This window comes from Novosphingobium sp. YAF33, assembly GCF_052113265.1.
Classification (GTDB): domain Bacteria; phylum Pseudomonadota; class Alphaproteobacteria; order Sphingomonadales; family Sphingomonadaceae; genus Novosphingobium.
Map to the genome: position 1 here is coordinate 171,916 of NZ_JBFRCW010000004.1, position 230,686 is coordinate 402,601.

Genomic DNA, 230,686 nt, shown 5'->3' on the forward strand with positions numbered 1-230,686 from the left:
GCAGCGCTGACAGCCTTCCGCTTCCCCGGCCAGCAGCACCAGCGCTTCCGGCCCCCCTACCTGACCGCGTATCTGACCGCGCCCGGAGCCTTTACCGCGTTCGGGCGCGCTGCGGGCCTGTTCGATCATTTCCAGCTCGCGCTTGCGCGCACCGGCGATGAGCTGCGGCACCAGGGCCGTTTCCGGCATGTTCTTCCAGTATTTGCGCGGCATCTCCTTCAGCATCGCCTGCGGCATGACCCGTGCGGGGTTGAAGATGGCGCTGTAATAGGCCTTCCACACGCTCTCCACCGGGTCGTCTCCGGGGGCGTCGGCGCGTGTGGCGGGCGGACCTTCGGCCAAGGCCATGCCGTCCCAGTGCAGCGATCCGCGCGGGGTCAGGATCGACCAGCGCATATTGGTGAAGCGATCGACGAAGAAGCCGGCATTGGCACGCAGGATGTGATGTTCGGGCTCGAACCAGGCAATGAAGCGTGGCCCGTCCTGGTCCGCCAGTTCGCGGAACCGCACGAAGGCGTGCATCTTGTGGCTATCGCGGCGGACGTTGCGCGCCAGACCCTCGATCCGGCGCACCAGCGGGTCGGCGCGGTCCTGAAGCGCCTGGGGTTGGGCCAGCAAGCGGAGCAGGAGAGTGTAGAGCAGCGAAAACCGTTCCGGCTCGCTATGCAGCGCGGCATCGCGCGCGAGATCGAGGAACTCTCGCGTAACCCGCAAGGGCGCGATGCGGGCATGGCCGCCCGCTACGCCTGCAGCTTCCCCGGCGAAAAGGTCCACGGCGCCGTCTCCGACCTGCCAGACGATGTCCGACGGCGTCACACCCTCGCTGGCGAAGGCACGGGCGGCAAGGCGCCAGCCCTCGAAATCGTCTTCGCTTTCCAGGCGGGCGACGCGCATGGTCAGGCCGCGAACAGTTCCAGTTGGGTCGCCCGGGGCGTGACCAGCGGGCGCAAGTCGGCACGGTCCAGCAGGCCGGTCGGGCGCCAGTCGGCGGTGACGATGAAGGGGCGCAGCTTCTTTACCGAAACGGTCATGCGCGCCACGTCGTCCAGCCGCAGCGTGCGCCAGCGCCTTGCAGCCAGGATGGCCTCAACCGCCTTGATGCCCAGGCCGGGAATGCGCAGCAGCATCTCGCGCGGCGCGCGGTTCACGTCGATCGGGAACCGATCGCGAAATTGCAGCGCCCAGGCGAGCTTGGGGTCGATGTCGAGCGGCAGCATGCCGGTGGCGGGATCGGCGGCCGCGCTCACTTCCTGCGGGGAATATTGATAGAACCGGATCAGCCAGTCCGACTGGTAGAGCCGGTGCTCGCGCATGAGCGGCGGGCGGCGCAGCGGCAGGACGGTGCTGGCGTCCGGGATCGGGCTGAAGGCCGAATAATAGACGCGTTTCAGGTCGAACTTGTCGTAGAGCGACGCCGCGCGCGTCACGATGTCACGATCGGTGGCGGCATCGGCGCCGACGATCATCTGGGTCGATTGCCCGGCAGGCGCGAAAGCGGGTGCCGAGCGGAAGCGCTTGCGCGCATCGGCGCCGTCTTCGATGGCCGAGCGCATCGTGCCCATGGCACCTTCGATGCGGGCCTGCGATTTTTCGGGCGCCAGCCGCAGCAACCCGCTGGCCGTGGGCAATTCGACATTGATGGACACCCGGTCGGCATGGCGCCCCGCCGCTTCGACCAGCATCGGATCGGCGTCCGGGATCGTCTTCAAGTGGATATAGCCGCGAAAATCGTGATCTTCGCGCAGGGATCGCGCCACTTCGACGATCTGCTCCATCGTATAGTCAGGCGTGCGGATGATGCCCGAGGACAGGAACAGCCCTTCGATGTAATTGCGGCGATAGAAGTCGAGCGTGAGGTCGACGACTTCCTTGGCGGTGAACCGCGCCCGCCGCACGTTGGAGGACTTGCGGTTGATACAGTAGTGGCAATCGAAAATGCAGCTGTTGGTCAGCAGTACCTTGAGCAGGCTGATGCAGCGCCCGTCCGGCGCATAGGCGTGGCATATGCCGCCGCCGCCCAGCGTCGAGCCAATCCCCTTTCCATCGCGCGAATCCCGCTTCTTGACGCCGGAGGAGGAGCACGAGGCATCGTACTTGGCGGCATCCGCCAGGATCGTGAGCTTTTCGGCGATTTCGAGCGCGGGCATTTCGCGGGACCTTGCTTTCCGCGCCATCGGCAGCGCGGCGGTGAAGGTGCAAACTGGCTCATCGCTCCCGCGGATGCAATGAAAATGTTCTCTATACGTTCCGATTGCGCGATCGATTGCAGGAAGATGGGATAGGAAGGATCTGCGCGCCTGCGGCGCGTGCCGCCCCGCTCAGTTCAGCAGGCGGGCGTAACGATCAAGCGCTGCTTGCGGCCCTTCCGGCCACCGGGAGAGCACCAGCAGCCGCTTGTGTCCCGCCCCGATCGCCAGTTCGTCGGTCACGCCCATGCCGCCATGGAACTGCACCATCTCATGCGCCAGAGTGAGCGCTGCCTCGCAAATGAACGCGCGCGCGCCGCTTACCGCCTCGGCGAAGCGATCGCCCTCCCAGGTCACGAGCGCGAGGTTCAGCAGGGCGCGGCTTTGCTCGATGGCAGCATACTGCGCCACCATGCGGTGCTGGATCGCCTGGAAAGAGCCCAGTGCGGCCCCGAACTGGTCGCGGGTGCGGACATAGTCGAGGGTATCGTGGAAAATGCGCTCCATGATGCCGAGCGCCTCGGCACAGCGAGCGAGATCCGCGAGTTGCTGGACCTCTTCGATCTGCGCGGTGCCGCCCTGGAGGCGGTGGCTTTCCGGTATATGCACACTCTCAAGCGCCAGCGCGGAGGCGATGGAGCCGTCCGCCAATGGCCAATCGCGGCGGCGGAGGCCGGGCGTGTCGGCGGGGACGAGGAACATGGCTTCGGCCTCTTCGCCGGCCTGGCCGGAAAGGCGCGCCGAGACGATGTAGCCGTCCGCGCCGCCGCCGGCGATGGAATAGGGCTTGGCGCCGTCCAGCCGGTATCCGTCCTGTTCCGGGGTGGCCGTGGTCGCGATCGCGCCGCTTCCGCCCCGCATGCCGGTTTCGGCATGGGCGAGGGCGAGGCGCCTGCTGCCGGTGAGCAAGTCGCCGAGCCATTCGTCGCGCAGGTCCTCGCGCGCGGTCAGGGCGAAGAGGCGTCCGGCCAGCACCGAAGCCTCGGCCAGCGGCTCCACCACCATGCCGCGTCCCAGCGCCTCGAAAATCGTGGCTATGCCGGTGGCGTCCAGGCTGAGCCCGCCCAGTTCCTCGGGGAAAGGCGCGGCGATCAGGCCCAGTTCGCCCAGCAATGCCCAGTTCTTGCCGGAAAAGCCGCCCGGCTCGGCCAGGAAGGTGCGACGGCTAGTATGGTCGTACGTATTGGTGACGAAGCGCTCGGTGAGCGCCTTGAGCATTTCCTCGTCTTCGCTGAGATCGAAATTCACGTGGCTCTCCCGTCTGTCACACGGATGTAGCACCAGCCGTGGGAGCATCTCCGCTAGGCAAAAGACTAGTGTGCAAAAGACTAGGCCCGAACGGGCCGGATTTGGGCTTTCGAGCAATTGTGCACCCTGCCGGGGCGCGTTAAGCTCCACGGCAAGAGAGGAAAAACATGTCGCTGTTGTCACAGGAAAACATAGACGCCGTGCGCGTCTCGTCGCCGGCGGAGATCCGCCCGGCGGCGGAGGCCTTCCATCGCATCGCCATGGACCTGGGTTTCAGGGCCGCCCCCGCGCACGACATTGCCGACAAGCGCACGCCGGTCGATGCCGAGGGCAAGGTTCTGGCCATCGAGGTGTTCGGCTGGGCGGACGATGAAAGGGTCTGGTGGCGCAATTCGCGCATCGCGCTCGATTCCCCGCTCACCACCGCCTGCCGCTTCGAAAGCCAGCCGTTCTGGGCCAATGCCGAAGGTTTCCGCACGCGCGAGCCCAACGCCTACCTCCAGTCCATCGACATCGCCAATTTCGAGCAGCGCGCCATGACGCGGGCCTGCATCGCGGTGCCGGTGCACTTGCCGTTCGGGCAGATCGGCGCAGTGAGCTTCAACCCGCTGGACCGCGATCGGACCGATCTTTCGGAAGACTTCCTGCGGCTGTCCGACGCGCTCGGCCTTTATGCGCGCACGTTCATCGCCACTTACGTCCAGGTGATGGGTTCGACCCAGGCTCTGCCGCCCGGTTCGCGCCTTTCCAAGCGCGAGGTGGAATGTCTGCGCTGGGCGGCGATCGGCAAGACCGATCTGGAGATCAGCATGATCATGTCGCGCAGCCGCGCGACGGTGCGGTTCCACATCCATAATGCGGCGACCAAGCTGAATGCGGTGAACCGCAGCCAGACGGTCTTCAAGGCAGCCCAGCTCGGGTATATTTCGCTGCACAATTGAGGTTGCAAGGCGCGTCGTCCCGCATGGCGACGGGCTTTACCGCAGCCTGTCTTCCAGCATCAGCTTCGCACCGCGCAGGCCCAGCGCCATGGCGGGGGCATTGGTGTTGCCCGTGACATGGCCGGGCATCACCGAGCAGTCCGCCACCCGCACGCCGCGCACGCCTTTCACCCGCAGGCGGGCATCGACCACGGCGTCAGGGTCGTCGCCCATGCGGCAGGAGCGGATCGCATGGAGCCCGCAGCTGGACAGGCGGCGGAAGGCAGACAGGATCTCTCCGTCGCTCTCCACTTCTGCGCCGGGCACGAGTTCGGGGCCGACCATCTGCCCCAGCGGCGCTTCGGCGATGAAGGCGCGCATCTTGCGTACCAGCGCGACGGCGGAGCGGCGATCGTGCTCGGTCGTCAGGAAGTTGTGGCGGATACCGGCCGGATCAGCGGAGTTCGGCCCCGAAGCCCGCACCGCGCTCTCGCTGGTGAGGCGCAGCAGCTGGCCGTAGATGGTGACGCCGGGGAGCGGGTCGATCTTGTCGAGCGGGACCGGATCCTTGTCGTCGCCAACCTTGAAGGTGTAGCCGCCAAGGTAGAACTGCGCGTCGGTGCGCCCGTCGGGATGAGCGACATTGCAGAAGGCGCCGACTTCGAAGGGGCCGGTCGCCAGCACGCCGTCATGGCGCAGCAGATAGCGCAGCATGGCCAGCCCCGCGCCCACCCCGAAGAAGCTGCGGTTGGTGCCACGTCCGTGCTCAAGCCGGAACGGGATCGAGATCGACAAGTGCTCGATCATCCGCTCGCCCACGTCGGGTGAATGGACGAGCGGGGCGATGCCCGCCGCCCGCAGCCGCTCGGTGTCGCCGATGCCCGAACGCTGGAGCAGCAGCGGGCTTTCCATGGCCCCCGCGCTCACCACGATCTCCCCGGCGCAATCGAAGCGCTGGGGGCGGCCGTTCACGACGGCGTCGAGGCCCACCGCGCGGGTGCCGTCGAACACGATCCGCTCGGCCAGCGCGCCTGTCACCACGGTCAGGTTCGGTCGTCCGCGCGCCGCTGCCAGATACGTGCGGGCAGAGGATTCGCGGCGTCCGTTTCGGATGTTATGGCTGTAATAGCCGACGCGCGGGCCGGTTTTCGCGTTGAGGTCGTCCACCCGCGTGAGTCCCAGCGCCTCGCCGGATTCGATCATGCGCTCTGCCAGCGGATATGTGTAGCAAGCCGGATCGACATGGACCAAACCCCCGCTGCCGCGCATTGCGGAGGCGCCTGCGGCATGGTCTTCCAGTTCCAGGAAAGCCTCGGTCATGCTTGTGCCGTTCCAGCCCACGGCACCGGCCTCGCTTTCCCAGGCGTCGTAATCCGCCGGTTCGCCGCGGCTCCAGATCATGCCGTTGATCGAGGAAGAGCCACCCAGGCCCTTGCCCCGGATCCACACCTCGCCGCCGCTGTCCTCGTTCGCGCCTTCCTCGCGCGGCTGGGTGACGGGATAGGCCCACATGTGCTCGGGCTTCTTGACCAGCTTGGCCACGCCCTTGGGCAAGGTGACCCAGAAACTGTCATTGCTACCGCCCGCTTCCAGCAGCAGCACTTGCGACCGGCCGTCGGCGCTCAGCCGTTCCGCCATGACGCATCCGGCCGAACCGGCGCCGACGATGATGTAGTCCCAGGCCTTTGCCATCTGTTCGTTCTCCCGCCTCAATGCGTCGCACGAACTGGCACATTGGCTACCCTAGCGTTTTGATGAGTCACAAAGGGGGAGCGGGCGCGCTTAAACCATTCACATCAACGGACTCGAAAGCCGAGAGATGGGGAGAACGATGCGCGCCATTGCCGAAGGCCTGTTTACCGACGAGACGCCGCCCCGGCTGCTGGGCGGCCGCGAACGGGCAACGGGGCGGGTGGTGTTTCCCTGTCCCGCCGGAGATAGCTGCGATCCGGTGCCGCTGGCGCGGGAGGGCAGGCTCTGGTCCTATACGGTGCAGCGCTATCGCCCCAAGACTCCGCCTTATGCCGGGCCGGAAGCCTTTGCGCCGTGGATCGTCGCCTATGTCGAACTGCCGGGCGAAGTGATCGTGGAGGCACGGCTGGTGGACGTGGATTTCGGCGCGGTGCGGATCGGCATGCCGGTGCGGCTCGTGCCGCTGGCGCTCGATCCCGAGGCGGCCGAGCCGCTGGCCATTCCTGCCTTTGCGCCGATGGAAGGAACCCGCGCATGAGCGACGTCTGCATCGTCGGCATCGGCATCCATCCGTTCGGGCGCACCGATGGCCTTTCCGGGCTAGACCAGGGCGTCTTCGCCGTGCGGCAGGCGCTGGCCGATGCCGGGGTGGACTGGCCGCAGATCCAGTTCGCTTATGGCAGTTCGGATGCCGCCGGAAACCCGGATACCATGGTGGACCGGCTGGGCCTCACCGGCGTTCAGTTCATCAATGTGCGCAACGGCTGCGCGGCTGGCGGATCGGCGCTGTTCTCGGCGCAGATGGCGATCAAGTCGGGCGAGTTCGAGCTTGGCCTGGCGGTCGGGTTCGACAAGCATCCGCGCGGCGCCTTCAATGCGCTGCCCAGCGAATACAACCTGCCCGACTGGTACGGGGAGGCCGGCTACATGGTCACCACTCAGTTCTTCGCGGCGAAGATCATGCGCTACATGCACATGTTCGACATCTCGAACGAGACGCTGGCGCGGGTGGCGGAAAAGGCCTTTCGCAACGCTACGCATGCCCCGCATGCCTGGCGCCGCCAGCCGGTGCCGATCGAGGAAATCCTCGCCGCGCCGCTCGTTTCGGACCCCTATACCAAGTACATGTTCTGCTCGCCTGCGGAGGGCGGCGTCGCGCTCGTGCTCGCCAGCGAGAAGAAGGCGCGCGAACTGGGCAAGCCGCTGGTCCGCCTGAAGGCCGCCACCATGCGCACCCGTCCGCCGCACAGCTTCGAGGTTTTCGCGCCCAGTGTCGACGTAGTGGCGGACGATAGCATGCCGCGCGGCACCGCCACGCGCATTGCCTCCGCCGACGCCTTCCGGCTTGCCGGGATCGGACCGGGCGACATCGACGTCGCGCAGCTTCAGGATACCGAGGCGGGCGCGGAGATCATGCACATGGCTGAAAACGGCTTCTGTGCCGATGGCGATCAGGAACGCTGGCTCTCCGAGGGAAGAACCGAGATCGGCGGCGCGCTGCCGGTCAACACCGACGGCGGCTGTCTGGCCTGCGGGGAGCCGATCGGCGCTTCGGGGCTGCGGCAAGTCTACGAAAACGTCGTGCAACTGCGCGGAGACGGTGGCGGCCGTCAGGTGCCGGGCCACAAGCGAGGAAGCGGCCCGAAGACGGCCTACAGCCACGTCTACGGCGCCCCGGGCGTATCGGCAGTGACGATTCTGGAACGATAGAACGCATGGACATCGAACTCTCCCCCGCCGACGAAGCCTTCCGCCAGGACGTACGTGCATTCCTGCGCGAGAACCTGCCCGATGCGGTGAAAGCGGGCGCCGCCGCCACGCCATCGGTCTTCGTGGAGCCGGAGATCGGGCAGGCCTGGAATGCAGTGCTCGATGCCAAGGGCTGGCTGGGCTACCAGTGGCCGGTGGAGCATGGCGGCACCGGCTGGACGCCGCTTCAGCGCTACCTCTTCGAGAAGGAATGCGCCGCCGCCGGCGCGCCGAACCTCACCGTGCTGGGCCTCAAGCTGCTGGCCCCGGTGCTCTGGACGTTCGGCAATGCGGCGCAGAAGGCGCGCTACCTGCCGCGCATCCTTTCGGGCGAGGATTACTGGTGCCAGGGCTTTTCCGAGCCCGGCGCGGGGTCGGACCTTGCCAGCCTGAAGACCCGCGCGGTGCGGGATGGAGACCATTACGTGGTCAACGGATCGAAGATCTGGACCACCCATGCCCACCACGCCAATGGCATGTTCACGCTGGTGCGCACCGATCCTGATGTGAAAAAGCAGGCGGGCATCTCGTTCCTGCTGATTGACCTGGCCAGCCCCGGCGTCTCGGTGCGGCCGATCCTGACCACGGCGGGCGATCATGAGGTGAATCAGGTCTTCCTCGAAGACGTGCGCGTGCCCGCGGAGAACCTGGTGGGCGAGGAAGGGCAGGGCTGGACCATCGCCAAGTTCCTCCTCGAAAACGAGCGCGGCGGATCGTGCCATGCACCGAAACTCGGTTACGACCTTGCCCAGATCGAGACTGCTGCCAAAGCGGAAAGCGACGGGCGCGGCGGGGCTCTGGCAGACAGCACCGACTGGCGGCGCCGGATGGCGAAAGCGCGCCTTGGCGTGGAAGCGCTGGAGATGATCGAACTGAAGATCATCTCGGAGATCGCCAAGGGCCGCAAGCCGGGGCCGCAGACATCGCTGACCAAGCTGCTGGCCTCCAACTTGCGGCAGGAGATCGACCTCCTGGCCGTGGACCTGTTCGGGATCGCCGGGCTTCAGCTGGAAACCTCACGCCCGCTCTATGGCGATAATGCGCCGGAGCCGCTCCATTCTCGCGCCGCGCAAGTGGCCGCCGCGCGCTATCTCAACAGCCGGGCCTGGACGATTTTCGGCGGGACAAACGAGGTGCAGAGCACCATCATCGCCAAGTCCGTGCTTGGTCTTTGAAAAGGAACCGTGAAGCGATGCGGACGACAACGGGAGAGGAAGCTGGCATGCAACTGAACCGCGAGGCGCTGACCCGCGCCTATCGGCAGATGAAGCTGATCCGCGAATTCGAGGAACGCCTTCACGAGGAAATCCAGACCGGAGAGATCGCGGGGTTCACGCACCTCTACTGCGGGCAGGAAGCCGTGGCGGTGGGCGTGTGCGAGCATCTTTCGGAGCGGGACAAGATCGTCTCCACCCATCGCGGCCACGGTCACTGCCTGGCCAAGGGCTGCGACGTGACCGGCATGATGAAGGAGATCTGGGGCAGCCAGGAGGGCCTTTGCAACGGCAAGGGCGGCTCCATGCACATCGCCGATATCGACAAGGGCATGCTGGGCGCCAACGGCATCGTCGGCGCGGGCGCGCCGATCGCGGTGGGCGCGGCGCTTTCAAACAAGATCGACGGGCCGGACGAGAACGGCAAGCTGGCCGTCTCCATCGCCTTCTCGGGTGACGGGGCCTGCAACCAGGGCACCACGTTCGAAGCGATGAACCTGGCCGTCGTCACCAAGGCGCCGGCGATCTTCGTCTTCGAGAACAACCACTATTCGGAGCATACCGGCGATGCCTATGCCGTGGGCACCGCGCAGGACATCGCCAGCCGCGCTGAGGCCTTCGGCATGAAGGTTTGGCGCGCGGACGGGACGGACTTCTTCTCGGTCTACGACACCTTCGGCGAAGTGCTGGAATTCGTCCGTACCCCCGGCAACGGCCCGGCGGCGGTGGAGTTCGATACCGAACGCTTCTTCGGCCATTTCGAGGGCGATCCCCAGCGCTATCGCGGCGAGGGCGAGCTGGACCGACTGCGCGCGACCCGCGACTGTCTTCGCCACTTCCGCGAGCGGGTGACCGGCGCGAAGCTGCTGACAGGCGAGGACCTTGACGCGGTGGACGCGGATGCCCTGCAGGCCATTGAGGATGCCGTCACGGCATCGCGCGCGGCGGCGCGGCCGCAGCCCGAGAACGTCCTCGAAAACGTTTACATCAGCTACTGACGGCGGAGCGGAAGACATGGCAAAGATGATGTACCGCGACGCCATACGCGGCACGATATTCCAGGAAATGCAGCGCGATCCGCGCGTCGTCGTGCTCGGCGAGGATGTGGTCGGCGGCATGGGCACGGCGGGCGGGCCGGAGGCGATCGGCGGGATCTGGTCCACCTCCACCGGCTTCTACGAGGCGTTCGGGCCAGACCGGGTGATCGATACCCCGATCAGCGAAAGCGCGATCATGGGCGCGGCGGGCGGGCTGGCGCTGGCGGGCAAGCGGCCGGTGGCGGAGATCATGTTCGCGGACTTCATCGGCGTCTGCATGGACCAGCTGTGGAACCAGATCGCCAAGTTCCGCTACATGTTCGGCGGCAAGTCGGTCTGTCCGGCAGTGATCCGCATGCCCTGCGGCGCTGGCTACAACGCCGCCGCGCAGCACAGCCAGATGATCAGCCAGTTCGTCACCTCCATGCCGGGCCTCAAGGTCGTCATGCCGGCGACCCCGGCCGATGCCTGCGGGCTGCTGCGGCAGGCGATACGCGACGACGATCCGGTGGTCTTCCTGGAGCACAAGTTCCTCTATGCCATGACCGGCGAAGTGCCGGACGATCCGGACTTCGTGATCCCCTTCGGCCACGCGCGATTGGCCCGCGCTGGCGAGGACGTTACCGTGGTCGCTTCCGGCATGATGGTCGGCTATGCCGAAACGGCGGCCGACGATCTGGCGCAGGACGGTATCGGCTGTGACGTGATCGACCTTCGCACCACGTCCCCGCTCGATGAGGAAGCGATCCTCGATTCCGTGGAAGCAACCGGGCGACTGGTGATCGTGGACGAGGCGCCGCCGCGGTGCAGTCTGGCCACCGACATTGCCGCGCTGGTGGCCAGCAAGGCATTCGCCAGCCTGAAGGCGCCGATCGAAATGGTCACCGCGCCGCACACCCCGGTGCCCTTCGCCCGCGAGTTGGAAGGCGCCTATCTGCCGAGCCCCGCGAAAGTGGCCGCTGCCGTCCGCAAGACGCTGGCATACCGGTGAGGAGGGCGCTGTCATGAGCAGGATCCGCGCTTTCACGATGCCCAAGTGGGGCATCGAGATGACCGAGGGCACCGTGGCCGAATGGATGGTCAAGGAAGGCGAGAGCTTCACGCGCGGCCAGACGCTGTGCCTGATCGAAACCGCCAAGATCACCAACGAGGTAGAGGCCGAATACGACGCCACCGTGCGCCGCGTGCTGGTTACCGGCGGTAGCGAGGCCGAGCCGGTCGGCGCGCTGCTGGCGGTGTTCGACGAGGGGGCCCATTCCGAGGACGAGATCGAGGCGTTCATCGCCGCCTTCACCCCGGCCGAAGGCGGCCTGGCGCAAGGCGCATCTAAGGCCAAGGCCGCCGTGCCCGAGCCGGTGGGCGCGGCTGTCGGCGCGCCGGAACGGATGCGCGTGCCGATCGATACCAACCGTCCGATCAGCCCGGAGGCACTGCGTCTGGCCGAGGAGGAAGGCGTCGATATCTCGGATATCGAGGGTTCCGGCCGTCAGGGCAGGATCACTCATCAGGACGTGGTCAAGGCGATGCGCGGCCCGGCTAGCCCAATACTGAAAGGTGCGCTGGCCCAGCCCGAGGAGGATGGGAAAGTCTTCGCCTCCCCGCTCGCTCGCCGCCTCGCCGCGCTCCATGGGATCGCGCTGGCGGGCATGAAGGGCACCGGCCCGCGCGGGCGTATTTCCAAGGCGGATGTGCTGGCGCTGGTCCCGGCACCGGTAAATTCCGGCTTGCTCGCCGCGCCGCAGTTCGTGGCCTCCGAGAACCGGCCCGAGATCGTCCCCTTCGACCGCATTCGCAAGGTCGTCGCCCAGCGACTCACGCAGGCGAAGCAGGAAATCCCGCACTTCTACTTGCGCCTGTCCGCCCGCGCCGATGCCCTGCTGGAACTGCGCAAGAGCGCCAATCTGGTGCTCGGCTGCAAGGCCTCGGTGAACGACTGGGTGGTCAAGGCCGGCGCCATGGCGCTGGTCCGCCATCCGGAGGTCAACGTGCAAGTCCACGGCACCGACATCTACCGCTTCCCCCATGCCGACGTCTCGATCGCGGTTGCAGGGCCGAAGGGCCTTGTCACTCCGGTCGTGCGGCAGGCCGACCGCATGCGGATCGACCAACTCGCCGCCGAAACCCGCCGCCTGATCGACAAGGCGCAAGGGCGCGGGTTGGGGATGGAGGACATGGAGGGCGGCACGTTCTCCGTCTCCAACCTCGGCATGTTCGGGGTGGAGAACTTCGATGCGATCATCAACCCGCCGCAGGGCGCGATCCTGGCCGTCGGCGCGGCGCAGCGCCAGCCGGTGGAGACGGCGGGCGGCGGCGTGGCGTTCGAGACGCGGATCGCTCTCACCCTCTCCGTAGACCACCGCGCCATCGACGGAGCTGCCGGCGCGCAGTTCCTCCAGACGCTCAAGACCCTGATCGAAGAACCCCAAGGCCTCTTCGCCTGATTGAAGGACACGCCATGACCAGTTCCGCCAGACCGGGACCTCTCAAAGCCTTGGGCGAGGTGATCCAGCTTGCCTATTTCCCCACCGATTTCGACGCGGCGATGAAGTACTGGATCGAAACCGTGGGCGTCGGGCCGTTCTTCGTGCTCAACGACGTGCGGCTCGGCGAGATGAAGTACAAGGGCCAGCCCACCGACGCGACGTTCTCCATGGCCATCGGCTATTGGGGCGATATCCAGATCGAGCTGATCCGCACCGAGAGCGAGGCGCCCTCGCTTTACACCGGCGAATATGCCGTGCGCGACAGGCTGCACCACGTCTGCGTCTTCGTGAAGGACATTGCCGAGGCGCGCCGTGCCTGCGCGGAAGCGGGTGCGGACGTGATCGTGGAGGGCAAAGTGGGGGACGACGGCGAGGTGATTTACGTCGATCCCGGCCAGGGTCCGGGCTTCGTGATCGAATATCTTCAGCCCATGGCCGGATCGGAAGGTCTATTCGAAATGATGAAAGAGGCCGCGCGCGACTGGGATGGCAGCGATCCCGTGCGGGTGCTGCAATGACCGCGCCGATTTCCGCCCAAGCCATGGCCATGGCCGACCGCGTGGAGAGCTTCGTCCGCGAAATCGTGGTGCCTTACGAGCAGGATCCGCGCCGCGACCATCACGGCGCGCCGACCGACGACCTCGTCATGGAACTGCGCGGCAAGGCGCGTGCGGCGGGCGTGCTCACGCCGCATATCCGCGATGACGGCAGCCACCTGACCCAGCGCGAGACCGCCGAAGTGCTGATCCGCTCCGGCCTTTCGCCGCTCGGCCCGCTCGCCTGCAACACCATGGCGCCCGATGAGGGCAACATGTACCTGATCGGCCATGTCGGTTCGCCCGCGCTGAAGGACAGGTTCCTGACGCCGCTGGTGGAGGGCAGGGGCCGCTCCGCCTTCTTCATGACCGAGCCTGCCGACTGGGGCGGTGCGGGGTCGGACCCGTCGATGATGAAGACCACCTGCCGCCGCGATGGCGACCACTGGGTGATTGACGGACGCAAGACCTTCATCACCGGCGCCAAGGGGGCGATGGTCGGCATCGTCATGGCCGCTTCGGTGGACGAGGCGAGCAAGGGCGGAGCCTGCATGTTCCTGGTCGACCTGCCCGATCCCGCCATCGTGATCGATGAAGTGCCGAACACCATCGACACCTCGATGCCGGGCGGCCATTCCACGGTGACGATCCGGGAGCTTCGGGTTCCCGCCGCGCATATGCTCGGCGAGCCGGGAGAGGGCTTCAAGTATGCACAAGTGCGCCTGAGCCCGGCGCGCCTGTCGCATTGCATGCGCTGGCTGGGATCCTGCATGCGCGCACACGAAATCGCGGTGGACTATGCCTGCCGCCGCGAGGCTTTCGGCAAGACGCTGATCGATCACGAAGGCGTGGGCTTCATGCTGGCCGAGAACCGTATCCTTATCCAGCAGTGCCGGTTGATGATCGACTGGTGCGCGGGCGTGCTGGACGGCGGATCGCTGGGCACGGTCGAAAGCTCGATGGCCAAAGTCTCGGTCAGCGAGGCACTGATGAAGATTGCCGACAACTGCGTGCAAGTGATGGGCGGCATCGGCGTTACCGACCGCACGATCGTGGAGCAGGTGTTCCGCGAAATCCGCGCCTTCCGCATCTATGACGGGCCGACCGAAGTGCACAAATGGTCGCTCGCCAAGAAGATCAAGCGCGAGTGGAAGCAGGCGCAGGAAGCGGCCCGCGCCGAGCAGGCGGCGTAGCCATGGCCGTCGACCTTGCCGCCGACAACGCGGGTACCGTGCCCGTCCGCGAAGGCTATCGCTTCGACGAGGCGGCGCTGGCGCGCTGGATGGCGGCGCATGTCGAAGATTTCGCCGGGCCGCTCAGGGTGGAGCAGTTCAAGGGCGGACAGTCCAACCCGACTTACCGGCTCTCCACCCCCGCGCGCAGCTATGTCCTGCGCCGCAAGCCGCCCGGAGACCTGTTGCCGGGCGCGCACGCGGTGGACCGCGAGGCACGGGTGCAGATGGCGCTGGGCGCGGCCGGCTTCCCGGTGGCGCGCATCCATGGGCTCTGCACTGACGATGCCGTGATCGGCACCTGGTTCTACGTGATGGACATGGTGGAAGGCCGCATCTTCTGGGATGCGACCTTCCCGCAAGTCTCGCGCGAGGAACGGCCGGCCTATTTCGACGCGATGAATGCGACGATGGCCGCGCTTCATGCCATAGACCCGGTAGGGGCGGGGCTGGGCGACTATGGCAAGCCCGGCAATTACTTCGCACGCCAGATCGGCCGCTGGACGAAACAGTACCAGGCGGACGAACTCGCCGGTCGCAATGCCGATATGGATGCGCTGGTGGAAGCGCTGCCCGGCCTGATCCCGCCGGGTGACGAGACTTCGGTGATCCACGGCGACTGCCGCTGCGACAACATGATCTTCCACCCCACCGAGCCGCGCGTGCTGGCGGTGCTGGACTGGGAACTGTCGACGCTGGGCCATCCGCTGGCGGATTTCGCCTATCACACGCTGATGTACCGGATGCCGCCCGAGATCGTGCCCGGCCTGATCGGCGCGGACCTCGGGGCGCTCAACATCCCTCCCGAAAAGGACTATGTCGCCGCCTATTGCGCGCGGACGGGGCGGGACGGCATCGCGAACTACGAGTTCTACGTCGCCTTCAACCTCTTCCGCCTCGCGGCGATCTTCCACGGCATCAAGGGCCGCGTCCTGCGCGGCAATGCCGCCAATGCCCAGGCGGCGAACCGGGCCGAGAGCTTTCCCGTTCTGGCCCGCATGGCGCGTGAAAGCCTGGAAGCCGTGGGCTGAAGCTCGCGCCGGTGGCCGGAACGAGCGGCCTGATCGTCGTTTCCGTCATCAGAAAGCGAAACTTCCCGTTCGCCGGCGCGCTGTGATCCTGTCAGCATCGTCCCGAAGCCTCGCGCCCGGCGCGCGAAAACAGGAAACCAGCATGTCGAGCCAGCACCGCCCTTTACGCAATGTTTCGGCCAAGTGGGACGAAGTCCTGCTGGTGTGCCGCAAGTGCAGCAGGAAGGTCCACGGCGGTTTCGGCAAGGACGGCGACAAGCGCCTGGAGAAAGCGCTCAAGTCGGCGCTGAAGTCTCAGGGGCGCTACAAGGTCGTTCCGGTCTCCTGCCTCGATATCTGTCCGAAGAACGCGGTCTGTCTCGTCCAGGCGAGCGCGCCCTCTACGGTTCATCTGGTGCCGCCGGGGACGCCGATGGAGGAAGTCGTGGGCCGTCTCGCCCCTCTGCCCGAAAAAGCGCGCGTGCGCCGTGGCAAGGCGCCGCGCCAGCAGGCGCCCGATAGTGCCGCTCTGCCTTCGGGCTGAAACAGGCGCTGCTCCGTCTGGTCCTTGCATCCCGTTTCTGCTAAGGACTGCCGGACCAGCAGGGCATGGGCGCCTGCCGAGACGAGGGAGGGCGAAGATGAACTATCCGTACAGTCCCTTCCGCGCGCCGAACTGACGGCAAGAGTCCCGAACCCGGCGTCCCGATGCTCAGGCTCGGGCGGCCGCCTCCCGACTTAGACCCGGTATCGCCGGGTCGCTCCTGACAATTGCCGAACCGGGACCGCGCAAGGCCGCGCGGAAAAACCTCATGACCGATACCGACGAAGACCTGTTCCCGCGCGCCGCGGTCCTGCGCAAGGTGCTGTCTTTCACGTTCCGCCATTGGCGGCGCGCGCCGGTGCTGGCGGCGGCCTGCGGCAGCGCGATGATGGTGGCGACCGTCACCGAGGTGTTCGTCCCGGTCTATGCCGGGCGGATGATCGACGCGGTCGGCGGGGGCGCCTCGGCCGAGGCATGGCGTGCTTTTGCCGCGATTACCGTGCTGGGACTGGGCCTTGTGGTCTTTCGTTTCCTCGGCTGGTGGGCGATCACGCCGCTGACCCTGAACATGATGCGCGATGTGACGCAGGAGGCCTTCGCCCGCGTGCAGCGCCTTTCCACCGATTGGCACGCCAATGCCTTTTCCGGCTCCACCGTGCGGCGCATCACCCGCGGAATGTGGGCGCTCGACACGCTGAACGACGTGCTGCTGCTCTCCCTCCTGCCTTCGCTGACGGTCCTGGCGGCTACGGTGATCCTGCTGGCCCTGCACTGGCCGGTGCTCGGGCTGGTCATGGCGATCGGCGCTTTCGCTTATATCGCGCTGACCGTGGGGCTGGCGATGCGGGTGCTGGCGCCGATCGCGCGGCTTTCCAACCAGTGGGACACGCGGATCGGCGGCATCCTGGCCGACGCGATCGGCACCAACGCCGTGGTCAAGGCGTTCGGCGGCGAGGAACGCGAGGAGGAATTGCTCGGCCGCACGGTCGCCAAGTGGCGGCAGCGGACGCGGCGGACCTGGATGGCCTTCACCTGGGCGGGCAGCGGGCAGACCAGCCTGCTCTGGCTGGTGCGCGCGGCCGTGACGGCTGCCGCGCTGTGGCTGTGGATGCGGGGCGAGGCCAGCCCGGGCGACGTCGCTTACGTCATCACGAGCTACCTGGTGCTCAACGGCTATCTGCGCGACATCGGGCAGCACGTTCACATGCTGCAGCGCTCGGTGAACGAGATGGAGGAACTGGTCCAGCTCCACGACGAACCGCTGGGTGTGGCCGACCGCGCGGATGCCGGTCCGATCCGCATCGCCGATGGCGCGATCCGCTTCGACACCGTGACTTTCCACTATGCCGGGCAGGACAAGCCACTGTTCCGGGACCTGGACGTGACGATCCCCGCTGGGCAACGCGTGGGGTTGGTGGGACCCTCCGGTTCGGGCAAGACCAGCTTCGTCAAGCTGATCCAGCGGCTCTACGACGTCGCGCAGGGCCGCGTGACGATCGATGGGCAGGACGTCGCCCATGCCACCCAGAACTCGCTGCGGCGGCAGGTGGCCATCGTTCCGCAAGAGCCGGTCCTGTTCCACCGCACCCTGGCCGAGAACATCGGTTATGGCCGCCCGGACGCGACGATCGCGGATATCGAACAGGCTGCGCGCCTCGCCAATGCGCATGAATTCATCATGCGGCTTCCCAAAGGCTACCGCACGCTGGTGGGCGAACGCGGCGTGAAGCTTTCGGGCGGCGAGCGCCAGCGCATCGCGATAGCCCGCGCCTTCCTGGCCGATGCGCCGATCCTGATCCTGGACGAGGCGACCTCCAGCCTCGATTCCGAATCCGAGGCGGCCATTCAGGATGCCATGGAGCGGCTGATGGTCGGCCGCACGGCTATCGTCATCGCCCACCGCCTGTCCACGGTACGCGCGCTGGACCGGATCCTGGTCTTCCATCGCGGAGAAATCGTCGAGGACGGCACGCACGATGCGCTGCTCAAGTCGCAGCAAGGGCAATATCGCCGGTTGTTCGAACGGCAGGCCGGAACGGCGGAGGCGGAAATTCACTGATCCGCAGGCGGATATCCGGCCGCTCCGGCTCGCCATAAAAGGCTCATCGGCGAGCGAAGATCGCGGCCCGTCGCAAAACTGAAATGCCAGGCGACTAGAGGCCGCGCAGGGCGTGCGGTCGTGCGCCGTTTCAGTGACGTGACATGCAGGTGCCATCCATCAGGTCCGCCCCGCGCCGGGCAGCGACACATTCGGTTACGGCGAACCCGGGCTTCGGGCGTGAGGCGCGGTTGCTGGGCTATGCCAGCGGCAATTTCGGCAAGAATCTGGTTTTCGCCGGGGCCGACGTCACATTCCTTTACCTGCTGACCGACCTTTTCGGGCTGCCGGGCTCGGTCGCGGGCCTGCTCATGCTGGTTGCGCTGGCGGGCGACCTTGTTTTCGACCTGCTGGCAGCGCTGCTGGTCATTCGCCTGCGCCGCGCGGGCAAGGGCTACCGCTGGCTCATTCTGGCGGGCGCGATACCGGGAGGCACGGGTTTCGCGCTGCTCTATGCGCTGCCGGCGCTGGGTGCGGAGCGGGTCTGGATGGTGGCCGCGGCGCTCCTGCTGTTTCGCGGTGCCTATGCCGTGATCGACGTGCCGCACAATGCGCTGATGGCGCGCATGACGGTGGACAGCCGCGCGCGCGGCAGGGTGTCGGGATATCGCCTGTTCTTCAGCACGACCTCCTCCCTGACGGTCGCCTCGCTGCTGATGCCGACCGTCCAGCAGGCGGTGGCGACGCGCACGCTGGATCTTCTGGCCATGACCGGCTGCCTGGCGGGCCTGCTGTTCGCCATGACCATCGCCTTTTCGGCCTGCGCCTCGGGGAACGACACAAGCGCCGAAGGCGGCCGCGACGCGGGGGAGCATGACCAGGGGCGCCAGAGCGATGGCGACGGTATCGCCGTGCCTCTGCGGGAAGGGATGGTCGCCGGCATGGGCGTGCTCGCGCTCATCACCGGCTTTGCCGTGCCGACGTTCGAGCGGATGCTGCTTTACATGGGCACATACGTCTTTCACCGGCCGGAGATGGTCAGCACGCTCCTGATCTCCGTGACGCTGGGACAGTTCCTGGGCGTACTGCTCTGGACCCCGCTGACCGGCCGCTACGACAAGAGCCGGTTGCTGGGGACGGGGCATCTGCTTTGCGCCGCAAGCCTGGCGTGCTTCGGTCTCTGCATGGCCTGGCCGTCTGCGCTACTGGCTTGCGGGGTGCTGATCGGCATCGCCTTCACATGCGTCTTCATGCTGCCCTGGGGACTGCTGGCCGATACGGTGGACTTCGTGGCCTGGAAGCGGGGGCGCCGCTACGAGACCGGGCTCTTCGCCTTCTATCTGGTGATCGTGAAGGCAGGCGGCGCGGCCGCGAACGGGGCCATCGGATGGTGTCTCGGCAGCCTTGGCTACACGCCGGGGGCGGAGCAATCGGCACTGGTGCGCGCCGGTATCCTGACGCTGGGCCTGGGTGTGCCCATTGCCGGAAGCCTGGCCGCGGTTCTGCTGCTCCGCCGCTTCGATATCGGTCATGCCCGCCACGCCCGCCTGCTGTCCGCCCTGTCGGCCGGGCGGACCGGCGCGAGAGAGCCTGGACAGCAGAGGGGACGCCCGGTCGTTCCGGTCAGGCGCCCGCTTGCGCCGGTGCCGAGCCGGTTTCCGGGTCGTAGGCCGGGTTGGCCGGATCGAGCGGCGAAGGCTTGAGCGGGGCGGGCTTCACCGCGCTTTCGGCCCAGGCTCGGCAGATCATGTCGCGCAGCATCGCCGCGCCCTTGGCCGTGCGTGCGTAGACGAGTTCGCGCACGTCCTTGTCCTTGAAGTTCGCGAACCGGTCGCGCTTTTCCAGGACATAGACCTGTTCCATTTGACTGGCCGCCTCGTCGAGATAGGCGAGGACGGCGTCGAACATGTCGCCCTCCCGGTGGCCGGCGGCGCCGATGCGCGGGGCGATGTCCCCGGTGGTCAGGGCCATGCCGTCCACGAACTCGCTTTCGAACCGGCCGTGGATCGTGCGGTCGCGCGTGTAGCCCTTGGGATTGTCACCCCGCCAGCCGTCGCTGTTGACCGAATCGTGCAGCGGCTGCGCGCCGTCGCCGATATAGTGGCCGAGGCGGATCACCTGGAAGGCGCAGTGCTGTTCGGCAAAGGCGGTCTCCTTGCCCTCGGCGCGCAAGGCACGGACCTGGCGCATGCAGGCGATCAGGCGTTCATAGGATTCCATCGCGGCATAGGGAAGCGTCCCGGTCCAGCGGACATTGGTGCGCTGGGCGGTCAGCGGATCCTTGTCCTTGATCGCCTCGTAATGCTTGTATAGCGCGATCACGAAAGCATAGCGCGACCGCGGGATCGGCTTGAGGAAAGCGAACTGTTCCTTGAACCAGCCGTGGTTCGGATCCTCCTCGATCTTGGAGAACGGCTCGCTATCCCCGCGCCAGCCGTCAGGAAGGGAGGCGGAGCCGGCGATATAGTCCACCTGCTTGCGCAGGAAGACGGGGCCATCGTCCGGGATCGCCTCGATGGCTGCGCGGTCGATCACGGCATGGGCGGTCCCACCCCAGGCGAGCGCCGCATTCGGGTGAAGCGCAGCGGGGAAAACGGCGGCGGCTAGCGCGGCGAGAACGAAGGGGCGCATGTCGGGCTCCGGTCGAGAAGGCGGGGATCGAGAAGGCGGAAAATCAGGGATCGAGCGGGTCGCGGGGATCGATCCGGGCCGACTGCGGCGAAGGGCGGAATTCCAGCTCGGTCGGCGAGACGCGTCGTCCGACCTGGCCGGGCTGGTAACCCAGTTCGGCAAGATTGCGCTGGACGAAAGCGGGGCTTTCGATCGAGGCGCTCTGGCCGGGGTTGCAGACGATCACCGTATCCTTGTCGAGCGGCGCGCCCATGGCCATCAGCAGGCGCGTGGCATTGCGCAAGTTGGTGGTGGTGTGGCGGGCGTAAGGCTCGATGACGATGGCCTCGGCCGGCACGCCGTAGCGCTCGATCAGCGCCTTGCGCATCTGCTCCGCCTCCACGAAGCGGGTGGCGCGGGGATGGGCGCGGCCGCCGGTGACGATGATGAACGGCACGTCGCCGGCCGCGAAACGGCTGGCGGCAAGGCGCAAGTGGTACTTCCCGAAGGGGCTGACCGCCATGTCGTCCACTTCCGGACCCACGCCGGTGACGATCATCGCGCTGTAGCGGTAGCGTTTCCAGTCGAGACTTTTGGCGCGCTTCATGGCCGGGGCGTTGAGGCCGCCCAGGAGCGGTTCGAAGCCGATGGCGTCCGTCCGGTCGCTGCCGTCGAGCAGGGCGAGCGCGAACTCGATGCTGGGGTCCAGCGCCTGGACCGAAGATGCGCGCGGGGTCTGGGCCAGCCATGCCGCGGCCTGGAGCCGGGCGCGGGCTTCCTGCGGGTCGATCGTGCCCGCACCGTCGATCTGCGGATAGGCGGGTACCTGGCCGAGACCGAACGTTCGCACGATGGCGTTGACGCCGGCGATCTCGCGCGCGGCCTGGGCGGTGGTGCCGTCATCCGCGCTGCCAAGGTTGGCCGGCTTGACCGCCGCGCCGGAGAGCGCGGCGCTTTCGGCCGGCGTCCAGATCATGGCCTGGGCCAGGCAGCCGAGGTCTGCCGCGCAGGCTTCGCGGCGTTCCTGGCGGGCGCGCAGCATCGCGGCGACCTCGGGCCTGGCCATGAGCGCGGCCATGGCCGAAGTGTCCTGGCCGAGAGCGCCGAGCAGGGGGAACAGCCGGTTGGACAGGGCTTCTGTCTGGACGTCGCGAACCGCCCCGGCCGAAGCCGGGACGGAAGCGAGCGAGAGCATGGCGGCAGCGACGAGCGGCGCCGCCATCCGGTACGCTTTTACGCGCATTACCAGGACTTGCTCACGACCAGGCGGAAGTTGCGGCCGAAGATCGGGCGGCCGTAGATCGCTTCCGCGCTGCCCTGGCCAGCCAGCGAGTCGGTGCGGGTATTGCCTTCGGTCAGGCCATGGGCGTTGAACAGGTTGTCACCCACCACCTGAAGCTGCCAGGTGCCGTGCGAGACCGTGAAGCCCGCGCCGATCGTGCCATAGGCCGGCAGCGCTGTGTTGTTGTAGAGGTCCACGAAGCGCTTGCCCATGTAGGTGTAGCGTCCATAGACCGAGATGTCGGTGTCGTCGGTAGAGAAGTTGAAGCTCGGACGGATGTTGCCGTAGACCTTCGGCTGGCGGACGATCTGGTTGCCTTCGGCCTGCTCCGGATCGGCGCCGGTGGCGCTTTGGAAGTTCTTGTACTTCGGATCGCTGACCGTGAGAGCGCCGTTCAGCGTGAACCACGGAGTGACCGACCAGGCGCCGTCGAATTCGATACCCTTGACTTGCGCTTCGCCGATGAAGGGTACGTTCACGTCATTGCGGCCCGTGGTCGGATCGAACGCGAGGAACGAGGCGTTGAGCGGGTCGAAGTTGGTGTAGAACCCGGTCACGTAAAGGTACGAACGGCCCGAGGCGAACTTGAGGCCGGCTTCGAACTGGTCGGCCACGGTGGTGATGATCGTCGGGTTGATGCTCATCACGGTCTGGACGTTCGGCGGCGTCTCCAGGTGCGAGGCGCGGCCGTAGACGCCGATGTGGCTGGTGAAGTCGTAGTTGGCGCCGACCGTCCAGTTGGTGACGTTGGGCTTCAGCTTCTGGTTCAGGATCACGCCGGTGAAGGCGCGGGTCGTGTCGTCGGCCAGGGTGGTCGCATCGCCCAGGTTGACCTGGGTGGTGAGTGCGGCCCAGCCCTTGTAGCTGTAGCGTTCGTGGCGGATGCCGGCATCGATGCGCAGGCCCGGCACGATTTCCCAGGTGTCGTTGGCATAGACCGCGAACATCTTGGCGTCGGAATCGCCCTGGTTGAGCGTGGCGGCGTAGTTGAGCACGCCGTTGTCGGTAACGCGGCCCACCACGGCGCCGGCAGCGTTGTAGCCGACAAGGTCCAGGGTGCGCGGTTCGCCCGCCACTTCGATCAGGTAGTTCTGATAAAGCGTGCGGCTGTCTTCGCCATAGAGGCTGCCGTAAAGGCCCAGCTTGATGTCATGGCTGCCGATGCCCGTCTCGAACTGCTTGGCGACCGAGAGATTGGCCTGGCCCGAGTAGAACTTCGAGTGGATGTCGCGGTACTGGCCCTGCATGACCAGGCCCGAGGCCGCATAGGGATCGTAGACGGTGCTGGTTCCGGCCAGCACATAGCCGAAGCGCGTGGCGCCGAAGGCAGCGCCGCCGGAGCGGTTGAGATAAGTGTTGGCGAAAGCATTGGCGTCGACCGGGTTGGTGGTCGAATAGAACGCGGTGAAGTCGTTCTTGCCCTGGGTATAGCCTGCCGCGGCCGTGACCAGCCAGCCGTCGAAATCGCCTTCGTAGTGAACGCCGAAGTTCAGCATCTGCATGTGGCGACCGTCCGACAGGTCGCTGTTGCGGCTCTGCACGACACCGTTGCCGTCGCGGTACTTCAGGTTGACGTGGCGGAACGCCGGCGAGTTCATCGTGCCGTCGAAATAGTCGATGTACTGGTTCAGCGATTCGCCGGTCAGCGGGTTGTTGGTCGGGATCGGCAGGTAGAAGACGTTGTGATCGTTGACGTAGTTGACGTTCAGCTTGATGAAGCCGTTGTCCATTTCATGCTTGATGTTGGCGCGGATCTGGCCGCCCTTGTCGTTGGGGAAGCCGTTGTCGCGGTAGCCGTCGTGATAGCGCATGAAGCCGCCGATCGCGTAGTAGGTCTTCTCGCCCAGCGGGCCGGCCTGATAGGCGTCGAGGCGGTAGAGGCCGGTATCGCCCAGCGTCACTTGCGCCTTGCCGCGCGCCACGTCGCTGCCGGTCACGGTGATGGCGTTGATGATCGCGCCCGAGTAGCTGGCGTAGACGGGGGCCGGGCCGCCGCGGACCACTTCGACGCGGTCGGTCATGAGGTCCTGTTTCAGGATCGCGTCGCCGCGGAAGAATACGCCGTCATTCTCGTGGAACAGCGGCAGGCCGTCCTGCTGGAAGCTGACGAAGCCGCCGTCGTTGGGCAGGCCGCGGATGCGATAGATGTTCTGCACTTCGCCGCCGGTGATCTCGGTCTGGAAGCCGGGCAGCTGGCCGATCAGGTCTGCGAAGTTCACGGGCGCGATCTTCTGGATGTCTTCCTGCGACACGGTGTTGATCGCGTAGGACACGTCGAAGCGGCGCTGGGCGCGGGTCGAGCCGGTGACGATGATGTCGTCGGACGAGGAGGACTGGTCGTCGGCCTGAGCCGGAGCGGTGGACGCGGCAGCCGTCTGGGCGGCGGCCGGAGCAATGAATACGGTGCAGACGGCGGCCAGCGCCGTGCCGGAAGCGAGAATGCTCTTGAGCATTGGAAGGACCCTCATTTCGTTGATGCCGCCTGTCGAGAGGCGACGCGCAAGCCCCTTGACGGCTGAAGATGACGCTTTTAATTATTATTCGTGAAATAATTAATTATGACAGTTTCGCGGCAGCGCCCGAAGCCTGGAGCCGATCGCCATGCATTTGCCCGCCCTGGAAAAGGATCAGCGAAGGATCGTCCAGGAATTGCGCAAGGCCGGGGCCTTGTCTCGCTCCGCCCTGGCCAGCCGGCTGGAGATAAGCCCGGCGGCGCTTACCAAACTGTCGCGGACGCTCCTGTCGATGGGCGTGGTCGAGGAACTGGACGACCCCGCCCATGCCGCGCGCGGACGGCCTGCCGTGCCGCTGAAACTCGCCTCGGGGGGCGGCTATGCCGTGGGCGCCACGGCGCACAAGGGCATGCTGGACATCGCGCTGGTCGATTTTGCAGGCGGCACCATCGCTACGCATCACGAAACGATCGAGCCGATCGATCCCCGCCAGTTCGCCCGCAAGGTGCGCGAAGTGACGCATGATCTCGTCAGCCGTCACAATCTGCTGGGCCGCCGCATGCTGGGCATGGGCGTGGCCGTTCCCGGCCCGGCGCTCTCGACTACCGGAGACAAGTGGAGCGTCGTCGATGCCTTGCCCGGCTGGCGCGGTTCACCGCTGCGCCAGATCCTGTCGAGCGAGCTGGGCTGGCCGCTCTGGCTGGAGAACGATGCCAATGCCGCGGCGCTGGCGGAATTCTACCTTGGCGGGTTGCTCCGGGACTTTTCGACGGTCGTCGTCCTGCTGCTCGGTTATGGCATAGGCGCCGGGGTCATCGTCGACGGGCGGCTGGTGCGGGGGCAATACGGCGTGGCGGGCGAAGTGGGGTGCCTCTTCCCAATGGATCGCCCCCGGCCGAGCCCTCTCGATCTGCTTGCCTGCCTGCGGGCGGATGGCTGCGCGATCACGTCGGTGTCCGAGATCGACCCCGCCGCGCCGGAACAGCGCAGCACCATCGAGAGCTGGATGGACCGGGCTGCGGCCCAGCTCGAAGTGGTGTGCAATACCGCCTTCGCCTGGATCGATCCGGGCGCGATCGTGCTGGCCGGACCTTTGCCCTCCGTCATCCTGAATGGCCTGCAGGACCGCCTCAGGCAGGCGCCGCTGGTCCAGACCGTGGAAAGTCGCCGGCCGCCGGTGCGCGTCTCCGGCGTGGGCGGATCGCCGATCACGCTGGGAGCGGCGCTGCTGCCGATCCATGCCTTTGCGGCGCAGGAATGAGGGCAGGCTTCGGGCCGGCAGAGCAACTCCCGGAAATCTCGTGAATTTGCCTGTGCTCTTTGCGCCTTCGCGTAAGGCCAAGGGGCCGGGCATGGCTTCGGTCTGGTCGCTTGCGGCAATGTGTCCTGTCTCTCGGCGAAGTAACGCAAGGAATTGCGGGGCGATCGATTGACCCCCGCCGCACTCCTCCCCACGGCTTGGGGACGGGACCGAAAGCTCGGCCCGAAATCGAAAAGCGTATCGGGAAAGGCTCTGGCCTGACCGGCGACGGTGGCGGGGCTCACCCCCGGATCGGCGGCGTCCCTGCGCGATGGAGGAGGGTGTGCCATGCCTGTTTTGCGATCATCGACGAAGCGACCGGCCTTGCGACGAAGCGCGGGCGCGCTGGCCATGGCAGCGGCCTGTGCCGCGCCCGCCGCCCTGGCCCAGGCTGCAGCACCGACGGGAACGCAAGCCTCGCCCGATCTCGCGACCGCCCCGCAAGATTCATCGCACGGCCTGCAGGAAATCATCGTCACGGCCCAGCGCCGCGCTGAAAATCTTCAGGACGTGCCGATCGCGATCACCGCCGTGACATCGGCGGCGCTCGGCTCCGCGGGGATCGCGGAAACGAATACCCTGACCCAGGCGATACCGGCGGTGCAGTTCTCACGCTCGGGCGCGAGCGGCCTGTTCTTCGTGCGCGGCGTGGGCACGACCAATGCCTCCATCGGCGACGAGGGCTCGAACGCCTTCTACGTCGACGGCGTCTACATGCCGGACCTTTCCAGCACGGTCATGCAGTTCAACAACATAGACCGGGTGGAAGTGCTGAAGGGGCCGCAAGGTACGCTCTTCGGGCGCAATGCCTTCGGCGGGCTGATCCACGTCATCACCAAGGAGCCCGGCGATCGCCTGGAAGCGACGGCGCAGGCCGGTTATGCGAACTACGACACCATCCAGGGCCAGGCCTACGTCGGCGGCCCGGTTTCGGAAAACATCAGCGCGGACCTGGCGCTTACCGGCTACGACCAGCGGGACGGCTGGGGGCGCAACGTCACGCTGGACCGGGACATCAAGAAGATGTGGTACTGGGGCGCCCGCTCCAAGATCGTGATGCGGGCGAGCGATGCCGTCAAATTCGTGCTGGGCGGCGATTACTACCGGACGAACGACAATACGGCGATCGGCTGGAGCGTGGATGAGGACTACCTCGTCGTCGGCGGCATCCGGTCAATCGGCAGCATGGATACCGCGTCGAACAGCTATTCGCTGACCAAGCTGGAGAATTGGGGACTGAGCCTGACGGCCGACGCCGATCTCGGCTTTGCCAGGCTGACGAGCATCAGTTCCCTGAGGGACAGCACCAATCGTTCGGACTTCGATGTCGATGCCACCCAGGTCCCCTACCTGCATATCGGCTTCACATCGGGCTCGCGCGCCTACCAGCAGGAGCTGCGCCTGGCATCGGACGACACCGATCCGCTGAGCTGGCAGATCGGCGTGTTCTATCTCCATTCCAAAGTCTACAACCGCTCCCAGCTTGCGGGACTGGCGCTGGGCGGGATCAACACCGGCCAATATATCGACGCGACGCTCGACACCGATTCCTACGCTGCATTCGGCGAAGTGACATATGCGCTGACGCCGACCACCAAGCTGACGGGCGGTGTCCGCTATACCAAGGACAAGCGCCAACTGGGCGGCGGCTATGCCGCGCTGGTGAACGGTGTGGCGGGCACGCTCATCCCGGTCGACGACGAGATCAGCTACGGCAAGTTCACCTGGCGCGCTGCCCTGCGGCAGGAACTGTCGGAGGACGTCAGCGTCTATCTCTCCTACAACCGCGGGTTCAAGGCCGGGACGTACTCGCTGCAGAACCCGCAGCTTCCGCCAGTGCTGCCGCAATATATCAACGCTTACGAGGCCGGGGTGAAGTCGGAGCTGTTCGGCCGCGCGCTGCGGCTCAACGCGGCGATCTTCCACTACGACATCTCCGACTATCAGGTCCGCTCCGCCGCGGTGGGCACGCTGGGCACGGCAGCGCTGCTCAATGCCGCGTCGGTGAAAGTCGACGGGCTGGATGTCGATTTCGAGGCGGCGCCTGTCCAGGGCATCCGCATTTTCGGCGGCTTCACCTGGCTCAATTCCCGCTTCCACTACTTCGGCCCTACCGAGACACTGGCGGGCGCGCCGTTCATCTATCCCAATCCCGCGATCTGCAATGCGCCGGGCACCAGCGTTCCGGGTACGGTCACCGGGCCGCAAGTGGGCGGTTTCCGCACCTGTTTCGGAGACGCCTCCGGCTTCCAGACGCCCACCGCGCCGGACTTTTCGGCCAGCCTGGGCATGAGCGCGACAGTGCCGATCGACGAAATCCAGGAACTGCGGGTCTCGGTCATGGGCAGCTACAACAGCGGCTTCCCCTTCGAGACGGACGGCGTGCTGCGGCAGGATGAATACATGCTGCTCAACGGTTCGGTGGAGTACCGGCCAAGCGAGCATTGGGGGCTGGAGTTCTGGATGAAGAACCTGTCCGACACGAAGTATTTCCAGCAGAAGATTTCCACCGGGCTGGGCGCCACCACCGCGCGGGCGGCACCGCGCACATATGGCGCCACGCTGCGTTTCACTTACTGACGGGCTTTCGCAGGGGGAGGGCTGCGCCGGCTAAGTTGCCGCGCGGCCCTTTCGCTCTTGCCCCTTCCGAAGCGAGGCTCCGCATGTCCAGCCGCCGGGAAGGGCGAGGAGGATGCCTTGCCGGCCTGGCCGGTTGACAGCGGAGCCGCCGGGCCGCAGTGCTCTGCCATACGCGCTTCGGGCGCCGTACCGGCATGGAGCTAGGCTTGCCCATCGATCTAGAGGCGCTATTCTCACTTTCACCCAATCCCTACATCGTCCTCGACCGCGATCTCAAGATCGCGTGGATGAACGAGGCTTACCTCAAGGCCACGATGCGCCGCCGGGAAGAACTGGTGGGGCAGGGCGTGTTCCAGGCTTTCCCCAGCGAACCGGGCAGCGATAGCTACGAGATGATGCAGGCCTCCTTCGCGCGCGTCCTGGCGACCGGCGAGAAGGACGAACTGGCCCTCATCCGCTATGACATTCGCGGCGACGACGGCACGATGGAGCGCCGCTACTGGAGCGCGACCCACACCCCTCTGGCAGGTCCGGACGGCGAAGTGGCCTTCATCCTGCAGCACACCGTGGACGTGACCGAACTGCACGGCCTGCGCAAGCTGCGGGACGAGATGCACGTTATGGACCAGGCGCGCGCGGTGCAGGCGCGCAACCGCGATCTCGCCGCCGAAAGCCAGCGGATCAGGACGATGTTCGACCAGGCGCCGGGCTTCGTGGCAATCGTCGAAGGGCCCAGCCACGTCTTCACCATCGCCAACAATGCCTACCGCCGCCTGATCGCCCAGCGTGACATCGTGGGCAAGACGGTGGCCGAGTCTCTGCCCGAAGTGGTGGACCAGGGCTTCGTCGATCTGCTGGACGAGGTCTATCGCACCGGGGAGCCCTATATCGGCCGCGATGTGCGCGTGGCGCTGGCCAGCGAAGAAACCGGCCAGCTTGAGGATCGCTACCTGGACTTCATCTACCAGCCGATCTTCGACGAGGAAGGCAACGTCGGCCAGATCTTCGTGCAGGGCCAGGATGTCAGCGAGGAAGTGGCCGCGCTGGAGCGGCAGCAATTGCTGATCGACGAACTGAACCACCGCGTGAAGAATACCCTGGCGATCGTCCAGAGCCTGGCCACCCAGTCGTTCCGAGACATCGAAACGGCCGGCGACGCGCGCCAGATCTTCGATGCGCGCCTGCGGGCCCTGGCCCTGGCGCATGACCTCCTGACCGAGCGAAGCTGGCAGCCTGCCGAACTGGCCGCGACCGCGCGCGCAACGGTGACGGCGGCAGTCGGCGGCGCGATCGAGCGCGTCACGATCTCCGGGCCAAAAGTGCTGCTGGCGCCGCACACTTCGGTGTCCATGGCCCTGACCCTGCACGAACTGGCGACCAATGCCGTGAAATATGGCGCGCTCTCGGATGCGAAGGGGCGCATCGCCCTGGCCTGGCATCTCGAAGCGGAGGGGGACCTGGAGCGGCTCGTCATCGAATGGACCGAGCGGGACGGGCCGCCGGTTGGTCCGCCGCTGCGCCGGGGATTCGGCACGCGGCTGGTCGAACGCAGCTTCGTGGCGGACAAGGGGCTTTCGGTGCTCGATTTCGCCCCCGGCGGGCTCCATTGCCGGATATCGCTGGTCCTGCCGAAGACCGACGAGGCCGAGGAAAGCTGAGCCGCGTCGGCGGCGCCGCTTGAGGCAACACCGTCGACGGAGCTCAAGCGACCGGGTTCAGACCATCGTTTCCGGCCGCACCAGGCGGTCGAATGTGGCGCCGTCTACCAGGCCGAGTTCCAGCGCGGCTTCGCGCAGGGTCTGCCCTTCGGCATGGGCATGCTTGGCGATCTTGGCGGCATTGTCATAGCCGATTTCGGGCGCCAGCGCGGTCACCAGCATCAGCGAGCGCTCCAGCAATTCGGAGATCCGCGTTCGGTTCGGCTCGATACCGTCCACGCAGCGTTCCGCGAAGCTGGCCATCCCCGTGGCGAGCAGTTCGATGGAGCGGATCACCGCCGCGCCGATCATCGGCTTGAACACGTTCAGCTCGAAAGCGCCCTGAAGGCCGCCCACGGTGACGGCCTGGTGGTTGCCGATCACCTGGGCGGAGACCATCGTCAACATCTCGCACTGGGTGGGATTGACCTTGCCCGGCATGATCGAACTGCCGGGCTCGTTCGCCGGGAGATCGAGTTCGCCCAGGCCGGATCGCGGGCCGGAACCGAGCAGGCGGATGTCGTTGGCGATCTTCGTCAGCGCGACGGCCAGGGTCGACAAGGTGCCGGAAAGCTGGACCAGGGCGTCGTTGCTGGCGAGCGCCTCGAACGTGTTCGGTGCCTTGACGAAGGCCTTGCCGGTCTGCTCGGCCAGATTGGCGGCGATATCCTCGCCGAAGTTTTCCGGCGCGTTGAGGCCGGTGCCGACGGCGGTGCCGCCCTGCGCCAGACGCAGCACGCCCTTTTCGGCGTCGCGGATCCGCTGGTAGGCATCGCGGAGCTGCTGGACATAGCCGGAGAACTCCTGGCCCAGTGTCAGCGGCGTGGCATCCTGCAAATGGGTGCGGCCGATTTTGACGATGTCCGCCCAGGCCTTGGCCTTGACGTCGAGCGACGCGGTCAGCCGGTCCAGTGCCGGCACCAGCTCCTCCTCGATCGACACGACCGCCGCGACATGCAGCGCGGTGGGAAAGCTGTCGTTGGAGGACTGGCCGCGGTTGACGTGATCGTTCGGATGGACCGGGCTCTTGCCGCCGCGCTGGCCGGAGAGGATCTCGTTGGCGCGTCCGGCAATCACTTCGTTGACGTTCATGTTGCTCTGGGTGCCGCTGCCGGTCTGCCAGATCACGAGGGGGAATTGCGCGTCCAGCTTGCCCGCAACGATTTCACCGGCGGCCGTCTCGATGGCGTCTGCCAGCTCGGCGTCGAGGCCGTGCGCGCGGTTGGCACGGGCGGCGGCCAGCTTCACCCGGGCGAGGGCGCGCACGATCGGCAAAGGCATGCGTTCGGAGGCGGCAAAGGGAAAGTTCTCGATGCTGCGCTGGGTCTGGGCGCCCCAATAAGCCTCTGCAGGAACTTCGATTTCACCGATGCTGTCGGACTCGCGACGAATATCCATGGCCGTAACCGTCTCCTCGTTGCCGGACCGCGCTATCTGGCCCGTGTTGAACCTAGGATCTCCCCCCGGGGGGTTCAATGGCGGCGAATCAATGCACCGCTGGGAGACCATGGCCGTTGTTTGAGGAAAAGCATATGCGAAGCATTAGCAATTACTGCCTGAGGTTCGGCGGTTTTCGCATGAGCCGGTCCTTGTCCTGACGGGCAGGGTCAGGTGTGCATATTGCACCGGCGGTGTAATACCGTATACGATCCTGGTTTCCATTCCTTGCCGAGGTCCTACCCATGTCGCTTGCTGCTCGTCGTGCCCGTATCTGCGGATTGATGTTGGCGGGCTGCGCGGCGCTCGTTTCCGGGACGGTGATTGCGGCGCCGACGCGGGCAGACCTGGAACGGTCGCTGGCTTTGCGCGAAAGCTGGCAGTATCTCACCCGCGACGTGTCCTGGCCTGCGCACTGGACGCCGGACGGAACGGCCTTTTCCTATCGCAAGACCGTGGAAGGCGGCTTCGCCTTCGAAACTGTCGAAGCCGTTTCGCAGAAGCGCAGCGCCGCGTTCGACCAGCAGCGCCTGGCCGCGAGCCTGACCGAAGCGCTGGGCCATACGGTCGCGCCGCTGCGGCTCCCTTTCGCCGAGTTCGATTATGCAGGCGATCGGCAGACCATCCAGTTCTGGCTCGACGAAGAAGGCTGGCGCTGCAAGCTGACCGATTACACCTGCCAGAAGCAGGAAGACCCGCGCCGTCCGCGGGGTTTCGGCGTGGTGCGCGATCTCTCGGTACCGGCGGACAATCATCCGCGCCTTTCGCCGGACGGCAAGTGGGAAGCCCTTGTCCAGGATGACAATCTGGTGGTCCGCGCTGCGGGGACGTCGCAGGTCGTTCGCCTCAGCAGCGATGGTTCGTCCGGCAATTTCTATGATCCCGAGACGATTGCCTGGTCGCCCGACAGCCGGCACCTGATCGTTTATCGCGTGCGTCCCGGTTTCGCGCGCCATGTCCTGCGCGTGGAGGCGGCACCAAAGGACAAGGCGCAGCCGGGCCTCCAGACGCAGCTCTATCCCAAGCCCGGCGACGCCATCGACCAAGAGCAGCCGGTGCTTTTCGACATTGCTGAAAAGCGGCAGACCGTGGTCGACCCGGCATTGTTCCCCAATGCCTACGAGCTTTCCGGGGTGCGCTGGCGCGCCGACGGCAAGAGCGCCGAATTCGACTATGTCCGCCGCGGCTTCGGACAGGCACGGATCATCGCGGTCGACGCTGCCAGCGGCGCGGCCCATGCCGCCGTCACCGAGGATGCGAAGACGTTCGTCTATGCCGACCGCCGTTTCTCGCACGACGTGAAGGGGCTGGGCGCCGAGATCGTCTGGGCCTCGGAGCGCGATGGCTGGAACCATCTCTACCTGATCGACGGCCGCACCGGCAAAGTGAAGAACCGCATCACCACCGGCCAGTGGGTGGTGCGCGACGTGGTGAAGGTGGACGACGAAAAGCGGCAGATCTGGTTCGCCGCCAGCGGCATGACCGCCGGTGAGGACCCCTATTTCCGCCACTATTATCGCATCGATTTCGACGGCCGGAACCTCACCCCGCTCACGCCCGAGCGCGCCGACCACACCGTCAGCTTCTCTCCCGACATGCAGTTCTACGTCGATACCTATTCGCGGGTGGACCTGCCCAATGTCAGCGTGCTTTACCGTACGAGCGACGGCGCGCCGATCATGGAAGTGGCCAAGGGCGATATCAGCCGCCTCGCCGCCGCCGGCTTCCACGCGCCCGAAGTGTTCACCGCCAAGGGCCGTGACGGCAAGACCGACATCTGGGGGCTCGTCGTCCGGCCGCGCGATTACGATCCGGCGAAGAAATATCCGGTGATCGAGAACATCTACGCCGGCCCGCACGACAGCTTCGTGCCCAAGAGCTTCTGGCCCTTCGGCTACCATTCCGGCGGCGACAAGGTGATCGGCATGCAGGCGCTGGCCAACCTGGGCTTCATCGTCGTGCAGATCGACGGCATGGGCACTGCCAACCGGTCCAAGGCTTTCCAGGACGTGGCATGGAAGAACCTCCAGGATTCGGGCTTTCCCGACCGCATCCTCTGGCACAAGGCTCTCGCGGCGAAAGACCCGGCCTACGACATCGGCCGCGTCGGCATCTACGGCGCTTCGGCGGGCGGGCAGAGCACGCTCAACGCGCTGCTGTTCCATGGCGATTTCTACAAGGCCGGCGTCGCCATGGCGGGCTGTTACGACAACCGCATGGACAAGATCAGCTGGAACGAACAGTGGCTCGGATGGCCGGTGGACAAGAGCTATGCCGATGCCTCCGGCGTCGACAATGCCGCTCGGCTCCAGGGCAAGCTGTTCATGATCGTGGGCGAGCAGGACAGCAATGTCGATCCCGCCTCGACCATGCAGGTCGCCGATGCCCTCATCAAGGCGGACAAGGACTTCGACCTGCTGGTGGTGCCGGGCGGTGAGCACAGCGTCGGGCGGTCGACCGGCCCGATCGACTATGTGACGCGCCGCCTGTCCGAGTTCTTCATCCGCAGCCTGCAGTGAGGTGGCTCTGGCTGGCTTCGTTCCGCTCGGAATGATGGACCCGGACTGGACACCGCCTCAGGCTCGGCGCGGTACCTCAGCGGAGCGGCGATAGGGCCGCCACCACGCCGCCCTATCGCGCCGCCTCGCAGATCCGATCAGTCGGCATCCTTGGCCGGCGTATCGTCGGCCGAGACGAAGCCGTCGTGGTTCGTGTCGTGGCGCAGGAACATGCCCCAGCCGGTGGCGGCGAATTCCGCCGGGGAGATGCTGCCGCTCTTGTCGCTGTCGAGCACGCCGAAGCGCACTTCGGCCTGACGGAGCTGGCGGGTACGCTCTTCGGCGCGGTCCTTTTCGGGGCGCTGCGCCAGTTCGCGCTCCAGGCGCTCCCGGTAGTCGCCGACATATTCGTCATGCGAGAGCACGCCGTCGCGGTTGCGGTCCATGCGGGCGAATTCGGCGTCGCGGCCGCGCTGGAACTCTTCCTTGCTGACCTTGCCGTCACCGTTGAGATCCTGCTCCTTGATGAAGGTGGCGAGATCGTGGGAGGCAGCATGGGCCGCCGTGCTGCCGGCGAGGGTCGCGGCGATCAGGGAGGCCGCGCAGATGGCCGTCTTCATGGTATTCATCCTCAGTTGGTAACCGAATAAGTCAGGGCGTAAGTGTAGCTTCGCGCGGGCTGTGCGCCGATCACCCCGACGCGGTGGCGCGTCATCGCAAAGTAGAGGCCAGGCTCCGGCGCGGTAATGGTGAAGCGTCCGCGGGCGTCGCTGGTGATGATCGGCAGCCTTCGGTTCTCGACCTGCCCGGCGCGGGCTTCTTCCACTTCGACATCGGCATTGGCGAGCGGCTTGCCGTCGAACAGCAGTTCGAATTCGGCGGGCTGTCCCGCGCGAATGAGCGAGGGGTGGGTCAGCGCGCGATATTCGATGCCCTTGCCGGAAGGCGCGAGCGCGGCATCTCCGGGCTTGCCGCGCGTCACATAGGCTTCGGCCTTGGTCACGCTCTGCATGTCGACCGGGACGACGCCGGCAGGAAGCGGCCGGTTCGGCGCCACGAATTCCCATGTGCCGTCGATCAGCGCGGCCTTGGCGACGCGGCCCTGCCGCTCTCCGCTGGTCAGGCGGTAAGTGCCGTCAGCGGGCAGCGGGGCTTCCAGGATCACGAGATCGCGCAGGGCCACGGGTTTCAGCGGCACGGCCTTTCCGTCCGGTCCTACCAGGTGAAAGTCATCGGACTGCATGGCGACGGTCGGCACGAAGACGTGCTCGCTGAAAGAGGCTTCCACGGTGACGTGATCCTCCTTGTCGAGCGCGAAGCCGTTGGGCAGCAGGTAAGGCGAATGGGCAAGGGCCGGCGAAGCCACGAGGGTGGCGGCGGCGAGACTGCCGAGGACAGAGGCGATCGTGCTGAAGCGGTGAGAGAAGGGCATCGGGTCTTTCTCGATGATAGGCATGGCGAACTCTTGGTCATATAATCTAATGCGAATCAATAGCGATAATTGTATCCGGAGAGCAATATCGCCGTGCGGTTGCGGCATCCTCGGCACCGGCAGGAGACTCACCGCCCGACCATCTGCAAAGAAGTTTGACCGCAAGGATCGGATCGCTATCGCCGGGCTATGAGCTTAGGCGCTGCCCGATGATCGAAAGCACGTACTTTTCCAAGGACGCCGCCGCCGGGGCGGATGCCGAGACCCAGCTCGACAGCGAAGGATGGGCTTTGCTGCCTGGCCTGCTGGTTCCAACCGAATGTGCGCGGATCGCGGCGCTCTACGATGTTTCCGGGCCGTTTCGCAGCCATATTCACATGGCGCGGCATGGCTTCGGGCTGGGGGAATATCGCTATTTCGCTTATCCCTTGCCGGATCCGGTGCAAGCCTTGCGCAGGGCGCTCTACGCCCGCCTGGCGCCGCTTGCGAACCGCTGGAACGAGCGCATGGGTCTGACCACCCGCTTCCCGCCGGACCACGAGAGCTTCATCGCCCGCTGCCATGAGGCCGGCCAGCGCCGTCCCACGCCGCTGCTGCTGCAATACGGGCCGGGCGACTATAATTGCCTCCACCAAGACCTTTACGGCGAACATGTCTTCCCGCTGCAGGTAGCGGTCCTGCTGTCCGCGCCCGGCCGGGATTTCACCGGCGGAGAATTCGTCCTGACCGAGCAGCGACCGCGTATGCAGTCGCGGCCGATCGTGGTGCCGCTGGCTCAGGGCGATGCGGTGGTCTTCGCCGTCAACAATCGGCCGCAGCGCGGATCGCGCGGGGACTACCGCGTGACCATGCGGCACGGCGTTTCCAAGCTGCATTCCGGCAAGCGGCATACTCTGGGGATCATCTTCCACGATGCAGCCTGACCTGTTCGCCGAAAGCCGCGAAGCCATCCCGCTCGGCCCCGGCGCCGTGCTGCTGGGCGGTTTCGGACTGGCCGAGGCTTCCCTGCTGCTTGCCGAGATTCCCCGCCTCGCGGCTATTTCACCATTCCGGCACATGACGACCCGCAGCGGCGGGCGTCTGTCGGTCGCGATGTTCAATTGCGGCGAGACCGGGTGGGTCAGCGATCGCAAGGGCTACCGCTATCAGCCGCTCGATCCGGAAACGAGGTTGAACTGGCCGCCCTTGCCGCAGGCCTTCCTGTCGCTGGCCGGGCGTGCCGCAGCCAGGGCGGGATATGACGGCTTCCTGCCCGATGCCTGCCTCGTCAACCGGTACGATGCGGAGACGCGCCTCTCGCTGCACCAGGACATGGACGAGCGCGACCGGGAGGCGCCGATCGTTTCGGTGTCGCTGGGGCTTTCGGCCAGCTTCCTCTGGGGCGGCCTCGCGCGCGGCGACAAAGTGCGGCGGCACCGGGTGCACCATGGTGACGTGGTGGTCTGGGGCGGGCCCTCGCGACTGGTTTTCCACGGACTGGACAGCGTGGAGCGGGGGCACCATCCTGAGACCGGACCCTGGCGCTACAACCTCACATTCCGGAAAGCCCGATGCCGAGAGACTTCGTGACCGAAACGATCCACCGCTGCCGCTGGGCCGAGGGCGACGACCGCATGCGGGCCTGTCACGACGAAGAGTGGGGCGTGCCCATCCGTGATTCCCGTGCGCTTTGGGAAAAACTGGTGCTGGACACGTTTCAGGCGGGGCTGTCGTGGCGAACGATCCTTCACAAGCGCGATGCCTTCCGCGCCGCTTTCGAGGGCTTCGATCCCCTTCGCATCGCCGCCTATGGGCCTGCCGAGATCGAGCGGCTGATGGGCGATGCCGGTATCGTCCGCTCGCGCGCCAAGATCGAGGCGACTATCCGCAACGCCCGCGGCTTTCTGGACATGCAGGAGCGGGGCGAGGATTTTTCGGCTTTCGTCTGGTCCTTCGTGGACGGCGATCCTGCCATGGGTGACGGGACCGGCAGCGCGGCGCGGTCGGCTGCGGGCGATGCGCTGTCGGCGGCGCTCAAGAAACGGGGCTTTGGCTTCGTCGGCCCGGTGGTCGTCCATGCCTGGCTGCAGGCGGTGGGCGTGATCAACGACCACGAGACGACGTGCTTTCGCAGGGACGCAGTGGCGGGCGCGCAGATTTCTTGACTTTGCCCGGATCGGGGCTTATCGGGCCAGGTTCACCGATCCACCAGATTTTATACGGAGTGCCCATGGCGCGCGTTACCGTCGAAGATTGCGTCGACAAGATTCCCAACCGCTTCGATCTGGTCCTTCTTGCCGCGCAGCGCGCGCGCGAGATTTCGGGCGGTGCGGAACTCACCCTCGAGCGCGATCGTGACAAGAATCCGGTCGTCGCCCTGCGCGAAATCGCCGAGGAAACCGTCACCCCTTCGATCCTCAAGGAAACGCTGGTCACCTCGATGCAGCGCGTCCTGCCGGACGACGATGACGAGATGGACGAAATCGGCTCGCTCAGCCAGTCGGCCGAAGCCCTGCGCATCACGGCCTCGGCTCCGACCCGCAATACCTCGCTTGGCGGCGACTACGACGGCTGATTTTCCGGGCTGACCGGGAAACCGGATTCAGCCCTTTCAGTCGATCCCGCGGCATTTTCGGCCCGCGCTTCCTTCCGGTTCTCCCATGCAGTGCAGACTGCGGGAGATCGGATGAAAGCGCGGGCCGTGCCCGTTTGGCTGGGCGGCCATTCCTTCCGTTCGAATGCCCTGGGCCATAATACCAAGGTTCGCGGTTGACGGATGGGCCGTGACGGGCAACGATCTCCGCGTGGCTGGAAAGAAGAACAAGTTGCCCCGGATCGCCGGCGGATCGGTGCGGGCGCGGATGCTTTCGGCAGCCGCGCGTGAGGACGAGGATGAGGGGCCACGTCCGGAAAACAGCGCAACGATCGCCATCTACAGCGTGAAAGGCGGCGTCGGTAAAACGACGTTCGCCGCCAATCTGGCCTGGTGTTCGGCGCAGGACGGGCATTCGACCTTGCTCTGGGACCTCGACGCAGCGGGCGGCTCCGGGTTTCTCTATGGCCTCGAACCCAAGGGTTCGGGACTGGCCGAGGATGTATTCTCGCGCGATCGATCGCCCACGCGCCTGATCCAGCGGACAGCCTGGGACGGGATCGACGTTCTTCCTGCAGACGAAAGCATTCGCGCGCTCGACGCCCAGCTGGTGCGCATCGGCAAACGTCGGCGCCTGGCCAAGCTCACGGAGGAACTGGCTGGAAACTACGCCCGGATCGTGCTCGATTGCCCTCCGGTGATGAACGAGCTGTCCGCGCAAGTGGTCCGCGCGGCCGACCTGGTGATCGTGCCGCTGCCGCCATCGCCGCTTTCGGCACGCGCCTTCGATCTGGTCGTGCGCGAGATTGCGGGCAATACCCGGCGTCATCCGCCGATCCTGCCCGTGCTGTCCATGCTGGATCTGCGGCGCGCCCTTCACAAGCAGGCGCGCGACGCCAACCCCAATTGGCCGACCGTACCTTATGCCAGCGCGGTGGAACAATGCGCGGTGCACCGCCAGCCCGTCGGCGCGCATTCCCCGCAAAGCCCTGCGGCGCAGCAGTTTGCCCGGCTGTGGAATGCCATCGAAGCCAAACTCGCCGAGCGGCGGGTCTGACGCGGGCTTCTCCGGAACGACTGTTCAGGGCGGCGACAACGCGGTAGGTTCATCGGCGTTTCAGGGGGAAACGCATGAACGGGATCTCGGAAAGTCTCGCGGAAATCGGCCAGGGCACTTTGACTGCCACTGCCGTGGACCCGGCGCAAGCGAGCCAGGGCCATACGCATGAGACGGCCTGCCTCAATTGCGGAACGCCTCTGATCGGTACGCATTGCCACGCTTGCGGCCAGGCGGCCCATGTCCATCGCAGTCTGGGCGCTTTCTTCCACGACCTGCTGCACGGCGTGTTTCATTTCGAGGGGAGGATCTGGCGGACGCTGCCGATGCTCGCTTGGCGGCCCGGGCGGCTGACCCGCGAATATATCGACGGACGGCGCGCCAGCTATGTCTCGCCGATCGCGCTGTTCCTGTTCAGCGTGTTCCTGATGTTCGCGGTCTTCCACGCGCTCGAAGGCAGTGAGGGCGGCGAAACGCCGGCCGTTCGCAGCGGCGACCTCGACAAGGCGATCAGCGGCACCGAGGCGGAACTCGGCGTCTTGAAGGCACAGCGGCAGAAACTGAAGGACAGCCGCGCCGATACAGGCGACTTGGACCGCCGTATCGACGGCAGGGAGCAGGCGCTGGAGGCGATGAAGGACACCCGCTCCGCCATTGCCGAGAATATTCCCGATACGCGGCGATTCAGCGATTTCCACCAGATCGACAAGGCCATCAGGAAGTTCAAGAAGAACCCCGAACTCGCCGCCTACAAGCTTCAGACTTACGCCTACAAGTACAGCTGGGCATTGATCCCGATTTCTGTGCCGTTCCTGTGGTTGCTGTTCCCGTTCAGTCGGCGGTTTCACCTCTACGACCATACGGTTTTCGTCACTTACTCGCTCTGTTTCATGACGATGCTGGTGATTCTCGRCATGGTGATGGACTGGCTCGGCGCCAATGCACTGCTGGCCGTGCTGTTCTTTCTCCCGCCGATCCACATGTTCCGGCAATTGCGCGGGGCTTACGGCCTGGGCCGCTTCGGCGCATTGTGGCGTACGGTGCTGCTCGTCTGGTTCTCCTCGACGGCGCTGATCATCTTCTTCGTGATGATCATGGCACAGATCAGCCTCTGATCGGTCAGGATGGGCTTTCGGTGAGCGCTCTGGCCCGGCGGGTCTGCTTGAGCGTCAAGGCGACCATGATCCGGGTCGAGCGGATCGCGAGATCCAGCAAGCGGCCGCGCGGCTCTTCGCAGGGGAGGGCGGCGGCGCGGGTGGCGGGTCCTTCCAGCAGAGCCACCATCAGCCGTTCGTCCGAGGAGAGGCTATGCGACCTGCCCACCCGGAACGGGCGGCCGAGCGCGCCTTCGAACAGGAGGCAGAAGCTGTCGATCACCGGCGCCAGCACGACGCAGTCCAGTGTATCCAGGCACGAGGCGAGGGACGGCTGTGTGGGGCGATCCTGTCCGCGAGCGTGCCGCCAGCACCGCGCCGCATCGACCAGCACGCTCGGTGGCAGCATGGCCGAGAGGTGAGCAGGTGCGAGCGGAGCAGGTGCAGGCCGGATTGGTGAAGGAAAGTGGAAGGTCATCGTCAGGCACTCCAGATCGCCAAATCAATGCTATTGCAAATCATTCGCAAATACCAGCCTTAACTTTCCCTTCCCGATGCCGTTCGCTTCAGGCTTCGGTCCGGGGAGGCGAAGGCGGCGGATCGGGCCGCCTTCGCCCTGTCGTTCAGAACCGGGTGTTGCCGCCCGAGCGCTGCTGGCCTCCGGGAGGTCCCGTGAAGAAGAGCTTGCGGAACGTGATCTGGAAAGCCCGGCCTACCGGGTCGAGGTAGTAGGGCGAATAGGCCAGCGGCGTATTGCCGTTGCCGTCCCGCACTTTCTGGCGCGCATCGAACAGGTTGGCGACGGAGAACGTCACCCGCGCCCCGCGCAGGAAGGGTATCTTGTCCACCAGCTTGGGTTGCTGGCCCAGGTCTGCAAAGAGGCGCAAGTCGAACTTGGCGAAATCCTCGAAACGAAGTTGGGTGGTGGGATAGCCGTCCACGCCGTCGACCGTGGTGCCGCTCTGCCAGCTGCCGGTGAGGCGCAGGCCCAGCCCGCTCTGGGAATAGCCGCTCTGAAGTTCCAGCTTGTGGCGCGGCGTGCCGCCGCTGCTGGCGCCGATCGTGCCGCCGTCGAGCAGGTCGATCTCGGGCTGTCCTTCGCGCAGCACGACGCGGTCCGAGAAGACCCAGGTGTGATAGAGCGAGAACGTCAAGCGTCCGCCGCGTCCGCCGCCACCGCCGAACCCGCCGCCGCCGAAACCGCCGCGACCGCCGAAACCACCGCCGCCCGGGCCGCGTCCTTCGCCGCCACCCCGGCCTTCGCCGCCGCCGGCCTCCGTCCCGCCGCTGTTGCCGGATGCGCTCGCCGCTGCATCGGGCGAGGCGCCGCCCGGCGCGTCACGCCCGGCTGCGGCGGTGTCGCCCTCGCCGGGAGGCGGCGGGGGGGCGTCGTTGTCACCCCCGCGGCGACTGGGAAAGCCGTTCGGGAAGCGCTTGCGCATGCTTTCGCGCATGGCATCGATCTGCGATTGCGGCGTCTTGAGCGACTTCGTGAAGGTGATGCCCATGCGCAGCTGGGACTTGTCCTCGCTGGCGATGTTGATCGGTCGCAAGTCCACGGCGACCAGTTCGCCGTCGGCATCGCGGGCGAAGCGTTCGGGGAAAGCGGCGACCACGGCCGGGGTCGCGCCGGGCAGGGCGGTCACCTGATTGCGCTGCCAGGTGCGGTTATAGTCGAGGTTGAGCGTGACGTTGGGATCGTTCAGCCGGAACGTCCCGCCCAGTCTGAAATTGCGCATGCCCGCCGCCTTCAGGTCGGGATTGCCGCCGGTCACTGCCGTCACCCGCACGGATTCGCCGCGCGTATAGTCGAAGATGTCGACATTGGCCGTGGTGATAACGGCGCCGCCGAGCTGTGCGGCCGTGGGGGCGTTCTGGTCGTCGCGGTAGCTGGCGATCAGGCTGAACTGGCTCGTGGGGTTCCAGGTCAGGCCGCCGCCGAACGTGCGCAAGGTTCCGAAATCGCCGATCTGGCGCACGGCGGCATTGGCGTTGAGCGAGATCCGGCCCGCACCCGGGAACAGCGGCACGGCGCGGCTGCTGAGCGGAATGTCGATGTTGATGGAGGCCTCGCCTTGGTCGCGGCCGACGCTGGTGGGCTGGGAGATGCCGAGGCGGGTCACCGTGCCGTCCGAACGGTCGAGATTGCCGCCCAGTTTCATCGTCGTGTTCACGGCGCCCGCGGGCAGTTGCAGGGGCGAGGTGGTGGCGACGAGGTTGAGTTCGGCGCTGTCGGTGGAATTGCGCGTCTGGTTCACCGGCAGGAAGTCGAGGAATTCCCCGGCGACCGGCAGCGAGGGATCGGCCAGCGGATCGCCCGCGGCTACGGCTGCTGCATAGTCGGCCAGGTTCAGCGGCCGCTGCTGGATCGAGCGGGTGTCGCTGTGGTCGTAGTTGCCGATGACGCTCCACTGCCATTTCTGGGTGGTGCCGTTCAGCGTCAGCCCGAGGTGGCCGGTCTGGGTGCTGTTGCTGTTGCGCAAGGGCGAAAGCCCGTCGACGGTCGGCAGGAAGGTCTCGTCCGCGGTGCCGCTGGCATAAGGGCTGCCGCCGGGGATGGTGACGTTGGGCACCGCGCTGCCGCGCAAAGCCTGGGTGTCGGTGGTGGTGGCCTCGCCGTTGAGCGTGGCGATCCAGACATGGGATAGCGGCTTGGCCCAGGTTCCGGTGAGCGTCAGCGCTTCCGATTCCGGGCGAAGCGTGCGGTTGTTGCCGTCGCCGCCGCTCGTGGCCAGGCCGCGCTGGGCCTCGGTGATCGGATTGGCGTGCGAATAGTTGGCGTCGATATTGACGCGTTCGCCGCGGCGGATCGCCAGGAAATCGCCCTTGGTATTGACGCCCAGCCCGTCGCCCTGGGTGCCCAGCTTGCCGCCGCCTTCGACGGCAAAGGCGCGGAAACGCTGGCGCAAGATGATGTTGACGACCTTCTGAGTGGCCGAATAACCGTACTTGAGGGCCACTTCCTCGGGCAGGATCTCGACGCGCTGGATCGCCTCGGTCGGGATCGTTCCAACTTCGCGGAAGCTGGCGATGCGACGGCCTTCCAGCAGCACGACCGGCGCACCGCCGCCCGCGCTCTCGGTTTGCGGCGCCAGTTCTTCGAGCAGCTCGGTGACACTGGAAACACCCAGGGCGCGCACGTCGCCGGCATTGAAGGTCACTTCGGGCGCGATATCGCCGATCACCGAGCCGCGCGGTTTCTGCCCGGCGACGACGATCTCGAATTCTTCGCCGCTTTCTTCGGGGGCGGCGTGGACCGGAGCGCTCGTTGCAGGGGCGCTCGCTACGGGGGCGCTCGTCGTGGGAGCATTCGCCGCAGGTATATTCGTCGCAGGGGTTTGTTGGGCCGGTGTGGACGCCGAATTCGCGGCAGTGCCGGAAGTCGATTGCGCGTGAGCAGAGACGACAGGCCATGCCACCAGGGCGGCCGACGCCAGCAGACCGAAACGGAGTCGCACCACTTTCGTAATTCCCTCATCTTGTTTTGTTGCTGCCATGACAAAGTTCGCGCCCTTTGGGGCGTCTCAATTTGTATTAATTGGTGACAGCGCCGCACCACTTGCCGCCTCGCCTAACCGAGCGGCGGGGGTGGCATGCCTTTGCGGAGATTTACGGGAGATGAGTGGGCGCGGGAAAGCGCGGTATCACATGCCGGAAAGGGTAATGACTCGCTCCCGCGTGATATCGGCAAGCCTGGGGCAGCCGAGCCCTGCCATGGTCACTTCCAGCTCGGTGCGCAGCAGGTGGATCGCATGGGCGACCCCCGGCATTCCGGCGACTGCCAGGGCGTGCATCTGCGGCCTGCCGATCAGCACGGAGCGGGCGCCGAGCGCCAGAGCCTTGACCATGTCCGTGCCCGTCCGGAATCCGCCATCCACCAAGAGCGGTATGCGGCCGTCCACCGCGGCCGCCACATCCTCGATCATGTCGAGCGCACTCGGCAGCCCGTCGAGCACCCGGCCGCCGTGGTTCGAGACGATCAGCCCGTCCGCGCCCAGGTCCACGGCGCGGCGGGCGTCTTCGCCCAGGACCATGCCCTTGACCAGGATCGGCAGGCGCGTCGCTTCGCGAAGCCAGGCCAGGTCCTCCCAGCGCGGCGCGGCATCGGCCAGCGGCGTGCCGAGCAGGATGCGCCCGCCCGGGGTGGCGGTATGGCGGGGCATCGGCATGCCGGCGAGGTTCGCCGCGGAGACCCCCGGCGGCAGGGTCATGCCGGAGAGCTTGATCGCCGCATCGATGGTGAGCACGATCGCTTCGTAACCGGCGGCTTCCGCGCGCCGGACCAGATCGAGGCTGTGGCGGCCGTCCGGCTGAAGGTAGAGCTGGAACCACAAGGGCGCGCCGTCCTTGCCGAGTTCGCCGGCGAAGGAACGGCCTGCTTCGGCAATCTCCTCCAGCGTGAAGCTGGCAAGCGTGCTGACGATCATGCCGGTGTCGAGCGCCGTGGCGGCGCGGACGACCGCCAGTTCACCGTCGGGATGGGCCAGGCGCTGATAGGCCAGCGGGGCCAGCATCAGCGGGGCTGCGTGACGGCGTCCGAACAGGTCGAGCGCAGTCTCGCCGCCGCGCAGGTCCGCCATGGCGCGGGGGAGCAAACCCCGGCGGGCGAAGGCGGTGCGGTTGAGGCGCAGCGTCTGCCCTTCGCCCGAGCCTTCCTCCAGATGGCGCCAGGCCTCGACCGTGAAGTGATCGGCCGCGCGGCGGGCATAGTCGGCAAGGCTGCGCAAGTCCGCCGGGATCTGCGTAAAAGGCGGCAAGGGGCCCTCGCTCACGTCGAGGACCATTGGCGCAGGAGGTTGTGGTAGACCTGCGTGAGCGTGTCGACCGAGGCGTGTTCCGGATGATCGACGGCGACGCCCTGGATCGCGCCGTCGAGTTCGAGCAGCAGCCGGCGGCGTTCGGGCGAGGCGACGAAGCTCTGGGTCCAGAAGAACGAAACGAGGCGCGTGCCGCGGGTCACCGGGGCGACGCGGTGCAAGCTGCTGCCGGGATAGACGACCAGGTGCCCGGCCGGCAGCTTGACGCTGTGGGTGCCGAACATGTCCTCTATCACCAGCTCGCCGCCRTCATAGGTCTCGGGGTCGCTGAGGAACAGGGTGCTGGAGATGTCACTGCGCAAGTGCTCGCCGGTGCCGGGGATCGGGAAAATCGCATTGTCGACGTGGTTGCCGTAATGCCCGCGCCCGTCGTAGCGGCTGAAGCGGGGCTGGAGCACCCGCTGCGGCAGGGCGGCGGCGATGAACAGCGGCGTCTGCATGAGCCGCGCCAGCACGCGGTCGGCAAGCTGCTTTGCCAGGGGGTGGCCGAGCGGAAGCTGCTCGTTTTCCTTGACCTGCGCTGCGCGGTGACCGGCCGTTGCACGGCCGTCCGCCCAATCGGCGCCTTCGAGTGCTGTGCGAATTTCGCGCACTTCCTGGGACGAGAAAAGCTCTGGAATTTCGATGACCATGCGGCTTCTCTTGCCGAATTCCCGGGCGCTGGCAATCGCTGCGAATGAATTGCAGGAACCCGGCGGACGCCCGAGGGCGCCCGCCGGGCCGTTGGGACCTGTTACATCTTCGCGGTGAGGGTCAGCACTGCCGAGCGGGCGTCGCCGGGCGTGGCCCAGCCCACACCGTTGCCGCGGATGCGGGTGTAGTAGAGCTTGTCGCCGATGTTCTTCACGTTGAGCTGCGCCGAGAAGTTGGGCGAGAAGTCATAGGCCAGGTAGGCCTGGTGGATCAGGAAGTCGTCGGACTTGACGGCACCTGTGGTCGGCGTTGCCACGGCGAGGACGAAGCCGTCCTGGTACGTGAGGCCGTAGCCCACGGTGAGGCCGAAGGGCAGGCGGTAGGTGGTGAAGAGGCTGCCCGAGTTCTTGGGCGTCTGCGGCAGGTACTGCCCGCCGCCCGGGTTCGGATTGGCGGGGCTGTTGGTGCAGGTTCCGGTTCCGGGGTTCGCGAGGCACGCATCGGAGACGGACTGCAGCAGCTTCGACTTGAGATAGGTATAGTTCGCCGTGAGCGTCCAGGCCGGGGTAATCGTGCCCGAGGCGCCGAGCGCAATGCCGTCCACGCGCGACTTGCCATCGAGCTGCTGGTCGGGAACGGTCGGATCGCCGGAGATGACGGCGTATTTGTCGCGCTCGTTGCGGAAGGCCGAGGCGGTCAGCAGCAGGCCGCCGTCGAACAGCTCGCCCTTGACGCCGATCTCATAGTTTTTCGCCGATTCCGGATTGACGTTGCAGGTCGAGGAGGTCGCCCCGTTCTCGCCGGAATTCGTGCAGGCACCATTGACCGAGTTCTTGGAAGGGGTGCGAGAATTGCCGTAGGCCGCGTAGATGCTGACGTCTTCGACCGGCTTGTAGTTCAGGCCCACGCGGTAGGAGAACAGCGTATCGGCATTGCGGGTCCTGATGCCCGGCGTCACCTGGCCCTGGGTCACGGTCGCCGTGGTGGAGGGCGCTATCGCATCGGTGCGGGTGGTGCCCACATTGCGCTCCACGCGGGCACCCGCGCTGAGTTCGAACTTGCCCAGCTTCATTGTGTCGAACAGGTAGCCTGCGACGTTGGTCTGCTCACCCACGGTGTGGCCGGTCCGGATGAAATTGACCGGGCCCGTGTAGACATTGCTGCCATACGTGAAGTTCGCGGAGGCCGGGCCGGCGATGACCTCGTTAGGATTGTCGATATTCATGAGCGGCAGGCGGGCGAAGGCGGCCGTGCCATCGGCATTGCGCAGGACATTGCCGTTGTAGAGGTCGTACTTCTCCCAGGTCGCCGCGCCGCCGATGTCGATGGTGTGCTCGATCGCGCCGGTGTTGAACACCGCCTTGAGGTCGATCTGGTCGAACATCAGCTGGTTGCGGGTATCGCGCGTCGTGCCGCGCGGCCCGGTGGGATAATAGTAGCCCGCCGGAACCGGTGTCGAGATCCCGGTGACGGTGCAGGCCGCGCCGGTCGGGGTCACGCCGCTGGCCAGGCACCAGGTGCCCTGCGGCGGATCGACTTGCGTCAGCTGGCGCGAATCCTGCCAGCGGGCAAGGTTGCGGACGGAGACGGTGTCGCTCACCTCATGCTCGACGATCGCGGTGAGCTGGTCGACGTTGATGCGCTGCTTGTCGACATTGCGGAAGCCGAAATAGTCGCTGCGATGAACGCCCGGCAGACCCGATCCCGCGTAGTAGGGCACACCGTACTGGGGAATGTTCCGGTCTTCCTGGTGGTTGTATTGCAGCGTGAGGCTGGTCGGGCTGTCGATGCCGATCGTGACCGAGGGCGCCACGCCCCAGCGCTTGTAGTCCTCGACATCCCGGCCGGGCACGTCGTTGCGGTGCCACATGGCGTTGAGGCGGAAGGCCACGAGGTCGTTGACGCGCTTGTTGAGATCGACGGTGGCGCGATAGTAGTTGTCAGTCCCGATCCCGGCCGTCGCCAGGTACGCATCGTCGGCCTTCGGCCGTTTGGTGACGATGTTGATGTTGCCGCCCGTCGAACCGGCGCCGGAAATCACCGAATTGGCGCCGTTCGTCACCTCGATCTGTTCGAGGTTGTAGGAATCGGTGCGGGTGATCTGGGCGCTGTCGCGCACGCCGTCGACCGTGATGTCGTTGCTGGCGCTGTATCCGCGGAAGGTGATGTTGTCGCCGGGTCCGGTGCCGCCTTCGCCGGCGCCGAAGGTGATGCCGGGAACCGTCGAGAGGACGTCGCGCAAGGTGAGCAGGTTCTGCTGCTCGATCACTTCACCCGAAAGCACGGTGATCGTCTGCGGCGTGTCGAGGACGGGGCGCGTGCGCTTCGGCGATTCCAGCACGCGACCGGGCTTCTCGTCGATTGCGGTATCGCTGACGGTCACGCCGCCCAGCACGCGCTGTCCATCAGCCTGCTGGGCCTGCGCGGCGGGGGCAAGAGCCGGAGCGATACACGAAAGCGCGAGGAAAGTGCGGCGCGCAGCCGCCGACGAAGGCTTGAAAGACATAATTCCCCTCATGACCGGATAATTCCGTTGCCACTTCCGATAATGAGAGTCATTCGCATTCGCAATATGCTTTGTTACATTTGTATCGCTTTTGTTGCAAACGCGCCCCGGCGTTGGCTGACGCTTCAGGAAAGGGCGGCTTCGTTGTCGTAGACGATGAGTTCTTGAAGCGCCGGGCTGAGCCATTCCTCGATCCCATCGGTACTGCGGATCAACGCGCGGACCGCAAGGTTCTGCCGCAAGGCCAGAGCGCGCATGGCCTCCGCAGGCTCGACGCAGAGCGCGGTCGCCCAGGCATCGGCGAGCATGGCGGAGCGATGGATGACGCTGACCGCCATGGCCGTCTCGACCGGAATTCCGGTGCGCGGATCTATCGTATGATGCCCGCGAACGTAGTCGCCCGATGTGGCGACGGCGAGTTGGTGCAGGGCGATACGCAAGGGCGCGACCCCGGCTGCGGGCGTCTCCAGGTCGACCCACCAGGGATCGCCGTCCGGCCGCAGCCCGGCGCCCACCAGCTCGCCGCCGATCTCGACGAGGAAATGGCTGCAACCCCGTCGCCGCAGGAGCGCGGCCAGCGCGTCGACGGCATAGCCCTTGGCAATGCCCGAGAGATCCAGGCGCAGGCCGCCCGGTTGCCGGAGGCGCTGCCGATCGTGGTCGAAGTCTAGGCGGCGATAGCCCGAGAGCTGGCGCGCACGGGACAAGGCCCCGGCGGAGGGCGGTCCGGCGACCGCCACTGGCCCATGGCCCCAGAGATCGACGAGGCAGCCGATGGCCGGATCGAAAGCGCCCGCGCAGACTTCGGCGATCGCCAGGGCCGCTGTCATCACGGCAGCGAAGTCCTGCGGCAGCGCGGTCCAGGTTCCGGCGGCAGAGCGATTGAAGTGGCCGAGCACGGAGTCCGCCCGCCAGTGGCTCATCTGCGCGAGAATGTCTTCAAGCCGGGCGGCGATGGCGGCATCCAGTCCGGCCCGGCCGAAGCCGGTGGGAGCGGCGAGGCGCAGGCGCCAGTTCGTCCCCATCGTCTCTCCCGCGAGATCCACGACGGGAGCGTCCTGAAGCCAATCGGCCAGGCAGGCGGCGTCGATCTCGAGCGGGACGGCCAGGCGCGGGATTGTCCCCGCGCCTGGTGCGATCGGCCTGGAAACGTCGTTGCCGATCAGGGCGCGACGACTTCCACGGTGGCCGTGTAGCTCATCCGGCGCTCGCTCGCGCGCTTCTCGCTGGGCTTGGCGTCTGCGGCGCTGGCGTTGATCCAGTACATCCCGGCAACCGGCCACTTGACGTGCAGCACGCCGTCGGCGCCCGTCGTCAGTTCCTGCGCCTGCTCTGCCTCGCGGTACTTCTTGCTGCCCGGCACGACCGTGACTTTCACCCCGGCGGCGGGCTTGCCGTCGACCAGGAAGCGGAACTGGCCTTCCTCGTTGGAGACCAGTTCGTCGGGGTGCGTGATCGGCTCGATCTCGAGGCCTTTGCCGGTCGCCGTGAACACGGTCTTGGTGGGGGCGTCGGCGGTGACGTAGATGTAGTTGGCGGCAAGCGTCTCGACGAGCTTCACGTCGGTGGCGTTGGCGGGGATGTCTGCGACATTCTCGACCCGCCGGGCAGGAGCGCCGCCCTGTGCGCCGGGGCCACCGGCGCCGGGCGCACCCATCGGCCTGCCGCGGCCGCCGAGGCGCCATTCCTCGCCGTTCACCTTGAAGGTGCCCATGACGCCGGAGCGCTGAGTGCCGATCTTCCACGTTCCGGGCTTGTCGATCTTCACGTCGAAGGTCGAACGGTAACGCCCCGTGGCAGGGTTCTCGAGCTTCCCCACACTGCCGTCCGGTGCCCAGACGGTGACTTGGTCGGGGCTCATCGGGAAGTGATCGGGATAGAACAGGTCGTTGGAGACGGCGGCGTCCACGGTCACGTATTCATCGGCTCCCGCTACCGTGGTCGTGGACGGCAGAAGCCACTGGCGATGGGCCGAGGCGGGCGAAGCAAGAACCGCAGCGACGGCGGCGGAGGCGATCAGGATATGGTTTCTACGCATTGAAAATCCTTGAAGATCGTATTCCATTATACTGGAAAATAGGGAAAATCGCGTTGATCAGCGTACCGTAACGGCACCCAGCTCGCTGCTGCCGGAGGCCGAGCCGCCCTTCTTTACGGGAACCGAAATCGGCACCGAAACGAGTTCGCGTCCGCCCGTCTCGCGCGCAGCTTCGACCTTGAGGACATAATCGCCGGGGGCAAGGTTGGCGGGGAGAGGGACCTGGTAGGTGCCTGGTGCGCGGGTGGCACCGCTCAGGCCATCGGCGGGGAGTTGCATCGAGCGGCCGCCCTTGCGCCACCAGGTGCGCAAGTCGGCCAGCCACTTGGTGCCGGACTCGCGACCGGCCTTCTTGACGTCGTACCAGACGAAAACCGTTCGCGCGGCGCCTCCGGCGGCCGGTTCCAGCCAGCCGACCACGTAAGGCCGGTGGTATTCCGCGACATTGACGCGCGGGATGGTGATGCTGACCGTGGCAGCAGCGGCCGGGGCGGCCATCGTGCCGGCGACGAGCGCCGGGGCCATCAGGGAAAGCGCGGGCATTACCTTCGATGTCGTCATCGGTGCCTTCTTGTCTCAGTGGATGAATATCAGGGCGATCGCGAGCGGGATCAGCAGGCTCAGCCCCACTAGCGGCCAGGTCGAGGGCCGATGCCTGGCGTGAAGCTGGAGCAGGAAGAGGCCCGTCACCGTGAAGATCACGCAGGCCGCCGCGAAGAGATCGATGAACCAGAACCACACGGAGCCGGTGTTGCGGCCCTTGTGGAGGTCATTCAGATAGGAAATCGCGCCGCGCCGCGTCACTTCGGCGGAAACGGCGCCGTTCGAACGGTCGATGCTGACCCAGGCATCGCGGCCCGGGCCGGGCATGGCGACATAGACCTCGTCTTCAGCCGACCAGTCCGCCGCAAAGCCCGAGGGATCGAGAGGAACGGCTGCCGCCACGGCTTTCGCCACCTCAGGGGGGAGTGCCAAGTTCCCGTCGCCCGGGGCCGGCAGGCGGCGCAGGAGTGAAGGGGCGATCTTGCCCTGGCTTTGCACGACTTGCGGTTCGGCGCCGATCGAGGCGGCGTGGTTGAGCGTGATGCCGGTGATCGCGAAAAGGAACATGCCGGCCAGCGAGACGGCCGCGCTTACCCAATGCCACGTATGCAGCTGTTTGAGCCAGAAGGCGCGCGCCTTCTTGTTTTTCTTCTTGTTGGAAGCGCTCTGCCGGGCAGGTTTCGTCGAGCGACCGGAAGATGCGTGTGATGCGGGCGAAGATGCTTTGCCGAGACCGTCGGAGGACGCCGGGTCCACCTTGTCCAGCACTTCGAGAATTTCGCCCTGGCCGCCCAACTCGCTCGTTTCCCTCATGAAGAGGGGGCATGCGCGGCGATGCGAATATCGAATCCCGGCCCCCTCATGGCCGAGCCATTACTGCAAGTGCGAATGCCTCGCAATAACAAAGACTGCTGGTATGATAAGGATCGCTGCTGCGACCTCGGATGAACGTCACTTGCCGACCCACGCAAGGAGGACTTGCTCCTGCGCGGGTCGGCATGTCGATTTAGAAAGTCAGTTATAAACCAACCTGAACCAGCTGATTTAAAGTCATTGTTTCAAATTCAGCATAACGGCGCCGCGGGCTGGAACCGTGTAGCTGGAGGGCAGCCTGGACGATTTTGCGCCGGTCCAAAGATCCTCGACTTGAGAAACGGTGGCAAGAGCGGCATCGGCCGGGGTAAGGGCCAGCGAAGCGGCGGTATCGCCGCGGTTGAACAGGGCCAGGGCGACCTGACCATTGGCCAGCGGCTTGGCCCATACTTCCATGGAGCCCACTTTGCGCACGGCCTTGCCCTGTACGCCCTTGGCATCCTGGTCCACTGCGATGACGCGGCGATTGGTAAGCATCGCCAGCGTGGCGGCATCGGTTTCGCGCAAGTCATGGCCCATCATCAGCGGCGCGGCGGACATGGCCCAGAGTGTCATGTGAGTGCGATATTCGTCCGCCGACATCCCGCCATTGCCGACTTCCAGCATGTCCGGATCGTTCCAGCCATGCGGACCGGCCCATTCGGGCTTGCCGTTCTTGTCGAACCCGATCTTCGCCATCGTCGGATAGTCGTCGGTAATGTCGCCCGTCGTGCGCCAGAGCTGTCCGCCAACATCGCGGCCCCAGCTGCCCACGTCGAAGCGGCCATATTCGCAGAGCGAGAAAATGAACTCGCGGCCCGTGGCCTGGAGCGCCGCGCCCATCTCATAGTAGCTGCGCTTCACGGTGTCCGCGTCGTCATAGAACCATTCGCCGGAGCACAAGTCGTACTTCAGGTAATCGAAGCCCCAGTCGGCGAAGGTCCGGGCGTCGGTCTTGACGTGGCCGTAGCTGCCTTCGAAGCCAGCGCATGTGCGGGGGCCCTGTGAAGAGTAGATGCCGATCTTCAGGCCCTTGGAATGGACGTAGTTGGTCAGGGCCTTCATGTCCGGGAACTTGGCGTTGGGCTGGAGTACGCCATTGGCGTCGCGCTTACCTTGCCAGCCGTCATCGATGTTGACGTAGAGGTAACCGGCATCGCGAAGGCCCGATGAAACCATGGCATCGGCCATGGCGCGCACGGTCTTGTCGTCGATATGTTCGGCGAACTTGTTCCAACTGCTCCAGCCCATCGGCGGGGTGGCGGCGAGCGGGCTGGGGATCGGGGCGCCGAGCGGTGGCAGTGCTGCGAACTGGAAGGCGCGGGCTTTCGCCTCGGCAGCCTTGCCGCGACGGCCCTTGCTGTCGACGTCGGTTTCCCAGATCCGCCCCTTGAGGTGTGCCTGGCCGTCCTCCAGCGCGACGCTCCAGGGGCGGGTGAGGTGTTCCTTGTCGTTGAGGTTTCGGGCCTCGAACTTCAGCTCGCCGTTCTCGATGCGCGGGTTGATCATCTCGACCGGGCCGTACCACTTGGTGGTGACTTTGCCCTCGATCCTGCCGCCCCGGGAGGTGACTTCCATCATCGTCACGCCGGGTGTGGGCGGGGTATCGTCGAACACCCAGATCCCGTCATAGGCGGTTTTCGCCAGGGCAGGCGAGGCAAGGGAAAGGCTGGTGCCGAGAAGGGCAGCGGCCATGAAAAGGGCGCGTTTCATCGCGATCTCCTGGAGACTTGCAGGGAACTGTTGAGAAGGATTCGAGGTTTGCCGCGTCAGACGGTCGCGGCGGCTTCCCGGCCTGCCTCGCTGCGGCGACGACCGTAGAGGAAGTAGACCAGCAGGCCGATCACGTTCCAGGCACCGAAGCGAACGAGGGTGCTTTCGGGCAGGCTGAACAGCAGGTAGGCGCAGCCCAGGATCGTCAGGGTGCCGATAAGATAGGGCTGCGGGCAGCGGAACAGGCGGGTCAGTTCAGGCGAACGACGCCGCAGGATCATCAGGCAGGCACCGACCGAGATGAAGGCGATCAGCGTGCCGGCATTGGCCAGCTCCGCGATCTCGTCGAGCCGGAAGATGCCGGCGACGATGGCGATCGAAATGCCGGTCATCAGCGTGATGCGGGTCGGCGCGCCGGTGCGCGGGCTGATCTTCGCGAGGCTGCGGGGCAGCAGGCCGTCGCGGGCCATGACGAAGAACACGCGGCTCTGGCCATACATCATGACGAGGATCACCGAGGGCAGGGCGAGCACGGCGGCCAGCGCGATCAGGTGCGCGGCGACGGGCTGGCCGAGCTGGCGCAGGACGAGAGCCAGCGGCTCGGGAGAATTGGCGAGCTGCTGGAAGGGAAGGGCGCCGATGGCGGTGATGGCGACGGCCATGTAGATGAAGGTGCAGACCACCATCGAGCCGACGATGCCGATGGTCAGGTCGCGCCCCGGGTTCTTCGCTTCCTCGGCCGAAGTGGCGACCGCGTCGAAGCCGTAGAAGGCGAAGAAGACGATGGCGGCGGCCGCCATCACCCCGCGCTTCTGGCCTTCCACTTCGGTGCTGCCGAAGCCGTAAGGCATGAAGGGCTCCAGATTGCCGCCGTGGAAGGCCGGCAGGGCCATGACGACGAAGATTGTCAGCGCCACGAGCTTGATGATGACCAGGACGATGTTGAGCGTCGCGCTTTCCCGCGTGCCGGCAATCAGCATGCCCATCACCGCCAGGGCTACCAGTACCGCAGGCATGTTGACGATACCGCCGCCATGCGGGCCGACCAGCAGCGCGTGGGGCAGGTGAATGCCCGCCGACTCTATCCAGCCGACCAGATAGCCGGACCAGCCGACCGCCACCGTGGAGCAGGCCAGCGAATATTCGAGGATGAGGCTCCAGCCCACGATCCAGGCAATCGTCTCACCCATGGCGGCATAGGAAAACGTATAGGCGCTGCCGGCGGCGGGGATCATCGTCGCCATTTCGGCATAGGCCAGTGCCGCGCAGGCGCAGACGGCCCCGGCGATCGCGAAGGCCAGGATCACGGCCGGGCCGGCACGCTCGGCGCCGACGCCGGTGAGGGTGTAGATCCCGGTGCCGACGATCGCGCCGACGCCGAGTGCAATCAGGTGAGGCCAGCTCAGGGTCTTGGCCAGGGAATGCCCGGATTCGCGTTGTGAGAGTTTTTCTATCGATTTACGCGGTCCGAGCATGGATCCCCCTGGTTATGGTCTCAGCCTGTCTGGCTGGCGGTAAAATGAGCGCGCAAGTCGTCGAGCGTGCTGGCGATGTGCTGGGTGAGCAGTGTCTTCACCTGCTCCGCATCCGCGGCGAGCCAGGCGTCGAGCAGGTCACGGTGTTCCATATGCGCGCGGTCGCCGCGCCCGGCCGGTTCGAGGTGCGCGATGACGTAGCGCTCCGCGAGCACTTCGAGGCGTTCGACGAGCTGCGTGGTCAGCAGGCGCTTGCCGGGGCGCACCAGCGAGACATGATATTCGCGGTTGCGGACGGCAACGTCGCTGAGATTGTCCTTGGCGGCCGCATCGAGCACTTCGAAAGCCTTGACCGCGGCCTTGCGGTCCTCGTCGTCGGCCTGGGTGCAAGCATAGGCGGCGGCGGCTGGTTCGGTCGCGAGGCGCAGCAGGTAGATCTCCTCCGCCTGGTCGCTGGACATCGGGCGCACGAACCAGCCGCGATTGGCCTGGCTGGTCAGCAATCCCTCGTGTTCGAGCCGGGCCAGAGCCTCGCGCAGCGGTATCTTGCTGACGCCGAGTTCGGCGGCCAGGGCATCCTGCCGGACCGGCTCCATGACGGGGAGCTTTCCTTCGACGATCCTTTCGCGGATCACGTCGAAAATGCGTTCGGCAAGGGTGCGGACGACGATTGTCACCAGTGAATCTCCATACAGGCCTCGACGGCGCGAAACGCCGTCGATCTAACGTATACGGTAGATGATCGCCAATGGTGCTGCAATCGGACCTTTTCTGCCGAGCCATTGCCTTTTGTTAATCCCGACCGGACACCGCCCCGGCGAACCGGGGGGCGGAGATTTCGGAGGATCGAGACGTTCATGGCGCGGTGCAAAGCCTTGTGCGAACGGGCGGTGATTGATATATGGTATACGATATAGTCTGACTTATGCAACGGAGTTTTTGTGGCGTCGATTGGAATTGTCGGTGGCGGGGTGGTCGGGCTTTGCGCGGGCATCGAATTGCTCGATGCCGGGCGCCAGGTTGCGATCGTCGATGACGACGCCGCCGGCGCGTCAGCCTCCTGGGGCAATGCCGGGCATATCGCGGTGGAGCAGGTGGAGCCGCTGGCCTCCATGAGCATGGTGCGCAGTCTTCCGCAGCGGCTGTTCCTGCGCGGCGGACCCTTGGCTTTTCCTCCATCGACTGTGACGCAGTGGGTGCCTTTCGGCTTGCGATTGCTCTCGGCTGCTCGTCCCGCCAACTTCCGCAAGGGGTGTGAGGCTCTGGCGCCGCTGCTGGCCGGATCGATGCCGGCCTGGGTCGCGACCGCCGAGCGCATCGGTGCACCCGATCTGCTGCGGCAGGACGGGCACTTCGTCGTCTGGCACGATGCGCGCGCCGCACGCGAGGGCCATGCTTCCTGGCAATCGTCCGAGACCGGCTCGGCCGAGGTCCACGCCGCCACGGAGGCCGAACTGGCTCTGCTGTCCGGCTTGACCGATCGACCGGCGGCCGGCGCGATCCGCTTTTCCGGTAGCGGCCAGATCGCCGATCTTGGAGAGTTGCGGCAGGCCCTGCGCAAGGCCTTCACCGATCGCGGCGGTATTCTCGTGGCGCAGCGCGGCGAACTGCGCCTTGCCGGCCAAAGGGTGGAGATCGGCGGGGTCGATGCCGATCAAGTGCTGGTCTGCGCGGGCGTGCGCTCACGCGAACTGATGGAGTACCTTGGCCACAAGGTGCCGATGATCGCCGAGCGCGGTTATCATGTCCGCGCCGATGCCAGCCGATGGCCCGCGGATCTGCCGCCCGTGGTCTTCGAGGAGCGCTCGATGATCGTCACGCGCTATCGCGGCGCGGTTCAGGCCGCGAGCTTCGTGGAACTGGGCAAGGTCGACGCCCCGGCCGATCCGCGCAAATGGGAGCGCCTGGAGCGCCACGTTTCGGAACTGGGCCTGCCGATCGAGGGACCGTTCCGTCGCTGGATGGGTTGCCGCCCCACTTTGCCGGACTATCTTCCCGCCATCGGCCGCTCGACGAAGGCATCCAATCTCTTCTATGCCTTCGGCCATCAGCACTTGGGGCTTACACTGGCGCCGATCACGGCGCGGCTGGTCGCGGCGATGGTCGCAGGCGGGCAGCCGGAACTGCCGCTCGCGCCCTTCGACATCCAGCGTTTCGCATAAAGGAAGAATGACATGATTGGCGGATCGACCGCAGACATCGAACTGGCCGGCCTCACGGCCTGGGCCGACCGCGCCCCGGCCATCGCCGTGCCGGAGCGCGAGGCGCGGATGGAGCGCGCCCGCGAACTGACCGACCGACTGGGCGCCGATGCTCTGCTCGTCAATGCAGGCGCCTCGCTGCGCTACTTCTCGGGGCTGCCCTGGGGGCAGACCGAACGCCTGGTGGCCATGATCGTGGCGCCCGGTCGCCAGCCGATCATGATCTGTCCGCATTTCGAGATCGGTACCCTGGAGGCGGATCTGGCGATCCCCGTGGACATCCGCTCCTGGCAGGAAGACGAGGATCCGGTCGCGCTGGTGGTCGGCGTCCTGGCCGAACTGGGCGCGAAGACGGTGGCGATCGATCCCGAACTGCCGTTCCATTTCGCCGAGCGCATCCGCCAGGGCAGCCCGGCCCGGCCGGTCGACGCCATGCCGGTGATAAAGCAGTGCCGCATGGTCAAGTCGGCCGCGGAACTGGCGCTGATGCAGCAGGCGAAGAACATGACGCTGCTGGTCCATCAGGCTGCAGCCCGCATCCTGCGCCCCGGTATCCGGCAGAGCGAAGTGGTCCACTTCATCGATGCGGCGCACCGCAAGCTGGGCGCCAGCGGCTCCAGCTTCTGCATCGTCCAGTTCGGTGAAGCGACGGCCTATCCGCACGGGCTTCCGGGCGACCGCGAGCTGCAGGAAGGCCAACTCGTGCTGGTCGATACTGGCTGCACCATCCAGGGCTATCATTCCGACATCACCCGCACTTACGCGTTCGGCGCGGTTTCCGACGAGATCCGCCGCATCTGGGATATCGAAAAGGAGGCGCAGCAGGCCGCCTTCGACGCCGTGCGTCCCGGCGAGCCTTGCGAGTCGGTCGATTATGCCGCCCGCGTGGTGCTCGAAAAGGCGGGACTTGGCCCCGATTACGCCCTGCCGGGCCTGCCGCACCGCACCGGCCACGGCATCGGGCTCTCGATCCACGAGCCGGCCTACCTCGTGCGCGGTGACAAGACGCCGCTGGAGCCCGGCATGTGCTTCTCGAACGAGCCGATGATCGTCGTTCCGCAGAAGTTCGGCGTGCGCCTGGAAGACCACATGTACGTCACCGAAACCGGCGCGCAGTGGTTCACCCGGCCGCAGGTCTCGATCGACCGTCCTTTCGCGGCGTGAGGAGAGTGGCTGCGGTCACAGCGGCCAGCAATACATGATGAGGGGCGTCCCCAGCAGGAGCACGAGCACTGAAAGGGGCGCCCCCAGCCGGGCATAGTCGCCGAAGCGATAGCCGCCCGGCCCCATTACCAGCGTATTGCACTGGTGGCCGATCGGCGTGAGGAAATCGCATCCCGCGCCGATCGCCGTGGCCATCAGGAAAGCGTCGGGCCGGTAGCCGAGGTCCTTGGCGAAGACGGCCGCGATGGGCGCCACGACCAGGACCGTCGCGGCATTGTTGAGGAAGGGCGTCACCGCCATCGAGGCGGCGAGCACCATCGCCACGGCGCCCCAGGGCGGCATATCCCGTGCCAGGTGCGAGAGTTCGGTGGCCAGAATGTTCGAGGCGCCGGTGGTCTGCAGCGTTTCGCTGACCGGGATCAGCGCCCCCAGCATGATGAGGATCGGCCATTCGACGGCCTCGTAGGCATCGTTCACGGGCAGTGCCCCGGTGATGATCACGGCGCCCGCTGCGGCGAAGAACGCCACGGCCACGGGCACTAGTCCCAGCGCCGTGGTGAGCATCGCCGTGGCCAGGATGACAAGGGCCAGCCAACTGCTGCGATTCATGCCGAGCCGAATCTGCCTCTGCGCCAGCGGCAGGACGCCGAGCTGGCGCAGGCGGCCGGGCATCTCGCTGAGAACGCCCTGAAGCACGATGACGTCGCCGGCCTGGATCACGACATTGCCTGGCTTGTTGCGCAGGATTTGCCCGCGCCGGGAAATGGCTACGAGGCGCAGGCCCATCCTCTCCTTGAGCATCAGCCGTCCCGCGGTGCTGCCCACGAAGGCGGATTCCGCCATGATGACGCCTTCGATCACGCCGATCTCGTCTCGGGCGCCGGCATGTTCGTCGTCGTCTTCGTGGTCGTCGAGCGTGAGCTGCGAGCGGGCGATGGCGCGTTCCAGGGCGTCTGGATCGCCGGAAAGGATCAGTACGTCGCCTTCGACTATGTGCATGGCCGGATGAACGTCGCCGCGCAGTCCCGAACGCAGCACGGCAGTGACTTCGATTTCGTTGTCGTGACTGGCAGTGAAGTCCTCGATGGTCTCGCCGATGGCCTTCGATTCCTCCGAGACGGTCGCCTCGGTGGTGTAGTCGGAAATGTTCAGCGCTTCGCCCATGGTCGCGGCGGCGCGGCGGTCGGCCGGGACGAGGCGGTAGCCGAAGCGCAGGAACAGCAGGCCCATCACCAGCATGCCCAGGCCGGTGGGAAGATAGTCGAACATGCGGAAGGGTTCGCCGGTCATTTCCTCGCGCACCCGGCTGACGATGATGTTCGGCGAAGTGCCGATCATCGTCGTCAGGCCGCCCAGCAGCGAGGCGAAGGCCATCGGCATCAGGAACCGCGAAGGGTTGGTCTTGCTGCGCCGCGCGAGCTGGGACGCGGCAGGCATCATCATCGCCAGCGCGCCGATGTTCTTGATGAGGCCCGACGCCACGCCGACGGCCGAAGTCAGCACGAACAACTGCGAGCCCGGCTTGTGTACCCATTGGCTGACGAGCGTGACCGCACGCTCCACCAGCCCGGTCCGCTGCACGGCCGCCGAGAGCACCAGCGCCGAGGCGATGATGATGACGATATCGTCCGCGAAGCCGGTAAACGCCTTTTCCGGTGGCACCAGCCCCAGCGCAAGCGCCGCCATCAGGGCTATGATCGCCGTAACGTCGTAGCGGAAACGACCCCAGATGAAGAGAATCATCATGCCGCATAGGGTGGCGACGGAAAGCCACTGGTTCAGGGTCATTCTATCTCGCTTTGGTTCGGCCGGTCGTCCGGTACAGACGCTAAATGCTCGAAAGCGCAGCCGGTGCCGCATGACGGATCGGCCTTGGCGATATGGCGCAAAGAGGATGAGCGTCCAGGTCATTTCCGAAGCCGGAAAGCAGCAGTCCAGCGTCATCGGCCGAGGCTGACAATTAGCCGAACCTGGTTAATCCGGTAACCTTGTTGAAGGCGCAAATGTGCCATAGGTCGCGGCGCAATGGTTTGCGACTCGCCCTTTTTGCGCTTTTTTATGCGTACCTTGACCCTCCTTTGCGCCGTGGCGGCCATGGGATGGACAAGCGCGGCTTCGGCCGAAGTGCTTCGTATCGGCCATCCCCTGTGCCATGCGGTGAGCCCTGGCGTGCCGGGCAGCGATGCCATTCCCGAAAATTTCGCCTGCAACGGTCAGCCCGAGGGGTACCAGAAGGGCACGCTCTGGCTTCATGCGCTCCTTCCGCCGGGGGCGGACGAGCGCGACGATCTTTCGCTGATCATTCACAGCTCCCGGTTCGACCGACTGGTCGTCTACTTCTCCTATGCCGATGGCGCGATCGAGCGACAGGATGTGCGCAGCGGCGATTTCGGCACGCACTGGCGCGCCGGCGGTCAGCTCGCCTTTCGCGCGCCGCACCGCGACGTGCCGCTGGTCGGCGTGACCATGCGTTTCGACAAAGTGGCGAGCGCCGGGCTTCTGCGGATGCGCCTGGTCGCACGCGGCGAAGAGAGCACGCAGACTACCGGCCTTGCCACGTCGATCGGTGCCGCGCTGGTGCTGCTCCTGGCGGGGGCGATCTACAATGCCTCGCTGGCGGTGGCGGTGCGGCGGCAGTTCTCGGCATGGCAGGCGGGCTGGGCGGCCTGTATGATCCTTTGGGGCGGCTGCTGGTCGCAGCTCCACCTGTTCTTCTTTCCGCGCATGGCCGGCGCGCTTTCCTCACAGATCTGCACGGGCCTGTCTTGCCTGGCGATCTGTCTGGCGACGCTGAGCGCCGTCACCGCGCTTGACAGCCAGAGCGTCAACCGCTGGTTGCGGCGCGCCGCACTCTGGCTGACGGGCGGGGTTGCCGCGCTGGGCCTGCCGCTCTCGCTCATGCGCTCCGGGCCGATCGAGACACTCGGCAGCCTGCTGGGCGTGCTGATCCTGGCCAACCTGCTTGCGGTGGCCTGCTGCATCGGCCAGGCCTGGAGGCGCGGGAGCGCCGAGGCCCGCAGCTTTGCAGGCGCCTGGTCGGTGCCGATGCTGGTGCTCGCCTCCACTGAATTCGTCGACACGGACAGGATGTTCTGGGGCGGCGGATCGCAGATCCTCGTGCTTTTCGCCGCAGCCTGGCAGACGCTCTGGCTCTCGATCGCGGCATCGCGCTCCCATGCCCGCCTGCGGATCGAGCGCGACATGGCGCGCCGCGCGGAAGCCCAGGCCCAGGAACTGGCGCGCCGGGATGCGCTGACGGGCCTGCCCAACCGGCGCGGCTTCATCGAACGGGTCGGCACCGTTCTGGAAACCTCGCAGGAGCAGGGGCAGGTCGTAGGCTTGCTGCTGATCGACGTGGACTGGTTCAAGTCGATCAACGACGTCTACGGCCATGAGGCGGGAGACGTGGTGCTCGCAGCGATCGCGCGGCGTATCGCGCCTTACGAAAGCCCCAGTTGTACGGTCGCCCGCCTTGGCGGCGAGGAATTCGCGGTCATGGTCGCCGGGCTAGAGGGTTTCGCGCTGATACGCTTCGCCGAGACGCTGCGGCAGGAGATCTCCGCTTGCGAGCACGGCGATCTCATCGGTCAACGCAAGGTCACGGTCAGCATCGGCATCGCGGAAGCCTCGACGGGCGGCGATTTTCGCTCGCTCTATCGCCTGGCGGACGAGGCACTCTACGAAGCGAAGCGACAGGGTCGGGACCAGGTCGCCATTCGCCTGCTGGACGAACCTGAGCCCACAGCAGACGATCTCGGCCAGGTCGCGCTCGGCAGTTGAGCCGGCGCCGCGCAGCCGATGCTGTTCAAACCGGATCCATCGCCGCTTGCATGCCTTTGACGGGTCGGTAAATAACCCCCGGATATTGCCGGGGGGTGATTCAAGTAATGCGATCGATGATCATGGCCTGTCTGCTGGCCCTGTTCCTGTTTCCGGGCGCGGCGCGCGCGGAATGGCTGGAAGCATCCAGCGACCATTTCGTCATTTATGCCGAGGACAACGAGCGCGACTTGCGCAAGTTTTCCGACCAGCTCGAACGCTACCACGCCGCGATGGCGCTGCTGTTCCACGTCAAGGCGCCGCCGCCCAGTCCATCGAACCGGGTCACGGTCTATGTCGTGGGCAGCGAGCAGGCGGTCAGGAAGATCTACGGCGCCAACAGCAAGTACATCGGCGGTTTCTATCTTCCGCGCCCCGGTGGATCGCTGGCGATCATACCCCGGGTCGATGCCGCGAAAAGCACCACTGACGGGTCGATGGCCACACTGCTTCACGAATATGCCCATCACTTCATGATCTCGGCCACGGCRATGCAGCGGCCGAAGTGGTTTACGGAGGGCGCGGCGGAGTTCTTTTCTTCCAGCAGCTTTTCGTCGGACGGCAGCATGGTGGTGGGCCGCCCGGCGCTTCACCGTGCCGGGGAACTGTTCTACGCGCCCGACGTCAAGGTGGCCGATCTTCTGGATCCGACCGCTTACGACAAGCGCACTCATCGCAACTATGACGCATTCTACGGCAAGAGCTGGCTGCTCTATCATTACCTGACCTTCGACCCGTCGCGCCAAGGCCAGTTCTCGCGCTATCTTCAACTGCTCGATCAGGGGAAGGGGCAGCGCGAATCCGCCGCCGAGGCCTTCGGCGATTTCGAAAAGCTTGAGAAGGATGTCGAGCGCTACCTCATGCGCCCGAAGATGAGCGCTCTGCCGATAGCAGGGGACAGGCTCATCGTCGGCCCGATCACCGTACGCAGGCTGACTGCGGGCGAAGCCGCCATCATGCCGGTGCGGATCCGGTCCAAGCGCGGCGTGGACGAGGACAGCGCCAAGAGCGTGGTCGCCGAGGCCCGGGCCATCGCCGCCCAATATCCGCGCGACGTCGCCGTGCTGGGTGAACTTGCCGAAGCCGAATATGACGCGGGGAACGACAAGGAAACGATTGCCGCGGCCGATGCGGCCCTGGCGGTCGATCCGTCGCAAACGAATGCCTACATCCAGAAAGGCTATGCGCTGTTCCGCGAGGCCCAGGAAACGGATGGAGACAAGGCGCTTGCCTATCGCCGTGCCCGGGCGCCGTTCGTGGCGCTCAACAGGCTGGAGAACGATCATCCCTTGCCGCTGATCTATTATTATCGCAGCTTCGTGGAGCAGGGGGAGCAGCCCCCGAAATTGGCCATCGACGGGTTGATCCATGCCGTGGAGCTGGCGCCCTTCGATTTCGGCCTGCGCATGAACCTGGGCTGGGCGCTGATCCGCTTGGGGCGCGTTGATGATGCCAAGATCATTCTGGCTCCGGTGGCCTTCAATCCGCACGGCGGCGGCATGGCCCAGCGCGCCACGGAAATGATCGCGCGGCTGGACAAGGACCCCAGCTGGAAGGGCCCCGAAAGCAGTGCCGGTCTCGATGACGATGGCGAAGACGGAGAAGGCGAGGATTCCGGCGGCGCATCGAAGCCCGGGGCAAGCACACTCAAGGGGGCGACAGCGCCCGCCGGATCGTGAGCCGCGCGCCTTCGATCTGAAGCAAGTCCTACCGGGAACTCCGCAAAAGCCGAAATGCCGGCCCCACCGATTCTCAAGGGCTTTCCAATAGATGCGTCCTCATGAACAAGGACCGCATCTCACTTCGCCGAGGAGCCGGCGCCGCTGCGGCAGCATTCGCGGCCGTGCTCGCTTCCTCGATTTCGACCAATGCCTTCGCGGCGACGGCCACGGCCCCCATGGCCGTGACGGCCACGGTGCAGTCCGCCTGCATCGTCGCCGTCACCCCGCTGGCCTTCGGGGCCTATGACCCCACCTCGGGTTCGGCCAAGGACGGCACCAGCACGATCACGGTAACCTGCACCAGCGGCACGTCCTTCACGGTGGGGCTGAATGGCGGATCGACCAGCGGCGCCACGGTCACGACGCGCCAGATGGTCAATGGCGCCAGCCGCCTGAACTACGCCCTCTATAGCGACGTCAGCCATTCGACCAACTGGGGCAACACCCCTGGCGGCGACACGCCGACTGCCACCACGGCCACCGCGGTGCCGAGCATTCTCACCGTCTATGGCCGTGTCGGCGCCTCCCAGAACGTCCCGGCGGGGGCCTATACCGACAGCGTTACCGTCACGGTCAATTATTGACGATGAACCCCGCCCCGTCCCGGTACTGGCGTCTCTTGCGGCGATTGCTGGCTGCGCTCGCCCTCGCGGCAGGACTGTTCGTGCCGGGCTCATCCGCGGTCGCCAGCGCCTTGCGGGTAACGCCGATCCGGATCGAGTTGCAGCCGGACAAGCGGTTCTGCGCCCTGACCCTGGCCAACGACGGTGACCTTCCCGTCAGCGTGCAAGTGCGCGGCTTTCGCTGGTCTCGCGGCGAGCAGGGCGAAGACCTGCTAGAACCCGTGGCCGGGTTTTCGATCAATCCCACGATCGTCACGCTGGCGGGACAGGAAACCCGCCTGATCCGGTGCAGTCTGCCCGCGGCCGAAGGGCCGGCGGAGCAGACGTGGCGCCTGTTGTTCGACGAACTCGCCACGCCTGACACGCCCGTCGGGCCGGGTGAAATTCGCACCCTTCTTCGCATCAGCGTGCCGATTTTCCGGGCGCCGCGCGGCGCCGAACCCGCGCTGGACTGGACTTTCCGGCACGATCCCGGTGGCGGGATAGCGGCCGTGATCGTCAATCGCGGCCAGCGTCACGTCAGGGTGCTGTCCATCTCCATGACGGCGACTTCGGGCGAGACAGTCCGTCTCGACCGCGGCGGGTACATCCTCGCGGGCGGCCGCCTCGCCTTTCCACTACCACCTTCGTTCCCCGTCTCGATTGCGGAACTCCGGGTGCAGACGGATGAAGGAAACCTCATTCCGACCCGGCTCGCCGAAGCGACCGGCACGGGCCAGTGAGGGCCAGCCGGCATGCGGCTGCCTTCGCGGCTCTGGCCGGGGCTGGTGGTCTCGGCCCTCGCGCTTGGCGTCGCGGTTCCCGCGGTTCGTGCCCAGGAGAGTACCGGCCCCTTGCCGGTCGACGTCGTGCTGAACGGGCGTGACATGCAGCGGCCAGCGCTGGCCGTGCTGCAAGCCGGACGCGTGCTCGTGCGGATCGAGGACTTACGGGATCTCGGAATCGTAACGGTCTTCGACGCGGATCTCCTGATCGAGGGTGAGCGCTATCTCGATGTCGATGGGGAAGCCGGACTGTCGGCAAGGCTGGATCCGCAGGGCACCGCGCTGCTTCTCGACGTCGATCCTCGCCATTTGCCGCGCAGGCATGTTGCCGCGAAGGAACGAGGCGTGCCGGTGGCCGCGGCGGTTCCCGTGGCGTTCATCGACTACGACCTCAACTTCTCGGACCAGCGCGGCCATACCCAGGCATCCGCCGTTCTCGATGCCGGTGTTTCCGGCGCCTGGGGAGTGATCGGCAGCAGCGCACTGATCGACAGCCAGCGTACGCGCGTGGTTCGCCTCGATACGGCTTTCGTCCGGGATTTCCCCGAGCGAAACTTGCGCCTCGCCGTGGGCGATACGTACACCCGCGCTTCGCCCTGGAGCCAGCCCGCCCGCTTCGGCGGCATCCGGTTCGGCACGGACTTCTCGCTGGACCCTTCGCTGATCACTTATCCGGTTCCGTCGCTGGCGGGCAGTGCGCTGCTGCCCTCGACCGTCGAACTGGCGTCGCGCTCGTCACGCCAGTCCCTGTCCGTCGAGCCGGGCCGCTTCGCCTTCGATTATCGGCCGCGCTTCACCGGGGCGGGCGAGGTGACCATGATCGTGCGCGATCTCGCTGGAACCGAGCGCACCGTTACCCGCAGCTTCTATTCGAGCACCGCGCTCCTACGTCCCGACATATCCGAGTTCTCGCTGGAGGCCGGCGCCCTCCGACAGGACTACGGCTGGAGCAGCCTTTCCTACGGCGCGCCCTTCGTGGCGGCGTCTTACCGGCGCGGACTGTCAATGGTGGTGACGCTGGAAGGGCGCGCCGAAGCCGATGCTGCCACGCGCATGGCCGGGGCGGGCCTGACCTGGGTGATTCAGCCTCTCGGCGAACTGCGTTTGGATGCGGCGGGATCGCAAGGCGAGGCAGGGTGGGGTGGGCTCTATCAGGTGCAGTTTCAAAGGCTTGCACCGGGTTACTCGGTAACAGCGAGCTACCGCGGGGCGGGGGCCGGTTTTCGCCAGGTAGGTGATCTGCGCCGGGGTCGAGCGGCGACACGCGAACTGGCCATATCCGGCAGCATCGTGATGGGCCGGTTCGGAGGGATCAACGCAAGCTATCTGCGTAGTGAGCAAGGGAAAGACCGGCGCTCGATCGCCTCGGCCGGTTATTCGGTCAATCTCGGGCGCGCGTTCCTCTCCATCGGCGCGCAGCGTTTCGATCGCGGAGACGGAACCGACATGTCTGTTTTCGGCAGCCTTACCCTGCCGCTCGGGGGACGCCGACATGCCGGGTTCTTCGCCAACAAAGACCGCATGGCCGCCACGTTCGAGAAAGTCGCTCCGGCGGGGACAGGGCTGGGCTATCGAGCGGCTGTCGGGCGCGAAACGGGAAGCGGGGCATGGTTCGAGGGCGCGGCGACCCTGCGTTCGTCAGCCGGACAATTAGACATGGCGGCGACGCGGCGCAGCGGCGCCGTCATGACGCGCGTGGAAGCGCGCGGCGCGCTGGTGGCGACCGGCGGCGGCCTGCTGATGGCGACGCCCAGCGTCGACGATGGACTGGCGATCGTCGAGGTGCCGGGAGGCGAGCGCATTCCGGTCTTCCTGGAGAACCAGCCGGTGGCCGCAAGAGCGGGCGGCGGCCGGCCGGCGATCGTCACCGGTCTCCAGCCTTATGTCGCCAACCGGATCTCGGTCGACCCGGAAGCCTTGCCGATCACCGGCGAACTGGGCGGGGTGGAACAAGTGGTGGCGCCGGGGTGGCGTCAGGCTGCCCGCGTCGTGTTCGGTGCCCGCGAGGTTCATCCCGCGCGGCTGCGGCTCGTGGACGAGAACGGCTCGACCCTGCCACCGGGCTTGGTAGTGAGCTTGGGATCGGGGGAGGAGCCGACCGTTACGGGCTATGACGGCGAAGTGTTCCTGAACGATTTCGAGCCTGGCGCCCCGCTGGTGGTGCAGCGCAGCGGCGTGACCGCCTGCCGTGCAGTGCTTCCCGCAGCGATGGTGCAGGATCCCCTGGCAAGGGCGACGCAGGTCATCTGCCGATCGTATTCGACGGAGTCGCATAAATGACGCGCAAGTTTATGATGATATTCGCATTTTTTGCCGTCATGGCACCGGAAGGCTCGGCTCGTGCCTTGTGCGTGCTCTGCTCGTGTTCGGCATCGACACCGGGACTTGCTTTCGGTCCTTACGATCCGACATCGAACAGTCCGCGCGATTCCAACGCGACGGTCTCGATCAACTGCACCGGCGTGGCGGCGTTGCTGGGGACGATCGATATCGCGCTGAGCCCCGGAGGATCGAACAGCGTTCCGAACCGCAGGTTGATCCAGGGTGCGGACAGGCTGACCTACAACATCTATTCGGACTCCAACTACACCACGCTCTGGGGTGACGGTTCGGGCGGCACCACCGGCGTGAGCCTCCCGTTCAATGGGCTGCTGACGTATGCCGCTACGGTCACGGCTTACGGGCGCATCCCCGCGCATCAATATGTGCGCGCGGGGGCCTATACCGATACCGTGACGATCACGGTCACTTATTGAGCAGGCGCCGGCCGATCACGGCGTCAAGGTGACCATCACCACATCGTGGGGGGCGACCGTGGCGGAATAGCTGCCCTTCATCGCGCCCAGCTCCCTGTGGGCCCAGAGGTCGCGCAGCTTGAGCGACTGGTCGGCCGGATAGTCCAGCTGCGCCCAGTTCACCGTCAGCTTTACAGGCGCCTCGCCGCGATTGAACAGCAGCGCGGCGCGCTTGCCGCCTGCCAGGGTGCGGACCCAGACTTCGCCGTTCCCATCCCTGGCGATGCGGCGGCCCTGGCGGCCCAGCTTGTCCTGATCGACGGCGATGACATCCCTGTTAAGCAGGATCGCCTTCGTCTCCGAGGTCATGTTTGCCACGTCGTTGCCGGCGATCAGCGGCGAGGCCATCATGGCCCAGAGCGAGAAGTGGCTGCGGTATTCGGTGGTGGTCATGCCGCCGTTGCCGACTTCCAGCATGTCCGGATCGTTCCAGTGCCCCGGCGCGGCATAGGGCCAGAGCGGCTCGTTGAGATCGACGATATCGAGCATGCCCAGCGCATAGCCGTGCTTGCCGGACCACTTGTCGGTAATGTCGCCGGTGGTGCGCCACATGTTGCCGATCTTCGAGGCCCAGAGCCACGGCTTGTTCGTGCCCCATTCGCAGAGCGAGAGCAGCACGTCACGCCCGGTGGAGCGCAGCGCGTCGGACATCAGCGCATAGGCTTCCTCGGCATTGCGGCTGCCGGTACTGCACCAGTCGTACTTCAGGTAGTCCACGCCCCACGAGGCGTAAGTGATCGCGTCCTGATATTCGTGGCCTTGGCTGCCGGGGCGGCCGCCGCAGGTCTTGGTGCCGGCATCCGAATAGATGCCGAACTTCAGACCCTTCGCGTGGACGTAGTCGGCCGTGGCCTTGATCCCCGAGGGGAAAGCCTTGGCATTGGCGGTGATGAAGCCCTTGGCATCACGCTCGCCATGCCAACAGTCGTCGATCACGAGGTAGTTGTAGCCCGCGTCCTTCATGCCGGTGGCGACGATCGCGTCCGCCGTATCGCGGATCGTCTTTTCCGAGATATTGCAAGCGAACTTGTTCCAGCTGTTCCAGCCCATCGGCGGCGTCTGCACCAGGCCATTGGCCACGCGCGCCGGGTCCTGCGAAGGCGGAAGCCGGTTCTGATCGACTTCCTCTGCCAGAGCGGGGCAGGTGAGCGCCACGGGGGCAAGGCTCAGGGCGAGCGCGGCGAACTTCACAAAACGCGACATGATAGGCGTTCTCTCTTTTCGGCTTAGTTGGGGCAGATCGCGCCGGTGGGATCGGCATCGAGCTTGACGGTGGAGATGGCGATCGTCTGCCCCCCATTGCCTTGCAGCACGAAGGGGCGCGCGATCTTCGTCATGTCCGCACCGGCCTTGGCGAAGCACGAGAGCGATACTTTAACGCTGGCCCATTGGCCCGGCGCGGCGGTGAAGACCTTTCCGCCATCAACGAAAGTCTCGCCCACGCCCAGCTTCGGCGCAGCCGTGCCCCTGGCGTCGATACGATAATCGATGCGCAGGCTAAGCATTGCGTTGCTCTGGCGGTTGAGGTCGACCGTGGGCCCTTCGATACGCACTTCGCCGGGGCCGGAGAAAGTGAGCTGGCGCGCACCTTCCTGCGTGCCGCCGCCGTCGACGTTCTTCACCGCGACCGCACCGTCTGTGGCGAGCTTCCACGGGGCGAGCACCTTGCCCGGCAGGTAGTAGACCGAAACGTTCGAGAGCGAGGCATCAAGCCCGGCTACTTCGCTCAGCTGCGGGACCGTGGTCTTGTCCTTGTAGCTAAGGCCATAGCCATAGGCGAACTGCGGATCGTAACCCGGCTGGCCGACGTTGTTGGCGAACTGGCCCGCGTTCTTCGGCCAGGAATAGCTGAGTTTGCCGCGGAAATCCTTGTTCGGCGTGCCGTCCTTTCTGGCGACCAGCACGTCGGCCAGCCCCTCACCCTCCGAACCGGGCAGGAACGCGGCGACGAAAGCGTCGGACTGATTGATTTCCGGATTCACCCAGAGCGCGCGGCCGGAGATGAAGACCGAGACGACCGGAATGCCCGCCGCCTTCAACGCCTTCAACTGGGCCAGTGCCTGCTTGTCGCCCGGCTGGAATTCCAGCGTGGAGATATCGCCGACCATTTCGGCGTAAGGCGTCTCGCCGAAGACGACCACGGCGACGTCGGGCTTCGGCCCGGTCACTTTGCCATCGGCGCTCAGCGTGGCAGTGCCGCCCGCAGCCTCGATCGCGGACTTGAGGCCGCCCCAGATCGAAGTGGCGCCGGGGAAGTCGGCATTGGTGTTGCCGGTGCCCTGCCACGACATCGTCCAGCCGCCCGTCTGCATGCCGATATCGTCGGCATGGGTGCCGGTGACGAGCACCTTCTGGCCCGGCTTGATCGGCAGCAGCGCGCCGTTGTTCTTCAGCAGCACCAGCGATTCCGCCGCAGCCTGACGTGCCACCGCGCGGTGTTCGGGCTTGCCGAGTTCGCTGCGCTGCTCATAGGGACGCGCGGGATCGAACAGGCCCAGCTTGAACTTCACGCGCAGGATGCGGCGCACCGCATCATCCACGCGCGCCATCGGGATCGTGCCGTCCTGAACCTGCTTCAGCGTATTGTTGAACAGGTCCTTCCAGTCGTTCGGCACCATCGCCATGTCGAGGCCGGCGTTGAACGTCTGCGGGCAATTGCCGTTGGTGCAGCCGGGGATCTGGCCGTGTGCGTTCCAGTCACCCACGGTGAAGCCGTCGAAGCCGAGGCGGCCCTTCAGCACATCGGTCAGCAGTGACTTGTTGCCATGGTTCTTGACGCCGTTCCACGAGGAGAAGCTGGCCATGACCGTCATCGCCCCGGCATCGATACCGCTGACGTAGCCGGGTACGTGAAGCTCGATCAGGTCCTTTTCGGGGATCTGCGCGTCGCCCTGGTCGATGCCGCCATGGGTGCCGCCGTCGGCCAGGAAGTGCTTGATCGATGCGGCGACATTGCCGTTCTGGATGCGGCTCTTGCCCGGCGCCCCCTGAAGCCCGCGCACCATCGCGGCGGAATATTCGCGGGTGATTTCGGGCCGCTCGGAATAGCCTTCATAGCTGCGGCCCCAGCGGTCGTCCTGCGGCACCGTGACGGTCGGCCCGAAGGCCCAGTCGAAGCCGGAGGCGGCGCTTTCGGCGGCCGTTACCTGCCCGATCTTCTCCATCAGCGCGGGGTCACGCATAGCGCCCAGGCCGACGTTGTGCGGGAAGATGGTGGCGCCGAAGACGTTGGAGTTGCCGTGGACCGAATCCATGCCGAAGATCACCGGGATCGGCACGTGGCCGGGGCGCTTCTCGATCGAGATCTGGCGGAAGGCTTCGGCCGTCGCGATCCAGTCGCTGGCGGGGCCGCGATCGTTGCCCGAAAGCGGCGGATCGTTGCCGCCGCCCAGGATCGAGCCGACCGGATATTCGCGCAGTTCTTCCGGCTTCATCGAGGCGATGCTGGGCTGGATCATCTGCCCGACTTTCTCGCGCACCGACATCTCGGCCATCATCCGGGTGATCTTCGCTTCGGTTTCCGGATCGACGAGGCCGGTGCTCCTGGCCTTGGGCCAGAGTTCGGGATGCGCAGTGGCGGCAGGCGATGCCTCCTGCGCGAGCGCGCTGGCGATCGGCAGGCTCGCAGCGCCAAGGGCAAGAAACACGGCAAGAGTACGAGGCATCGAGTGGTCCTAGATTATGGAGACGGGCGCTGGTTGTGCGGATCGTGCAATGTCCGTCTGCATGGCGCAATGTTCGGCGATGAATTCGTCGTGCGGAATGCCGAGCGCCGTGGCCCGGCCGATGGCTTCGCGCATCTTGGCGAAAGACGCGCCGAGTTCCTCGGCGCTGAGCTGGTCTGCCAGAGGATCATGGCGTGGGGGCAGGATGTCCAGCCCGGCGTACATCGACAGCCAGCTCGGCGGCTGGAAGGAGTCCCATTCGTAGCGCGGCAGCTTCCCGCCGCCTGCGAAGGCGCGCACGCGGCTGGCCAGGGTCTCGGGCAGTTCCAGCGCGCGGCATGCGTCCCACATCGGTTCGCCATGCCGGCGATTGCCCCAATAGTGCAGCAGCAGAAAATCGCGGATACGCGCATATTCGAGACTGGTGATGCGGTTGAACTCGTCCGCCAGCGAGGGTTCGAAATCCCGGTCCGGGAAGTGGGCCAGCAGCCGCTCGACCCCGCTCTGGATCAGGGTGATCGAGGTGGATTCCAGAGGTTCGAGGAACCCCGCCGCCAGACCGATCGCCACGCAGTTCTTTTCCCATACGCGGGTGCGATGGCCGGTGCGGAACCGCAGCATGTTGGGTTCTGCCAGTTGCTCGCCTTCAAGGCGCGAGAGCAAGGTCGCGGTGGCCTCGTCGTCGGAAATGTGGCGGCTCGAATAGACGTAGCCATTGCCGACGCGGTGCTGGAGCGGAATGCGCCATTGCCATCCGGCGGACAGGGCCGTGCTGCGGGTATAGGGCGTCAGTGCGTCGCCATGGGTGCAGGGCACGGCCACGGCGCGGTCGCAGGGAAGCAGGTGGGTCCAGTCGTCGTAAGGAACTTCGAGTGCCTGGCCCAGCAGCAGGCTGCGGAAGCCCGAGCAGTCTATGAACAGGTCAGCTTCCAGGGTGTCGCCGCCGGTGAGGGTGACGGAAGCGATGCGTCCGTCGTCGCCGCCGCGATGGACGCCGGCAATGGTGCCTTCGACATGGGCGACACCCAGTTCCTCGCGGGCGCGCTGCGAGAGAAAGCGGGCGAAAAGTCCGGCGTCGAAATGGATCGCCCAGTCGAACACGCCCAGATCGTTGGCGGGTTGCTCGGGCGGCAGGACCACGAGATTGCGCATGGCCGCCTCGGTCGCCAGGCAATAGGCCGAGAGCGGCGTGTCGTCACCGGCCATGCGCCGTTTGAGCCAGAACTGGTGGAACGGCACCGAGAAGGCATCGACGCCGTAGCGGCCGAAGGGATGGAAGAAGTTCGTGCCCGGCCGGGACCAGTCGCGGAACTCGATGCCGAGCTTCACCGTGCCCTGGGTCGCGCGCATCACGTCGAATTCGCTGACGCCGATGGCGCGGAAATAATCGCGGATCGCCGGGACCGTGGCCTCGCCCACGCCCACGGTGCGGATATCGGGAGATTCCACCAAGGTGATCTGCACGGGGAGGCGCCGCAGCCGGGTCGCCAGGAGATTGGCCGTCATCCATCCGGCGGTGCCGCCGCCGACGATCAGGATGGAACGGATCGCATTGTCTGTCATCGCAGGAAACTCCCCGGGCTGGGTCTACCCTGTCGGGCCGAGCCGGAAAAGGATCCCCCCCGCCCGGAGGAGGTGGGCGGGGGAGAAAGGGAGGAGCTTAGAACTTGACGCGCGCGCCCATGGTGAAGCGGCGTTCGAAGATATTGTTGTAGGCCTTCTGGTCCTTCCAGGTGAGGTAGTACTTCTCGTACTCGCCCGTCAGGTTGGAACCCTGGCCGTAGATCGTGATGTTCGGCGTGATGTCGTAGCTGACCGAGGCATCGACGTAGTTGGTGGGCGCCTGGTACAGTTCGAGCCCGGTGATGCCGCCGAAGTTGGACTGGACCGCACGCTCCGAACGGTAGTTCCAGGCCACGCGCGCCTGGAAATGCGAGTCCTGGTAGAACAGCGCAGCGTTGGTCTGGATCTTCGAGTTGTCCTGGAACGGGATCTTCTTGCCGGCCAGGTCCTTGTCGCCGGTGTTCGAAGGCGAGAAGGTGAAGTTCGTGTCGATGCCGAAGTTCGACAGGAACCCGGGGACGAAGCCGAGATCGGTGAACGAGATCTTGGCGCCGGCCTCGATACCCTTCAGCGAGCCGCCGGATCCCTGGACCGGGGTGCTGATGGAGACCGTGCGGCCGCGAACGACGCCGTCGTTGTCCGGCAGGTCGGTACGGTTCTCGTTGCCGGCCTGGATGAAGCTGTCGACATCGATGTAGAAGGCGCCGACGCTCAGCAGGCTTCCCCGGCCGAGATAGTATTCGAGGGAGCCTTCCACGTTGGTGGCGCGCCAGGGATCGAGGTTGGGATTGCCCGTCTGGCTACCGCCGGTCACGCGGAAGATCGGCGTTCCGGGTACGCTGGTGTCGATGGCGTAAGTGGGGTTCAGGCCGCCGCCCCACTGGTTGAGGTCCAGCAGGGTCATCGTCTTCGAGAAGGCGAAGCGGAACTTCAGGTTCTGCGCGAAGTCGAAGGCGACGTTGAAGGCCGGAAGGATGTCGGTGAAGCTGCGCTTGGTGTCGACCGAGCCTCCCAGCTCGTTGGCCAGACCGTAGGGCTGCGGCCCGCCGGTGACGTACTGGGTGATGTCGAGCCGGGTGTTGATCACCTTGACACCGCCGTTACCCGAGAAAGGCACGCCGAAGAAATCGCCGTGGAAGTCGGTCTGGACGTAGCCCGAGATCTGCTTGACGCCCACGTTGAAGGAAGCGCCGGGGTTCATGACTTCGACGTTTCCGGGGTAGAACTCGTTCTGGAAGGCCAGCGCGTTGTCCATCGCCTTCGGGTCGAGCACATACATGTTCGGCACGCCGGCCACGCCCGGGTTGAACAGCTTGACGCGGCCGCCCAGGGTCGGGTCGTTGGCAAGGCGCGTCAGGCCCGCCGTGTAGAAGCCGGAAGCGTCGCCCGCGCTGCAGGAGCTGTCGCTCATCGGCACGTCGAAGGCCTTCCACTTGACGAGGCAGCCGTTGGGATCGCTGGCCTGCCCGGCATAGAGCGGTGCCGCACGGTCGAATTCGTAGTCGTTCACCGAACGTTCGGAATAGCGGCCGCCGAAGCTGACCGTCAGTTCGGGCGATGCTTCATAGGAGCCATCGGCGCGCACGACCTTGAGGTCGCCGTTGCGGCGATAATTGCCTTCGGAAGACATCGTCTTCAGCGCATAGTTGCTGATGTCGCCCAGTTCGCTCAGGAGCTGCGAGGGCAGGGTGAAGACCGGCTTGTTGCCGGTGAAGTCCACCACGGCCGGAAGGGAGTTCAGGCCGGCGATGGTATTGACCGTGTAGCCGTTCGGGTTGAACACCCGGTCGCCGCCCGGATAGTGGCCTATTCCGCCCGGCTGCCACTGCTGGCCGTCCGACATGCTGAACTGCAAGTAGCTCTGGTCGTAATACTGGTGAGCCTTGCCATAGATGCCGCGCAGGCTGCCCTTGAAGGGGCCGCCGTTGTCGAACTTCAGTTCCAGGTTGTAGTTCTGCGACTGCGACTTGTAGCGGTCGGTCTGGGCGTAGGAATCGAAGTTGCCGAGGTCGTAGTTGTAGACCTGCGTGGTGTTGAGATTGTAGGTCCGGCCGTCCTTGCCCACCACGGTCGTTCCCGTGTCGCGCGACTCGCCGGGCACGAATTCCGCCGCCTGCCAGTTGACGTCCTGCATCTGGAAGCCGGCCGTGCGGTCATGCTCGGTCTGCTTGGTGAAGAAGGCGTCGCCCGTCAGGGTCAGGGCGTCGTTGATCATCCATTGCGCCGAGCCGTTGATGCCCAGTCGCTGGCGCTGGTTGATCTTGTTCCAGCCGGTGAAGCCCTGGGGAACGATGAAGGCGTCGTTGGAATTGCCGTTGCCGTTGACGTCCACGCCGCCGGCCACCACCGTGCCGCGCGGGCGGTTCGCGGGCGAGAAGCCGTTCGTGGAGGTGGCGTCCTGCGTGCCTTCGTCATGCAGCGCGGCGCCGTAGCCTTCCTGGATGCCGTTGTGCGAATTGGACAGGCGCACGTCGGAATAGGCGGCCGAGACCATCACCCCGAAGCGGTCGTTGTGCCAGGACAGCAGGCCGTTGAAGTTCGGATCGAACTTGTGCTTGGTCTTGTCCCCGTAGGCGCCTTCCGCGGCAAGAGCGACCGTCACGCCCTCCTTCAGGTCGAAGGGGCGCCGCGTGCGCAAGTTGACCGTGCCGGTGATGCCGGCATTGAGCGAATCGGCCGTGGCGGACTTGATGACATCGGCGCCGGCGAAGAGCTGCGAGGGGATGTCGTTGAAGTTCGGCTGGATCGTGGTGATCGACTGCGCGCCGAGGTAGGCTTCGCCGTTGAGCAGCGTGGTCACCTGCGGCAACCCACGGATGTTGATGGTCGAGCCTTCGCCCGCGCTGCGCAGGATCTGCACGCCCGGAATGCGCTGGAGAGAGTCGGAAATGGTGACGTCGGGCAGCTTGCCGATGTCTTCGGCGGAAATGGAATCGACCACCGAGGTGGCATTGCGCTTGATGTTGACGGCGCGTTCCTGCGAGGCGCGAATACCGGTGACGACGATGTCGCTTCCCGTGGGTTCGCTTCCCGGTTGGGCGGTGGCGGGGCTACCGGCCTGTTCCGCCACGGCCAGCCTGGTGGCCGATCCCGTGACGACGGGCGCGCCCTGCTGCGCGGCGTCCTGAGCCAAGGCGCCATGCGCCGAACCCAGGGCGACCATCGACGTCGCGGCCATCAGGACACTGCGACGCACGAAACTGTGCTGATTCATTCCCCTCATTTCCTCTCCTCTCACGCGCTATGCGTGCCTCGCTGGTTCGGAGAGGGGCGTCGACCCAGCGGTCATGAGCGCCGCTTTCCTCTCCTGGTACGAGCATTCTTTGTGACTCGTGTTGCGGTACACATCCGCTCAAAGCAAAAAGCGGTCAACTTAAATTTTTTCTTTTTTGTTAGTTAGGGGACTGTTCCGGTTGTAGTCCTTGGCACCATGAAAAGAGAGGATCGCACTGTAACCGCTCCCGATTCGGGAGAAACCCGCGGCAAGCGACTGGCCGTTTCGCTTTCCGGTACCAATTTGGCCCGGGCCAGCGACTACAATCAGCGCATCGTGCTCCAGGCCATTCGCCTGAGCGGAGAGACTACGCGTATCGCCCTGGCGAAGCAGACCGGGCTGACGGCGCCCACGATCGCCAACATCACCTCGCGCCTCGGGGAGATGGAACTGATCGCGCATATCGGCCGCAAGCATGGCGGCCGGGGGCAGCCGGCGCTGCGCCTTGCCATCAACCCCGACGGCGCCTTCGCCATCGGCCTCAATGTCGATCGCGACCATATCACTCTGGTGGCGCTCGACCTGGCCGGAGAAGTCCGCAGCCGCGTGACTCGGGAAGTCCGTTTCGCCATGCCGTCCGACGTGGTGGACATCATCTCGGCCGAGCTGGAAGGCGTGCTGACCGCGGGCAAGATCGACCGTGAACGGATATTGGGCGTCGGCGTCGCGCGCCCTGACGACCTGGGCGGGATCGTCCTGCCGCACAAGCCCGAGGGTTACGAAAGCTGGTCGCAAGTCGACTTTTCCGCGCTTTTGAAGGAGGTTCTGCCCTGGCCGATCCACGTCGACAACGACGCGGCGGCGGCGGCACTGGGCGAGGCGCAAGGGGTGGGCGGACAGGAGCGGCCGAGCTTCTTCTACCTGCTCATCAGCGCCGGTCTGGGCGGCGGGCCGGTGGTCGACGGCAGCTACTATCGCGGCGCGCGCTCGCGCAGCGGAGAGATCGGGCTCATGCCGGATGCCGGCGGCGCGGAGCCCGGGGCGGTGGTGCAGGATACTGTCTCGTTGTCCGCCATCGAGGAGCGTCTTCTGCGCGAAGGTCGTCCGCTGAAATCGCTCGATGATCTCCTCGCGCTCGATCCGGTCATGGCGACCACGGTGGATCAATGGATCGCCGATGCCACCCGCGCGCTGACCGGCCCGTTGGTGGCGGTGTCCTGCCTGCTCGATCCCGATGCGGTGGTGATTGGCGGGCGCCTTCCGGTGCCGCTGATCGAGCGGCTCAGCGCCCGGATCGACGCGGCCCTGGCCCAGGTTCCCATGCCCAACCGGGTGCCGGTCCATCCCGGGCAGATGCCCGCGGAGGCCCCTGCGATCGGCGCGGCGATCCTGCCCTTCCTCGATCAACTGCTTCCTTCGGATGCCATCCTGATGCAGGCGGGTCGATCCGAAGAGTTATAAAAAAGAAATTGTCTTATTCATCCGCCATGCCATCATGCCGCGACATCGAAGCGGTGTGGGGCATGACCGGGTGAACCGGCGCGCCAGCTCCATCTCCGTCCCATGACATGATCCAATGCCGGAGAGGAATATGCCGAAGATCCCACCCATGCAGCGGGCTGCTGCGTGACCATGCGGATTGGAATCGATTACGGTGGGACGAAAATCGAGGCTGCCGCTCTCTCGGAGGACGGTGAGGTCCTGCACCGCCGCCGCATACCGACACCCGACAAGTACGATCTGGCGCTGACGACGCTGCGCGATCTGGTGGCGGCTGTGGAAGCGGAAGTTGGCCGCCGGGGGACTGTCGGGATCGGCACCCCGGGGTCTCTCACGCCGGGTACGGGACTGATCCGCAATGCCAATTCGGCGTGCCTGAACGGTCAGCCTTTCCAGCTCGATCTCGAAGCCGCGCTGGGCCGGGAGGTCCGGCTTGCCAACGATGCCAATTGTTTCGCCCTGTCCGAAGCGATCGACGGCGCGGCAGCGGGGAAAGCCTCCGTTTTCGGGCTGATCGTCGGCACGGGTTGCGGCGCGGGCTATGTGCTGGACGGCAAGGTGGTTGGCGGTGCGCATGGGCTGGCCGGCGAAGTCGGGCACATGCCGTTGCCGGACCCCGGCCCGGATGAACTGCCGGCGCCCGCCTGCTGGTGCGGGCTGCGCGGATGCCTTGAGAACTGGGTCTCGGGAACGGGGTTCCAGCGCGCATTCAAGGCCGCGACGGGGCGCGATCTCGATCCTCCCGCAATCGTGGCGGCCGCGCGGGATGGCGATGCAGCGGCGCAGGAAGCGCTGCGGCGCTACCGAGACAGACTGGCGCGAGGGCTGTCCGTGGTGGCCAACCTCATGGATCCAGACGTGATCGTGCTGGGCGGCGGAATGTCGAATGTCGGTCAGATCTATGAAGGATTGGCCGAAGCGGTTCAGGCCCGAACGTTCTCGGGCGCGTGGGCCGGAACAGTGGTTCCGGCGCGCTGGGGCGACAGCTCGGGCGTGCGCGGCGCGGCGCTGCTCTGGGATCCGGAGGAAGTACCGGCGCCTTCGTGACGTGTCAGGGCGCCGTGCGAAGGGCGCAGACTTCGGCCGAGAGCTTCTCAACGACCCTGGATCCGGTGGCGGTGAATTCCATTGAGCGGGCCTCGTTTGAGAAGCGCGGCCATGCGGGCAAGGCGCCGCCGTTGGGATCGCCGCTGCGGGCAAAGTTCACCCAATAGGCGGCCAGCGGCGCGAGGGCCTGATCGGAAGCGCCTTCATCGCCGAGCACGTAGCGGATTTCGGAGCCATGGGTCACGGGCTTGGCGTCCGGCCCATCGAGGTCGAACTGGTAGTGCCACGTTGCGCCGCCCGATCGCCCGCGCTCCGCGGCAACATGGAGCGAAGGGCAACGKAAGGTAAGGTCGTTGGCCAGCCGCAAGTTGAGGTCGGCCGGAGGTGCCTTGCCCTGGACAAGTCCGTAGGCCTCCATGGCCCTGCCGGCATTGGCACCGAAACCCCGTGCGATGGCACGCTCCGGTGCGCCGTAGAGCCCGAGTTCGTAGAGGTTGTTGCCGATCAGTAGCGGAATCTCTCGCCCCACGCCGCGCGACAGGGCGGCCGCGGGCGTCTCGGTCAGGACCGTGCCGTCCGTCACGGCCTGCAGCCAGATGAAGCTCTTGTCGTCCAGGCCGGGAACGTCGGCGGCGTCGCTGGCACGGAGCAGGGCGTCGGCGGGAAGTGCGCGAAGCTGCCGGGCACTGGCGTGAGGCGGCGCTCCGGCGGCGCGCACGATGGTTTCGCCCAGCGCCTCGTTCTGCGCCAGGCTTCGCGGCGGCAGACCGAAACCCGGCGTGCCGCTTTCGGCGATGGCCTTGCTGAAAAGCCCCTTCGCGCCGGGTGAAAGCATCTGCAGCCCGACATCCTGAGCGCCTGCCGATTCCCCGAAGATCGTGACATTGGCCGGGTCGCCGCCGAAGCGGGCGATATTCGCGCGGACCCAGCGCAGGGCGGCCTGCTGGTCCATGAGGCCATAGTTGCCCGAGTGCGTCCCCAGGGCGGCATGCGAGAGGAAGCCGAACGCGGAAAGGCGGTATTGCAGGCTCACCAGCACCACCCCGCGGCGCACGATGGGAGAGGCCACCGTTCCCGCGCCGCTACCGGCGCGGTTGCCACCGCCATGGATCCACACCATGACCGGCAGCGGCGCGTTCGGTTTCAGGGAAGGGGTGGCGACGTCCAGGTAGAGGCAGTCTTCCGACTGATTTGCGGCCGCCCCGTGGTTCCACCCATAGTCCACCTGCATGCAGGCGGGAGCCGAGCGCACCGCTTCTCGCACGCCTTGCCACGGCGCGACGGGTTGAGGCGGCTGCCAGCGGAAGTCGCCGATCGGCGGAGCGGCGAAGGGAACACCGCGGAACAGGCTGCGACCGTCCGGCGTCGCTTCCCCCTGGATCGTCCCGGCATCGGTTTCGACGACCGGGGCGGGGGTGCTCGCAGCCGAAGCCGCGAGCAGCATTGCGGCGATCACGGTATGCGGGCGGCGGCAAGCGGCCGCGGGGCGGGCAGAGCCAGCGCCTGGGTGAAGGCGGCCTCGGCCACCTTGTTCATCACTTCGTAGCCGGCCGGGGTCGGGTGGACGTGATCCGACGTCAGCCCTTCGCGTGCGCCGAGACCGGTGCCTTTCATGGCCGTCCAGTAATCCGCATAGACCGATCCGGTTTTGGCAGCATAAGTCCTGAGCCAGGCGTTGATCCGCTGGATACGCGGACCCGTATCCAGGCCGGGGCGCCAGGGGAACAGATCGGCGGGCGGGATGGAGGCCAGGATCACGCGGATGCCGTGAGCCTGCGCCATTTCCACCATGGAGCGGAAGTTGGCCTGGATCTGCTCGTCGGTCATCGGTCCGGTATTTCCGGCGATGTCGTTGGTTCCGGCCATGATCTGGACGACTTGCGGATTGAGGTCGATCACGTCCTGCCGGAAGCGCAGCAGCATCTGGGAGGTGGTCTGCCCGCCGATGCCGCGCCCAATCCTGCCGGGCGTGAAGAAGGCGCGATCGAGATCGTACCAGCCCTGCGTGATGGAATCGCCCATCAGGACGATACGGGGCTTCACGGTGCCCACGACATCGGTGGCATTCGCCTCGCGGTAGCGCGCGCTCCAGGCCCAGTCCGTACGCAAACGCAGGTCCGCGGCCTGCGCGGCGGTCTGGACCGGCAGGGTCGAAACGGCCGGAGCCTGGGCCAGGGCGGGGGCCGCGACGGCAAGGGCGGCGACGGCAAGGGTGGCGACGGCAGCGGAAAAAGCGGGCAGGGTCTTCAGTCGCAAGGTCATTTTCCTGTAGCGATGGTCCGGGGTGCGACGTTCCAACCGCGGAGCTTGACGGAAGGTGAACTTCCGGCCGCATCCCTGGGGGCAGTGATCGTCACGTTACGCGTCTCGCCTGGCAGGAGCGAGATGTAATTGTCTGAAAAATAGGCCGGCAGGACCTGTTTGCCGGCAGCGTCGAACAAGGTCAGCTTGGTCTGGATTGCAGCCGTCTTGCCCGGATTGCTCAAGGTGACCTCGATCTTCGCTTCGTCGCCAGCTTGCGCGGCCCGCGCTTGCGCTGTGAGCGGGACGGGGGCCATTGTGCTGAGGGCCTGAAGCGCCTCGTCGCTGGTGGCCTGCCAGTAGAAGTTGTCGGAAAGGCGTGTTCCCGTTGTGTCGAGCGCTTCGAGGCGGATCAGGACCGGCCCGGATGCCGTCAAGGGCGCCAGGTCGAGCGTGAAGGCATCGCCGACTTTGCCGCCGACGAGGTCGAGCTTCTTTTCCTGCGCCGCGAGTTGCCGGCCATCGAGCGCCTGGACCACCGCGCGCACCGTAACGCCGCTCAGTGCCGTCATCCGGTTGTTCACCAGGATCACTTTGTGGTCCGGCAGGTTCATCTGGACGTGGACCGGCTCGGAGGCCTTCTTCATCCCGTAGAATGCGCCATGGGTGTCATAGTCGGAAGACAGGATCTGCCAGGCCGAACTCGGCCATGCGGGCTGCGTCATCCAGAGCATGCGTCCCGAATTCTCGGTCCAGAGCCCGGCATTCATGCCCTCGAAGATCGCGCGATAGCTTTCGTACTCCAGCATTTGCGCCTTGCGCTCGAAGTCCGGCAGGCTGGTGGCCTTGCCGAATTCACGGTCCATGGCATCGGTGAAGCTCTTCACCGCGCCGTTCCCGGTCTGATGCCAGTCGTGATAGGCCCAGGTATCGCTGATCGGCCAGCGCTCGCTTGCCGGGATGGCGCGTTCCCAGGATTCCAGCGTCGGGAAGGAAGGCGTGCCAACTTCGACCGCGAAGCCCTTGGAATATTCGGTGAAATACTTTTCGGGCGCGCGCCAGTTATAGGGCCCGGAATCGTGCAGGTTGATGCGATTGGAAGAGGCCATATAGAGCCGGGTGCCGTCTTCCTTGCGCAGCATGGCATCCAGGCCCTCGTTGAGGATCGGCTGCGGCACGCCTTCGTTGCGGCCGAACCACAGGATGATCGAAGGGTGGTTGCGGAAGCGCTGGACCACGTCCGTGGCATTGCCGAGGAACAGCCCGGCGTCCTCGGCCTCGATGTTGTAGTCCTGCGTCGATTCCCAGAAGTCGCTCATGACCATCAGGCCGTATTCGTCCGCGAGGTCGAAGAAGCTGGCCTGGGTGTTTTGGCCCACCCAGTTGCGGATGACGTTGACGTGGGCGTCCTTGTGGAGCTTGAAGAACGGCTCCAGCCGCTGGCGGTCGACCCGCTTCATGAAATCGTCCATGCCGATCGAGCCGCCGCGCGCGGCGATCCGCACGCCGTTGACGCGCAGGACGAGGAAGGGCGAGAGCGCTTCGTCGCCCTGGATCGGCGTGACGGCTGGGGACTTGTCGGCGCCCGGAGCAAAGGAATAGGCCCAGCCGCCGCGCACCTGCCGGATCGCCTCGTGTCGCTCGTCGACGATCTGCTGGCCGAGCGCGCGGGCCTTTTCGAAGTCTATGACGACCCGGTCGAGGTTGCCGGTCTCGTCCACCAGCGACATCTCGTACGTCACCTGCCGCATGCCGAAACGCAGATCCTTCGCGTCGGACCTGGCGCCGTCCACCGAAGCGGTCAGATGCAGCAGGTGCAGCGCCGGGTCGCCGTAGCCGTTCGGCCACCAGAGCTTCGGATTGCGTACCGCAAGGGCCGCATCGCTGTCTGGCGAGAAGCGCACCGCTGCGGACTGATGCGCGGGTATGGTGATCGACCGCTCGACCGTCACGTCGTCGAAAGCGCCGCGCACGGTTGCCGTGCGGGGCTGGTCGGACAGGTTCTCGACAGGAACCGTGATCTCGACGTTCGCCACGGAATTGTCGGCGCGGGGCAGGGTGGTGACGACTTGCGGATCGCCGATCTGGACGTCGCCCGAGGCGAGCAGCTGCACGTCCTGCCAGAGACCTGTCTGTCGGTCGCGAATGGTGGGGATCCAGTCCCAGCCTTCGGAAGCGCCGAAAGTCGGGCCGTCCAGCATCATGGCGCCGCCGTTCTCGCCCACGCCGGACGTCAGCGATTCCTCATGGGCGTGGCCCGGATGGGGCGGCGGCGAAACGCGGATCGCCACGGCATTGCGGCCGGGTTTGAGATAGGCCGAAACATCGAAGCGGCCGCGCACGAAAGCGCCTCGGGTCGTGCCGACCTCGACGCCGTTTACCCAGACCTGCGAACTGAAGTTCACGCCGTTCAGCAACAGTTCCAAATGCTTGCCCGATGTTTCTGAGGGCAGTTCGAACTCGGTGCGGTACCAGTAGTCCTGCCGCGCCAGCCTCTCGGGAATGACGAGGTTGTTCAGGCCATGGGCCGGGTCGGGATAGACGCCGCGATCCACCAGCGTGGTCAGCACCGTCCCGGGAACGGTTGCGGCGTACCACTTGCCGCTGGTGAAGCCGGGGCGCGAGATCGTGCTGCCGTCACCGGACACGGCCGGCGCTTCGGCGAGCGTCCATTTCTGCAGCGTCCACGCGGCATCGCCTTGGGCGACGAGCGCGGACGTTGGCGCGACGGGCTTCGCGATGGGCTTGTCCGGCGCGGCCGCGCTGCGCGGGAGTGTAGCCGGGGGCTGGGGCGTCAATTGCCCCTGCATCTGCTTCACCTGAAGCGGCCAGCGGGCACTCGTTTCGGTGAACTGGACCAGCGCCGGATCGCGGCCTTCTGTGGCGGCCTTGCGCAAGTCGGCCGGGGACATCGCTCCGGCATCGATACGGAGCCCGACGAGGCGCGCGGCAATGCCGCCGGAGGGCTGGGTCGATGGCGCCACCAGCAGCTTGCCGGGTGCTCCCGCAAGCGGCTGCGTCAGGGTCGCGGCCAGGCGTCCGTCCACGAAGAGGCGCTGGCTGCCGCCTGCCGAGACGATGGCGTAGTGGTGCCAGGCGTCCGCTTTGCTCAGGGCGCCGCCCCGCGCGGACTGCCCGCCGGCGGAAAGAACGGGCCGTCCCGCCGCGATGGAGAGCGAAAGCTGCGCCGCCGTCTCGTCTCCCAACGCGACCAGAGTGCCTTCGCTGCCGGCTTCAAGCGCGGCGCGGAACGAGAGCGTCCAATCGCCCGCCGGCACGGAGAGGTCGCTGGACCACGTCGGCGCCGCGGGAATAAGCCGGAGATCGAAGGGACCAGCCACTTGCGCCCCTGCCGAAGCGGACACCGCCAGCCAGGAAACCGCGCATGCCATGCCCAGAACTGCTTGCGCAGAACGCTTCGTCCGTTTCATCATCCCCTGCCCCTCTATGCCGCTTCGGCCTTGTTTGACCAAGAAACACGGCTTCCGGGAAAAAGACAAATGTTTTTACATATTGCGGGACGGCTTTTTAACGGGAAGACTGTTCGCCGCTATTTCTGCTCTGTCGTTGACGTGGCAAGCCGCCTCGGCAATGTGCGGCGCGAAAGACGGGCTTCACTTCGATGGAATTTGGGCACTCGATGAGAATCGTCATCATCGACGACAGCGGATTGCGCGCGACGGTTCTCGAAGAGGGCCTGCGCGAGGCCGGGTACGACGATATCCATATCGTCCCGCCGCGCGGCGCCTTCGTGGCCCGCCTCGAACGGATGGCGCCCGACGTGGTGCTCATGGACCTTGGCAGTCCCAGCCGCGACACTCTGGAGGAAATGCTCAGCGTCAGCCGTGCGCTCGCGCGGCCCATCGCGATGTTCGTGGACCAGTCCGACGAGGCGATGATCGGTGCGGCCATCGATGCGGGTGTCTCGGCCTATGTCGTCGACGGGTTGCGCAAGGAGCGGGTGAAGCCGGTGCTTGAGCTGGCGGTGCGGCGCTTCAATGCTTTCGCCCGGATCCAGGCCGAATTGGACGAGGCGCGCAATGCGCTTTCGGACCGCAAGGTGATCGATCGCGCCAAGTCCATCCTGATGGCGCAGCGCAACCTGTCGGAACAGGACGCCTATACGCTCCTGCGGTCGAGCGCGATGAACCAGGGGAAGAAGATCGTGGACGTGGCGCAGGCCCTGATTACCGCCAGCGACCTTCTGGGAGGGGGACTATGACGACGAACTTGCGCATCGCCTTCCTGCCGCTCACCGACGTGGCGGTGCTCGCCGTGGCGCAGGAGCGGGGCTTTGCCGAGGAAGAGGGGCTTTCGCTCGACCTCGTTCGCACGACCAGTTGGGCCACTCTTCGCGATCGTCTGGTCTATGGCCAGGTGCAGGCCGCGCACATGCTGGCGCCGCTGGCCGTGGCGGTGACGCTGGGCCTCAGCCAGCAACCCGCCGCGCTGGCCGCCCCTTACAAGCTGAACGTGAACGGCAACATGCTGGTCATGGCCAAGGACTTCGCGGCCGCGCTGGACCCGGACCTCGCCGGACGTCTGGCCGATCCGCTGGGCACGGCGCACGATTTTGCCGCTGCGATCGGCCTCTGGCGGCGCAAGCCGGTGATCGGCGTGGTCCATCGTTTTTCGAGCCATGCCTTGATGCTGCGCTACTGGCTGGCCAGCGCCGGTGTCGATCCCGACCGCGATGTCGTCTTGCGGGTGCTGCCGCCGTCGCTGACGGTCGAGGCGCTCCACGCCGGTGAGATCGACGGCTTCATCGCAGGCGAACCCTGGGGCAGCGCGGCGGTAGAGGCCGGGCTTGCCGAAACCGTCGCCGTGGGCGAGCGGATCTGGCGGCGCGGCGTGGAGAAAGTACTCGCCTTCCGCCAGAACTGGATGGAGGAGAACCCCGAGACCGTCGATCGGCTCCTGCGGGCACTGGTCCGCGCGGCAGCCTGGTGCGACGAGCCGGACAATCACAGCGCGCTGGCGGATCTGCTCGCCGCGCCGCGCTATGTGGACCAGCCCGCGGACCTGATCCGCCGCGCCCTGGCCGGTGAAATGGTGAACCGGGCAGGCGAACCGGCGATCCCCAATCCCGACTTCATGCTGTTCTCGCGCGAGGCCACGCCGTTTCCCTGGCGCAGCCAGGCGCTCTGGATCTATTCTCAACTGGTGCGCTGGGGCATGGTCGAGCACTCGGCCGACAGCGCCGCGCGCGCCGGAGCGGTGTTCCGTCCCGATGTTTTCCGCCGCGCCCTGGCCGGAAGCGATGTGCCCATGCCGGGCGCGAGCATGAAACTGGAAGGCGCCGTCCATTCGCCGCTGGCCGTGGGATCGCGCAAGGGCGACCTGACATTGGGGCCGGACAGGTTCTTCGACGGGCGCGTATTCGATCCCGAGCGTATCGACGATTACCTTGCGGGTTTTGTGCAACTGCGTTGATCGCCTTGCCGAAGGCAGTGGAAAGTGGCGGATTCGCTGCCTGGGCAACGCTGGTCAGGCATCCTTTGACCAGGCGCCAAATTTTGTGCCTTGCAACATGACGCGAATCGCATGATGATGAGGGCCTCACGCGAAGACGCGTGACTACCGGATGCGCTGCTCCAAGGGCGGGGCGCCATCCTCACCGATATTCGCAGCAAAGCCGCTGACCGGGCTCACCCAAGGGTGACGTCCGGCCTGCGGCTTTTTTCGTGCCCGCTCTATGGGGAACCGACGATGGCAACCGCTTACTGGAAACGTGACGCAGAGGGCCGACAGGCCGACAACGCATCGGCCGATCTCGGCGGCGCATCGGAGGCCGGGACCAGCTTCTGGAAGGCCGGTCACGCGCCGACCCTGATCGCAGCCTTCCTCTATTTCGACCTTGCCTTCATGGTCTGGGTCTTACTCGGCCCGCTGGCGCCGGAAATCGCCAGGACGCTGGGGCTGACTTCGGCCGAAAAGGGACTGATGGTCGCCACGCCGACACTCGCCGGCGCCCTGCTGCGGGTGGTCAACGGGCTGCTGGTCGACCGTATCGGACCCAAGCGCTCAGGCGCGATCAGCCAGCTCATCGTCATTGCCGGTCTGTTCTTCGCCTGGTTCATGGGCGTGAACAGCTTCGCGGGAACCCTGGCGCTCGGCGTGATCCTGGGCTTTGCAGGGGCGAGCTTCGCGATCGCGCTTCCGCTTGCGAGCCGCTGGTATCCGGCCGAGCACCAGGGCAAGGCGATGGGACTTGCCGGCATGGGCAATTCGGGCACCGTGCTCGCTTCGCTTTTCGCGCCGATGCTTGCCAAGATGTTTGGCTGGAATGCCGTGCTGGGCCTTGCCTGCATCCCGCTGTCACTGGTCTTCGTCGTCTACATGCTCATGGCAAAGGATTCGCCTAACCAGCCGGCGCCGCGAAAGCTGGTCGACTATTTCGAACCGCTCAAGCAGGCTGACGCCTGGTGGCTCATGGCCTTCTATGCGGTGACTTTCGGGGGTTTCGTGGGCCTTGCCGCCTCGCTGCCGATCTATTTCACCGACCAGTTCGGCCTTACGCCGATCGTGGCGGGTTACTGCACGGCTGCCTGCGTCTTTGCAGGTTCGCTCGTGCGGCCGATGGGCGGCGCGCTGGCCGATCGCATCGGCGGGGTGAAGGCGCTGATGGCGGTCTACTTCGTTGCTGCATTGGCCCTGGCGGGCGTGGCCAACGCCGTGAGCCTGCCGGGCGCGCTGGGCATGTTCGTGCTGGCCATGCTGGCGCTGGGCACGGGCAATGGTGCGGTCTTCCAGCTGGTCCCGCAGCGCTTCCAGGCCGAGATCGGCGTGATGACCGGGCTTGTCGGCATGGCGGGCGGCATCGGAGGGTTCTATCTGGCCAGTTCGCTCGGCCTTGCCAAGCAGATGACCGGCAGCTTCGCGCCCGGCTTCCTGATCTTCGCAGGACTGGCCGTGATGGCACTGGCGAGCGTGGCCGCCGTCAAGGGCCGCTGGCGCGCCCGCTGGAACACCGCAGCACGCATCTGATCGGAGAGGAGGCGGCGGCCGGGCAAGGCCGCCGCCCCGTTCGTCTCGAAGGGGGGACGTCAACTTCATGCGATATCTCATCGGAACGGCGGCCGCATTGGCCGCCGCGGGGCCGGCTTGCGCCCAGGAAATGACGCTGAAGCCCGTGGCCGAAGCCCGGGCGCGCTACGAACGTGTCGATCAGGACGGGCTTTCCCAGGCAGCCGACGCCCTGACCTTGCGGGTGCGGGGCGGCGTAACTGCCGCCAGCGGCGCGATCAGCGCGACCGTCATCGGCCAGGGCACGCTGGCTGCGGTGGATCACTACTACGACGGTTTGAACGGCGCGGCGACGCGGCCGCTGGTCGCGGATCCGCAGAACGTGGCGCTCTATGTCGCGCAGCTGCAATATCGCACGAAGGCGCTGAGCCTTACGGCGGGACGTCAGAAGATCACGCTCGATGACGAGCGCTTCGTCGGCAATGTCGGTTTTCGCGACAATGCGCAGACTTTCGATGCGGTGCGCGCCGAGATCACCCCTATCAGGGGGCTGAAGCTGGATATCTCCTACGCCTGGAGTGTGCGCACGATCTGGGGCATCGACGGCGCGGGCGCACGTCAGCAGGCAGTCGGAGGCGACAACGTCCTCGGCAATCTCTCCTACGTCACGCCGCTCGGCACCTTGACCGGCTTTGCCTATCTCGTCGATCAGGACGAGGCGGCCGTGCAGGCTTTCCGGCAGTCCAGCCAGACCTACGGAGCACGGCTCGCGGGAAGCCATGCGTTCGGCCCGGCGGTGAAGCTTGCCTATCAGGCCAGCTACGCCCGGCAGTCCGACTATCACCGAAACCCCAACGATTACGCGGCGGACTATTGGCTTGCGGACGGCCTGCTCGATGTGAAGGGCTGGAAGCTCAATGCCGGTTACGAGGTGCTGGGCGCCAGCAAGGGCTTGCCGTTCACCAGTTTCCAGACGCCGCTCGGCACCAACTTCAAGTTCCAGGGGTGGGCGGACAAGTTCCTGACGACTCCGGCGAACGGCTTGCGCGATCTCTATTTCGGCGGTGGCTATGGCTGGAAACAGGCGGGGCCGCTCTCCGGCCTGTCGGTTCAGGCGACCTGGCACCGTTTCGACAGCGATCGACTGGGCCAGCATTACGGCAACGAGATCGATCTTCTCGCATCTGCGAAGGTGCGCAAGACGGCCGTTTCCTTGCGCTATGCCCATTACGACGCGCGGGAAATGGCGACAGACACGGATAAGTACTGGATTCAGCTCGATTGGGCCTATTGACGTCAGGCGCGACGGAATCGCTTGAGCACCATGCCGTTTAGCCGTATGGTGCAGTGCAAAGGACGACGCTGTCCTTCCAAACCATAGCCGATGCGATCCACTGACGGGCCGCAGAAGCGCGAATGATGGCAAGGCCGCCATCCAGACTTTCGGTTTTCGAACCGAGGGTCCGGATGGCGGCCTTTTTCTTTTTCTCCCTCAGTTTTCTGGAGTCACGGGGATGGAATTTCAGGACGGGATCGAGCGTTCGACGGACTATGAGACCGCGCTTATCGTGCCTTCGGCCGATGTGCGCGAACATCTGGTGGTGGTCGGAAACGGCATGGCCGGGTGCCGCGCGGTGGAGGAACTGCTGGCGCGCGACGCGGGGCGCTACCGCGTCACCATCTTCGGCGCCGAGCCGCATGTGAACTACAACCGCATCATGCTCTCGCCGGTGCTGGCGGGTGAGAAGACCTTCGACCAGATCGTCATCAACACGCGCGAATGGTATGACGAGAACGGCATCGAGCTGGTCACGTCCGATCCCGTCGTCACCATCGACCGTCCGGGGCGGACCGTCACCGCGCAGTCGGGCCGCAAGGTTCGCTACGACCGACTGCTGATCGCCACCGGCTCCGATCCGTTCATCATCCCGGTTCCCGGCAAGGACCTGCCCGGCGTCATCTCCTTCCGCGACATGAAGGACGTGGACACCATGCTCGAAGCCGCGGCGGACGGCGGCGACGCGGTGGTGATCGGCGGGGGGCTGCTCGGCCTTGAGGCCGCCCACGGCCTGACCCTGCGGGGCATGAAAGTGACCGTGATCCACCTCATGCCCACGCTGATGGAGCGGCAGCTCGACGAAGCGGCGGGCTGGTTGCTCAAGAGCGCGCTCGAAGCGCGCGGCCAGACCATCCTGACCGGCGCGGACACGGCCGAGATCATGGGCGAGGGCAAAGTCGAAGGCGTGCGTCTGAAGGACGGGCGCGAGATCCCGGCCAGCCTCGTCGTCATGGCGGTGGGCATCCGTCCCTCCACGGCACTGGCGCGCGAGGCGGGTCTCGACGTGGGCAGGGGGATCAAGGTCGATGACCACATGGTCACCAGCGACCCGCACATCCTGGCCGTGGGCGAATGCGTGGAGCATGACGGCAACGTCTACGGCCTCGTCGCGCCGCTCTGGGACATGTGCCGCAGCCTGGCCGACGGCCTGACCGACCGGCACAGCGGCTATCGCGGATCGGTAACGTCCACCAAGCTGAAGGTCGCCGGGCTCGACGTGTTCTCGGCGGGCGACTTCTCGGGCGGCGAGGGCTGCGAGGACATCGTGCTGCGCGACGCCTCGCGCGGGGTCTACAAGCGCGTGGTCGTGAAGGACGGCAAGATCGTCGGCGCGGTGCTCTACGGCGATACGGCGGATGGAAACTGGTACTTCGATCTGCTCAGGAAGGGCGAGGACGTCTCGGCAATCCGCGACCTCCTCATTCTTGGCCAGGCCTTCGCTTCGGGCGGCAGCGCCGACCCGCTGGCGGCGGTCGCGGCGCTGCCTGACGATGCCGAGATCTGCGGCTGCAACGGCGTGTCCAAGGGGCAGGTCGTGGCCTCGATCGCGGCGGGCGCATGCAGTCTCGATGCCGTGCGCGGCACTTGCAAGGCCTCGGCCAGCTGCGGTTCCTGCACCGGCCTTGTCGAGAGTTTGCTGGCGCTGACCCTGGGCGAAGAGGTCAAGTCGGGGCCGAAGACGATGTGCAAGTGCACCAGCTTCACTCATGACGACGTGCGGCGCGAGATCGTGGCGCAGCACATGAAGTCGATCCCCGAAGTGATGCACAAGCTCCACTGGTCGACGCCCGACGGTTGCTCTTCCTGCCGTCCGGCGCTCAACTACTACCTGCTCTGCGCGCTGCCCGGCGAGTATGTGGACGACCAGCAGAGCCGCTTCGTCAACGAGCGCATGCACGCCAATATCCAGAAGGACGGCACCTATTCGGTGGTCCCGCGCATGTGGGGCGGCCTTACCAACCCGCGCGAACTGCGCGCGATTGCCGACGTGGTGGAGAAGTACGACGCGCCGATGGTGAAAGTGACCGGCGGCCAGCGGCTCGACATCTTCGGCATCAAGAAGGAAGACCTGCCCGCCGTCTGGGCCGATCTCAACGCGGCCGGAATGGTCTCGGGCCATGCCTATGGCAAGTCGCTGCGCACGGTGAAGACCTGCGTGGGCAGCGAATGGTGCCGCTTCGGCACGCAGGACTCTACCGGGCTGGGCGTGAAGACCGAGCGGATGACCTGGGGATCCTGGATGCCGCACAAGTTCAAGATCGCGGTCTCGGGCTGCCCGCGCAATTGCGCCGAGGCGACGATCAAGGACTTCGGCGTGGTCTGCGTGGACTCAGGCTACGAACTCCATGTCGGCGGCAACGGCGGCATTCACGTGCGCGCCACCGACTTCCTCTGCAAGGTCGCGACCGAGCAGGAGGCGCTCGATTACTGCGCCGCCTTCACCCAGCTCTATCGCGAGGAAGCGCGCTATCTTGAGCGCACCGCGCCGTGGATCGAGCGCGTCGGCGTGGAATACATCAAGCAGCGGATCGTCGAGGACGACACCGGCCGCGAAGAACTGCGCGCCCGCTTCCTCTACTCGCAGAGCTTCAGCCAGGAAGACCCTTGGGCCGAACGCGCGGCGGGTCACAAGGCCGAACTGCATCAGCACCTTGAACCTTTGGCACCCCAGGAACTGGCGGCAGCGGAGTAACGCATATGAACGACTGGATCGACATCGGCACCCTGTCCGACATTCCCCTGCGCGGGGCGCGCACCGTGCAGATCACGGGCGAAAAGGAAATCGCGGTTTTCCGCACCGGCGACGACAAGGTCTTCGCGCTCGTCAACGAATGCCCGCACAAGAAGGGGCCGCTCAGCCAGGGCATCGTCCATGGCCACTCGGTTGCCTGCCCGCTCCACAACTGGAACATCGCGCTCGCCAGCGGAGAGGCCCAGGGCGAGGACAAGGGCTGCACGCCGACGATTGCCGTGCGCCTTGAAGGTGAGCGCATCCTGATCGCGCACCCGGAAAGCTTGCGGGTGGCGGCCTGATGGCGGGCGATCCCATGGGGGGCAATCCCATCAGGCCCCATCTGATCGAGCGGGGCGAAGTCTGGCTCGTCGGGGCCGGGCCGGGAGATCCGGACCTGCTCACGCGCAAGGCCCAGAAGCTGATCGAGGCGGCGGACGTGGTCTTCGTCGACGCCCTCGTCGGGCCCGGCGTGCTGGACCTGATCCCAGCCGGAACCGAGCGGGTGAGCGTGGGCAAGCGATCGGGCCGGCACAGCAAGGCGCAAGGCTCGATCAACGATCTGCTGCTGGAAGCGGCGCAGGCCGGCAAGCGGGTGGTGCGGCTTAAGGGCGGCGATCCCTCGATATTCGGGCGCTCGGCCGAGGAGATGGATCACCTCATGGCAGCGGGCATTCCGGTGCGTATCTGCCCCGGCATCACCACCGCCAGCGCGGCGGCGGCAAGCGGGCTGGCCTCACTCACCTTGCGCGGCGTGGCGCGCGGGCTGACGCTGGTGACGGCGCACCTCAAGGCGGGCGAGCCCCTGAAGCTCGATTGGGAAACGCTGGCCCGGCCGGGCGGCACCCTGGGCGTCTACATGGGCCGCGCGGCGGCGGGTGAGATCAGCCGCTCGCTGATCGCCGCGGGGCGCCATCCGGATACGCCGGTGATGATCGCGGTCAATGTCTCGCTGCCAAACGAACGCATGATTCGCGGCAAGCTCTCGGCGCTGGCCTTCCTTGTCGCCGCGATCAGCGATGACGATCCGACTCTGCTGCTCATCGGCGAGGCCGTGGCGGCGCGCGATGTGCCTTTGCAGGTGGTAAGGGAAAGGATCGGCGCGATGCAGTGACCGCGCCGACCCTTTTCATGCTCAGTCCAGATAGGCCGCGCGCAGCTTGGCGATCTGCGGCTTGTCGAGACCCATTTCGTCCTTGAGGTAGCCCATGGCGCCGCCCCGATGGGCGTCGAGCGCCTTGAACGCCGCTTCGATATAGGCCCGGTCGGCTTTCATGAAGGCGGCTTGCACGGCCGGTGGCAGCGACAGGAAGGCCTGCCCCGTGGCAGCGCTGGCGCCGGTCTTGGCCTTGGCAAGCGCGGCAGGAAGATATTGGTTGGTGAGCAGGTAGTCCTGGCTCACCGTTTCGCGCGGCACGCCGAGCGCGGTAAGCAGGAGGGCGGACGATACGCCGGTGCGGTCCTTGCCTGCCGAGCAGTTGAACGCCAGCGGGGCGTTGCCCGCCAGGAGCTGCGCGAACATCCGCTTGAACTGCGGCGCGAAAGTCTTGAGCATCGCCGGGTAGGTCCTGGTCATGACAGCCGTGGCCGCTTCCGGTGTGATCTTGCTCATGTCCTTGGGCATCAGGCCGACCGCCATGCCGTCGTAGTCGTCAGCGAAGATGGTGGGTCCGGTGCCGGCGGCCCAGGGCATCGGCTCGGCCTTGCGCTCGCCCCGGTCGCGGTAGTCGCAGATGGTTCGGATGCCCAGCTTGTTCAGATAGCCCAGATCCTGCGCCGTCAGGTCCACCATCGAGCCCGAGCGGAACAGCAGGCCCCACTTCACGGTGTGGCCATCGGCGGTGCGATAGCCGCCGAGGTCGCGGAAGTTGCGGCCGCCTTCCAGCGGCAGGAGCCGCTGGTGCGTGGTTTCAGCGGCAGGAGCCGGCGCTGCGACTTTCGCCGCTGCTTGGAATGACGGTTGAGCGAACAGGCCGAGCGCGATCAGGGCGCCGGCGGGGAAACGCCAGTTCATATTCTTTTCCAATGTCCTGAGCTTAGTACTTGATGGTCGCGGAGACGCCGACGGTGCGCGGATCGTTGAAGATCCCGTAGTAGCCGAGCGAGGAACCGCCGTTGGCCTTCACGAACGTATAGGCCTCGTTGAACAGGTTGCGCGCCCAGACCGAGAGTTCCAGGTTCGGTCCGCTCGCCATGCGGATGTCGGCAAGGGCGACGCGGCCGTTGACGATGAAGGACGATCCGGTCTTGGTGGGATCGCTGGCCATCGAGTACTGACCGGTGGCGTAGTTGCCGTCGAGGTGGAAGCGCAGCATGGCGTCGGCCACCGGCAGTTCGTAGTCGATCGCGGCGCTGGCGGCATGGCTCGGCGTGTAGACGGCATAGACCCGGGTCAGTGCGTCGCCGTTGAAGGGGTTCGGCGCCGGCGGCAGATGGACGTCGGTATAGGCATAGGAGCCGGTGAGCGTCAGGCCCTGGAACGGCGTGATCGTGAGGTCGGCCTCGATGCCCTTGATCCGGCCATTGCCGCTGGCGTTGGTGGTTTCGAGCGTCGTGCGGGTGGTGTTCAGGACCGGCGCGATGAAGTCGATCTGCATGTCCTTGTAGGCGGACGTGTAGGCCGCGACGTTGAAGCGGGCATGATTGTCGAAGAACTCGGTCTTCGCGCCGATCTCGAACGTGGAGACCGATTCCGGGTCGAACTTGCGATAGGTGAGCGAACGGCTGTTCGCGCCGCCTGCCTTGTAGCCGGTGCTCCACTTGCCGTAGACGTGCACGTCCTGGGTCACGTCGAAGGCGAGGTTCACCATCGGGTCGAAGCGATCCCAGGAGCCGTCCAGCGTATAGTTCGTGGCGACGCCGTTCACTTCGTCGAGAGCGCCGGTCTTCTTGTCATGCGTGAAGCGTCCGCCGGCCGTGAGGTGGACGCGGTCGTCCAGCATGGCCGGCGTATACGTCGCCTGGCCGAAGACGCCGATGCTCTCCGTGACTGCGTGGCTGGCGCGATCGGGGAAGGGGATCGAGGACGTCGGCGTGGGGAGAATGGTGTAGCTGGTGCCGTCCGCGTTCCACTTGTTGGTGTAAGGCGTCCAGGCGTTATCGCTCACCTTCTCGTGATAGTAGAAACCGCCGACCACGAAGTTCAGCTGCTCCATGGTGCCGATGAGCTGCACTTCCTGGCTATACTGCTTCTGCCAGACGTCGGCGAGGCTGAAGCGGGCGAAATTGGTGTTGTTGCTATATCCCGGGATGAACACGCCGAGGTTGCTGGAACCGTTGTCGTTCTGGGTCTGGGTGAGCTGGCGATAGGAACTGATCGACTTGATTTCGAGTTCGGGTGAAACCGTCCAGTCGAGCGTGAGCAAGTGGCCATGCGTCTTGCCGAGCGCCCAGGGCTGCGGCACGCCGATATTGGCGGTCTTGGCGCGATCCGACTGCATCTGGAGCAGCGGACCGGTGGTGCGGGTCAGCAGCTGCAGATAGTAAGGCGTGGTTTCATCGCGCGAGATGTCGAAGGAATAGAGCGCGTTGAAGCTGCTGGAGGGCTCCCACAGCACGGCGGCGTGCAGGCCCTTCTTGTTGTAGGCATTGAAATCGTGCTCGCCGGCCAGCGGATTGTCGACCGTGCCGCCGCGAGTGGTGATGAGGCCGTCCAGCTTGACCGAGATGTTGGCGAAGCTCGGCAGGTCGAGGTGCAGGCCGGCCTCGCGCGAATCGTAGCTGCCGACGCCGACCGTGGCGCGCGCGCCGAATTCGCCGCTGGGCTTCTTGGTGACGATGCTGATGGCGCCGCCTTCGGTGTTGCGGCCGAAGAGCGTGCCTTGCGGGCCCTTGAGAACCTCGATGCGCTCGACATCGTAGAGTGCCGAGCCAAGGCCCTGTGCACGGCCCATGAACACGCCGTCGATGTAGACGCCGACACCCTGGTCGCGGGCAGGCTGGTTGGCGTCACCCAAGGTGCCGACGCCGCGCATACCTACGGTGAGGGCCGAACTGCGCGAGAACATCGGCGCGATGCGCAGCGAGGGGATGGAACCGTCGGCCAGGGATTCGAGCGAGACGACGTGGCGGTTCTGGAGATCCTCGGCGCCCAGCACCGCAATCGAGATCGGCGTGGTCTGAAGGCTCGTTTCACGCTTCTGGGCGGAGACGATGATGTCGGTGAGGCCGGAACCGGCTTCGGCGCTTTCGGCAGCCGCATCGGCTGCGGCATCGGCGACTTCGGCGGCGTGAGCGGAACCGGCCGCGAGCAGCGCGCCGAGCGCGCTGCCGGCCAGGGCTATGGAACGGAAGGTGGAAGAGCGACGGACGGACATGAAACGACCCTCATGGTGATGACGAGGCGTCGGCTAGAACGTCTGTATGTCAACTGTGTTACGCTTGTTGGGAATCGTGACAGGCGCTGGAACGGTTCGCTTGTCTGCGCATTCAGGCTTATGGCAAAGTCATCGAGTCCACGCCCGCGCCTGGCGTAGATCCTGGAACAAGGCTGTCGGCAAGACGTGATAGATCATGAAATTCAAGAGTTTTCGTCGCAAGAGAAGCTGATCCGGGCTGCCTTGGACGTCTGGGCGAATCAGGGCCATTCGGCGATGTCCGCGCGCACTCTGTCACGCGCGACTGGCCTGCCGACCTCCAGCATCTATCATCACTTTGGTTCTATGGAACAGTTGTTGCAATCGGCTCAGGCCTATGCGCGCGATGCCGCGCAGACATGGTGCACCGATCGGCTGGACGATCTTGCGGGTTGGCCGGAAGGCCTCGGAGCGCAATCGATTGCCCGGGCGCTTGCGGTGCTGGTGGACGATTGGACGAGCGAGCGGAGAGAACTGGCCTTCGCGGCAAACCAGTGCCATCTGCTTGCCCAGCGCGATGAAGCCTATCTCGTCGCCATCAATTCGTGGCGTGACCTCTGRGCGGATTTCTGGCGCGAGGTCTGCGGGCGCGCAGGGCTCGGCCGATATGCCGCGTTGACGGCACATGTCTTTGAAGCGACGGTGCAGTTCCATCTCATTCGCTGGAACCGCACCATCGACCGCGCGGCGCTCGATGAATTCTGCACCGGCTGGGGGGAATGGCTGTCGGGCAAACTTGCCGAGGAAGGCCCGTGGCGCCGACACGCGCGTGAGATCGCCCTGGCCTCTGCGCCCGAAGTGCCGGCGCAGAACGGCGTTGCGGCCCGGATTTCGGACGCAGCGGCCGATATCGTCGAGGAAGGCGGCGTAAGCGCGCTGACTCACCGCGCGGTGGCGGCGCGCGCCGAAGTGACGCTGGGGGTGGCCTCCTACAATTTCCGCACGAGCGCGGATCTGGTGCGGGCGGCCTTCAACACGATCTATCGCCGGCTCACCGAAGTCTCGCGCGAGGGGCCGGTGGAGCAAGTGGAACGGAGCGAATGGACCGCGGCGTGGCGCGATTTCTCCTCTCAGCCGCGCCGGCTCGCCGCGATGGAGGAGCTGATGCTGGCGGTTGCCCGCGATCCGGAACTTCGCGATTTCGCGCCGCAGCTTCGCTACTTGCGCGGCCGGAGCAGCGGGCTGCAGCTTCAGGCGCAGCTGGAGCCGGGTGCCCGGATTTCTCCGCTGGATGCCGCGCTCTATTCCAGCATGATATCCGGGCAGCGGCGCGCGCTGATCGGCAGGCCGGAGGCGGAAATGCACGACAGTCTGGACCAGGCTGCGCGGATCGTCGCCAGGTTGCGCCGGGACGGCTAGGGCAAGGGTCGACGCCCGGGCGGCATGGCCGCGCCGGGCGTCTTCCCGAAAGCTCAGGTCAGGTCGAGATCAGAAGCTCGCGCCGACCGAGAACAGTACGGTCGAGCCGGCGATCTGCGAACCGTTCTTGGTCGAGGAGAAATTCGGCTGCAGATAGGCGCTCTGCGACTTCGAGATATCGGTGTCGACATAGGCGACACCCAGCGTGACCGGGCCGAGCGCGAGGTCGGCGCCGAGCATCCAGTCGAGATACTCGCCGGTGGGGGCGACGCTGGTGCCGTTCGGGCCAAGGCCCGAGTTGCCGTTCGAATAACCGAAGTGCGCCTTTACGGTGAGCGGGGTGTCGGGGATGGCGGTGTTGCCGTCCACCCAGAGGTAGATGTTGTCGGTCTTGGCACCGAAGTTGCCGATGCCGTCCGCATAGTCGGCGCCGCTGGCGTAGACTTTGCCGAGGGCCTGCTGCTTGGGGGCATAGGCCACGCCGACGAGGAGGTTGGCCGGGCCGACGGCACCCGACAGCTTGACGTAAGGCTCGGCAAAGTCGGTATCGTCCGCGCCGCCCGGATACATGTACCAGGTGAGGCCGACGTCCAGCTTCACGCCGCTGGTGATCTCGGTGGCGTAACCGGCCACGAGGTCGAGTTCCATGTTGGAGCCGCCGAAGGTGCCCCAGCCCGACAGGTTCGAGGCCCAGGTGCCGACGTAGATGCCGCTTTCATGCGATACGGTGAGGCCGCCCTGAACGGCCATTTCCTTGTCGCTCTGCGAAACGCCGCGGAAGCGATAGTCGGACACTAGCCCGACAGTGCCGGAAACGGTGATTTCGCTGGGAACCTCTTCTTGCGCCATGGCCGGTGCGGCGAAAGCAAGGCCGGAGGCAGCAAGGCCAAGCAGGCCTGCGGCAAGACGGATTTTCATATGGAACGCCCTCATGATTGTTGTCGCGTTCCATCCTGCGGCCTGCAGCCGAACTCTACTTACATGGCGAGTTCGTTTCATGCAGACAGGACCACCAATACGTCCAATCATTGTCCTTAGCGTGTCGCATCGGTGACAAAGTGTTTCTCGAACGAGGCGGCGCCGTTTGCGCAAAAAGAAACCGGACGGTCCACGGGGAACCGTCCGGCAAGGAGAGGGACGCGGACGTGAGGAGGTCCGCGTCTTACGAGATGTGAAACGTCGTCATGCCGCGACAGGCAGCGGCCGCAGGATCAGCTCGGGGCCGGTCACGCGGTCCGCATGGCCGCTCTGGCGGCGGCGGTTGAGCCATTCGCTGATGGTCTCGGCGGTGGTGTGGTCCATGACCTTCAGCTGGCCGAGGTCAAGGTGGACCGGGCGGCCATGCGGCAGCTTTTCCAGGACCTTGTTGAGGCGGGTGAGGCCGAGGAACGTCGCGCCGCCGCCGAGGGCGAGGCGGGTCGATTCGCCGGTATCGTGCTCTTCCACGTTCAGGCGCAGGTTCTTGAAGTGCGGAGCCAGCTCCAGCACGGTCAGAGCCAGGCCGACGAGGACGCCGGTGAGCAGGTCGGTGGTGACGACCAGCACGAAAGTCACGGCCCAGATCACGGCGGGGAAGGCGCCATAGGCATGGAACAGGTGACGGACATGGCTGAGGCTCACCAGACGGAAGCCGGTCACGACCAGGACGCCGCCAAGGGCCGCCATCGGCACTTCGCGCAGCAGCCAGGGCAGCAGCGCGATGAACGCCAGGATCCAGGCGCCGTGGAAGATCGTCGAAAGACGGGTCCGGGCGCCGGCCTGGACGTTGGCCGAACTGCGAACGATCACGCCGGTCATCGGCAGGGCGCCGAATACGCCGCAGAGCAGGTTGCCGATGCCCTGCGCGCGCAGTTCCTTGTCGTACTTGGTGCGTACGCCGTCATGCATGCGGTCCACCGCAGCGGCCGAAAGCAGCGTCTCGGCACTGGCGATGAAGGCGATGGCAAGCGCCGCCACGATCAGGGCCGGATTGGCGAGCGGGGCGAACCAGCCGGTGCTGGTCGGCAGGGCGAAGGCCGCGCCGATCGATTCCGGCACGGCGATGCGCGCCACGTCGAGGCCCATGGTCCAGGCGACGGCGGTTGCCGCCACGACGCCGAGAAGCGCGCCGGGGACGAGGCCCATGTTCTTCGGACGAACCTTTTCCCAGCCGATCATGACGATCATCGTCAGGACGCCGAGCATGACGGCCATTTCGGTGGAGGCCATGTTGGTGGGGTCCAGGCCGAGGACGCGGGCGGGCATCATCGCCATGTTCTGGAGCCCGCTTGACATCGGCTTCTCGTCGAAGAGGATGTGGAACTGGCCGATCACGATCAGCGCGCCGATGCCGGCGAGCATGCCGTGGACGACGGCCGGGCTGATGGCGCGGAACAGGCCGCCGAGGCGCAGTGCGCCGGCCACGAGCTGGAAAACGCCGGCCAGAAGCAGGACCGGGCCGAGGGCTTCGAGGCCGTGCTCGCGCACGAATTCGAAGACGATGACGGCAAGGCCGGCTGCCGGGCCGCTCACCTGCAGCGGCGAGCCTGCCAGCAGGCCGACGACCAGGCCGCCGATGATGCCGGTGACCAGGCCCTTTTCAGGCGGGACGCCGGAGGCGATGGCGATGCCCATGCAGAGCGGCATCGCCACCAGGAAGACCACGATCGAAGCCGTGAAGTCTCTGGCGAGGTGGGCGAAGGGCCCACTGCGGGTTTCCTCCGCAGAGGTGGCGGTTGCGGTCGTCATTCTGCTGCCTCTGCGAATTCGGTGGCGATGCGGGTCTTGGCCCGAAGCGCGACCGGAAGCGGTGCATTCTCGCGAAGCGGTTCGAACTGGCCGGTCTCGCCGTCGAGGCCGAGGACCTGGCCGGCGTGGATGTCCACGAACCAGCCGTGAAGCGTCACGTCGCCGCGGGCGATCGCGGCGGCGACCGACGGATGCGTGCGCAAGTGGGCGATCTGGGCAATGATGTTTTCGAGGCTGATGGCGCGGATGCGTTCATTGCCGTCAAGTTCGCCGTGGCAGGTGCTGACGATGTGCTCGGCAGCTGCGCCGTGCTTGAGCCAGGCGGCCACGTTCGGCATGGCTTCGAGGCCGGTCGGGTCGCTGAGCGCCTTCATCGCGCCGCAGCCCGAGTGGCCGCAGACGATGATGTCGCTGACGCCGAGGGCGGCCACGGCGTATTCCACGGTGGACGTGACGCCGCCGTTGAGCGTGGCGTAAGGCGGCACCATGTTGCCGGCGTTACGGCAGACGAACAGGTCTCCCGGCTGCGCTTGCATGATCTGTTCCGGCACAATACGCGAATCGGCGCAGGAGATCATGAGGGCCTTGGGTTCCTGGCCTTCGTTGGCGAGCTTGCCGAACAGTTCGCTGCTGGCGGGGAAGATGGTCTTCTCGAAATGGAAGACGCGTCCGATCAGTTCATTCACTCTCGTCACCTTTCCTTGATTTTAGGTGCTCCGCGCTCTCCGGAGGGGTGGGGGAACGGGGCGCGGAGCTTGATCGAGAAAAGTACGGATCGCTGTTTTCGGCTGTCGTGCGCCTTTGTCAGGAAATGTTGCTGCGCTGCAGCGTAAAGGAACGGCTTTCCGCCGGAATCCCCCGGTCTTCGGTGGTTTTACCGAAGACCGGATGGTGTTTCTGGCTATTGCGGAACGATAACAGGAGCTTGGCTGGGTAATTCTGAGGCGCGCCGAAGGCAGGCCGCGTCAGTGGGCTACGATGGGAAGGCGAATCGTGGCGCGCAGTCCGCCTTCGGGGCGGTTCCTGAGATCGAGCGTGCCGCCCTCCAGCCTGACCGCCTTGCGCACGATCGGCAGGCCCAGGCCCATGCCGGCGGTGTCACGGGCGCGCGCGGTGTCCAGCCGGACGAAAGGCTGGAGCGCGTCAGTGATGCGCTCTTCCGGGATGCCCGGGCCGTCGTCGTCCACGGTGATCTCGGCGGCTCCGCCGTCGCGCCGCAGACCGACGCGGACGTTGCCGCCATAGTGGAGCGCGTTCTCGATCAGATTGGATAGCGCGCGGCGGATGGAGACAGGGCGGGCCATGATTTCCAGGCTCGGAAGGCCGGAATAGGTCGCATCGGCGCCGCGATCCGCGGCGGTGTCGACCAGAGTTTCGGCCATGATCGCCAGGTCGATGCGCTCGGCCGGGATCTGGGTGCCGCCGGTATCGACATAGGCCTGGATCGAATCGAGCAGCATTCGCATCTCGTCGATGTCATGGTTGATGCCATCGCGCACCACGGGGTCCACGTCGCCGTCGTCCAGCCGCAGGCGCATGCGGGCGAGAGGCGTCTTGAGGTCGTGGCCGATGGCCAGCATCGTGTGCGTACGATCGAGCAGCGACTGGTGGATGCGCTCCTGCATCTCGTTCATCGCGCGGATCAGTTCCCGCATTTCGTCGGGGCCGCGCTCCGGCACGAGGCGGGGCGGGCCGGCACCGAAGTTGCGGGTGGCGCGGATCAGGGAGCGCAGCGGGTGCAGCGCGGCGCGCAGCAGCAGCCAGGCGAGCGAAATGAGCAGGAGCGTCGGCAGGACCAGGCTGGCGAAACGGCCGATGCTGAGTTTCCAGGCGGAGCGGGCATGGGTGCGGAAATCGAGCACGGCGCCGTCGGCCAGCCGCAGCGAGCCGCCGATATTGCCGTCTCTCGGGATCGATTCCAGATGCAGTTCGAGATCGCTGTGGGCCAGTTCCGGCGCCATCTCGATCACTTGCGCGCGCAAGTTTGCAAGGCCCAGCGAGCCGCGATAGCGCTTGCCCTGCTCGTTCAGTCTCAGCGAAAACTGCGCCGTGCTGAGCGCGGAAGTCACGATCTGGCGATCGTCGGTCTTCGCATGGTCGATGGCGCGGCTTGCCAGCACCAGGTTTTCGGCGATGCGCTGGGCGTCGTCCCGGCGCAGCTCGAACGTATTGGCGCGTTCGAACAGCACCGTGTTGCAGATCACGTCGATGACGAAGACCAGCAGCAGGACGGCGATCAGTCGCTCGGGCAGGCCGAAGCGCCGGAACAGACGAAACCGGCGCAAGGACATCAGGCGCGCGTGACCTCGGCCTTGAACATGTAGCCGACGCCGCGAACCGTGACGATGGGCGATTCCCCGCCCTCGGCCTGAAGCTTGCGGCGCAGGCGGCTGACGAGCACGTCCACGCTGCGATCCGAGCTGTCGCCCAGGCGCGAGCGCGAAAGCTCGATCAGGCGTTCGCGGCCCAGAACACGCTGCGGATAGGCGAGAAAGGTGGCGAGCAGGTCGAACTCGGCGCCAGTCAGGTCGACCATGGCCCCGGTGGGCGAGCGCAGTTCGCGGCGGGCCATGGAGAGGTTCCAGCCTTCGAAGCGTATCGATTCCGGCGTGCGTCCGTCGGCAACGGTCTCGCTGCCGGTGAAATCTGCCGTGGCTGGATTGTTGCCGCCGCGGCGCAGCACCGCGCTGACGCGGGCAGCGAGTTCGCGGGTGCTGAAGGGCTTGGCGAGGTAGTCGTCCGCGCCCAGTTCCAGTCCGAGCACGCGATCTTCCTCGCTGCCGCGGGCGCTGATGAAGATCACCGGGATGTCGCATTCACGGCGCAGACGGCGGAACAGGTCGAAGCCGCTGGTGCCGGGAAGCATGATGTCGAGCACGACCAGGCTCACCGGCCCTTCGCGCAGGGTCACCCACATTTCCGCGCCGGTTGCGGCGGTGAGCACGTTGAAGCCGGTCTGGCGCAGGGCCCGCGCGGTCAGCGTGCGCAGAGGACCATCGTCCTCCACCAACAGGATCGTCGGAGTGGGCATCGGGCCTTCGTCGAGATGGCGATAGATGGGGGCTGTTGTGTTGCTCATCGTCTCTTCATGCACAGGTGTAGTTTTTCACGCGCCGCTTTGCAAACGACGCCCGCGATTTGCCGGCAATGCGGCAAGGCCCGGCGGCGGCAGGATGTCCTTCAACCGCCGGGCTGCGAGGGGTTATCGGGTGCGAGGGGCTTCCGCTCTGGCCAGTGCCGGCGCGGCCGTCTTCGCTTCGGCCTGGGCATTGTGGTGACGGCAGGCGCGACCCTTCGAGGGGTCGGGATGGCAGACGGCGCGGGGCTTGGCCTTGTTCGTGGAAGGCTTCGCCGGTGCGGCGACCGCGGTGTGGCCCTTGAGGTGCGCAACCGTGTTGTTGGCAAGCGCGGCGCCAGGCAGGGCAAGGGCGCAAGTGGCGGCAATGGCGATGAGGGTGGATTTCATGTCGTTCGGGTCTCCAAGCTGTTGGAGCCGAATCTGGTCATGCCAGGTGTCTTGCTTTGTGCGCGATTGTTACGAAAGGTTTCTGGCAGGAAATAGTTCGAAACCATCGAGCAAGGTTCCGGCAATGGCGGCCGGCGCGATCAGGTTCCGCGTGTCAGGCACTGCGTGCGAACTGTACGCGCAAACTCGGCGCAGTTCCAGAGGGCCTGGTCCGCAGCGCCGGGGCGGCGCACGAAAGTGAAGGAAATGGCGTCCACCGAACCACCGGGCAGGGGGAGGGCCTGGGCGCGGTGGGCAGGGTCGGTCCAACCGATGAAACGGCATTCTTCCAACCCTTCGCAGCGCCGTTCGGCCAGTTCCGGGAAAGTGCCGGGCGCATTGGCGGGCAAAGTGACGAGGAACAGCCCGGGATCGGGTGCCGCCCATGCGGCTTCGGGCAACGAGGGTTCGGGCGCTATGACATCCGATACGGCCGGGGCCTTGCCAGCGGGCAATTGGCCGAGATGGGCGGCGGAAAGATGCGCCAGTTGCGCGATGCGGGGTTCGCCTCCAGCGTAGTGGCGGATGAAAGCGGCGGCCTTGCCGGCGGCTCCCGGCCAACCGAAGAACAAGTGGCTTTTGACGACGGCCAGCTTCTCCATGGTCCGGTCCCACGACGGGCTGACCCAGTCGGTATGGTAATGCGTGGCCTTGCCTACCCCGATTTCGACCCGGCCCAGCAGCATTTCGCCCGCTGTCTCGCGCGCTCTTCGCCAGTCGGCAGCCGAAGGGTGGCGGCGCGTGAGCGATCCGTCGCAGGTGAACGTGAACTGGCAGCCCGTCGCCCGCTCCGCCCCCGCAAAGACGACGCCGCAGACCGTGGCCGGAAAGGCCGCATGGCGCACCCGGTTGAGCACCACTTGCGCCACGGCGCGCTGGTCCGCAGGCTCCCGTCCCGCTTCGTAGTAGTCGGCGGCGGCAAGGCAGTCGATCGCTCTGGCCCGGTCCTCCGCACCTGCATCGAGATGGAAGGGCCGCGCCGGCGCCAGGAACCCTGTTGCAAGCGGTGCGGCGGCATTGATCGCGCGGGCCAGCGCGGCGGCCTTTGGCGCGCCGGAGGGCGGGGGCAGCGTCTCCGGAGCGACAGCGCGCGCCACCGGCAGGCTGCGTCCGGAACCGTGACTTGCCGGAGCCAGCATGACCGCTGCGCCGAGCAGCAGGGCACCCGGCCGCATCACGAGACGCGGCCGGGCGTCATGCGTTCTGGTTGGCGGCGGCGGGGTGGGCCGAATCCACCAGCCTCACCGCCTCCTCCACCGGGGCGCGGCACGATCCGCTGAACGTCCGCGTCGCTCGAAGCAGGGCGCCGGACATGACCAGCACTTCTTCCGGCAGGGGATGGCTGATGAAATGGACCGGGCTGGCGGTCAGCCCGTAAGCGCCGCTGTTGTGGACGGCCAACAGGTCGCCCTCTTCCAGCCGGGGCAGTTCGATGTTGCCGGCAAGGCGGTCTATCGAGGTGCAGAGGGGGCCGACCACATCCACCGGCTCGACCGCGTCCTCATCGCTCCCCCCGATCCGGTGCATCAGGTAGTTTCGCCGCACGACCATCCCGAAATGGCCCGAAGCGGGCAGGTGATTGTTCATCCCGCCATCGCAAATGGCGATGCGTCTCCCGCGCGAAACCTTGGTAGAGACCACGCGGGTGACGAAAAAGCCTGCCTCGGAGACGAGATAGCGGCCGAGTTCCAGCACCATTCTGGTGCGGGCAAATCGCGGATTTTCGCGCAGCACGGCCAGTTCGTGAAGGAGCGGCTCGGCTACTGCGGAAAGATCCAGAGGCGTGTCTCCTTCGTGATAGGGCACGCCCAGCCCGGAGCCCATGACCAGCATCTCGGGAATGACCGCATGAGCGGCGCAGAGCTGGCTGAATATYGCGATCAGGTGTCGGTATGTTTCCGCAATGGCATCGGCTTTCAGGCACTGCGTTCCGGCATAGATGTGGAAGCCCGCAAGGTGCAGGCCCGGCAGGGTCTGGACTTCCTCCACGGCGGCGGCCGCATCCTCGATGTCTATGCCGAAGGGCGTGGGGCGGCCGGCCATCTGGTCTCCGAAGCCCTTGGGAAGGCTGTCGGGCGAGATACGCAGCAGCACCGGTTGCACACGCGCCGCCTGCCGTGCGATCCGGTCGGCAAGCCGTGCTTCCCGCAGGGATTCGATCACGAGGTGGCCGACGCCGGCGCGGATTGCGTCGCGGATCTCGGTCTCGCGCTTGCCCGGCCCCGTGAAGCTCAGAAGTGCGGGGTTCCATCCTGCCTCCTGCGCCAGATGCAGTTCTCCGATCGAAGAGATGTCGAGCAGATCGATCCCGCCGGAGAGCCAGGCCAGCAGCGTCGGGTTGGGATTGGCCTTTACCGCGTAGCTCAGTTCCAGCCTGTCTCCGAAATGGGCGCGCAGAAGGGCGATGCGCTGTTCGATCCGCTCGCTGAAATAGACGAAGCACGGCGTGCCGAAACGTTCGGCCGCCTGCTCCAGAAGCCCGTCTTCGCCGCCTGGCGTCATGCCGCCAGCTTCCTCGCGAAATCGAGAATGCGAGCGGCGGTATCGAAGTTCTCCAGCGTCACGTCCTCGGCGCGGATCTCGGTGCCGGTCTCGCGTTCAACGAACATGATCAGATTGAGCATGGCCACGGAATCGAGCGTGCCGCTGGAGAACAGCGGGGTTTCGGCATCGACTTCGCCATGGAGCGCTGCGAACTCCTCGATGCTGCGGATCAGGCTGTCTTCGGTCAGGGCCATGACGGGGAGGTCCTCTTGAACGGGATGCTCAGCGAGCGGAATGAAGGCTGGAAGTGTCGCTGCAGCCGCGAATGACGTCGGGACGGGAGAGCTTGCCGCTGGCCGTGCGCGGCATGGGTTCCGGCCAGACGTGGATGCGCTGCGGCACCATGTAGGCGGGCATCGCCGCCCGGCAGTGCGCCAGCAGCGCCTCGCGGCTCGCCTCGCCCAACAACGTCACCGCGACCTGTACCGACTGGCCGAGCATGTCGTCCTGGACCCCGAAGGCGACGACATCGGCGGCAAGGCCGCTGCGATAGACCAGGTCTTCCACTTCGTCGGGACTGACGCGGTAGCCGCTGGTCTTGATCAGCGCATCGTTGCGGGAGACGAACCACAAGTCGCCGTCCTCGTCGATGCGCACGATGTCTCCGCTATAGACCACCGGCTCGTCGCCGATCCGGTCGCGCAGTTCGGGGCAGGGGCGGATCTTCTCCGCCGTTGCTTCGGGGCGGTTCCAATAGCCCTGGCTGACCAGCGGGCCGCGGTGGACCAGTTCGCCTTGCTCGCCGGGACGCGCGACGCCCTCGCCATGGCGGATGACGAAGACTTCGGCGCCGGGGATCGCCTGTCCGATCGAACCCATCTTGGCCGCGAAGCGATCAGGAGCAAGGTAAGTGGAACGGAACGCCTCCGTCAGGCCATACATCAGGAAAATCCGTGCCTTGGCGAAGATACCTGGCATACGTTCCAGAGTGCTCAGCGGGATCTTTCCGCCCGAGTTGGTGATGAAACGCAGGCTCGGCAGCGGCGTGGGCGCGCTGGCCAGCAGGCGCACGATCTGGATCCACAGCGGCGGCACTGCCGCCAGGCCGGTGACTTCGTGGCGAAGGATGGCACGCACGATTTCGCTCGCCATGGCCACGCCTTGATGAACGACGCTGCCACCCACCAGCATCATCGTCGTCAGCTGGTTGAAGCCGTAATCGAAGCTGTAGGGCAGCACGCTGAGCAGCCGATCGCTTTCGGCAAGTTCCAGATATTCGGCGACCGAACGCGCACCTGCCAGGACATTGGCGTGGCTGAGCATGACGCCCTTGGGTTTGCCGGTGGAGCCGGACGTGTAGATGATCGCCGCCAGGTCGTCGGCGCGCCGGGGCAAGGCCTCGAACGGGAGCGCCGGCAGGTCGGAAAGGCAGGGAAGTCCCTCCAGCCCGCGCGCAGCCGACACCGGCAGGAGGCGGGCGGGGTCGATCCCCTCGGCGGCCAGGACCCGGGCCATGGCCGGCTCGACGATCAGGATAGAGGCTCCGCAGTCTTCTGCGACGAAACGGACCTGCTCGGCCGTCCAGGCCGTGCTGATGTCGACGAGCACTGCACCTGCCCGCGTCACGCCGAGCAGGGCGGAGACCTCGGCGATGCCCTTGCGCACCTGGACCAGCACGCGGTCTCCTGCGCCCACGCCGCGCGCCGCGAGATGGGCGCCGATCGCCCTGGCCAGGGCGTCGACTTCGCCGTATGTCGCCTGGCGGCCGGCATCGATGAGGAAGGTCTTGCCGGACCGCTGCGGCAGATTGGCCGCGAAAAGTTCGTGGAGCGTGTTAGCGCTCATCGCAGCGGCCCCAGTCGCGGATAGATGCGCGCGGGCGATCCGACGACGATGGAGTCCGAGGGTACGTCCGTGGTGACGGCAGTGTTGGCGGCGATCCGCACCCGGTCTCCCACGCGAATGGCGCCCAGCACGGTGGAATTGACGCCGATGAACACGTCGTCCCCGATCACCGGCGCGCCTTCGCGCATGTTGGAGCCGATGGTGACGTTGTGCATTACGCCCAGCCGGTCGCCGATCACCGATTCCGGGTGGATCGAGAGCGAACCCTCGTTGTTGACGATGTGGAAGTCCCGCCCCAGCGTGGTGGCGGGCGGTATCCAGATCTTGGTGAGGTTCGCCACGAAGACGTGGGCAAAGCCGTACGTCCTGGAGACCAGAACGCGGCCGAGTGGATTGCCCAGGCTGCGGCCCCAGCGGCCGTAGCGGTAAAGGCTCAGCGCGATGAAGGCACCGCTCGTCAGCGTGCCGCCATGCCGCCGATAGTCCGCTTTCAACGTGGACCAGCCCCCCGGAGCGGCTGCAGCGGGCAGGCGCGGCACGGTGCCGTCAGACGAGGTCGAGCGTGCGCTCGATCTCGTCGATGTTCGCTGTGAAAGCATGGTTGGTTCCTTCCCCGACGACCAGCGCGTAGTCCTGCCCCTGCCGGTCGGTCAGCAGCTTGAGCGCCGCGACCGCGCGCAGCGGCGGTTGAATGACAAAAGCGCAGCCATCGGGCGGCATCATCGCCAGGCCGTGGACCAGATGGCTTCCCTCCACCCCCATGACGACTTTGGCGCCGCCGCAGGCCCGGACGATCTCTTCGAGACCGGCGTGGCTGGGATCGAGCACCTGAAAGCCGCGCCGTCTGGCAAGGGTTTCGGCAATTTCGCTCTCGTTCGTCAGGAACCGCGCATCGCCGCTGCGCCCGCGCAGCAGGAATACGCCGGGGTGCCGTTCGATCGGTCCGCGAATAAGCCGCTGCCGCATGGCCTCGGCCCGCAATCGCTTGTTCTCGTTGTGGGCCGCATCGTCGAACAGCACCAGTTCGCGAAAGAACGCCGATGGGCCTCTGACCGGCAGCATGTCCAGCGCGCGTTCGTAGTCGGGGACATGGCCGCCGGACCCATGGGTGGTGAAGGGAATGCCGGCGTTCTCCGCCAGGCGGTAGGTCAGGCAATCGTCGCTGAGCCAGTTTCCGAACCAGCGATTGCCGAGCCAGGATTCGAACAGGGCCATGCGTGTTTCCTCGCGCGGGGCGCGGGCGACAGGCAGGAACCGCGAACGCCGCTGCAAGTGCCGGAGCGTGCCCCCGGCATAGAGCACGCCGTCGTGAAGCAGCGCGTTCTTCAGCCGGTAACCGATGGTGGCGGACTGCTTGGCTTCGAAGTCGCCCTTGAACTGGCGCACCACCTCGCTGATCGAGGCGAACTCGCTGCCCGCAATGCGCTCGAACTGTCCGGGCAGCACTTTCGCGCGCTTTACCGCCGTGCAGGAGCCTGGCGCCACCTGCCAGCGCTCGACGGCGGCCTGGGCGATGTCGGGGCGCGGTTGCCGCAGCAGTCTGGCGGCGAGCGCGATGGCCGGGCGCAGCGATAAGGCCTGCGGCGGCGCGGGGCGCGGGGCTTCCACGGTCAGGGGCCTGAAGAGGCCGGCATTCATGACGGGGCCAATTCGCAAGAGCCCTGCTTGCGGGAAGGAGACAGCAGCAGGGGGCAGGATAGTGGCAAGGCATGTCTCCGCAAACTCTGCGCAAGTTCGCATGTCGTGCCCTTTCGGCGCATCCGGGCGATGGGGTTCCCACGCCCCACAGGTCAAATTCCATTGTGAAAACTCGCAATGCCGCGAGGCCCGGGGCTCGGCCATAGTCGCGGCATGACGGAGATTGCGGAGCAGGCGGCCTCGACGGCGTTCGCCTTTCGGGAGCGCGGAACCGGCGGCGCGGCGCCAAGCGCTGAGCGTGTCCCTGCACGGGAGACGGTGGCGGACGATCACCTGAAAGTGGCCTATTTCACCAACGTCTACCCCAAGATCAGCCACAGCTTCATCAAGACCGAGATCGAGGCGCTGGAACGCCGCGGCTTCGTGGTCAGCCGCTTCACGGTTCGCCGGTCGGGCGAGCGCTTCGAGGATGTGTCGGATCGGCTCGAGGCCGCCTGCACCCATGCCCTGCTGGAGCATCGCGCCGCACTGGTGCTGGCGGCAATCTCCGCCTGCGTGGTCCGGCCGGGTGCCGCCATGGGTGCGCTCGCGCTGGCCTGGCGAACTGCGGGAGCCGGCGGGCGATGGAAGGCTCTTGCCTATTTCGCCGAGGCCGCCCTGCTGGCGCAGCGGCTGACGCGCCGGGGGATAGGCCATGTCCATGCGCATTTCGGCACCAACCCGGCGGCAGTGGCGCGACTGGCGGCAAGACTGGCCCCGATCACGTACAGCTTCACCGTTCACGGCCCGGACGAGTTCGACGATCCTCGCGGGCTGGATTTACGAGGCAAGATTGCCGAGGCGGCTTTCGTGGCCGGTGTTTCCAGCTTCGGACGCGGGCAACTGATGCGCTGGGCCTCGCCGGGCGATTGGCAGCGCCTTCATGTCGTGCGCTGCGCTCCCTCTCCATCGTTCGTCCCGGCGTCCGAAACCGGGGCTTCTCCGGTTGAATTTCCGCAGGCGCCGCATTTGCTCTGCGTGGCACGGCTCAGCGCGCAGAAGGGCTTGCCCTTGCTGATCGAGGCGATGGAACGGGTCGCGGCGCATCGCGCGGTCACGCTCGATGTGATCGGCGACGGCGAGGACCGCGCCGCGATAGAGCGACAGATCGCCCGAGCCGGGCTGGAGCGCCGCGTCCGGCTGCTTGGCTGGGCCACGCCAGAGGCGATCCGCGCCGCCTTGCAGCACGCTCGGGCGCTGGTGCTGCCGAGTTTTGCGGAAGGCCTTCCCGTCGTGCTGATGGAGGCGATGGCCAGCGGGCGCCCGGTCATTACCACCGCGATCGCGGGTATCCCCGAGTTGGTGGACGAGCGCGTGGGGTGGCTGGTTCCGTCCGGTTCCTCCGATGCCATGGCCGCCGCGATCGAGGCCGCGCTCGATGCATCGCCGCGAGAACTGGCCGCCATGGGCGAACGCGGGCGCCGGCGCGTGCTGGAACGGCATGATCCCGACCGCAGCGCTCAGCAGCTTGCTGATCTGCTCGCGCCACTCGTGCAGGTACAGTCAGGTTTCAATCGGGGGTCAGCCCAGATTCGACAGGATTGAGGACAGGATGTCTCCTCCCGTGCGCATGGCCAGGAACGTGGCGAAGCGCCGTGTCGAGCCGCTTTCCTCGAACAGGCGGTCGTAAAGCGCGATCCAGCTGCGCAGGACGCTGGGCCAGTCGTAGCCTACGGTTTCGGCCTTGTGCCGGGCCTTGATGGACAGTGTCTCGGCGAAGTCCGGATCGCGGGCGAGGCGGGTCATGGCGTTTGCCAGGCCCTTGACGATCGCTTCCTCGCTTTCGGGTGGGATCAGAATGCCGGTCTGGGCATCGAGCAGCATCTGCGGCCCGCCCCAGTCCACGCAGACCGCGGGGAGCCCCAGCATCATCGCTTCCTGGATGACCGTGCCGCTCGCTTCCGCCAGGGTTGGGAACAGGAAGCCGCGAAACTGGCGCAGATGCGCGAAAAGGGCCTCCCGGTCGGTGCTGTAGGGTTTGAAGACGAGCCGCGAGGAGACGCCCTGGCGCAAGGCGAGTTCGCGAAGCCTGCGGCTTTCGGGGCCGTCTCCGATCACTTCCAGTCTTGCCTGCGGCACCCTGGCCAGCGCCCGGATCACCAGATCGCAGGCTTTGTAGCGTACCAGCCTGCCCAGGAACACGAAGTTCCAGTTCTGGCTCTGGTGCACGATGCGGCGATGGTCGCGCAGGCGCGGATCGACGCCGCTGTTGATGACCGTGACCATCCGGTCCCTGCGGCATCCGCCCAACTCCAGCGTGCGGGCAGTGCGTTCGCCGCCCGAAACGAACAGGCGTGCCTGCAGTTTGCCGCGAAACAGCACGCGGCTCGATAGCTGCACCGGCCGCGTCAGCATGGCGCCCAGCCGCTTGGTCCAGCTCTCCCGGAACATCAGGGTGGGAGGATGAAGGATGCTGCCGTTGAGCGGGCCGATCACCACCGGCGCGCCGCGAATGGGGAAGCTGATGCCGCTGGGCGCGATCGGGGCGGTGAAGTGGACGATCCAGGGCTGCACCCTGTCCACCTCGCGCTGGACGGCGCGATGCAGCAGCCAGCTATCCACCAGCCCAAGCAGCCAGTGCAGCCGGTAGCGATCGAGGCCGCGCTGCAGCGGCCCGTCCTTCACATAGACCACGCCGCTGTCGATGCCGTAGGCCGTCAGCTCCCCTCGCACGCGGGCATGCGTGACCTGGGTCACGTCGAAGCCCAGTTCGCGGTAGCCCAGGAAGACTGACAGGGCCTTGAGCGCTTCGCCGCCCATCCGCCGGGACAAGTTGGGAGAGGCAAGGACGATGCGGGGGCATTCGCATGGCGCGTCCGGCTGCGGCATCGTCATGAGTGCAGGGCCCGTGTTCACAGACTGGCGGGCGGGATCAGCTTGAGCAGGGGCGGCAGACGGCGGCGCCAGAGCGCTGCGCGCCGCTGCCGCTCCGGCAGACGGCGCACCATCCACTCGATGTCCGCGCGGGAAAGGCCGGTCCGCTCACAAAGAAACGGGTGGCGCGGCGGGTCGGCGAAGTAGCTGTAGAACAGGGCGGCGCGATCGCGCGAGATGGCCGGCTTGCCGCGGTGGAAATAGCGAGCCGTATCGCAGAAGACCACGGTGCCGCGCGGGCCTACACAGCTCACCACATCGACTTCATAGCCTGCGCCGAGGCGTTGCTCCAGTTCACGGTCATCGGACAGGGCATAGGTGAAACCCTTAAGATCGTCCTGCAGGGTATCGGGCCGCGAGATCTGCTGGAAGGGCCCGCCCGCGTCATCGACGGCATGGAGATAGACGGCCACCTTCAACATGCGCCGGTCCTCCCAGTCGCGGTGCCACTTGCGGGTGGAGACGGCCCTCCCATCGGCGACCGTGTAGTTGATGGCGACGCCGTCGTAGGCGGCCGGCAGGCCCAGGTAGGCTTCGGCAATGTCCAGCAGGCGGTCCTGGAGGCCCCATCGGAAGATCATGGCGCTCCGCACGATCTTTTCCGGCGGCACGATGATGAAGGAACGTCCCTCACGAGAGAGGGCACGGGCGGAATCCGCAAAGTTTTCCGCCAGTGCCGCGGCGCGCGACAGGACGGCCTCTCCCCCCGGAATGCCGAGCGCGCCAAGCGTGGTGACGTGGATTCCCCGCGTGTCGAGGTCTTCGACGATCCCTGCGTCAGGCAGTGACAGCTGGGGCAGGGAGGCGCGGTGGCGCAGGACGGTGGCATCGTAGCGATGGCCGAGCCAGCTGCGGACATGGCGCTGGTTGAACAGCTTCAGCGTCGTGCGCGCGGGCAGGTCGCGCAGCCATTGACTGTCCTTGAGGCCGATCATGGCGCGTCTCCCCGGCGCATGGACGCCTGAACCCGAAAGCCATGTCGCGGCGATGAGGAACCGGCGCGGGCGATGCTCATGTCCCCTTCCGTCCGGTTGCGGGCGCCGTCCTGCCGGACATCTCGCGATCCGTGCCGCGACCGGCGGGATAGCCGTATTCATTGCGCCGCGCGGGCTGAGAAAGGGACATGTTGAGGATCGAACCGATGATCGGCGTGCCGCCCAGCGCGCCGGTCACTTCGCGCACGCCGCTCTTTCGGCTGCGGCCCTCCTGTGCGACCAGAAGCACGCCGTCGATGTTGCGGGCGATGTGGACGAGGTCGTCGCCAATCAGCGCCGGGGGGGTGTCGATGATGCAGATCGCCTCTTCCGCCTCGGCGGCGATATGCCGCAAGGCATGGGCAAGGCGCGGGGAGGCCAGGAGTTGCTCGGCGCTCGGGTGAGCGCGGCGGACGCGGTGGACGGCCAGGTCGACCCCGTCGATGCGGGTCGCCGTGTCGCTCCAGGCAGCTTCTCCTGCCAGGTAGTCGTCGATCCCCGGCCCGGCGCCCGCCAGCCCGAGGCGCGCGCCGAGGGTGGGACGGCGCAAGTCCAGTTCGACCAGTATGGTCGGCCGCACGCGGCTGAGTACGGCCGCGAGGTTCGTCGCGACATGGGTCTTGCCGTTCCCCGCCTCGATCGAGGTGATGGCGAAAGTGCGATGCCCGGTCGCCTCGACATGCGCCAGCAGCGTGGAGCGGATCATGAAGAAGGGATAGAGCTGCTCGCTCATCTGCCCGAAACCGCAGATGCGGTTCTCTGCAAGGTGCCGCGGATCGAGCAGTGCCGGGGCCTCGTCCGGAATGCCGGCCGTTCGCAGCAGCGGCGGGATACCGGGTTCGGCGTTCATCGGTTCGCCTCCGTGGAGAGGCCGGGCAGATAGGCGCGCAGCCTTGTGAGGATCTCGTCTGCCAGACGCGAGAAGCGGCTCTCCTCGGTCACCAGCGGCACGACCCCGAAGGAGGGCACCTGCATGGTCCGCGCCAATGTATCGGCGCCGTGGATGGTGCCGCTCAGCAGTTCGAAGCCCAGGATCATGCAAAGGCCCACTGCGGCCCCCCCGGCAATGCCCAGGGCCAGGAGTATCGCCGGTTTCAGTCCCAGCGGTTGCAGCGGCAGGCTGGGCTGGTCGACCACGGTAAAGCGCTCGCCCTTGTCTTCCGACTGGAGGTTGGCCGCGACTTGCGCCTCCAGCTGCTTTTCACGCAGGGAATCGTACTGGCGCTTGATGTTGTCGTATTCGCGCTCGATCATGTTGAGTTCGTAGGCGGCCTGCGGGGCCTGCGCGGCGCGCTGGTCGAGGTCGGCCATGGTGTGCACCAGCTCGGCCCGCCGGCTGGCAAGCACGCCGATCCGTTGCCGTCCGGCGGCGATTTCGGTTTCGATGAGGTTGGTTCCGGCCGGGGGCAGGTGCGATTGCAAGGCCTTCTGCCGCTCCAGTTCGGCCCGCGCGGCCACGACGTCCGGGAAGACATCGGAATGGACCGCGAGCAGCTGCGCCAGCCGGTCCTCTGCCCGGCGCACACCGTCGGCGCCGCTGGGCGGGGCCTGTCGAAGCTCCTGCTGGCGGGCGGCGAGCAGGCCGTTCTGCTGGACCAGCCCCTGCGTTTCCGCGTCCGTGCGCGAGACTTCGGCGCGCAGGGCCGAACTGGACTGCGCGCTGAGGGCCACGCTGCTGGGCAGGGCGCCGGCATAATGCGCCTCCACGCTGCGCCGCTTGTCCTCAAGGTCCCGCAGCTGCCGCCGCAGTTCCTCCGAGCGGCTCTCCAGGAACGAGGCCGTTCCCGTCGCCTGTTCGGTGCGGAAGCGCTTGTCCTCGACCAGGAACATGCGCGTGAGCTGCTCGGTGACGTTACGCGCCTTGAGCGCGTCGGGATATTTGAACGAGAGCGTGAAAGCGATCGTGCTGCCGCCGCCGCGTGCCTGGTCCGCGCCGACCAGATCGACGCCGATGTCGCCGCGCATCACGTCCAACAGGCCGGGGAAATCGATGCGGGTGCGCTTGTCGGGATAGAGGTCGTTGCCGCGGATGAGCCCGGCCAGGCTGTCGCGGCTGACGATCTGCTGGCGGATCTTCGCGATCCGCTCGTCCGCGATATCGGTCAGCGGCGAGGCGATGAGGCTGGTGGGGATCTGCGGGGAATCGATCAGCAACGTCGCCGCCGACTGGTAGACCGGCTTGCGCAAGGCCACGGCAATGCCCGCGGCCAGAAGACCCAGCACGATCGGCGCGATCATCCAGCGCCAGCGCCGGCGGAACATCGCCAGGATCTCGCGTGGGTAGATGCCGATGCTGTCGGGATCGACGCCAAGCGCCGAAAGGGCCTGGTCGCTGCTTCGTGCAGGTGCCGGGCCTCGTGAAAGTGAGGGTGAGGGCCGGTTCATGGCCGGGGTATCCGGTAGAGCAGCCCGGTGCGGAACGTCAGCGAGTTCAGCCTGATGTCGCTAAGTCCCGTCCTTTGCTGAAATTCCGCGCCGCCATAGAGCAAGAGCTGTCCGTCCAGCCGGTGCTCATAGCGGGAAGTGAGGCTGAGGACTTCGATGTCCGGCAGGTTGCCGCCCGGGCCGCCGCTTTGGGGAGAACGGCGATATTCCCCGCGTGCGATGAGCCGCCCTCGCTCGCTGCTGCGCCAGTCCAGGCTGGTCGCGGCGGAGACTTCGCGCTGGATGCCGCCGAAGCTGCTGACCACCGAGGCGACGGCGGCGGAAGCGCAGAAGCGGATATGTCCCGGTTCGTGGCAAAGGCTGCCGTTCCCGGAGAATTGCACCGGCCCGCTCTCGCGCCCGCTGCCCGGCGTGAGGCGCGAGAGTCGGGTTACGCCGATCTCGATCTCGGCATTCCAGGCACGGGGAAAGCGCCGGATCGCCTTGGCCTGGACGGCCCAGGCGTGCGGATCGCCCCCGCTGCTCGAGCGGCTCGACGTGATCTGTCCGCCCAGGCCGAGCGTGGTGGCGGCATCGATCCGGTTCTCCGCGCCGAAGTCGAGCGAAACGGCGTCGGTCGGCGTCAGCAGCAGGGAGCCGCGCGGATCGATGCGGCTCCAGCCCAGCCTGGCATTCAGTGCGGTGCGGGCGTCGGTATGGATGGTCACGCCTTGGGCCACCTCGTAGCGGTCCTGAAGGCTGACCGGGTCGATCGCGCTGTCGAGGCTGGAGGCCACGGCCTCCACCGGCAGGACACGCTCAAAGGAAAGTTCGGTGCGCAGCGACAGGTATTCGTTGCGGCGGTGGACCAGCGCCAGTTCGGCGCTGCCGGTCAGGAAATTTCCGTATTCGCGGGTATACTGGCGATAGGCCAGCGAACCGCCGGTCTCGATCCTGGTGCGGAAGTCGAGCGGCCATTCGGCGCTGGCCTTTCCGGCGATCTGTCCGCCCAGGGTGACGGCATCGTCACCGGGCAGCAGGAAGGGATTGCGGGCGGCGAACAGGCTCATGTCGACCTCGATACGGGGCTGGTTCTGCGCCGCAGACCGGGCCGGAAGCATTGCAGCGAGTGCGAGAGCGCCGATCGCGAGAGCAGGAAGCGGACCACGCTGCCGCGCCTTCACGGAATGACGAGGACGTCGCCGCTCGACAGGGTCGGCAGCGGCTTGGCGAGATTGCCGGGATCGAGGCTGCGACCGCCCTTCAGCAGGCGCTGGAGCTGCACGGGTTCCACCACCTGGCCTTGCGCCGTCTGCCGCAGGATCACGGCATGACGGACATCCGCGAACTCGGCGGTGCCCCCGGCCATGCTGAGGGCCTGAAGGACGTTCGGCGCGGTGCCGCTGGTGAAGCTGCCGGGCGTGCGGACTTTGCCCAGGACATAGAAGCGCATGCCCGTCGCCCCGCGCAGCGAGACGGTGACATCGGGCGGCGCCGTGCGATAATTGAGGGAAATGCGCTCGCGCAGCTCCGCCGCGATGTCGGAGACATTGCGGCCGCTCGCCTTGATCGTACCGGCGAGGGGGAACGCGAAGGTTCCGTCGGGCTGGACCAGCACCTGCCGCTGCATCCGCTCCTCGCCCCACACGAAGACCTCGAGTTCGTCGCCCGCGTTCACGGTATAGCGGGTGGAGGCAGCGGACTGCGGCTGGGCGCCTGCTGCCGATACGGCCACTGCCGTCACGGCTTCACCGGCCTCCTTGGCCGCAAGGTGACCGCACATGGCCCATGACAGGAGCGCCAGGCATCCGGCGAATGCGCGAAAGATGCGCGCGGCGCGGCGGCCTGACTTTCCGGAACGCATGGACGACGCGCGGGCAAAGGACACGATACCTCCCTGGACGCGGGCTCTCTCCCGCAGTCCGGTCAGGAGGGTATCGGTCGGGCCAAACGCCCGTAATCGTTCGATCGGGGGGCGGGCTTCACGGGTAGGAGAATTCGCCAGTGGCCTGATCGGCGCCTGCATCGACAGGACGGCGGAAGCGGATCGGCAAATGCGGATGGCGGAAAGGGGGACCGGAATCTTCGCAGGCGGATGCACGGTCCCGGTAGCCACAAGAGATCGGCGACCGGCCCTGCGGCATATTCGTCCACGGGGAGAAACACCATGTACCTCGACAAGTTCCACAAGACTTCGGGAGAATTCGCGCCGGCTGACATGCGCGAGCTGGCTGCTCTGGTGGCGGCCACTTCTGCAACTCTGGCAGAGCCTCTTTCGGCACTTGAGCGGCCCGATCCCGGTCCCGTGGAATTTCTCGAACTGGCTTTCACGCGGATCGACATGGCAGGGGCGCTCGACGCCATCGTTTCGCGCCCGCCGTCAGCACCGTTCGCTTATGTGGTGACGCCCAATGTCGACCATGTGGTGCGGCTGCAGCGCCGTCGCTCGGACCTCTGGCCCGCTTATCGCGGCGCCTGGATGACACTCTGCGACAGCAGGATCCTGGCGAAGATGGCCAGGGCGGTGGGGCAGGACCTTCCCGTGGTGACCGGCAGCGACCTCACCGCCGCCCTGTTCGACCACCATATCGATCGGAACGACAGGGTCGCGATCCTGGGCGGCAGCGAGGACATGGTGGCCCGGATCGCCGCCCGCTACGGGCTCTGCGATCTGCACCACTACAATCCGCCGATGGGCTTCATCCGTGATCCGCGCGAAGTGACGCGGGCCGTAAGGTTCCTGGCCAACACCAAGGCTCGGTATGTCTTCCTGGCGGTCGGATCGCCGCAGCAGGAGATCATTGCCCGGCGCCTCGCCCGGGCCGGTGCGGCCTGCGGTATCGGCTTCTGCGTGGGGGCGGGACTGGAGTTCCTCACCGGCGACCAGGAACGCGCGCCGCGCCTGATGCAGCAGATGTCTCTGGAGTGGCTCTACCGCCTGGGATCCGATCCGCAGCGCTTGTGGCGGCGCTACCTGATCGATGGGCCGCAGATATTCCGCATCCACCAGACCTGGCGGAGGATGACCCTTGGGCTCCAGAACGCGGCCGGGGGACTGACACCCTGAAACGGACCGCGATCGCGCTGTCGCTATGCGCGGTCGCGGCGGCGGCCGTGGCGGTTTTCGGGCCTCAGGCCGTGCGCCGCCATTCTCTCGTCGAGCAGGCACGCTCGGCGCAGGATGTGGCGCGGCCGAGCATCGTTCCGGCAGCCGCACCTCCCACCGCCCTGGGCATCAATCTGTTCGGGCTTCAGACCTTCAATCGGCAGCAGGTCTTCTCCAACATGATCCTGCAAAGCGAGTGGTTCTCTTCGCGCGGGGATGGCTGGACGCCGATGCCCTCCCAGCAGCTCGATGCCGCGGGGTGGGTGCGCAGCCTGGAACCGGGGCAAACAGCGCCGCGTCCGCTGGTCCTGCCTGCTGCGCCGTTTCGGATGATGGCGGTGCGGTGCACTTTTGCCGGCCGCGGCGGGCTGGAGGCTGGCGGTGTGGCACGTGTTCTCGGCGCTTCTGCCGGCGCGGTCGATCTGGAACTGCGGCCAACGGGAGCGGAAGGCGAGGGCGCCTGGGTCGAGCTGATTTCCACCGACCCGGCCGATCCCTTGCGCGAACTCGATTGCCGCAAGGCGGGCGCTCCGCGCAGCCAGCGGTTCGACCCGGAATTCCTCGCCTTCCTCTCCGGCTTCAAGGTCGTTCGCTTTCTCGACTGGCAGCGCACCAACGACAATGCGCCAGCCTCGTGGGCGACCCGCAGCCTTCCCGGCAGCGGGTCTCAGGTTGGTGTGGCGGGCGCCTCGGTCGAGGACATGGTCGCCCTTGCCAATGCCGCCGGCGCGGACCCGTGGTTCCTCATGCCCTACGATGCCGACGCGGATTATCTGCGCGGCTTCGCGGCGCTCGTCCACGCGCGCCTCGATCCGGGGCGCAAAGTCTATGTCGAACTTGGCAACGAAGTGTGGAACGACATCTTCGACGCCTCGGGCCAGGCTGAGCGGGAGGGACTGGCCCTCGGGCTTGGCGGCGGCGATCCCATGCGGGCACGGATGGAGCGCTATTCCCAGCGCATGGTCGCGGCCATGCGCATCTGGACCGCGATCTATGCCGACCGGCCGCAGGCGCTGATCCGGGTATGTGCCAGCCAGCATGCCAATCCCGAGCTTGCGCGCATGGTCCTGAACTATGGCCATGCGGACCGCTGGGTGGATGCTCTGGCAACCGCGCCTTATCTCTGGCTGGAACTTGACGGCTATCGCAAGCGGGATCTCGATCGCATCTTCACGCAGATGCCGGGTTCGATGGAGCGGACGCTGGCGATGGCGGAGGCCAATCGCGCCGTGGCGGCCCGGCATGGCCTGCGCTACATCGCCTATGAAGGCGGCCAGCATCTCGTCACCACCGATCTGGACCTCGCGCGGGCCGTGCAGCGCGATCCGCGCATGGGCGAGGTCTATCTGCGCTACCTCGAAGGCTGGCGCCGCCGTTTCGGCGGTACCCTGGTACTCTACGCGGCGACCGCGCCGATCGGCGAATATGGCTCATGGGGCCTGCGCGAATATGCCGGTCAGCCTGCGGCCGAGACGCCGAAGCTCTCGGCCGTGCGCCGCTTTCAGGCGGAAGCGCCGTGAACCGCCACGCGGTTCAGTCGATGATGGGGACGGGCGGGCTCTTCGCCTTGCTGGCGGTCGCCTATTACAGCATCCATTCGGCGCTCTATGTCGCTTGTGCGAGCGGTGCGGGCGTCGCGCTGTTCCTGATTTGCCTTCGCCGCGTCCACCGCGAGGAAATGGCCATGCGCAGCCTGTTCTGCGTGATGGCGCTGCCGATGCTGGCCTGGTCGCTCCCGGCGGTGCGGCTGCTGCATCTGGCGATGTGTTTCTGGGTGCCGGTGGTGGCGGGGCGGCGCGAACGTATCGCTCCGCTCTATCTGTTCAGCATGTTGCTGCTGCCTCCGCTGGACGCCCCGGTGGAAATCGGCGGGTTGAAGCTGTTCGATTTCGGGGTGCAGGACGGGCTTGCCATTGGCGCGGCAGTGGCGATCTGGCTGAAGTTCCGGAAATCGGAAAGCGCGCCGCGGCGGCTGACCAGCGATGGATGGGTCGCCGCGTTCCTGCTCATGCTGGGCCTTGCCCTCTCGCGCGAGACMACGGCCACGAATTTCCTTAGAACGACAGTCAATCTCGTCCTCGACCTGGGCCTACCCTATTATATCCTCAGCCGCGGCGTGACGAGCACCGAGGGGCAGCGCATGGCCCTGCGCTGGCTGGCCTGCGGGGGCGTGGCGCTGACGGCGGTGCTGGTCCTGGAAATCTGGCGCAGTTGGCCGATCTACAATGAGCTTTACGGCCAGTATAACGTGCCGATGATGCTGCTGGTGAAGGCCCGCGGCGGTTTGATGCGGGCCGGGGGACCGTTCGTGGAGCCGACCTCCATCGCGCTGGTCCTGGCCATGTGCTTCGCCGCTCTCAGCCTGCTGCGGGAGGATTTTCGATCTGCCCTGCGTCATTCCGGGCTGCTGGCGATCACGTTCCTTGGGGTGTCGGCGCCGCAATCGCGGGGCGCCTGGATCGGGCTCGCGCTCGCATCGGTGGCCATGGCGATCTATCGGGGACGCTGGCGCTCGCTGCTTGCCTGTGCCGGTGGGATCGGCCTGGCGCTGGGCATCGTCTTCGTGACGGCCCAGCTTTCCCCCACTTTTGCCGAAGCGCTGGGGCTGTCCGACGGGGGCGCCAACGAGACTACGACCTATCGCCGCGATCTTTTCGAAAAGGGCAAGGAAGTGTTCTGGCAAAGCCCGATGTTCGGGCATTCGATGCCGCGGCTCAATGTGCTGCTGGCAGACTTGCGGCAGGGAGAGGGAATCATCGATTTCGTGAACACCTACCTCTGGATCGCGCTGATCGCCGGATCGGCGGGGCTGGCGATCTTCATCGGCAACTTCCTCGACCCTCTCGTTTCGCTGTGGAAGCGCCGCCGCGTCCTGCGGCGCACGCCGGGAGAGGCTCCCGCGGCCTTCGTGTTCGGGGTGCTGGTGATGCTGAGCGAGATGCTGTTCTTCACCTCCTTCGGCGGGCGTCCCGCTTTCCTGACGCTGGGGCTGTTCGGACTGTCTGCCACTATCCTGGCGAGACCGCAGGCCCGACGCGCCCCGCTGCAATGGATGCCGGACGGCGCCCCGCTGCGCGCATGAACCGCGGATCGACTTTTTGCTGGACGGCACTTCTGTCGCGAAAACCCGGCAGCACCATGCGACTCTGCCGAAGGCGAGAAAAAGGCCATCGAAGTCAACGACGTTGATGGTGCGCTGCAAAAACATCGGGGAGCCACGCAACGAAGCGGCACCGTGATATTTCTACAACATTTCCGCCCGATCTTATTTCTGCAACGCAGCATCGAAAACAATGCGTTTGCGAGTGCACCCGCAAGTCCCTACTCCGCGCGACAAACAAGGTCTCAGGGTAATCAGGGTTTCATAAAAACATGACTCAGCGTCGATTCCGCCATCGTGCCGCCGTTTCGCTCATCGCTCTTGCTTGCGCCCTGCCGGCCGCAGCGCAGGCGCAGAGCGTCGCCTCGCCCGCCAGCGAAGGCGCCAGCAGCACCGATATCGTGGTCACCGCGACCCGCCGCGAAGAACGCGCCGTCGACGTGCCGATCGCCGTATCGTCGCTGAGCGGAGACAAGCTCGCCGCGATCAATTCCAGCGGCCAGGATATCCGCTTCCTGTCCGGCCGCGTGCCCAGCCTTCTGGCGGAATCGTCGTTCGGCCGTACTTTCCCGCGCTTCTACATTCGCGGCCTGGGCAATACCGACTTCTCGTCGGACGCGGCCCAGCCGGTCTCGGTCGTATACGACAACATCGCGCTCGAAAGCCCGTTCCTGAAGGCTTTCCCGGCCTTCGACCTTGAGAACATCGAAGTGCTCAAGGGCCCGCAGGGTACCCTGTTCGGCCGCAACACCCCGGCCGGCGTGATCAAGCTGACCTCGGCCCGCCCGACCGACCATTACACCGGCCACGGCAGTGTTTCCTGGGGCACCTACAACACGATCAACAGCGAACTCGCGCTGAGCGGCCCGATCACCGAAACCCTGCGCTTCCGCGTTGCCGGCAACCTGCAGCACCGCGACGACTGGGTGAAGAACGACTACGCCGAGACGATCAACGAGCGCCGCTTCGACGGTTACGACGATCTCGCCGGCCGTGCCCTGCTGGAATACGACAACGGCCCGCTCAACGTCCTGGTGAACCTCCATGGCCGCCACTTGCGCGGTTCGGCCCGCGTGTTCCGCGGCAACACCATCAAGCCCGGCACCAACGACTTCGTGGACGGTTTCGACGTCGAGCATACCGCGCAGAACGGTTCCAACCCGCAGCGCCTCGACGGCTGGGGCACCAACGTCCAGGCCAGCTACGATTTCGACGGCCTGGGCACCCTGTTCTCGGTGACCGGCTGGGAAAAGGTGAAGGTCTTCTCGCGCGGTGACGTGGACGGCAGCTATCCCGCCGCAGTGCCCTTCTCGGTCGAGAGCGGCAGCAAGGCCAAGCCGCGCGAATTCACGCAGGAACTGCGCTTCGCCTCGGAAAAGTTCGGCGACGTCAGCTTCCAGGCCGGCGCCTACTACTTCAACCAGAACCTCGACACCGAGGCGCTGAGCTGGAGCACCACCAACGTCCAGACCAACGGCAACACCAGCCATCTCGACAACGAGACTTACGCGGTGTTCGGCTCGGTCGAATATACCCCGGTGGAATCGCTCATCCTGCGCGGCGGCCTGCGCTGGTCGCATGACCGCAAGTACGGCAACCTCAACGCCGCCGATGGCGTGCTGCTTTCCGAAGGCCGGGCCAAGGGCTCGAAGGTTTCCTGGGATGGCAGCGCCACTTACAAGCTGGACCCGGACCACTCGCTCTACGCCCGCGCCGCTTCGGGCTACCTGGGCGCTTCACTGAAGAACGACGCCGTCTCGGGTGTCGCCTCGGAAGCCAAGCCGCAGACCACGACCTCGTTCGAAGTCGGCTTCAAGGGCGAAGAGCGCGGACTGGTCAGCTACTCGGCGGACGTGTTCTACATGAACACGCGCAATATCCAGCTCACCGCCGTGGGCGGCGCGTCCAACACGACCACGCTGATCAACGCGAAGAAGGCGATCGGCTGGGGCGTCGAGGGCGAAATGGCGATCACCCCGGTGGAGGGCCTCTCCCTGACCGCAGGTGGCAGCTACAACTTCACCAAGCTCAAGGACTCGGACCTGAGGGTCGAGCCCTGCTCGGGCGGCTGCACCGTGCTCGATCCGGTCGTGGCGGGCACCTCGCTCGTCTCCATCGACGGCAACCGCCTGCCGCAGGCGCCGCGCTGGATCGCCAATTGGACGGCCAGCTACACGGTGCCGATCAGCGAGAACCAGGAAGTCTTCGCTTACACCGACTGGGCCTACCGCAGCTCGGTCAACCTGTTCCTCTACGATTCGGTGGAATTCACCGGCAAGGCATCGCTGGAAGGCGGCCTGCGTGCAGGCTGGCGTGACAATGCCATGGGCATCGAAGTGGCCGCTTTCGCGCGCAACATCACCAACCAGATCCGCATCGTCGGCGCCATCGACTTCAACAACCTGACCAGCATGGTCAACGAGCCGCGCATCATCGGCGGCGAAGTGAAGTTCCACTTCTGATGTAACGGCCTCGCCGGTCCCGGTTCATGGGGCCGGCCGGCGAGGCTTTTCATCTGCGGTGCGGTTCACCGGCTGACCGCTTCGGCATGGACGACGTAGCGCCACGGGCCGCTCCGGATCGCGTCGAAGGGAAAACAGGTCACCAGATCCAGCCTTTCGCCGAGCGGCGCATCGGCCACGGCGTAGCCGTCCCATCGCACCACTTCGGCACCGGTGACGCGGTAGCGCCGTTCCAGGCCTTCGCGGGTCTGGACGAAGATGAGATCGCCTTTCTTCATATCGCGCAGAAACCGGAAATGGGTGTCGCGATGGGCGGCGACCACGGCGGTTCCAGCCTGTCCCAAGGCCGCTCCACCCGGCAGCAGCGTCGGGCCGAAAGCCAGAGCCTGGCCCGATCCGCTGTCCAGCACGATCCTTGAGATGCCAAGGCCGGGAACCACCAGCCGGGCCGTGGGGGTCATGTCGGCCCAGGGCCAAGGCTTGCGCGGGGCGTGATCGACGCGACTGCGGTCGAAGGCGCGGTCCAGCAGGACCTGAGCCGCTGCGGCTTTGGCGGGGATGTAGAGCCCGCATGCGATCTGCGCCAGGCCGGTCAGGCACAGCCCGAGCAGGAGGATGACCAGGAGGCCGCGTCCTCGCGCGACCTCCTTCAAACGGTTGGACCAGAGGGGCGCCGTCCGCAGGATTGCGACGTTCATGCCGCCCTCCGGCGCAGGAGCAGGGCGAAGCCGGTCATGCCCGCCAGCAGCAGCGCCAGCCCCTTGCCGATCAGGCCGAGAAAGCCGGTCGCGGTCTGCGGCAGTTCCAGGGCTTGGGCCTGCATGGCAGCGAGATCGCCGGTTCCTTCCTGTCCGGGTGCTGCCTGCACCGCGTCCTGGCCGAAGAGGGCTTCGAAGTCCCAGCCGGCCGGCAGGTTGATGGGCAATTCCTCGCGCGTCAGGCGGGCACCGGCAGGCCGCGCAGGCGTTTCGTCGACGGCGACCAGGCTTGTCTGGCGCGTGACGATCGCGTGCTCCATGCCGATCCGTTCGATCTCGGCATCGGCGCGGTCGTCCTCCAGCTTGCCGAGGGCGCGGTCGGCCTCGACATCGGTGATGCGGCGATGGGCCCAGAGCTTCTCGATGGCGGGGCTGGGCAAAGCAGCCGAGAGATCCACCCGCTGCACCCAGGGCTTGCCGCCGATGTTGCCGGAGACGGTGAGCGTTCCGGAAAGCTTGTCGCTGCGGCCGACGAGCACCAGCGGCCGTCCGGCGTAGACGTCCGGCAGGCGCGAGGGGGTGAGATCCAGCGAGCCGCCTTCGACCCGCACCGAGAGATCGCGTACCGCGGGATGGCTGAGTACATCGAGTAGCGGCATCATCTTGGCAGCCACTTCGCCGGGCGCGCCGACATGGGTATAGACCCCGCCGCCGATGGTCGACATGCGCTCCATCAGGAAGTCGTTCGGCGCGGAGCCGATGCCGACCATGAAGACGTGGCTGCGGCCCCCGTCGTCCCCGATCGCGGCCATCATCTCGCGTTCGTTGGAAATCTCGCCGTCCGTGAGGAACACGATCTGGCGCAGCACTTCGGGACTGGTGCCGCCCCCGGTCCCGGCATCGTCCAGCGCGGCCTTTAGCGCGGGGAGCATCTCGGTGCCGCCTTGCGCCTGGAGCGATTCCGCGAAGCGGGTGGCGAGCGCGACCTGGTCCGAGGTGGCGGACACGCTGTGCTCGAACAGGCGCGTCATCGTGTCGTCGAAGCGGATCACGTTGAAGTGGTCCTGCGGGCGCAAGGTGCCGAGCGCGTGGATGAGGCTGGCCTTGGCCTCCTCCATGGAATCACCGCCCATCGAGCCGCTGTTGTCGATTACGAAGACCATCTCGCGCGGGGGGCGGGGAAGGCCGTCGAGATTGGCCGGCGGCGTGATTGCGGCCATGACGTAGTCGCCCTTGTCCGTATGCTGGGCGAACAGGCCGAGCGCGGGGTCGGCCGAAGCGGAGCGCCAGTCGAGCACGAAATCGCGGTTGGCGGGAACGGTGGCGTCGGCAAGGGTCACGGTGCGGTTGTCGGTGGCCCCGGCGACGTTGATCCGGTGATAGCGACTGATCAGGTTGGCAACCTCGAAGCCGGGCGCGAGATGGACCGAGATCGAGGTGGGATTGAGGCCGTCGCCCCGTCCGCCACCCAGTCTGGCGCCAAGCGCGGGATCCAGAACCGGCGGGGCGGTCACGGCATGGGCGTCCTCGACCGCCGCGGCCGAGCCCAAGGTATGCGGCGGCGTATAGCGCGGCCCCACGACCAGCGGCAGGCGCAGCGAGAACGTGCCGTTCGCCTGGCTGACCGGTGCCTGATATTCGATCGCGATCAGCACGGTCTCGCCGGGGGCGACATTGGCGACCATCGTGCTGAACATGTTGGGGCGCTGCTGCTCGACGAGACCGGCCTTGCGGCCGCTGGCCTTGGCGGCCTCATAAGTCTCACGGGCTTTCGCGCGCGGTTCGATGTGGCCGACGATCACGCGTTGGCCGACCACCATCTTCAGCGAGTCCACCGCGCCGTCCTGAGGCAGGGGGTAGAGATAGCTGGCCTCCATCCACTTGTCCGAGGTGTTGCGGAAGGCCTGGGTTACGCGCACGCTGGCAACCTGTCCGGTCACAGTGACGTCCATGTCGGTGCCGAGGCGGACCGCCGGAAGGCTTTTCGCCGCGCCTTGTCCGCGCAGCATGAGTGTGCCGGCGGCGGGCCCGTCATCCGGAGCGGCATCGTCCACCGCGGTTTCGTCGGCGACGGCGGCCGTCGAATGGACCGCCACGGCAAGCGGCGCGCCGAGCGCCAGGACGATTGCCGGGACCAGGGCGCGGCGGATGGCCAAAGTGCGGCGGATGGCCAGAATGCCGGGGCCGGAATGGCTGAGACCGAGAGGACGAGGGGCGGGGGACTGCGGCATGGCGGGCTCCATCTGCTAGGGGAGCCCTTCGTCTATGCGCATGCCATGCCGCACAGCCACGAGCAGTTTCGGCCGGTTCCGGCACGAGATGTGCGGAAATGCGGAATGCATGTGTGGGAATGCGGAACGCGCACGAAATGATTGACGACATGTGCGGATTTGTGCGGAAAGAGACGCACGATGACAGTGACCGAAACAGAGCCCGCCGATTCCTCACCGCTTTCGGCCGAGGGCGCCGAAACCGCTCGCCTCGTGCGCGAGGAGATCGCCCGCCGCCGCATCTCGCGTCAGGCGCTGGCGGACATGGCGCGCATCAGCCTGTCCACTCTGGAAAAGGCGCTGGCAGGCAAGCGCTCCTTCACGCTGGCAACGCTGCTGCGCATCGAGGAGGCGCTGGGTGTCGACTTGCGCGCGGGCCGTCCTGCGCCTGCCGCGGCGCCGGTCCTGGGCGACGTGGCGCCGGAGTCCATGGGGGCCTATGCCCGCTCGGCCGTTGCCTGGCTCGAAGGTCGCTATCTGACGATCAGGCCGAGTTTCGGCACGCCGGGCGGCCTATTCGCCTATCTCACCACCGTGCGCTGGGTGCCGGAAAAGGCCTGCCTCGGCTTTGCGGAATCAGGCCGTTCGGATTCCCGGTTCGAGCAGGCCGGCCATGTCTCGATGCCGAACCTGTCCGGACATATCTATCTCGTGACGAACGAGCAGGGCCAGTACCGCCTGGCCATCCTGTCGCGGCCCACGATCGATGGTCAGCTCTTCGGGATACTGACAACGCTGGAAGTGGGCAGCGGGTCGCAGCTCGTACCCGCCGCCGCACCGCTCGCCTTGCGCAAGTTGCCGGAGGGAGAGGATCCGCCGCTGGGTCTCGTCACGGACGGGATGCCACATTTCACGGACTACCGCGCGATGCTGGGGCGCTCGACCGACGGGGACTTCGCGCGTCTCCATCTTCCCTGCTGACCTGGACGACGCCGCTTAGCGCCAGAAGCGTTTTGCATCGACGAAAGTCTCGTAAGCCTCTGCGGCGGCTTCCAGAAGGTCCGCCTTCTTGTCGTGGCCCAGCAGGTGAGATGCCTCGGGCGCATCGGCGAGACCAAGGTTGTCGAGCAATTCCGGGGCGCCGACAAGATCGTTGAGCAGGCCCAGGCGATCCTGCAGTTCCTCCAGCGCGGAAACAAAGCGTTTGTGGCGGCGGCGCTCACGCTTCTCGGGGAAAAGCGCCACGAAGAAGTCCGTGGCATAGCGCAGCTTCTTGGCGGTCTTGCGCACTTCATGGCGCGCATGATCGTCCAGCTTCTCCAGCCGGCGCCCACCTTTCTTGACCTTGCGGCGAAAGCGTTCGAGGGCATTGGCGGCAAATTCGCGCGCCGTGGTTTCGCGTAAGGCGCGGCGATCCTCGTCGGTCAGCCAGTCCCCGATAACGAGCCATTCCGACAGGTCCAGCATGAGCATGCGCGCGCGCCGGGAATCGAGCGCGGCGATGGCCTCCAGATAGGCATCGTCCCGCGCCGTCGTGATGCGGTCGAAAAGCGGCCCTTCGCTCGCCTGGTCCGCAAGCACGTCCAGGTCTCGCGCCTTGCCCAGTTCCCCGGCCAGCCAGCGCAGTTCGCCATTGAACCAGCGGCGCGTCTCGTCCGGGAACAGGGTCTTGAAGAGCGTCAGCGCGGAGCGCAGGCGGCGGATCGCGACGCGGGACTGGTGCAGGGCTGCGCCGTCGCGGTGATGCAGTACCAGTGGCTCGTTGAGCCGGAAATGGCGCAGGCAAGCCGCTGCAATCGCCTGGGATGCCTTGCCGGCGTCCATCTCGGTTTCGAGCACGACACGGGGCGCCTTGGTCGCGGTGGGGGCGGGGCCGAGCAGGCGATAGCCGCGCTCGGCCTTGCTCGATACGCCGATGCGAACGGGAGCTATCGCATCGATCCGGCGCGCCAGGGCGAAGAGCGCGGCGGCGCTGCCTTCCTTCAGTTCCAGTTCGACTTCGCAGACCGGGGTTTCGCGTTCGGCCGCAATGACATGGCCGCGATCGAGCGTGATCTCGATGCCGTCCCGGACCCAGAGGCGGCGCTCGTTGTCCACCGTGAACACCGGGGCGAGCGAGGCAATGCGGTCTCCCAACAGCGCGGGGATCGGCGTGGTATGGTCGATGATCGGCTCGTCATCCGGAACGGGACGCTCCCATTCGGGCCGGATGAACATGCCGGCCGAGGGGCCGTCGGCTTTGACTGTCTGCACCCGCTTCGAACCGTCGCGACGCACGCGCAGCGATAGCCCGGCCTTGGACAAGTCGTGATCGGGGGTGTCGAAATAGATGGCATGTTGCGGGATGAGGGCGGGCCCGCCCGCGAACAACCCCGAGGCTTCGAGCTGATCGGCGCTGTCCGGGGCCAATTCCAGCTTGAGCTCGGCTTCCTCGTTCGCGACCGCTGTCATGGCAGGCCCTCCGGTTGACAGGCCGCGGCCGGCGGCTCGGGAGACGGCGCGCTGTCGGAGAGGAGAATGTCCCGTCCGGCGACTGCCATCGTGATGGGGATAAACGCATGAGGGCACCGATCGTTCTCGAAGCGGGCGATGGTGCGGGGAATCGGAAGGGTCACAGCCGCCTTATGGCCTATCGAAGTGACTGCCCGACGACACCGGCGGCACGGATGAGACGCCGTTGTAAGGATAAGGGCGCTTGACGGGATTGCTAATACGGATATTAAATATCCGTATTAGCAATCCCGAAGGATGAAGCGAATGTCCCAGCGTATCGATTATGCGAAGCAGGCTCCCGAACTCGTTCGCAAGATGATGGATCTGTCGGCAGCGGTGAAGAACGGCTCGATCGAGCAGAACACTTTGACGCTTGTCGACATCCGCGCATCGCAGTTGAACGGATGCGCGTTCTGCCTCGACATGCACGTCAAGGAAGCCCGAATTCACGGCGAGCGGGACCTGCGCGTCCATCATGTCGCGATCTGGCGGGAATCGCCGCTGTTCAATGCGCGCGAAAGGGCGGCTCTGGCCTGGACCGAGGCGGTGACCCGACTGGGTGAGGGCGGCGTCCCGGATGCGGTCTATGCCGAGGTTCGCGAGGCGTTTTCCGAGAAGGAGATCGTCGACCTGAACTTCGCGGTGATGACGATCAACGCCTGGAACCGACTGGCCATAGCGTTCCAGGCCGTGCCCGGTTCGGCGGACAAGCTCTACGGCCTCGAAAAAGCCAATCTGGCCTGAACTGGCGCGGGCAGCCTTGCGCGAAAGGGGCGGTTTTCGCCCCTTTCAGCCTGCTCGCTCCATCAGCCAGTCGAAGCTGCGCTTGAGCAGGTCGGCGGGCACGTCCTCCTGCAAGGTCTCCTGCAGGTCTGCCAGCGTCACGGCCGCCAGCGTCTGGCGCCAGGCCTCATCCGCGCGCCACATGATGCGGGCGACGGCACAAGGCTTGTCGTCGCAGAGGCCTTTCGGACGGCAGGGGTTGTTCGCCCTGATCTCGCTGCACTGGAATGTCGACTTGCGGCCTTCCACCGCCTCCACCACTTCGAGGAAGGTGATGGCTTGTGCCGGCCTGGCGAGGCGGTAGCCGCCGCTTGGACCCAGGGTCGTATGCACAAGCCCGGCCTTGGACAGGCCCTGCAAGGCCTTGCCGAGATATTCCTTGGGCACGCCGTGAAATTCGGAAAGGCTGCGGGTCGAGAGATAACGACCTTCAGGCAGACCGGCCATCACGGAGCAGCAATGGAGCGCCCATTCCACCTGGTTCTTGAGATTCATGCGCAGGCCAGGTCAATCATGGACATTCGATATCCTAGATTGACCTGGCCGATTGCGCAACGAAAAGGCGGCGCCTTTCAGGCAGAGGCGCTTCCGAGCCGGATCAGTATCTCACCCCCAAGGTGAGGCCGTAAGTGATCGGATCGGCCCAGATGCTGCCTACGCCGAGCGAGGCGTAGTTCACGGCGGCCCGGTAACGATGGTTGGTGACGTTCTCGCTGAACAGCGCGACCGAGATCTTGCCCGAAGGATCGACCCATTCCGCGCGGACGCCGAGGAGCGCGTACTGGCTCTGCTTGAACTGCTCCGCGATGCCGAAATAGAAGGCGGACGTGTAGTAGAGGTTGCTGGACAGGTTCAGCCGGCCGCCCGCCAGGTCGATGCCATAGGACACCGCCAGGTTGCCGGTCAGCGCAGGGGTACGCTGCATCTTGAAGCCGCTGGCATCCTTGGTGGTCTCGACCAGGGCACCGGGACCAAGGCCGCCAAGGCTTGGCGGCGTGCAGGCCACCGGCGAGGTACCGAAGACGGCCGCGGGGTCGCAGAATTGATAAAACGGTGCGTTGGGGAAGGTCTTGTAGCGGGCGTGAGTCCAGGCAAGCCCGCCGCTGACGGTAAGGTCGTTGGTGACGCGGGCGCTGGCCTGGCCTTCGATGCCGTAGATCTCCGAGCTGGCAGCATTGGTGATGCGGGCGGTTCCGGCCTGGAAGCTCGACACCTGCAGGTTCTTGTAGTCGTAGTAAAACCCGGAAAGTTCGGCGGTGAACCGGCCGTCGCCGTACTTGTAGCCCAGTTCGTAGGCATTGATCTTCTCGGGCTTGACCGGGCGGTAGGAATAGCCGCCGACGTTCAGCAGCCCTGCCTTGTAGCCTTGCGTGAAGGAGGCGTAGACGCTGGATTCCTCGTTAGGTTTGTAGCGCAGGACGAAACGCGGGGTGACGCGGTTGTTCGTCAGCTTGGGCACGTTGAAACGGGTGTAGAGAGGGGTTGTCGCGAACGATCCGAAGGGCACGGCGTTGCCGTTCTCATCCTCGTAGACCGAGGCGGTAAGCGCGCGCAGGAAGTAGGCCTGGTCGACCCAGTCGTGGCTGTAGCGCGCACCGGCCGTCACGAAGAACTGCGGGGTGACCTCGTAGGTGGCGTCGCCGAAGACGGCGATGGACTGAGATAGCGTCCCGGATTCGCCGTTACGCGCAAAAGGTGCGGTGCCCAGCTTGGCATCGGTGGGCCAGGTGTCCCGGTTACGGAAGTAGTAGACGCCGGTGGTCCACTGGAGCGGCGATCCGGCCTTCGAACTCAGCAGTACCTCCTGCGTGAAAGTCTTGCTGTTGGAACCGATGCGGATCGTGAAGATCGGCAGGGCCGTCGCGTCGAGGTCCTGCACGCTGGTGACGCGTTCGTCGCGGAACTGGGTGTAGGAAGTGAGGTTGGCAAACCCGAGATCGGCCTTGATCGTGCCCTGGATCACGTCGGTGTTGGTACGGGCGCCGATGCCGTCCGCGGGATTGAGCGCCACTTCGTTGGGTTTCGTGGCGTAGAGACCCGCAGGCGTGAACTGGTAGATCCACGGGGTGCCCTGTTTGTCCACGAAGGCATTGTGCATCAGCGACGAGGGATCGTCCGTCTGCGCATGGGTGTAGCGCAGCAGCACGCTGATATCCGGTGTCAGATCGGCTTTCAGGCCGGTGCGGATCGACCAGCGGTTGTATTTGCCGACCTGATCGTTGCCGTCGATGATGTTGCGCTGGAAGTTGTCGCTGCGTCGATAGAGGCCCTCCACATCGAATGCGACGCCCTCGGTAATGCCCGAGGTTGCATAGGATTGGACTTCGACCGTATCGAACCGGCCGTAGGACACGCGGAATTCGCCCGCTGCGTCCTGGCTGGGCTCGGCCGTGGTGACCAGGATCGCGCCGCCGGTGGTATTGCGGCCGAACAGGGTACCCTGCGGCCCTTTCAGAACCTGGATGTTCTGGACCTTGAGTAGCTGGAAGTCCGTTGCGGCGGCGCTGGGCAGGAAGAAGCCATCGACGTAAGTCGCCACGTTGGGGCCACCGCCGGACGTGGTGATCGCCGTTCCGACGCCGCGGATCGTGGGCTGGGTGTAGACGCCCGCCTTGTCGAAGCGCAGGGCCGGGACGACCTTGGACATGTCGGAAAGCTGCCGCACACCGGTTTCCTTCAGCGTTTCCTCGCTGAGCGTCGTCACCGTGATCGGCACGTCCACGGACCGTTCGGCACGGCGTTGGGCCGTGACGATGATTTCGCCGTTCTGGCTAATGGGGGTGGAATCAGCCGAGGCCGGTGCGGCAGCGGGGGCGACTTCGCTTCCTGTTTGCGCGCTGGCCGATCCCGCGACCAGGGCCGACGCAAGCGCCCCCAGCGACGCCATTCGTTTCAGCTTCGAAATTCGCGGCATATGTGTCCTCCCGTTCCCCATCCGGCTTTCCTGCCGGTTGCCGCCATTTTCCACGATCCTGCGAGCAGGTGAAATCTCCCTTGGGCATCATATCGCGGTGGCGGTTCGGAAACGTTCCGGCGACGCATGGCGGGATTGCGAACGGGGCTAGCGGGAAAGTTCCGATCTCCACCGTAAATTGAAAAGGCGGATTGAAATTTCGCTGCGACATTGTGCAAGTAACGCTTCTGCGAATCATTAGCAGTAGGATCTTGCATCAATGACTTCTCCCAAGCGGTGTGCGCTGTTGCGCGCGCTGAAACAGACTTCCGCCCTTGCCGCCGCGGCGATCCTCTGCGCCGGTGCACAGGCCCAGGCGGCCGACGGTGCCGCCACTTCCAGCGAAGACCCGGTCAAGCTCGGTTCCGTCCGCGTCGAGGATACGGCGATCGGCAATCAGCAGCAGGGCGTCGACCGCAATGCCGCCGGCAAGCCGGCCGTCCTCACCACCACCACCACGGCCGAGACGCTTCGTGAGCGCATGGTCGACAATATCGCCGATTACGCCCGGCGCGTGGATGCGGGGGTGAACTTCAACACCAACAACCAGAGCATCAACATCCGCGGCCTCGACGCCAATCGCGTGCTGACGACGGTGGACGGGATCCGTCTGCCTTGGATGAGCGACGGGGCGCGGGGCGTGCAGGGCGGCGTCGCGGCCTTCGATTTCAACTCGCTGAGCGCGATCGATGTCGTGAAAAGCGGGGATTCCAGCTACTTCGGCCAAGGCGCGCTCGGCGGGGTCTTTGCGGTGCGCACGCTCGATCCCGAGGACCTGCTGACGGATGGCAAGAAGCAGGGCGCGCTCGGCAAGGCGACGTATGACAGCGCCAGCGACAGCGTCTATCTCAACCAGGCTGCCGCCTTCCGTACCGGAGACACGCTGGTCCTGATCCAGGGCGGCTACCAGAACGGCCACGAGACCGAGAACCAGGGCAAGATTGATGGTACCGGCACGACGCGGACCGCCCGGAACCCTGCGGCCTATGACCAGGAAAACCTGCTGGTGAAGGTCCACCAGTACCTGGGCGGCGGCCACCGCATCGGCCTGACGGGTGAGACGTTCAAGCGCAGCTACGACGAGGACACGCTCACCAGCATCGGGTCGACCTATTCGTCCTATGGCACTCTGGAGCAGAACAAGCGCAAGCGCATTGCCGGTACCTACGATTATCAGGCCGAAGGCGAGGGCTTCGTTCAGGAAGCTCACCTCGTAGGCTATTGGCAGCGCCTGAACCTGCGCACGTATACGCAGGCCATGCGCAAGACCGCGCCGATAGGGCAGTACGACCGCGACAGCGACCTTCAGGACGAATCCTGGGGTGCGAACGGCTCCATCGTCGGGCGCGCGGCCACCGGCGCGGTGCAACATGCGATCAGCCTCGGCGGCGAGGTCTATGCGACCAGGACGACGCAGTATGCGTCCGGCGTCGATAACTGCACGGCGGCGATCTACTCGTGCTCGTTTCTTCATGTGAACCAGTCCGACATGCCCGATGTCGACGGCATCGATCTCGGCCTGTTCCTGCAGGACCGGATGACGTTCGGCGCCTTCCACCTGACGCCGGGCCTGCGTTTCGACTGGTATCGCCGCACACCCCAGGACACGCCGAGCTATACGGTGAATGCGGCCTATGAGGGCCTTCCCGAACGCTCCAGCGACTCCCGCTTTTCGCCCAAGATCATGGCCGAATACGATGTCGTGCCGGGGCTGACGGCCTATGCGCAATATGCCCAGGCCTTCCGCGCGCCTTCCGCCACGGAACTCTACCTGACCTATGGCGGCACCGGCAGCTACGTCAGCATCGGCAACCCGGACCTGAAGCCGGAAACGAGCAAGGGCTACGAACTGGGCCTGAAATTCGGCGATGCCAAGCGCGGCGCCAAAGTCAGCTTCTACGACAACTACTATCGCAACTTCATCGACACCATCACCACGACGGCCTCGGCCGCCGGGCTTAGCGGCAGCTATCCCTTCGGTGTGTTCAAGTACGTCAACCGCGCCCATGTCCGCATCTACGGCATCGAGGCCAGTGCCCAGTGGGCGCTGACGGAAAACTGGCGCGTCTGGGGTTCCATCGCCTATGCCCACGGCAAGGACACGGATGAAGACACTTACCTGAACTCGATCCCGCCGCTGCGCGGCATCGCCGGGTTCGGCTATAGCCAGGAGCGCTTCGGGGCCGACCTTTCCGCCACCGTGGCCGCCAAGCGAAACAAGGTCGAAGACCCGACATCGACCATCAACAAGACGCCGGGCTACGGCATCGTCGACTTTACGGCATGGGTTAAGCCGGGGCTGTTCGAGGGCCTGCGCCTCCAGGGCGGCGTATACAACATCCTCGACAAGACCTATTACAACGCGCTCGACATTTCGGACAGCGCCACGGTCTCGCAGAGCTATTACAGCCAGCCGGGACGGACCTACAAGGCCTCGATGATACTGGCGTTCTGACATGACATGCCGGGGCGCTGAGGCCGCGCCCCGGCATGTCATGTGGCAATCGAAGAAGGACTTCCCATGAATACGACACTTCAGACCCCGGCTGAAATCGGCCCCGAAATCGGAGCCGGTAGCGGATCCGAAGTCGGAAGGGCGAAGCGTCTCAAGGCGGCTACCACGCAGGCGCACGATCAGCTCGACAAGCGGATCATGGCGGGCGAGCCCTTCGCGGCATTGGCCAATTACGGTCGCTTCCTGGCCGTGCAACACGCCTTCCACCGCGACATCGACGCGCTCTACGACGATCCGGCAATCGCGGCCCTGGTGCCCGATCTCGCCGAGCGTCGGCGCTTTGCCCAGATCGGGCAGGATCTGGCGGACCTGTCGCTTGCGCCGGCAGAGCAGACCGAGGCACCGCGCTTCGCGCGCGGAGAGATCCACGTGCCGACGGCGCTGGGCTGGCTCTATGTGGCCGAGGGATCCAACCTCGGCGCGGCCTTCCTGTTCAAGATGGCCCGCGCGCTGGGGCTCGACGAGAACCACGGCGCGCGCCACCTGGCCGGTCATCCCGATGGCCGAGCCCAGCACTGGCGCTCGTTCACCGGGGCGCTGGACGAGGTGGCGCTGGACGAGGCGGAAGAAATGCGGGTGATCGAGGGTGCCAATGCCGCGTTCCGCCGCGTTCATGGGCTGGTGGAACAGCAATACGGGTGATGGAGGAAGGGGGGCTCAGCGCTGCATCAGCAGTCTGCTGACGCTCCTGGAGACGAGCGGCAGCCGGGCCGCGGCCCTCAACCCGGCATGGCGCGCCGCGCGTGCCGCGGGATGCTCGGCCGTGTAGAGCCCGACGATCAGATTGGTCGCGGTATAGATCGGCCGGGTGGCCAGCCGGTGCGCGGCCTCGTAGCGGCGGAGCAGCATGCCGCCCCCGATGTCGCCGCCTTGCAAGGCCGCCTGAGCGACCAGCTTGCCCAGAGAGCAGGCGCTTGCCAGACCCAGATTGAAGCCGTGGGCGGTCACCGGGTGCATGCCGACGGCGGCATCGCCGATCAGCGCCGCGCGCCGGGCCGCGAAGTGATGGGCATACGTGGTGGCCAGGGGATAGACATGAGGGCTGCCGATGGCCTGCATCCGTCCCAGTCGGCTTTCGTAGCGGCGCGTCAGCTCGGCGCCCAGCGCCTCGGCATCGAGCGCGGCCAATTGCGCGATCTCGGCCGACGCCAGCGTCAGCACGGCGGAAGACCGGCGGCCGTTCAGCGGCAGCATTGCCATCGTCTGCCCATGGTCGAACCATTCCGTCGCGATACCCTGATGATCGCCTTCATGCGCCACCCGGCAGACCAGCATGGAGCGGCCCAGACGGTTCACTTCCGCGCCGATGCCCAGCTGCTCGCGCACGAAGGAGAACCGGGAATCCGCGCCCACCAGCAAGCGCGCTTCGAGCCGGTTGCCATCTTCCAGTCTGACGGATACGCCTTGCGCGCCGCTGCCGATCGCGCCGCCCATGGACGCAACACTCCGCCCTGCCAGCACCTCGACCTCTGGCAAGTCCGCCACGACCCTGAACAGCGCCCGGCGGATGAGGTGGTTGGGGACGAGCTGCCCCAGCCTTTCCGCACCGCCGCTGCCGAAGGAGAGCGCGAAAGGAGACCCGCCGTTCAGTACGCGGGCTTCGCGCAGGGGCGCGATCGCCTCCGCGTCGATGAGCGGCCAGCCGCCCAGTTCCTGCAAGGCGCGGATCGAACGATGGGTCAGGGCGATCTCGCGCCCGTCCATGGGGGGATCTGCCAGTACCGAGGCGGGCTGTCGCTCGATCACGGCGATGCGCAGTCCCGATCCCGCCAGCGCGGCGGCGAAAGCGAGGCCTGCGGGACCGGCACCTACCACCACAACGTCATGCGTCATTATCGCGCTTTCTCTTTTCCATTCCTCGCCGCGAATGCCTGCACTTTTGGGAGGCAAGGCACCATGATCGAGGTCAATTCGTCAGGCGTGCTCTTCCCGGCGCTCGGGCTGTCCGGTTTCGGCGTGACCGCTGATCTCGGACCCGGCGTCGGGCGCGAAGCGCAGGTTCCAGAACGAGGCCGTCAGCGAGATCGCCGTCACCACCCAGAAGGCGATGGAGAAATCGGCCAATGACGGCGCGGCGTGATCGTTGGCCATCATCGCGAGGTGCAGCGCAAGTGCGGCCACGCAGATGCCCAGCGAGAGCATGAGCTGCTGGAAGGTGGAGTAGAACGCCGTGGCGCGGCTCATCTGCGTCTTGTCGATGCCGTCATAGGCGATCGTATTGTAGGCGGTGAACTGGAACGACATGAAGAAACCGGACAGGCCCAGCACGCAGAACATTGCCCAGACCGGCCAGCTCGGATTGAACAGACCGCAGATCGCATAGCCGGCCGTGGCGATCACCCCGTTCCACACCAGCGCGCGCCGGAAACCGAAGCGGCGCAGCACGCGCGGGGCGAAGCTTTTCATGGCCAGCGAGCCGATCGCCGTGGCCACCGTGATGGTGCCACTGCGCGCTGCCGAGAAACCGAAACCGACCTGCATCATCAGGGGCAGGAGGAAGGGCTGCGCGCCCTGGGTGATGCGCGTGATCGAACCGGCGATCACCGACAGGCGAAACGTCTCGTCACGCAGCAGCGAAAGGTCCAGGATCGCGCTTTCCCGCTTGCGCGCGTGGAGGACATAGAACGTCCCCGTCACGAGGCCCACAACGATCAGCGCGGCCGCTAGGGCGCCTTCGTTCGGACGACTGGCCATCTCGAAACCGAACAGCAGGCAGCCCAAAGAGAGCCCGCTCAGCACGAAGCCCAGCGTGTCGAACGGCGCGGGCTGGTCCTCGCGGATGTTGGCAATGAAGCGGCCGACCAGCCAGAAGCCGAGCACGCCCATCGGCAGGTTGATGTAGAAGATCCAGCGCCAGTCGAGGTAAGTGACGATGAAGCCTCCCAGCGGAGGGCCGATTATCGGGCCGATCAGGGCCGGCACCAGCAGCCAGGACATCGCATTGACCATGTCCTGCTTCGCCACCGATCGCAGCAGGACGAGCCGGCCGACGGGGATCATCATGGCCCCGCCAACCCCCTGGAGAAACCGCGAGACGACCATCATCTCCAGCGTCCAGGACTGGCCGCAGGCAAGGCTGCCGAGAACGAAAAGCAGGATGGCGGCGCGAAACACCGTTCGCGATCCGAAGCGGTCCGCGATCACGCCCGAAGCCGGGATGAAGACCGCCAATGCCAGCAGGTAGGAGGTGAGCGCCACGCTCATTTCCTGCGGCCGCACCCCGAAGTCCCGCGCCATGGTCGGCAAGGCGGTTGCCAGAACGGTTGCGTCCACGAATTCCATGAACAGGGCAGAAGCGATGATGAGCGCCACCAGCCGATAGTTCGCACCCGAAACCGCGGGGCCTTCGTCGCGTGTCTTGGCGAGCGAACCGGCAGCGGGGACGATACCGTCGCGCACTTCCGCGTTGACCGAGGCCATGCCGCGACGGCGCGGCCTCAACATGGGGCCTGCGAGCTGGGGAGGGGAAGGGACATGGGCAACTTTCGAATTCGCGGACTTGTAAGATCCCCTCCGTCGAATTGGCCGTCCATCTGTCACGCGGGCGTGCCGACAGCAGGCATATAGGCATTCGGCCGCGAAATGAAACCCGCGGCCTGCCTTTCCAGCCTAGTCCGCCAGCTTGCCGAACGGCAGCAGCTTGCGGGCGAGCCGGGCGGCGGCCTTGCCGTCGTTGGCGCGAAGGGAGGGGAGAATGGCTGCCGCGGCGCGCTTCATCTGGGCGTCGAGCGGTGTCGGCGCGGAAGCGCTGGCCGCAGCCTCGGCCCAGCGGCGGGCCTGCGCGACATCGGCGGGGTCCTTGCGGATGTGCATCATGGCGGCCAGGCCGAGGTAGAACGCCCTGTCTCCCCCCAGCGAAACGGCGCGGGAAAGCGCAGCCTCTCCGGCATCGGCCCTGGCGCCGACCATGGTGCGGGCCATGAGCCCGCCGAGCTGGTCGATGGCGTCGAGATGCCAACCGGCGATGACCATCTGTGCTTCGGGATTGCGGGGGTTCTGCGCGGCGAGGCGCTGGAAGATCTCCAGCGAGGTGCGTGCGTCGGTTCGGCTGCGCGTGAGCTTGGCGCGGTAGCCGATGGCGACGCCGCGCTGGAGCGTGGCTTCCCGGTCACCCGGGCGCGCGGCGAGTATCCGGTCCGAGGCGTTGATCGCCTGTCCTATGAGCGCAAGCGCCTTCTTCTTGTCAGGGGCCTGGAATGCCGCGGCGGTCAGGATCTCGCGCGGTGTATCCGCCAGCGCGGCCGGAGCGGCGGCGGTAGCGGCGATCATGGCGCCCACGGCAAACATCGTCGGTTGGTACACGCAGTCTCCTGAAAGAACCGGGCCTGAAAGAACCGGATCCGCAGGATGACCGAACATGCCGGACAAGACCAGAGCCTATCGCCGATCCTCAGGCAGCACGCCGGTCAGCGCAGTTGGTTTGTCGTACTTTCCGGGTCATCAGGCGATGCCACCCGGTTGGAAAATGCCTTTCAGAGCAGCCAGCCGATCGGAAGATGGCTCGCCACGCCGACCAGCAGGTGATCGAGCGAGCCCATGCCCGGCTCGTTCCGCTGGACGGTGCGTTCGCTCCCGGTGCCGCAGCTCCACGTCAGGGCGCCGTCCGGCCCGAGCGTCACGGCATAGGCGGCATCGGGCACGATCGTTTCGAAGGCGTCCGCAACCTGTCCCGCGATGAGCGGGCTGTGGATGATGAAGCCCAGTTCGGTGTTGAGCTTCAGCGACCGCGGATCGAAGTTGAACGATCCGATGAAGACACGCTCGCGGTCGGCCGTGAAAGTCTTGGCGTGGATCGTCGAGGCACCCGAGCGCAAGGCCGCGAAGGATCCGCTGCCCGATGCCCGCAACCGGCTGCCGATGCCGAGCCGATTTCCCTCGCGGCGCTGTTTCTTCGACGGCGCATCGCGGACCTGGGCCGCCGTTTCGAACAGGCGCACGCCAGCTTCCAGCAACACCTTGCGCCAAGGTGCGTAGCCCGCGTGCACGAGCGCCACGTCGGTCGCCGAATAGCCATTGGTGAGCACGGTCACCTGGACGCCGTCACGGGCGAGGGCGCAGAGCTGCTCGGCGCCCTGTTCGCCGGGGACGAAGTATCCCGAGACGATGGCCAGCTCGCGGTGCGGATCGCCGATCGCGCCGTCCAGCTTGCCTGCAAGCAGGCGCTCGTGATCCAGGTCCGCAAGGGTCTTGGCGGGATCGTCGCTGATCAGCTCGACCTCGGTCCATTCGAAATCAAGCTCGCCGGCAACGAATTCACGAACCAGCGGCAGGCTGCGCAGACGTTCGACATAGCGGCGCGCCGAAGGGTCGCGCTCGACGATGGAGGCGCGCGACCGCAGCTTGGCAAGCTGGCGTGCGCCGACGCGTGGCAGGATCTGCCGGGCGGGATAGGCGGACGGGCAGTCCCAATAGCGCTGGAAATCGGTTTCCACGTCGCGGGCGACCGGCCCGATGGCCAGTACGTCCATGTCCGCGAACAGCGCACCGTCGCCTGCGCCGAAATACTCGTCGCCGATATTGCGCCCGCCGACGATGGTGACGGCCCCGTCGACCGTGAAGCTCTTGTTGTGCATCCGGCGGTTCAGCCGGCCGAAGTCCACCGCGAAACCGATCGCCTTGGGGTAGCGGATGCGGAAGGGATTGAAGAGGCGCACTTCGATGTTGGGATGGTCGTTCAGCGCGGAGAGTACGCGGTCGAGCCCGGCGATGCCGTTGTCGTCCAGCAGCAGGCGCACCCTGACCCCCCGCTGGGCCGCCTCGAAAGCCGCTTCCAGCAGGAGGGTGCCGGTGCGGTCGCCGTGCCAGATGTAATATTGCAGGTCGAGCGTGCGCTCTGCGGCGCGGGCGAGGAGCAGACGCGCGGCAAAGGCATCGACCCCGTCGGTCAAGAGATGGACGCCGGACTGTCCCGGATTGCGCGCGGCGCGCCCGCTGGCCGCGCGGGCCAGCGGCGGCTCGCCATGATGGCGGGCAGGGGGCTCGGAAGAGACGTCGCGCCGTGGCAGCCGGTTGGCGCGCATCAGGGCGAACCCTGCCGCCGCCAAGCCCAACGCGGCCGGCAATACCGTCTTCCACCGTTTCGCGCGGGACATCTTCACTCCTGGATCCTGAAACCCTGAGAGCCTTTCAGGCGCCGGGCAGCTGCGTTTCGATCAGGTTCACGCCGTTACGCTCGCAGGCGCTGCGCAAGTCGGGATCGGAAACACGGTCGCAGACGAAAAAGTCGATGGCTTCCATCCCGCAGACCCGCACCGGGGCGGAACGCCCGACTTTCGAGGAATCGGCCACGAGGATCACCTTGCGGGCGTTGCGGATGATCGTCTGCGAAACTTCGACCTCGTCGATGGCGAAGTCCAGCAGGCTGCCATCGGCATCCAGTGCGGAAATGCCGATCAGGGCATAATCGACGCGGAAATTCTCGATGAAGCGCATGGCGAGCGCGCCTACCACGGCCCGGTCGCCGGTCCTGACCTTGCCGCCCACGCTGACAAGTTCGAGCGCGGGATGGCTGGAGAGAGTGTCGATCACGTTGAGATTGTTGGAGATCACCATCAGATTGCGATGGTGTGTGAAGTTGGCCGCCACGGCTTCGGTGGTCGTGCCGATGTTGACGAAGAGCGAGGCCCCGTCCGGGATCAGCGCCGCGGCGGCAGCGCCGATCCGCGCCTTGGCGTCGGAGGCGACATCCCGGCGCTTGTCATAGGCCAGATTGTCCACGCCCGAGGTGATGAGCGCGCCGCCGTGAACGCGCGAGAGCAGAGATTGCCCGGCCAGGACGTTCAGGTCCTTGCGGATGGTCTGCGGGGTCACGCTCAGTCGCTCCGCAAGATCGTCCACGCTCACGCTGCCCGCACCGCGCGCGATCTCCAGGATATGTGCGCGGCGCTGGGCCACGATGTCGCCGTTGCTCTCCGCCGTGCTCTCGATCATTTCTTGCGGTCTCGCCCCTGGATGGATCGAACCCTTAGCGCGGCCGGGCCGCATCGATCAATCGCGCGCGAGCCAGGTATCGATCGCTTCGGCGGCGCCGGGGGGCACATGAAGGCCCAGCTTGCTGCGGCGGAACAGGATATCCTCCGCGTCGCGCGCCCATTCCGCGGTCGTCAGATAGTCGATCTCCCGGGCATGGAGGCCGCCGCCGAAGTCCTGGCCCAGATCGGCAGGGGTGCGGGCATCGGCCAGGATCGCACGGGCGCGCGTGCCGTAAGCGCGGGCGAGGCGGCGGAGAAGCGCAGACGGCATCTGGGGATAAGTGCTCTCCAGTTCGCCAAGGAAGCCCTCGAAATCGCCTTTCGCAATGTCTCCGCCCGGCAGCACCGCGCCTGCGGTCCAGGGTTTGGCAGCCTCTGGGAACAGTTCGGCGATGTGCTCCATCGTATGTTCGGCCAGCTTGCGGAATGTCGTGATCTTGCCGCCGAAGATCGACAGCATGGGGGCCTGTCCCGCATCGCCCTTCTCGAAATCGAGCACGTAGTCGCGCGTCACGGCAGAGGCGTTGGCGGCATGGTCGTCATAGAGCGGCCGGATTCCGGCATAACTCCAGACGATGTCCCGCGGGGTCACGCCCCGGTCGAAGTAGCGGTTGACGGTTTCGCACAAGTAATCGACCTCGCCCGGGCTGATCGAGGGCTTGCCGGGGGCTTCGGTCCAGGGCTCGTCGGTCGTGCCGATCAGCGTGAAATCCTGCTCGTAAGGGATTGCGAAGACGATCCGCCGGTCCGGGTTCTGCAGCATGAAGGCATGGTCGCCCTCGTAAAGGCGCGGCACGACGATGTGGCTGCCCTTGACCAGGCGCACGCCCCGGTCGTCCTTCGCCCGGCCGAGGTTGCGCAGGACCGCATCCACCCAGGGACCGGCCGCGTTGACGAGCATGCGCGCGCGGACCTGGCGCGGGCCGTGGGCATTCTCGACCGTGGCCAGCCACTCGCCGTCCTGCGTGACGGCGCCGGTCAGGCGCGTGCGGGTCTCGATCCGGGCTCCGCGCGCGGCGGCGTCCATCGCGTTGAGCACGACCAGGCGGCTGTCTTCCACCCAGCAGTCCGAATAGACGAAAGCCTTTCCTTTACCTTTCGAATTTTGCGTTTTCAGCCCATTGCCCTGCCGGCCGCGATCGAGGTCGATCGTCTCTGTGCCGGGCAGGTTCTTGCGGCCGCCGAGGTGGTCGTAGAGGAACAGGCCCAGGCGGACCATCCAGGCCGGGCGCGGCGAAAGCGATTGCGGCAGCACGAAACGAAGCGGCCAGATGATGTGCGGCGCCATGCCCAGCAGGCGCTCGCGCTCGATCAGTGCTTCGCGCACGAGCCGGAACTCATAGTACTCCAGATAGCGCAGTCCGCCGTGGATGAGCTTCGTGGAGGATGAGGAGGTGTGGCTGGCGAGATCGTCCTGTTCCACCAGCAGCACCGAGAGGCCGCGCCCCGCCGCATCGCGGGCGATCCCCGCGCCGTTCACGCCGCCGCCCACGATCAGAAGGTCATAGACATCGTCCGGGGCGGGGGGCTGCATGGCGACTTCTCCCTGGGGCTTGGGCATTTCGGTTCTCTGGCAACTTCACGGGATGACTTTCGTTTTCTGAAAATAGAGTTCGAAATACGAAAATGCAAACGAAACTGTTGACGTTCGTTCGAAAGCGTGTGCAGATGCCCGAACCAAGCAGAGTTGCGAGAGGATCCATGGTGGCAGATGACCTGCGCGCGCTGCGCGGCGAACTGATTTCCGAAATGCTGGCAGTGATCATCATCATCACGATCGGCGATTCCGCCGCTGCCATGATCACGCTCTACGATCCCAGCCCTTATGCCCAGGCCTATTGGGGCGTCTGCATCGCCTGGGGCCTTGCCGTCACCATGGCGATCTATGTGACGGGGTCCGTCTCCGGCACTCACGCCAACCCGGCCGTCACGCTGGCGCTCATGCTGTTTCGCGGATTTCCGAAAAGGAAAGTGCTGCCCTACTGGGCCGCGCAAGTGCTGGGCGGGATGATCGGCGCGGCATTGGTGCTGCAACTCTATCATCCCGTGATCGACGCCTATAATGCCGCCCACGGCATGACCCGTGCCACCGGCGGCGCGGCGGGCGTGTTCTTCACGCATCCCGGTGAACACATTACGCCGATCCACGCGTTCTGGGATCAGGTCATCCTCACCGGCATGCTGCTCCTGGGCATTTTCGCCATCACCGATGAGTTCAACGACATGGCGCCGCGCGCCAATTCGGGCGCCTTGATGATCGGCCTGCTGGTTGCCATGATCGGCGCTTCGGGCGGTTACCTCGAAGCCTGGGCGATCAATCCGGCGCGCGATTTCGGCCCGCGCCTGTTTGCGTACTTCGCCGGTTGGGGCAGTTCGGCGCTGCCCAGCCCCGGCAATTACTGGTGGGTTCCGATCGCGGGGCCCCTTGTGGGCGGCGTGGCCGGAGCGGGCCTCTACCAGATCGCCATAAAGCCCTACCTGCCCTCGGGTCGCAAATCGAGGCAGGACGCCGCCGCATCTGACGCTTGACTGAAACGACAAGATACCCTCGGAGAGTCCCCGCTATGACCCAGCCCCGCCACGTTCTCGCCATCGACCAGGGCACCACTTCGACGCGCGCGATCGTCTTCGATGACGCCGCCCGCCCGGTCGCGACTTCCCAATGCGAGTTCGAGCAGCACTACCCCGACCTGGGCTGGGTCGAACACGATGCGGAGGACATCTGGCGCGACACCGTGAAAGTGGCGCGTGAGGCTATCGAACGTAGCGGCGTCGGTGCGGCGGCCATAGCCGGGATCGGCATCACCAACCAGCGCGAGACCGTGGTCGTCTGGGAGCGCGAAAGCGGCAAGCCGATCCATCGGGCGATCGTCTGGCAGGACCGGCGCACGGCCCGGCTTTGTGCCGAGCTCAAGGCCGACGGCGCCGAACCCGACGTGCGCGCCCGCACCGGCCTGCTGATCGATCCCTATTTCTCTGCGACCAAGCTCGCCTGGATCCTGGACAATGTCGACAATGGCCGTGCGCGCGCCGAACGCGGAGAGCTGGCCTTCGGTACGATCGACAGTTTTCTGCTCTGGCGCCTGACGGGCGGGAAAGTCCACGCCACCGACGTCACCAATGCCGGGCGGACATTGCTCTACAACATTCGCGAACAGCGCTGGGACGAGGAACTGTGCCGCCTGTTCAGAGTGCCTGTGCAGATGCTTCCGGAAGTGCATGATAATGCACATATCTTCGGGATGACCAGCAAGGACTTGTTCGGCGTGGAGATCCCGCTGGCCGGTGTCGCCGGGGACCAGCAAGCCGCGCTCTTCGGACAGGCCTGCTTCGAAGCCGGCATGGCCAAGTCGACCTACGGAACCGGATGTTTCATGCTGCTCAATACCGGATCGGAGGCGGTGGCATCGGAGAATCGCCTGCTCACCACCCCGGCCTACCGCCTTGACGGCAAGATGACTTATGCGCTGGAAGGCTCGATCTTCGTGGCTGGCGCTGCCGTGAAGTGGCTTCGCGACGGCATCGGCGTCATCACCCATGCCCGCGAAACCAACGATATGGCCACGCAGGTTCCGAGCAACCACGGCGTCTACATGGTGCCCGCCTTCGTCGGCCTCGGGGCGCCCCACTGGGACCCGGACGCGCGCGGCGCGATCTTCGGGCTGACGCTTGGCGCCACCCAGGCCCATCTCGCGCGCGCGGCGCTGGAGGCGGTGTCCTACCAGACCATGGACCTCGCCCGCGCCATGGTCTCGGACGGCGGCGAGGAACTTGCAAAGCTGCGCGTGGATGGCGGCATGGCGGCGAACGACTGGCTCTGCCAGTTCCTGGCCGACATGCTCGACGCCCCGGTGGAACGGCCGGTCCATCTGGAAACGACCGCGCTGGGCGCCGCCTTCCATGCTGGTCTGGCGACGGGCGTCTGGCCTGACCTCGACGCATTGGCGGCAACCTGGACTCAGGGAAGCCTGTTCACCCCGCAGATGAGCGGCCAGACCCGCAAGGTGCTGATCGACGGTTGGCACGATGCCGTGCGGCGAACCTTGAGCAAGTAAACCGCGGGCAGCTGAGAGAGGGAGTTGCGCGAGCGGGGCGCGCCTGCGATAGGCGCGGCGCTCCGTTTTTTCGCGTTTGCAGCAAGGACCTCCCAGATGCCGGCCAGCACGGTCACTTCCCGTTCCGATGGTCCTCGCTCGGTCGGTATCGACTTCGGGACCACCAATTCGGTCATTGCGCTGGCAGACGATGCCGGAGGGGCCGAACTCGTGGAGTTCGCTGCGCCGGGTGGTCCCGGCTCGGTTTTCCGTTCGGCGCTTTGCTTCTGGCAGGAAGAGGGCGTGCCCGGCGGGCTGGCGCATGAGGCCGGCCCCTGGGCGATCTCGGAATTCCTCGAATTCCCGCAAGGCTCGCGCTTCCTGCAATCCTTCAAGTCGGTAGCGGCCAACCCGGCTTTCGAGCAGGCCACGCTTTTCGAGAAGCGCCTGCGGTTCGAAGAGCTGGGCCAGGTATTCCTCAAGCACCTCGTCGCCCATGCCGGGGATGCGCTGCGCGCCTTGCCCGAGCGCGTGGTGGTCGGCCGGCCGGTGCGCTACGTCGGCTCCCGGCCGGATGAGGCCCTGGCGCGGACACGCTACGATGCGATGTTCAAGCTGCTCGGGCGTCAGGTTCACTACGTCTACGAGCCGATCGGCGCGGCATTCAGCTTCGCTTCGCGCCTGACGGAACCCGCGACCCTGCTGGTGGCCGACTTCGGCGGCGGCACCAGCGACTTCTCGATCGTGCGCGTGAACGCACCGGGCACGGCGCGGCGCTGCGAGCCGCTGGGCTCTGCCGGTATCGGTATCGCCGGCGACCGCTTCGACTACCGCATCATGGACCATCTGGTGCTGCCGCTGCTCGGCAAGGGCGGCACCTATCGTTCCTTCGACAAAGTGCTGGAAATCCCGCCCGGCCACTTCGCCGACTTCGGCGACTGGTCGCGCCTGGCGATGATGCGTAACCGCCGCACGCTGGAGCAGTTGGCCAAGCTGAAGCACGGAGCGACCGATCCGGCCGCCATCGATCGCATGATCGCCGTGGTGGAGCACGAACTCGGCTTCGGGCTTTACGAGGCTGTCGACCGCTTGAAACGAGCGCTATCAGGCGCGGACCACGGCGCTTTCCACTTCGAGAGCGAGGCACTGACCATCTCGGCCGATGTCAGCCGCCAGGAATTCGAAAGCTGGATCGCGCCGGATCTCCAGCGCATCGGCGAGACGGTGGACGGTGCTCTGGCTCAGGCCGGGCTGCTCGCCGATGAGATCGACCACGTTTTCCTGACCGGTGGCTCCTCGCTCATTCCCGCGGTGCGCGCTCTGTTCGAGCAGCGTTTCGGGAATGGCCGCATCGCCACCGGCAACGAATTGACCTCGATCGCGCATGGCCTTGCGCTCATCGGGCAGTCGCCGGATCTCGACGAATGGGTTGCCGCGGAATCCGCCTGACGCGTTTGAAGCCCGGCGCCGGGAAGGCCTAGATCGGCCACTGCTCCAGGCGGTGGGCGGAATCCCAGAACATCCATTCAAAGCGCGTGGCGTTGCGGAAGGCCGTTGCCATGGCTTCTCGGATCGCGGGCGAGGCATGTGCTGCGGCTTCATCCACCAGCCTGCACACGCGGTCGGTCGCCTCTCCGAACGAGGGCGCGGCATATGTGTCGATCCAGGCGGCATAGGGATTGGGAGAGGCCGCGCGCGGCTTGATCGCGCAGCCGACTTCCCAATAGACCCAGAAGCAGGGCAGGATTCCGGCGATCAGTTCTTCGTAGCTGCGGGTCGCAGCCAGGCTTGCGAGGTAGCCGGTATAGCCCAGGCACGCGGGCGAAGCCTCGCTACCTGCCGCCGTTTCCGCCGTCACGCCGAACTGGGCGAAGAAGGCCTGGTGCAGCGCTTCCTCGACCTGAACGGCCACTTTGGCGCCATCCGAGAATTCCAGTCGACCTGCCGCCGTGGGCGCGCGGGCCGCGGCGATTGCCAGCACGCGGGCATATTCGGCAAGGTAGAGGCTATCCTGTACGATGTAGTGGCGGAAGCTCTCGGGCGCGAGCGTGCCCTCGGCCAGCTCGTCCAGAAACGGATGCGCCAGGATCGCACGGCGCAGGGGCGCCACATCGGCCCAGATCGTTTCGCAAAAGCTCATGGTGTTCCCAGCTTTCGATGTCCGCACATCATTGGCCCCGCCCGTCACTTTGCGGCGGGCGCTTCCTGATCGAAGAGCCAGTTCAGGTAGGCCGCGATACGGACACCCGCGCGTTCGAGGCGGTCATCGATTTCGGCGCGGTGCTGATATGCATAGTCCCAGGAAATGGAGGGCTGCTTCGGATAGATCGTCTTGCGCAGGGCGATGCTCTCCGAGGTCCAGACTTGCGGGTCGCGGACGTTCCAGGCCACGACCTGCTCGGGCGTGATCTTGCGCGACAGCCAGTGCGCATATTCGGAGTAGGACAGCGAGCGCTGTTCGATCATCCCGGAATCCCACACCGAGTGCAGGTTGGTTTCCTTGCCGAACCACGTCACCTTGAAGTCATTGCCGCCGCGGTCCGTGCCGCCGCCGACATGGAGAGGCTGGTGCAGATCGCCGATGATGTGGACGATGAAGCGCAGGGCCAGGCGCTTGTCCTCGATCGATGCCTTCGGATCGCGCAAGGTGGCGGTGAAGCGGGGCAGGGCGGTGAGCGCATCGCCTTCCGGCGGTGCGTCGGAAGCCTTGTAGGCATCGCCTTCGCGCACGGTGACATAGTGCCAGGGACTGGCCTTCTTCTGCCAGAAATCGGAAGGGTCGGACTTCATGTCGTCCGGCCAGGTCGCTGCTTCGGCCAGGTCTTCGTTGCCGAGCAGGAGGCGTACTTGAGCCCGGGCGACGCCGCTCAGGTTCTCGTCCGCGATGGCGCCGGTGATGCGGTGCCCTATCGCGCCCCAGGCCATGGCCGGCGCAGCGGGGGTGAGGGCGGCGCCGAGGGCAGCGAAGAGCGAGGCGGCAAGAGTCGGATAACGCATGGTGCACTCCATACAGCAACCGGAGGCTCTTGCCAGTTGCCGCAAGCAAATCAATCGCCTGCGGCTGCTATCTGCACCAGAGTGCCATTTTCACGAGACGAGGCTGCGGGCACCCCGAGGCGGGCAGCGGCAGAGGTTGGCCCGCGCGCCACAGGCCGAGCCGATTGTGGATGTTCGGCATTTCGGCATCTATGACCGCGAGAGGATTTCCGTCCCCATAGGTCGTCGCACTGCGGAACCGCAGGACCTGCCGATAGGGGCCTTGCGGAGAGGGGCGATCGACGGTGATCCAGTAGCCATAGGGTGCATCGCCAGTAGGCTCGGCAGCGATCACGGCGCCCCGCAGCGGTCCCGCCTCGACATAGCGCAGCTCCTGATTGTTGTTCCGGCCGGTTCTCCGCGCAAATACCAGGGCGAAATCGTCTTTCACCCGGTCATAGGCGTAAAGTTGCAGGCCGATGCGCTGGTCGTTGTTGCCGGCGTGGAAACTTGCGAACTGGACCAGCAGCAGCGGATGTTCGCTGCCTGGTCGGACCACGTCCGCGCGTTGGAGATAGTGCGGGACGGAGAACGCGTCGTCTCCAGCAGGAAGCCGCAAGGCCGAAGAAGTCGCGGGATGGCAAGAACGCCCCCGATCCCGGGAGATACAGGCTGTGATGGGTCCGGGGGCCATTTCGCCGGAAGGGTCTTCCTCCTCGCCGCCCTGCCTTACGGTCAATTGCCAGGGCGAGCGCGCTTCGAAAGGAGCAGCCAGGTCGACGGTCCGGATGACCTTTTCGGGGGTGGCATAAGCGGGTGCCGGCAACAGGCCCGCCATACAGAGCCATGCCGTCAAACCAAGCCGGTTCATGTAAGTTCTCGTCCTCACTATCAACAACAAGTCACTGTTTTAAAACACGATCATCCTTCGCTATCCAACCGGATCGACCTCGTAAAGTTCGAGCGGAAGCCCGTCGGGGTCGGTAAAGAATGTAAAGCGCTTGTCCGTGTAAGGATCGATACGGATCGGTTCGCAGGCCACGCCCCTGACTTCTAGCCTGGCCACTTCGGCATCGAGGTCGGCTACGGCGAAGGAAAGATGGCGCAGCCCGCAGGCTTCCGGCCGCGACGGACGTGGCGGCGGCTTGGGGAAGGAGAACAGTTCGATCTGGGCGTTGCCCGCGTCGAGGTCGCACTTCCAGGAGGAGCGCTCGTCGCGAAAGACCTCGCGGATGATCGGCAGGCCCAGCGTCTCGTGATAGAACGCTCTGGAGCGTTGGTAGTCCGATCCGATGATGGCGATATGGTGGATGGCGCGCATGGCGGCCCCTTAGCATTGCGCCGAACCGCTGTCCTCCTTGCGACTATCGGTGAGGGTCCGGCTTGCGACAAGCTGCCCGGCAGCTTCGGCGGATCCGTGCCCTTACTGGCTGGGGGCCAAGGTCAGGGTTTCCCTTGGTCGTAGGCTTCCAGCGCCGCGCGGTCTTCATTGGATACGAATTCGCAGGCCAGCAGCGTCTTGCCCGGCATCGCCGGACCCTCCCGCGCCACGATGGAGATCAGGCCCAGGTCTTTCATGCCTTGCTGTTCTTCAGGCAGAACCCGCGCAAAGCCAGCCGTGGAGGCGCCGAAAAGGTGGCTCTTCTCGGCCGACAGAGCGTACCGCTTGCCCAGTTCCGCCGCCACGGCGCCCTCCAGCAGCACGCCGACCGACATCCCGGCAAAGACGACATCCTGTGTCTTGAAGCCGTCCCGCTCTATCGGCGCAGGCAGATGATAGATCGCGGCGCCGAGCGAAGAAGTGTCGGGCTTGGCAAGCTTCTCCGCCGCCTCGTAGAGATCCATGGCGTTGCCGGTGGAATAGGGCGGTTCACAAAGGGCAGCGGCAAGGAAGTCCGGCGTCTGCGCCGCAGCGTGAGAAGGTGCGGCCAGCGCGGCAACGAGCAGGGCAAAACGATTCATGACCGGGAATTGCACTATGTTATAAGCAATTTCAACGGTTTGATGTCGCTTCGAAGAAAAGGTCTGAGTTCAGTTCTTCGGTGTCATCGGTTTCTGGGATCGCACTTCTCCCAGCAGCAGGCCGAGGTACTTCTCGGCTTCGGCCGACTGGCTCTTGGGGAAAGCGGCTGTCATCCGCCCGCTCCAATAGCCGTAGTTCACCGTGGTCAAGCTGAACAGCCAGGGCTGGTTGTCCCGATAACCGCTGAACGTGCCGCGATAGGCGTCCAGCTTGCGGTTGGTCGGGATCTTGGTGGGACCTTCCGAGACGATGGCGGGGGCAGCGAAGTGCGCCATCGCGGCCTGGCGCATGATCATGTAATGATCGCGCGCAGACATATCGTCGATATGGAGGATCGCCATGCGCACGGCAATCTTGTCGCTTCCGCTACCGATCTGCCGGTCATAGCCGATGGCGACATATTCTCCGCTTGGGTCGTAGGCCTTCTCGCTAAGCCTTTTGAAACCTTGGAATTCTGCCGGGAAACGCAGCCCGCTGGCGGTGTGGACAAGCGTGGTCCCATCCGCCGCGAGGGTGAAGCCTTCGGGAACGTCCACGGAGGGGACAGCCGCCATGGGCGAAACGGCCGGGGAAGGCTGGGCGAGGGCCGGCGCAGCAATGCCGGCGGCCAGCAGCACGGCCAGCGCGCCAATAGAGGAACAGATGGTTGAAGGCATCGGCGTCAAATCCCCTGGTCACGGCGGCGCTGCGATAAATGACGCCCCCGTCGCGCTCAAGTCTAGGACTATTCGCAAGTTGCAATCAACATTTGAATTGCGGGTGAATCTCTTGAATGTCGATAAACGTGCTTAACAAAATCCATGCGCGACTTCGAAGGCAGGCCGAGTTCGCGCAGGCTTGAGGCTTGGCGGTAATCGGCTAGAGCTTGGCTACCTGCATGGAATTCGGGCAGGCGTTGGAGAGAGACATGAGTGAAGGCATCCTGGTGATCGATAGCGGCGGCGTTCTCGAGATCCTGATCGATCGGCCCGAAAAGAAGAATGCCCTCACCGCGCCGATGTACCGCGCGATGACGGCCGCTCTGGCTTCCGCGTCGGCGCGGACGGACGTCGGCGTGGTGCTGGTCGGCGGGCTGGGAGATGCCTTCTGCGCCGGGAACGACCTTGCCGATTTCATGTCAGGACCGGATGGCGCCGAGGCCGCGCTCGATTTCATCCGGGCGATCGCGGTGTTCGAAAAGCCGCTGGTTGCGGCCGTGCAGGGGCTGGCCGTGGGTGTCGGCACGACGATGCTGTTTCACTGCGACCTCGTCTATGCCTCTCCCGATGCCGCCTTCGTCATGCCCTTCGTGAACCTGGGTATCGTGCCGGAAGCGGCATCGAGCCTGCTCGCGCCAGCCACTCTGGGCCATGCCAAGGCGGCGGCCATGCTGCTGCTGGGCGAACCGCTGGATGCGCAAGGAGCGGAGCGTGCGGGCCTGGTCACGGCGGTGGTGCCGGCAGACGCCTTGCTTGGGCATGCACGCGCCAAGGCGGCGGCACTCATGGCCAAGCCGCCGGAGGCCCTGCTGGCGACGCGCCGATTGATGAAAGGCGATCCGGTGCTCGTTTCGGCCCGGATCGAGGAGGAGGCGCGGATCTTCCGAGAGGCGCTGCAATCGCCCGAGGCGCGCGAGGCCTTTACCGCCTTTTTCGAAAAGCGTCCGCCCGTGTTCCGGCGCGGATGAGCCCGGTTACCCGGGCTCGCGTCGGGGCTGCTCGGCGCCGGTGACGCGGCGCCAGTGCTCGTCTGCGCGGCGCTCGAACGTGCCGCTTTCGCGTGCCTCGCTGCGGTAGAGAGAGCCTTTGGGCATGGGCGAATAAACCTGATCCACCCAACCGCGCGGATCGTCGTGAGGCCAGATATACCCGACGTGGCCGAGCTGGCTGGCGCCCTTGTAATGGGCGTCGCGCAAGTGCAGCGGCACTTGCGCGGGCGGCTGCCCGGCCACGAATTGCAATGCGGCCGAGATGCCGCGTGATGCGGAAGCCGATTTCGGCGCGCGGGCGACATGCAGGGCTGCATGGGCCAGGACGATCTGGGCCTCGGGATAGCCGATCTTCTCGACGGCGTGGAGTGCTGCCACGGCTGTCTGCAAGGCGGTGTTGTCGGCCAGGCCAACGTCTTCGGAGGCGTGGATCATGATCCGCCGCGCTATGTAGCGGGGATCCTCGCCGCCGTGGACCAGGCGCGCCAACCAGTACAGCGTGGCATCCGCATCCGAGCCACGCATGGACTTCACAAAAGCCGAAACGACATCGTAGTGGGCATCGCCCGACCGGTCGTGGTTTACCGGCGCGGCGGCGTAGGCCTCTTCCAGCATGGCATCGGTAACTTCGAACGCCTTATCGCCATGCCCGAGTGCCAGACTTTCGAGGGTCGTCAGCGCACGGCGGGCATCACCGCCAGACCGTCCCGCGACCATACGTACCTGCTCGGGCGTCATGGCGATGGCAGCGCCCTCGGCGTGGAGGTGCTCGATCCCCCGGCGCACCACCTTTTCCATGTCCTCTATAGAAAGCGGTTCCAGCTTGAGGATGGTCGAGCGGGAGACCAGCGCCGGAGTGAGGACATGATAGGGATTGCCGGTGGTCGCGCCAATGAAGTCGGCGATGCCGTCTTCGCAGATCGCCAGCAGGTCGTCAGTCTGGGTGGCGGAAAAGCGCTGCACTTCGTCCACGAAGATCAGCAGGGGATGGACGCGCGCTTCATCCGCCAGCTTGCGGATTTCCGCGACTCCGGCGCGCGTGGCATTGAGCGGGCGGAAGGTCTTGCCCAGCATCGCGCCCACGGCCCGCGCAATCGAGGTCTTGCCGATGCCGGGCGGCCCGTAAAGGATCACGCTGCCCAGCGCTCCCGCCTTCACGCGCCGCCGCAGGATCGAGCCTTCGCCCACCACGTGGCCCTGGCCGATCACATCGTCCAGCGAGGCGGGGCGGAGCAGGGCGGCAAGCGGCATCCTGCCGGCCGGCCCGGAACCTGCGAAGAGATCAGACATCGGTCATTTGAAAGCGCAGGCGGACGATCAGACCGTCAGCAGCAGCGTGTCGTCGCTTCGCGGCGCCGCAGGCTCGAAATCGGGGAGCGGTTCGAACACCTCTTCGAGGAGTTCGGTCACTTCCAGGCCGGCGAGCTTGAACTGGCCGAGGCGGCGTTCTTCGGGCGAGCGCCATGCCTTGCTCAGGTTCAGTGCGCTGACGAAGAGGTCTCCGTGGCGCTCGAACATCAAATGCGGGGCGAGCTTGATGATGCCGCCGTTATAGCGGGCATTGACGGTGCGGCGAAACGAGATCGCTTCCATGAGAGAGAGACGGGTATCGATCATGCGCGTGTAGAAGCCAGTTCGGTATTCGGTAGATTTTGCATTGCAGCATTGTGAAGGCGACAACGGTTCGGCGCAAGAGCCTAGCGCATGACGAGCCACAGTTGATGCGGTGCGGCTGCGATCAGGCGCTGCGTCGTTCCTCGGGGTCGGCGGGAAGCGGCAGGCCCGTCCGATTGCGGCCGCCCTGCTTGGCCCGGTAGAGCGCGTCGTCGGCCTGGGTCATGATCGTGCGGCTCTCCTCGCCGCGCACGATCAGCGCAATTCCCACGCTTACGGTCGCTTCCACGGCGTTGCCGAGGGGATCGCGGATCGTCGTTTCCTCGAACCGCATGCGGATCCGCTCGCAGACCAGATGGGCCTGGTCGACGCCGAGACCGGCCAGCAATACGGCAAATTCCTCACCGCCAAGGCGGGCCACGAGATCGCCCTCGCGAACCGCGCCGCGCAGGATCGAGACGAAGCGCACCAGCACATCGTCTCCGGTGGCATGGCCGTGGCGGTCGTTGATGCGCTTGAAGTGGTCGAGATCGAACAGTGCCAGGCATCCCGCCGGGGTTTCTTCGGCAGCGGGTTCCGCAAGGGACTGGCCGAGTACGGCGAGAAGCGCCTCGTCGAAGGCGCGGCGGTTGCAGGCGCCGGTCAGGTGGTCGGTCATGGCCTGAGCGGTGAGGCTTTCCACCAGCTGCCGCCGGCGCGTTATCTCGCGGATGATGCTGACGGTGCCCGAAGTCTGCCCGTCCTCGTCGAGGATGCCGCGGATATGGCTTTCCACCCAGACGATGTCGCCGTTCTTGCAGCAGACCCGGTATTCGAGGATCGCCGTCTGGTCAGGGTCGGCCAGCGCGCGGCTGCGTGCTTCGAGGATGGTGGGCACGTCGTCCGGCAGGATGAGCTTGAACATCGAGCTTCCCACCAGTTCGGCAGGCGCATAGCCGGTGACCTGCCTGGCCGAAGGCGAGGCGTAGCGCACCGTACCGTCCGCGCTCACGCGCACGACGATGTCGCTCATGCGGTCGAGCACCGCGCGGTGCAGCGCCTCGGCGGCGTGCAGGCGGTCCACCAGGCGGCGGCGCGAGCGCAGTTCGGCAGCCAGCGGCAGGATGATAAGCACTATGGAGGCGAAGTAGATTTGCAGGACCTGCAGCTTCATGGCCATCGGACCATGAAGCAGGGTCGTCGGCCCGCGTCCTGCCAGGGAGAACGACAGGCCGATGCTCACCAGGATGACGATGGAGGAAATCGCACCGAACCGGCCCAGTCGCAGGGTGGCCGCGACCATCGGCACGAAGGGAATGATGACCAGCGGTATCATGTTCTGACCGAAGGTGATCAGCGAGGCCGCCACCACCAGCCCGAGCAGTATGGCCGCTTCGCCCACCCGCTTGCTTCCGGCTGCGGCGATCCACTGGCGGGTTTCGCCGCGCAGGGACAGAAGCACCGGCGGTGCGAAAGTCACGAAGCCGAGCGCATGGCCGGCATACCAGTCGAGCCAGGCTTTCCAATAAGGAATGCCGCTTGCGGCATGGGCGCATAGGGCGGCGCCGAAAGCTGCTGCCGCCGGGACCAGCAGTCCTGCGACGAGCAGGAACATGCCGACTTCGGGCAGCGACTGGAACCTGCCGAAACGCGGATAAAGCCGGCGCACCAGCCAGGCGGCGGAGACCGCCTCGGCAATGCAGAGCAGGGAGAGCGGCACGGCCACCAGGCCGTGGAAGCCGAAAAGCATGGAGGCGCAGAACCCGACCGGCGCGCATGTCAGCGCGATGCCCGCCCAGCGCCAGCGCGGCGTGCTGCTCAGCCTCGCGAAAAGGATCGGCCCTGCAAGCCACACGATGGCGATGCCGGCGTCGAAACGCGTCAGCTGCAGGGCGATGGCCGCGCAGACGAAATAAGTCGTGGCTGTCAGAACGGCCTCGCGCAGCGGCAGGCGAAGTCGTCTGGGGAACGAACGGGGCATCGCGCATGGCTAGTGGAATATGGTTAGCATCCTGTAAATGGGTAACTTGCCTGACCGCGGGTTTCCGCCGGGCGCCATTTCGGCCCGGCTCGGCCTCTCATCCGGGCTCGGCTTCCGAGGGGAAGCGCGCTTCCGCCACGAAGGCCGCGACGGTTGCAGCCTGCTCGTCGTTTCGCGTTGCCAGGGCCAGCGCGACTTTGGGGGCGTTGCCGGTGAGGTCGTGATAGGTCACGCCCCTGAACGAGGCGTCGCGCATGGATTCCGGCACAAGCGCCACACCCAGTTCAGCCGCGACGAGGGCCAGAACCGAAGCGACCTGCGGTGCCGACTGGCCCAGTATCGCTTCGAACCCGGCGCGGCGGCAGGCCTCCAGCGTGGCGTCGAACAAGGTGGGTCCGAGGGCGCGGGGCGTGAGGATGAAGGCGTCTTCGGCAAGCTGCTCCAGCCGGATCGGCTCGCCATGCGGCATTCGCGCCGAGGCGAGGGCGGCAATCAGCGGCTCGTCGGCCAGGTGGAAGAGGCGCAGCCCCTGCTTGTCCACGGCGTCGGGACGCAGGAAGGCTGCATCAAGCGAACCGTTCTTCAGGCCCTCCACCAGGCCGATGGAATTGTGCTCGGCCAGGCTCAGTTCGACGTCGGGGAAGCGGCGGCGATAGATGCGGATCGCCTGAGGAACGCGGGGGTTGAACGCGGCCGAGCCGGTGAAACCCACCCGAATGCGGCCGGTTTCGCCGGCGGCGGCGCGCTGGGCGGCAACGACGGCCTCTCCGACGAGACCGGGGATCTGACGCACCCCGGCTTCGAAGGCCCGCCCGGCCTCGGTCAATTCCGCGCCTTGCGGGATGCGGTGGAAAAGGGGGGTGCCCACTTCGCGTTCCAGATCCTTGATCTGATGGCTGAGCGGCGGCTGCCCGATCCCCAGGCGCTGGGCGGCGCGGGTAAAGTGGCGTTCCTCAGCCACGGCCAGGAAATACCGGATGTGCCTGAGTTCCATCTGCCGCCTTCGCCTCATACCTAAAACATATCGAAATCGCCATCATCATGAATTGGACAGATGGAGCGCACAAGCCCATTTCGGCCTCAGGAGATTTGAAATGGCTAGTTTGGCAACCGACACCGCAGAGTTCACGAGCGAGGCGCATTCCGCGCCGGGGCAGACCGTATGGAACCGCGCAAGCGCCGACCATGTGCCGGCTCTGGAGCCCGTGGTGTTCCTGCCCGGCCTGCTCTGCGACCAGTCGCTCTGGCGCCGACAGGTCCATGCGCTGGCCGATGTCGCTGCGCCGATGATCGCCGATCTTACTCTGGACGACACGATCGGCGCCATGGCCGAGCGCACCCTGGCCGCCGCGCCGCGCCGTTTCTCGCTGGCGGGTCTCTCGATGGGCGGCTACGTCGCGCTGGAGATCATGCGCCGGGCGCCCGAGCGCGTTTCGCGCCTGGCTCTCATCAATTCCAGCGCTCGCGGCGATACGCCCGAACGCAGCCGGCAGCGCAAGGCCGGCATCGAGTCCCTGCGTCGCGGCAAGTTCGTGGGCATCACGCACCGCCTGCTGGGTGATCTGGTCCATGCGGACAACACTGTCGGCCCGGTTGCCGACGAGATGCGCGGCATGGCCTCGCGCGTCGGCGGTGATGCCTTCATTCGCCAGCAGCATGCGATCATGACGCGTCCGGATTCGCTGGAAAGCCTGGAAGCCATCCGCGTTCCGACCATGATCGTGGTAGGCGAGGGCGACCGCATCACCCCGCCCGATCACGCCCGTGAGATCCATTCGCGGATCGAAGGCTCCAGCTTCCACATGATCGGCGCTTGCGGCCATATGGCGGCGCTCGAACATCCCGAGCAGGTGAACTTCCTGCTGCGGAACTGGCTCCAGCGCCAGGCAGCCTGATCGGCGGCACCCCGTTTTGAGCCGATAGGACGCGAAAAGCTCTCGGGCATTTTCGCAAATGCCGCTAACGAACTCTCCATGGGGGGAGTTCGCCATGTCCGCACCTGATCTTTCGCTGCTGGCGAAGCGGCGGTTCGCGCCGATGTTCGTCGTCCAGTTTCTGGGCGCCTTCAACGACAACCTGCTGAAATTCGCCATGCTGTTCCTGGCGAATTTCGTGATCTTCGCAGGTGAGGCCGACAAGGCGGGAATGCTGGCGGCCATCGCCAGCGGGGTGTTCATCGCGCCCTATTTCCTGTTCTCCGCCCTCGCCGGACAACTTGCCGACCGGATCGACAAGGCGCGACTTGTCCGCTGGATCAAGCTGGCCGAAATCGCGATCATGGCCGTGGGCCTGGGTGGGTTCTGGCTTCAGTCGATCCCCGTGCTGATGACGGCGCTGTTCCTGATGGGGCTTCATTCCACGCTCTTCGGACCGGTGAAGTATTCGATCCTGCCGCAGCATCTTGCCGCGCACGAGATCATGGGCGGCACCGGCCTGATCGAGGCGGGAACATTCCTGGCGATCCTTGGCGGACAGCTCCTGGCCGGCGTGATCCCGGCCCGGGAAGCGGGCCTGGCCGCCATGGGCATTGCATTTCTCGGCTACCTTGCCGCTCGCGCCATCCCGCCGGCGCCTCCGGTTCGCGGCGAGCATCCGGTCGACTGGAACCTCTGGCGCGGGACGATGGAAGTGCTGCGGACCGCGCGCACTGGCCGGGCGGTCTGGCTCTCGGTCCTGGGCATAAGCTGGTTCTTCGCGGCAGGCGCCGTACTCGTGTCGGAATTCGCGCCGCTGGTGAGTGGTACCCTGGCGGCCCGGCAGGAAGTGGCGACGGTGTTCCTGGTGATCTTTTCGGTGACGATCGCGCTGGGCTCGCTGGCGGTCAACAAGCTGCTGGGCGGCGAAGTCTCGGCGCGATATGTGCCGATCTCGGCATTGGGACTGGCGATCGGCCTGATCGACCTCTGGCTCTCCACCAGCGGTTTCATCCCCGCCGCGCAGGAGGCTTCGTTCCGTCAGTTCCTGGCAAACCCCGGCGCGCCGCGCATCCTGGCAGACCTGGTGCTGGTGGCCTTCTCGGGCGGCATTTTCATCGTGCCGCTCTACGCGATCCTGCAAATGTACAGCGCCGCAGAGGAACGCTCCCGCATCATTGCCGCCAACAACATCGTCAACGCCGCGGTGACGGTCGGGGTCGTGCTGGCGATGACGGGGCTGCTGGCAGCGGGGCTCGACGTGCCGGAATTGATCGGCGTGCTCGGTTTCGCCTCGCTGGCTGCCGCGCTGTTCGGGCTGCGCCTCGCGCGGGAGACGGCGACAGGGTGATGAGGAGCGCTGCGGGGACTAATCCCCGAAGCGCTCCCCGTCGCAGTGTCAGACGAGTTCGCCCAGAGTGGCGGCGTCGAAGCCCTTGAGCTTGCCGGATTCGCCCTTGCCGATCTTGCTGACCCAGTCCGGATCGGCGATCAGCGCGCGGCCGACGGCGATCAGGTCGAATTCGTCGCGCTCCATGCGCTCTACCAGATCGTCCAGCGCCGTGGAGGTCGAGCTTTCGCCGCCGAAGGCTGCCAGGAATTCGCCGGAAAGGCCGACCGAGCCGACGCTGATCGTGGCCGCGCCTGTGAGCTTCTTGGCCCAGCCCGCGAAGTTCAGGCCTTTTTCGCCGTCGATTTCGGCGAATTCCGGCTCCCAGAAACGGCGCTGCGAGCAGTGGAGCACGTCCACCCCGGCATCGACCAGCGGCTGCAGCCAATCGGCCATGAGATCGGGCGTCTCCGCCAGACGGGCGAGATAGTCCTGCTGCTTCCACTGGCTGAGGCGCAGGATGATGGGGTAGTCGGGCCCGACGGCCTCGCGCACGGCGGAGACGACCTCACCGGCAAAGCGCGATCGTTCGCGGATCGTGGCGCCGCCGTAGCGGTCCGCACGCTCGTTGGTGCCGGACCAGAAGAACTGGTCGATCAGGTAGCCGTGCGCGCCATGGATCTCGACCGTGTCGAAGCCGAGGCGCTTCGAAGCCGCTGCCGCGCGGGCGAAGGCGGAGACGGCATCGGCAATGTCTTCCTCGCTCATGGCCGAACCACGCGGCTGACCCGGCGCCAGCAGCCCGGAAGGGCTCTCGACCGGCACGCCCGGATCCCAGCCATCCGGCCCCACCGTGGAGCCGGTGTGCCAGATCTGCGGGCCCATCTTGCCACCGGCGGCATGGACCGCGCCGATCACGCTCTTCCAACCCTCAAGCGCTTCTTCGCCGTGGAACAGCGGAATACCGGCCATGTTGCGAGAGGCGGGGCGGTCGATCACCGTGCCTTCCGAAAGGATCAGCCCCACGCCGCCTTCAGCGCGGCGCTGATAATAAGCCGCTTGCGGAGCACCGGGAATGCCCTCTGGCGCAAATCCGCGCGTCATCGGCGCCATGACGATCCGGTTCGGCAGGTCGAGCGAACGGATGCTGAAGGGGCGGAACAGGACTTCGGTATTGGATGCCGACATGCAGGCAGGTCTCCATTGAAACAGGAAGGCCCTTAGGTATAAACTGGAAACCTAGCGTCAATGAGGCACCTTTAGTCGCCTAGGTATACTGGAGGATACCGCTTGCCCGAATGCCAGCATTTCGACATCGGCTGCCCGAGCCGGCAACTGTTCGACCAGATCGCGGACAAGTGGTCGATGATGGTGCTGACCGTGCTCGTTCCCGGGCCGATGCGTTTCAACGCCATCAAGCGGCACATGGAGGGCGTGACGCAGAAGGCGCTCACCCAGTGCCTGCGCAAGCTGGAGCGCAACGGCCTGCTTTCCCGCCGGGTGATCCCGACTTCGCCGGTCGGCGTGGAGTACGAGATCACGGCCTTGGGCCAATCGCTCCATGCACCGTTCAAGGCGCTCTATCGGTGGACTCTCGACAACCTTGACGAAGTGGAGGAATCGCGGCGCGCTTTCGACCTGCGGGCCGCATAGGGCAGGGCGGGGCTCAAAGCTTGTAGGGGTTTCCGGGAAGCAGGCGGGCAGTGAGCGGTTCGTCGAGGTCCGGCACGCTCATCTCCACGCGGTCGCCGCTGATGGAGATGCTGGCGCATTCGCTGTCCCGGTTTTCCGGGCCGCCGACATCCTTTGCGCGGCGCTCGGAAACGCAGAGCAGTCCTTCGGGGCTGATCGCCCAGCGCTGCTGCATCACCCTGTGACCCTGGCCATGCTCGCGCATGCGGGCGATGCCGCCGGGCTTGAGGAAAATGACGTGCTCGCCCGGAAGCTGGGAATCGTCTTCTTCCAGCGTGTTGCCTGCAAGCCGCTCCACGGCGGCGCGCCCGGTGAGTGCTGCGGGGTCCTCGCCATCGGTCAGGGCGGGCAGGCTCGCGGCGGCGAGGATTGCAAATCCCAATGCAATGTCCGTCATATCCGTGTTCCTGTCTGGTGATCCGAAAATCCCACCCACGCCGATTTGATATAGAAACGGAAGCGGTTGCGGAATGGGGATGGATGAAAATGACCGTCTTCGGCAGCCCGACACGGCCGTAACGCAAAAAAGGCGGCTCTCACGAGCCGCCTTTTCCTCGTCCTCGTCCGGCCTTCCCGGTGGCTGGCCGTGATGCCGGCCGGACGAAGGCGTCAGATCAGAACTTCATGCCGACGCCGACCAGGCCGACATCCGCATCCGGCGTGTTGTCGCCGACGAGCAGGTGCTTGTATTCGACCTTGCCGTAGAACTTGTCGTTCAGGTCCTGCTGCAGGCCGCCGCCCACGCCGACGGCGCTGTTGCCGTACTTGGTGAACTTCGACTGCCAGGTCGAGGCGGCATAGAGCTTGGTCGAAGGCGTGACCTTCACACCGGCGCGGCCGCCGACGCCCCACGAGACGCGGGTGTTGTCGGTCAGCACCTTGTCGGCCGAACCTTCCACGCCCACGAAGAACTTTTCGCCGAGATCGTAGTCGTAACCGGCAGCGACGCCAGCTACTGCATCGCTGTCGCTACCGTCCCAGATCACGCCGGTGCGCGCTTCCACGCGGGCCTCGTTCGCGAAAGCGGGCGAGGCGGCAGCGACGGCGGCAACCGCGGCGAGCGAAACAAGTGCAATACGCATATTCAAACTCCAGTATCTTTCTTCCCCGGCCCTCTTCCGGGCAGCCACCGAGTGGAGGCCAGGGCCTTGCACCGAAGTGAACAAGTCATTCTGATGACAGTCAGAATTCCGGCCCGTCTCGCCTTTGCGTGGCGGAAGGAGCCAGGTTTCCTGCGGGCTTCGGCTTGTTATGCGTGGCCCAGGGGGTGCCGCGAACGGTCAAAAATGCTCTGTGGATAAAATCGGCAAAACCGCGGGATAGCGAGTGGATGGGGCGGTAAAACCCCCGTGCACGCGGCACATCTTCGCGAAGACCGGGCTGCCGCGCCGTCCATTGTATAAGGATGCTTCTGGAAGGAGAGGAAAAGATGCTGGTCCGGAAGGCATAGGCAAGCGCGAATCCTTTGCCTATGAGGGCCGCCATGGACGACAATCTCCGCCGCGCCGCCCTCGACTACCACCTCCATCCGCAGCCGGGTAAGCTCCGTATCGAGCCGACCAAGCGCATGGTAAACCAGCGCGACCTGGCGCTGGCCTATTCGCCGGGGGTCGCCGCACCCTGCGTCGAGATCGCTGCCGATCCCGACAAGGCGATGGACTATACCGCGCGCGGCAATCTGGTGGCCGTGATCTCCAACGGCACCGCAGTGCTCGGCCTGGGCGCAATCGGTGCGCTGGCCTCGAAGCCGGTGATGGAGGGCAAGGCCGTTCTCTTCAAGAAATTCGCCGACATCGACGTGTTCGACCTGGAAGTGGACACCACCGATCCGGACAAGTTCGTCGAAGCGGTGGCCCTGCTGGAACCGACTTTCGGCGGTATCAACCTCGAAGACATCAAGGCTCCCGAATGCTTCGCCATCGAGGCGCGGCTCAAGGAACGCATGAACATCCCGGTGTTCCATGACGACCAGCACGGCACGGCCATCGTCGTCGCCGCCGCGGTCCGCAATGCGCTGGTGCTTCAGGGCAAGACCCTGGCTGAAGCCAAGCTGGTCACCTCGGGCGCGGGCGCGGCAGCGCTGGCCTGCGTCGACCTACTGGTTTCGATGGGCCTCCAGATCGAGAACGTGACGCTGACCGACAAGGACGGCGTCATCCACTCGGGCCGCGAGGGCATGTTGCCGAACATGGCGCGTTACGCGCGTGAGACCAATGCGCGGTCGCTGCCGGAAGTGCTGCCCGGCGCGAACCTCTTCCTCGGCCTTTCGGCGCCGGGCGTGCTCAAGCCGGAATGGCTGCCGCTGATGGCGCCAAACCCCCTGATCTTCGCGCTCGCCAATCCCGAGCCCGAAATCCGCCCCGAAATCGCCCGCGAAGTTCGCCCGGATGCGATCATCGCCACCGGCCGCTCGGACTATCCGAACCAGGTCAACAACGTCCTGTGCTTCCCCTACATCTTCCGCGGCGCGCTGGACGTAGGCGCGACGGCGATCAACGAAGAGATGAAGGCGGCTGCGGCAGAGGCTATCGCCGCACTCGCCCGCTTGCCCGCGCATGACAGCGTCGCCCAGGCCTACGGCGGTCGCAAACTGGTGTTCGGCCCCGAATATATCATCCCGACGCCCTTCGATCCGCGCCTGATCGGCGAGATCGCGGTAGCTGTGGCCCGGGCGGCCATGGCCAGCGGCGTCGCCCGCAAGACCATCGACCTCGACGAATACAAGCGCAAGCTGACGCGCCAGAACACGCGTTCCGGACAGCTCATGCTTCCGGTGTTCCAGGCGGCGCGCGGCTCCGGCCGCCGCATCGTCTACGGCGAAGGCGAAGACGAGCGCGTGCTGCGCGCCATCCAGGACGTGCTCGACGAAGAAATCGCGCGTCCCACCATCGTCGCCCGCCGCCGCGTCCTGGAAGAAAAGCTGCCCGGCCTCGGCCTCGGCTTCCAGCTCGACCGCGACGTGGAAGTGATCGACCCCGAGACCGACCATGAGATCATGGGCGAACTCGTCGAGGCTTATCGCGCGGTGGCTTCGCGCAAGGGCGTGCCATCCGACGAGATCCCGCGCCATGTCTATCGCCGCCCGACACTGACCGCGGCGCTTCTGCTGCGCACCGGCCGGGTCGATGCGGCGCTGGTCGGTGGGCGCTCCGAATATTGGGGCCAGATCGAGCACGTCCTGCGCGTGATCGACCGCGAGCCGGGCAGCAGCCGCGTCTACGCGCTTTCGGGTCTGATCCTGGATGCCGGCGCGCTGTTCATCACCGACACGCACATGGTGCCGGATCCCACACCGGAGCAGATCGCCGAAATGGCGCAGCTCGGCGCCACCCAGCTCAAGCACTTCGGCCTGCGTCCTCGCGTCGCGTTGCTCTCGCACTCCAATTTCGGCGCTTCGCATAGCCCGAGTGCGCGCAAGATGCGCGCCGCCCTGGACATCGTGAAGGCCGCAGCACCGGATCTGAAGATCGACGGTGAAATGCATGCCGATGCCGCGCTCAGCCAGGCCCTTCGCGATCGCCTGGTGCCGGACGCCCGGTTCGAGGGACCTGCGAACCTGCTGGTGATGCCAAACCTCGATGCGGCGAACATCACTCTGACGGCGCTCTCGGCTTCGTCCAGTTCGCCTACTGTCGGCCCGATGCTGATGGGCCTTTCCCAGCCCATCCACGTCCTGACGCCGGGCGTCACCGCGCGCGGCATCCTCAATCTCACGGCTATCGCAGCCGCTCAACTCGAGCAGGTCTGAACCTCATACCTGCGGATGCGGCGCTTGAAGGCGCTGTGTCCGCAGGAAACTGATCCCGATCGGAACCACTCGGCCGAAGTTCGATGACGTTCTGGACGATGATCGAAGAATCGGGTCTGAGGAGCGCATCGATTCTTGGCTCCTGCTGAGCCAGATGATTTGCGTAAGGCGCAACTAAGGGCGCTCAAGGCCTCGGCAAAGACTGCAACCTGAGTTGCATCTTTCACATCAGCCTTGGCTTATCACCTTCGCATCCGACGCCAAACGCGATCGAAGATCGCGTGCGTCAGTTGACCCGATGCCGGTGCTTGCCGCCGAACTTCTTTCCGCAGAACTGTTCAAGCTGGCGCATTTCCGTGGCGGCCGCCGTTGCCAGCGCACTGGCGCAGGGCAGGTGGCTCTCGGCATCGGCGATCCGCGCTTCAACTTTGTCGCGCAGCTCTTCGATATCGGCACGGGTGAGGACATTCTTTTCACGCAAATAGCAGATCAGGCTCTGCAACAGGATCATTGCCTTCTCGCCTGAGTCCACCTCGTTCTTCTCGATCATTATCGGCATCCTCCGCGCGACTTTTCTGGAGGGTCGCGTCTCGTTGGAGGATGATACGATTCGAACGGCCTGTCCAGTCATCATGACAGGTTTGCGCAATGACCGGTCTTGAAACCGACCATCTTGCGAAACAAACGCAATATCACTTGCCTGCCGGGATTAATGTCGGTCCCTCAATCGTTTAAGGCGGCCAGCTCCTTGCGGAGCACCGAAACGATGTGATCCCGCACCGGCGCATGCTTCTTGTCGGGCGACAGTTCCATCATCGCCATCATCCCCCACGAGAGCAGGAAGATGAGATCCACGACCAGCGACCGGCGCTCTCGGGAAACGCCGGGCAAGAGGGATTCAAGCGCTTCGTCCAGCCGCAGCCGCACGCGGTCGTCGGTTTTCTGGTTTATGGCGGCAATGATGGGGTTACGACCGACTTCTGCCAAGAGTTCTGCCATCAGCCGGCGGTCTTCCAGGGTCGGCTCGTCCAGGCAGAAACGCTCGATCCAGGCGCGGATTGCCGCCGTATCGCGGGCTGCCACCGCGGCTTCCAGCTTGTCTTCCTCCAGCCAGGCGAGAAGGTTGATCTCGCAGATGGCAGCGATGATCGCCTCCTTGTTCTCGAAGTCCCGGTAGATCTGGCCGACCTTGATCCCGGAGGCGAGGGCGATCTGCGCCATGCCGGTGCGATGGAACCCTTGCTCGACAAAGAGCTTTCTGGCCGTGTCCAGAAGATGCTCGCGGCGGGCGACCGAACGCGCCGCTCGCGAGCGATCCATAATTGTGTCATCTTTCACTGCATCCTCCTCACCTTGCAATCGTTCTAGCGACCCAATACACATCGCGCGAATCAATGAGTGAACATTCACTCACGTTTTAACTCTCATTGCGGGCTTGCTCCATGAAAAAGATCACCCCGGCTCTTGCCTTGCTTCTGACCGCGTGCGGCGGCGGTGGAGAGCAGCCGGCTCCTGCCGGTCCCCCGGAGGTCGGAGTCGTGACTGTGAAGGAGGGCGCGGTGACGCTCAGCTCCGAGCTTCCGGGCCGTACCACGGCCTACGAATCCGCAGACGTCCGCCCGCAGGTCAACGGCCTGATCCTCCAGCGCCTGTTCCAGGAAGGCGACATGGTGCGCGCCGGTCAGCCGCTCTATCGCATCGATCCGGCGCCTTACGAGGCCCAGGCCGCCAGCGCGCGCGCCGCGCTCGTCCGCGCCCGTGCCAATATCGCCAACACTGCTGCGCTGGCCCGCCGCTACGGCGAACTGGTCAAGATCAACGCGATCTCGCGGCAGGAGGCGGAGAACGCATCCGCCAGTGCCGCGCAGGCGAGGGCGGACGTGGCCGCGCAGGAAGCGGCGCTGCGCAGCGCTCAGATCGATCTCGGCCGCACGACCATTCGCGCACCGATCTCGGGCCGCATCGGCCGCTCGACCTTCACGACCGGAGCGCTCGTCACCGCCTCGCAGGCCGACGCGCTGACCACCATCCAGCGCCTCGATCCGATCTTCGTCGACATCCAGCAGTCCAGCGCCGACGTGCTGCGCCTGCGCCAGCAGCTGCTTTCGGGCGACCTTTCGCAGAGCGGCGGCGCCGCTCGCGTGCGCCTGAAGCTGGAAGACGGCAGCGACTATTCCGAAGAGGGCACGCTGAAGTTCACCGATGTGACGGTCGATCCCTCGACCGGCAGCCAGGTGGTGCGCGTGCAGTTCGGTAATCCGCGCGGCCTGCTGCTGCCGGGCATGTATGTCCGGGCCGAGCTGGTCGAAGGCACCCGGAGCAACGGCATTCTGGTCCCTCAATCGGCAGTCAGCCGCGATGAGAAGGGCAATCCGACGACGCTCGTGGTCGGCGCCGGCAACAAGCTGGAGATGCGCAAGCTCACCGCGCCGCGGACCGTCGGCAGCAGCTGGCTGGTGACATCGGGGCTGAAGGCGGGCGACAAGGTGGTTCTCGACGGTGCGCAGATGCTGCGTCCCGGCGCCGCCGTGAAGCCGGTGGCCGCGCAGGCCGCCAAGCCCGCAGGCGCGGCACCTGCCGCACAAGGCCAGGGTGCCGGTCAGCCGCAGGCTGGCCAAAATCAGGCCGGCGAAACTCAGACTGGCCAAACTCAGGCCGGACAGGGTCAGTAACCGATCATGGCACGCTACTTTATCGACCGACCCATCTTCGCATGGGTCATCGCCATCGTGCTGATGATGTTCGGCGCACTGGCCATCCGCAGCCTGCCGATCTCGCAGTTCCCGGAGATCGCGCCGCCCACCGTCACCATCAGCGCCACATATCCCGGCGCCGACGCGGAAACGCTGGAACGCACGACCACCCAGATCATCGAGCAGCAACTCAAGGGTATCGACCAGCTCCGCTACTTCTCGGCGCAGTCGTCCTCGGCCGGCAATGTCACCATCACCCTGACTTTCGAGCAGGGCACCGATCCCGACATCGCCCAGGTTCAGGTCCAGAACAAGCTGCAGGCGGCCACCGCACTGCTGCCGCAGGAAGTCCAGCGCCAGGGCGTCACCGTCGCCAAGTCGGCGGCGAGCTTCCTGCTGGTTGCGGCGATCTATTCGCAGGACGGCAGCCATAGCGCCAACGACCTGTCGGACTACATCGTCAGCCAGGTGCAGGATCCGGTCAGCCGCATCAACGGCGTGGGCGAACTGCAGATCTTCGGCACCCAATATGCCATGCGCATATGGGTCGATCCGCTGAAGCTGCGCAGCTACAACCTGACCATCGCCGATGTCAGCACGGCCGTTCAGGCGCAGAACGCGCAGGTTTCCGCCGGTCAGATCGGTCAGCTTCCCGCTTCGAAGGAGCAGGAACTCAACGCCACCGTTTCCGTCCAGTCCCGCCTTCAGACGCCCGAGCAGTTCGGCAACATCCGTCTTCGCCAGGGCCAGAACGGCTCGGTCGTGCGCCTGCGCGACGTCGCCCGGGTGGAACTCGGCGCCGAAATCTACGGCTTCGACACGCAATACAACGGCAAGCCGGCATCGGGCTTCGGCGTCAGGCTGGCATCGGGCGCCAATGCGCTCGACACCGTCGACCTGGTGAAGGCCGAAGTCGAACGCATCGCCAAGAACTTCCCGCAGGACGTGAAGGTCGTCTATCCTTACGACTCCACGCCGTTCGTCCGCCTCTCCGTCGAGCAGGTGGTCCACACCCTGTTCGAAGCCGTCGTGCTCGTCTTCCTCGTCATGTTCCTGTTCCTGCAGAACTGGCGCGCGACGATCATTCCCACGATCGCGGTTCCCGTGGTCCTGCTCGGCACCTTCGGGGTCATGCAGGCGCTGGGCTACTCCATCAACACGCTCACCCTGTTCGGCATGGTGCTGGCGATCGGCCTGCTGGTCGATGACGCCATCGTCGTGGTCGAGAACGTCGAACGATTGATCCAGACGGAGCACCTGACACCGAAGGAAGCGGCGCGAAAATCGATGGACGAGATCAGCGGCGCGCTGATCGGCATCGGCATGGTGCTTTCGGCGGTTTTCCTGCCGATGGCCTTCTTCGGCGGCTCCACCGGCGTCATCTACCGCCAGTTCTCGATCACGATCGTTTCGTCGATGGCGCTTTCGGTCATGGTCGCACTGATCCTCACCCCCGCGCTCTGCGCCACCATCCTCAAGCCGCACGATCCCACGAAGAACGAGGGCAACGGACTGCTCTCGCGCTTCTTCCGCTGGTTCAACGACAAGTTCGACCGCGGCACGGAGAAGTACGAGAAGGGCGTCCGCTCTTCGGCACGCAGCTGGAAGCGTTCCGGCCTCGTCTACCTGCTGATCGTGGTCGCCATGGGCCTGATCTTCTGGCGCCTGCCGAGCGGCTTCCTTCCCGAGGAAGACCAGGGCACGATGTTCGCGCTGGTCCAGGCGCCTCCGGGTGCCACCCTGCCGCGTACCCAGCGCGGCCTGGACGTGGTGCGCGACCACTTCCTCAAGGACGAGAAGGCCAACGTCGAATCCGTCTTCACCATCAGCGGCTTCTCGTTCAACGGCCAGGGCCAGAACGCGGGCATGGCCTTCGTGAAGCTGAAGGACTGGAAAGACCGCAGCGGTGCCGACAACCGTGCTCCGGCCATCGTCGGCCGGGCCATGGGCGCCTTCTCGAAGTACCGGGATGCCATGATCTTCGCGCTGGTTCCGCCGGCGGTGCAGGAACTCGGCAATGCAACCGGCTTCGACATGTGGCTGGTCGACCAGAACAACATCGGCCATGACAAGCTGATCGCGGCGCGCAACCAGCTTCTGGGCCTTGCCGCTCAGGACAAGCGCGTGGCGCAGGTTCGCCCGGTCAGCCTCGACGACGCCCCGCAGCTCGACGTCAACATCGATCAGGACAGGGCGGGTGCGCTCGGCCTCGATCTGAGCGCGGTGAACAGCGAAATCTCGACCGCGTGGGGCGGCGCCTATGTGAACGACTTCCTCGACCGCGGCCGCACCAAGCGCGTCTACCTCCAGGCGGACGAGCAGTATCGCTCCTCGCCCGAGGCGATCGAAAACTTCTACGTTCGCAGCAGTGACGGCCAGATGGCACCCTTCGGTTCCTTCTCCAACCTGTCGTGGAAGACGGCTCCGGTCATCCTCACCCGCTATAACGGCCGGCCCGCCGTGCAGCTGCAGGGTGCACCGGGCGAGGGCGTCAGCACCGGCGCCGCGATGGAGGCCATCACCGAAATCCAGCAGAAGCTGCCCGCGGGCACTTCGCTGGAATGGACCGGACTGTCCTACGAGGAACGCCTGTCCGGCGGTCAGGCACCCTCGCTCTATGCGCTGTCGCTCTTCGTGGTCTTCCTCTGCCTCGCGGCCCTCTATGAAAGCTGGTCGGTTCCGATCGCCGTACTTCTGGTGGTTCCGCTCGGCGTCATCGGTGCCGTTCTTGCCGCCAAGCTTACCGGCCTCAACAACGACATCTACCTCCAGGTCGGCCTGATCACCACGATCGGCGTCTCCGCGAAGAACGCGATCCTCATCGTCGAATTCGCCGAGGAACGCGTGCAATCCGGCATGAATTCCTTCAGCGCAGCCATCGAGGCGGCAAGGCTTCGCCTTCGCCCGATCCTCATGACCTCGCTGGCCTTCGTGTTCGGCGTGCTGCCACTGGCGGTTTCGACAGGTGCAGGCGCGGGCGGCCAGAACGCCATCGGCCGTGCGGTCGTCGGCGGCATGCTTTCGGCCACGATCCTCGCGATCTTCCTGGTGCCGATGTTCTTCGTGGTCGTCAGCCGCCTGTTCAAGCACGGGCAGACCGACCGCCACGAGGAAACCGAGGCCCATGTCGAGACCGAAGCCGGTCCCCGCTCCTCCGACGGCACCGAGCCGCAGGGAATCTGAACATGAAAAAGTCCCTTATCGCCCTGATCGCCGGCACCACGATGCTGGCAGGGTGCAATCTGGCGCCGCGATATGAGCGGCCCGTGGGTGCGGTTCCGGTGGCGCTGCCGCAAGGCGGTGTCTATCCGGTCGCCCCGACCGACGCCCTCGACGTGACCCGTATCGGGTGGCGCGATTTCTTCCTCGATGACCGGCTGCGGCAGGTCATCGAGACCGGGCTTGCCAACAACCGCGACTTGCGGATCGCCGCCGCCAACGTGCTCCAGGCCCGCGCGCAATTGAAGGTCCAGCGTTCCTCGCTGTTTCCGACCGTGAATGCGGGCGGCACCGCGACGTATACCAACAATATCGCGGGCGCCGTCGGCGGCGGCACCGGCGCGGGTGTCGTCGGGGCTCAGGACGTGGAGATCTATTCGGCGACCGCCGGGATTTCCGCGTTCGAACTCGATCTCTTCGGCCGGATCCGCAACCTGAGCAAGGCCGCGCAGGAGCAGTTCTTCGCCAGCGAGGAAGCGCAGCGGTCCACCCGCATCAGCCTGATCTCGGAAATCGCCACCGCCTGGCTGACCATGGCCTCGGACAACGAGCAGCTGCGCCTCTCGCGCGAGACGCTCAAGACTTTCGAGGAAACGCTTCGCCTGACCCGCGAGCAGTTCCGCATCGGTGTCGGGTCCGAGCTCGAAGTGCGGCAGGCCGATACCAACTATCAGGGCGCGGTGAACGACATTGCCGCGCTGGAAGCCAGCGTGGCGCTCGATCAGAATGCGCTGAACCTTCTGGTCGGCACCACGGTGCCGCAGGAGCAGTTGCCGACGGGGCTCTCGTCGACCCCGGTGACGCGTGATGCGCTGCCGGCGGATGTCTCGTCCGATGTCCTGCTGCGCCGCCCGGATGTGCTTCGGGCCGAGCATCTGCTCATCGCGGAAAACGCCAATATCGGCGCCGCCCGCGCGGCGTTCTTCCCGACGATCTCGCTCACCGGTACCATCGGCACGATCAGCACGGCGCTTTCGGGCCTCTTCAAGAGCGGCACTTTCACTTATACCGCCTCTCCGGGAGCGACCCTGCCGCTGTTCGACGGTGGCCAGCGGGCGGGCAACCTGGCTTATGCCAAGGCTTCGCAAGTGGCGGCCGTCGCCACTTACGAAAAGTCCATCCAGACGGCGTTCCGCGAAGTGGCGGACGCCCTGGCGCAGCGCGGCAAGATCGGCGACCAGGTCCGCGCCCAGTCGAGCCGCGCCGAATCCGCCCAGGTTGCCGCGCGCCTTTCCGACGCGCGCTTCAAGGCCGGGGTGGACTCGTTCCTGACTTCGCTCGACGCCCAGCGCACCGCCTACGCGGCGGAACAGCAGTTGGTCGGCACGCGCCTGACCCAAGCCAGCAACCTGGTGGAACTCTACCGCTCGCTGGGCGGCGGCCTCGCTGACGAACAGCAGGCGGCAGGACAACGATCGGGCGGAGCAGGGGCCTCCGCCACGCCGCAGAACTGAAACCCTGCAGGGGTCCGGCCGGTCTCGATGGCCTCGAAACCGGCCGGACTGCCCTAGCGAGGTGAATTTCTCTCAACTTCCCTGCACGGCAGGGCTGGACATGGCGGCAGGCTCGACCAAGAACGGTCGGCATGAAATTCAGCCGTTCCGATCTCGCGGACTTCGCCTACTTCCTGGCGATTGCGCGTAACCGCAGTTTTCGCCGTGCCAGCCTGGAACTGGGCATCAGCGCCTCCGCGCTCAGCCATGCGCTCAAGGGCCTGGAGGATCGCCACGGCGTGCGTTTGCTCAACCGCACCAACCGCAGTGTAACCCTCACCGCCGCGGGCGAAGCCTTTCGCGATGCGATTTCCGAACATTTCGATGCCATCGACAATGCCGCCGAAGTCCTCAACCGCTTCAGGGATGCACCGGCCGGGCGCATCCGTCTCAATGTGCCCGAAGATGCAGCCGAACTCCTGTTGGCGCCGGTCCTGCCCACGTTCATCGACCGTTATCCCGACATCGAGATCGACCTGTCGATAGACAACCGCATGGTCGACGTCATCGAACAGGGTTTCGACGCGGGCATCCGCTATGGCGGCACGGTGCCCGAGGACATGATCGTCCAGAGGCTGTCGCCTGCGATGCGCTGGGTCGTGGCAGGATCGCCGGCCTATTTCGAGCGCTTCGGCGTGCCGGAAGTGCCGCAGGACCTGGAACGTCACCGCTGCATGAGGATCAGGCTCGGCAACGACCGCATCTACAACTGGGAGTTCGAACGCGGCGAAGAGGCCTGCGTCATTGCCGCGCCCGGTCCGGTGACGATCGGCAATTCGCGGATCGGCATGCAGATGGCGCTCAGCGGCGCGGCGCTCGTCTATTCGGCGGAACCGTCGATCGCCGCCGAGGTGGCTGCCGGCCGGCTTCGGGTCGTTCTGGAGGAATGGGGCTCGATGGGCGAGGCCTTCCACATCTACTATTCCAGTCGGCGGCAGGTGCCTTCGGGACTTCGCCTGCTGATCGACCTGATCCGGGAGATACGCCCGATGGGGCTCTAGGGCGTCCCGAGGCGATCAAGCTGAATTTCATTCATCGCTGCGTTCGACGCGCGCGGGGATGATATGCATTCGTTTGCGCACTAATTGGGAGCTGGTGGCGGACCGTCACCACATTCTCTCAGCATCAAGGATTCAGCAACGATGACGAAAGCTTTCGGAGCCGTCACCGAAAAGACGCCGCTCGTGGCGCTCGATATCGAGCGCCGCGCGCCCGGCGCGCACGACGTCGCAATCGACATCGCCTATTGCGGCGTTTGCCATTCCGACCTTCACCAGGCCCGCGGCGAGTGGGCAGGGACCCTCTATCCCTGCGTACCGGGCCACGAGATCGTCGGCACGGTCAGCGCCGTCGGCAGCGAAGTCTCTGCCTTTGCCGTCGGCGACACGGTCGGCGTCGGCTGCATGGTCGACAGCTGCCAGCATTGCTCGGCGTGCGACGAAGGCCTGGAGCAATATTGCGACAATGGCTTCGTCGGCACTTACAACGGCCAGACTGCGGATGCGCCGGGTCACACGCTCGGCGGTTACTCGCAGAACATCGTGGTCAGCGACAAGTTCGTCCTGAAGATCAACCACCCGGCTGAACAGCTCGCCGCCGTGGCGCCGCTGCTCTGCGCCGGCATCACCACCTGGTCGCCGCTGCGTCACTGGAATGCCGGACCGGGCAAGAAGGTCGGCATCGTCGGCATCGGCGGCCTTGGCCACATGGGCGTCAAGCTCGCCCATGCTCTCGGCGCGCACGTGGTTGCCTTCACGACTTCGGAAAGCAAGCGCGACGCGGCGCTGGAGCTGGGCGCCGATGAGGTCGTCGTCTCGCGCAATCCCGACGAGATGGCAGCCCATGCCAACAGCTTCGATCTGATCCTGAACACGGTCGCCGCCAGCCACGATCTCGATGCCTTCACGGCCTTGCTGAAGCGCGACGGCACGATGACCCTGGTCGGCGTGCCCGAGCATCCGCATCCGTCGCCGAACGTCGGCGCGCTGATCTTCCGCCGCCGCACCATCGCCGGTTCGCTGATCGGCGGTATCGCCGAAACGCAGGAGATGCTCGATTTCTGCGCGGAAAAGGGTGTAGTTTCCGATATCGAGATGATCGACATCAAGGATATCAACGAGGCCTACGACCGCATGCAGCGCAGCGACGTGAAGTATCGCTTCGTGATCGACAACGCGACGCTGGCGAACTGACGTTTGCCGAATGGCCCTGGAGCTTCGGCTTCAGGGCCATCCCGTAGCGCCACATGGGAGCCGCACGGGAGGGGCCATGAAAGCGCCGTGAAAACCGGGCGTTAGCCAGCTTCATCATTTTACATAATCTATATTATCGATCCTACATAAGGAGCTTCGAGCTTGGCGCGTTTCGCCGCCCTGTCTCGGATCCGCGGGACAGCCCCTTCATGGTTGACCGGTCATGCGGTCCCATCGAACGAATGGCAGGATCGAGGCGTGATCGTCGGTCCAGGATCGAGCCGCCCGCTCGTCGAGGGGCGCCCAGGGCGCGTCGGCGCTCATCCGGCCCAGAGCCTTCAACACGCCACCATCCCGAGACAGCGCGATCCAGCGTGACGGTGTGTAGTGATCCGTGTCCGTGGGATGGTCCAGGCGCGACATCGCCGCCATTCCGCTGACTTCCGCATTGGTGCCCACCACGGGCGCCAGATTGATGTACCGGTTGGAGATATGGAGCAGAAGCAGGCCGCGCGGCGTCAGTGCCCGCGCATAGACCTGCAACGCTTCCGTCGTGAGCAGATGGACCGGAATGGCATCGCTCGAAAAGGCATCGATCACCAGCACGTCGAAAGCGCGGGCCGGCATATGCGACAGTTCCAGTCGCGCATCGCCGAGGACGACCTTTGCCTGAGGCGTGCAGTCGCGCAGGAACGTGAACCGGCCCTCGGTCGAGAAGCGCAGGATCACCGGGTCGATCTCGAAGAAAGTCCAGTGCTGCCCCGGCGCCGCGCGGCAGGCCAGCGAACCGGTCCCCAGCCCGACGACACCCACGCGGGCGCCCGGCCCTTCGAGCTGCGGTGCCGCGGCCAGCGCCAGGGCGACACCCGAAGTCGGGCCGTAATAGGTCAAGGCATCCCGCGCGCGGCCGGGCTCCAGCGATTGCTCGCCGTGGAGCGTCGTGCCGTGCGCCAGCGTGCGCAAGGTGCCGTCGGCCGTGTCGCGCACGGTATAGATGCCGAAATAGCTGCGGGTACGCTCACCTCCCAGCGTCGCACGGATCGTCCAGATGCCGCCCTGCGCGATCATCGCCACGGCCAGGACAGCTACGAAAGCCCAGCGCCAGGCCATGACCATGACGCCGGTGCCCACCAGGAAAACCGTGAGCAGGACCGCCGCCAGCCCTTCTTCCGGACGCAGGGCAAATTGATCGAGCTGCCAGCCCAGAAACACCGCGAACGCCAGYAGGAGCACAAGCGCCACATGGCCCATGCCCGGCTCGATCCCCTCGCCGCTACGCCAGCGCAGCAGCGGTTCGAGCGGCATGAGCATGGCCGCGGCCAGAACCAGCAGCGGATGCTCCCATGCCCAATCGAAAACGAGCGGTGCGACCAGGGCCGTGAACAGCCCCCCCAACGCTCCCCCCGCTGACATCACGAGATAGAAGCGGGTCAATTGCGCCGGTCCCGGCCGGAGGTCGTAGAGCCGCTTGTGGAGGGAAACGGCGATGCAGAACAGCATGAGACAGGCCCCGCCCGCGATCCACAGCGTGCCGGAACCATTGGACAACATGGCATAACTGCCCGCGAAAAGGACCACGACAGGCGCTATCCGGGAAATCGCCAGCGCCGGCCCGCGCCGATCAGCGAAGGCCACCACGAAACTCAGGAGGTAGAGGCCAAGCGGAATGACCCAGAGCAGCGGCATGGCGAAGATGTCGGTGGTCAGATGCGTCGTCGTCGAGAGCATGAGGCCGGAGGGAACCGCCGCCAACGCCAGCCATCGCACCGTGGTCCGGCCATCGATCCGGGGCGCGGGTTCCTGGGCCTCTTGCGCTTGAGAGAGCGGCGGCAGCCCTCTCCGGCTCGCCGCGGCGACCCCGACGAGCAGTACGAGCACGCCGAAGCCGAGCGACCAGGCAAGGCTCTGGCTGCGCAGCGTCAACATCGGCTCGGCCACGAGCGGATAGGCCAGCAGTCCGGCGAAGCTGCCGAGATTGGAGGCCGCGTAAAGCGCCCAGGGCGCTCCTGCCGCCGGGTCTGCAGCGAACCAGCGCTGCATCAGCGGGGCTTGCGCGGAGACGGCGAAGAACACCGGGCCAATGCTCAGGCCCAGGAGTACCGGCACCCAGAGGGCTTCGGGCAGACCCCTGGGCTGGGCGAGATCCGCCAGTCCGACCGGCAAAGTCAGGCCTGCCAGAACCAGCACGCCGAGATGAACGAATGCCTGCTTCGGCAAGGACAACCTGCCGAGCAGATGGGCATAGGCGTAGCCTGCCAGCAGAAGTGCCTGGTAGACCAGCATCGCGCTGTTCCAGACGTTGGGTGCGCCGCCGAGACGCGGCAAGGCCATCCGCGCGACCATCGGCTGCACCAGAAACAGCAGGAAGCTGCCTGTCAGAATGGTTGCGACGAACAGTCCGCGCGCGGCACGGCTGTTACCCCGGCCCTTCGTTTCAGCTTTCACCTGTCGTCCTTGCTCTCATCCAGGATGCGCGCTCTATCCCACGCCGGAGAAACGATAAAGGCGCATCGATAAATCCCTCGGGCCGCTGCTCGGTGAAACCCTGCCCTCTTCTGAGGGTTTGGACGGGAATGAGCGAAGGAGGGCAATATCCCGAGACACCGGACGGTCGCTACTTCGTGGTGCGCGGGCGGTTGTGGCGCAAGTCCGACCCCTCGCTGACAGAGGAGCACCGCAGCGCCCTGGTGAAGGAGCTGATGCGCGCGCGCCGGGCCGTGGGAACAGCCATGCGGACCGGCGATGCCGCGGGGAAAGCCGCCGCGCGGCAGGACGTCGATCATGCTAAACGCGCCCTGGGCGAGCGAGGACCGGTATGGTGGAAGGACGGCGAGCCGGACCTCAATCGACATCTGGTCCCGAACACGCCTTATGCCGAATGGTTCGCGGGCTTGCCAGCGAAGTCATGACGGAAGCCGATCACAGATAACGGCTTTTCGCGATCCTTCCTGAAGCCCGGGCGCGCTAGTCTGGCGACATGACAAAGCTTGAACAAGACCTCGCCCTGCCCCTCCGCCAATGGGTCGGCCCCGTCCAACTCGGCCTCGGTGCCGCCATATCCTGCGCAGGAATTGCCCTCGCGCTGGGCCACCTTGCGGTGTCGCTGTAACGGAAGGCGCGCGCGGTCACTCCTGGGCCTGAGCACGGGGCGCGATGGTGAGCTGTTGCACCACCGCGCGCCGCGGCTGCGTCAGCAGGTAGTGAACGCCCACGGCGATGTCCTCCGCGCGCAGCATGGTTTCCTCGGCGATCATCTCGCGCTGCTTTTCCGCCGGAATGTCGGGGTACTGGAAATCGGCGCCGGTCTTGCCGGGCTCGACCAGTGCGACCTTGATCCCCTGCGGTCCAAGTTCGCGGCGAAGTGCCTCCGAAAAGCCGGCGATCCCGGCCTTCATTCCTGCATAAACGGTCGAGCCGGGGCCGAGCACATGGGCTGACATGGAGCCGATGAGGACGATGTCGCCCTGGTCCACCAGCGCTTCCTGCGCGGCTTTGGCACTCAGGATATAGGCCGTGAAGTCCACGGCCACGGCGTAGCGGATTTCGTCCGAGGTCATGTCCGAGAGGGCGCGGGCGGGCACGGCGGCATTCACCACCACGATGTCTGGCTGCCCCAGACTGGCGCGCGCCTCTGCGAAGAAGGTGTCCAGCTGTTCGGGATCTGCAAGGTCCAGAGCAACGCCCTCGCCCTTCCCCACTTCCCGGATCCGCTCCAGGGCATCGGCAAGGTGTTCCGGCGAGCGACCGCATATGAACACGTCCACGCCCTCGCTGGCCAGTAGCACGGCGATGGCGCGGCCGATGCCGGTCGTTCCCCCGGTGATGATCGCCTTGCGACCCTTGAGGCTGGGCGTTTCGGTGTGAGCGTCGGCCTGGTTCTTCATGGAGCGGTGCGTCCTTGCTGGGAAGTGCGGGCTAAGCCGCTCAGCCAGGACAAGTCGCGAGCCCGCGTACTCGTTCCGATTCAAGCGCAAGAATACGGGAAATAACGGTTCATCGCACTATTCAGGTCTCTTGCAGCAAGCCCATACAATCGAAGAAACATAGATCAATAGAGCGGGAACGCGTGGAACATCCGCGAGCTTAACAGGGCAAATCCGACAAGGAAGACGCCATGACCGAATCCTTCACTGACGCCATTGCCCTCCTCAAGGCCGATCATCGCAAGGTCGAAACACTGTTCGATACCTTCACCGCTGCGAAGTCTTCGTCGCAAAAGAAGAAGATCGCGCATCAGGTCTGTATCGAACTGAAGATCCACACCCTGATCGAAGAGGAAATCTTCTATCCGGCATTCCGCGGCAAGATCGAGAATGACACGCTGGACGAGGCCTATGTCGAGCACGATGGCGCAAAAGTCCTGATCAACGATATCGAAGCGGCCTCTCCCGAGGACGATTTCTTCGAGGCAAAGGTCAAGGTGCTGTCCGAAGAGATCAAGCACCATGTTCACGAGGAAGAGATGCCCTCCGAAGGCATGTTCGCGCAATGCCGAAAGGCCGGAGTCGATCTTGTCGACTTGCGAAACCGCATGTTGGCGCGCAAGCAGGAACTGATGGCCCAGGCCAAGGCCGACGGCCTTCCCCCGGCACGGCCGACCGCTCTCAATCTTCTGGCGGCATGATGCGGGACCGCGACAAGCCCAGTCCGCGCCGCCTGCAACGCGCCGGAATTACCGTTGTCGTAATCCTGCTGGCCATGATCGTGCTGATCTTCGTCGGCCGCAACATCTGGCACGCGGAGCGCCTCGATCAGGAAGAACATACCGGCGTTCAGGAACGCAAGGGCCTGAACTGAAACGCAAGATAATCGAAGCATCGGTTCACTGCCACCGAAGCCGAAGCTGGAGAGGAAGCAGCGTGTTTTCCGAAAAAGATCGTTCGCTCTGGGAAGAGCGTTTCAGGGCATTCATCGAGTCCAGGGCGTTCCCCTGCGTTGGCGCGAAATCGGCGCTCTCGCGCGGTACTCTGGCGATTGCCGTGTGCCATTCGATCGAGAGTTCGTGGGACGATCTCGTCATCTATGAAAAGCTGCTGGATTGGTCGGCAAGCTATCAGGAGGACCCGTCGCTGTTCCGCAGTCTGGCCGTGATCTTCGCGGATGACGGCCCCTTGAGCGAAGATCGGTTCGAACATGCCTTGTGGAACCGCGTCCAGTCCCTCACGGACAAGGATGCCTGGCTGGGCCTGCCTTACGATCGCCGCGTCAGCAGCGATCCCGACGACCCGCATTTCTCGCTGAGTTTCGGCGGCGAGGCGTTCTTCGTCGTCGGCATGCACCCGCAGGCCAGTCGCCCTGCCCGTCGTTTCGAGCGGCCGGTCATGGTATTCAATCTCCATGACCAATTCGAGCAGCTTCGCGCGCAGGGAAGCTATGAAAAGATACGCGAAACGATCCTGGAGCGCGATGTGAAGATGGCCGGTTCGATCAATCCCATGCTCGCGCGCCACGGTGAGGTGAGCGAGGCGGCGCAATATAGCGGCCGCCTGGTCGGCCCGGAATGGCAGTGCCCTTTCCAGAACCCGCGCTCCGCACGGTGAGCGACATGAACCGCATCATGCCCCGCAGCGGCGCGGCGTTCCCCTTGGCGCGCGGACAATTGCTCACGGTCGTCGACCCGCTCGGCACGCAAGTGTCCGACCTGCTGGCTTTCTCCGCCAGTGATGTCCGCGAAGTGATCAGCAATGGCCGGACCTTCGATTATGAGGAGACCCTCAGGCTCACGCGCGGCAACCGGATCTGGTCAAATCGCTCCCGCGTCCTGCTCACCATCGAGGAAGACAGCGTGGGCTGCCATGATTTCCTGCTGACCCCGTGCAGCGTCGATACCTTCAGGCATTTCTATCCGGACAAGCCGGAACATCGGGGCTGCTTCGGCAACTTGGCAGAAGCGCTGGCGCCCTACGGTGTCTCGCCGGACGATATTCCGGTAGCCTTCAATTGCTTCATGAACGTGCCGATAGACAGCACCGGGGGCATTTCCGTTCTGCCGCCTCCCAGTCGTGCCGGTGACAGCGTGTCGTTCCGTGCCGAACAGGACCTTGTCATCGGCCTCACCGCCTGCTCGGCCTATGCGAGCAATGGCGGGACGTTCAAGCCGATCGACTATCGCATCGACGACTGATCGCGCTAGCTGGCATCCAGAGCCTGGGCGAGATCGGCCACGATATCGTCCGGGTGTTCGATGCCGATGGACAGGCGAATGGTCGATTCCATCACCCCGATCCGATCGCGGACTTCCACCGGTACTCCGGAATGCGTCGTCGTCGCCGGATGACTGGCCAGGGACTCGGTACCACCCAGGCTCACCGCCAGCTTGAATATCTCCAGCGCGTTGAGGAAGCGGAACGCGGCCGGCTGTCCGCCCGCGATATCGAAGGCGAACGTGGAGCCCGCGCCGCTGCATTGCGCGGCGAAGACCTCGGCCTGCCTGCTTCCTTCGGGGTAGAAGGGTGGATAGGCCACGCCCACGATCTTGGGATGGGATCGCAGGAAGTTCGCCGCCGCCGCGGCGTTGGTATTGGCCCGCTCCATGCGCAGGCCCAGCGTTTCCAGCGACCGGCCGAGCATCCAGCAGCTATGCGGATCGAGCTGGGTGCCGATGGCACTGCGCAGCAACCGCACCTCGCGCATCAGCTTGGCCGACCCCAGGGCCGCACCCGCCACGAGGTCCGAATGACCACCGACATATTTGGTCAGCGAATAGAGAGAAATATCCGCGCCGAGCCGCAGGGGATGCTGGAAGACGGGACCGAGCAGCGTATTGTCGCAAACCAGCAACGGGCGGTGCCCCTGCTGCCGCTCGATATCCTCGCACAGCCGCCTCAGCAGCGCGATGTCGACAAGGCTGTTGGTGGGATTGGCCGGCGTTTCGATCAGCACCAGTGACACTCGGCCATTGGCGATGGCCTGCCTGGCGGCGGCGGCTATGGCTTCTTCGTCCAGCCCGTCGCTGAAACCCATCGCCTTGATGCCGAGGTTGGCCAGTGTCTTGGCAAGAAGCGTTTCGGTGCCGCCGTAAAGGGGCTGGGAATGGAGGATGACATCGCCTGGCCGGGCGAACGTCAGGATCGTGGTCGTGATCGCGCCCATGCCCGAGGAGAACACCACCCCCGCTTCCGCCCCTTCGTAGACCGCCATGCGGTCCTCGACGATCTCGCTGTTGGGATGGTTGAAGCGCGAATAGACCAGGCCCCGCCCCTGTCCCGGCGGCGGTTCCTTGCGGCCCGCGACATAGTCGAAAAAGTCGCGGCCTTCTTCGGCGGTGGGAAATACGAATGTGGAAGTCAGGAATACCGGCGGTTTTACCGCTCCTTCGGAAAGGAGCGGGTCGTAGCCGTAATTGAGCATCAGGGTATCGGGGTGAAGCCGATGGTTGCCGATGGACGTCTTGCTTTCGCGCGGTGCCGTCATGTCCCTCTCCTTTCCAATGCTCGCGGAGCATGGTTTTTTCCGAAGAGGTTAAACCGACAACTCTTCCGTGGGTTGCAGCGGGAGCCGGTGCTATCGGCGAACTTCGGAGGTTCGCGCCGAACCACTCGAATTCGGGCTGAAACCCATCTGGCTGAGCAGATCCATCAACCGCTGCCCGTCTGCCCGGACGCGCTCTATCCAGTTCTCATGGTCCATATGGCCGAGCGCGGAGCGCTGGAACTGCCCTGCGGCGCGCACCGAATCACCCAGAAGATGTACCTGAAGAACGGCCGCGTCGCTGCGCCCCTGCTTGCCGAGCGACTCGTCCTCTCGCGAAGCGGGCCTTGCGACATGGCTCCGCGGTCCTGCGTAGATATCCACTTTTCCTGGCTCCCAATGGTGCCGGCGGCCGGACAGCGACACGCCGAACTTGTCCTGTCCTGAAACGCGCCGGACGCGTTCGAGTTTCGGATGACACCTTTGTGAAGTGCGAAAAATGGCAGTTTTCCGCTTTTGCAGATCGTGTCGACGGGCGATCGTTTGCAGCCGGTCGCAAGGCAGCCGCCATTCACCGCCAGATCCACGGGGATGGGAACACCGGGCTTGACGATGCATTCTCAAGTAAATAAGTTGACAAACAAGGCCGCGAGCCGGCCTCCGAGAATACCGCCCCTCAAGGGGCAGATTAACAGCGATCGAGCCAACCGCGACGCTACGTCACAAACGGGATTGGCCAGTGTCAAAATCGAAAGGGAGTATGGTTTCATGCCTCACAGCGATTTCCACGTCGTCCGCAAGGGCCTCGACTGGGCGGTAAGCCTTCATGGCGTGTTCCTGGCCGCATTCGAAAGCCAGCGAGCCGCACTCAACCGTGCCATCGATGCCGCGCATCAGGTCGGCATGAAGGGGCACAGTGCCAAGGTCCTGCTGATTGACGATCAGGCCGATCCGCGAACGCACTGGGTCTTCGGCCATCACCCCTATCCGCCCACCGCGTGATCGAAGGCGGAAAAGAGGAAGCCAGGATGTTCAAAGCCCTTTTCATCGAGCACCCGCGAAAAGTAAACGAAAGCTATGGGGAGCACTGGCTGGTCGCCAATCGCTTCGGCCTGCGCATGGTGGTGGCCGGCCTCGGGACCATGCTGCACGGGTTCGTTCCCGGCCTGCTCACCCATGCCGGCAGCGACATGGTTCGCAAGCTTCATGGCGAGATGGCCCGCCGGCAACAGGGGCTGCCCGTGAAGAAGCAGGAACGCGTCGCCGCCAAAACATGGCAACCGGAATACGAAATCTAGACACGTCGCCGATTTTTACCGCTCAGGACCATGCCGGAGAACGATCCTGAACGCCCGGGCGGATGAAATCCTTGTAAAATAACGCCGACAACCCCTTCCGGCGCAACATCATCTTGAGCAGGCGGCGGTTCTCACGCTAGGTGGCTATCCATGAGCGACCTCGAGACAATGCCCGGACATCTGATCCGCCGCCTGCAGCAGATTTCCCTTGCGCGCTTTGCCTCGCGCATGGCGGAAGCCGGTCTCGATCTCACATCCGTGCAATATGCGGCGCTGCTCACGCTTCGCGACCATCCCGGACTGGACCAGCAGACCCTCGCCGGCATGATCGCCTACGACCGCGTGACCATTGGCGGCGTCATCGACAGGCTGGTGCAGAAAGGCCTCGTAGACCGGGAAGTCAGCCCTACCGACCGGCGGGCGCGGGTGCTCATGCTCAGCAGTGCCGGACTGGTGACGCTCGATATCGCGGAGCCCTGGGTCGACAAGGTTCAGGACGATCTCGTCGTCCACCTGTCGCGGGAAGAGCGCGATGTCTTCTTGAGAGTGCTCCAGAAAGCCACGCAGGCGGGCAACGAGATGAGCCGTGCGCCGCTCCGTCTCGTGGCCAAAGTGCAGAGTTCCTGAACCAGGCAGCTCTGCACTCCAACCGATTGAACGATCAGGACTTTGCCTTCTGCAGCACGCGCTCGGCCCAAAGTCCGAAAGCGAGGCCAATCGTCGCCCATAGCACCAGCTGCGTGCCGATGGAGGCCACGCGGAAGTTCCACAGAAGCACGGCCGGGAAGTCCGTGGGAACCTCGTTAACGGCAGGCAGCAGAAACTGCCCGAGGCCCACCAGGCCCAGATAGATCACAAGACCGAGCAGCGTGGCATCGAAACCGCGTCCCGGTCGTGCAAGGGCGCTCCTGATACGCGCTGCCACGACGGCGGCGCCGAGCGACAGCGCGATCATGCCGAAATAGGCAGCAGTGCGCAGGGCCACGGTTTCGTGCTTGCCCACGGCTGGCGGGGTCTGGGGATATTTGATCGCCGGTACCACCACCACCAGCGCGAATGTCAGCGCGGCCAGCATGAGTGCGAAGCTGCGCGGGCCCAGATTTACCATGCGGCCGTAGCCGTAAGCGAAGACGAGCGAGAAGATCCCGCCCACCGCAGCGCCGTACAGCACGAGTGCGGTCACCAGTCCCGCACCTTTCTGCGTATCGCGGCTGACGAGTTCCTCTTCCTGCGGCTCGGCCGGCGTGCCGGTGTGGGGCATGGCCATCCCGGCGTGGCCGGACGGGGCATCATGCGCGGAGTGGCTTTCCTCGTAACCGATCGCCAGATCGATCTGCGGTTCGGCAAAGCCCCGCGCGAAAAGCGTGGCGAGAAGCGCGCCCAGAATGCCGGCAAGCATCCCGCGCCAGAGCAAGTCCCTGGTCATGTGCAGCGCCTCAGTGGCAGGGGAAGCCGAGGAGGTGACGCCCGTCGTGGACGAACTCGTGGACGTACATGCCCTGGAACAGGGAGAAGGCGCCCTGCTCGGTGCTGACGAAATAGATGAAGATGACGGCCAGCAGCGTGCCGAGCACGGCCCAGGGCGCGATGTCTTCCAGGGGAATGGCGTTACCGCCCGGCACGGGAATGAAAGCGTCGTCGAAAACTGCGGTGGAAACAGCCATTGTCATGCTCCTTGGCGGGATTGCGCGTCCCCGGAAAACCTGTTGCCAAGAAGGAAGGTCTGGCTCTCGACGGGACGGTTCCCGTGCGATTACAGTGGCGCGACCGCGCCGGATTCTCACCGGCTTCTTCGATACTCGACGCCGCTTCCTTAGGACCGCGCGGGCCGCGGCGTCAACGACCCCACGGAATTTACCCTTGGCGACAACCCTCCTGCTGATCTGCATCGCCGCCACGGCGTCGAGCCGCGAAGGCCGGTTTCCCGAGCCGGCGGAACCGCTGGATGCGGCAGGGCGACGCGATGCCGCCCTGGCCAGGTTGCCCCAACGCTACCACGCCGCGGTGCAGGCCAGCCCCGCCCGCGCCGCTGCCGAGACCGCCTCGGCGATGGGGCTCACGGCCAGAACCGAACCGGCGCTTGCCGATATCGATCATGGCGAGTGGCAAGGCTTGTCCTTCGCGCAGATCGAGGCAAGCGATCCCGGACAGCTCGGCCGGTGGCTGGCCGAACCCGCGCAAGGCGCGCCCGCGGGTGAAACACTGGATCAGGTTCGCACGCGGATCGGTGCATGGATGGACCGCGTTGCCGGCTCCGACGCGCCGACCTGCGCCATCACGCACCCGATGACGATCCGCGCCGCCATCTCCCATGCGCTGGAACTGCCGCTGCGCGCAGCGCTCGCCATCGATGTGGCGCCGCTCTCCTGCACCGTTCTTTCCTTCAACCGGAGTTGGCGATTGCAGTCTCTGGGTCTTGCGGTGCGGGGCGTCCCCGGCTAATCGCCTCCGGGTTCGGGATGCCTTCTGGCGACCGGACGAAGATCGCGCCGGTGCCCCGCAAGGGGCTTAATACGGGAACGCGGTAAGGACGGTTCGCCGTCCCGATCCGCGGCTGTCCCTGCAACTGTAAGCGGCGAGCGCGATGCACATTCGCGGCGGGGCAAGCCCCCCACCGCAGCCACTGGGCCGGACGCTAAGTCATGCGAGGCCTGGGAAGGCCGTGCATCGCGTGATGACCCGCGAGCCAGGAAACCTGCCGGCGTCGATGTCGCTCTTGCCCGGGTCCAGGGAATGGCCAAGGCACGGTAACTCTTCCGTCTGAGCGACGTGATGCATGCGGCCGGGGCCGCAGCGGCATATCGCGTCGGGCGCCCGTGCGCCGGTCCGTCGCGGCGTGCCGCCATCGTCGCGCCCGCGACGGGACGCCCCGCCGTTTCAGGTCGCTGGCGCGCGGGAGACGAGATATGAGCAAAGTTCCCACCACCGTCATCACCGGCTTCCTCGGCGCCGGCAAGACCACGCTGATCCGCCACCTGCTCCAGAACGCCAAGGGTCGCCGCCTCGCGCTCATCATCAACGAGTTCGGCGACGTCGGCGTCGACAGCGAACTGGTGAAGGGCTGCAATGACGAGGCCTGCCCGGAAGACGACATCGTCGAACTGGCCAACGGCTGCATCTGCTGCACCGTCGCCGACGATTTCCTGCCGACCATGCAGAAGCTGCTCGACCGCGAGAACAAGCCCGACCACATCATTATCGAAACCAGCGGCCTTGCCCTGCCAAAGCCACTGGTGAAGGCGTTCCAGTGGCCGGATATCCGCACCCGCGCGACGGTTGACGGCGTGGTCGCGCTGATCGACGCCGATGCCGTGGCCGCCGGCCGCTTCGCCACGGACGAGGCCGCGCTTGCCGCAGCCCGCGCCGCCGATCCGATGCTGGACCATGAAAGCCCGCTGGAGGAACTGTTCGAGGAACAGCTCGGCTGCGCGGACATGGTCGTGCTCAACAAGACCGACCTCGTCGATGCCGATGCCCTCGCCCATGTCGAAACGCTGGTCTTGGCCGAAACGCGCCCCGGCGTGAAGATCGTACGCGCGGACCACGGCGCGGTCGATATCGCCGCGCTGCTGGGCATCACCGCTGCTGCCGAGGACGACCTCGATTCCCGCCCCTCGCACATCGACGGGCTGGACGAGGATCACGACCATGACGACTTCGACAGCTTCGTCGTCTCGGGCGGCGATGTCGCCGATCTCGACGCCCTGCTCGCGCGCCTGAAGGACCTGATCGCGGAGCATGACGTGCTGCGCGTGAAGGGCATGGTCGTGGTCGGCGGCAAGCCGAGCCGCCTTGTCGTGCAGGCCGTGGGGCCGCGCATCCAGCACTTCTACGACCGCGCCTGGCTGCCGCAGGAAGCGCGCCGCACCCAGCTTGTCGTCATCGGCCAGAAGGGACTGAACCGCGCGGCCATCGAGGCCGGGCTGGCAGACGTTCTCGGCGCCGTGGCAGCGTGAAGCATAGGCTCCCCTCCCCACTTCGTCATTGCGAACCCGCAAAGCGGGTGAAGCAATCCAGAGCCATGCAGAGCCGCCCTGGATTGCTTCGCTTTGCTCGCAATGACGAGGAAGAGTTCTGTCGCGGTGTCGGGGGGAACGCCTGATGCACCTGCTGTCCGCCACGCCGGGGACGATCTCCAACGGCGAGGAGGCGATCGACCTCGACCAGTCTCCCGGCGACATGGTGATCCTCACTGTGGCGGACAGTGAGCTGGCCTGCTTTGCGAGCGCGGCGGCGCGGTTGCCCTCCGATGCTCCCAGCGTACGCCTCGCCAACCTGCTGCAACTGCGCCACCCCTATTCGATCGACCTCTATGTCGAGAAGGTGATCGCGCACGCCAAATTCGTCTGCGTGATCCTGCTCGGCGGCAAGAGCTACTGGGACTACGGCATCGACGAGATCGCCCGCGTCGCCCGCGAAAACGGCATTGCCTTCGCCGCCATCGCCGACGGGCGAGAAGCCGATCCGGCGCTCGACCGCGCGTCCACCCTGCCCGCCGAAACGCGTGAGAAATTGCGCGACTATCTGCGGCAGGGCGGCACCGCCAATGCCCTCTCTTTCCTGCGCACCGCCGCGCAGGCAATCGGCTTTGATGCGGGCGAACCCGACGATCCCGTGCCGGTGGCCGATGCAGGGCTCTATCTCGCGGGAACCGAGCGGGCGGGCCTTGCCGATGTGCAGGCCGGATGGGTGGAAGGCCGGCCGCTGGCGCTGCTGGTGTTCTACCGCGCGCTGATGATCGCAGGCACGCTCGACGCGGTGGACGCCATGATCGCGGCGCTGCGGGAACGCGGCTTCAATGTCGGCGCCGTACACGTCCGCGCGCTGCGCGAACCTTTCGCCGTAGATTGGCTGGGCGGCCTGCTCGGCGAAGTGGCGCCCGATGTGATCGTCAACGCCACCAGTTTCGCATCTTCCTCGGCAGGCGACGACCGCAAGCCCGGCATTCTGGAAAAGGCGAACTGCCCGATCCTGCAAGTCGCCTTCGCGGGTGTGGAGGAAGCCGATTGGCAAGGCGCCGCGCGCGGTCTTGGCCCGCGCGATCTGGCGATGAATGTGGCGCTGCCCGAAGTCGACGGCCGCGTGTTCACTCGCGCCGTCGCGTTCAAGGCGGCAGAGCGCTTCGACGAAGTGACCCAATGCGGCATCGTCGTCCCTCGCGTCGCGCCGGACCGCGTGGCCTTCGTCGCCGACCTCGCCGCCGGATGGGCCGGTCTGCGTCGCAGCGCCCCTGCCGAGCGCCGCGTGGCGCTGGTGCTGGCGAACTACCCCAACCGGGACGGGCGCATCGGCAACGGCGTCGGACTCGACACCCCCGCCAGTACCGCCGCCATAATCGCCGCGCTGGCCGGGGCAGGCTACGATACCGGCGATGCCCCGCGCGACGGCGCCACGTTGATGCGCGTCATGACCGGCGGCGTGACCAACGCGCTTTCTTCGCTGGACCGGCCGGGCGAAGTCTCCCTGCCCCTCGCAAGTTACGAAAGCGCCTTCGCCGCAGTCCCCGAAAGCGCGCGCAAGGCGATGCTGGAACGCTGGGGCGAACCCTCCGCCGATCCCTTCGTGCGCGCCGGCGCGTTCCGGCTGCCCATTCATCGCTTCGGCAAGCTCGCCATCGCGGTGCAGCCCGCGCGCGGCTACAATATCGATCCCAAGGCCAGCTACCACGATCCGGCCCTGCCTCCGCCGCACGCCTACCTCGCGTTCCACATCTGGCTGGCCCAGGACTTCGGCGCGCAGGCCCTCGTCCATGTCGGCAAGCACGGCAATCTGGAATGGCTGCCCGGCAAGGCAATCTCGCTTTCGCGCGATTGCTTCCCGGAGATCTGCGCCGGGCCGCTGCCGCAGCTCTATCCCTTCATCGTCAACGACCCCGGCGAAGGCACGCAGGCCAAGCGCCGCATCAGCGCGGTGGTCATCGACCACCTCACCCCGCCGCTCACCCGCGCCGAGACTTATGGCCCGCTCAAGCAGCTGGAAGCACTGGTGGACGAGTACTACCTCGCCGCCGGCATGGACCCGCGCCGCCTCGACCGGCTAAGGCGCGACATTCTAGACCTTGCGCGCAGTCATGGCCTCGACCGCGATGCCGGCGCCAGCGGCGATGATGACGACGCGCTTTCGGCCATCGACAACTACTTGTGCGAACTGAAGGAATTGCAGATCCGTGATGGTCTGCATGTCTTCACCCGGTCGCCCGAGGGCCGGCTGCGGCGCGACCTGCTGGTGGCTCTGGCCCGTACGCCGCGTGGGTACGATCATGCCGGGCAGGCCTCGCTGCTGCGCGCCATGGCCATCGACTTGGCGCTCGACTTCGATCCGCTCGACTGCCGCATGGGCGATCGCTGGGACGGCGCGCGTCCGAAGGCGCTAGCAGCGGTATCCAACGAGCCGTGGCGCACGCATGGCGATACCGTCGAGAGACTGGAACTTCTGGCGGCGGAACTGGTCGATACTCCGAGCGGAAACCTCGGCAGCGAGACCGCCGCCGTCCTCCACGCCATCCAGACCGACCTCGCCCCCCGCATCGACCTCTGCGGCCCGCGTGAGGCCGAAGCGTTGCTGGCGGGTCTCGACGGTCGCTTCGTGCTGCCCGGCCCCTCTGGGGCGCCCACGCGCGGACGGCCCGATGTGCTGCCGACCGGCCGCAACTTCTACTCAGTCGATACCCGCGCCGTCCCCACTGCCGTCGCCTGGGAACTGGGCCGCAAGTCCGCCGACTTGCTGGTGGAGGACTACCTCCAGCGCGAGGGCGAATACCCCAAGGCCATCGCGCTCTCCGCTTGGGGCACCGCCAATATGCGCACCGGCGGCGACGACATCGCGCAGGCCCTCGCGCTGATGGGCGCCCGCCCGCGCTGGGACTGGACTTCGGGCCGGGTGGTCGGCTTCGAGATCATGACCGTCGCAGAACTCGGCCGCCCGCGCGTGGACGTGACCTTGCGCGTCTCCGGCTTCTTCCGCGATGCCTTCCCCGAGCAGATCGACCTGATCGACAGCGCCGCGCGCGCCGTGATGGCACTCGACGAGCCGCTAGGCGACAATCCCGCCGCAGAACGCCACCGCGCCGAAGCCGCCGCACTCGTTGAGGGCGGCGAGGCCGAAACACAGGCCACCCGCCGCGCTGGCACGCGTGTCTTCGGATCGAAGCCGGGCGCCTACGGGGCCGGGCTTCAAGCCATGATCGATGAGAAGATCTGGCACGAACGCAGCGATCTGGCAGACGTCTATCTCGACTGGGGCAGCTACGCCTATGGCAGCGGCGTAGAAGGCGATGCCGAACGCGGGCTTTTCGCCGCCCGCCTCGCCTCGGTCGACGCCGTGGTCCAGAACCAGGACAACCGCGAGCACGACCTGCTCGACAGCGACGACTATTATCAGTTTGAGGGCGGGATCGCCGCCGCCGTCGAGCACCTGAAGGGCCGCGCGCCGCTCAGCTATCACAACGACCATAGCCGCCCGGAACGCCCGGTGATCCGCACCCTTGAGGACGAGATCGGCCGCATCGTGCGCGGGCGCGTCACCAATCCCAAGTGGATCGCGGGCGTGATGCGCCACGGCTACAAGGGCGCATTCGAAATCGCTGCCTCGGTCGACTACCTCTTTGCCTTCGCCGCGACGACCCACGCCGTGAAGGATCACCACTTCGACGCCGTCCACGCCGCCTTCATCGAAGACGAGACGGTGCGCACCTTCATGGCCGAGGCGAACCCGGCGGCGTTGCGGGAAACTGCCGCGCGCCTAGCCGAAGCGCTGGAGCGCGGCCTTTGGAAACCCCGATCCAACAGTGCGGGCGTGATGCTCGCCGAACTCTCTGGAGCATGATCATGGTGCAGCGTACCGACGAACAGCACGCCGAGAAGATGAAGAAGAAGCAGGCCGCGCATGACAAGATCATGGCCGGCAAGACGGTCGAAAAGGGCCTTCTGGTCGTCCACACCGGCAAGGGCAAAGGCAAGACCACCGCTGCTCTCGGCATGGTGGTGCGCATGATCGGCCACGGCAAGAAAGTGGGCGTCGTCCAGTTCGTGAAGGGCGCGATGACCACGGGCGAGAAGGTCGTCTTCGATGCCTTTCCCGATCAGGTGGAATTCAAACCGATGGGCGAAGGCTTCACCTGGAACACGCAGGACCGCGCCCGCGACATCGAGCTTTCGCGTGAGGCGTGGGAGGAAGTGAAGCGCATGATCGCCGACCCCGCTTACGACATGGTCCTGGCGGACGAACTCAACATCGTGCTGCGCTACGACTACCTGCCGCTGGACGAAGTGCTGGAAGTACTGACTGCGCGCGGCGAGATGAAGCATGTGATCGTCACCGGCCGCAATGCGCCCGAGGGGCTGATGGAGGCGGCGGACCTCGTGACCGAGATGACGCTCGTGAAGCATCCGTTCCGCTCCGGCGTGAAGGCGCAGGCGGGCATCGAGTTCTAGAAATGCCGCCCCGGTTCGGCCCCGATTTTCAGGATGAACTCTCCGCGCTGCTGGCCTGGCGGCGCGATGTGCGCCATTTCCGCCGGGATCCGCTGGACGAGAACATGGTGGCCGAACTGCTGGCAACCGCGCAACTCGCGCCATCGGTGGGCAATTCGCAGCCCTGGCGTTTCGTCCGCGTCCGGTCGCCGGAATTGCGCGAGGCACTGGCCGTCCATGCGGATCGGGAAGTCGCCCGCGCCGGCGCGGCGATGGGCGAAGAGCAACGCGCGGCCTATTCCGCGCTGAAGCTCCACGGGATCCGTGAAGCACCCGAGGTCGTGGCCGTGTTCTGCGACGAGGCGACGACGATCGGGAGCGGCCTCGGCGCAGCGACAATGCCGGAAACACGCGGATTTTCAGTCGTGCTGGCGATCCATACGCTTTGGCTTGCGGCCCGCGCGCAAGGTCTGGGACTGGGCTGGGTCTCGGTGGTGGAAGCCGGTTATGTCACGGCTCTGCTGGACGTCGAGGAACATTGGCGCCTGATCGCGCTGCTCTGTCTTGGCCATCCACGGGAGCCGGACCTGATGCCCGAACTCGAACGGCGCGGCTGGCAATCACGGCTCGACTGGCGCGGAAATGTCAGCGAGCGCTGATCTGTTCCGCCAGCGCCTTGGCAGCCTTGACGTAGGCAGGCCCGCCGCAGACCGTCCAGGATTGGGGGATGGCGATACGCGGAATGTCCTGCAGGATCGGATGATTGATCATCTCGGTCCCCTGATCGCTCACTCGCCGCGTGGCACTGTCGATCACGATGAAGTCCGGATGGGCTTCGGCCATTTCCTCCAGGCTCATCTGCGAGAGCGCCGGTTTGCCGAGCTTCCCGGCCAGATTGACGAGGCCTACGCGGTGCATCAGGTCATCCACGAGCGTGCCGGTGCCGGTCATGTAGCCTCGGCGCTGGTAATAGGCCGCAACCTTTCCATGCCCCCGTGTGCCCAGGCCGGCCAGCCCGGCATTCATCCGCGCGATCATGGCCTCGCCGCGCTCGGGATGGCCGACCGCGCGGGCGACCTCGCGGATCGATGCCAGAATCCCGGCATAGTCATGCGCGGACTTGAGATCGACCGAGGCGTAGTGCTGGCTGACCAGCACGGCGATGGCCGAATTGCGCCTTGCGGGCATGCCGATGACGAGATCCGGGCCGGCCGCCATGACTTCCTCGGCGGAGCCACCGAATACGGGCAGGCTCCGCGCCCTGTCTGCCACGTCGGACATGTCGGGATCGGAGGCATAGCGGGTCAGTCCGGCGATCTGGCTGCGATCCGCCAGCGCCACGATCAACTGATCCGCGCAAAGGTTGAGCGAGACGATGCGCTGCGGCCTGGGCTTCGCTGCCGCGATGGAACGGGGTGCGGCAGGCGGAACAGCGCCCTGCACGCCTGCGCCGGCCATGCCCGCCAGCAGCAGGCAGGGGACAAGCCGAAGATAGCGATGGATTTTTCCGATGCCCATGTCATGGGCTCCTTACCAACACGGACCCGGGACACAAGCGTGACGGGTAGCCGATCGCATGCGAGGTTATCGTGCAGAGCCCCAGTTCGTCACCCCTCGCATCACCGCCCCTCGCTTCACCCCCCGCGCGCCATCCCGCGCTGATCCCCCTTCTGGCCGCGGCGCTGGTTCTCGTTGCCGTCGCATCGCTTTGCATCGGTCCGGTGGCGCTGGGGTGGAGCCGGACGATCGCGGCCTTCGGCGATCACGGAGACCGCGTCGCCCAGGCGATCCTGTTCGAATTGCGGCTGCCGCGCATGGTGGTCGGCGTGCTGGTGGGCGCCATGCTCGGCCTCGCGGGCGCGGTCCTGCAAGGCTATTTGCGCAATCCGCTGGCCGAACCTTCCGTGCTGGGCGCCTCTAACGCATCTGCACTCGGCGCGGTGATCGCGCTCTACTTCGGCATTTCCGAATGGAGCCCGGTCATGCTTCCCCTGCTCGCCATCGTGACGGGCCTGGTGTCCATCACCCTGCTTTTCGCGCTGGCGGGGCGTTCCGAAAGCCCGCTGAGCCTCATCCTTGCAGGGATCGCCGTCTCGACACTGGCGGGCGCCGGGATCAGCCTGGCGCTGAACCTTTCGCCCAACCCTTTCGCGGCGATGGAGATCATGTCCTGGCTGCTCGGTTCGATCGAGAACCGATCCATGCAGCACGTCTGGATCGCGCTGCCCTGTGTAGCGGTGGGTGCCGTTCTCCTGCTGGCCCATCCGCGCGCGCTGGATGCCCTCTCGCTGGGCGAGGACGGCGCGCGTTCGCTCGGCGTCGATCTTCGCCGCACCCGCCGCCGGTTGATGCTGGGCGTGGCGATCGGCGTGGGCGGGGCCGTGGCCGTTTCGGGCTCGATCGGCTTCATCGGCCTGATCGTGCCACACCTCATCCGCCCGATGACGGACCGCAGTCCTTCGGCGCTGCTCCTGCCATCCATGCTGGGCGGCGCGGTGCTGCTTTCCGCCGCCGACATCCTGGTTCGCCTCATTCCCACCGGCGCCGAACTCAAGCTGGGCGTGGTGACGGCATTCCTCGGCGTTCCTGTGTTCCTCTTCCATCTGCTTCGGGAGCGCCGCCTGTGGTGACCATCGCCATCGAGAACCTGGCCGCCCGCCTCGGCCGCCGCGAGGTCCTGCGGGGGATCTCCGCCACGCTGCGGCCCGGCGCGCTGGTGGGCGTTATCGGACCCAACGGGGCAGGCAAATCGACACTCGTGCGGGCCATGCTCGGGCTCGTACCGGCAGAGCGCGGCGGCGTGTCGCTGGATGGCGAGCCGTTGTCCCGACTTCAGCCGCGCGATCTGGCGCGGCAGGTCGCCTATCTGCCGCAAGGCCAGACACTGCACTGGCCGCTCACCGTGGAGCGCCTGGTCGCGCTGGGGCGGTTGCCGCACCTCGGGCCGATGTCGCGAATATCCGCGGCGGACAGCGCAGCGGTCCAGAAGGCCATGGCGCGAGCCGATGTCACGGCGCTCGCCGCACGCGTCGCCACGGAACTCTCGGGCGGCGAGCGCGCGCGCGCCATGCTGGCCCGGGCGCTGGCTGTCGGCGCCCCGGCGCTGGTGGTCGACGAGCCGCTGGCCTCGCTCGATCCCGGACATCAGATCGACGTCATGGACCTGCTGGCCCGCGAAGCCCATGACGGCAAACTGGTAGTCGCCGTGCTGCACGACCTGACGATGGCCGCGCGCTATTGTGATCGCCTGCTGCTGGTCGATAACGGTGCGCTGGTCGCCGATGGATCGCCGCGCGAGGTCCTGACGGCCGAACGGCTTCGCCAGGTCTACGGGGTGACCAGCCATGTCGACATGACCGGGCCGTTGCCGTTCGTCGTGCCCCTGGAGCGCGCGCCGCAATAAAGCGCGAGGACGGGAAGGCGCGCTTTGCGCCTTCCCGTCCTCCGGATCAGGTGACCTGGAAACCGGCCCAGAACGGGTCGGCCTGGTCGATCCAGATCGTGTTGAAGCCGGTGGCAATGGCCGAACCCTCGATAGAGGGAATGATGGCCGGCTTGTCGCCCAGCATGACTTCCTGCTCCACCCGGCCGATGAAGCGGCTGCAGATGTAGCTCTCGTGCACGAAACGCTCGCCCACCTTCAGGCGGCCGGTGGCGTGCAAATGCGCGATACGAGCCGAGGTGCCGGTCCCGCAGGGGCTGCGGTCGATCGCCTTGTCGCCGTAGAACACGGCGTTGCGGCCATCGGCGCCGTCATGCTTGGGCTTGTCGGCCCAAAGGACGTGGCTGACGCCGCGGATCGTGGAATCGAGCGGGTGGACCGGCTCGTACTTCGCGCGAACGGCTTCGCGAATGCGTCCCGAAAGCTCGACGATGCGCGAGGCGCCCAGGTCGTCGAGGCCGGTGTAGTTGCCCTGCGGTTCGACGATCGCGTAGTAATTGCCGCCGTAGGACACGTCGATGGTGAGCGGGCCAATGCCCTCGACATCCACCGCAATGCCGCGTTCGGCAACATAGGCGGGCACATTGGTGATGCGCACCGAAGTGACCTTGGGGCCATCGGTTTCGTAGGCGATCTCGATCACGCCCGCGGGAACCTCCACGCGCAGCTTGCCGGGCGTCGCGGGTTGGATCAGCCCGTGTTCGAGGCCGAAGGTCACCATGCCGATGGTGCCGTGGCCGCACATGGGCAGGCAGCCGCTGGTCTCGATGAAGAGTATGCCGATGTCGTTGGCGGCATCGGTCGGCGGATAGAGGAAACCGCCCGACATCATGTCGTGCCCGCGCGGTTCGAAGCACAGGCCGGTGCGGATCCAGTCGAAGCGGGACAGGAAGTCCTGCCGCCGTTCGGACATGGAGGCGCCCTTCAACAGCGGAGCCCCGCCCGCCACTAGGCGAACGGGGTTACCGGCTGTGTGGCCGTCGATGCAGAAAAACGTGTGCCGCATCGACGCTCCCTTAGGCTGCTGCCGCGACCGAAAGGTCGGGGCGGGTTGCGGCGGCCTGTTCGACCATCGCGATCACTTCAGCGCGGCGTTCGCCCTGAAGGACGTAGCGCGGAGGCAGGACGCGCTCCGAACCACGGCCCATGACCTGTTCGGCCAGCTTGATCGACTGGACGAGGTCGTGGTCGGCATCGAGGTGGAGGAGCGGCATGAACCAGCGATAGATTTCCATGGCCTTGGCGTGATCGCCGCGCTCGAATGCCTTGACCAGCTCGACCGATTCCTTCGGGAAAGCGTTGGTGAGGCCCGAAACCCAGCCCTGGGCGCCGAGGTAGAGACCTTCCAGAGCGACATCGTCGAGACCTGCGAACAGGGTGTAGCGATCGCCGAAGGTGTTGCGGAAGTCGGTGAAGCGACGGGTGTCGGGAGCCGATTCCTTGACGGCGACGATGTTCTTCACATCGACCAGGGCGGTGAGGACGTCCTTGTCGATCACCGTGCGGTAGGCCGGCGGGTTGTTGTAAAGCATGATCGGCAGGGCGGTCTGGTCGGCCACGCCCTTGAAGTGGGCGACGAGTTCGTGCGGCTTCGTCACGTAGACCATCGGCGGCAGCAGCATGAGGCCATCGGCGCCGGCCTTTTCAGCGGCCTGGGCATAGCGAACGGCGCGGCGGGTATCGAATTCCGAAACGCCGGTGACGACCGGAACGCGGCCGTTCACGGCTTCCACGATGGCCGAAAGAACCTGGACCTTTTCGTCGTATTCCAGCGAGTTGTTTTCACCAACCGTGCCGAGCGCGATCACGCCGGTCACGCCATCGTTGATGAGATCGTCGACGACGCGCTGCGTATCGGCGAGGTCGATCGACAGGTCCTCACGGAGCTGCGTGGTGACCGCCGGGAACACACCCTTCCAACCAATTGCCATGTAAATCTTCCTACTCTCTCTGAATTGAGATATCGTATACGATATTACGAAGTATGCGACAATTGCAAAATTCGCACACGATGGGAAAATTTGCTCATCTGCCGATTTCCCGGATTTGTGAACGGTCGGCGCGGCGGCGACCCGCTCTACTCTGACAGATAAAATGCCTGGGGCGGGAGACTTTCGGTCCCCCGCCCCAGTTTCATGTCCGTCCTCAGGCTGCCCTATCCGAACGTGAACGCGAAGGCCTGCACACCGGGATCCGCGAATTCGATCTCGAACGTCCGGTCTCGCACCGGGCCCTTCTGGCGAACCAATTGATAGAGCCGTTCGCTCTGGACCACGCCTTGGCCTTCGGCATCGATATCGACGCCATGGTCCTTGCCGGGCGCCTGCCCATCGACCGTCACCCGGAAGCGTACCGGGCGGCCGCCTTTTGCCGGGCCGAGCACGAGGTGCAAGTCGCGCGCATGGAAGCGAAAGGCGATCCGCCCTCCGGCCCGGTCCAGCGTGGCTTTCTCGGCACTTACCGTCCACGGGCCTGCGAGACCCCAATCGTTCAGCGCTCCCAACCGGGGCAGCACATAGTCCTGGGACCGGTTCGGAACATAGCCGCCGGCAGAGACGAAGCGCTCGCCTCGGGAATGGCCGATGTAGGTTTCGGGAGAGCGGTTCGCGTTGCGGTCTGCCGGTGCGGCGATGCCGGTACCTTCCACAAGCACCATGTCGCTGTCGCTCTTTCCGGTGCCGTTCTCGGCGAGCAGTTGGCGGATGACGCGTTCCGATTGGGCATAATCGCCTTCGCCGAAATGGTGGTAGCGAATGCGACCCCGGCCATCGATGAAGTAGTGGGCTGGCCAATAGAGGTTCTGGAACGCGCGCCAGATGGCGCGGTCGTTGTCGAGCGCCACCGGATAAGTCACCCCAAGGTCCCGGACCGCCTTGCGCACGTTCGCTGGGTCTTTCTCGAAAGCGAATTCCGGTGCGTGAACGCCGATGACGACCAGACCCTGATCCTTGTACTTCTCCGCCCAGGCCCGGACATAAGGCAGTGAGCGAAGGCAGTTGATGCAACTGTAGGTCCAGAAATCGACCAGCACGACCTTTCCGCGCAGCTGTTCGGGGGTGAGCGGCGGGGAGTTCAGCCACTCCGTGGCGCCGGATAGCGAGGGGAACTGGCCCTCGACGCCTAGTTTTCCGTCGCTGCGCGGCCTGGCCGACTGGCCGGTACCCGCGCGGAAACGGTCGAGCAGCCCTTGTTCGACCGTCGATGTGCTCGAGAGCGAAAGGCGCGTCAGCAAGCCGGTATCGAGGCCAAGCGCGATCGCTGCCACGGCCACGAGAACCGCCAGCCCGAGCAGGCGCCGGATCCACTCGCCCGCGCCGATCGACCGCTTCATGGCGGAGAAGACTTTGCCTCCGACGAGAAGCGCCAGCGCCAGCGAACTGGCCGCACCCAGGGCATAGGCCAGCAACAGCAGGGTACTCTGCCCGCTGGCCCCCTGCAGCGCGGCGCCTGTAAGGATCAGGCCGAGGATCGGTCCGGCGCAGGGCGCCCAGAGCAGGCCGGTTGCCACCCCCAGCAGCAGCGACGCCGCGAATGGAGAGGCACCGCCCTGCCCCGCTCCCGCGACCGGCCCCGCGGCCGATTGCGAGAGCCGCGCCCCCAGAGCGACCAGCGGCCGCGTCGCGCGTTCGGCAATGGCAGGGAACAGCAGCAGCAGACCGAAGATCGCCAGGATCACCAGCGCCGCGGCGCGACCGTAGCTGTTGGCCTGGACGACCCAGCCTCCGCCGACCGACGCCAGCGTCGCCACGCCGGCGAAAGTGACGGCCAGCCCCAGCAGCAGCGGCAACCCGCTGCGCAGGAATGGCTGGTCGGCGCGGGCGAACACGAAGGGCAGGACCGGCAGGATACAGGGGCTGATGATCGTCAGCGCGCCGGCCAGGTAGGAGAGGAGAAACAGGATCATGGTCAAKCTCCGCCATGGCCGAAAGAAGGGATCAGATCGCCCCTCAGCATGAACGCAAGCTGTCCAAACGGCAAAGCACGAATATTCCGTTTGGGGTGCATCCGTCCGGCTTCCTGGCGCGTACTATGAGGGCCAAGGCTGTGGAAAGCTCGACATGCAACCGATAATCGGCAAGCGCCTTTTGATGATCGCCGGCCTCGCGACCGTGCTAGGAGCATCGCTCCATGGGCAGTGGGAACAGGCCGTGGCCGTGCCCGCGCAGGCAAGGCCCGCCGTGCCCGCCCCGCTCGTAGACACGCCCAACCCCGCGCGCAGCGAAACCGCCGTACTGGCCGGAGGCTGCTTCTGGGGCGTGCAGGGCGTGTTCCAGCATGTGAAGGGCGTGAGCAGCGCCGTGGCAGGCTACTCTGGCGGAGCCTCCGGGACCGCGCGCTATGACAGCGTGTCGGGCGGCAATACCGGCCATGCTGAAGCGGTGAAGATCACTTTCGATCCCCGGCAGGTCAGCTACGGCACTTTGCTCAGGATCTACTTCACGGTCGTGGCCGACCCCACGACGCGCGACTATCAGGGCCCGGACCACGGAACCCAGTATCGCACCGCCCTCTTCCCCCAGAGCCCGCGCCAGCGCGACATAGCCCAACGCTATGTTGCGCAGCTTGGGCAGGCCGGTGTCTGGAAGCGCCCGATCGTCACCCGGATCGAACCGTTCAAGGGCTTTTACCCGGCCGAGAGCTACCATCAGGACTTTCTGACCCGCCATCCTGAATCGAGCTATATCCGTATCAACGACCAGCCCAAGGTCGACGCCTTGAGGCAGGCGTTCCCACGTTCCTATCGGAACAATGCCGTGCTGGTCCGGCCATGACGAACCTTGGCATCATGCAGGCTCGGCGCGCGTTCCTGGCGAAGTGCGGCATGGCAGCGGTCGCCGCGGTGATCTGCGACTTCTCCGTTTTAGCGCCGCGCGCCGATGCGGCGAACTGGAACCTTCCGGACGCGGAATGGCGGCGTCGGCTTTCGCCGCAGGCCTATGCCGTCCTTCGCCAGGCCTCCACCGAACGCGCCTATTCCAGTCCGCTCTTGAAAGAGCACCGGAAGGGGCAGTTCGCCTGCGGAGGCTGCGCATTGCCGCTCTACGCGTCCAATACCAAGTTCGAGAGCGGCACGGGCTGGCCAAGTTTCTGGGATCACCTGCCCGGCGCGGTCAATCTGCGCCGGGACGGCAGCCTCGGCATGGTTCGCACCGAAGTCCGCTGTGCCCGGTGCCTGGGCCATCTGGGGCACTTGTTCGATGACGGCCCGCGTCCCACCGGCAAGCGCTATTGCATGAACGGCGCAGCCCTGACGTTCAAGCCGGCCTAGCGGCCAGACCGGCCTTCCGAAGGCCGGTCTCGCGTTCAGATCCCCGCCGCGGAATTGTTGCCCCCGCCGCCGGTCCGGAACACGCGCGAGCGCGATACGAAGCGCCAGAGCGCGCGCGGATGGCGCAAGGCCAGCGACAGGAACTCCCCCCACTGCCCCGTCCGGCGTAGCTCGCCAAGACGGTGGGCATCGGCATAGAGCACTTGCCATTGCCGCCCTTGCCGCAGGGCCGCCATCGTGGAAGGCGGCGTGCTGGCGGCGTAGTCCGAGATCAGCCCGTCCATGATATCGACGCGGGTCTGCGGCGTGAAACGGGTTCGCGTTCCCTGCGAGCGGGCACCGCTCACTTGCCCGAGCTGGGTGGTATAGACATAGTACGCCCGGCGATCGAGGATCCCGCGCGCGCCGGAAAGCAGGCACCGGGCGTAAAGATCGAAGTCCTCTGCAAAGCGCAGGCTTTCCGAATAGCGCAGGGCCTTGTCCATGATGAAGCTGCGCCGCATCATCGGCTTGAGGAACCCGAATTTCAGCGGAGAGCCGGGCCGTTCGGCATCGATCAGTTCGGCAATCGTCACCGTCGAAATGCCCTCCTCCTCGAACGAGCATCCCGTTTCCCGGCGTTCCTGATCGTCGTAATAGATCAGCCCGTCGAAGACGAGGTCGGCGGCGCGCTCGTCTCCCAGGGCGGTCAGGCTGGCGAGGCGGGCGGGCTTGAAGGCATCGTCGGCATCCAGGATCGCCAGCCAGTCGCCCAGGCTTTCCCGGATCCCGATATTGCGCGCGACGCTGGGCCCGCCGTTCTTCACCGTCTGCAGGCAGCGCACGCGCGGATCGCGGCGCGACCATTCCTGCAGCCGGGCACGGGTGTCGTCGGTCGAGCAATCGTCGATGGCCAGGAGTTCCCAGTCCTGCAGCGTCTGGTCCAGCAGGCTGCCGATCGCGCGGTCGAGAAAGGTAGCCGCATTGTAGCAGGGCATGATGACGGAAACCTGGGGCATGAAATCTCCACTTGGGCAGGTGCGAAAGGGACGCGGGCTCGGCCGGGCCTAGCGGCGCAGGCTTCGCTTGATCTTCGCGATCGTCCGGTCTCCGAGAATGCCGAAAGCCACCGCCCGCACCAGTCGTTTCGCGGCACCGCCGCTGCTTTCGCCGCGCCGGACATAGCTGCGCCGCGCCGCCGTGGCGTTACCGGGCCAGACCATGCGCTGGCCTTCGATGCTCAGTACCGGCCGCTCACTGAGCTGGGCAATCTCCTGCGCCTGCTTGTCCTCGCTCTCCACGAACAGCCCGGCGCCGGTCTTGATGTAGACCGAGGCCTTGAAACTGGCATGGGCACGCTGGCGGCGCCGTTCCTCCGCCGATGGCAGATCGAGCATCCAGAGGTTTTCGTACTTCACTCCGTTGGCCGCGAGCCATTGCTCGGTCTCGGGACGGTATTTCTCCAGCCTGCTGGTCACGAGATGCTTGATCGGCACATTGGCCCGCAGGAGCGGCTTGGCCGTCAGCAGGAAATCGCGGTATTTCTCGCCATCGTCGTTCTGGGAGCTGTGCGGATCGTGGCAGAGGATGCCGTCGATGTCGAAACAGGCATCGGCCAGTCGCTTGTGCCGCATCAGGTTCCACTCGAAGATGCGCGGCGAGGGCACGGCCTCGAAGATCAGATCGGCATCCTCATGGGCGGCGCGGGTGCCGTATACGGCAAGGTAGGTTGCCGGAACTTGCGGCGCCGCGGCCTGCACCCGCTCGCGCACCGCGCGCATCGATTCGCCCGAGGCGATGCTGTCGTCCACGATCAGCACCCGCCGCGGCCGGACATTCTCGTCGATCGTTTCGCGCGCCGTTCGCCCGACGGTGGGCGTGCGCCCCTCAAGATAGCTTTCCAGATCGAGCAATGGCTTGTGCAGCTGAACCGCCAGAAGATTGGCCGGCAACAATCCGCTGCGGGGGACGCCCACGATCAGGTCGACGTCTTCCGGAATGGCGTGGGCGTTGAAGAACACGGTCTCCGCCAGGTCTGCGAACGAGCGATATTCCATGTCGTCTTCCTCGAATTGGCGGTCAGGTCGGCGCATCGGGTTGGAGGTAGAAGGCCTGCACTTGCGCGCGTACCTCGTCGCTGAGCAGGCTCTCCGCGGTGGACCGCGCGGCCTGACCGAGCGACTGCCGCAGCGTAGGATCGCCCTTCAGCCGCATGAGCAGTTCGAAGGCCTCTTCCGTCGTGTCGAACAGCAGGCCGTTGCGGCCGTGATCGATCACGGAGGATGCGCCCGAAGTGCGATCGGTCACCACCGGCAGGCCGCTGGCCATGGCCTCGATGATCACACGTCCCCAGGGTTCGGGCCACTCCGGAGCGGTCCGGTAGAAGAAACAGTCGAGGCCCTGCAGGAATACCGGCGCCTTCACGCTGCCGATCGCGCGCATGTGAACCCGGTCGGGGGCGAGGCCAGCGGCCTGCATTTCGGCGGTCGCGCCCAGAACGTCGATCTCGCAGCCCTGCTCCGCGAGGCGGGCGTAGAGGGCCATGTCTTCCGGGTGGTGCTTTTCGGGCGCATCGCGGCTCAAGCGGCCGATACGGAATCCCTCCCGCCCTGTCCTGTCGGTAGGGGCGAAGGCATCGAGGTCCACCAGCGAAGGTTCCACGATGCCGCGATAGGGGACTTGCGCCGCCAGTTCCCTGGAGCAGAACACGATCTCGGGCTCGATCCCGCAGGTCTTGCGGATGAGGTCGACCCTGGCTGCAAGGCGTTCGGCATCGGGCGTGTTGTAGGTGAGGATCACCCGCCTGGGCCGGGCGAGCCGGATCCAGTGGCTGATGTTGAAATAGACCCCCACGAAAACCAGCGTGCCCCCGCGCGGAAATGACAGGCGGCGCGTATCGATTTTCCCCAGGCTGATCCCCGAGAACGCCTCGGACGGGGCTTCCCGGAAATGCCAGATCTTGACGTCGGCAGAAGGCTGGAGCTGCCGGTACAGGCTGACCGTCCGCCATTCGCTGCCCCCCGAAGGGTTGAGCATGGGGTTCACCAGATGGACTTGCGGCTTCCGGCTCATCGCAGCGCGATCCGCATGGGAACAGGCATGGTCATCTCCTCATCCCGCCTAGGCCCTGGCCGACAGTTTCTTGAGGCGTACCCCGAGCTGCGCCAGCGGATGGCCGAGCGGCGAGGACAGGCCCAGCAGGACCGCGAACTGGAACGGATTGTACCAGGGCTTGAAGTGCTTCCAGCTGGCCCGCCGCACCCGCTGGCTCTTGGCGGTGCGCAGCGCGTATTGGAAAGTTTCGCGATTGGCCAGGCGAACCAGCAGGTTCCGCGTCGCCGGCGGCTCGCTCTGCTCCATGGTCATGATCGTCTCGATCATGCAGTGGCAGACGTTGTCGTGAGACAGGGACGTCACCATGTTCTGGGAGTCCTTGAAGTAGATCGCCGTCGGCACCGGATTCACGCAGGTGCCGCCCTGCCGCGCGAGCCGAAGCCACAGGTCCTTGTCGCCCCCGCGCCGGCAGCGCTTGTCGGGGAAAAGCCCCGCCTCGATCAGCGCCGTCCGCCTGGCCGCAATGGCCGAGGTCCAGACCGGGCATTCCCCGCAATCCAGCCAAGCCCTTACGAAATCCGCAAAGGAGAGCACTCTCTCCCGCCCGCCCGAGCGCCGGTAGACGTCTGCGATCGTTCTGCCGCCGGGATGGATCTCGTCATAGCCGGTGCCGAACAGGACGGTGTCCTGCGGGGAACTGCGGATCATGCGGTCCAGCGTTTCGAGGTGGGCGTCATCCCACTCGTCGTCGGCGTCGAGAAAGGCGATGAAGTCGGATCGTGCCGTACGGATACCGAGATTGCGCGCCGCATAGCCTCCCGGTCCCGGCCGATCCCGGCTCAGGACCTGCACGCCGTCATAGCTGCGCGCGATCTGCGGGCCATCGTCCTTCGATACGTCGTCCACCACGATGATCTCGGCCGGCTGCACCGTCTGACGCAGGACGGAATCGAGGGCGCGCGCAATATGCGGGCCCTTGTTATGCAATGGAATGACGACACAAATAGACGTCACGCGACCATCCCGTCCTTGTTGTGGAGCCTCTGTTAGGCTTGGCGTCGAAAGGCGATCAATGACCATAAATGGCTAGCCCGGCTCCCATCGGAGCAGCCCTACCCGGCCGGTGCCGGATGGGCGGCTGCATCCCTGCTCGCCGCTACCGTCATGCGCAGGGGATTGCCGAAATCCCGCACGAGAGAGGCGATCTGAAGGTCGTTTTCCCGCTGGTTGTGATCGTAGAGACGTTCCTTCTGCGAAGACCACCAGGCCGTCTGGTCGAAGCGCCCGCCCACTTTCCTGTAGGCCGTCCCAGCACGCCTGGCGCACCAGTAGAACCACAAATCGTCTGCAGAAGGGGCATAGCGCTCGAACAGGTCCTGCCGGACGGCATCGGGATGAAGTGCGTGCGGCGGGTAGAGAATGCCGCCGATGCCGGTGGGCATCAGGTCGACGCTGGGGCGCCGTGCGCGGGCGTCCTGAACGTCCCATTCCCAATCGTGATAAGGCACCAGACCGCCGCCTTCCTGCGCAGCGAGGCGGTGCGCGCGGTGGCAGGTAATCACCGGATCGCCGCCGCGCTGCCCCTCGACCAGATCGGTGAGCCAGTCCGGCCGGTAGAACACGTCGTCGTCGGCCGTCGCGACATAGGCCGCTGGGAAGGCGGGTAGCGCGAAGATCAGTTTCTTGTAGCTGCGGGCATCGCTGACGATCCGCATCTCGATACCCTGGCGCAGCAATTCCCGCGTCTTGCCGGGAAGCGCTGCGTCATCGCCCTCGGCGATCCACAGGACGATCCGGTCGGGCGCCGTGTCCTGCCGCAGGAGGCTTCGCAAGGTCAGATGCAGGGTGGCGTAGCGCGCCGGATAGGAGGTGAGCGAGACGATCAATTCGCCCGGCAGGCCATGAGGTTTCGGCGCGCCGGCAGGAAACGCCCTGGCAATCTGCCGATACTGCGCCTCGCTCCAGAGCCGGGTCGCCACCGGCCGTGGCAGCAGCCTGTTCACGATGCGCTTTGCTAGGCCGCTCAAGGGTCTTTTCCCGGATAATTGGCAATCCGTGGACGAACTTAGGCGAAGTCACCGAGACCCGCCATTATACTATAGAGATCGTCCAGCACCCGCCTCCGAAGGCGCGCTCGCCCTTTGCGCCCGGCAAGCGGCAACAAGGGTTAGTGTGGATTCTGAAAGGATTAGAGCGGGGCGCGTCGGCGTAAATCCTTCATCCCGCAACGCTTCAGCCGTTCCCGTTCCGCCTGCGGGTTTCCCAGCCCTTGCGCGCGGCAGCGGAGCGCTGTTCCGGCGAACCGGACTTTTGCGCCTTGCCCCCGCGTGATGACGAGGCATGGCTGTCGGGCTTGCCGCGACCGGAGCCCGACTTGTTGCCGCCGCCCGATTCCTTGTTCACGGTAGCCCAGGCGCGCCGTTCTGCTTCCTTGTGGCTGACCCCGCGATCTTCGTAGCCTTCCTCGATATGTTCGGCCTTGCGCTTCTGCTTGTCGGTGTAGCTGCTCTTGTCACCTTGCGGCATGACATTCTCCGGATGCTGGGGCGCCGTGCTGCGCCAGTCTCTGAGAACAACGGCGACGCCCCTTATGCGTATCCCGAATTTGGCCGGTGACACGCAGTTCCCGGAGCAGCGTCAGATGCGCGACGGGCGCACTCCCCTCTCGGAGAGCGCGCCCACTTCGGTTCTACAGGCGTCAGGCGGCTTGTATGCCCGGAGTGCCAGCCATCACTGGCGCTTCTGCAGCATCCTCCACCCGGGCGGGCTCATCGCGCGAATAGTTCCCGACGAGCATCCCCGCGGCAAGCACACGGCCGCTGATCGCACTGACCACTTCCGACCTTCCGGGATTGTCATCCACGTCGATCACCTCGGAAAGCGCGAAGAGCTGGAAGACATAATCATGCAGCCCATGACCCGGTGGCGGGTCGGGCGGAAGCCAGCCTTCCAGGAAATAGCTGTTACGCCCTACGTCGCGGCCATCGGGGCCTCCGATACCGTCGGCGACGATCTCCCCTTCCGCCAGACGGCGTTCCGTGGGCGGGAGGTTCCAAACCAGCGCGTGGACCAGCGGACTGGCTGCCGGAGCGTCCGGATCCTCGACCAGCAGCACCAGGCTGACCGTTCCCTCCGGAACATCCCCCCAGACCAGCGGGGGAGAAACCCCTTCGCCATCGGCGGTGAAACGCAGGGGAAGCCGTGTGCCGTTGGCGAAGGCCGGGCTGGACAGGTCGATGAACCCGGCGCCGCGCGTCACTTCCTCCTGGACGATCGCGAGCTTGGAATGGCCTGCCCGCACGTTGGTCATCAGCGCGCCGAGCCAGCGGGGAACATGTTCGAGCATATCATCTCCAGAGTTCGCGGGAAGCGCCATAGGGCGCTTCCCCTAAGTCAGTCGCTGTTATCGCCGGCCGTTATTCGGAGTCGCTTTCGTCGTCGTCATCGTAATCCTCGGCGGGCTCGTCGTCTTCGTCGGGATCCACGAAATCGAGCGGGTCAAGGCCTAGTTCCGCGGCCACTTCCAGCCGCGTCGCCACAACAACGACTTCGTCGCCATCGTCCAGTTCGATGATGGTCGTCTCGTCCTCGCGGCCTTCGGAAATGTTGACCACGTCGGCCGGATCGACCTCGATCTCGTCACCGTCGGGGGTTTCAAACTTCGCAATCGGCATGATGCACTCCTTGTCGAGAGAACCACCGAACTCGCCATTCGCTCGCTGGTTCCAGCAGGCTCAGGAAGCGAGTTCGGGCCAGTCCACTGCCAAGTGGCCACGGCGGGCATCGCGGCGGGAGAGCATCCATACGAGGAAGGCCCGCGCCTTTTCGCTGACCGGCTCGGGAATGAGGGTTTCCCCGGCGCAGAGCACGACGAGTTCCGATGGCGGGGTATCCGGAGATGCCTCGTCAAGCCGCGGTCGGAATTCCCTTGCTGTCATCACTGCTCTCCACACGCTTGCCAAGGCAACGCGCGGGGTCCGGCAGAGGTTTCCGCCTCCGGGCGGCCACCTTTCAATAGCGCTCAGTAGACATCGCGGAGGTAGCGCCGATCCTCGCGCATCTGGGCGACATAGTCCTCGGCCGCGTCGGGCTTCATTCCGCCATGCGTGGCAACGATGCGACGAAGTGCGAGGTCGACGTCCTTGGCCATGCGCCCCGCATCGCCGCAGACATAGAAGTTGGCGCCGCCCTCTATCCAGCGCCACAGCTCCGCACCTTCTTCCACCATGCGATCCTGCACGTAGATCTTCTCGGCCTGGTCGCGGGAAAACGCCAGGCTCAGCCGGTCGAGATGGCCAGAGCGGCGCCAGGCGTCGATCTCCTCCCGGTAGTAGAAATCGGTCGCTTCGTGCTGCTCTCCGAAGAACAGCCAGTTGCTGCCGGTCGCGCCGGTCGCCAGACGGTCATGCAGGAAACCCCGGAAAGGCGCGATCCCCGTGCCCGGGCCGACCATGATGGCGGCGCGCGAGGGATCGGCAGGCGGCCGGAAGTGCGCCGAGGATTGCAGGAACAGGCCCGCCCCCAGCTCTTCCGCCCGGTCCGCCATGAACGCCGAGCAAACCCCGCCGCGCCGCCGCCCCTTGTTGGCGTAGCGCAGCACGGAAACGGTCAACTGCACTTCATCGGGCTGGGCATGAGGGCTGGAGGCAATGGAATAGAACCGCGGCTGGATCGGCCGCATGACTTTCATGAGATCGCTGAGCGTGAGGCGCGCGCCGGTCTCATGCAGCACGTCGGCGATCTGGTGTTCGCGAAGGAAGCGATCGTATTCGGGCTTCCTCTCGGGATCGAGCAGCGGCACGAAAGCCGCTTCGGGCAAGCGCTCGGCAACGAGTTCCAGAATGTTGCGCGTGGGCTTGGCGATGTCCCAGTGCCGCAGGAGCGCTTCGTAGAGCGGCACGTCCCCCACATCCTTGACAGTTACCAAGCTATCGGGCGCAAGTTCCAGTAAATCCAGGATTTCCGTAGCCAGGGCCGGACAATTGACAGGCCACACGCCCAGCGCGTCCCCGGCTTTGTAGGCGAAGTCATGGCCCGTCAGGTCGAACCCGAACTGGCGTACTTCCTTCGCGGCGCCAAGGCCGCTCAGCACGGAGTTGCGCACCATGCGGGTGCGCAGCGGTGCTTTTCGGCTGTAGGGAGCGCCGGGTCCGCTCACTATGGGCGCTGCTGCAGGAACGGCGGGTGCCGGCACAGACGGGACATCCGCAAGCATGGCGCCGATGACCGTTTCCAGCCACTGGCCGGCCACTTCCTCGTAGTCCGGCTCGCAGTCCGCACGGGCGGCGATCCGCTGCGCGCCCAGTTCCTCCAGTTTCGCATCCAGCTTACGGCCAAACCCGCAGAACTGGTCGTAGCTCGAGTCCCCGAAGGCCAGCACCGAGTAACGCAGCGCGTCCAGCCCGGTCGGCGCCCCGGCTTCCAGCGCCGACCAGAAGGTGCCGCCGTTGTCGGGCGCATCTCCGTCTCCGAACGTGCTGGCGATGATGAGCGCCCTTCCTGCCTCGGCCAGTTCGGCGGGTTTCACGTTGTCGAGCGAGGCCAGGCGCACCCGGCACGATCTGGCCTCCAGCTTCCGGGCGCATTGTTCCGCGAACCCTTCCGCCGTCCCGGTCTGCGAGGCCCAGAGCACCATGACGTGCGAGGCCGGCATCGCGCCCGCCGTATCGGAGACGAGCCCCGGGGAACCGGCAATCTCGTCACCGGCCAGCGGCACCCGTGCGAACAGGCCCGCTAGCAGGCCATTGACGTAGTGCAGCTTGCCGCCTTCGAGCGGCGCCCCAGGGGGAAGAAGGGGCACGGCATGAGCCGGTTCGCTGGCGCGAAGGCCGGTCATGAAGCCGCTCAGATAGCCTTCCTCTGCCGCCGTGAGAACGGGCGGAACCCCCGGTGACAGCCCCATGACCTGCGCGAAAGCATCGATGGCGGCCACCTGCGACGGCAGAAGGCGCGGGGCGGCGGGAATGGCCGCGGAATAGGGCTTCGTCATGTCTTCCGGTGCCGCAATCGAGGGAGCCTGCTCGACCGGCCCCGACAGCCGGGTGAGCGCCACGGCCGAGAACTTGAATTCCGGCTGCAGCGAGATCGCGTCCACGGCGTCGTTGGTCACGGCATTGACGCAGAGATCCTCGCCGAAAACGTCGTTCCAGTGGAAAGGCGCGAAGCAGTTTCCGGGGCGGACCCGGTCCGTCACCACGGCGGGCAGCACGGCCCGTCCCCGGCGCGAAGCCAGTTCCACCATGTCCCCCTCGCCGATATCGAGGGCGGCGGCGTCTTCGGGGTGGATTTCCAGGAAGGGACCGGGATTGAGCTTGTTCAGCGTCGGCACTTTGCCGGTCTTGGTCAGGGTGTGCCACTGGTGCTGTAGACGGCCGGTGTTGAGCACCAATGGGAAATCGGCATCCGGCATCTCGGCCGGGTCCATGTGCGGGCGCGGCAGGAAGTGCGCCTTGCCGCTCTCGGTCGGAAAAGCGATGGCGGGACGGCTGCCGTCGGTCTCGATCCGGGCGGACTGGCTCACGCCGTCGTTGAGGTAGCGTATCGGATTGCGATCGTTCCCTGCTTCGGGCGGACAAGGCCACTGCATCGGCGTTTCGCGCAGGCGGTCGTAACTGGCGCCGCGAATGTCATAGCCGGTCCGCGGGTTCCAGAAGGCCCGGATTTCCTCGAAGACATCGGCAGCCGAGCCATAAGTGAAGGCCCGGGCATAGCCCATTTCGCAAGCGACGCGGGCGATGATCTCCCAATCGGCCATCGCCTCTCCGGGAGGATCGACGGCTTTCTGCATCAGGGTGAGGTTACGCTCCGAATTGATCATCACCCCTTCCGCCTCGGCCCAGAGCGCACCGGGCAGGATCAGGTCGGCATGGCGGTTGGTCTCGGTATCGACGAAGACATCCTGCGCGATCACGAGCTCGGCGGCTTCGAGCCCGGCAACCACCGTCTTGCGGTTCGACACACTGGCGACGGGATTGGTACAGATGATCCAGCATGCCTTGATCCGGCCGGCGGCCATGTCCTCGAACATGGAAACCGTGCCTGCTCCAGCCTCCACCCGCAGCGTGCCGCGCGGAATGTCCCAGGCATCCTCCACGAAATGCCGGTCCGCCTCGCTGGGTGTGGCCCGCTGCCCCGGAAGACCGGGCCCCATGTAGCCCATCTCGCGACCGCCCATGGCGTTGGGCTGGCCCGTCAGCGAGAACGGCCCGGCGCCCGGGCGGCAGATCGCTCCGGTCGCCAGGTGCAAATTGCAGATCGCATTGGTGTTCCAGGTGCCGTGAGTGCTCTGGTTGAGCCCCATGGTCCAGCAGGACATCCATGCTCCCGCTGTCCCGATCCACTGCGCGGCCTGGCGCAAGTCCGCTTCGACAATCCCCGTCAGCGCTGCAACCGTCGCCGGGGGATAATCGGAGAGGAACGCCGCCATGGCCTCCCAGCCCTCGGTATGCGCGGCGATGAACGCCGGGTCGATGTGGCCCTGCTCGGCGATCAGATGGAGCAGCCCGTTCAGCAAGGCGAGATCGGTGCCCGGTCGCACCTGCAGGAACAGATTGGCCTTGTCCGCCGTGGCATTCCGGCGCGGATCGACGACGATCAGCTTTGCCCCGGCTTTCACCCGGTCCATCATCCGCAGGAACAGGATCGGGTGGCAGTCTGCCATGTTGGCCCCGATCACGAAGAACAGGTCCGCCTTGTCGAAGTCCTCATAGGATCCGGGAGGCCCGTCCGCGCCGATGGAAAGCTTGTAGCCGCTGGCCGCGCTCGCCATGCAGAGGCGCGAATTGCTTTCGATGTTGTTGGTACCGATGAAGCCCTTGCAGAGCTTGTTGGCCAGATATTGCGCCTCCAGCGACATCTGGCCGGAGACGTAGAAAGAGACCGCATCCGGCCCGTCACGATCGATGATCGCGCGCAGGCCCTGCGCCGTTCGCGTGATCGCCTCTGCCATCGGGATCGCGCCCTGGTCGCGGCTGCCCTCGATGCGGGCATAGGCGGTTTCCGCCCTGCCGGGAGCGGTTACCGGGACATGGCAACTGCTGCCTTTGGTGCAGAGCCGGCCGAAATTGGTCGGATGGCTCTTGTCGCCCGACACCTTGACGATGCGCCCATCCGCCACTTCCATCACGATGCCGCAACCGACGCCGCAGTAGGGGCATGCACTCTTGACCTTGCTGCTAGCCACGTCTTCCCCAAACGAAAAAACGCCACCGGCCGGAACCCTTTTCGGGGTTCGACCGATGGCGTCGTTGCCTTGTTAGCCAGCCCTTGCGGACTGCTGGAGAGAACCCCGCGCCTTTGCGGGTCTCACTCCGATTTGACCGTTATCTTGCCGTAAGGACCGGGCGGCTGCAAGCCCCTGTTTCGCAGTGCAGCATGGAGCGCTGCCGCTCGTCAGAACCTGCGGGAGATACCCATGTAGATTTCGAGATCGTCGGCATCGCGGTCCAGGCCCGCGTTGGCGCCGAGGTCGATCTGGAAGCGATCGGAAGTCTGCCATCCCAGCGACAGGCCCGAGAGATGCTCGGAGTGATGCTCGCCCGGCTCCCGGACGGTGCGGTACTGATACTCGGCCGTGGCAGTCAGGGCATCGCTCAGCTTGGCCGCCACACCGACGACGTCTCCGAATGCGAAGTGGCGGCCATGCCCGTCCTCGTTCACGTCGGCGTCGAATTCGGGAACCATCTCCAGCGAAATTGCGGACGTCACTTCGTAGGAGAGCGGGATGCGCAATCCRGCTCCCCAGTCACCCGCGCCGATCGGCTCGCGCCCCGTGGGCAGGGACACGAAAGGCATGACGGCGGCCGAGAAGCCCGACCCGTCAGGATTGGCAAGATTGCGCCGCAGGGCGAGCGTCAGGTCGCCGGTGCCGCTGCGATGTTCGACCTCGCCCGTCGTCCGGTCGCGGCTGCGCGAAAAGCCCAGGCTGGTCCAGCCGACCTGGACTTCCGCATGATCGGCAATGCCCATGCGCAGCAGGAAATCGCCGACCACGAACACATCCTCGCGCTGCGTGGAATCACGGTTGAGCGTCCAGTCGCCAAGGCCGGTTTCCAGCGAGAAGCGGCCGGCCTCCATGGTGCAAGCCGGGGTGCCGATGCCGGGGCGATCGGGGCAATAGTCACGGCCCTGCGCGGCGGCCATCGTCGGGGCGGCCATCAGGGCAACGAACAGGAGAGCGCGAAATTTCATAACAGCCCTTATAGACGACTGCCGTGCAAATCGTCCGCTGCGGGCGCTTGTTCCCGCGCGCTTCCGGCCGAGTGACGATTGATCAGCGGGTGTAGCGTCCGCGTCCCAGTTCGTCCGGCAGCAGCGCGTCCCCGTCGATGCGAAGCGTCATCCGTTCGAAGGGTGGGTCCATGATCTGTTCGATATCGATGGAAAACCGCACCACGCCCGAGCGGACCGGCGGAACAGGCACTTCGATGTCTCGGCCCGGAACATAAGGTGCGCTCAGGGTGGCGGAGACGAGGTCTGCGGAAGGCCCCTCAGGCACCAGGGTCAGGCCTTCCCCGGCGGTGGTCACTTCGCTCTCCCGGCCGTCCGCGAACCGGAGCGCCACCCGCACACCGCGCGCATCGTTACCGGACTTGGGGTCGATCACCAGGACGGCCAGGCCGCCCTGCCATTGGTCGGGCGACTGCTCATCGACGGCAACCGGCTCGGGCATTCGGCACATATCGGGCAGCACCGGGTCGGGCAGATCCGGGCGGGACCTTCCGGCGGCGCTCGCCGTGCGTTCGGCCCTGTCGCGCGCCTCGTGCCAGGCCAGCGTTACCTGCCGCGCCTCCTGCGCCGCATCGTCGGCGACAGGCGTGCCGGCCGACAGGATACGGCTTGCCGCTTCCTCCATGCGCGCCCGGGCCTCCTCTGCCGCGGTCAGCGCGGCATCCGCTGCGGCATCGCGCTCTGACTGCGGCACCTGCACCTGACTGCCCGGCGCTTCGACCGTTTCGACGACTGGCTCGGTGGTGGCGACGGAATCGACCAGGAAAGGACAGCGCGCCTCCAGCGCATCTTCTGCCGTAGCGCGATCGCGCGCCAGTCGCTCCTGCTCGGCCAGCGCCGACCAGGGCTGGGTGTCCAGATAGGCGAACAGCAGCCGATCCCGCACCGGCCGGTCGGCTGACAGGACGATTTCGGCGCCATCCCGCCGCCAGGTCCCGTGCGCGAACTGGTCCAGCGCGCCAACCGAGATGTACCATTCAAACGTGCCGTCGCGGCGCAGGAGCATCTCGGACCCTGTCTCCATGACGCCCGACAAATAGTAATGCCCGGCGAAGTCCGTATCGACGCCTGCCCCGGTCCTGCCGCTTTCGTCAGTCCTGGAAGTCGGCGCTTCGGCTCCCGGGACATTCCGATCCTGCGCCCCGGCAGGCACGATCGGTGTCGTCAGGGCCAGTCCGGCAGCAATAAGGAAACCTGTCCGCATCCGGCGATGTTTACCGCAGCGACTTGGCCGGACAACCACAAACTCCCGCGCGCAGTGGCAAGAAAGTGGCAAGAACTCAGGGGGCGATAGCCCGGATTACCCGCGCGGCTATCCGATAGGACAATGCCGAAAGGCAATGCGAATAACCGGGTAGCGGATGCAATGATGACGCCAGCAGCGGAAATCAGGCCGATGACGGGCATACGCGGCGCCGCCGCGCTGTTCGTGATGCTCTATCATTTCCACCTCAAGATGATCGCCACCGGACCGCTTTCGACCATGCTGCTGCATGGCTATCTGGCGGTGGACCTGTTCTTCATCCTGAGCGGCTTCGTCATGGCCCATGTCTATGGCCAGGCGCTGGAAGCCGGGACATTCCGTCAACGCAGCTTTCTCCTCCACCGCCTGGCGCGGGTCTATCCGCTCTATCTCCTGGCCACGCTGGCATGCCTGGTGCTGGCGCTGGGTCGCAGCGGCAGTCCGGGCGCGCCGCTGTCCGCGCTCGCGGCCAATCTCGTGATGCTGCAAGCGCTCGGCAACTGGCCCAGCATGGACCCGCCCGCATGGTCGGTGAGCACCGAGATGGTGGCCTACCTTCTGTTCCCGGTGATCGCGATGGCCTGCCTGCGGTCGAGCCGCCGGACCGCGCTCATCACGGGCGCCGCCGCCTTGCTGGCCGTACTGGCGATGACATTCGCTGCAAGCCGCCACTACATCGGCGCACCTGTCGCGAAAGGCGAACTCGACTTGTTCTTCTCGCCTTACACCCTTGTGCGGTGCCTGGCCGGTTTCACCATCGGGCAATTGCTCCACCGGCTCTACCGCAACGGCGTTCWCAATCGGGTGCTGTCGGGCAATCTCATCCAGTGTGCGGTCCTGCTGATGGTACTGGCGACGATGGCGCAGGCGCTCTCGGACTTTCCCGCCTATCTGGCATTGATCGCGTTGATTGCGACCCTGGCGCAGGACCGCGGCGTGATGAAACGGCTCTTCGCCTCACCGCCGTTCATGCTACTGGGTAAAGTGTCCTTCGGCATCTACCTGCTGCATTTCCAGGCCATCGGCCTTGTGGAGCGCCTGCGGACTGCCGCGCTGCACCGGGGCCTGAGTGCCGATGCCAGCGACTGGATCGCCTCGCTCACGGCCTGCGCCATGGTGATCGCGCTCGCCTGGGTGTTGCACCGGGGGTTCGAAAGCCCGCTGCGCCGCATGATCCGGCGTCTCGAAGCGCGTCCGGCAACGCCGGCTCTGGCGAGATGAGCCGTGCGTGAGCGCATGGTGAGAATTACCCTCCCCAAAAGGAGGAACTGTCAAAATCGGCCTGTTCGCAGTAGGTTCATCTAAGAATTAGCGAACGAGGCTTAGCACTCGTATTTTCCGGGTTCTGTTGGGCGGAACGGATCTTCTCGGACCTCAGGCATCTTCCCAGGATGCGACCAAGACGAGAGGCCTGCGAACGATCATGACGACGGGTACATCGGTGGTGGTCTCGGTGGCCATCAGGAATTCGCTGATACGGGAAGGGGTTCGGCGCATTCTTTCGGACTCCGGCTTCGATCTGGCGGAGTCGGTCGACGCTCTGGAGCGCTTGTCGCCGCGCAGCGAAACGGAAGCCGCGCATGTGATCGTGGTAGGCGGCTCCCTGCTGGGCGACGAGGGCGCCACCGTCATCGCCGATGTCCTCCACCATTTCCCGAACGCGCGCGTGGTCGCGCTCGTCTCTTCTTTCGATTTCAACGAAATGGCCGCAATCTACGCCGCCGGAGCTTACGCTTATTTCCTCGACCAGGTGCCCTATCAATCGCTCGTGGCGATGATGCAGATGGTGGCCGTCGGCCAGAAGGTGGCCCCGCCGGAGATTATCGCCCTGCTCGACAACCTGCTGCTCATCACGGAATTTCCCGCGCAGCAACGCACCGCGCAAGGGTACGATCTCAGCGACCGGGAATGGGACGTGCTGGGCGCCCTGGAGCGCGGGCTGCCCAACAAGACGATCTCGCGCGATATCGGCATCAGTGAATCGGCCGTAAAGGCGACGGTCAAGTCCTTGCTTAAAAAGCTTTCCGTGAGCAACCGGACGCAGGCTGCCGTGCTGGCGCGCGAACTGGCCAACCAGGGGCGTGCCCGGATGATATGCGGCCGCCAGATCGCCAGCGCCCTGCCCGGCCTTCCCCACCATCTCAACGGCGAAAGCACGCGGCGCGACATCCTGCAGTCGTGATCCCGGCACGCGATTGCTTGCTATGTGCAATCGTGAACATAACTCTCCCGGATTATACGAATGAGTATCCGGTCGAATCGGGATAGTCCCCACGCTCATGCGATCGTCCCTGAACCCGGTTTAAATCCAAACGGCCGCCCCCCGTCGCCAAAATATAGCGTGACTCGAATCTTCGCCAATGCAACATTTGCCATTGAGGCTCGGTAAAAGTCTCAATGGAAGGTAGGGGGGTTCGATAATCATCATCGAAATGTAGGGGGAAATTCATGTACAGATTTGACAATGAAGCTGTGCAACTTACCGCTCGTGAATTGGATGTCTTACGCTTTGTGGCCATGGGACGGTCTGCAAAGGAAACGGCGATCGAGCTTAACATTGCGCCCTGCACGGTCGAACGGCATGTCGAAAACGTGCGCCTCAAGACCAGAACACGTAATCGTGCGCATATGATCGCTCATGTCATCCGCGAAGGGCTCCTGCAGCTCCACCAGTAACGGAGCCTGCAGGAACAAGCCGATGGTTCCGATCAGACCGGCTCATCCGGATGCATCGGGCCCAGGCGACCAGCAGGTCGTCCTTCAGGTCGTAGACGTGACTCTCGATAGGAGAGCCGTCGATTTCAACGAGAGCTGACCCCGGGTCAACGTCGCAATTGAATGACGAAGGTGCTATGGCAAGACCGCGTCCCAGCGCCTTCACGCAGGCTTCCTTGCGTACCCACACCGTCAGGAACGCGCGGCTGTAGCTGGACGCGTCCTTATCGGAGAGCCGCTGCCGCTCGCGCGCGGTGCAATGGAGATCGGCCAGTTCGGCCGCTTCGGCGATCGGCCGCAGACGCTCCGCATCGACGCCGATGTCATGGTTCCACGACCAGCCCACAACGATACTTTCGCCGCTATAGCTGAGACTGCACTTTGCCTCCGGGGCATTCGTCAGCAGCGGCTTGCCATGAGCATTGGCTTCGTAAGTCTGGCGCGCGGCCGGGATGCCGGTCCAGTATTCCCCCAGCAGGCGCAAGGCTCCATGCGCGACACGGTAGCGGTTGGCGAGTTCGGGAAAACGGAACCGTGCTGCCCGGGCCTGTTCCTCGTCGGAGAGGCAGGCCGCGAGCCGAGGATCGACGCGGGCCGGGACCCTGATCCGCCAGAGGCCGAATGGCGCTGAAAGCCTCACGGCCGCAAGCCCCAGCGAACGCACATCCCTTTCCCAGTCAGTTCCGTTCATCTGCGGCGCGGGAAGAAGGCACTGTGCCGCGCGAAATCGGCCAGGAGTCGCGGCGGGTCCAGGCTCTGCTCCCGGCGCAAGGCCTGTTTGGCCAGAAACACCGAATGGGATGCCATCCAGGCGAGATCGGCGAAGAGCGCATAGATCCGGCCGTGGTTCTTGCGAAAATAGCGGTGACGGGATTCGAACCAATATGCCGGCAGCCGCCGCGGCTTTGCCTGCGGGTCGGTAATCCCGGTGCTCTGGCCGGAGATGTGAAGCACGCAGGCCTGCGGCAGATACCAGCACTCCCACCCTTGCCCGCGAACCGTGCGGCACAAGTCCGTTTCCTCGTAGTAGAGAAAATAACCCTCGTCGAAGCGCAGGCCCTCCCACAGCAGGGCAGGCCGGATGGCGAGGCTGGCGCCGCTGACCCAATCCGCGCGTTCCGGCCGGTCCCCCATCTTTCGCAGCAGGGCGTGGCGCGCCAGCAGACGGGAGCTGGCCTTCCATCGCAGCCCTCGCTCGATCTCGCCCAGGATCGAGGGAAACCGGAAGGCAAATGGCCAGGGACTTCCATCGGCTTCGAGCAGCGCCGTTCCGACCAGCCCGGCCGCCGGCGTGCTCGCCATGAAATGCGCCAGCGCGCGCGCCGCGCCAGGCATGACGCGGGTGTCGGGATTGAGCAGCCAGACCAGATCCGCCGGTCTTTCCTGCGCCAGGGCAAGGTCGATACCCTGGTTGTTGCCCGCCCCGAAGCCGCCATTCACCGGAGAGCGGACGACGCGCGCCCAGTTCCAGTCCTGCTGCAGGAGGGCGGCCTCTATCGCGTCGGCCGATCCGTCGCGGGAATCGTTGTCGATCACGAAGGCCCTCAGCTGCAGCCCTTCTCCCGCTTCGGCCGCCAGGCTTTCCAGGCACGAGACGACCAGTTGCGCCGTCCGGTAGTTCACGATGACCACGTCGATGGCGTGGAACGGCGGGTAGTCGCTCATTCGGCCGCAACCCCGATGAGGTCTTGGGCCAGTGGTTCGAAAGAGGCCAGCGCGGCATCGAGCGCGTCCTGGAACAAGGGAGCAAGGCGCTCGACGTAAGGTTCCTGGAGGTTGCTGCTGTGTCCGCCCGGAATGTCGACGATCACGATTTCATCGCGGACGCGCTTGCCCCAACCGAGCGCATAGTCGCGGTATGTCAGGCTGTAGGGCGTGTCGTCGACTAGTCCGGTATCGTCGCCGGCCTTGAACAGGGCCACGGTGCCGCCCTCGAAGATCCCGGCAGGACGATGCTCCTTATGAGCGACTTCATAGAGCTTGAGGAAGGGGATCGATGCCGGTCCGCCCGGCTCGCTCGCTCCCGCCGTGTGCGCGCGCATCGTTCGCACCGTGCGGCGATCCTCGGCCTGCCGCAGGCGGGAGCCGACCTCCCAGCGCGCAGCGTTCCAGGCCCGCCGTCCGATGTCCGGCAGCACGCCCAGGGCTCCCGTCCGCGTCACGAGACCGCGCAGGCGGGCAAGACGCAACCGGGTGGTGAGGAACCGGAACTTGCGCGCTTCCACGTCGGCGGCATCGATAATGCCCACGAAGGCGACCTGCTCCCCGCTATCCTGGAGCTGACGGGCCATTTCGAAGGCAATGACACCGCCCGCGCAGAGCCCGGCGAGAAGATAGGGCCCGGCGGGCTGCACTGTGCGCAGCCTGGCCACGTAATGTGCCGCCATCTCGTCGATCCGGGTATGCGCATAGGAGCCGTCGCTGCGCCGGAGCGGCTCCATGCCCACGACGTCACGGCTCCTGTCCAGCCTGAGCGCCAGTCCGCGATAGAGCAAAGTCTCACCCAGCCCGTCATGAACGAAGAACAGCGGAGTGCGCGCGCCGCCCTTGCGGATGGTGACGAGGCCGACCGGAGCCTGATCGGCATTCGCCGCCTCCGCCGGTCGATCTGCGAGGCTGCCCGGATCGACGATCGCCGCCAGGTTGGCGACGGTCGGCTGTCCCAGCATCGCCGCCAGGGGCAGCGTCTTGCCGGTGCGCTTGCGCAGGCGATTGGTGAACTGGACAGCCAGCAGCGAATGGCCGCCCAAGTCGAAGAAGTTGTCGTTTCGCCCGATCGCAGGCACGCCCAGAAGATCGCACCACAAGTCCGAGATGACCCGCTCGGTTTCGGTTCGGGGAGCATCGGCGGGATCGCAGGCCACCCCGGTCGCGGCGGGCTTCGGCGGCTGCCGCAGGGCCGCGAGCACTGCGTGGAGATCGTAGGGCGAAATCACCAGATGCGGCCGCCCTGCCCCCGAAAGCAGGCGCGAGACGATTTCCGCGCCTTCCTCGGGACGGATGCCCATTCGCGGTCCGGGCTCGGGAACACCTGCCGCATCGACGGAGCCTGACGAAGACGCCGCAGCGGAAAGGTTCATCGCCGTGCGGATCATCGTGAAGTCACTGGCCTCCGCCAGCACCCTTCCATCGGGATCGGTGATCGTGACATCGAACACGGCCGTCTGGCCACCGTCGTTCGCGTTTGGACGATGGCGCACATGGCTGACGATCCGCGCCGGCAGCGGTGCATGGAGCACCAGTCGGCGATAAGTGAAAGGCGCAAGGAAATCGCGCTCGGGGTCGCGTCCGGGAATCAGCGACTGCGCGCCCGCCGTCGCGAAGTCGAGCATGGCGGGGTGCAGCAGGATCTGTTCCAGCTCGCCTTCGACGGCGGCCGGCAAGTCGATATGGAGCAGCGCTTCGCCGTGTCCGATCAACGTCTTCGAAAGGTTCTGCCAGCGCGGCCCGAAGCGGAGACGGGGCTGGTCTTCGCTGCCGCCCCGGCCCGGCCGACACCGAGCCGCGATCGCATCGAGGTCCAGCGTGGCGCGGAGCGGTGCTGCCGCATGACTGCTGACGGTACCCCGGGCATGCTCCGTCCACGCCCCGCGACCCCCAGCAGGGCGACCGAGCACGGCGACCCGCCAGCCCTCCTCCCCCGTGGGGCCATCCTCCTTGCGAACATGAACCCTGAGATCGCGCGCTTCGCCGTCGGCAACGGAGAAAGGTTCGAGAAACGTGAAATCGCTCAGCTCCAGCGGCCCCGGCTCGACCATGGCCACCGCGGCACGGGACAGTTCCAGGTAAGCCGTGCCCGGCAGCAAGGCGCCTGCCGATTGCTGCTCGCGGATCATCCGGTGCTCATCCAGCACCCAGTGTTGTTCGGGCGAGAGCGTTCCGGCAAGCACGAACTCGCCGTGCGAAAGGGAGTGCGCACGCGTCAGGAAGGGGTGCGCGAAAGGACGACCTTTGCCGAGATCGTCTGCGAGCGCGGTTCCGACGCCCTGCCCCGGCCCCTGCCGTCCGCCCTGCGCGGCCGCCATGCCCACTTCGGCCCATTGGCTCCAACCGGCAGATACCACGCGCGTGACCGGATCGTGCCGCCGCGACTGGGCATAGGCATCAAGGAAAGCATTGGCCGCGGCATAATCGGTCTGCCCCGGCAGCCCGGCAAAGGCACTGATCGACGAGAACAGCATCAGGAATTCGGGAGGCAGCCCCGCCATGGCCTGCTCAAGGGCCAGAGTGCCCGCGATCTTCGGCCGCAGCACGGCCTCCATGGCCGAGCGGCTGCGGGTCTCGACCAGTTCGTCATCCAGCGCGCCCGCCGTGTGAAAAACGCCGGATATCCTGCCGAACCGGGCTTCGACGCGGCGGACGGCGCGGCGCAGAGCCCGCAGATCGGCGACATCGGCAACCACGAGTTCGACTTGCGCGCCTGCCGCCTCAAGGGCCGCGATCTGCCGCAGCTTGTCTTCCACGGCCAGTGGCAGATCACCCGCCTCCAGCAAGGCGCTCCAGCGCGCGCGTTCGGGCAAGGCGGTGCGGGAGAGCAACGCGATGTTCGGCGTGCAAGTCCGCGCGAGGTGGTGCGCGATGGTCAGGCCGATGCCGCCGAGACCACCGGTAATGAGATAGGTTCCGCCTTGCGCGAGCCAAGAACCGGCACCCCCTGCGGGCGCGCCTGAAGAAGCGGCGCGATGGCCCAGCACCCACCGCTCGCCCGCCCGAAAGGCTACGTCCCGGCCGTCTGCCGACACCGGCTCGCGGATCAGCGCGTCCACGGTTCCTTCCAGCGCCAGAGCGTGCTGCGTTGCGGGTTCGATATCCACGGCGCGGAACAGCAGGCCGGGATACTCGGTGGCAAGGCTTCTGCGCGCGCCGAGCGCCGTGGCCTTGATCGGCGCGACATCGCGGTCTCCGGCGATGCGCTGCGCGTGGTCGGTGATCAGCAGGACTTCCACTTCGGCGCCGTCGCAAGCTGCGGCAAGCTCCGGCGCCATCGCCGCGAGCGCGAAAAGACCGTGATCCAGCAGTGCATCGTGAGGGTCGCCGGTCTCCCCGGTCACGAGCCAGGCGTGATAGATCCGGCCGGGCAGCAGGCTGCGTTCCGCAAGGGCCGCGAACAGCCAGTTCCAGTCCTCGCGGTGGGAAGGGCGAACGACGAAATCCTCGACATCGCGTTCCGCGCGGCGCCGACCGGCGCGCACGGTCACGACATCGACGCCCGCACCGCGCAGCCGCGCGACCAGACGGTCGGACAGGCCGCGATCGTCGCAAAGCACCAACGCCGGCTGTTTAGCGGGCTCGCGATCGGGAGCGTCCTCTCGCGCCCAGACCGGCTCGTAGATCCAGTCCGCAAGCTCCATCCGCGTATCGGGATCGGCCTCGGCCAGATCGTGAGCCCCGGCGCTGCCCATAGCGGCGGACGGCTCGATCCAGTGGCGCTGCCGGTCGAAACGGTATGTCGGCAGCGACAGGCGCAAGCGGCGCTCCCCGCTCCAGAAGGCGGTCCAGTCCACCGCGACGCCCAGCGACCACAACTCGCCCAACGCCTGCAGGAAGCGGGCGTCGTCGGGGATGTCCTGGTCGGGATGACGCATCGAATTGACCACGGGCTGCAAGGCTCCGCGTCCCGGATGCTGCCGCGCCAGGCTCGTGATCGACCGGCCGGGGCCGACTTCCAGAAGAACCCGCTGGGGATCGCCCAGCAGGCATTGCAGACCGTCAGTGAAGCGCACCGGTTCGCGCAAGTGGCGGACCCAGTATCCGGGATCGGTCGCTTCGGCCGCCTGCACCCAGTCTCCGGTGAGATTGGAGGCGAAGGGAATGCGCGGCGCGTGGAAGGTGATTGCCGCCAGCATAGTGCGGAACGCAGGCAGGATCGGATCGAGCATGGGCRAATGCGCGGCGACCGTGATCGGGATTGGCTGGGCTTCGATTTCGCGCGCGGCCAGCGTCTCGTGAAACTGCGCGATCGCCGGTGCCGCGCCGGAGACGACGCATAGGCGCGGACCGTTGATCGTCGCGATCGACAAGGCGGGCGGCAAGAGCGGTGCCAGTTCCTCTTCCGCCATCGCGACGCCGAGCATGGCTCCAGCGCCGGTCTGCTCGAACAGCATGCCGCGCGCCTGGACGATGCGCAGTCCGCTTTCGAGGTCGATCACCCCGGAAATGTGCGCCGCTGCATATTCGCCGCAGCTGTGGCCGATCATCGCGGCCGGCTCGACGCCCAGCGAGATCCAGAGCCGGGCGAGTGCGGTCTGGACGATGAACAGCGCGGGCAAGGCGAGCGAGGGCCGCTCCAGTTCGGCGGCGGCATTCGCGCGGTCGGCCTCGCTGGGAAAGAGCCAGCGGCGCAGCGCGTTCGGGCCGATCCGGTCCAGCAGGTCCAGGCCGCGATCGACCTGAGCGCGAAATAGCGGCTCGCTTTCGTAGAGTCCGCGCGCCATGTCCACATGCTGGGGACCGCCGCCGCAGAACAGGAAGGCCACGCTCCGGCCGGGAATTGCGGCTCCCTGGCCCTTGGCCTCGGCCGCTGCGGTCAGCGCCGCCGCCATGGCCTCGGGCGCCTCACCGGCGGCCACGGCGAAACCGCGCATGGGCAGTTCACGCCGTCCGGTGCTCAGAGTGAACGCCGCGTCGGCCAGAGAAAGATCCGGCCTTGCGGAAACATGCCCGGCCAGCGCCGCGAGGTTCGCGGCCAGCGCCGCTTCGCTCTGGCCCGAGGATATCAGCAACTGGTGGCGGCGGCCCGGCGTGCCTTCCCTGCGCAGCGGGGCTTCTTCCATCACGACATGAGCGTTGGTGCCGCCCACGCCGAGTGAACTGACCCCGGCGCGACGGGGGCTGTTATCGCGCCGGGGCCAGGCTTCCCGCGAATCCTGGATGCGCAGCGGGCTCGTAGCGAATGCGCAGTCAGGATTGGGCGCCTCGAAATGAGGCACTGCGGGAAGTTCCTCGTGACGCATCGCCAGCGCCACCTTGATGACCCCGGCAGCACCCGCTGCCGTGTCGGTATGACCGATATTGGCCTTGACCGAGCCGAGCCCACAGGGCCTTGTTCGGGGGGCGGATTGCCGGAAGACTTGCGTGAGCGCGGCCACTTCGATGGGGTCGCCGATAGGCGTGCCGGTGCCATGAGCTTCCACGTAGTCGACCTCGGACGGATCGACACCGGAGACCGCCAGCGCCTCCGCAATCACGGCGGCCTGACCTTCGACGCCCGGCGCGAGATAGCCCACTTTGCCGCTTCCGTCGTTGTTGATCGCCGATCCGCGCAGCACCGCGTGGATATGGTCGCCGCTTTCGATGGCGTCGGCCAGGCGGCGCAGGGCCAGTATGGCGACGCCGCTGCCGAACACTGTCCCTTGCGAGCCGGCATCGAAAGGCCGGCACTTTCCGTCGGGTGAGAGAATTTCCCCGGGCTCATAGAGATAGCCCTGGCGGTGCGGCAGTTCGATCGAGACCCCGCCCGCCAGCGCCATGTCGCATTCGCCGGAGAGCAGGCTCTGCGCGGCCATGTGGATCGCCACCAGCGAAGTCGAGCACGCGGTCTGGACATTGATGCTCGGCCCCTTGAGGTCGAGCAGATAGGAGGCGCGGGTCGTCAGGAAGTCCTTGTCGTTCCCGGTGTGGCGCAGCAGGAACATGCCGGTGTCCCGCACCAACCGCCGGTTGCCGAGCAGGTTGTACGGCATGTAGGCGTTGTGCCCGGACCCCGCGAAGACGCCGATCACCCCGCCGAAGCCCTGGGGCGTGTGCCCGGCATCTTCCAGCGCCTCCCACGAGCATTCGAGGAAATGCCGGTGCTGCGGGTCCATGATCGCGGCGTCCCGCTGGCTGAGACCGAACAGCGCGGCGTCGAAGTATTCCATGTCTTCCAGCGGGGCCCCGCGCCGGACATAGTGGGGATTGCGCAAGAGTGCGGGACTGACACCGGCCGCGATCAGTTCGTCCTCGCTGAAGGTCTCGATCCCCTCGCGCCCCTGACGGAGCATGTTCCAGAACGCCTCCGGGCTTCGTGCGCCCGCAAATCGGCAGGCCATGCCGACGATGGCGATGGAGCTGGCGTCAGGCGCGCCGTCCCGGTCTTCGAAAGAACCGAATGCCTGGTCCATCGTTCAGGTCCTTGCCACGGTGCGAACGGCGCCCCGGCGTGCCAGGGCGGCACGGCGGGCCATCGCCCGATCCTGGCCCTCGCGCGTCGCGGCCGCGTCTTCGGCCTCGCCCGAGAGATGGGCCCCCAGCGCCGCGATGGTCGGGAAGCGGAAGATGTCCGTCAGGACCACGGGGCGCGACGCCGCGGCGGCCAGGCGGCGGTGAACCTGGATCGCCAGCAAGGAATGCCCGCCGATGTCGAAGAAGTTCTCCTCGCGCCCGACGTGCGGCACATGCAGCAGATCGCACCAGATTTCCCGGATCTGCGCCTCGATCGGACTGGCTGGCGTTTCCACCGGATCGCGCCGAGGTTCGCTCTCTCGAACGGCGCCCGGCTCCGGCAGGGCCTTGCGGTCGATCTTGCCGTTTGGCGTGCGCGGCAAAGCGCCCAATAGGACGAGGCTTCCCGGCACCATGAATTCGGGCAGTTGGCGCCGCAGGTGTTCGCGCAACCGGTCCCGCAGCGCATCGAACGGGGCCGCAGTGCTGGTACCGGCGACATAGCCGATCAGACGCGTGGCCGCGCCTTCGCTGCGGGCCACCACCACGGCCTCCGCAACTTCGTGATGCGCGGCCAGGGCGGCCTCGATCTCACCCAACTCGATCCGGTACCCTCTTATCTTCACCTGGTGGTCGAGCCGACCGAGGAATTCCAGCGTTCCGTCGGCCCGCTGCCTTGCCAGGTCCCCGGTGCGATAGGCGCGCGCGCCGGTGACGAACGGATGAGCCACGAAGCGCTCGGCGGTCAGTTCGGGCCGGCGATGATAGCCGCGCACCACTCCCGCGCCGCCGATCACGAGTTCGCCCGGCGCCCCGGGCCTGACAGGTTCCAGCCTGCGGTCGAGAATGTAGATCTGTTGGTTGGCCAGCGGACGGCCGAGCGGCGGCGCGTTGTCCTGCGCGGTCACGTCATGGACGGCAGACCAGACTGTCGTTTCCGTCGGCCCGTACATGTTCATCACGGAGCCGCGCACAAGCCCGCGCATGTCCTGCGCGAGGTGGGGCGGGAACGCCTCGCCCCCCACCATGAGCCGCCTGAGACCGGCCAGGGCAGGACGCGAGGCCGGGTCGCTCGCCAGGGTTTGGAGCAGCGACGGGGTGCACTGGAGATGGTTTACGCCGTGACGAGCCATGAGGGCGTGCAGCGCCGGTTCGCCGGTCCCGCTCGACACCTCCGCCTGTGCCAGCCCCCGAAGCCGGTCTATGGCCGGAAGATGCGCAAGGACGCGTTCGGTCTCGATGCCGAAGTCGATCAGGCAGCCGATCTCGTCGACGCCCAGTTCTCCAAGGCGCCGGACCAGCGGCAGGTTGTCCTCCGGCGTGCCGAACAGGCCGCTCGTCTCGAAGTAGCGCTCGAAAGCATGTTCGAGCAGCGCCTCGGTCTCTTCTTCGCTGAGGGCACCGAGATCGACCTGGGTATCGGCGGCAACCCCGCCTGGACGCCGGAACGCGGGGAAAGCCCAGGCATGCTGGTGCAGCAGCGCGGTGGAAGTGCGCAGGTATTCGATCAAAGGCCCGCGCACGGCGTCGCGTACCGATGTTTCGTCTTCGCCCAGGAACGTATGGAGCATCAGGGTGGCGTGGCCCTCGCCGGCATGTCCAGCCTCGCGCCAGGCCTGACGATAGGCGGCTATCTTCTCGGCCACTTCCTCGATCGACTGTCCGAGCAGGTGAGTGAGGACGTAGGCACCCACCCGTCCGGCTTCGATGAAGGTCTCGACGTTTCCGGCCGAAGTGATCCAGCATGGCAATTCGCCCTGCACCGGACGCGGGTACGTGAGCACTTCGACATCGCTTCCCAGCGGCCCCGGGAAACGTCGCGCTTCCCCGCGCCAGAGGGCCCGCACGTCTTCCATGCAGGCCTTGAGCGTACCGGGCCGGTCGGCGAAAGCCGAAGGGTTGAGCACGAAATCGTTCGGCTGCCAGCCAGAGGCGAATGCCAGTCCGACGCGTCCTCCTGAGAGATTGTCCACCAGGGCCCATTCCTCCGCGATCCGCAGGGGATGGTGGAGCGTGCCGACGACGCTGCCCGCCCGAATGCCCACGCGAGAGGTGACGGCGGCGATCGCAGCGGAAGCTACCGAGGGGTTGGGATAGGGACCGCCGAACGCGTGGAAGTGGCGCTCGGGCGTCCACACGGCCTCGAACCCGTGCTCGTCGGCGAACCGCGCGCCCTCCAGCAGGAGCCGGTAGTTCTCGGCGGCGCTGCCCGCGCTCGAACTGGCGAAGTAGAACAGGCTGAAGCCCGTGTGGCGTATCGGCTGGGCAAGGGAAACATCGCCCCTCACCTGCCGCTCGGACGCGATGACGACATGATATCCGTGCATCAGCGGCCAGAGCAGTTCGAGCACCGAGATGTCGAAGCTCAGACTGGTGACCGCCAGCCATGTCCCCTCCGGCTCGATATGGCCATCCATTCCGGCGAAGAAGTTGAGCAGGTTGCGATGCTCGACGACGACGCCCTTGGGCAGCCCGGTCGATCCCGAGGTATAGATCATATAGGCGAGACTTTCCCCGCCCACGCCGCTCTCGAAGACTTCGGGCGAGAAGGACGCGCTTTCGCGGCGCAGATCCTCCATGCAGAGCACTTGCGCTTCGCCGTGCGGCAGGGCGTCCTTCAGCGCCGTTTCACTGACGATCAGGGCCATTCCGGAATCCGCAACCATGTGCGCAAGGCGGTCTTTCGGGTAGGCCGGGTCCAGCGGGACGTAGCCGCCCCCCGCCTTGTGCACGGCGATCAGGCAGGCGAGCATTTCCACCGAGCGGGAGAGGTGCAGGCCAACCAGGGTTTCCGGCCCTACGCCGCGTGCCGTCAGGAGCCGTGCCATCCGGTTGGACAGTGCTTCCAACTGACCATAAGTGAGCGAGGTAGCGCCTGCGGTCACTGCCACGCGGTCGGGCGTCGATGCGGCCTGATCGGCGAAGGCGCTGTACCATGTCGCCCTATCGGCAAGCGGGGCGGGCCGCTCGTTCCACACTTCGAGCACGCACGCACGCTCCGCGTCCGATAGCAGCGACAGCCGTCCCAGATCGGTGTCCGGCGCCGCACGGAAGGCCGCCTGGAATATCTCGAACGCGGCCAGCAGATCTTCGGCCTCTGTTTCCGGCAGCCGCGCCGCGTCGTATGTCCAGCGGCAGGCGCCGTCCGAAGTGCAGATCGCCAGTTCGAGCACGGTCTCCCCGAACGGCACCGCATCGTCGAACCTGTCTACCAGACGCACCGCGACCGGGTGTTCGATGCTGGCCTTGCCGCGCAATTCGGGGCAGCGGGCCAGAAGGTCCGCCGAATAGCCGACATGGCGGTGCAGCGCGGCGATCTCCTGCTCGACACGCTCGACCAGCAAGGCCAGCGGCGCGCCGAAATCGACCGCGACCTTGATCGGCAGTTCATGCGCGAACCAGTTCGACACGTCTTCAAGCCGTGCCTGGCTGACCGCATCGGCAAAGCCGATTTCCACGCTGTCCCGGTCCGCCATGCGCGCCAGCCAGCCGATGACGACTGCGAGCGCGTCGGCAGCGCGTCCGGTAGGGACCGTAGCGTCCAGCCGGTTCCATCGCGATGGCTCGCCTTCGCGGAGCGGGCGAAACGAAGGCAATTGCAGGCTGTCGCGCTGCCGCAGCCGGCGGCGCCACCATGCTTCGTGACGCCCGGCCGCCGCATCGAGCAAGTCGAGACGGGCCCGGCGGGATGCATCGAGCGACTGGAATGCACCGGCAGCGTAGCCGTCCAGCCCCGACAAGGCCGATCCATCGATCGCCGTCATGCGATCGATCCGCAAGTCCCGGTCGCCGGTCGCCACCACCGGCCGCTCGCCGCCGGATAACAGCGTACCCGGCGCTCGTCCGGAACGGCCGGCCAGCACGGTGACCTGCTGAACGAGCACCAGGCCTTGCGCCAGCACCGCCTTGGGCAGGCCCATGGGGTTGGCATAGGGCCCGAAGTCCAGCGCCGACACGAGCCGGGCAATTTCCTCCGCGGAACGGGTCCAGTCGATCGTCCCGGCCGCCGATGGTCTATGCGCCCGCCCGAACATGCGGACCGGAGCATGGGGCTGCGGCGCGGCAGCGACAACCGCGCCGTCCAGGTCGTCGACGATACGCGAGAAACTGCGCAGCCCCGCTTCGAAGCAACGCGTGTTAAGCGAAAAGGCGGTTTCGCCGTCACTCACGGTGATGGGCTCGGCAGCCAGCACCGCACCTTCATCGACGGCGCCCGTCATGAGATGCCAGGTGACGCCGTGGTCCCGCTCGCCTTCGAGAAGCGCCCAGACCGGCGTGTTGAGGCCGCCCCGCGCGGGCAGCGGGCCGTCGTGGAAATTGATCGCTCCGCGCGCCGCAAGCGACAGGACTTCGCCGGGGAGGATAGCAAGGTTGGAAATGCTGAAGATCCAGTCGAGCGGAGCGTTCCCCTCGGCCAGCAGGTCGCGCGCGCGGGTCAGCACCCGAATGCGGCTGCGACGCGCCCAGGCCGCGGCTGGCGACCCTTCGGCAGCCACCACGGCCACGATCTCGTGCCCCCGTGCCCGCAGCAATTCGCCGCATTCGACCAGCAAAGTTTCCTCGCCGATCAGCACGGAGCGATATCCGGTGTCAACGCCGCCCGCGCCTGGCGCCGAGATGTCGACGATAGTGCCC

Annotated in this window: 185 protein-coding genes, 1 pseudogene and 1 riboswitch (2 of these 187 running past the window's edge); of the genes and pseudogenes, 84 read left to right on the top strand and 102 right to left on the bottom strand. The window is 65.9% G+C overall.

Annotated elements, in window-relative coordinates; translation table 11 throughout:
• From AB4Z00_RS10150 to AB4Z00_RS10160, 3 genes are all read right to left on the bottom strand, one after another.
• Positions 1-894, bottom strand: partial view of a UdgX family uracil-DNA binding protein gene (locus AB4Z00_RS10150; protein ID WP_442045830.1) — the 5' portion only. Its footprint begins 546 nt before the window's first position; the window shows 894 of its 1,440 coding nt (coding positions 1-894); the start codon lies at positions 892-894; its stop codon lies beyond the left edge, outside the window.
• Between the two features lie 2 nt (positions 895-896).
• Positions 897-2,147, bottom strand: a complete 1,251-nt coding sequence (locus tag AB4Z00_RS10155; RefSeq protein ID WP_442045831.1) for a putative DNA modification/repair radical SAM protein — start codon at positions 2,145-2,147, stop codon at positions 897-899.
• Positions 2,148-2,318: 171 nt separating this feature from the next.
• Entirely contained in the window at positions 2,319-3,434 is a 1,116-nt protein-coding gene (locus AB4Z00_RS10160) for an acyl-CoA dehydrogenase family protein (RefSeq protein WP_442045832.1), read from the bottom strand.
• Positions 3,435-3,601: 167 nt separating this feature from the next.
• Between AB4Z00_RS10160 and AB4Z00_RS10165 the strand changes: the two genes are divergently transcribed.
• Positions 3,602-4,375 carry a helix-turn-helix transcriptional regulator gene (locus AB4Z00_RS10165; protein ID WP_132265900.1) on the top strand — a complete coding sequence of 258 codons (774 nt, stop codon included), beginning with the start codon at positions 3,602-3,604 and terminating at the stop codon, positions 4,373-4,375.
• A gap of 36 nt (positions 4,376-4,411) precedes the next feature.
• On the opposite strand, the gene AB4Z00_RS10170 is transcribed toward AB4Z00_RS10165, so the two are convergent.
• Positions 4,412-6,046, bottom strand: coding sequence for a GMC family oxidoreductase (locus tag AB4Z00_RS10170; RefSeq protein ID WP_442045833.1), 1,635 nt, complete (start codon positions 6,044-6,046; stop codon positions 4,412-4,414).
• Between the two features lie 139 nt (positions 6,047-6,185).
• Between AB4Z00_RS10170 and AB4Z00_RS10175 the strand changes: the two genes are divergently transcribed.
• From AB4Z00_RS10175 to AB4Z00_RS10230, 12 genes are all read left to right on the top strand, one after another.
• Positions 6,186-6,584: a Zn-ribbon domain-containing OB-fold protein gene (locus AB4Z00_RS10175; protein ID WP_442045834.1), complete on the top strand. Its 399-nt coding sequence runs from the start codon at positions 6,186-6,188 to the stop codon at positions 6,582-6,584.
• Positions 6,581-7,756, top strand: a complete 1,176-nt coding sequence (locus AB4Z00_RS10180) for a thiolase family protein (RefSeq protein ID WP_442045835.1) — start codon at positions 6,581-6,583, stop codon at positions 7,754-7,756. The genes AB4Z00_RS10175 and AB4Z00_RS10180 overlap by 4 nt, the downstream gene beginning before the upstream one ends.
• A gap of 5 nt (positions 7,757-7,761) precedes the next feature.
• Positions 7,762-8,970 (top strand): acyl-CoA dehydrogenase family protein, encoded by a 1,209-nt coding sequence (locus AB4Z00_RS10185; protein ID WP_442045836.1) that lies wholly within the window; start codon positions 7,762-7,764, stop codon positions 8,968-8,970.
• 47 nt (positions 8,971-9,017) lie between these two features.
• Positions 9,018-10,007 carry a thiamine pyrophosphate-dependent dehydrogenase E1 component subunit alpha gene (locus AB4Z00_RS10190; protein WP_442045837.1) on the top strand — a complete coding sequence of 330 codons (990 nt, stop codon included), beginning with the start codon at positions 9,018-9,020 and terminating at the stop codon, positions 10,005-10,007.
• 16 nt (positions 10,008-10,023) lie between these two features.
• Positions 10,024-11,037, top strand: a complete 1,014-nt coding sequence (locus AB4Z00_RS10195) for an alpha-ketoacid dehydrogenase subunit beta (RefSeq protein WP_442045838.1) — start codon at positions 10,024-10,026, stop codon at positions 11,035-11,037.
• A gap of 13 nt (positions 11,038-11,050) precedes the next feature.
• Positions 11,051-12,487 (top strand): 2-oxo acid dehydrogenase subunit E2, encoded by a 1,437-nt coding sequence (locus tag AB4Z00_RS10200; RefSeq protein WP_442045839.1) that lies wholly within the window; start codon positions 11,051-11,053, stop codon positions 12,485-12,487.
• 14 nt (positions 12,488-12,501) lie between these two features.
• Entirely contained in the window at positions 12,502-13,047 is a 546-nt protein-coding gene (locus tag AB4Z00_RS10205; RefSeq protein ID WP_442045840.1) for a VOC family protein, read from the top strand.
• Positions 13,044-14,258 (top strand): acyl-CoA dehydrogenase family protein, encoded by a 1,215-nt coding sequence (locus AB4Z00_RS10210; protein ID WP_442045841.1) that lies wholly within the window; start codon positions 13,044-13,046, stop codon positions 14,256-14,258. The genes AB4Z00_RS10205 and AB4Z00_RS10210 overlap by 4 nt, the downstream gene beginning before the upstream one ends.
• A gap of 2 nt (positions 14,259-14,260) precedes the next feature.
• Entirely contained in the window at positions 14,261-15,328 is a 1,068-nt protein-coding gene (locus AB4Z00_RS10215; protein ID WP_442045842.1) for a phosphotransferase, read from the top strand.
• A 142-nt stretch (positions 15,329-15,470) separates the two neighbouring features.
• Positions 15,471-15,851, top strand: coding sequence for a (2Fe-2S) ferredoxin domain-containing protein (locus AB4Z00_RS10220; RefSeq protein WP_134095612.1), 381 nt, complete (start codon positions 15,471-15,473; stop codon positions 15,849-15,851).
• A gap of 268 nt (positions 15,852-16,119) precedes the next feature.
• Complete coding sequence (locus AB4Z00_RS10225; protein ID WP_134095611.1) at positions 16,120-17,910, top strand: ABC transporter ATP-binding protein; 1,791 nt, start codon at positions 16,120-16,122, stop codon at positions 17,908-17,910.
• 143 nt (positions 17,911-18,053) lie between these two features.
• On the top strand, positions 18,054-19,592 hold the full coding sequence (locus AB4Z00_RS10230; RefSeq protein ID WP_442045843.1) for an MFS transporter: 1,539 nt from the start codon (positions 18,054-18,056) through the stop codon (positions 19,590-19,592).
• Here AB4Z00_RS10230 and AB4Z00_RS10235 read toward each other — a convergent pair.
• Genes AB4Z00_RS10235 through AB4Z00_RS10245 form a run of 3 tightly spaced genes read right to left on the bottom strand, consistent with a single transcriptional unit; the run spans position 19,513 to position 24,234 of the window.
• On the bottom strand, positions 19,513-20,520 hold the full coding sequence (locus AB4Z00_RS10235; protein WP_442045844.1) for a nuclease: 1,008 nt from the start codon (positions 20,518-20,520) through the stop codon (positions 19,513-19,515). The two genes, AB4Z00_RS10230 and AB4Z00_RS10235, sit on opposite strands and share 80 nt — an antisense overlap.
• Positions 20,521-20,563: 43 nt before the next feature.
• Positions 20,564-21,721 carry a YdcF family protein gene (locus AB4Z00_RS10240; RefSeq protein WP_442045845.1) on the bottom strand — a complete coding sequence of 386 codons (1,158 nt, stop codon included), beginning with the start codon at positions 21,719-21,721 and terminating at the stop codon, positions 20,564-20,566.
• 20 nt (positions 21,722-21,741) lie between these two features.
• Positions 21,742-24,234: a TonB-dependent receptor gene (locus AB4Z00_RS10245; protein WP_132266239.1), complete on the bottom strand. Its 2,493-nt coding sequence runs from the start codon at positions 24,232-24,234 to the stop codon at positions 21,742-21,744.
• 148 nt (positions 24,235-24,382) lie between these two features.
• Here AB4Z00_RS10245 and AB4Z00_RS10250 point away from each other — a divergent pair, with 148 nt between their 5' ends.
• The 3 genes from AB4Z00_RS10250 to AB4Z00_RS10260 all read left to right on the top strand — a co-directional run bounded on the left by AB4Z00_RS10250 (position 24,383) and on the right by AB4Z00_RS10260 (position 29,772).
• On the top strand, positions 24,383-25,495 hold the full coding sequence (locus tag AB4Z00_RS10250) for an ROK family transcriptional regulator (protein ID WP_134095609.1): 1,113 nt from the start codon (positions 24,383-24,385) through the stop codon (positions 25,493-25,495).
• Positions 25,496-25,858: 363 nt separating this feature from the next.
• Entirely contained in the window at positions 25,859-28,114 is a 2,256-nt protein-coding gene (locus AB4Z00_RS10255) for a TonB-dependent receptor (RefSeq protein ID WP_442045846.1), read from the top strand.
• Between the two features lie 206 nt (positions 28,115-28,320).
• Positions 28,321-29,772: a PAS domain-containing protein gene (locus AB4Z00_RS10260; RefSeq protein WP_442045847.1), complete on the top strand. Its 1,452-nt coding sequence runs from the start codon at positions 28,321-28,323 to the stop codon at positions 29,770-29,772.
• 57 nt (positions 29,773-29,829) lie between these two features.
• On the opposite strand, the gene fumC is transcribed toward AB4Z00_RS10260, so the two are convergent.
• On the bottom strand, positions 29,830-31,209 hold the full coding sequence (gene fumC / locus AB4Z00_RS10265; RefSeq protein ID WP_442045848.1) for a class II fumarate hydratase: 1,380 nt from the start codon (positions 31,207-31,209) through the stop codon (positions 29,830-29,832).
• Between the two features lie 284 nt (positions 31,210-31,493).
• Between fumC and AB4Z00_RS10270 the strand changes: the two genes are divergently transcribed.
• A complete protein-coding gene (locus tag AB4Z00_RS10270; RefSeq protein ID WP_442045849.1) occupies positions 31,494-33,767 on the top strand; it encodes a DPP IV N-terminal domain-containing protein in 2,274 nt (757 codons plus the stop codon).
• A gap of 137 nt (positions 33,768-33,904) precedes the next feature.
• Here the strand turns inward: AB4Z00_RS10270 and AB4Z00_RS10275 are convergent, their stop codons facing one another.
• On the bottom strand, positions 33,905-34,366 hold the full coding sequence (locus AB4Z00_RS10275; protein WP_134095604.1) for an EF-hand domain-containing protein: 462 nt from the start codon (positions 34,364-34,366) through the stop codon (positions 33,905-33,907).
• Positions 34,367-34,377: 11 nt separating this feature from the next.
• A complete protein-coding gene (locus AB4Z00_RS10280; RefSeq protein WP_442045850.1) occupies positions 34,378-35,202 on the bottom strand; it encodes a DUF4198 domain-containing protein in 825 nt (274 codons plus the stop codon).
• A gap of 185 nt (positions 35,203-35,387) precedes the next feature.
• On the opposite strand from AB4Z00_RS10280, the gene AB4Z00_RS10285 reads away from it, so the two are divergent.
• From AB4Z00_RS10285 to AB4Z00_RS10310, 6 genes are all read left to right on the top strand, one after another.
• Positions 35,388-36,101 (top strand): 2OG-Fe(II) oxygenase, encoded by a 714-nt coding sequence (locus AB4Z00_RS10285; protein ID WP_442045851.1) that lies wholly within the window; start codon positions 35,388-35,390, stop codon positions 36,099-36,101.
• Complete coding sequence (gene alkB / locus AB4Z00_RS10290) at positions 36,091-36,747, top strand: DNA oxidative demethylase AlkB (protein WP_134095601.1); 657 nt, start codon at positions 36,091-36,093, stop codon at positions 36,745-36,747. The genes AB4Z00_RS10285 and alkB overlap by 11 nt, the downstream gene beginning before the upstream one ends.
• Positions 36,744-37,322, top strand: coding sequence for a DNA-3-methyladenine glycosylase I (locus AB4Z00_RS10295; RefSeq protein WP_442045852.1), 579 nt, complete (start codon positions 36,744-36,746; stop codon positions 37,320-37,322). Before alkB ends, AB4Z00_RS10295 begins: the two co-directional genes overlap by 4 nt.
• A gap of 65 nt (positions 37,323-37,387) precedes the next feature.
• Positions 37,388-37,732: a DNA-directed RNA polymerase subunit omega gene (gene rpoZ / locus AB4Z00_RS10300; RefSeq protein ID WP_132265859.1), complete on the top strand. Its 345-nt coding sequence runs from the start codon at positions 37,388-37,390 to the stop codon at positions 37,730-37,732.
• Positions 37,733-38,018: 286 nt separating this feature from the next.
• A complete protein-coding gene (locus AB4Z00_RS10305) occupies positions 38,019-38,807 on the top strand; it encodes a ParA family protein (RefSeq protein WP_431567706.1) in 789 nt (262 codons plus the stop codon).
• 74 nt (positions 38,808-38,881) lie between these two features.
• A complete protein-coding gene (locus AB4Z00_RS10310) occupies positions 38,882-39,922 on the top strand; it encodes a DUF3667 domain-containing protein (RefSeq protein ID WP_442045853.1) in 1,041 nt (346 codons plus the stop codon).
• Between the two features lie 4 nt (positions 39,923-39,926).
• On the opposite strand, the gene AB4Z00_RS10315 is transcribed toward AB4Z00_RS10310, so the two are convergent.
• The 12 genes from AB4Z00_RS10315 to AB4Z00_RS10370 all read right to left on the bottom strand — a co-directional run bounded on the left by AB4Z00_RS10315 (position 39,927) and on the right by AB4Z00_RS10370 (position 55,155).
• On the bottom strand, positions 39,927-40,379 hold the full coding sequence (locus AB4Z00_RS10315; protein WP_442045854.1) for a hypothetical protein: 453 nt from the start codon (positions 40,377-40,379) through the stop codon (positions 39,927-39,929).
• A gap of 145 nt (positions 40,380-40,524) precedes the next feature.
• Entirely contained in the window at positions 40,525-43,359 is a 2,835-nt protein-coding gene (locus tag AB4Z00_RS10320) for a TonB-dependent receptor (protein WP_442045855.1), read from the bottom strand.
• A 186-nt stretch (positions 43,360-43,545) separates the two neighbouring features.
• On the bottom strand, positions 43,546-44,658 hold the full coding sequence (locus AB4Z00_RS10325) for an alpha-hydroxy acid oxidase (RefSeq protein WP_442045856.1): 1,113 nt from the start codon (positions 44,656-44,658) through the stop codon (positions 43,546-43,548).
• An 11-nt stretch (positions 44,659-44,669) separates the two neighbouring features.
• Positions 44,670-45,350, bottom strand: coding sequence for a Fe2+-dependent dioxygenase (locus tag AB4Z00_RS10330; RefSeq protein ID WP_442045857.1), 681 nt, complete (start codon positions 45,348-45,350; stop codon positions 44,670-44,672).
• A gap of 101 nt (positions 45,351-45,451) precedes the next feature.
• On the bottom strand, positions 45,452-47,857 hold the full coding sequence (locus tag AB4Z00_RS10335) for a TonB-dependent receptor (protein WP_442045858.1): 2,406 nt from the start codon (positions 47,855-47,857) through the stop codon (positions 45,452-45,454).
• A gap of 125 nt (positions 47,858-47,982) precedes the next feature.
• Entirely contained in the window at positions 47,983-48,882 is a 900-nt protein-coding gene (locus AB4Z00_RS10340; RefSeq protein ID WP_442045977.1) for an FAD:protein FMN transferase, read from the bottom strand.
• 137 nt (positions 48,883-49,019) lie between these two features.
• Positions 49,020-49,895: a DUF4198 domain-containing protein gene (locus AB4Z00_RS10345; RefSeq protein ID WP_442045859.1), complete on the bottom strand. Its 876-nt coding sequence runs from the start codon at positions 49,893-49,895 to the stop codon at positions 49,020-49,022.
• Positions 49,896-49,952: 57 nt separating this feature from the next.
• A complete protein-coding gene (locus tag AB4Z00_RS10350) occupies positions 49,953-50,456 on the bottom strand; it encodes a DUF2271 domain-containing protein (RefSeq protein ID WP_132265844.1) in 504 nt (167 codons plus the stop codon).
• Positions 50,457-50,471: 15 nt separating this feature from the next.
• Positions 50,472-51,251, bottom strand: coding sequence for a PepSY-associated TM helix domain-containing protein (locus AB4Z00_RS10355; protein ID WP_442045860.1), 780 nt, complete (start codon positions 51,249-51,251; stop codon positions 50,472-50,474).
• Between the two features lie 237 nt (positions 51,252-51,488).
• Positions 51,489-53,003, bottom strand: coding sequence for a glycoside hydrolase family 27 protein (locus AB4Z00_RS10360; protein ID WP_442045861.1), 1,515 nt, complete (start codon positions 53,001-53,003; stop codon positions 51,489-51,491).
• A gap of 56 nt (positions 53,004-53,059) precedes the next feature.
• Positions 53,060-54,478 (bottom strand): amino acid permease, encoded by a 1,419-nt coding sequence (locus tag AB4Z00_RS10365; RefSeq protein WP_134095591.1) that lies wholly within the window; start codon positions 54,476-54,478, stop codon positions 53,060-53,062.
• Positions 54,479-54,498: 20 nt separating this feature from the next.
• Entirely contained in the window at positions 54,499-55,155 is a 657-nt protein-coding gene (locus tag AB4Z00_RS10370) for a GntR family transcriptional regulator (protein ID WP_132265838.1), read from the bottom strand.
• Between the two features lie 264 nt (positions 55,156-55,419).
• Between AB4Z00_RS10370 and AB4Z00_RS10375 the strand changes: the two genes are divergently transcribed.
• A complete protein-coding gene (locus tag AB4Z00_RS10375) occupies positions 55,420-56,640 on the top strand; it encodes an NAD(P)/FAD-dependent oxidoreductase (RefSeq protein WP_442045862.1) in 1,221 nt (406 codons plus the stop codon).
• 12 nt (positions 56,641-56,652) lie between these two features.
• Entirely contained in the window at positions 56,653-57,843 is a 1,191-nt protein-coding gene (locus tag AB4Z00_RS10380; protein WP_442045863.1) for a M24 family metallopeptidase, read from the top strand.
• Positions 57,844-57,858: 15 nt separating this feature from the next.
• Here AB4Z00_RS10380 and AB4Z00_RS10385 read toward each other — a convergent pair whose 3' ends face one another.
• Positions 57,859-59,631: an SLC13 family permease gene (locus AB4Z00_RS10385; RefSeq protein ID WP_132265832.1), complete on the bottom strand. Its 1,773-nt coding sequence runs from the start codon at positions 59,629-59,631 to the stop codon at positions 57,859-57,861.
• Between the two features lie 270 nt (positions 59,632-59,901).
• Here AB4Z00_RS10385 and AB4Z00_RS10390 point away from each other — a divergent pair, with 270 nt between their 5' ends.
• From AB4Z00_RS10390 to AB4Z00_RS10415, 6 genes are all read left to right on the top strand, one after another.
• Positions 59,902-61,623, top strand: a complete 1,722-nt coding sequence (locus tag AB4Z00_RS10390; protein ID WP_442045864.1) for a diguanylate cyclase — start codon at positions 59,902-59,904, stop codon at positions 61,621-61,623.
• A gap of 107 nt (positions 61,624-61,730) precedes the next feature.
• Positions 61,731-63,341: a hypothetical protein gene (locus AB4Z00_RS10395; protein ID WP_442045865.1), complete on the top strand. Its 1,611-nt coding sequence runs from the start codon at positions 61,731-61,733 to the stop codon at positions 63,339-63,341.
• Between the two features lie 101 nt (positions 63,342-63,442).
• On the top strand, positions 63,443-63,967 hold the full coding sequence (locus AB4Z00_RS10400; protein WP_132265828.1) for a Csu type fimbrial protein: 525 nt from the start codon (positions 63,443-63,445) through the stop codon (positions 63,965-63,967).
• Between the two features lie 80 nt (positions 63,968-64,047).
• The gene (locus tag AB4Z00_RS10405; protein WP_442045866.1) at positions 64,048-64,728 is read left to right on the top strand and encodes a fimbrial biogenesis chaperone; all 681 of its coding nucleotides are present in this window, start codon (positions 64,048-64,050) and stop codon (positions 64,726-64,728) included.
• A gap of 12 nt (positions 64,729-64,740) precedes the next feature.
• Complete coding sequence (locus tag AB4Z00_RS10410; RefSeq protein ID WP_442045867.1) at positions 64,741-67,050, top strand: fimbria/pilus outer membrane usher protein; 2,310 nt, start codon at positions 64,741-64,743, stop codon at positions 67,048-67,050.
• Positions 67,047-67,526: a spore coat U domain-containing protein gene (locus tag AB4Z00_RS10415; RefSeq protein ID WP_314466530.1), complete on the top strand. Its 480-nt coding sequence runs from the start codon at positions 67,047-67,049 to the stop codon at positions 67,524-67,526. The genes AB4Z00_RS10410 and AB4Z00_RS10415 overlap by 4 nt, the downstream gene beginning before the upstream one ends.
• Positions 67,527-67,541: 15 nt before the next feature.
• On the opposite strand, the gene AB4Z00_RS10420 is transcribed toward AB4Z00_RS10415, so the two are convergent.
• From AB4Z00_RS10420 to AB4Z00_RS10435, 4 genes are all read right to left on the bottom strand, one after another.
• Positions 67,542-68,768, bottom strand: coding sequence for a glycoside hydrolase family 27 protein (locus tag AB4Z00_RS10420; RefSeq protein ID WP_442045868.1), 1,227 nt, complete (start codon positions 68,766-68,768; stop codon positions 67,542-67,544).
• Positions 68,769-68,791: 23 nt separating this feature from the next.
• Positions 68,792-71,230, bottom strand: a complete 2,439-nt coding sequence (locus AB4Z00_RS10425; RefSeq protein WP_442045869.1) for a glycoside hydrolase family 3 N-terminal domain-containing protein — start codon at positions 71,228-71,230, stop codon at positions 68,792-68,794.
• Between the two features lie 9 nt (positions 71,231-71,239).
• Complete coding sequence (locus AB4Z00_RS10430) at positions 71,240-72,793, bottom strand: tryptophan halogenase family protein (RefSeq protein ID WP_134095582.1); 1,554 nt, start codon at positions 72,791-72,793, stop codon at positions 71,240-71,242.
• 97 nt (positions 72,794-72,890) lie between these two features.
• Positions 72,891-76,007, bottom strand: coding sequence for a TonB-dependent receptor (locus AB4Z00_RS10435; protein WP_442045870.1), 3,117 nt, complete (start codon positions 76,005-76,007; stop codon positions 72,891-72,893).
• Positions 76,008-76,223: 216 nt separating this feature from the next.
• Between AB4Z00_RS10435 and AB4Z00_RS10440 the strand changes: the two genes are divergently transcribed.
• Complete coding sequence (locus AB4Z00_RS10440; RefSeq protein WP_132265812.1) at positions 76,224-77,468, top strand: ROK family protein; 1,245 nt, start codon at positions 76,224-76,226, stop codon at positions 77,466-77,468.
• Between the two features lie 171 nt (positions 77,469-77,639).
• A complete protein-coding gene (locus AB4Z00_RS10445) occupies positions 77,640-78,554 on the top strand; it encodes an ROK family protein (protein ID WP_442045978.1) in 915 nt (304 codons plus the stop codon).
• Positions 78,555-78,558: 4 nt separating this feature from the next.
• Here the strand turns inward: AB4Z00_RS10445 and AB4Z00_RS10450 are convergent, their stop codons facing one another.
• Genes AB4Z00_RS10450 through AB4Z00_RS10460 form a run of 3 tightly spaced genes read right to left on the bottom strand, consistent with a single transcriptional unit; the run spans position 78,559 to position 84,187 of the window.
• Positions 78,559-79,998: a carboxylesterase/lipase family protein gene (locus tag AB4Z00_RS10450; protein WP_442045871.1), complete on the bottom strand. Its 1,440-nt coding sequence runs from the start codon at positions 79,996-79,998 to the stop codon at positions 78,559-78,561.
• A gap of 8 nt (positions 79,999-80,006) precedes the next feature.
• On the bottom strand, positions 80,007-80,810 hold the full coding sequence (locus tag AB4Z00_RS10455; protein WP_442045872.1) for a GDSL-type esterase/lipase family protein: 804 nt from the start codon (positions 80,808-80,810) through the stop codon (positions 80,007-80,009).
• 2 nt (positions 80,811-80,812) lie between these two features.
• Complete coding sequence (locus tag AB4Z00_RS10460) at positions 80,813-84,187, bottom strand: glycosyl hydrolase 2 galactose-binding domain-containing protein (RefSeq protein WP_442045873.1); 3,375 nt, start codon at positions 84,185-84,187, stop codon at positions 80,813-80,815.
• A 248-nt stretch (positions 84,188-84,435) separates the two neighbouring features.
• Between AB4Z00_RS10460 and AB4Z00_RS10465 the strand changes: the two genes are divergently transcribed.
• The 7 genes from AB4Z00_RS10465 (at position 84,436) to cobA (ending at position 92,945) form a co-directional block, all read left to right on the top strand.
• Positions 84,436-85,017, top strand: a complete 582-nt coding sequence (locus tag AB4Z00_RS10465) for an ANTAR domain-containing response regulator (RefSeq protein WP_132265806.1) — start codon at positions 84,436-84,438, stop codon at positions 85,015-85,017.
• Complete coding sequence (locus AB4Z00_RS10470) at positions 85,014-86,228, top strand: ABC transporter substrate-binding protein (protein WP_132265804.1); 1,215 nt, start codon at positions 85,014-85,016, stop codon at positions 86,226-86,228. Before AB4Z00_RS10465 ends, AB4Z00_RS10470 begins: the two co-directional genes overlap by 4 nt.
• Before the next feature lie 276 nt (positions 86,229-86,504).
• Positions 86,505-87,782, top strand: a complete 1,278-nt coding sequence (locus tag AB4Z00_RS10475) for a nitrate/nitrite transporter (RefSeq protein ID WP_442045874.1) — start codon at positions 86,505-86,507, stop codon at positions 87,780-87,782.
• A gap of 67 nt (positions 87,783-87,849) precedes the next feature.
• Positions 87,850-89,055, top strand: a complete 1,206-nt coding sequence (locus AB4Z00_RS10480; protein WP_442045875.1) for a hypothetical protein — start codon at positions 87,850-87,852, stop codon at positions 89,053-89,055.
• Between the two features lie 220 nt (positions 89,056-89,275).
• Positions 89,276-91,792, top strand: coding sequence for a nitrite reductase large subunit NirB (gene nirB / locus AB4Z00_RS10485; protein ID WP_442045876.1), 2,517 nt, complete (start codon positions 89,276-89,278; stop codon positions 91,790-91,792).
• A 5-nt stretch (positions 91,793-91,797) separates the two neighbouring features.
• Positions 91,798-92,133, top strand: a complete 336-nt coding sequence (nirD, locus tag AB4Z00_RS10490) for a nitrite reductase small subunit NirD (RefSeq protein ID WP_442045877.1) — start codon at positions 91,798-91,800, stop codon at positions 92,131-92,133.
• The gene (gene cobA, locus AB4Z00_RS10495; RefSeq protein ID WP_431567618.1) at positions 92,133-92,945 is read left to right on the top strand and encodes a uroporphyrinogen-III C-methyltransferase; all 813 of its coding nucleotides are present in this window, start codon (positions 92,133-92,135) and stop codon (positions 92,943-92,945) included. The genes nirD and cobA overlap by 1 nt, the downstream gene beginning before the upstream one ends.
• Before the next feature lie 21 nt (positions 92,946-92,966).
• On the opposite strand, the gene AB4Z00_RS10500 is transcribed toward cobA, so the two are convergent.
• Both AB4Z00_RS10500 and AB4Z00_RS10505 read right to left on the bottom strand, forming a co-directional pair.
• Positions 92,967-93,845 (bottom strand): tyrosine-protein phosphatase, encoded by an 879-nt coding sequence (locus AB4Z00_RS10500; RefSeq protein ID WP_442045878.1) that lies wholly within the window; start codon positions 93,843-93,845, stop codon positions 92,967-92,969.
• Positions 93,846-93,867: 22 nt separating this feature from the next.
• Positions 93,868-96,147 carry a TonB-dependent receptor gene (locus tag AB4Z00_RS10505; protein WP_442045879.1) on the bottom strand — a complete coding sequence of 760 codons (2,280 nt, stop codon included), beginning with the start codon at positions 96,145-96,147 and terminating at the stop codon, positions 93,868-93,870.
• Positions 96,148-96,333: 186 nt separating this feature from the next.
• Between AB4Z00_RS10505 and AB4Z00_RS10510 the strand changes: the two are divergent.
• Positions 96,334-96,501, top strand: a pseudogene (locus tag AB4Z00_RS10510) (helix-turn-helix domain-containing protein); the annotation flags it as partial.
• Positions 96,502-96,504: 3 nt separating this feature from the next.
• A complete protein-coding gene (locus tag AB4Z00_RS10515; RefSeq protein WP_442045983.1) occupies positions 96,505-97,545 on the top strand; it encodes a TetR/AcrR family transcriptional regulator in 1,041 nt (346 codons plus the stop codon).
• Between the two features lie 69 nt (positions 97,546-97,614).
• Here AB4Z00_RS10515 and AB4Z00_RS10520 read toward each other — a convergent pair whose 3' ends face one another.
• From AB4Z00_RS10520 to AB4Z00_RS10575, 12 genes are all read right to left on the bottom strand, one after another.
• Complete coding sequence (locus tag AB4Z00_RS10520; RefSeq protein WP_132265790.1) at positions 97,615-98,463, bottom strand: TorF family putative porin; 849 nt, start codon at positions 98,461-98,463, stop codon at positions 97,615-97,617.
• 264 nt (positions 98,464-98,727) lie between these two features.
• A complete protein-coding gene (locus tag AB4Z00_RS10525; protein WP_132265788.1) occupies positions 98,728-100,272 on the bottom strand; it encodes a SulP family inorganic anion transporter in 1,545 nt (514 codons plus the stop codon).
• Positions 100,269-100,958 carry a carbonic anhydrase gene (locus tag AB4Z00_RS10530; protein ID WP_132265786.1) on the bottom strand — a complete coding sequence of 230 codons (690 nt, stop codon included), beginning with the start codon at positions 100,956-100,958 and terminating at the stop codon, positions 100,269-100,271. Before AB4Z00_RS10530 ends, AB4Z00_RS10525 begins: the two co-directional genes overlap by 4 nt.
• 279 nt (positions 100,959-101,237) lie before the next feature.
• A complete protein-coding gene (locus AB4Z00_RS10535; protein ID WP_132265784.1) occupies positions 101,238-102,563 on the bottom strand; it encodes an ATP-binding protein in 1,326 nt (441 codons plus the stop codon).
• Positions 102,563-103,303 (bottom strand): response regulator transcription factor, encoded by a 741-nt coding sequence (locus AB4Z00_RS10540; RefSeq protein ID WP_132266225.1) that lies wholly within the window; start codon positions 103,301-103,303, stop codon positions 102,563-102,565. Before AB4Z00_RS10540 ends, AB4Z00_RS10535 begins: the two co-directional genes overlap by 1 nt.
• A gap of 171 nt (positions 103,304-103,474) precedes the next feature.
• Complete coding sequence (locus AB4Z00_RS10545; protein ID WP_132265782.1) at positions 103,475-103,738, bottom strand: hypothetical protein; 264 nt, start codon at positions 103,736-103,738, stop codon at positions 103,475-103,477.
• 140 nt (positions 103,739-103,878) lie between these two features.
• Positions 103,879-104,952, bottom strand: a complete 1,074-nt coding sequence (locus AB4Z00_RS10550; protein ID WP_442045979.1) for a cell wall hydrolase — start codon at positions 104,950-104,952, stop codon at positions 103,879-103,881.
• 19 nt (positions 104,953-104,971) lie between these two features.
• Positions 104,972-106,279 carry a type III PLP-dependent enzyme gene (locus AB4Z00_RS10555; RefSeq protein WP_442045880.1) on the bottom strand — a complete coding sequence of 436 codons (1,308 nt, stop codon included), beginning with the start codon at positions 106,277-106,279 and terminating at the stop codon, positions 104,972-104,974.
• Positions 106,276-106,515 carry a phosphopantetheine-binding protein gene (locus AB4Z00_RS10560; protein ID WP_431567611.1) on the bottom strand — a complete coding sequence of 80 codons (240 nt, stop codon included), beginning with the start codon at positions 106,513-106,515 and terminating at the stop codon, positions 106,276-106,278. Before AB4Z00_RS10560 ends, AB4Z00_RS10555 begins: the two co-directional genes overlap by 4 nt.
• A 28-nt stretch (positions 106,516-106,543) precedes the next feature.
• Entirely contained in the window at positions 106,544-108,106 is a 1,563-nt protein-coding gene (locus AB4Z00_RS10565) for an AMP-binding protein (RefSeq protein WP_442045881.1), read from the bottom strand.
• Positions 108,103-108,705 carry a serine acetyltransferase gene (locus tag AB4Z00_RS10570; protein WP_442045882.1) on the bottom strand — a complete coding sequence of 201 codons (603 nt, stop codon included), beginning with the start codon at positions 108,703-108,705 and terminating at the stop codon, positions 108,103-108,105. The genes AB4Z00_RS10565 and AB4Z00_RS10570 overlap by 4 nt, the downstream gene beginning before the upstream one ends.
• Entirely contained in the window at positions 108,653-109,744 is a 1,092-nt protein-coding gene (locus AB4Z00_RS10575) for a glycosyltransferase family 61 protein (RefSeq protein ID WP_442045883.1), read from the bottom strand. Before AB4Z00_RS10575 ends, AB4Z00_RS10570 begins: the two co-directional genes overlap by 53 nt.
• Before the next feature lie 213 nt (positions 109,745-109,957).
• Here AB4Z00_RS10575 and AB4Z00_RS10580 point away from each other — a divergent pair, with 213 nt between their 5' ends.
• Entirely contained in the window at positions 109,958-111,328 is a 1,371-nt protein-coding gene (locus AB4Z00_RS10580; protein ID WP_442045884.1) for a glycosyltransferase family 4 protein, read from the top strand.
• Here AB4Z00_RS10580 and AB4Z00_RS10585 read toward each other — a convergent pair.
• From AB4Z00_RS10585 to AB4Z00_RS10610, 6 genes are all read right to left on the bottom strand, one after another.
• The gene (locus AB4Z00_RS10585) at positions 111,305-112,618 is read right to left on the bottom strand and encodes a glycosyltransferase family 4 protein (protein ID WP_442045885.1); all 1,314 of its coding nucleotides are present in this window, start codon (positions 112,616-112,618) and stop codon (positions 111,305-111,307) included. The two genes, AB4Z00_RS10580 and AB4Z00_RS10585, sit on opposite strands and share 24 nt — an antisense overlap.
• 17 nt (positions 112,619-112,635) lie before the next feature.
• Positions 112,636-113,592: a hypothetical protein gene (locus tag AB4Z00_RS10590; protein WP_442045886.1), complete on the bottom strand. Its 957-nt coding sequence runs from the start codon at positions 113,590-113,592 to the stop codon at positions 112,636-112,638.
• A 76-nt stretch (positions 113,593-113,668) separates the two neighbouring features.
• A complete protein-coding gene (locus AB4Z00_RS10595) occupies positions 113,669-114,481 on the bottom strand; it encodes a CpsD/CapB family tyrosine-protein kinase (RefSeq protein ID WP_442045887.1) in 813 nt (270 codons plus the stop codon).
• The gene (locus AB4Z00_RS10600; RefSeq protein ID WP_442045888.1) at positions 114,478-116,016 is read right to left on the bottom strand and encodes a GumC family protein; all 1,539 of its coding nucleotides are present in this window, start codon (positions 116,014-116,016) and stop codon (positions 114,478-114,480) included. Before AB4Z00_RS10600 ends, AB4Z00_RS10595 begins: the two co-directional genes overlap by 4 nt.
• Positions 116,013-117,065, bottom strand: a complete 1,053-nt coding sequence (locus AB4Z00_RS10605) for a hypothetical protein (protein ID WP_442045889.1) — start codon at positions 117,063-117,065, stop codon at positions 116,013-116,015. The genes AB4Z00_RS10600 and AB4Z00_RS10605 overlap by 4 nt, the downstream gene beginning before the upstream one ends.
• Positions 117,066-117,175: 110 nt before the next feature.
• Positions 117,176-117,883 (bottom strand): polysaccharide biosynthesis/export family protein, encoded by a 708-nt coding sequence (locus AB4Z00_RS10610; RefSeq protein ID WP_442045890.1) that lies wholly within the window; start codon positions 117,881-117,883, stop codon positions 117,176-117,178.
• A gap of 279 nt (positions 117,884-118,162) precedes the next feature.
• Between AB4Z00_RS10610 and AB4Z00_RS10615 the strand changes: the two genes are divergently transcribed.
• The 4 genes from AB4Z00_RS10615 to AB4Z00_RS10630 all read left to right on the top strand — a co-directional run bounded on the left by AB4Z00_RS10615 (position 118,163) and on the right by AB4Z00_RS10630 (position 124,663).
• Complete coding sequence (locus AB4Z00_RS10615) at positions 118,163-119,062, top strand: WecB/TagA/CpsF family glycosyltransferase (protein WP_243654210.1); 900 nt, start codon at positions 118,163-118,165, stop codon at positions 119,060-119,062.
• A gap of 71 nt (positions 119,063-119,133) precedes the next feature.
• A complete protein-coding gene (locus AB4Z00_RS10620) occupies positions 119,134-120,621 on the top strand; it encodes a hypothetical protein (RefSeq protein ID WP_442045891.1) in 1,488 nt (495 codons plus the stop codon).
• Positions 120,618-122,183: an O-antigen ligase family protein gene (locus AB4Z00_RS10625; protein WP_442045892.1), complete on the top strand. Its 1,566-nt coding sequence runs from the start codon at positions 120,618-120,620 to the stop codon at positions 122,181-122,183. The genes AB4Z00_RS10620 and AB4Z00_RS10625 overlap by 4 nt, the downstream gene beginning before the upstream one ends.
• A 290-nt stretch (positions 122,184-122,473) precedes the next feature.
• Positions 122,474-124,663 (top strand): TonB-dependent receptor, encoded by a 2,190-nt coding sequence (locus tag AB4Z00_RS10630; RefSeq protein ID WP_314466466.1) that lies wholly within the window; start codon positions 122,474-122,476, stop codon positions 124,661-124,663.
• 65 nt (positions 124,664-124,728) lie between these two features.
• Here the strand turns inward: AB4Z00_RS10630 and AB4Z00_RS10635 are convergent, their stop codons facing one another.
• Positions 124,729-125,361 (bottom strand): class GN sortase, encoded by a 633-nt coding sequence (locus AB4Z00_RS10635; protein ID WP_442045893.1) that lies wholly within the window; start codon positions 125,359-125,361, stop codon positions 124,729-124,731.
• A complete protein-coding gene (locus tag AB4Z00_RS10640; RefSeq protein WP_442045894.1) occupies positions 125,358-127,592 on the bottom strand; it encodes a marine proteobacterial sortase target protein in 2,235 nt (744 codons plus the stop codon). The genes AB4Z00_RS10635 and AB4Z00_RS10640 overlap by 4 nt, the downstream gene beginning before the upstream one ends.
• Positions 127,593-127,772: 180 nt before the next feature.
• On the opposite strand from AB4Z00_RS10640, the gene AB4Z00_RS10645 reads away from it, so the two are divergent.
• Positions 127,773-128,552 (top strand): helix-turn-helix domain-containing protein, encoded by a 780-nt coding sequence (locus AB4Z00_RS10645; protein ID WP_442045895.1) that lies wholly within the window; start codon positions 127,773-127,775, stop codon positions 128,550-128,552.
• Positions 128,553-128,567: 15 nt separating this feature from the next.
• Here AB4Z00_RS10645 and AB4Z00_RS10650 read toward each other — a convergent pair whose 3' ends face one another.
• On the bottom strand, positions 128,568-130,022 hold the full coding sequence (locus AB4Z00_RS10650; RefSeq protein ID WP_442045896.1) for a CYTH and CHAD domain-containing protein: 1,455 nt from the start codon (positions 130,020-130,022) through the stop codon (positions 128,568-128,570).
• A gap of 306 nt (positions 130,023-130,328) precedes the next feature.
• Here AB4Z00_RS10650 and AB4Z00_RS10655 point away from each other — a divergent pair, with 306 nt between their 5' ends.
• On the top strand, positions 130,329-130,808 hold the full coding sequence (locus tag AB4Z00_RS10655) for a carboxymuconolactone decarboxylase family protein (RefSeq protein WP_134095551.1): 480 nt from the start codon (positions 130,329-130,331) through the stop codon (positions 130,806-130,808).
• Between the two features lie 45 nt (positions 130,809-130,853).
• Here the strand turns inward: AB4Z00_RS10655 and AB4Z00_RS10660 are convergent, their stop codons facing one another.
• Together AB4Z00_RS10660 and AB4Z00_RS10665 are read right to left on the bottom strand one after the other, a co-directional pair.
• Positions 130,854-131,342: an RrF2 family transcriptional regulator gene (locus AB4Z00_RS10660; protein WP_431567592.1), complete on the bottom strand. Its 489-nt coding sequence runs from the start codon at positions 131,340-131,342 to the stop codon at positions 130,854-130,856.
• A 103-nt stretch (positions 131,343-131,445) separates the two neighbouring features.
• Positions 131,446-133,761, bottom strand: coding sequence for a TonB-dependent receptor (locus AB4Z00_RS10665; RefSeq protein ID WP_442045897.1), 2,316 nt, complete (start codon positions 133,759-133,761; stop codon positions 131,446-131,448).
• A gap of 259 nt (positions 133,762-134,020) precedes the next feature.
• Between AB4Z00_RS10665 and AB4Z00_RS10670 the strand changes: the two genes are divergently transcribed.
• Together AB4Z00_RS10670 and AB4Z00_RS10675 are read left to right on the top strand one after the other, a co-directional pair.
• Positions 134,021-136,255, top strand: a complete 2,235-nt coding sequence (locus tag AB4Z00_RS10670) for a TonB-dependent hemoglobin/transferrin/lactoferrin family receptor (protein WP_442045898.1) — start codon at positions 134,021-134,023, stop codon at positions 136,253-136,255.
• Positions 136,256-136,321: 66 nt separating this feature from the next.
• Positions 136,322-136,957, top strand: coding sequence for a biliverdin-producing heme oxygenase (locus AB4Z00_RS10675; protein WP_442045899.1), 636 nt, complete (start codon positions 136,322-136,324; stop codon positions 136,955-136,957).
• A 15-nt stretch (positions 136,958-136,972) separates the two neighbouring features.
• Here the strand turns inward: AB4Z00_RS10675 and ubiM are convergent, their stop codons facing one another.
• The 6 genes from ubiM to AB4Z00_RS10705 all read right to left on the bottom strand — a co-directional run bounded on the left by ubiM (position 136,973) and on the right by AB4Z00_RS10705 (position 144,847).
• Complete coding sequence (gene ubiM, locus AB4Z00_RS10680) at positions 136,973-138,148, bottom strand: 5-demethoxyubiquinol-8 5-hydroxylase UbiM (protein ID WP_442045900.1); 1,176 nt, start codon at positions 138,146-138,148, stop codon at positions 136,973-136,975.
• Between the two features lie 81 nt (positions 138,149-138,229).
• Positions 138,230-139,759 carry an MDR family MFS transporter gene (locus tag AB4Z00_RS10685; protein WP_132265736.1) on the bottom strand — a complete coding sequence of 510 codons (1,530 nt, stop codon included), beginning with the start codon at positions 139,757-139,759 and terminating at the stop codon, positions 138,230-138,232.
• Between the two features lie 165 nt (positions 139,760-139,924).
• The gene (locus AB4Z00_RS10690) at positions 139,925-140,602 is read right to left on the bottom strand and encodes a hypothetical protein (protein ID WP_442045980.1); all 678 of its coding nucleotides are present in this window, start codon (positions 140,600-140,602) and stop codon (positions 139,925-139,927) included.
• Positions 140,603-140,787: 185 nt separating this feature from the next.
• Positions 140,788-142,407, bottom strand: coding sequence for a phospholipase D family protein (locus AB4Z00_RS10695; protein WP_442045901.1), 1,620 nt, complete (start codon positions 142,405-142,407; stop codon positions 140,788-140,790).
• Between the two features lie 34 nt (positions 142,408-142,441).
• On the bottom strand, positions 142,442-143,245 hold the full coding sequence (locus tag AB4Z00_RS10700) for a DeoR/GlpR family DNA-binding transcription regulator (protein ID WP_442045902.1): 804 nt from the start codon (positions 143,243-143,245) through the stop codon (positions 142,442-142,444).
• A gap of 57 nt (positions 143,246-143,302) precedes the next feature.
• Complete coding sequence (locus AB4Z00_RS10705; protein ID WP_442045903.1) at positions 143,303-144,847, bottom strand: glycerol-3-phosphate dehydrogenase; 1,545 nt, start codon at positions 144,845-144,847, stop codon at positions 143,303-143,305.
• A gap of 140 nt (positions 144,848-144,987) precedes the next feature.
• Here AB4Z00_RS10705 and AB4Z00_RS10710 point away from each other — a divergent pair, with 140 nt between their 5' ends.
• The 3 genes from AB4Z00_RS10710 (at position 144,988) to AB4Z00_RS10720 (ending at position 148,769) form a co-directional block, all read left to right on the top strand.
• Positions 144,988-145,815, top strand: a complete 828-nt coding sequence (locus tag AB4Z00_RS10710) for an MIP/aquaporin family protein (RefSeq protein ID WP_132265728.1) — start codon at positions 144,988-144,990, stop codon at positions 145,813-145,815.
• A 35-nt stretch (positions 145,816-145,850) separates the two neighbouring features.
• Positions 145,851-147,341 (top strand): glycerol kinase GlpK, encoded by a 1,491-nt coding sequence (glpK, locus tag AB4Z00_RS10715; protein WP_314466439.1) that lies wholly within the window; start codon positions 145,851-145,853, stop codon positions 147,339-147,341.
• Positions 147,342-147,437: 96 nt separating this feature from the next.
• Entirely contained in the window at positions 147,438-148,769 is a 1,332-nt protein-coding gene (locus tag AB4Z00_RS10720) for an Hsp70 family protein (RefSeq protein WP_442045904.1), read from the top strand.
• 28 nt (positions 148,770-148,797) lie between these two features.
• Here the strand turns inward: AB4Z00_RS10720 and tenA are convergent, their stop codons facing one another.
• The 6 genes from tenA to AB4Z00_RS10750 all read right to left on the bottom strand — a co-directional run bounded on the left by tenA (position 148,798) and on the right by AB4Z00_RS10750 (position 152,975).
• Entirely contained in the window at positions 148,798-149,460 is a 663-nt protein-coding gene (gene tenA / locus AB4Z00_RS10725) for a thiaminase II (protein ID WP_442045905.1), read from the bottom strand.
• Positions 149,461-149,504: 44 nt separating this feature from the next.
• Entirely contained in the window at positions 149,505-150,317 is an 813-nt protein-coding gene (locus AB4Z00_RS10730) for a S1/P1 nuclease (RefSeq protein WP_442045906.1), read from the bottom strand.
• Between the two features lie 67 nt (positions 150,318-150,384).
• Complete coding sequence (locus AB4Z00_RS10735) at positions 150,385-151,167, bottom strand: hypothetical protein (RefSeq protein ID WP_442045907.1); 783 nt, start codon at positions 151,165-151,167, stop codon at positions 150,385-150,387.
• A gap of 60 nt (positions 151,168-151,227) precedes the next feature.
• The gene (gloA2, locus tag AB4Z00_RS10740) at positions 151,228-151,617 is read right to left on the bottom strand and encodes an SMU1112c/YaeR family gloxylase I-like metalloprotein (protein WP_442045908.1); all 390 of its coding nucleotides are present in this window, start codon (positions 151,615-151,617) and stop codon (positions 151,228-151,230) included.
• 122 nt (positions 151,618-151,739) lie between these two features.
• Positions 151,740-152,258 carry a hypothetical protein gene (locus AB4Z00_RS10745; RefSeq protein ID WP_442045909.1) on the bottom strand — a complete coding sequence of 173 codons (519 nt, stop codon included), beginning with the start codon at positions 152,256-152,258 and terminating at the stop codon, positions 151,740-151,742.
• 69 nt (positions 152,259-152,327) lie between these two features.
• On the bottom strand, positions 152,328-152,975 hold the full coding sequence (locus AB4Z00_RS10750; protein WP_442045910.1) for a hypothetical protein: 648 nt from the start codon (positions 152,973-152,975) through the stop codon (positions 152,328-152,330).
• 251 nt (positions 152,976-153,226) lie between these two features.
• On the opposite strand from AB4Z00_RS10750, the gene AB4Z00_RS10755 reads away from it, so the two are divergent.
• Positions 153,227-153,985 (top strand): enoyl-CoA hydratase-related protein, encoded by a 759-nt coding sequence (locus tag AB4Z00_RS10755; protein ID WP_442045911.1) that lies wholly within the window; start codon positions 153,227-153,229, stop codon positions 153,983-153,985.
• A 6-nt stretch (positions 153,986-153,991) separates the two neighbouring features.
• Here the strand turns inward: AB4Z00_RS10755 and AB4Z00_RS10760 are convergent, their stop codons facing one another.
• The 4 genes from AB4Z00_RS10760 to AB4Z00_RS10775 all read right to left on the bottom strand — a co-directional run bounded on the left by AB4Z00_RS10760 (position 153,992) and on the right by AB4Z00_RS10775 (position 158,574).
• Positions 153,992-155,296 carry a replication-associated recombination protein A gene (locus AB4Z00_RS10760; protein ID WP_442045912.1) on the bottom strand — a complete coding sequence of 435 codons (1,305 nt, stop codon included), beginning with the start codon at positions 155,294-155,296 and terminating at the stop codon, positions 153,992-153,994.
• A gap of 27 nt (positions 155,297-155,323) precedes the next feature.
• On the bottom strand, positions 155,324-155,623 hold the full coding sequence (locus AB4Z00_RS10765; protein ID WP_132265711.1) for a hypothetical protein: 300 nt from the start codon (positions 155,621-155,623) through the stop codon (positions 155,324-155,326).
• A gap of 121 nt (positions 155,624-155,744) precedes the next feature.
• Positions 155,745-157,580 (bottom strand): diguanylate cyclase, encoded by a 1,836-nt coding sequence (locus AB4Z00_RS10770; protein ID WP_442045913.1) that lies wholly within the window; start codon positions 157,578-157,580, stop codon positions 155,745-155,747.
• Positions 157,581-157,677: 97 nt separating this feature from the next.
• The gene (locus tag AB4Z00_RS10775) at positions 157,678-158,574 is read right to left on the bottom strand and encodes a LysR family transcriptional regulator (protein WP_132265708.1); all 897 of its coding nucleotides are present in this window, start codon (positions 158,572-158,574) and stop codon (positions 157,678-157,680) included.
• Positions 158,575-158,674: 100 nt separating this feature from the next.
• On the opposite strand from AB4Z00_RS10775, the gene AB4Z00_RS10780 reads away from it, so the two are divergent.
• Positions 158,675-159,475 carry an alpha/beta fold hydrolase gene (locus AB4Z00_RS10780; RefSeq protein WP_442045914.1) on the top strand — a complete coding sequence of 267 codons (801 nt, stop codon included), beginning with the start codon at positions 158,675-158,677 and terminating at the stop codon, positions 159,473-159,475.
• A 94-nt stretch (positions 159,476-159,569) separates the two neighbouring features.
• Entirely contained in the window at positions 159,570-160,844 is a 1,275-nt protein-coding gene (locus AB4Z00_RS10785; protein ID WP_442045915.1) for an MFS transporter, read from the top strand.
• Between the two features lie 48 nt (positions 160,845-160,892).
• On the opposite strand, the gene AB4Z00_RS10790 is transcribed toward AB4Z00_RS10785, so the two are convergent.
• Complete coding sequence (locus AB4Z00_RS10790) at positions 160,893-162,011, bottom strand: NADH:flavin oxidoreductase (RefSeq protein ID WP_314466412.1); 1,119 nt, start codon at positions 162,009-162,011, stop codon at positions 160,893-160,895.
• A 102-nt stretch (positions 162,012-162,113) separates the two neighbouring features.
• On the opposite strand from AB4Z00_RS10790, the gene AB4Z00_RS10795 reads away from it, so the two are divergent.
• A complete protein-coding gene (locus AB4Z00_RS10795) occupies positions 162,114-162,476 on the top strand; it encodes a winged helix-turn-helix transcriptional regulator (RefSeq protein ID WP_132265702.1) in 363 nt (120 codons plus the stop codon).
• A 13-nt stretch (positions 162,477-162,489) separates the two neighbouring features.
• Here the strand turns inward: AB4Z00_RS10795 and AB4Z00_RS10800 are convergent, their stop codons facing one another.
• The gene (locus tag AB4Z00_RS10800; protein ID WP_132265701.1) at positions 162,490-162,912 is read right to left on the bottom strand and encodes a hypothetical protein; all 423 of its coding nucleotides are present in this window, start codon (positions 162,910-162,912) and stop codon (positions 162,490-162,492) included.
• A 217-nt stretch (positions 162,913-163,129) separates the two neighbouring features.
• On the bottom strand, positions 163,130-163,597 hold the full coding sequence (locus tag AB4Z00_RS10805; RefSeq protein WP_132265699.1) for an outer membrane protein: 468 nt from the start codon (positions 163,595-163,597) through the stop codon (positions 163,130-163,132).
• A gap of 401 nt (positions 163,598-163,998) precedes the next feature.
• On the opposite strand from AB4Z00_RS10805, the gene AB4Z00_RS10810 reads away from it, so the two are divergent.
• The gene (locus AB4Z00_RS10810) at positions 163,999-166,263 is read left to right on the top strand and encodes an NADP-dependent malic enzyme (protein ID WP_132265697.1); all 2,265 of its coding nucleotides are present in this window, start codon (positions 163,999-164,001) and stop codon (positions 166,261-166,263) included.
• 286 nt (positions 166,264-166,549) lie between these two features.
• Here the strand turns inward: AB4Z00_RS10810 and AB4Z00_RS10815 are convergent, their stop codons facing one another.
• Together AB4Z00_RS10815 and AB4Z00_RS10820 are read right to left on the bottom strand one after the other, a co-directional pair.
• Complete coding sequence (locus AB4Z00_RS10815; protein ID WP_132265696.1) at positions 166,550-166,813, bottom strand: hypothetical protein; 264 nt, start codon at positions 166,811-166,813, stop codon at positions 166,550-166,552.
• A 173-nt stretch (positions 166,814-166,986) separates the two neighbouring features.
• Positions 166,987-167,601, bottom strand: a complete 615-nt coding sequence (locus tag AB4Z00_RS10820; RefSeq protein WP_243654205.1) for a TetR/AcrR family transcriptional regulator — start codon at positions 167,599-167,601, stop codon at positions 166,987-166,989.
• 104 nt (positions 167,602-167,705) lie between these two features.
• Between AB4Z00_RS10820 and AB4Z00_RS10825 the strand changes: the two genes are divergently transcribed.
• The 5 genes from AB4Z00_RS10825 to AB4Z00_RS10845 all read left to right on the top strand — a co-directional run bounded on the left by AB4Z00_RS10825 (position 167,706) and on the right by AB4Z00_RS10845 (position 175,860).
• Positions 167,706-168,935, top strand: coding sequence for an efflux RND transporter periplasmic adaptor subunit (locus tag AB4Z00_RS10825; RefSeq protein WP_431567567.1), 1,230 nt, complete (start codon positions 167,706-167,708; stop codon positions 168,933-168,935).
• Between the two features lie 6 nt (positions 168,936-168,941).
• Complete coding sequence (locus AB4Z00_RS10830; protein WP_442045916.1) at positions 168,942-172,139, top strand: efflux RND transporter permease subunit; 3,198 nt, start codon at positions 168,942-168,944, stop codon at positions 172,137-172,139.
• A gap of 2 nt (positions 172,140-172,141) precedes the next feature.
• Positions 172,142-173,629 (top strand): efflux transporter outer membrane subunit, encoded by a 1,488-nt coding sequence (locus tag AB4Z00_RS10835; protein WP_208324909.1) that lies wholly within the window; start codon positions 172,142-172,144, stop codon positions 173,627-173,629.
• Between the two features lie 131 nt (positions 173,630-173,760).
• Positions 173,761-174,669 carry a LysR family transcriptional regulator gene (locus tag AB4Z00_RS10840; RefSeq protein ID WP_442045917.1) on the top strand — a complete coding sequence of 303 codons (909 nt, stop codon included), beginning with the start codon at positions 173,761-173,763 and terminating at the stop codon, positions 174,667-174,669.
• A 141-nt stretch (positions 174,670-174,810) separates the two neighbouring features.
• Positions 174,811-175,860, top strand: a complete 1,050-nt coding sequence (locus AB4Z00_RS10845) for an NAD(P)-dependent alcohol dehydrogenase (protein WP_134095520.1) — start codon at positions 174,811-174,813, stop codon at positions 175,858-175,860.
• Between the two features lie 207 nt (positions 175,861-176,067).
• Here AB4Z00_RS10845 and AB4Z00_RS10850 read toward each other — a convergent pair whose 3' ends face one another.
• The gene (locus AB4Z00_RS10850; protein ID WP_442045918.1) at positions 176,068-178,305 is read right to left on the bottom strand and encodes a spermidine synthase; all 2,238 of its coding nucleotides are present in this window, start codon (positions 178,303-178,305) and stop codon (positions 176,068-176,070) included.
• Between the two features lie 128 nt (positions 178,306-178,433).
• On the opposite strand from AB4Z00_RS10850, the gene AB4Z00_RS10855 reads away from it, so the two are divergent.
• On the top strand, positions 178,434-178,769 hold the full coding sequence (locus tag AB4Z00_RS10855; protein ID WP_442045919.1) for a hypothetical protein: 336 nt from the start codon (positions 178,434-178,436) through the stop codon (positions 178,767-178,769).
• 216 nt (positions 178,770-178,985) lie between these two features.
• Here AB4Z00_RS10855 and AB4Z00_RS10860 read toward each other — a convergent pair whose 3' ends face one another.
• A complete protein-coding gene (locus AB4Z00_RS10860; RefSeq protein WP_134095517.1) occupies positions 178,986-179,744 on the bottom strand; it encodes an SDR family oxidoreductase in 759 nt (252 codons plus the stop codon).
• 230 nt (positions 179,745-179,974) lie between these two features.
• Between AB4Z00_RS10860 and AB4Z00_RS10865 the strand changes: the two genes are divergently transcribed.
• From AB4Z00_RS10865 to AB4Z00_RS10880, 4 genes are all read left to right on the top strand, one after another.
• Positions 179,975-180,484 (top strand): hemerythrin domain-containing protein, encoded by a 510-nt coding sequence (locus AB4Z00_RS10865; RefSeq protein ID WP_442045920.1) that lies wholly within the window; start codon positions 179,975-179,977, stop codon positions 180,482-180,484.
• Positions 180,484-180,657 carry a hypothetical protein gene (locus AB4Z00_RS10870; RefSeq protein WP_442045921.1) on the top strand — a complete coding sequence of 58 codons (174 nt, stop codon included), beginning with the start codon at positions 180,484-180,486 and terminating at the stop codon, positions 180,655-180,657. Before AB4Z00_RS10865 ends, AB4Z00_RS10870 begins: the two co-directional genes overlap by 1 nt.
• 62 nt (positions 180,658-180,719) lie before the next feature.
• Positions 180,720-181,400 (top strand): guanitoxin biosynthesis heme-dependent pre-guanitoxin N-hydroxylase GntA, encoded by a 681-nt coding sequence (gene gntA, locus AB4Z00_RS10875; protein ID WP_442045922.1) that lies wholly within the window; start codon positions 180,720-180,722, stop codon positions 181,398-181,400.
• 5 nt (positions 181,401-181,405) lie between these two features.
• Positions 181,406-181,984 (top strand): DUF1989 domain-containing protein, encoded by a 579-nt coding sequence (locus tag AB4Z00_RS10880; protein WP_442045923.1) that lies wholly within the window; start codon positions 181,406-181,408, stop codon positions 181,982-181,984.
• A gap of 5 nt (positions 181,985-181,989) precedes the next feature.
• Here the strand turns inward: AB4Z00_RS10880 and AB4Z00_RS10885 are convergent, their stop codons facing one another.
• On the bottom strand, positions 181,990-183,273 hold the full coding sequence (locus AB4Z00_RS10885) for a cystathionine gamma-synthase family protein (RefSeq protein ID WP_132265676.1): 1,284 nt from the start codon (positions 183,271-183,273) through the stop codon (positions 181,990-181,992).
• A gap of 90 nt (positions 183,274-183,363) precedes the next feature.
• Complete coding sequence (locus AB4Z00_RS10890; protein ID WP_132265674.1) at positions 183,364-183,654, bottom strand: hypothetical protein; 291 nt, start codon at positions 183,652-183,654, stop codon at positions 183,364-183,366.
• A gap of 384 nt (positions 183,655-184,038) precedes the next feature.
• Here AB4Z00_RS10890 and AB4Z00_RS10895 point away from each other — a divergent pair, with 384 nt between their 5' ends.
• From AB4Z00_RS10895 to AB4Z00_RS10905, 3 genes are all read left to right on the top strand, one after another.
• A complete protein-coding gene (locus AB4Z00_RS10895) occupies positions 184,039-184,272 on the top strand; it encodes a hypothetical protein (RefSeq protein WP_134095511.1) in 234 nt (77 codons plus the stop codon).
• Entirely contained in the window at positions 184,269-184,568 is a 300-nt protein-coding gene (locus AB4Z00_RS10900; protein ID WP_442045924.1) for a DUF6356 family protein, read from the top strand. Before AB4Z00_RS10895 ends, AB4Z00_RS10900 begins: the two co-directional genes overlap by 4 nt.
• A gap of 150 nt (positions 184,569-184,718) precedes the next feature.
• Complete coding sequence (locus tag AB4Z00_RS10905) at positions 184,719-185,195, top strand: MarR family winged helix-turn-helix transcriptional regulator (RefSeq protein ID WP_442045925.1); 477 nt, start codon at positions 184,719-184,721, stop codon at positions 185,193-185,195.
• A gap of 34 nt (positions 185,196-185,229) precedes the next feature.
• Here the strand turns inward: AB4Z00_RS10905 and AB4Z00_RS10910 are convergent, their stop codons facing one another.
• Both AB4Z00_RS10910 and AB4Z00_RS10915 read right to left on the bottom strand, forming a co-directional pair.
• Complete coding sequence (locus AB4Z00_RS10910) at positions 185,230-185,994, bottom strand: CbtA family protein (RefSeq protein ID WP_442045926.1); 765 nt, start codon at positions 185,992-185,994, stop codon at positions 185,230-185,232.
• 10 nt (positions 185,995-186,004) lie between these two features.
• On the bottom strand, positions 186,005-186,232 hold the full coding sequence (locus AB4Z00_RS10915) for a CbtB domain-containing protein (protein ID WP_442045927.1): 228 nt from the start codon (positions 186,230-186,232) through the stop codon (positions 186,005-186,007).
• A 196-nt stretch (positions 186,233-186,428) separates the two neighbouring features.
• Between AB4Z00_RS10915 and AB4Z00_RS10920 the strand changes: the two genes are divergently transcribed.
• The 5 genes from AB4Z00_RS10920 (at position 186,429) to bluB (ending at position 193,638) form a co-directional block, all read left to right on the top strand.
• Positions 186,429-187,010, top strand: coding sequence for a histidine phosphatase family protein (locus tag AB4Z00_RS10920; protein WP_442045928.1), 582 nt, complete (start codon positions 186,429-186,431; stop codon positions 187,008-187,010).
• 32 nt (positions 187,011-187,042) lie between these two features.
• A riboswitch (cobalamin riboswitch) is annotated at positions 187,043-187,285 on the top strand.
• 189 nt (positions 187,286-187,474) lie between these two features.
• Positions 187,475-188,524 carry a cobalamin biosynthesis protein CobW gene (cobW, locus tag AB4Z00_RS10925; protein WP_442045929.1) on the top strand — a complete coding sequence of 350 codons (1,050 nt, stop codon included), beginning with the start codon at positions 187,475-187,477 and terminating at the stop codon, positions 188,522-188,524.
• Between the two features lie 145 nt (positions 188,525-188,669).
• Entirely contained in the window at positions 188,670-192,392 is a 3,723-nt protein-coding gene (cobN, locus tag AB4Z00_RS10930) for a cobaltochelatase subunit CobN (protein ID WP_442045930.1), read from the top strand.
• Positions 192,393-192,394: 2 nt separating this feature from the next.
• Positions 192,395-193,000 carry a cob(I)yrinic acid a,c-diamide adenosyltransferase gene (gene cobO, locus AB4Z00_RS10935; protein WP_134095504.1) on the top strand — a complete coding sequence of 202 codons (606 nt, stop codon included), beginning with the start codon at positions 192,395-192,397 and terminating at the stop codon, positions 192,998-193,000.
• A gap of 2 nt (positions 193,001-193,002) precedes the next feature.
• Positions 193,003-193,638 (top strand): 5,6-dimethylbenzimidazole synthase, encoded by a 636-nt coding sequence (gene bluB, locus AB4Z00_RS10940; RefSeq protein WP_442045931.1) that lies wholly within the window; start codon positions 193,003-193,005, stop codon positions 193,636-193,638.
• On the opposite strand, the gene AB4Z00_RS10945 is transcribed toward bluB, so the two are convergent.
• Positions 193,625-194,497 (bottom strand): ABC transporter substrate-binding protein, encoded by an 873-nt coding sequence (locus AB4Z00_RS10945; protein ID WP_442045932.1) that lies wholly within the window; start codon positions 194,495-194,497, stop codon positions 193,625-193,627. The two genes, bluB and AB4Z00_RS10945, sit on opposite strands and share 14 nt — an antisense overlap.
• A gap of 140 nt (positions 194,498-194,637) precedes the next feature.
• On the opposite strand from AB4Z00_RS10945, the gene AB4Z00_RS10950 reads away from it, so the two are divergent.
• Both AB4Z00_RS10950 and AB4Z00_RS10955 read left to right on the top strand, forming a co-directional pair.
• Positions 194,638-195,609, top strand: coding sequence for a FecCD family ABC transporter permease (locus AB4Z00_RS10950; protein ID WP_442045981.1), 972 nt, complete (start codon positions 194,638-194,640; stop codon positions 195,607-195,609).
• A complete protein-coding gene (locus AB4Z00_RS10955; RefSeq protein ID WP_134095502.1) occupies positions 195,603-196,382 on the top strand; it encodes an ABC transporter ATP-binding protein in 780 nt (259 codons plus the stop codon). The genes AB4Z00_RS10950 and AB4Z00_RS10955 overlap by 7 nt, the downstream gene beginning before the upstream one ends.
• A gap of 46 nt (positions 196,383-196,428) precedes the next feature.
• Here AB4Z00_RS10955 and AB4Z00_RS10960 read toward each other — a convergent pair whose 3' ends face one another.
• From AB4Z00_RS10960 to AB4Z00_RS10970, 3 genes are all read right to left on the bottom strand, one after another.
• The gene (locus AB4Z00_RS10960; RefSeq protein WP_134095501.1) at positions 196,429-197,427 is read right to left on the bottom strand and encodes a 4-hydroxyproline epimerase; all 999 of its coding nucleotides are present in this window, start codon (positions 197,425-197,427) and stop codon (positions 196,429-196,431) included.
• Between the two features lie 10 nt (positions 197,428-197,437).
• A complete protein-coding gene (locus AB4Z00_RS10965) occupies positions 197,438-198,352 on the bottom strand; it encodes a dihydrodipicolinate synthase family protein (protein WP_132265652.1) in 915 nt (304 codons plus the stop codon).
• A gap of 224 nt (positions 198,353-198,576) precedes the next feature.
• Positions 198,577-200,325 carry a cytochrome c biogenesis protein DipZ gene (locus AB4Z00_RS10970; RefSeq protein ID WP_442045933.1) on the bottom strand — a complete coding sequence of 583 codons (1,749 nt, stop codon included), beginning with the start codon at positions 200,323-200,325 and terminating at the stop codon, positions 198,577-198,579.
• A gap of 154 nt (positions 200,326-200,479) precedes the next feature.
• Here AB4Z00_RS10970 and msrA point away from each other — a divergent pair, with 154 nt between their 5' ends.
• Together msrA and msrB are read left to right on the top strand one after the other, a co-directional pair.
• Positions 200,480-201,193, top strand: coding sequence for a peptide-methionine (S)-S-oxide reductase MsrA (gene msrA / locus AB4Z00_RS10975; protein ID WP_132265648.1), 714 nt, complete (start codon positions 200,480-200,482; stop codon positions 201,191-201,193).
• Positions 201,190-201,690 (top strand): peptide-methionine (R)-S-oxide reductase MsrB, encoded by a 501-nt coding sequence (msrB, locus tag AB4Z00_RS10980; protein ID WP_442045934.1) that lies wholly within the window; start codon positions 201,190-201,192, stop codon positions 201,688-201,690. The genes msrA and msrB overlap by 4 nt, the downstream gene beginning before the upstream one ends.
• 35 nt (positions 201,691-201,725) lie before the next feature.
• On the opposite strand, the gene AB4Z00_RS10985 is transcribed toward msrB, so the two are convergent.
• From AB4Z00_RS10985 to AB4Z00_RS11040, 12 genes are all read right to left on the bottom strand, one after another.
• Positions 201,726-202,688: a glycosyltransferase family 2 protein gene (locus AB4Z00_RS10985; protein WP_442045935.1), complete on the bottom strand. Its 963-nt coding sequence runs from the start codon at positions 202,686-202,688 to the stop codon at positions 201,726-201,728.
• Between the two features lie 48 nt (positions 202,689-202,736).
• Positions 202,737-203,726, bottom strand: coding sequence for a phosphoribosyltransferase (locus AB4Z00_RS10990; RefSeq protein WP_442045936.1), 990 nt, complete (start codon positions 203,724-203,726; stop codon positions 202,737-202,739).
• A gap of 22 nt (positions 203,727-203,748) precedes the next feature.
• A complete protein-coding gene (locus tag AB4Z00_RS10995; protein WP_442045937.1) occupies positions 203,749-204,741 on the bottom strand; it encodes a glycosyltransferase family 4 protein in 993 nt (330 codons plus the stop codon).
• Between the two features lie 48 nt (positions 204,742-204,789).
• Positions 204,790-205,737 (bottom strand): glycosyltransferase family 2 protein, encoded by a 948-nt coding sequence (locus tag AB4Z00_RS11000; protein ID WP_442045938.1) that lies wholly within the window; start codon positions 205,735-205,737, stop codon positions 204,790-204,792.
• 98 nt (positions 205,738-205,835) lie between these two features.
• A complete protein-coding gene (locus AB4Z00_RS11005) occupies positions 205,836-206,750 on the bottom strand; it encodes a hypothetical protein (RefSeq protein WP_442045939.1) in 915 nt (304 codons plus the stop codon).
• A 205-nt stretch (positions 206,751-206,955) separates the two neighbouring features.
• Positions 206,956-207,249 carry a plasmid stabilization protein gene (locus AB4Z00_RS11010; protein WP_442045940.1) on the bottom strand — a complete coding sequence of 98 codons (294 nt, stop codon included), beginning with the start codon at positions 207,247-207,249 and terminating at the stop codon, positions 206,956-206,958.
• A gap of 172 nt (positions 207,250-207,421) precedes the next feature.
• Positions 207,422-208,069, bottom strand: a complete 648-nt coding sequence (locus AB4Z00_RS11015) for a YbhB/YbcL family Raf kinase inhibitor-like protein (RefSeq protein WP_134095492.1) — start codon at positions 208,067-208,069, stop codon at positions 207,422-207,424.
• 70 nt (positions 208,070-208,139) lie between these two features.
• On the bottom strand, positions 208,140-208,397 hold the full coding sequence (locus AB4Z00_RS11020) for a hypothetical protein (protein ID WP_132265631.1): 258 nt from the start codon (positions 208,395-208,397) through the stop codon (positions 208,140-208,142).
• 60 nt (positions 208,398-208,457) lie between these two features.
• Entirely contained in the window at positions 208,458-208,661 is a 204-nt protein-coding gene (locus AB4Z00_RS11025) for a hypothetical protein (protein WP_442045941.1), read from the bottom strand.
• An 83-nt stretch (positions 208,662-208,744) separates the two neighbouring features.
• Positions 208,745-212,905 carry a molybdopterin-dependent oxidoreductase gene (locus AB4Z00_RS11030; protein WP_442045942.1) on the bottom strand — a complete coding sequence of 1,387 codons (4,161 nt, stop codon included), beginning with the start codon at positions 212,903-212,905 and terminating at the stop codon, positions 208,745-208,747.
• Between the two features lie 209 nt (positions 212,906-213,114).
• Positions 213,115-213,912 carry a transporter gene (locus tag AB4Z00_RS11035; protein ID WP_134095489.1) on the bottom strand — a complete coding sequence of 266 codons (798 nt, stop codon included), beginning with the start codon at positions 213,910-213,912 and terminating at the stop codon, positions 213,115-213,117.
• Positions 213,913-213,994: 82 nt separating this feature from the next.
• The gene (locus AB4Z00_RS11040) at positions 213,995-215,155 is read right to left on the bottom strand and encodes a hypothetical protein (protein WP_442045943.1); all 1,161 of its coding nucleotides are present in this window, start codon (positions 215,153-215,155) and stop codon (positions 213,995-213,997) included.
• Between the two features lie 192 nt (positions 215,156-215,347).
• Between AB4Z00_RS11040 and AB4Z00_RS11045 the strand changes: the two genes are divergently transcribed.
• From AB4Z00_RS11045 to AB4Z00_RS11055, 3 genes are all read left to right on the top strand, one after another.
• On the top strand, positions 215,348-216,415 hold the full coding sequence (locus AB4Z00_RS11045; protein WP_442045944.1) for an acyltransferase family protein: 1,068 nt from the start codon (positions 215,348-215,350) through the stop codon (positions 216,413-216,415).
• A 220-nt stretch (positions 216,416-216,635) separates the two neighbouring features.
• Positions 216,636-217,376: a LuxR C-terminal-related transcriptional regulator gene (locus AB4Z00_RS11050; protein ID WP_442045945.1), complete on the top strand. Its 741-nt coding sequence runs from the start codon at positions 216,636-216,638 to the stop codon at positions 217,374-217,376.
• Positions 217,377-217,642: 266 nt separating this feature from the next.
• Complete coding sequence (locus tag AB4Z00_RS11055) at positions 217,643-217,870, top strand: response regulator transcription factor (RefSeq protein ID WP_031342197.1); 228 nt, start codon at positions 217,643-217,645, stop codon at positions 217,868-217,870.
• On the opposite strand, the gene AB4Z00_RS11060 is transcribed toward AB4Z00_RS11055, so the two are convergent.
• The 4 genes in view from AB4Z00_RS11060 to AB4Z00_RS11075 are tightly spaced (at most 47 nt apart) and all read right to left on the bottom strand, a layout consistent with a single transcriptional unit that may run on beyond the window.
• The gene (locus AB4Z00_RS11060) at positions 217,836-218,549 is read right to left on the bottom strand and encodes a 4'-phosphopantetheinyl transferase family protein (RefSeq protein ID WP_442045946.1); all 714 of its coding nucleotides are present in this window, start codon (positions 218,547-218,549) and stop codon (positions 217,836-217,838) included. The genes AB4Z00_RS11055 and AB4Z00_RS11060 overlap by 35 nt on opposite strands.
• A 47-nt stretch (positions 218,550-218,596) precedes the next feature.
• On the bottom strand, positions 218,597-219,574 hold the full coding sequence (locus AB4Z00_RS11065; RefSeq protein ID WP_442045947.1) for a glycosyltransferase family 2 protein: 978 nt from the start codon (positions 219,572-219,574) through the stop codon (positions 218,597-218,599).
• Positions 219,571-226,011, bottom strand: a complete 6,441-nt coding sequence (locus AB4Z00_RS11070; protein WP_442045948.1) for a type I polyketide synthase — start codon at positions 226,009-226,011, stop codon at positions 219,571-219,573. Before AB4Z00_RS11070 ends, AB4Z00_RS11065 begins: the two co-directional genes overlap by 4 nt.
• Before the next feature lie 3 nt (positions 226,012-226,014).
• Positions 226,015-230,686 carry the 3' portion of a MupA/Atu3671 family FMN-dependent luciferase-like monooxygenase gene (locus AB4Z00_RS11075; protein ID WP_442045949.1) on the bottom strand. It continues 29 nt past the right edge of the window, so only the last 4,672 of its 4,701 coding nucleotides appear in the window; its start codon lies off the right edge, out of view; it ends in the stop codon at positions 226,015-226,017.

Coding starts and splice junctions, on each gene's coding strand:
- AB4Z00_RS10520 (WP_132265790.1), bottom strand. CDS start 98,463: ATGAAAATCCGTCTTGCCGCAGGCCTGCTTGGCCTTGCTGCCTCCGGC.
- AB4Z00_RS10660 (WP_431567592.1), bottom strand. CDS start 131,342: ATGAATCTCAAGAACCAGGTGGAATGGGCGCTCCATTGCTGCTCCGTG.
- AB4Z00_RS10250 (WP_134095609.1), top strand. CDS start 24,383: ATGCATTTGCCCGCCCTGGAAAAGGATCAGCGAAGGATCGTCCAGGAA.
- AB4Z00_RS10480 (WP_442045875.1), top strand. CDS start 87,850: ATGCGATATCTCATCGGAACGGCGGCCGCATTGGCCGCCGCGGGGCCG.
- AB4Z00_RS10500 (WP_442045878.1), bottom strand. CDS start 93,845: ATGAACTGGCGTTTCCCCGCCGGCGCCCTGATCGCGCTCGGCCTGTTC.
- AB4Z00_RS10835 (WP_208324909.1), top strand. CDS start 172,142: ATGAAAAAGTCCCTTATCGCCCTGATCGCCGGCACCACGATGCTGGCA.
- AB4Z00_RS10750 (WP_442045910.1), bottom strand. CDS start 152,975: ATGCCTTCAACCATCTGTTCCTCTATTGGCGCGCTGGCCGTGCTGCTG.
- AB4Z00_RS10245 (WP_132266239.1), bottom strand. CDS start 24,234: ATGCTCAAGAGCATTCTCGCTTCCGGCACGGCGCTGGCCGCCGTCTGC.
- AB4Z00_RS10445 (WP_442045978.1), top strand. CDS start 77,640: ATGCGGATTGGAATCGATTACGGTGGGACGAAAATCGAGGCTGCCGCT.
- AB4Z00_RS10885 (WP_132265676.1), bottom strand. CDS start 183,273: ATGACGGCACCGCGCGAAAGCAAGACGTCCATCGGCAACCATCGGCTT.
- msrA (WP_132265648.1), top strand. CDS start 200,480: ATGCAACCGATAATCGGCAAGCGCCTTTTGATGATCGCCGGCCTCGCG.
- AB4Z00_RS10435 (WP_442045870.1), bottom strand. CDS start 76,007: ATGAATCAGCACAGTTTCGTGCGTCGCAGTGTCCTGATGGCCGCGACG.
- AB4Z00_RS10825 (WP_431567567.1), top strand. CDS start 167,706: ATGAAAAAGATCACCCCGGCTCTTGCCTTGCTTCTGACCGCGTGCGGC.
- AB4Z00_RS10270 (WP_442045849.1), top strand. CDS start 31,494: ATGTCGCTTGCTGCTCGTCGTGCCCGTATCTGCGGATTGATGTTGGCG.
- AB4Z00_RS10745 (WP_442045909.1), bottom strand. CDS start 152,258: ATGAATCGTTTTGCCCTGCTCGTTGCCGCGCTGGCCGCACCTTCTCAC.
- AB4Z00_RS10785 (WP_442045915.1), top strand. CDS start 159,570: ATGTCCGCACCTGATCTTTCGCTGCTGGCGAAGCGGCGGTTCGCGCCG.
- AB4Z00_RS10380 (WP_442045863.1), top strand. CDS start 56,653: ATGATTGGCGGATCGACCGCAGACATCGAACTGGCCGGCCTCACGGCC.
- AB4Z00_RS10200 (WP_442045839.1), top strand. CDS start 11,051: ATGAGCAGGATCCGCGCTTTCACGATGCCCAAGTGGGGCATCGAGATG.
- AB4Z00_RS10580 (WP_442045884.1), top strand. CDS start 109,958: ATGACGGAGATTGCGGAGCAGGCGGCCTCGACGGCGTTCGCCTTTCGG.
- AB4Z00_RS10335 (WP_442045858.1), bottom strand. CDS start 47,857: ATGTCTTTCAAGCCTTCGTCGGCGGCTGCGCGCCGCACTTTCCTCGCG.
- AB4Z00_RS10180 (WP_442045835.1), top strand. CDS start 6,581: ATGAGCGACGTCTGCATCGTCGGCATCGGCATCCATCCGTTCGGGCGC.
- AB4Z00_RS10830 (WP_442045916.1), top strand. CDS start 168,942: ATGGCACGCTACTTTATCGACCGACCCATCTTCGCATGGGTCATCGCC.
- AB4Z00_RS10765 (WP_132265711.1), bottom strand. CDS start 155,623: ATGATCGATACCCGTCTCTCTCTCATGGAAGCGATCTCGTTTCGCCGC.
- AB4Z00_RS10755 (WP_442045911.1), top strand. CDS start 153,227: ATGAGTGAAGGCATCCTGGTGATCGATAGCGGCGGCGTTCTCGAGATC.
- AB4Z00_RS10805 (WP_132265699.1), bottom strand. CDS start 163,597: ATGCGTATTGCACTTGTTTCGCTCGCCGCGGTTGCCGCCGTCGCTGCC.
- AB4Z00_RS10440 (WP_132265812.1), top strand. CDS start 76,224: ATGAAAAGAGAGGATCGCACTGTAACCGCTCCCGATTCGGGAGAAACC.
- AB4Z00_RS10855 (WP_442045919.1), top strand. CDS start 178,434: ATGAGCGAAGGAGGGCAATATCCCGAGACACCGGACGGTCGCTACTTC.
- AB4Z00_RS10590 (WP_442045886.1), bottom strand. CDS start 113,592: ATGATCGGCCTCAAGGACAGTCAATGGCTGCGCGACCTGCCCGCGCGC.
- AB4Z00_RS10425 (WP_442045869.1), bottom strand. CDS start 71,230: ATGCCTCGTACTCTTGCCGTGTTTCTTGCCCTTGGCGCTGCGAGCCTG.
- AB4Z00_RS10230 (WP_442045843.1), top strand. CDS start 18,054: ATGCAGGTGCCATCCATCAGGTCCGCCCCGCGCCGGGCAGCGACACAT.
- AB4Z00_RS10695 (WP_442045901.1), bottom strand. CDS start 142,407: ATGTCCCGCGCGAAACGGTGGAAGACGGTATTGCCGGCCGCGTTGGGC.
- AB4Z00_RS10225 (WP_134095611.1), top strand. CDS start 16,120: ATGACCGATACCGACGAAGACCTGTTCCCGCGCGCCGCGGTCCTGCGC.
- AB4Z00_RS10410 (WP_442045867.1), top strand. CDS start 64,741: ATGCGGCTGCCTTCGCGGCTCTGGCCGGGGCTGGTGGTCTCGGCCCTC.
- AB4Z00_RS10845 (WP_134095520.1), top strand. CDS start 174,811: ATGACGAAAGCTTTCGGAGCCGTCACCGAAAAGACGCCGCTCGTGGCG.
- AB4Z00_RS10430 (WP_134095582.1), bottom strand. CDS start 72,793: ATGACAGACAATGCGATCCGTTCCATCCTGATCGTCGGCGGCGGCACC.
- AB4Z00_RS10670 (WP_442045898.1), top strand. CDS start 134,021: ATGACTTCTCCCAAGCGGTGTGCGCTGTTGCGCGCGCTGAAACAGACT.
- AB4Z00_RS10685 (WP_132265736.1), bottom strand. CDS start 139,759: ATGTTGAGGCCGCGCCGTCGCGGCATGGCCTCGGTCAACGCGGAAGTG.
- AB4Z00_RS10355 (WP_442045860.1), bottom strand. CDS start 51,251: ATGAGGGAAACGAGCGAGTTGGGCGGCCAGGGCGAAATTCTCGAAGTG.
- AB4Z00_RS10535 (WP_132265784.1), bottom strand. CDS start 102,563: ATGTCCTTGCGCCGGTTTCGTCTGTTCCGGCGCTTCGGCCTGCCCGAG.
- AB4Z00_RS10465 (WP_132265806.1), top strand. CDS start 84,436: ATGAGAATCGTCATCATCGACGACAGCGGATTGCGCGCGACGGTTCTC.
- AB4Z00_RS10560 (WP_431567611.1), bottom strand. CDS start 106,515: ATGGCCCTGACCGAAGACAGCCTGATCCGCAGCATCGAGGAGTTCGCA.
- AB4Z00_RS10280 (WP_442045850.1), bottom strand. CDS start 35,202: ATGCCTATCATCGAGAAAGACCCGATGCCCTTCTCTCACCGCTTCAGC.
- AB4Z00_RS10690 (WP_442045980.1), bottom strand. CDS start 140,602: ATGTTTGCCGTGGGCGCCATGATCGCCGCTACCGCCGCCGCTCCGGCC.
- nirD (WP_442045877.1), top strand. CDS start 91,798: ATGAACGACTGGATCGACATCGGCACCCTGTCCGACATTCCCCTGCGC.
- AB4Z00_RS10275 (WP_134095604.1), bottom strand. CDS start 34,366: ATGAAGACGGCCATCTGCGCGGCCTCCCTGATCGCCGCGACCCTCGCC.
- AB4Z00_RS10215 (WP_442045842.1), top strand. CDS start 14,261: ATGGCCGTCGACCTTGCCGCCGACAACGCGGGTACCGTGCCCGTCCGC.
- AB4Z00_RS10960 (WP_134095501.1), bottom strand. CDS start 197,427: ATGCGGCACACGTTTTTCTGCATCGACGGCCACACAGCCGGTAACCCC.
- AB4Z00_RS10910 (WP_442045926.1), bottom strand. CDS start 185,994: ATGACCAGGGACTTGCTCTGGCGCGGGATGCTTGCCGGCATTCTGGGC.
- AB4Z00_RS10305 (WP_431567706.1), top strand. CDS start 38,019: ATGCTTTCGGCAGCCGCGCGTGAGGACGAGGATGAGGGGCCACGTCCG.
- AB4Z00_RS10600 (WP_442045888.1), bottom strand. CDS start 116,016: ATGAACCGGCCCTCACCCTCACTTTCACGAGGCCCGGCACCTGCACGA.
- AB4Z00_RS11010 (WP_442045940.1), bottom strand. CDS start 207,249: ATGCCGCAAGGTGACAAGAGCAGCTACACCGACAAGCAGAAGCGCAAG.
- AB4Z00_RS10385 (WP_132265832.1), bottom strand. CDS start 59,631: ATGACCCTGAACCAGTGGCTTTCCGTCGCCACCCTATGCGGCATGATG.
- AB4Z00_RS10895 (WP_134095511.1), top strand. CDS start 184,039: ATGCCTCACAGCGATTTCCACGTCGTCCGCAAGGGCCTCGACTGGGCG.
- AB4Z00_RS10730 (WP_442045906.1), bottom strand. CDS start 150,317: ATGCGTTATCCGACTCTTGCCGCCTCGCTCTTCGCTGCCCTCGGCGCC.
- AB4Z00_RS10585 (WP_442045885.1), bottom strand. CDS start 112,618: ATGACGATGCCGCAGCCGGACGCGCCATGCGAATGCCCCCGCATCGTC.
- AB4Z00_RS10220 (WP_134095612.1), top strand. CDS start 15,471: ATGTCGAGCCAGCACCGCCCTTTACGCAATGTTTCGGCCAAGTGGGAC.
- msrB (WP_442045934.1), top strand. CDS start 201,190: ATGACGAACCTTGGCATCATGCAGGCTCGGCGCGCGTTCCTGGCGAAG.
- AB4Z00_RS11020 (WP_132265631.1), bottom strand. CDS start 208,397: ATGCCGATTGCGAAGTTTGAAACCCCCGACGGTGACGAGATCGAGGTC.
- tenA (WP_442045905.1), bottom strand. CDS start 149,460: ATGAGCTTTTGCGAAACGATCTGGGCCGATGTGGCGCCCCTGCGCCGT.
- AB4Z00_RS10285 (WP_442045851.1), top strand. CDS start 35,388: ATGATCGAAAGCACGTACTTTTCCAAGGACGCCGCCGCCGGGGCGGAT.
- AB4Z00_RS10525 (WP_132265788.1), bottom strand. CDS start 100,272: ATGACGACCGCAACCGCCACCTCTGCGGAGGAAACCCGCAGTGGGCCC.
- AB4Z00_RS10880 (WP_442045923.1), top strand. CDS start 181,406: ATGAACCGCATCATGCCCCGCAGCGGCGCGGCGTTCCCCTTGGCGCGC.
- AB4Z00_RS10780 (WP_442045914.1), top strand. CDS start 158,675: ATGGCTAGTTTGGCAACCGACACCGCAGAGTTCACGAGCGAGGCGCAT.
- AB4Z00_RS10770 (WP_442045913.1), bottom strand. CDS start 157,580: ATGCCCCGTTCGTTCCCCAGACGACTTCGCCTGCCGCTGCGCGAGGCC.
- AB4Z00_RS10540 (WP_132266225.1), bottom strand. CDS start 103,303: ATGCCCACTCCGACGATCCTGTTGGTGGAGGACGATGGTCCTCTGCGC.
- AB4Z00_RS10175 (WP_442045834.1), top strand. CDS start 6,186: ATGCGCGCCATTGCCGAAGGCCTGTTTACCGACGAGACGCCGCCCCGG.
- cobO (WP_134095504.1), top strand. CDS start 192,395: ATGGTGCAGCGTACCGACGAACAGCACGCCGAGAAGATGAAGAAGAAG.
- AB4Z00_RS10675 (WP_442045899.1), top strand. CDS start 136,322: ATGAATACGACACTTCAGACCCCGGCTGAAATCGGCCCCGAAATCGGA.
- AB4Z00_RS11025 (WP_442045941.1), bottom strand. CDS start 208,661: ATGACAGCAAGGGAATTCCGACCGCGGCTTGACGAGGCATCTCCGGAT.
- AB4Z00_RS10615 (WP_243654210.1), top strand. CDS start 118,163: ATGTACCTCGACAAGTTCCACAAGACTTCGGGAGAATTCGCGCCGGCT.
- AB4Z00_RS10210 (WP_442045841.1), top strand. CDS start 13,044: ATGACCGCGCCGATTTCCGCCCAAGCCATGGCCATGGCCGACCGCGTG.
- ubiM (WP_442045900.1), bottom strand. CDS start 138,148: ATGACGCATGACGTTGTGGTGGTAGGTGCCGGTCCCGCAGGCCTCGCT.
- AB4Z00_RS10705 (WP_442045903.1), bottom strand. CDS start 144,847: ATGCCCAAGCCCCAGGGAGAAGTCGCCATGCAGCCCCCCGCCCCGGAC.
- glpK (WP_314466439.1), top strand. CDS start 145,851: ATGACCCAGCCCCGCCACGTTCTCGCCATCGACCAGGGCACCACTTCG.
- AB4Z00_RS10340 (WP_442045977.1), bottom strand. CDS start 48,882: ATGGGGACGAACTGGCGCCTGCGCCTCGCCGCTCCCACCGGCTTCGGC.
- AB4Z00_RS10165 (WP_132265900.1), top strand. CDS start 3,602: ATGTCGCTGTTGTCACAGGAAAACATAGACGCCGTGCGCGTCTCGTCG.
- AB4Z00_RS10945 (WP_442045932.1), bottom strand. CDS start 194,497: ATGGGCATCGGAAAAATCCATCGCTATCTTCGGCTTGTCCCCTGCCTG.
- AB4Z00_RS10965 (WP_132265652.1), bottom strand. CDS start 198,352: ATGGCAATTGGTTGGAAGGGTGTGTTCCCGGCGGTCACCACGCAGCTC.
- AB4Z00_RS10840 (WP_442045917.1), top strand. CDS start 173,761: ATGAAATTCAGCCGTTCCGATCTCGCGGACTTCGCCTACTTCCTGGCG.
- AB4Z00_RS10475 (WP_442045874.1), top strand. CDS start 86,505: ATGGCAACCGCTTACTGGAAACGTGACGCAGAGGGCCGACAGGCCGAC.
- AB4Z00_RS10810 (WP_132265697.1), top strand. CDS start 163,999: ATGGACGACAATCTCCGCCGCGCCGCCCTCGACTACCACCTCCATCCG.
- AB4Z00_RS10185 (WP_442045836.1), top strand. CDS start 7,762: ATGGACATCGAACTCTCCCCCGCCGACGAAGCCTTCCGCCAGGACGTA.
- AB4Z00_RS10400 (WP_132265828.1), top strand. CDS start 63,443: ATGAACAAGGACCGCATCTCACTTCGCCGAGGAGCCGGCGCCGCTGCG.
- AB4Z00_RS10860 (WP_134095517.1), bottom strand. CDS start 179,744: ATGAAGAACCAGGCCGACGCTCACACCGAAACGCCCAGCCTCAAGGGT.
- AB4Z00_RS10775 (WP_132265708.1), bottom strand. CDS start 158,574: ATGGAACTCAGGCACATCCGGTATTTCCTGGCCGTGGCTGAGGAACGC.
- AB4Z00_RS10190 (WP_442045837.1), top strand. CDS start 9,018: ATGCAACTGAACCGCGAGGCGCTGACCCGCGCCTATCGGCAGATGAAG.
- AB4Z00_RS10240 (WP_442045845.1), bottom strand. CDS start 21,721: ATGGCGGCGCCGCTCGTCGCTGCCGCCATGCTCTCGCTCGCTTCCGTC.
- AB4Z00_RS11065 (WP_442045947.1), bottom strand. CDS start 219,574: ATGAGCGACTACCCGCCGTTCCACGCCATCGACGTGGTCATCGTGAAC.
- AB4Z00_RS10390 (WP_442045864.1), top strand. CDS start 59,902: ATGCGTACCTTGACCCTCCTTTGCGCCGTGGCGGCCATGGGATGGACA.
- AB4Z00_RS11040 (WP_442045943.1), bottom strand. CDS start 215,155: ATGCGGACAGGTTTCCTTATTGCTGCCGGACTGGCCCTGACGACACCG.
- AB4Z00_RS11055 (WP_031342197.1), top strand. CDS start 217,643: ATGTACAGATTTGACAATGAAGCTGTGCAACTTACCGCTCGTGAATTG.
- AB4Z00_RS10915 (WP_442045927.1), bottom strand. CDS start 186,232: ATGGCTGTTTCCACCGCAGTTTTCGACGACGCTTTCATTCCCGTGCCG.
- AB4Z00_RS10720 (WP_442045904.1), top strand. CDS start 147,438: ATGCCGGCCAGCACGGTCACTTCCCGTTCCGATGGTCCTCGCTCGGTC.
- AB4Z00_RS10345 (WP_442045859.1), bottom strand. CDS start 49,895: ATGCGTAGAAACCATATCCTGATCGCCTCCGCCGCCGTCGCTGCGGTT.
- AB4Z00_RS10350 (WP_132265844.1), bottom strand. CDS start 50,456: ATGACGACATCGAAGGTAATGCCCGCGCTTTCCCTGATGGCCCCGGCG.
- AB4Z00_RS10470 (WP_132265804.1), top strand. CDS start 85,014: ATGACGACGAACTTGCGCATCGCCTTCCTGCCGCTCACCGACGTGGCG.
- cobN (WP_442045930.1), top strand. CDS start 188,670: ATGCACCTGCTGTCCGCCACGCCGGGGACGATCTCCAACGGCGAGGAG.
- AB4Z00_RS10640 (WP_442045894.1), bottom strand. CDS start 127,592: ATGCCGCAGTCCCCCGCCCCTCGTCCTCTCGGTCTCAGCCATTCCGGC.
- AB4Z00_RS10570 (WP_442045882.1), bottom strand. CDS start 108,705: ATGCTTTCACAGCGAACATCGACGAGATCGAGCGCACGCTCGACCTCG.
- AB4Z00_RS10565 (WP_442045881.1), bottom strand. CDS start 108,106: ATGAGCGCTAACACGCTCCACGAACTTTTCGCGGCCAATCTGCCGCAG.
- AB4Z00_RS10790 (WP_314466412.1), bottom strand. CDS start 162,011: ATGTCGGCATCCAATACCGAAGTCCTGTTCCGCCCCTTCAGCATCCGT.
- rpoZ (WP_132265859.1), top strand. CDS start 37,388: ATGGCGCGCGTTACCGTCGAAGATTGCGTCGACAAGATTCCCAACCGC.
- AB4Z00_RS10635 (WP_442045893.1), bottom strand. CDS start 125,361: ATGAACGTCGCAATCCTGCGGACGGCGCCCCTCTGGTCCAACCGTTTG.
- AB4Z00_RS10550 (WP_442045979.1), bottom strand. CDS start 104,952: ATGCGGCCGGGTGCCCTGCTGCTCGGCGCAGCGGTCATGCTGGCTCCG.
- AB4Z00_RS10760 (WP_442045912.1), bottom strand. CDS start 155,296: ATGTCTGATCTCTTCGCAGGTTCCGGGCCGGCCGGCAGGATGCCGCTT.
- AB4Z00_RS10645 (WP_442045895.1), top strand. CDS start 127,773: ATGACAGTGACCGAAACAGAGCCCGCCGATTCCTCACCGCTTTCGGCC.
- bluB (WP_442045931.1), top strand. CDS start 193,003: ATGCCGCCCCGGTTCGGCCCCGATTTTCAGGATGAACTCTCCGCGCTG.
- gloA2 (WP_442045908.1), bottom strand. CDS start 151,617: ATGCGCGCCATCCACCATATCGCCATCATCGGATCGGACTACCAACGC.
- fumC (WP_442045848.1), bottom strand. CDS start 31,209: ATGGATATTCGTCGCGAGTCCGACAGCATCGGTGAAATCGAAGTTCCT.
- AB4Z00_RS10420 (WP_442045868.1), bottom strand. CDS start 68,768: ATGTCGCGTTTTGTGAAGTTCGCCGCGCTCGCCCTGAGCCTTGCCCCC.
- AB4Z00_RS10630 (WP_314466466.1), top strand. CDS start 122,474: ATGACTCAGCGTCGATTCCGCCATCGTGCCGCCGTTTCGCTCATCGCT.
- AB4Z00_RS10155 (WP_442045831.1), bottom strand. CDS start 2,147: ATGCCCGCGCTCGAAATCGCCGAAAAGCTCACGATCCTGGCGGATGCC.
- AB4Z00_RS10800 (WP_132265701.1), bottom strand. CDS start 162,912: ATGACGGACATTGCATTGGGATTTGCAATCCTCGCCGCCGCGAGCCTG.
- AB4Z00_RS10575 (WP_442045883.1), bottom strand. CDS start 109,744: ATGAATGCCGGCCTCTTCAGGCCCCTGACCGTGGAAGCCCCGCGCCCC.
- AB4Z00_RS10735 (WP_442045907.1), bottom strand. CDS start 151,167: ATGAACCGGCTTGGTTTGACGGCATGGCTCTGTATGGCGGGCCTGTTG.
- AB4Z00_RS10505 (WP_442045879.1), bottom strand. CDS start 96,147: ATGTCCGTCCGTCGCTCTTCCACCTTCCGTTCCATAGCCCTGGCCGGC.
- AB4Z00_RS10865 (WP_442045920.1), top strand. CDS start 179,975: ATGACCGAATCCTTCACTGACGCCATTGCCCTCCTCAAGGCCGATCAT.
- AB4Z00_RS10360 (WP_442045861.1), bottom strand. CDS start 53,003: ATGAAACGCGCCCTTTTCATGGCCGCTGCCCTTCTCGGCACCAGCCTT.
- AB4Z00_RS10815 (WP_132265696.1), bottom strand. CDS start 166,813: ATGATCGAGAAGAACGAGGTGGACTCAGGCGAGAAGGCAATGATCCTG.
- alkB (WP_134095601.1), top strand. CDS start 36,091: ATGCAGCCTGACCTGTTCGCCGAAAGCCGCGAAGCCATCCCGCTCGGC.
- AB4Z00_RS10870 (WP_442045921.1), top strand. CDS start 180,484: ATGCGGGACCGCGACAAGCCCAGTCCGCGCCGCCTGCAACGCGCCGGA.
- AB4Z00_RS10315 (WP_442045854.1), bottom strand. CDS start 40,379: ATGACCTTCCACTTTCCTTCACCAATCCGGCCTGCACCTGCTCCGCTC.
- AB4Z00_RS10545 (WP_132265782.1), bottom strand. CDS start 103,738: ATGAAATCCACCCTCATCGCCATTGCCGCCACTTGCGCCCTTGCCCTG.
- AB4Z00_RS10665 (WP_442045897.1), bottom strand. CDS start 133,761: ATGCCGCGAATTTCGAAGCTGAAACGAATGGCGTCGCTGGGGGCGCTT.
- AB4Z00_RS10365 (WP_134095591.1), bottom strand. CDS start 54,478: ATGCTCGGACCGCGTAAATCGATAGAAAAACTCTCACAACGCGAATCC.
- AB4Z00_RS10700 (WP_442045902.1), bottom strand. CDS start 143,245: ATGATCGAGAGCACGGCGGAGAGCAACGGCGACATCGTGGCCCAGCGC.
- AB4Z00_RS10995 (WP_442045937.1), bottom strand. CDS start 204,741: ATGAGCCGGAAGCCGCAAGTCCATCTGGTGAACCCCATGCTCAACCCT.
- cobA (WP_431567618.1), top strand. CDS start 92,133: ATGGCGGGCGATCCCATGGGGGGCAATCCCATCAGGCCCCATCTGATC.
- AB4Z00_RS11015 (WP_134095492.1), bottom strand. CDS start 208,069: ATGCTCGAACATGTTCCCCGCTGGCTCGGCGCGCTGATGACCAACGTG.
- nirB (WP_442045876.1), top strand. CDS start 89,276: ATGGAATTTCAGGACGGGATCGAGCGTTCGACGGACTATGAGACCGCG.
- AB4Z00_RS10905 (WP_442045925.1), top strand. CDS start 184,719: ATGAGCGACCTCGAGACAATGCCCGGACATCTGATCCGCCGCCTGCAG.
- AB4Z00_RS10205 (WP_442045840.1), top strand. CDS start 12,502: ATGACCAGTTCCGCCAGACCGGGACCTCTCAAAGCCTTGGGCGAGGTG.
- AB4Z00_RS10415 (WP_314466530.1), top strand. CDS start 67,047: ATGACGCGCAAGTTTATGATGATATTCGCATTTTTTGCCGTCATGGCA.
- AB4Z00_RS10710 (WP_132265728.1), top strand. CDS start 144,988: ATGGTGGCAGATGACCTGCGCGCGCTGCGCGGCGAACTGATTTCCGAA.
- AB4Z00_RS10985 (WP_442045935.1), bottom strand. CDS start 202,688: ATGCCCCAGGTTTCCGTCATCATGCCCTGCTACAATGCGGCTACCTTT.
- AB4Z00_RS10195 (WP_442045838.1), top strand. CDS start 10,024: ATGGCAAAGATGATGTACCGCGACGCCATACGCGGCACGATATTCCAG.
- AB4Z00_RS10655 (WP_134095551.1), top strand. CDS start 130,329: ATGTCCCAGCGTATCGATTATGCGAAGCAGGCTCCCGAACTCGTTCGC.
- AB4Z00_RS10990 (WP_442045936.1), bottom strand. CDS start 203,726: ATGGAATATCGCTCGTTCGCAGACCTGGCGGAGACCGTGTTCTTCAAC.
- AB4Z00_RS10970 (WP_442045933.1), bottom strand. CDS start 200,325: ATGATCCTGTTTCTCCTCTCCTACCTGGCCGGCGCGCTGACGATCATC.
- AB4Z00_RS10605 (WP_442045889.1), bottom strand. CDS start 117,065: ATGAGCCTGTTCGCCGCCCGCAATCCCTTCCTGCTGCCCGGTGACGAT.
- AB4Z00_RS10170 (WP_442045833.1), bottom strand. CDS start 6,046: ATGGCAAAGGCCTGGGACTACATCATCGTCGGCGCCGGTTCGGCCGGA.
- AB4Z00_RS10460 (WP_442045873.1), bottom strand. CDS start 84,187: ATGGCATGCGCGGTTTCCTGGCTGGCGGTGTCCGCTTCGGCAGGGGCG.
- AB4Z00_RS10595 (WP_442045887.1), bottom strand. CDS start 114,481: ATGAACGCCGAACCCGGTATCCCGCCGCTGCTGCGAACGGCCGGCATT.
- AB4Z00_RS10235 (WP_442045844.1), bottom strand. CDS start 20,520: ATGCGCCCCTTCGTTCTCGCCGCGCTAGCCGCCGCCGTTTTCCCCGCT.
- AB4Z00_RS10650 (WP_442045896.1), bottom strand. CDS start 130,022: ATGACAGCGGTCGCGAACGAGGAAGCCGAGCTCAAGCTGGAATTGGCC.
- cobW (WP_442045929.1), top strand. CDS start 187,475: ATGAGCAAAGTTCCCACCACCGTCATCACCGGCTTCCTCGGCGCCGGC.